219 protein-coding genes and 1 tRNA gene (1 of these 220 cut by a window edge) are annotated in these 224,962 nt (G+C 65.2%); 109 read left to right on the top strand and 111 right to left on the bottom strand.

The features are described from left to right. The 5 genes from B5X69_RS05060 to ung form a co-directional block, all read right to left on the bottom strand. Positions 1-269 (bottom strand): transposase family protein (locus B5X69_RS05060; RefSeq protein ID WP_139375667.1); only part of this gene is annotated, 269 nt, incomplete at its 3' end. Positions 270-470: 201 nt separating this feature from the next. Beyond that, on the bottom strand, positions 471-653 hold the full coding sequence (locus tag B5X69_RS20875; protein WP_139375668.1) for a hypothetical protein: 183 nt from the start codon (positions 651-653) through the stop codon (positions 471-473). 154 nt (positions 654-807) lie between these two features. Beyond that, the gene (locus B5X69_RS05065) at positions 808-1,269 is read right to left on the bottom strand and encodes a YaiI/YqxD family protein (protein WP_079637620.1); all 462 of its coding nucleotides are present in this window, start codon (positions 1,267-1,269) and stop codon (positions 808-810) included. Continuing rightward, the gene (locus B5X69_RS05070) at positions 1,266-2,024 is read right to left on the bottom strand and encodes a sulfite exporter TauE/SafE family protein (RefSeq protein WP_079637621.1); all 759 of its coding nucleotides are present in this window, start codon (positions 2,022-2,024) and stop codon (positions 1,266-1,268) included. Before B5X69_RS05070 ends, B5X69_RS05065 begins: the two co-directional genes overlap by 4 nt. Next, positions 2,021-2,734, bottom strand: a complete 714-nt coding sequence (gene ung / locus B5X69_RS05075) for a uracil-DNA glycosylase (protein ID WP_079637807.1) — start codon at positions 2,732-2,734, stop codon at positions 2,021-2,023. Before ung ends, B5X69_RS05070 begins: the two co-directional genes overlap by 4 nt. A 156-nt stretch (positions 2,735-2,890) precedes the next feature. Here ung and B5X69_RS05080 point away from each other — a divergent pair, with 156 nt between their 5' ends. From B5X69_RS05080 to B5X69_RS05100, 5 genes are all read left to right on the top strand, one after another. Beyond that, positions 2,891-3,223: a phosphoribosyl-ATP diphosphatase gene (locus tag B5X69_RS05080; protein WP_079637622.1), complete on the top strand. Its 333-nt coding sequence runs from the start codon at positions 2,891-2,893 to the stop codon at positions 3,221-3,223. An 8-nt stretch (positions 3,224-3,231) separates the two neighbouring features. Beyond that, the gene (locus B5X69_RS05085; protein ID WP_079637623.1) at positions 3,232-3,609 is read left to right on the top strand and encodes a histidine triad nucleotide-binding protein; all 378 of its coding nucleotides are present in this window, start codon (positions 3,232-3,234) and stop codon (positions 3,607-3,609) included. A 135-nt stretch (positions 3,610-3,744) separates the two neighbouring features. Then, the gene (locus tag B5X69_RS05090) at positions 3,745-9,582 is read left to right on the top strand and encodes an alpha-2-macroglobulin family protein (RefSeq protein ID WP_079637808.1); all 5,838 of its coding nucleotides are present in this window, start codon (positions 3,745-3,747) and stop codon (positions 9,580-9,582) included. A gap of 95 nt (positions 9,583-9,677) precedes the next feature. Next, positions 9,678-11,816 (top strand): penicillin-binding protein 1C, encoded by a 2,139-nt coding sequence (gene pbpC, locus B5X69_RS05095; protein ID WP_079637624.1) that lies wholly within the window; start codon positions 9,678-9,680, stop codon positions 11,814-11,816. Between the two features lie 128 nt (positions 11,817-11,944). After that, the gene (locus B5X69_RS05100) at positions 11,945-13,534 is read left to right on the top strand and encodes an amino acid permease (protein ID WP_079637625.1); all 1,590 of its coding nucleotides are present in this window, start codon (positions 11,945-11,947) and stop codon (positions 13,532-13,534) included. 40 nt (positions 13,535-13,574) lie between these two features. On the opposite strand, the gene B5X69_RS05105 is transcribed toward B5X69_RS05100, so the two are convergent. The 5 genes from B5X69_RS05105 to B5X69_RS05125 all read right to left on the bottom strand — a co-directional run bounded on the left by B5X69_RS05105 (position 13,575) and on the right by B5X69_RS05125 (position 23,464). After that, positions 13,575-14,759 carry a multidrug effflux MFS transporter gene (locus B5X69_RS05105; RefSeq protein WP_245798605.1) on the bottom strand — a complete coding sequence of 395 codons (1,185 nt, stop codon included), beginning with the start codon at positions 14,757-14,759 and terminating at the stop codon, positions 13,575-13,577. A 146-nt stretch (positions 14,760-14,905) separates the two neighbouring features. Continuing rightward, entirely contained in the window at positions 14,906-17,791 is a 2,886-nt protein-coding gene (locus B5X69_RS05110; RefSeq protein WP_079637627.1) for a M16 family metallopeptidase, read from the bottom strand. Between the two features lie 220 nt (positions 17,792-18,011). Continuing rightward, positions 18,012-18,314 (bottom strand): hypothetical protein, encoded by a 303-nt coding sequence (locus tag B5X69_RS05115; protein ID WP_079637628.1) that lies wholly within the window; start codon positions 18,312-18,314, stop codon positions 18,012-18,014. Positions 18,315-18,339: 25 nt separating this feature from the next. After that, the gene (locus tag B5X69_RS05120) at positions 18,340-21,225 is read right to left on the bottom strand and encodes a M16 family metallopeptidase (protein WP_079637629.1); all 2,886 of its coding nucleotides are present in this window, start codon (positions 21,223-21,225) and stop codon (positions 18,340-18,342) included. A gap of 85 nt (positions 21,226-21,310) precedes the next feature. Next, positions 21,311-23,464, bottom strand: coding sequence for an acylase (locus tag B5X69_RS05125; protein WP_079637630.1), 2,154 nt, complete (start codon positions 23,462-23,464; stop codon positions 21,311-21,313). A 130-nt stretch (positions 23,465-23,594) separates the two neighbouring features. Here B5X69_RS05125 and clpB point away from each other — a divergent pair, with 130 nt between their 5' ends. Next, a complete protein-coding gene (gene clpB, locus B5X69_RS05130) occupies positions 23,595-26,174 on the top strand; it encodes an ATP-dependent chaperone ClpB (protein WP_079637631.1) in 2,580 nt (859 codons plus the stop codon). 51 nt (positions 26,175-26,225) lie between these two features. Here clpB and B5X69_RS05135 read toward each other — a convergent pair whose 3' ends face one another. The 5 genes from B5X69_RS05135 to xseA all read right to left on the bottom strand — a co-directional run bounded on the left by B5X69_RS05135 (position 26,226) and on the right by xseA (position 32,633). Beyond that, positions 26,226-26,489 carry a hypothetical protein gene (locus tag B5X69_RS05135; protein ID WP_139375669.1) on the bottom strand — a complete coding sequence of 88 codons (264 nt, stop codon included), beginning with the start codon at positions 26,487-26,489 and terminating at the stop codon, positions 26,226-26,228. A gap of 102 nt (positions 26,490-26,591) precedes the next feature. Further along, complete coding sequence (locus B5X69_RS05140) at positions 26,592-29,702, bottom strand: TonB-dependent receptor plug domain-containing protein (protein ID WP_139375670.1); 3,111 nt, start codon at positions 29,700-29,702, stop codon at positions 26,592-26,594. A gap of 272 nt (positions 29,703-29,974) precedes the next feature. After that, on the bottom strand, positions 29,975-30,910 hold the full coding sequence (locus B5X69_RS05145; protein ID WP_079637634.1) for a M23 family metallopeptidase: 936 nt from the start codon (positions 30,908-30,910) through the stop codon (positions 29,975-29,977). Beyond that, on the bottom strand, positions 30,907-31,116 hold the full coding sequence (locus tag B5X69_RS05150) for a DUF2093 domain-containing protein (RefSeq protein ID WP_079637635.1): 210 nt from the start codon (positions 31,114-31,116) through the stop codon (positions 30,907-30,909). Before B5X69_RS05150 ends, B5X69_RS05145 begins: the two co-directional genes overlap by 4 nt. An 80-nt stretch (positions 31,117-31,196) precedes the next feature. After that, positions 31,197-32,633, bottom strand: a complete 1,437-nt coding sequence (gene xseA / locus B5X69_RS05155) for an exodeoxyribonuclease VII large subunit (protein WP_079637636.1) — start codon at positions 32,631-32,633, stop codon at positions 31,197-31,199. Here xseA and purD point away from each other — a divergent pair. Both purD and B5X69_RS05165 read left to right on the top strand, forming a co-directional pair. Then, positions 32,632-33,909 (top strand): phosphoribosylamine--glycine ligase, encoded by a 1,278-nt coding sequence (gene purD / locus B5X69_RS05160; RefSeq protein WP_079637809.1) that lies wholly within the window; start codon positions 32,632-32,634, stop codon positions 33,907-33,909. The genes xseA and purD overlap by 2 nt on opposite strands. A 104-nt stretch (positions 33,910-34,013) precedes the next feature. Continuing rightward, positions 34,014-34,574 (top strand): hypothetical protein, encoded by a 561-nt coding sequence (locus B5X69_RS05165; protein WP_079637637.1) that lies wholly within the window; start codon positions 34,014-34,016, stop codon positions 34,572-34,574. 96 nt (positions 34,575-34,670) lie between these two features. Here the strand turns inward: B5X69_RS05165 and B5X69_RS05170 are convergent, their stop codons facing one another. Then, positions 34,671-35,996 (bottom strand): hemolysin family protein, encoded by a 1,326-nt coding sequence (locus tag B5X69_RS05170; protein ID WP_079637810.1) that lies wholly within the window; start codon positions 35,994-35,996, stop codon positions 34,671-34,673. Positions 35,997-36,210: 214 nt separating this feature from the next. Here B5X69_RS05170 and B5X69_RS05175 point away from each other — a divergent pair, with 214 nt between their 5' ends. Next, positions 36,211-36,900, top strand: a complete 690-nt coding sequence (locus B5X69_RS05175) for a YiaD family glycine zipper/OmpA-like lipoprotein (protein WP_079637811.1) — start codon at positions 36,211-36,213, stop codon at positions 36,898-36,900. A 33-nt stretch (positions 36,901-36,933) separates the two neighbouring features. Here the strand turns inward: B5X69_RS05175 and B5X69_RS05180 are convergent, their stop codons facing one another. Genes B5X69_RS05180 through B5X69_RS05205 form a run of 6 tightly spaced genes read right to left on the bottom strand, consistent with a single transcriptional unit; the run spans position 36,934 to position 41,035 of the window. Beyond that, positions 36,934-37,563, bottom strand: a complete 630-nt coding sequence (locus tag B5X69_RS05180; protein ID WP_079637638.1) for a MarC family protein — start codon at positions 37,561-37,563, stop codon at positions 36,934-36,936. After that, positions 37,560-38,228, bottom strand: coding sequence for a hypothetical protein (locus B5X69_RS05185; RefSeq protein WP_079637639.1), 669 nt, complete (start codon positions 38,226-38,228; stop codon positions 37,560-37,562). The genes B5X69_RS05180 and B5X69_RS05185 overlap by 4 nt, the downstream gene beginning before the upstream one ends. Further along, positions 38,228-39,121: a bifunctional methylenetetrahydrofolate dehydrogenase/methenyltetrahydrofolate cyclohydrolase FolD gene (folD, locus tag B5X69_RS05190; protein ID WP_079637640.1), complete on the bottom strand. Its 894-nt coding sequence runs from the start codon at positions 39,119-39,121 to the stop codon at positions 38,228-38,230. Before folD ends, B5X69_RS05185 begins: the two co-directional genes overlap by 1 nt. Next, positions 39,121-39,429, bottom strand: coding sequence for a YggT family protein (locus B5X69_RS05195; RefSeq protein WP_079637641.1), 309 nt, complete (start codon positions 39,427-39,429; stop codon positions 39,121-39,123). The genes folD and B5X69_RS05195 overlap by 1 nt, the downstream gene beginning before the upstream one ends. Positions 39,430-39,464: 35 nt before the next feature. After that, complete coding sequence (gene argB, locus B5X69_RS05200; protein WP_079637642.1) at positions 39,465-40,373, bottom strand: acetylglutamate kinase; 909 nt, start codon at positions 40,371-40,373, stop codon at positions 39,465-39,467. Next, positions 40,370-41,035 carry a queuosine precursor transporter gene (locus B5X69_RS05205; RefSeq protein ID WP_079637643.1) on the bottom strand — a complete coding sequence of 222 codons (666 nt, stop codon included), beginning with the start codon at positions 41,033-41,035 and terminating at the stop codon, positions 40,370-40,372. Before B5X69_RS05205 ends, argB begins: the two co-directional genes overlap by 4 nt. 514 nt (positions 41,036-41,549) lie before the next feature. Here B5X69_RS05205 and B5X69_RS05210 point away from each other — a divergent pair. After that, on the top strand, positions 41,550-42,791 hold the full coding sequence (locus tag B5X69_RS05210; RefSeq protein ID WP_079637644.1) for a NupC/NupG family nucleoside CNT transporter: 1,242 nt from the start codon (positions 41,550-41,552) through the stop codon (positions 42,789-42,791). Here B5X69_RS05210 and B5X69_RS05215 read toward each other — a convergent pair. From B5X69_RS05215 to gluQRS, 10 genes are all read right to left on the bottom strand, one after another. Continuing rightward, on the bottom strand, positions 42,777-43,667 hold the full coding sequence (locus B5X69_RS05215) for an ATP-grasp fold amidoligase family protein (protein WP_079637645.1): 891 nt from the start codon (positions 43,665-43,667) through the stop codon (positions 42,777-42,779). The genes B5X69_RS05210 and B5X69_RS05215 overlap by 15 nt on opposite strands. Beyond that, positions 43,664-44,245 carry a DUF1989 domain-containing protein gene (locus B5X69_RS05220; RefSeq protein ID WP_245798635.1) on the bottom strand — a complete coding sequence of 194 codons (582 nt, stop codon included), beginning with the start codon at positions 44,243-44,245 and terminating at the stop codon, positions 43,664-43,666. The genes B5X69_RS05215 and B5X69_RS05220 overlap by 4 nt, the downstream gene beginning before the upstream one ends. Next, entirely contained in the window at positions 44,238-44,933 is a 696-nt protein-coding gene (gene gntA / locus B5X69_RS05225) for a guanitoxin biosynthesis heme-dependent pre-guanitoxin N-hydroxylase GntA (RefSeq protein WP_079637647.1), read from the bottom strand. Before gntA ends, B5X69_RS05220 begins: the two co-directional genes overlap by 8 nt. Positions 44,934-45,442: 509 nt before the next feature. Next, positions 45,443-46,585 carry an epoxide hydrolase family protein gene (locus tag B5X69_RS05235; protein ID WP_079637649.1) on the bottom strand — a complete coding sequence of 381 codons (1,143 nt, stop codon included), beginning with the start codon at positions 46,583-46,585 and terminating at the stop codon, positions 45,443-45,445. Between the two features lie 15 nt (positions 46,586-46,600). Further along, entirely contained in the window at positions 46,601-47,467 is an 867-nt protein-coding gene (locus tag B5X69_RS05240) for a 3-hydroxyacyl-CoA dehydrogenase NAD-binding domain-containing protein (RefSeq protein WP_079637650.1), read from the bottom strand. A 57-nt stretch (positions 47,468-47,524) separates the two neighbouring features. Then, on the bottom strand, positions 47,525-48,511 hold the full coding sequence (gene egtD / locus B5X69_RS05245) for an L-histidine N(alpha)-methyltransferase (RefSeq protein ID WP_079637651.1): 987 nt from the start codon (positions 48,509-48,511) through the stop codon (positions 47,525-47,527). Position 48,512: 1 nt separating this feature from the next. Then, complete coding sequence (gene egtB, locus B5X69_RS05250; RefSeq protein WP_079637652.1) at positions 48,513-49,814, bottom strand: ergothioneine biosynthesis protein EgtB; 1,302 nt, start codon at positions 49,812-49,814, stop codon at positions 48,513-48,515. A gap of 129 nt (positions 49,815-49,943) precedes the next feature. Then, the gene (locus B5X69_RS05255; protein WP_079637653.1) at positions 49,944-50,525 is read right to left on the bottom strand and encodes a cob(I)yrinic acid a,c-diamide adenosyltransferase; all 582 of its coding nucleotides are present in this window, start codon (positions 50,523-50,525) and stop codon (positions 49,944-49,946) included. A gap of 20 nt (positions 50,526-50,545) precedes the next feature. Then, the gene (locus B5X69_RS05260; protein ID WP_053555453.1) at positions 50,546-50,770 is read right to left on the bottom strand and encodes an HIG1 domain-containing protein; all 225 of its coding nucleotides are present in this window, start codon (positions 50,768-50,770) and stop codon (positions 50,546-50,548) included. Between the two features lie 9 nt (positions 50,771-50,779). Next, on the bottom strand, positions 50,780-51,631 hold the full coding sequence (gluQRS, locus tag B5X69_RS05265; protein ID WP_079637654.1) for a tRNA glutamyl-Q(34) synthetase GluQRS: 852 nt from the start codon (positions 51,629-51,631) through the stop codon (positions 50,780-50,782). A 170-nt stretch (positions 51,632-51,801) separates the two neighbouring features. Here gluQRS and B5X69_RS05270 point away from each other — a divergent pair, with 170 nt between their 5' ends. After that, positions 51,802-52,368 (top strand): HNH endonuclease, encoded by a 567-nt coding sequence (locus tag B5X69_RS05270; RefSeq protein ID WP_053555455.1) that lies wholly within the window; start codon positions 51,802-51,804, stop codon positions 52,366-52,368. Positions 52,369-52,482: 114 nt separating this feature from the next. Then, complete coding sequence (ppc, locus tag B5X69_RS05275) at positions 52,483-55,161, top strand: phosphoenolpyruvate carboxylase (RefSeq protein ID WP_079637655.1); 2,679 nt, start codon at positions 52,483-52,485, stop codon at positions 55,159-55,161. Positions 55,162-55,226: 65 nt separating this feature from the next. Here ppc and B5X69_RS05280 read toward each other — a convergent pair whose 3' ends face one another. From B5X69_RS05280 to B5X69_RS05295, 4 genes are all read right to left on the bottom strand, one after another. Further along, complete coding sequence (locus B5X69_RS05280; protein ID WP_079637656.1) at positions 55,227-55,745, bottom strand: hypothetical protein; 519 nt, start codon at positions 55,743-55,745, stop codon at positions 55,227-55,229. Positions 55,746-55,834: 89 nt separating this feature from the next. Further along, complete coding sequence (locus tag B5X69_RS05285) at positions 55,835-56,638, bottom strand: SDR family oxidoreductase (protein ID WP_053555458.1); 804 nt, start codon at positions 56,636-56,638, stop codon at positions 55,835-55,837. 35 nt (positions 56,639-56,673) lie between these two features. Further along, entirely contained in the window at positions 56,674-57,792 is a 1,119-nt protein-coding gene (locus B5X69_RS05290) for an acyl-CoA dehydrogenase family protein (RefSeq protein ID WP_079637657.1), read from the bottom strand. Positions 57,793-57,795: 3 nt separating this feature from the next. After that, a complete protein-coding gene (locus B5X69_RS05295) occupies positions 57,796-58,977 on the bottom strand; it encodes an acyl-CoA dehydrogenase family protein (RefSeq protein WP_079637658.1) in 1,182 nt (393 codons plus the stop codon). A 172-nt stretch (positions 58,978-59,149) separates the two neighbouring features. Here B5X69_RS05295 and B5X69_RS05300 point away from each other — a divergent pair, with 172 nt between their 5' ends. The 11 genes from B5X69_RS05300 (at position 59,150) to B5X69_RS05350 (ending at position 72,350) form a co-directional block, all read left to right on the top strand. After that, positions 59,150-60,007 carry an SDR family NAD(P)-dependent oxidoreductase gene (locus B5X69_RS05300; RefSeq protein ID WP_079637812.1) on the top strand — a complete coding sequence of 286 codons (858 nt, stop codon included), beginning with the start codon at positions 59,150-59,152 and terminating at the stop codon, positions 60,005-60,007. Next, positions 60,004-61,422 (top strand): MFS transporter, encoded by a 1,419-nt coding sequence (locus B5X69_RS05305; protein ID WP_245798607.1) that lies wholly within the window; start codon positions 60,004-60,006, stop codon positions 61,420-61,422. The genes B5X69_RS05300 and B5X69_RS05305 overlap by 4 nt, the downstream gene beginning before the upstream one ends. Continuing rightward, a complete protein-coding gene (locus B5X69_RS05310) occupies positions 61,419-62,873 on the top strand; it encodes an MFS transporter (protein ID WP_079637659.1) in 1,455 nt (484 codons plus the stop codon). Before B5X69_RS05305 ends, B5X69_RS05310 begins: the two co-directional genes overlap by 4 nt. A 113-nt stretch (positions 62,874-62,986) precedes the next feature. Continuing rightward, positions 62,987-64,276 carry an acyl-CoA dehydrogenase family protein gene (locus B5X69_RS05315; protein WP_079637660.1) on the top strand — a complete coding sequence of 430 codons (1,290 nt, stop codon included), beginning with the start codon at positions 62,987-62,989 and terminating at the stop codon, positions 64,274-64,276. Between the two features lie 108 nt (positions 64,277-64,384). Further along, positions 64,385-65,476, top strand: a complete 1,092-nt coding sequence (locus B5X69_RS05320) for a Zn-dependent alcohol dehydrogenase (RefSeq protein ID WP_079637661.1) — start codon at positions 64,385-64,387, stop codon at positions 65,474-65,476. Further along, the gene (locus B5X69_RS05325; RefSeq protein WP_079637662.1) at positions 65,473-66,546 is read left to right on the top strand and encodes a phosphotransferase family protein; all 1,074 of its coding nucleotides are present in this window, start codon (positions 65,473-65,475) and stop codon (positions 66,544-66,546) included. Before B5X69_RS05320 ends, B5X69_RS05325 begins: the two co-directional genes overlap by 4 nt. After that, positions 66,543-67,316: an SDR family NAD(P)-dependent oxidoreductase gene (locus B5X69_RS05330; RefSeq protein WP_079637663.1), complete on the top strand. Its 774-nt coding sequence runs from the start codon at positions 66,543-66,545 to the stop codon at positions 67,314-67,316. Before B5X69_RS05325 ends, B5X69_RS05330 begins: the two co-directional genes overlap by 4 nt. Before the next feature lie 2 nt (positions 67,317-67,318). Further along, positions 67,319-68,122, top strand: coding sequence for an SDR family NAD(P)-dependent oxidoreductase (locus tag B5X69_RS05335; protein ID WP_079637664.1), 804 nt, complete (start codon positions 67,319-67,321; stop codon positions 68,120-68,122). Between the two features lie 11 nt (positions 68,123-68,133). Further along, on the top strand, positions 68,134-69,081 hold the full coding sequence (locus B5X69_RS05340) for an aldo/keto reductase family protein (protein ID WP_079637665.1): 948 nt from the start codon (positions 68,134-68,136) through the stop codon (positions 69,079-69,081). Next, entirely contained in the window at positions 69,078-70,280 is a 1,203-nt protein-coding gene (locus tag B5X69_RS05345; RefSeq protein WP_245798608.1) for a serine hydrolase domain-containing protein, read from the top strand. Before B5X69_RS05340 ends, B5X69_RS05345 begins: the two co-directional genes overlap by 4 nt. Positions 70,281-70,316: 36 nt before the next feature. After that, a complete protein-coding gene (locus tag B5X69_RS05350; RefSeq protein ID WP_079637667.1) occupies positions 70,317-72,350 on the top strand; it encodes a 3-hydroxyacyl-CoA dehydrogenase NAD-binding domain-containing protein in 2,034 nt (677 codons plus the stop codon). A 105-nt stretch (positions 72,351-72,455) separates the two neighbouring features. Here the strand turns inward: B5X69_RS05350 and mmsB are convergent, their stop codons facing one another. From mmsB to B5X69_RS05395, 9 genes are all read right to left on the bottom strand, one after another. Continuing rightward, positions 72,456-73,334 carry a 3-hydroxyisobutyrate dehydrogenase gene (gene mmsB, locus B5X69_RS05355; RefSeq protein WP_079637668.1) on the bottom strand — a complete coding sequence of 293 codons (879 nt, stop codon included), beginning with the start codon at positions 73,332-73,334 and terminating at the stop codon, positions 72,456-72,458. Continuing rightward, complete coding sequence (locus tag B5X69_RS05360; RefSeq protein WP_139375671.1) at positions 73,328-73,585, bottom strand: hypothetical protein; 258 nt, start codon at positions 73,583-73,585, stop codon at positions 73,328-73,330. The genes mmsB and B5X69_RS05360 overlap by 7 nt, the downstream gene beginning before the upstream one ends. After that, positions 73,582-74,364, bottom strand: coding sequence for an enoyl-CoA hydratase-related protein (locus B5X69_RS05365; protein ID WP_079637814.1), 783 nt, complete (start codon positions 74,362-74,364; stop codon positions 73,582-73,584). The genes B5X69_RS05360 and B5X69_RS05365 overlap by 4 nt, the downstream gene beginning before the upstream one ends. Positions 74,365-74,380: 16 nt before the next feature. Next, positions 74,381-75,427, bottom strand: coding sequence for an enoyl-CoA hydratase/isomerase family protein (locus B5X69_RS05370; RefSeq protein WP_079637670.1), 1,047 nt, complete (start codon positions 75,425-75,427; stop codon positions 74,381-74,383). Then, on the bottom strand, positions 75,424-76,569 hold the full coding sequence (locus B5X69_RS05375) for an acyl-CoA dehydrogenase family protein (RefSeq protein ID WP_079637671.1): 1,146 nt from the start codon (positions 76,567-76,569) through the stop codon (positions 75,424-75,426). Before B5X69_RS05375 ends, B5X69_RS05370 begins: the two co-directional genes overlap by 4 nt. Further along, the gene (locus B5X69_RS05380; protein ID WP_079637672.1) at positions 76,566-76,997 is read right to left on the bottom strand and encodes a RidA family protein; all 432 of its coding nucleotides are present in this window, start codon (positions 76,995-76,997) and stop codon (positions 76,566-76,568) included. The genes B5X69_RS05375 and B5X69_RS05380 overlap by 4 nt, the downstream gene beginning before the upstream one ends. Further along, complete coding sequence (locus tag B5X69_RS05385) at positions 76,960-77,265, bottom strand: I78 family peptidase inhibitor (RefSeq protein WP_079637673.1); 306 nt, start codon at positions 77,263-77,265, stop codon at positions 76,960-76,962. The genes B5X69_RS05380 and B5X69_RS05385 overlap by 38 nt, the downstream gene beginning before the upstream one ends. A gap of 27 nt (positions 77,266-77,292) precedes the next feature. Further along, complete coding sequence (locus B5X69_RS05390) at positions 77,293-77,829, bottom strand: hypothetical protein (protein WP_245798610.1); 537 nt, start codon at positions 77,827-77,829, stop codon at positions 77,293-77,295. 69 nt (positions 77,830-77,898) lie between these two features. Then, on the bottom strand, positions 77,899-79,392 hold the full coding sequence (locus tag B5X69_RS05395) for a CoA-acylating methylmalonate-semialdehyde dehydrogenase (RefSeq protein WP_079637674.1): 1,494 nt from the start codon (positions 79,390-79,392) through the stop codon (positions 77,899-77,901). 98 nt (positions 79,393-79,490) lie between these two features. On the opposite strand from B5X69_RS05395, the gene B5X69_RS05400 reads away from it, so the two are divergent. Further along, a complete protein-coding gene (locus B5X69_RS05400) occupies positions 79,491-80,375 on the top strand; it encodes a LysR family transcriptional regulator (protein ID WP_079637675.1) in 885 nt (294 codons plus the stop codon). Positions 80,376-80,384: 9 nt separating this feature from the next. On the opposite strand, the gene B5X69_RS05405 is transcribed toward B5X69_RS05400, so the two are convergent. Both B5X69_RS05405 and B5X69_RS05410 read right to left on the bottom strand, forming a co-directional pair. After that, a complete protein-coding gene (locus tag B5X69_RS05405) occupies positions 80,385-81,701 on the bottom strand; it encodes an MFS transporter (protein ID WP_079637676.1) in 1,317 nt (438 codons plus the stop codon). Between the two features lie 32 nt (positions 81,702-81,733). Continuing rightward, positions 81,734-82,522, bottom strand: coding sequence for a 2-keto-4-pentenoate hydratase (locus tag B5X69_RS05410; RefSeq protein WP_079637677.1), 789 nt, complete (start codon positions 82,520-82,522; stop codon positions 81,734-81,736). 168 nt (positions 82,523-82,690) lie between these two features. On the opposite strand from B5X69_RS05410, the gene B5X69_RS05415 reads away from it, so the two are divergent. Further along, positions 82,691-83,749, top strand: a complete 1,059-nt coding sequence (locus B5X69_RS05415; RefSeq protein WP_079637816.1) for a LacI family DNA-binding transcriptional regulator — start codon at positions 82,691-82,693, stop codon at positions 83,747-83,749. A 19-nt stretch (positions 83,750-83,768) separates the two neighbouring features. Here B5X69_RS05415 and B5X69_RS05420 read toward each other — a convergent pair whose 3' ends face one another. Beyond that, on the bottom strand, positions 83,769-85,364 hold the full coding sequence (locus B5X69_RS05420; RefSeq protein WP_079637678.1) for a family 43 glycosylhydrolase: 1,596 nt from the start codon (positions 85,362-85,364) through the stop codon (positions 83,769-83,771). A gap of 97 nt (positions 85,365-85,461) precedes the next feature. Continuing rightward, positions 85,462-88,251, bottom strand: a complete 2,790-nt coding sequence (locus tag B5X69_RS05425; RefSeq protein WP_079637817.1) for a TonB-dependent receptor — start codon at positions 88,249-88,251, stop codon at positions 85,462-85,464. A 275-nt stretch (positions 88,252-88,526) separates the two neighbouring features. Here B5X69_RS05425 and B5X69_RS05430 point away from each other — a divergent pair, with 275 nt between their 5' ends. The 3 genes from B5X69_RS05430 to B5X69_RS05440 are packed head-to-tail and all read left to right on the top strand — an operon-like array spanning position 88,527 to position 91,299. After that, positions 88,527-89,906 (top strand): pectate lyase family protein, encoded by a 1,380-nt coding sequence (locus B5X69_RS05430; protein WP_079637679.1) that lies wholly within the window; start codon positions 88,527-88,529, stop codon positions 89,904-89,906. Further along, entirely contained in the window at positions 89,903-90,322 is a 420-nt protein-coding gene (locus B5X69_RS05435; protein ID WP_079637680.1) for a cupin domain-containing protein, read from the top strand. Before B5X69_RS05430 ends, B5X69_RS05435 begins: the two co-directional genes overlap by 4 nt. Next, positions 90,319-91,299, top strand: a complete 981-nt coding sequence (locus B5X69_RS05440; protein WP_079637681.1) for an alpha/beta hydrolase — start codon at positions 90,319-90,321, stop codon at positions 91,297-91,299. Before B5X69_RS05435 ends, B5X69_RS05440 begins: the two co-directional genes overlap by 4 nt. 217 nt (positions 91,300-91,516) lie before the next feature. Here B5X69_RS05440 and B5X69_RS05445 read toward each other — a convergent pair whose 3' ends face one another. The 4 genes from B5X69_RS05445 to kduI are packed head-to-tail and all read right to left on the bottom strand — an operon-like array spanning position 91,517 to position 95,635. Next, positions 91,517-93,037, bottom strand: coding sequence for a carboxylesterase/lipase family protein (locus B5X69_RS05445; protein ID WP_079637682.1), 1,521 nt, complete (start codon positions 93,035-93,037; stop codon positions 91,517-91,519). Further along, complete coding sequence (locus B5X69_RS05450; RefSeq protein WP_079637683.1) at positions 93,024-94,034, bottom strand: sugar kinase; 1,011 nt, start codon at positions 94,032-94,034, stop codon at positions 93,024-93,026. Before B5X69_RS05450 ends, B5X69_RS05445 begins: the two co-directional genes overlap by 14 nt. 9 nt (positions 94,035-94,043) lie before the next feature. Beyond that, a complete protein-coding gene (kduD, locus tag B5X69_RS05455; protein ID WP_079637684.1) occupies positions 94,044-94,799 on the bottom strand; it encodes a 2-dehydro-3-deoxy-D-gluconate 5-dehydrogenase KduD in 756 nt (251 codons plus the stop codon). Beyond that, positions 94,799-95,635, bottom strand: a complete 837-nt coding sequence (kduI, locus tag B5X69_RS05460; protein WP_079637818.1) for a 5-dehydro-4-deoxy-D-glucuronate isomerase — start codon at positions 95,633-95,635, stop codon at positions 94,799-94,801. The genes kduD and kduI overlap by 1 nt, the downstream gene beginning before the upstream one ends. Positions 95,636-95,848: 213 nt before the next feature. Here kduI and B5X69_RS05465 point away from each other — a divergent pair, with 213 nt between their 5' ends. The 6 genes from B5X69_RS05465 to B5X69_RS05490 all read left to right on the top strand — a co-directional run bounded on the left by B5X69_RS05465 (position 95,849) and on the right by B5X69_RS05490 (position 107,433). Further along, positions 95,849-97,027: an efflux RND transporter periplasmic adaptor subunit gene (locus tag B5X69_RS05465; protein ID WP_079637819.1), complete on the top strand. Its 1,179-nt coding sequence runs from the start codon at positions 95,849-95,851 to the stop codon at positions 97,025-97,027. A gap of 5 nt (positions 97,028-97,032) precedes the next feature. Then, complete coding sequence (locus B5X69_RS05470; protein WP_079637685.1) at positions 97,033-100,224, top strand: efflux RND transporter permease subunit; 3,192 nt, start codon at positions 97,033-97,035, stop codon at positions 100,222-100,224. Next, entirely contained in the window at positions 100,221-101,615 is a 1,395-nt protein-coding gene (locus B5X69_RS05475) for an efflux transporter outer membrane subunit (RefSeq protein ID WP_079637686.1), read from the top strand. The genes B5X69_RS05470 and B5X69_RS05475 overlap by 4 nt, the downstream gene beginning before the upstream one ends. Before the next feature lie 325 nt (positions 101,616-101,940). Continuing rightward, positions 101,941-102,726: an ImuA family protein gene (locus B5X69_RS05480; RefSeq protein ID WP_079637687.1), complete on the top strand. Its 786-nt coding sequence runs from the start codon at positions 101,941-101,943 to the stop codon at positions 102,724-102,726. Then, positions 102,629-104,167: a Y-family DNA polymerase gene (locus B5X69_RS05485; RefSeq protein ID WP_245798614.1), complete on the top strand. Its 1,539-nt coding sequence runs from the start codon at positions 102,629-102,631 to the stop codon at positions 104,165-104,167. Before B5X69_RS05480 ends, B5X69_RS05485 begins: the two co-directional genes overlap by 98 nt. Further along, on the top strand, positions 104,164-107,433 hold the full coding sequence (locus B5X69_RS05490) for an error-prone DNA polymerase (protein WP_079637688.1): 3,270 nt from the start codon (positions 104,164-104,166) through the stop codon (positions 107,431-107,433). The genes B5X69_RS05485 and B5X69_RS05490 overlap by 4 nt, the downstream gene beginning before the upstream one ends. 119 nt (positions 107,434-107,552) lie before the next feature. Here B5X69_RS05490 and B5X69_RS05495 read toward each other — a convergent pair whose 3' ends face one another. Both B5X69_RS05495 and B5X69_RS05500 read right to left on the bottom strand, forming a co-directional pair. Then, positions 107,553-108,398, bottom strand: coding sequence for a flagellin N-terminal helical domain-containing protein (locus tag B5X69_RS05495; RefSeq protein WP_079637689.1), 846 nt, complete (start codon positions 108,396-108,398; stop codon positions 107,553-107,555). 215 nt (positions 108,399-108,613) lie between these two features. Next, positions 108,614-109,486: a flagellin N-terminal helical domain-containing protein gene (locus B5X69_RS05500; protein ID WP_079637690.1), complete on the bottom strand. Its 873-nt coding sequence runs from the start codon at positions 109,484-109,486 to the stop codon at positions 108,614-108,616. 249 nt (positions 109,487-109,735) lie between these two features. Here B5X69_RS05500 and fliE point away from each other — a divergent pair, with 249 nt between their 5' ends. From fliE to B5X69_RS05585, 17 genes are read left to right on the top strand one after another with little or no spacing between them, the layout of a single operon-like run. Next, positions 109,736-110,080 (top strand): flagellar hook-basal body complex protein FliE, encoded by a 345-nt coding sequence (gene fliE, locus B5X69_RS05505; RefSeq protein WP_079637821.1) that lies wholly within the window; start codon positions 109,736-109,738, stop codon positions 110,078-110,080. A gap of 3 nt (positions 110,081-110,083) precedes the next feature. Next, positions 110,084-111,730, top strand: coding sequence for a flagellar basal-body MS-ring/collar protein FliF (gene fliF, locus B5X69_RS05510; protein WP_079637691.1), 1,647 nt, complete (start codon positions 110,084-110,086; stop codon positions 111,728-111,730). Then, the gene (fliG, locus tag B5X69_RS05515) at positions 111,723-112,754 is read left to right on the top strand and encodes a flagellar motor switch protein FliG (RefSeq protein ID WP_079637692.1); all 1,032 of its coding nucleotides are present in this window, start codon (positions 111,723-111,725) and stop codon (positions 112,752-112,754) included. Before fliF ends, fliG begins: the two co-directional genes overlap by 8 nt. Next, complete coding sequence (locus tag B5X69_RS05520) at positions 112,747-113,358, top strand: FliH/SctL family protein (protein WP_079637693.1); 612 nt, start codon at positions 112,747-112,749, stop codon at positions 113,356-113,358. Before fliG ends, B5X69_RS05520 begins: the two co-directional genes overlap by 8 nt. Beyond that, entirely contained in the window at positions 113,355-114,686 is a 1,332-nt protein-coding gene (locus B5X69_RS05525) for a FliI/YscN family ATPase (protein WP_079637694.1), read from the top strand. The genes B5X69_RS05520 and B5X69_RS05525 overlap by 4 nt, the downstream gene beginning before the upstream one ends. Next, positions 114,683-115,129: a hypothetical protein gene (locus tag B5X69_RS05530; protein WP_079637695.1), complete on the top strand. Its 447-nt coding sequence runs from the start codon at positions 114,683-114,685 to the stop codon at positions 115,127-115,129. Before B5X69_RS05525 ends, B5X69_RS05530 begins: the two co-directional genes overlap by 4 nt. Then, a complete protein-coding gene (locus B5X69_RS05535; RefSeq protein WP_139375672.1) occupies positions 115,129-116,232 on the top strand; it encodes a flagellar hook-length control protein FliK in 1,104 nt (367 codons plus the stop codon). The genes B5X69_RS05530 and B5X69_RS05535 overlap by 1 nt, the downstream gene beginning before the upstream one ends. Positions 116,233-116,249: 17 nt before the next feature. Continuing rightward, positions 116,250-116,858 carry a flagellar basal body-associated FliL family protein gene (locus tag B5X69_RS05540; RefSeq protein WP_079637697.1) on the top strand — a complete coding sequence of 203 codons (609 nt, stop codon included), beginning with the start codon at positions 116,250-116,252 and terminating at the stop codon, positions 116,856-116,858. Then, on the top strand, positions 116,855-117,757 hold the full coding sequence (locus tag B5X69_RS05545; RefSeq protein WP_079637698.1) for a flagellar motor switch protein FliM: 903 nt from the start codon (positions 116,855-116,857) through the stop codon (positions 117,755-117,757). Before B5X69_RS05540 ends, B5X69_RS05545 begins: the two co-directional genes overlap by 4 nt. Then, entirely contained in the window at positions 117,750-118,085 is a 336-nt protein-coding gene (gene fliN / locus B5X69_RS05550) for a flagellar motor switch protein FliN (RefSeq protein WP_079637699.1), read from the top strand. The genes B5X69_RS05545 and fliN overlap by 8 nt, the downstream gene beginning before the upstream one ends. Then, positions 118,085-118,360 carry a flagellar biosynthetic protein FliO gene (locus tag B5X69_RS05555; RefSeq protein ID WP_079637700.1) on the top strand — a complete coding sequence of 92 codons (276 nt, stop codon included), beginning with the start codon at positions 118,085-118,087 and terminating at the stop codon, positions 118,358-118,360. The genes fliN and B5X69_RS05555 overlap by 1 nt, the downstream gene beginning before the upstream one ends. Continuing rightward, the gene (fliP, locus tag B5X69_RS05560) at positions 118,350-119,123 is read left to right on the top strand and encodes a flagellar type III secretion system pore protein FliP (RefSeq protein WP_079637701.1); all 774 of its coding nucleotides are present in this window, start codon (positions 118,350-118,352) and stop codon (positions 119,121-119,123) included. The genes B5X69_RS05555 and fliP overlap by 11 nt, the downstream gene beginning before the upstream one ends. Before the next feature lie 5 nt (positions 119,124-119,128). Then, positions 119,129-119,398 carry a flagellar biosynthetic protein FliQ gene (locus B5X69_RS05565; protein WP_053555509.1) on the top strand — a complete coding sequence of 90 codons (270 nt, stop codon included), beginning with the start codon at positions 119,129-119,131 and terminating at the stop codon, positions 119,396-119,398. A gap of 10 nt (positions 119,399-119,408) precedes the next feature. Continuing rightward, positions 119,409-120,188: a flagellar biosynthetic protein FliR gene (gene fliR, locus B5X69_RS05570; protein WP_079637702.1), complete on the top strand. Its 780-nt coding sequence runs from the start codon at positions 119,409-119,411 to the stop codon at positions 120,186-120,188. 4 nt (positions 120,189-120,192) lie between these two features. Then, positions 120,193-121,338, top strand: coding sequence for an EscU/YscU/HrcU family type III secretion system export apparatus switch protein (locus B5X69_RS05575; RefSeq protein WP_079637703.1), 1,146 nt, complete (start codon positions 120,193-120,195; stop codon positions 121,336-121,338). Positions 121,339-121,380: 42 nt separating this feature from the next. Next, the gene (gene fliD, locus B5X69_RS05580) at positions 121,381-122,757 is read left to right on the top strand and encodes a flagellar filament capping protein FliD (RefSeq protein ID WP_079637704.1); all 1,377 of its coding nucleotides are present in this window, start codon (positions 121,381-121,383) and stop codon (positions 122,755-122,757) included. Positions 122,758-122,769: 12 nt separating this feature from the next. Beyond that, a complete protein-coding gene (locus B5X69_RS05585) occupies positions 122,770-123,159 on the top strand; it encodes a flagellar export chaperone FliS (protein WP_079637705.1) in 390 nt (129 codons plus the stop codon). Positions 123,160-123,305: 146 nt separating this feature from the next. Here B5X69_RS05585 and B5X69_RS05590 read toward each other — a convergent pair whose 3' ends face one another. The 14 genes from B5X69_RS05590 to B5X69_RS05655 form a co-directional block, all read right to left on the bottom strand. Then, positions 123,306-124,346, bottom strand: coding sequence for a sigma-54 interaction domain-containing protein (locus B5X69_RS05590; RefSeq protein WP_079637706.1), 1,041 nt, complete (start codon positions 124,344-124,346; stop codon positions 123,306-123,308). 183 nt (positions 124,347-124,529) lie between these two features. Then, entirely contained in the window at positions 124,530-125,390 is an 861-nt protein-coding gene (locus tag B5X69_RS05595) for a flagellar motor protein MotB (RefSeq protein ID WP_079637707.1), read from the bottom strand. Further along, on the bottom strand, positions 125,390-126,253 hold the full coding sequence (gene motA, locus B5X69_RS05600; RefSeq protein WP_079637708.1) for a flagellar motor stator protein MotA: 864 nt from the start codon (positions 126,251-126,253) through the stop codon (positions 125,390-125,392). The genes B5X69_RS05595 and motA overlap by 1 nt, the downstream gene beginning before the upstream one ends. Positions 126,254-126,343: 90 nt before the next feature. Further along, on the bottom strand, positions 126,344-127,174 hold the full coding sequence (locus B5X69_RS05605) for a flagellin N-terminal helical domain-containing protein (RefSeq protein ID WP_079637709.1): 831 nt from the start codon (positions 127,172-127,174) through the stop codon (positions 126,344-126,346). 16 nt (positions 127,175-127,190) lie between these two features. Continuing rightward, entirely contained in the window at positions 127,191-128,522 is a 1,332-nt protein-coding gene (gene flgK / locus B5X69_RS05610) for a flagellar hook-associated protein FlgK (RefSeq protein WP_079637710.1), read from the bottom strand. Beyond that, complete coding sequence (locus B5X69_RS05615; RefSeq protein ID WP_079637711.1) at positions 128,519-128,854, bottom strand: rod-binding protein; 336 nt, start codon at positions 128,852-128,854, stop codon at positions 128,519-128,521. Before B5X69_RS05615 ends, flgK begins: the two co-directional genes overlap by 4 nt. Beyond that, a complete protein-coding gene (locus B5X69_RS05620) occupies positions 128,854-129,963 on the bottom strand; it encodes a flagellar basal body P-ring protein FlgI (protein WP_425441503.1) in 1,110 nt (369 codons plus the stop codon). The genes B5X69_RS05615 and B5X69_RS05620 overlap by 1 nt, the downstream gene beginning before the upstream one ends. Positions 129,964-129,986: 23 nt before the next feature. Next, on the bottom strand, positions 129,987-130,646 hold the full coding sequence (locus tag B5X69_RS05625; RefSeq protein WP_079637712.1) for a flagellar basal body L-ring protein FlgH: 660 nt from the start codon (positions 130,644-130,646) through the stop codon (positions 129,987-129,989). Further along, positions 130,627-131,415, bottom strand: a complete 789-nt coding sequence (flgG, locus tag B5X69_RS05630) for a flagellar basal-body rod protein FlgG (RefSeq protein WP_079637713.1) — start codon at positions 131,413-131,415, stop codon at positions 130,627-130,629. The genes B5X69_RS05625 and flgG overlap by 20 nt, the downstream gene beginning before the upstream one ends. An 11-nt stretch (positions 131,416-131,426) precedes the next feature. Further along, positions 131,427-132,170 carry a flagellar basal body rod protein FlgF gene (locus B5X69_RS05635; protein WP_079637714.1) on the bottom strand — a complete coding sequence of 248 codons (744 nt, stop codon included), beginning with the start codon at positions 132,168-132,170 and terminating at the stop codon, positions 131,427-131,429. A 32-nt stretch (positions 132,171-132,202) separates the two neighbouring features. Continuing rightward, entirely contained in the window at positions 132,203-133,030 is an 828-nt protein-coding gene (locus B5X69_RS05640) for a flagellar hook-basal body complex protein (RefSeq protein ID WP_079637715.1), read from the bottom strand. A 4-nt stretch (positions 133,031-133,034) separates the two neighbouring features. Next, on the bottom strand, positions 133,035-133,340 hold the full coding sequence (locus tag B5X69_RS05645) for a flagellar hook assembly protein FlgD (RefSeq protein WP_079637716.1): 306 nt from the start codon (positions 133,338-133,340) through the stop codon (positions 133,035-133,037). A gap of 2 nt (positions 133,341-133,342) precedes the next feature. Further along, a complete protein-coding gene (flgC, locus tag B5X69_RS05650; RefSeq protein ID WP_079637717.1) occupies positions 133,343-133,744 on the bottom strand; it encodes a flagellar basal body rod protein FlgC in 402 nt (133 codons plus the stop codon). Between the two features lie 2 nt (positions 133,745-133,746). Further along, positions 133,747-134,085 (bottom strand): flagellar basal body rod protein FlgB, encoded by a 339-nt coding sequence (locus tag B5X69_RS05655; RefSeq protein ID WP_079637718.1) that lies wholly within the window; start codon positions 134,083-134,085, stop codon positions 133,747-133,749. A gap of 282 nt (positions 134,086-134,367) precedes the next feature. On the opposite strand from B5X69_RS05655, the gene B5X69_RS05660 reads away from it, so the two are divergent. From B5X69_RS05660 to B5X69_RS05685, 6 genes are all read left to right on the top strand, one after another. Then, positions 134,368-134,871, top strand: a complete 504-nt coding sequence (locus B5X69_RS05660) for a flagella basal body P-ring formation protein FlgA (protein ID WP_079637719.1) — start codon at positions 134,368-134,370, stop codon at positions 134,869-134,871. A 277-nt stretch (positions 134,872-135,148) separates the two neighbouring features. After that, positions 135,149-135,454, top strand: a complete 306-nt coding sequence (gene flgM, locus B5X69_RS05665; RefSeq protein ID WP_079637720.1) for a flagellar biosynthesis anti-sigma factor FlgM — start codon at positions 135,149-135,151, stop codon at positions 135,452-135,454. Next, positions 135,448-135,753 carry a hypothetical protein gene (locus tag B5X69_RS05670; protein ID WP_079637721.1) on the top strand — a complete coding sequence of 102 codons (306 nt, stop codon included), beginning with the start codon at positions 135,448-135,450 and terminating at the stop codon, positions 135,751-135,753. Before flgM ends, B5X69_RS05670 begins: the two co-directional genes overlap by 7 nt. 79 nt (positions 135,754-135,832) lie before the next feature. Continuing rightward, complete coding sequence (locus tag B5X69_RS05675; RefSeq protein WP_079637722.1) at positions 135,833-136,660, top strand: transglycosylase SLT domain-containing protein; 828 nt, start codon at positions 135,833-135,835, stop codon at positions 136,658-136,660. Then, positions 136,657-138,780, top strand: a complete 2,124-nt coding sequence (gene flhA, locus B5X69_RS05680) for a flagellar biosynthesis protein FlhA (protein WP_079637723.1) — start codon at positions 136,657-136,659, stop codon at positions 138,778-138,780. The genes B5X69_RS05675 and flhA overlap by 4 nt, the downstream gene beginning before the upstream one ends. Then, positions 138,770-139,528, top strand: a complete 759-nt coding sequence (locus B5X69_RS05685; RefSeq protein WP_079637724.1) for a sigma-70 family RNA polymerase sigma factor — start codon at positions 138,770-138,772, stop codon at positions 139,526-139,528. Before flhA ends, B5X69_RS05685 begins: the two co-directional genes overlap by 11 nt. A gap of 10 nt (positions 139,529-139,538) precedes the next feature. Here the strand turns inward: B5X69_RS05685 and B5X69_RS05690 are convergent, their stop codons facing one another. Further along, positions 139,539-140,021, bottom strand: coding sequence for a MarR family winged helix-turn-helix transcriptional regulator (locus B5X69_RS05690; protein ID WP_079637823.1), 483 nt, complete (start codon positions 140,019-140,021; stop codon positions 139,539-139,541). Between the two features lie 453 nt (positions 140,022-140,474). On the opposite strand from B5X69_RS05690, the gene mobA reads away from it, so the two are divergent. Further along, a complete protein-coding gene (gene mobA / locus B5X69_RS05695; protein ID WP_079637725.1) occupies positions 140,475-141,005 on the top strand; it encodes a molybdenum cofactor guanylyltransferase in 531 nt (176 codons plus the stop codon). Between the two features lie 7 nt (positions 141,006-141,012). Here the strand turns inward: mobA and B5X69_RS05700 are convergent, their stop codons facing one another. Continuing rightward, complete coding sequence (locus B5X69_RS05700) at positions 141,013-141,651, bottom strand: TetR/AcrR family transcriptional regulator C-terminal domain-containing protein (RefSeq protein ID WP_245798615.1); 639 nt, start codon at positions 141,649-141,651, stop codon at positions 141,013-141,015. A 65-nt stretch (positions 141,652-141,716) separates the two neighbouring features. Here B5X69_RS05700 and B5X69_RS05705 point away from each other — a divergent pair, with 65 nt between their 5' ends. The 3 genes from B5X69_RS05705 to B5X69_RS05715 are packed head-to-tail and all read left to right on the top strand — an operon-like array spanning position 141,717 to position 145,858. Next, positions 141,717-143,138, top strand: a complete 1,422-nt coding sequence (locus B5X69_RS05705; protein WP_139375673.1) for an efflux transporter outer membrane subunit — start codon at positions 141,717-141,719, stop codon at positions 143,136-143,138. A 2-nt stretch (positions 143,139-143,140) separates the two neighbouring features. Next, positions 143,141-144,307 carry an HlyD family secretion protein gene (locus B5X69_RS05710; protein WP_079637727.1) on the top strand — a complete coding sequence of 389 codons (1,167 nt, stop codon included), beginning with the start codon at positions 143,141-143,143 and terminating at the stop codon, positions 144,305-144,307. Positions 144,308-144,313: 6 nt separating this feature from the next. Beyond that, positions 144,314-145,858: a DHA2 family efflux MFS transporter permease subunit gene (locus B5X69_RS05715; protein ID WP_079637728.1), complete on the top strand. Its 1,545-nt coding sequence runs from the start codon at positions 144,314-144,316 to the stop codon at positions 145,856-145,858. Between the two features lie 37 nt (positions 145,859-145,895). Here B5X69_RS05715 and B5X69_RS21340 read toward each other — a convergent pair whose 3' ends face one another. Together B5X69_RS21340 and B5X69_RS05720 are read right to left on the bottom strand one after the other, a co-directional pair. Beyond that, positions 145,896-146,639, bottom strand: a complete 744-nt coding sequence (locus tag B5X69_RS21340; RefSeq protein ID WP_176141520.1) for a TonB-dependent receptor domain-containing protein — start codon at positions 146,637-146,639, stop codon at positions 145,896-145,898. A gap of 18 nt (positions 146,640-146,657) precedes the next feature. Further along, entirely contained in the window at positions 146,658-148,361 is a 1,704-nt protein-coding gene (locus B5X69_RS05720) for a TonB-dependent receptor (RefSeq protein WP_217699100.1), read from the bottom strand. A 113-nt stretch (positions 148,362-148,474) separates the two neighbouring features. Here B5X69_RS05720 and B5X69_RS05725 point away from each other — a divergent pair, with 113 nt between their 5' ends. Further along, positions 148,475-149,122, top strand: coding sequence for a TetR family transcriptional regulator (locus tag B5X69_RS05725; protein ID WP_079637729.1), 648 nt, complete (start codon positions 148,475-148,477; stop codon positions 149,120-149,122). A gap of 31 nt (positions 149,123-149,153) precedes the next feature. Next, positions 149,154-150,251 carry an acyl-CoA dehydrogenase family protein gene (locus B5X69_RS05730; RefSeq protein ID WP_079637730.1) on the top strand — a complete coding sequence of 366 codons (1,098 nt, stop codon included), beginning with the start codon at positions 149,154-149,156 and terminating at the stop codon, positions 150,249-150,251. A 145-nt stretch (positions 150,252-150,396) separates the two neighbouring features. On the opposite strand, the gene B5X69_RS05735 is transcribed toward B5X69_RS05730, so the two are convergent. Then, on the bottom strand, positions 150,397-151,626 hold the full coding sequence (locus B5X69_RS05735; RefSeq protein WP_079637824.1) for an acyl-CoA dehydrogenase family protein: 1,230 nt from the start codon (positions 151,624-151,626) through the stop codon (positions 150,397-150,399). A 77-nt stretch (positions 151,627-151,703) separates the two neighbouring features. Here B5X69_RS05735 and B5X69_RS05740 point away from each other — a divergent pair, with 77 nt between their 5' ends. Both B5X69_RS05740 and B5X69_RS05745 read left to right on the top strand, forming a co-directional pair. After that, positions 151,704-152,561 (top strand): oxygenase MpaB family protein, encoded by an 858-nt coding sequence (locus B5X69_RS05740; protein WP_245798626.1) that lies wholly within the window; start codon positions 151,704-151,706, stop codon positions 152,559-152,561. Between the two features lie 60 nt (positions 152,562-152,621). Next, a complete protein-coding gene (locus B5X69_RS05745; protein ID WP_079637731.1) occupies positions 152,622-153,005 on the top strand; it encodes an OsmC family protein in 384 nt (127 codons plus the stop codon). A gap of 129 nt (positions 153,006-153,134) precedes the next feature. On the opposite strand, the gene B5X69_RS05750 is transcribed toward B5X69_RS05745, so the two are convergent. The 3 genes from B5X69_RS05750 to B5X69_RS05760 form a co-directional block, all read right to left on the bottom strand. Further along, positions 153,135-153,395: a hypothetical protein gene (locus B5X69_RS05750; protein ID WP_079637732.1), complete on the bottom strand. Its 261-nt coding sequence runs from the start codon at positions 153,393-153,395 to the stop codon at positions 153,135-153,137. 160 nt (positions 153,396-153,555) lie between these two features. After that, positions 153,556-154,116, bottom strand: a complete 561-nt coding sequence (locus B5X69_RS05755; RefSeq protein WP_079637733.1) for a hypothetical protein — start codon at positions 154,114-154,116, stop codon at positions 153,556-153,558. Between the two features lie 220 nt (positions 154,117-154,336). Next, on the bottom strand, positions 154,337-154,675 hold the full coding sequence (locus B5X69_RS05760) for a hypothetical protein (protein ID WP_139375674.1): 339 nt from the start codon (positions 154,673-154,675) through the stop codon (positions 154,337-154,339). A gap of 475 nt (positions 154,676-155,150) precedes the next feature. Between B5X69_RS05760 and B5X69_RS05765 the strand changes: the two genes are divergently transcribed. The 8 genes from B5X69_RS05765 (at position 155,151) to B5X69_RS21345 (ending at position 162,623) form a co-directional block, all read left to right on the top strand. After that, complete coding sequence (locus tag B5X69_RS05765) at positions 155,151-156,023, top strand: universal stress protein (RefSeq protein ID WP_079637735.1); 873 nt, start codon at positions 155,151-155,153, stop codon at positions 156,021-156,023. A gap of 109 nt (positions 156,024-156,132) precedes the next feature. After that, positions 156,133-159,060 carry a monovalent cation/H+ antiporter subunit A gene (locus B5X69_RS05770; protein WP_079637736.1) on the top strand — a complete coding sequence of 976 codons (2,928 nt, stop codon included), beginning with the start codon at positions 156,133-156,135 and terminating at the stop codon, positions 159,058-159,060. After that, complete coding sequence (locus B5X69_RS05775) at positions 159,060-159,401, top strand: Na+/H+ antiporter subunit C (protein ID WP_079637737.1); 342 nt, start codon at positions 159,060-159,062, stop codon at positions 159,399-159,401. Before B5X69_RS05770 ends, B5X69_RS05775 begins: the two co-directional genes overlap by 1 nt. Continuing rightward, entirely contained in the window at positions 159,398-160,996 is a 1,599-nt protein-coding gene (locus B5X69_RS05780; RefSeq protein ID WP_079637738.1) for a monovalent cation/H+ antiporter subunit D, read from the top strand. Before B5X69_RS05775 ends, B5X69_RS05780 begins: the two co-directional genes overlap by 4 nt. Further along, positions 160,993-161,475, top strand: coding sequence for a Na+/H+ antiporter subunit E (locus B5X69_RS05785; RefSeq protein WP_079637739.1), 483 nt, complete (start codon positions 160,993-160,995; stop codon positions 161,473-161,475). Before B5X69_RS05780 ends, B5X69_RS05785 begins: the two co-directional genes overlap by 4 nt. Further along, the gene (locus B5X69_RS05790; protein ID WP_079637740.1) at positions 161,472-161,753 is read left to right on the top strand and encodes a K+/H+ antiporter subunit F; all 282 of its coding nucleotides are present in this window, start codon (positions 161,472-161,474) and stop codon (positions 161,751-161,753) included. The genes B5X69_RS05785 and B5X69_RS05790 overlap by 4 nt, the downstream gene beginning before the upstream one ends. Then, positions 161,750-162,115 carry a monovalent cation/H(+) antiporter subunit G gene (gene mnhG, locus B5X69_RS05795; RefSeq protein WP_079637741.1) on the top strand — a complete coding sequence of 122 codons (366 nt, stop codon included), beginning with the start codon at positions 161,750-161,752 and terminating at the stop codon, positions 162,113-162,115. The genes B5X69_RS05790 and mnhG overlap by 4 nt, the downstream gene beginning before the upstream one ends. 310 nt (positions 162,116-162,425) lie before the next feature. Beyond that, the gene (locus B5X69_RS21345; RefSeq protein WP_176141521.1) at positions 162,426-162,623 is read left to right on the top strand and encodes a hypothetical protein; all 198 of its coding nucleotides are present in this window, start codon (positions 162,426-162,428) and stop codon (positions 162,621-162,623) included. 436 nt (positions 162,624-163,059) lie between these two features. On the opposite strand, the gene B5X69_RS05805 is transcribed toward B5X69_RS21345, so the two are convergent. The 3 genes from B5X69_RS05805 to B5X69_RS05815 form a co-directional block, all read right to left on the bottom strand. Next, positions 163,060-163,437: a type II toxin-antitoxin system RelE/ParE family toxin gene (locus tag B5X69_RS05805; protein WP_079637743.1), complete on the bottom strand. Its 378-nt coding sequence runs from the start codon at positions 163,435-163,437 to the stop codon at positions 163,060-163,062. Then, positions 163,437-163,721 carry a type II toxin-antitoxin system ParD family antitoxin gene (locus B5X69_RS05810; RefSeq protein ID WP_079637744.1) on the bottom strand — a complete coding sequence of 95 codons (285 nt, stop codon included), beginning with the start codon at positions 163,719-163,721 and terminating at the stop codon, positions 163,437-163,439. The genes B5X69_RS05805 and B5X69_RS05810 overlap by 1 nt, the downstream gene beginning before the upstream one ends. Before the next feature lie 249 nt (positions 163,722-163,970). Next, positions 163,971-164,047: transfer RNA gene (locus tag B5X69_RS05815), tRNA-Arg, on the bottom strand. A gap of 151 nt (positions 164,048-164,198) precedes the next feature. On the opposite strand from B5X69_RS05815, the gene B5X69_RS05820 reads away from it, so the two are divergent. Continuing rightward, positions 164,199-165,236: a YeiH family protein gene (locus B5X69_RS05820; protein ID WP_079637745.1), complete on the top strand. Its 1,038-nt coding sequence runs from the start codon at positions 164,199-164,201 to the stop codon at positions 165,234-165,236. A 31-nt stretch (positions 165,237-165,267) separates the two neighbouring features. Here the strand turns inward: B5X69_RS05820 and B5X69_RS05825 are convergent, their stop codons facing one another. Then, positions 165,268-166,092: a zinc-ribbon domain-containing protein gene (locus tag B5X69_RS05825; RefSeq protein ID WP_079637746.1), complete on the bottom strand. Its 825-nt coding sequence runs from the start codon at positions 166,090-166,092 to the stop codon at positions 165,268-165,270. 168 nt (positions 166,093-166,260) lie between these two features. On the opposite strand from B5X69_RS05825, the gene ftsE reads away from it, so the two are divergent. Genes ftsE through B5X69_RS05845 form a run of 4 tightly spaced genes read left to right on the top strand, consistent with a single transcriptional unit; the run spans position 166,261 to position 169,164 of the window. Then, positions 166,261-166,989 carry a cell division ATP-binding protein FtsE gene (gene ftsE, locus B5X69_RS05830; RefSeq protein WP_176141522.1) on the top strand — a complete coding sequence of 243 codons (729 nt, stop codon included), beginning with the start codon at positions 166,261-166,263 and terminating at the stop codon, positions 166,987-166,989. A 4-nt stretch (positions 166,990-166,993) separates the two neighbouring features. Then, positions 166,994-167,899, top strand: a complete 906-nt coding sequence (locus B5X69_RS05835; RefSeq protein ID WP_079637748.1) for a cell division protein FtsX — start codon at positions 166,994-166,996, stop codon at positions 167,897-167,899. Next, complete coding sequence (locus tag B5X69_RS05840) at positions 167,896-168,426, top strand: YdcF family protein (protein WP_079637749.1); 531 nt, start codon at positions 167,896-167,898, stop codon at positions 168,424-168,426. The genes B5X69_RS05835 and B5X69_RS05840 overlap by 4 nt, the downstream gene beginning before the upstream one ends. Before the next feature lie 9 nt (positions 168,427-168,435). Continuing rightward, entirely contained in the window at positions 168,436-169,164 is a 729-nt protein-coding gene (locus B5X69_RS05845; RefSeq protein WP_079637750.1) for a lysophospholipid acyltransferase family protein, read from the top strand. A gap of 79 nt (positions 169,165-169,243) precedes the next feature. On the opposite strand, the gene B5X69_RS05850 is transcribed toward B5X69_RS05845, so the two are convergent. Together B5X69_RS05850 and hisC are read right to left on the bottom strand one after the other, a co-directional pair. Then, the gene (locus B5X69_RS05850; protein WP_079637751.1) at positions 169,244-170,146 is read right to left on the bottom strand and encodes a prephenate/arogenate dehydrogenase family protein; all 903 of its coding nucleotides are present in this window, start codon (positions 170,144-170,146) and stop codon (positions 169,244-169,246) included. Positions 170,147-170,154: 8 nt separating this feature from the next. Further along, complete coding sequence (gene hisC, locus B5X69_RS05855; RefSeq protein ID WP_079637752.1) at positions 170,155-171,270, bottom strand: histidinol-phosphate transaminase; 1,116 nt, start codon at positions 171,268-171,270, stop codon at positions 170,155-170,157. A 79-nt stretch (positions 171,271-171,349) separates the two neighbouring features. Between hisC and metX the strand changes: the two genes are divergently transcribed. Genes metX through metW form a run of 3 tightly spaced genes read left to right on the top strand, consistent with a single transcriptional unit; the run spans position 171,350 to position 173,492 of the window. Beyond that, positions 171,350-172,474, top strand: a complete 1,125-nt coding sequence (gene metX, locus B5X69_RS05860; protein ID WP_079637753.1) for a homoserine O-acetyltransferase MetX — start codon at positions 171,350-171,352, stop codon at positions 172,472-172,474. Then, positions 172,471-172,908, top strand: a complete 438-nt coding sequence (locus B5X69_RS05865) for a GNAT family N-acetyltransferase (RefSeq protein WP_079637754.1) — start codon at positions 172,471-172,473, stop codon at positions 172,906-172,908. Before metX ends, B5X69_RS05865 begins: the two co-directional genes overlap by 4 nt. Then, positions 172,905-173,492: a methionine biosynthesis protein MetW gene (gene metW, locus B5X69_RS05870; protein ID WP_079637755.1), complete on the top strand. Its 588-nt coding sequence runs from the start codon at positions 172,905-172,907 to the stop codon at positions 173,490-173,492. The genes B5X69_RS05865 and metW overlap by 4 nt, the downstream gene beginning before the upstream one ends. Positions 173,493-173,504: 12 nt before the next feature. On the opposite strand, the gene B5X69_RS05875 is transcribed toward metW, so the two are convergent. Further along, a complete protein-coding gene (locus B5X69_RS05875; protein WP_079637756.1) occupies positions 173,505-174,155 on the bottom strand; it encodes a TetR/AcrR family transcriptional regulator in 651 nt (216 codons plus the stop codon). Positions 174,156-174,368: 213 nt separating this feature from the next. On the opposite strand from B5X69_RS05875, the gene B5X69_RS05880 reads away from it, so the two are divergent. Further along, a complete protein-coding gene (locus tag B5X69_RS05880; RefSeq protein WP_139375676.1) occupies positions 174,369-176,693 on the top strand; it encodes a TonB-dependent receptor in 2,325 nt (774 codons plus the stop codon). A gap of 50 nt (positions 176,694-176,743) precedes the next feature. Here the strand turns inward: B5X69_RS05880 and B5X69_RS05885 are convergent, their stop codons facing one another. The 5 genes from B5X69_RS05885 to hemC are packed head-to-tail and all read right to left on the bottom strand — an operon-like array spanning position 176,744 to position 181,683. Further along, the gene (locus B5X69_RS05885) at positions 176,744-177,877 is read right to left on the bottom strand and encodes a CaiB/BaiF CoA transferase family protein (RefSeq protein ID WP_079637758.1); all 1,134 of its coding nucleotides are present in this window, start codon (positions 177,875-177,877) and stop codon (positions 176,744-176,746) included. Between the two features lies 1 nt (position 177,878). Then, positions 177,879-179,081 (bottom strand): acyl-CoA dehydrogenase, encoded by a 1,203-nt coding sequence (locus B5X69_RS05890; protein WP_079637759.1) that lies wholly within the window; start codon positions 179,079-179,081, stop codon positions 177,879-177,881. Between the two features lie 42 nt (positions 179,082-179,123). Further along, positions 179,124-180,029 carry a mitofilin family membrane protein gene (locus B5X69_RS05895; protein ID WP_079637760.1) on the bottom strand — a complete coding sequence of 302 codons (906 nt, stop codon included), beginning with the start codon at positions 180,027-180,029 and terminating at the stop codon, positions 179,124-179,126. 26 nt (positions 180,030-180,055) lie between these two features. Continuing rightward, positions 180,056-180,739 carry a uroporphyrinogen-III synthase gene (locus B5X69_RS05900; RefSeq protein WP_079637761.1) on the bottom strand — a complete coding sequence of 228 codons (684 nt, stop codon included), beginning with the start codon at positions 180,737-180,739 and terminating at the stop codon, positions 180,056-180,058. Further along, positions 180,736-181,683 carry a hydroxymethylbilane synthase gene (hemC, locus tag B5X69_RS05905; protein ID WP_079637762.1) on the bottom strand — a complete coding sequence of 316 codons (948 nt, stop codon included), beginning with the start codon at positions 181,681-181,683 and terminating at the stop codon, positions 180,736-180,738. The genes B5X69_RS05900 and hemC overlap by 4 nt, the downstream gene beginning before the upstream one ends. 97 nt (positions 181,684-181,780) lie before the next feature. On the opposite strand from hemC, the gene tsaD reads away from it, so the two are divergent. The 3 genes from tsaD to B5X69_RS05920 all read left to right on the top strand — a co-directional run bounded on the left by tsaD (position 181,781) and on the right by B5X69_RS05920 (position 185,443). Beyond that, positions 181,781-182,815 carry a tRNA (adenosine(37)-N6)-threonylcarbamoyltransferase complex transferase subunit TsaD gene (gene tsaD / locus B5X69_RS05910; RefSeq protein ID WP_079637763.1) on the top strand — a complete coding sequence of 345 codons (1,035 nt, stop codon included), beginning with the start codon at positions 181,781-181,783 and terminating at the stop codon, positions 182,813-182,815. Continuing rightward, entirely contained in the window at positions 182,812-183,807 is a 996-nt protein-coding gene (locus B5X69_RS05915) for an NAD(P)H-dependent glycerol-3-phosphate dehydrogenase (RefSeq protein WP_079637764.1), read from the top strand. Before tsaD ends, B5X69_RS05915 begins: the two co-directional genes overlap by 4 nt. Before the next feature lie 94 nt (positions 183,808-183,901). Continuing rightward, positions 183,902-185,443 carry a lipopolysaccharide biosynthesis protein gene (locus tag B5X69_RS05920; RefSeq protein ID WP_425441500.1) on the top strand — a complete coding sequence of 514 codons (1,542 nt, stop codon included), beginning with the start codon at positions 183,902-183,904 and terminating at the stop codon, positions 185,441-185,443. Here the strand turns inward: B5X69_RS05920 and B5X69_RS05925 are convergent, their stop codons facing one another. Both B5X69_RS05925 and B5X69_RS05930 read right to left on the bottom strand, forming a co-directional pair. Next, positions 185,444-185,707 carry a hypothetical protein gene (locus B5X69_RS05925; RefSeq protein WP_079637766.1) on the bottom strand — a complete coding sequence of 88 codons (264 nt, stop codon included), beginning with the start codon at positions 185,705-185,707 and terminating at the stop codon, positions 185,444-185,446. It lies immediately after the preceding gene. Between the two features lie 55 nt (positions 185,708-185,762). Continuing rightward, complete coding sequence (locus B5X69_RS05930) at positions 185,763-186,761, bottom strand: adenosine kinase (RefSeq protein ID WP_079637767.1); 999 nt, start codon at positions 186,759-186,761, stop codon at positions 185,763-185,765. 108 nt (positions 186,762-186,869) lie between these two features. On the opposite strand from B5X69_RS05930, the gene B5X69_RS05935 reads away from it, so the two are divergent. Next, on the top strand, positions 186,870-187,550 hold the full coding sequence (locus B5X69_RS05935) for an EI24 domain-containing protein (protein ID WP_079637768.1): 681 nt from the start codon (positions 186,870-186,872) through the stop codon (positions 187,548-187,550). After that, a complete protein-coding gene (locus B5X69_RS05940) occupies positions 187,547-187,951 on the top strand; it encodes a hypothetical protein (RefSeq protein ID WP_079637769.1) in 405 nt (134 codons plus the stop codon). Before B5X69_RS05935 ends, B5X69_RS05940 begins: the two co-directional genes overlap by 4 nt. A 32-nt stretch (positions 187,952-187,983) precedes the next feature. Here the strand turns inward: B5X69_RS05940 and queG are convergent, their stop codons facing one another. Next, positions 187,984-189,036 carry a tRNA epoxyqueuosine(34) reductase QueG gene (queG, locus tag B5X69_RS05945; RefSeq protein ID WP_079637770.1) on the bottom strand — a complete coding sequence of 351 codons (1,053 nt, stop codon included), beginning with the start codon at positions 189,034-189,036 and terminating at the stop codon, positions 187,984-187,986. Positions 189,037-189,101: 65 nt separating this feature from the next. On the opposite strand from queG, the gene B5X69_RS05950 reads away from it, so the two are divergent. The 4 genes from B5X69_RS05950 to msrB all read left to right on the top strand — a co-directional run bounded on the left by B5X69_RS05950 (position 189,102) and on the right by msrB (position 193,250). Next, on the top strand, positions 189,102-190,052 hold the full coding sequence (locus B5X69_RS05950; RefSeq protein ID WP_079637771.1) for an ABC transporter ATP-binding protein: 951 nt from the start codon (positions 189,102-189,104) through the stop codon (positions 190,050-190,052). After that, complete coding sequence (locus B5X69_RS05955; RefSeq protein WP_079637772.1) at positions 190,049-191,311, top strand: ABC transporter permease; 1,263 nt, start codon at positions 190,049-190,051, stop codon at positions 191,309-191,311. The genes B5X69_RS05950 and B5X69_RS05955 overlap by 4 nt, the downstream gene beginning before the upstream one ends. 150 nt (positions 191,312-191,461) lie before the next feature. Next, a complete protein-coding gene (locus B5X69_RS05960) occupies positions 191,462-192,718 on the top strand; it encodes a cytochrome P450 (RefSeq protein ID WP_079637773.1) in 1,257 nt (418 codons plus the stop codon). Positions 192,719-192,827: 109 nt separating this feature from the next. Next, positions 192,828-193,250: a peptide-methionine (R)-S-oxide reductase MsrB gene (msrB, locus tag B5X69_RS05965; RefSeq protein WP_245798641.1), complete on the top strand. Its 423-nt coding sequence runs from the start codon at positions 192,828-192,830 to the stop codon at positions 193,248-193,250. On the opposite strand, the gene B5X69_RS05970 is transcribed toward msrB, so the two are convergent. From B5X69_RS05970 to B5X69_RS06010, 9 genes are all read right to left on the bottom strand, one after another. After that, complete coding sequence (locus B5X69_RS05970) at positions 193,231-195,030, bottom strand: hypothetical protein (protein ID WP_139375677.1); 1,800 nt, start codon at positions 195,028-195,030, stop codon at positions 193,231-193,233. The two genes, msrB and B5X69_RS05970, sit on opposite strands and share 20 nt — an antisense overlap. Before the next feature lie 8 nt (positions 195,031-195,038). After that, positions 195,039-195,470, bottom strand: coding sequence for a GtrA family protein (locus B5X69_RS05975; protein WP_079637776.1), 432 nt, complete (start codon positions 195,468-195,470; stop codon positions 195,039-195,041). A 6-nt stretch (positions 195,471-195,476) separates the two neighbouring features. Beyond that, positions 195,477-197,003 carry an NAD(P)/FAD-dependent oxidoreductase gene (locus B5X69_RS05980; protein ID WP_079637777.1) on the bottom strand — a complete coding sequence of 509 codons (1,527 nt, stop codon included), beginning with the start codon at positions 197,001-197,003 and terminating at the stop codon, positions 195,477-195,479. A gap of 105 nt (positions 197,004-197,108) precedes the next feature. Beyond that, positions 197,109-198,065 carry a ParB/RepB/Spo0J family partition protein gene (locus tag B5X69_RS05985; RefSeq protein WP_079637778.1) on the bottom strand — a complete coding sequence of 319 codons (957 nt, stop codon included), beginning with the start codon at positions 198,063-198,065 and terminating at the stop codon, positions 197,109-197,111. Further along, positions 198,066-198,848: a ParA family protein gene (locus B5X69_RS05990; RefSeq protein ID WP_079637779.1), complete on the bottom strand. Its 783-nt coding sequence runs from the start codon at positions 198,846-198,848 to the stop codon at positions 198,066-198,068. It lies immediately after the preceding gene. Continuing rightward, positions 198,845-199,498: a 16S rRNA (guanine(527)-N(7))-methyltransferase RsmG gene (gene rsmG / locus B5X69_RS05995; RefSeq protein WP_079637780.1), complete on the bottom strand. Its 654-nt coding sequence runs from the start codon at positions 199,496-199,498 to the stop codon at positions 198,845-198,847. The genes B5X69_RS05990 and rsmG overlap by 4 nt, the downstream gene beginning before the upstream one ends. A 151-nt stretch (positions 199,499-199,649) precedes the next feature. After that, on the bottom strand, positions 199,650-201,557 hold the full coding sequence (gene mnmG, locus B5X69_RS06000) for a tRNA uridine-5-carboxymethylaminomethyl(34) synthesis enzyme MnmG (RefSeq protein ID WP_139375678.1): 1,908 nt from the start codon (positions 201,555-201,557) through the stop codon (positions 199,650-199,652). Positions 201,558-201,614: 57 nt separating this feature from the next. Next, positions 201,615-202,919 (bottom strand): tRNA uridine-5-carboxymethylaminomethyl(34) synthesis GTPase MnmE, encoded by a 1,305-nt coding sequence (mnmE, locus tag B5X69_RS06005; RefSeq protein WP_281250921.1) that lies wholly within the window; start codon positions 202,917-202,919, stop codon positions 201,615-201,617. A 23-nt stretch (positions 202,920-202,942) separates the two neighbouring features. Beyond that, a complete protein-coding gene (locus tag B5X69_RS06010; RefSeq protein WP_079637783.1) occupies positions 202,943-203,239 on the bottom strand; it encodes a DUF6489 family protein in 297 nt (98 codons plus the stop codon). A 104-nt stretch (positions 203,240-203,343) separates the two neighbouring features. Between B5X69_RS06010 and B5X69_RS06015 the strand changes: the two genes are divergently transcribed. Genes B5X69_RS06015 through B5X69_RS06025 form a run of 3 tightly spaced genes read left to right on the top strand, consistent with a single transcriptional unit; the run spans position 203,344 to position 206,037 of the window. Continuing rightward, complete coding sequence (locus B5X69_RS06015; protein WP_079637784.1) at positions 203,344-204,042, top strand: dienelactone hydrolase family protein; 699 nt, start codon at positions 203,344-203,346, stop codon at positions 204,040-204,042. Positions 204,043-204,077: 35 nt separating this feature from the next. After that, entirely contained in the window at positions 204,078-204,437 is a 360-nt protein-coding gene (locus B5X69_RS06020) for a nuclear transport factor 2 family protein (protein WP_079637826.1), read from the top strand. 7 nt (positions 204,438-204,444) lie between these two features. Next, on the top strand, positions 204,445-206,037 hold the full coding sequence (locus B5X69_RS06025; RefSeq protein ID WP_079637785.1) for an FMN-binding glutamate synthase family protein: 1,593 nt from the start codon (positions 204,445-204,447) through the stop codon (positions 206,035-206,037). Here the strand turns inward: B5X69_RS06025 and B5X69_RS06030 are convergent. Further along, positions 206,034-206,417 (bottom strand): DUF1489 family protein, encoded by a 384-nt coding sequence (locus B5X69_RS06030; protein WP_245798628.1) that lies wholly within the window; start codon positions 206,415-206,417, stop codon positions 206,034-206,036. The two genes, B5X69_RS06025 and B5X69_RS06030, sit on opposite strands and share 4 nt — an antisense overlap. Before the next feature lie 238 nt (positions 206,418-206,655). Here B5X69_RS06030 and B5X69_RS20885 point away from each other — a divergent pair, with 238 nt between their 5' ends. Next, complete coding sequence (locus B5X69_RS20885; protein ID WP_139375679.1) at positions 206,656-206,940, top strand: hypothetical protein; 285 nt, start codon at positions 206,656-206,658, stop codon at positions 206,938-206,940. On the opposite strand, the gene B5X69_RS06035 is transcribed toward B5X69_RS20885, so the two are convergent. From B5X69_RS06035 to hemE, 5 genes are all read right to left on the bottom strand, one after another. Further along, a complete protein-coding gene (locus B5X69_RS06035) occupies positions 206,937-207,659 on the bottom strand; it encodes a TerC family protein (RefSeq protein ID WP_425441501.1) in 723 nt (240 codons plus the stop codon). The genes B5X69_RS20885 and B5X69_RS06035 overlap by 4 nt on opposite strands. Beyond that, entirely contained in the window at positions 207,656-207,949 is a 294-nt protein-coding gene (locus B5X69_RS06040; RefSeq protein WP_079637787.1) for an antibiotic biosynthesis monooxygenase family protein, read from the bottom strand. The genes B5X69_RS06035 and B5X69_RS06040 overlap by 4 nt, the downstream gene beginning before the upstream one ends. A 9-nt stretch (positions 207,950-207,958) precedes the next feature. After that, positions 207,959-209,215, bottom strand: coding sequence for a transcription termination factor Rho (rho, locus tag B5X69_RS06045; RefSeq protein ID WP_079637788.1), 1,257 nt, complete (start codon positions 209,213-209,215; stop codon positions 207,959-207,961). A gap of 193 nt (positions 209,216-209,408) precedes the next feature. Continuing rightward, complete coding sequence (locus tag B5X69_RS06050) at positions 209,409-209,858, bottom strand: CopD family protein (protein WP_079637789.1); 450 nt, start codon at positions 209,856-209,858, stop codon at positions 209,409-209,411. 3 nt (positions 209,859-209,861) lie between these two features. Then, a complete protein-coding gene (gene hemE / locus B5X69_RS06055) occupies positions 209,862-210,890 on the bottom strand; it encodes a uroporphyrinogen decarboxylase (protein WP_079637790.1) in 1,029 nt (342 codons plus the stop codon). A 340-nt stretch (positions 210,891-211,230) separates the two neighbouring features. Between hemE and B5X69_RS06060 the strand changes: the two genes are divergently transcribed. The 12 genes from B5X69_RS06060 to B5X69_RS06115 all read left to right on the top strand — a co-directional run bounded on the left by B5X69_RS06060 (position 211,231) and on the right by B5X69_RS06115 (position 219,580). Then, positions 211,231-212,043 carry a pyruvate, water dikinase regulatory protein gene (locus B5X69_RS06060; RefSeq protein ID WP_079637791.1) on the top strand — a complete coding sequence of 271 codons (813 nt, stop codon included), beginning with the start codon at positions 211,231-211,233 and terminating at the stop codon, positions 212,041-212,043. Continuing rightward, entirely contained in the window at positions 212,040-212,639 is a 600-nt protein-coding gene (locus B5X69_RS06065; protein WP_079637792.1) for a Maf family protein, read from the top strand. Before B5X69_RS06060 ends, B5X69_RS06065 begins: the two co-directional genes overlap by 4 nt. Continuing rightward, the gene (locus tag B5X69_RS06070) at positions 212,636-213,451 is read left to right on the top strand and encodes a shikimate dehydrogenase family protein (protein WP_079637793.1); all 816 of its coding nucleotides are present in this window, start codon (positions 212,636-212,638) and stop codon (positions 213,449-213,451) included. The genes B5X69_RS06065 and B5X69_RS06070 overlap by 4 nt, the downstream gene beginning before the upstream one ends. Before the next feature lie 68 nt (positions 213,452-213,519). Beyond that, positions 213,520-214,071: a dephospho-CoA kinase gene (gene coaE / locus B5X69_RS06075; RefSeq protein ID WP_245798630.1), complete on the top strand. Its 552-nt coding sequence runs from the start codon at positions 213,520-213,522 to the stop codon at positions 214,069-214,071. Between the two features lie 19 nt (positions 214,072-214,090). After that, entirely contained in the window at positions 214,091-214,792 is a 702-nt protein-coding gene (dnaQ, locus tag B5X69_RS06080; RefSeq protein ID WP_079637795.1) for a DNA polymerase III subunit epsilon, read from the top strand. 47 nt (positions 214,793-214,839) lie between these two features. Then, the gene (hpf, locus tag B5X69_RS06085; protein WP_079637796.1) at positions 214,840-215,412 is read left to right on the top strand and encodes a ribosome hibernation-promoting factor, HPF/YfiA family; all 573 of its coding nucleotides are present in this window, start codon (positions 214,840-214,842) and stop codon (positions 215,410-215,412) included. 153 nt (positions 215,413-215,565) lie between these two features. Beyond that, positions 215,566-216,030 carry a PTS sugar transporter subunit IIA gene (locus B5X69_RS06090; RefSeq protein WP_053555843.1) on the top strand — a complete coding sequence of 155 codons (465 nt, stop codon included), beginning with the start codon at positions 215,566-215,568 and terminating at the stop codon, positions 216,028-216,030. 21 nt (positions 216,031-216,051) lie between these two features. Beyond that, positions 216,052-216,390, top strand: coding sequence for a DUF1491 family protein (locus B5X69_RS06095; RefSeq protein ID WP_079637797.1), 339 nt, complete (start codon positions 216,052-216,054; stop codon positions 216,388-216,390). Positions 216,391-216,584: 194 nt separating this feature from the next. Beyond that, on the top strand, positions 216,585-217,259 hold the full coding sequence (locus tag B5X69_RS06100; protein ID WP_079637798.1) for a cell wall hydrolase: 675 nt from the start codon (positions 216,585-216,587) through the stop codon (positions 217,257-217,259). A 121-nt stretch (positions 217,260-217,380) separates the two neighbouring features. After that, positions 217,381-218,010, top strand: coding sequence for a DUF4136 domain-containing protein (locus B5X69_RS06105; RefSeq protein ID WP_245798631.1), 630 nt, complete (start codon positions 217,381-217,383; stop codon positions 218,008-218,010). Next, complete coding sequence (locus B5X69_RS06110) at positions 218,007-219,116, top strand: M14 family metallopeptidase (protein ID WP_079637800.1); 1,110 nt, start codon at positions 218,007-218,009, stop codon at positions 219,114-219,116. Before B5X69_RS06105 ends, B5X69_RS06110 begins: the two co-directional genes overlap by 4 nt. After that, positions 219,113-219,580, top strand: coding sequence for a GNAT family N-acetyltransferase (locus tag B5X69_RS06115; RefSeq protein WP_079637801.1), 468 nt, complete (start codon positions 219,113-219,115; stop codon positions 219,578-219,580). Before B5X69_RS06110 ends, B5X69_RS06115 begins: the two co-directional genes overlap by 4 nt. Positions 219,581-219,647: 67 nt before the next feature. Here B5X69_RS06115 and B5X69_RS06120 read toward each other — a convergent pair whose 3' ends face one another. Then, positions 219,648-220,103, bottom strand: coding sequence for an Hsp20 family protein (locus B5X69_RS06120; protein WP_079637802.1), 456 nt, complete (start codon positions 220,101-220,103; stop codon positions 219,648-219,650). 189 nt (positions 220,104-220,292) lie between these two features. On the opposite strand from B5X69_RS06120, the gene gpmA reads away from it, so the two are divergent. After that, positions 220,293-220,979 (top strand): 2,3-diphosphoglycerate-dependent phosphoglycerate mutase, encoded by a 687-nt coding sequence (gpmA, locus tag B5X69_RS06125; protein ID WP_079637803.1) that lies wholly within the window; start codon positions 220,293-220,295, stop codon positions 220,977-220,979. 73 nt (positions 220,980-221,052) lie between these two features. Further along, positions 221,053-223,104, top strand: coding sequence for a DUF3857 domain-containing protein (locus B5X69_RS06130; protein WP_245798633.1), 2,052 nt, complete (start codon positions 221,053-221,055; stop codon positions 223,102-223,104). Here B5X69_RS06130 and dapD read toward each other — a convergent pair. The 3 genes in view from dapD to B5X69_RS06145 are tightly spaced (at most 39 nt apart) and all read right to left on the bottom strand, a layout consistent with a single transcriptional unit that may run on beyond the window. After that, on the bottom strand, positions 223,082-223,924 hold the full coding sequence (gene dapD / locus B5X69_RS06135; RefSeq protein WP_079637804.1) for a 2,3,4,5-tetrahydropyridine-2,6-dicarboxylate N-succinyltransferase: 843 nt from the start codon (positions 223,922-223,924) through the stop codon (positions 223,082-223,084). The two genes, B5X69_RS06130 and dapD, sit on opposite strands and share 23 nt — an antisense overlap. Continuing rightward, positions 223,921-224,598 (bottom strand): pyrimidine 5'-nucleotidase, encoded by a 678-nt coding sequence (locus tag B5X69_RS06140; RefSeq protein ID WP_079637805.1) that lies wholly within the window; start codon positions 224,596-224,598, stop codon positions 223,921-223,923. Before B5X69_RS06140 ends, dapD begins: the two co-directional genes overlap by 4 nt. A 39-nt stretch (positions 224,599-224,637) precedes the next feature. Next, positions 224,638-224,962: the 3' portion of a DNA-deoxyinosine glycosylase gene (locus B5X69_RS06145; protein WP_079637806.1), read on the bottom strand. 179 nt of this gene lie beyond the right edge of the window; only the last 325 of its 504 coding nucleotides appear in the window; its start codon lies off the right edge, out of view — the gene reads right to left on this strand; its stop codon occupies positions 224,638-224,640.

Below are 224,962 nucleotides of genomic sequence, written 5' to 3' on the forward strand. Positions count from 1 at the left end.
TGCTCGAAGCAGCGTGCAAAGGCTGCCGGATCCAGCAGCCGGAAAATCCGGGAGAAGGTGTCATGGCTGGGAACCCCATTCTCAAGGCGCAGAAACTCCCGGAACAGATCCTCGCGATCCACCGCGAAATCCGCAAAATCCGAACAACTCTCCGCCCCGCAGATCGACGCCGTCAGCGCCATCGTCAGCACTTCCAGCAGATCGTGACGCCGCGCGTTGCCCGTTCGCGGATCGCGAAGATCATCAAACGCCGCGGCAAACCAGGACATGGATATCCTCCTTACTATGAAGGACACCCAAAGAATCCATATCAACTCATCGCGCTACTATATTTTTCAAATGCGATTCCCCTGGCGAAGGGGAGTTCGAAAGCCAAAGGCTTGATTACGCAAAAACCCTCCCGCCGGCATAACGCGACGGGAGGGCTGCCAGGGGATCGCCATCCCGGCCCCTGGCATATGGGTCATGTTTCAGCGCGCGGCTTCGCGAACCTTTTGCACAGCCGGGAGCAGCAAGCCGATCAGAATTTGCACCGGATTGGAAGTAATTGTGATCCCGCCCTGGGTCGGCTGGGCCGACTGCGCCATCGCCGGGGTCGCGCTCAGCGCGACCGTCAGGGCCATCACGGGGGCAATAAGCATCTTCTTGGTCATAATCATATCCTTCAAAAGCGGGGGTAATCGACTCTTAAACTGTCTCGGGATCGTCCCGATGCCCTGCTTTTGCCGCATAGAGTCCGGCGCGGCCGTGATCGGCGTCACTCAACCGAAGAAAAATCGCAAAGCTTTGAATTTAAATGAAAGAAATTCACGTCTGACGTTTGAGGCGTACGAGCGCGGCGTCGAGTTCCTGCAAGAATCGCGAACGATCGGCCTTGGAGAAGGGCGGCGGGCCGCCGATGCCCTTCTCCATTCCGGCGCGCAGGTCAGCCATGATGGCGCGCGTCGCGATTGCCGGGCCGATCGACGCGGCGGTGAAGGCCTTGCCCGTTGGAGCAAGAACAACCGCCCCCGCCTTCAGCGCGCGATCGGCGAGCAATATGTCGGCGGTGATCACGACACTGCGCGGCGTCGCAGCTTCGGCGATCCAATCGTCGGCCGCATCGAAGCCATCGGAGACCAGCACCCGCTCGACGAGCGGATGCTCCGGCACCCGCAACCGGCTGTTGCTGACGATCTTCACGGGAACGTCGTGCCGCCACGCAACGCGATACACCTCATCCTTTACCGGGCAGGCATCGGCATCGACCAGGATTACCGGTCCGGTCATCCTGCAAGCCCCTCCCAGAATAGTTTGGCGCCGAGCATCACCATGAGCAGATAGATGAGCGTATAGAAGCGCGCGCCGTCGATGCGTTTCAACCAGCGCACCGTGAGCAAGGTCGAGACGATTGCGAGCGGCATGAACAAAAGTGCCGCGACGACCACGTCGCGCCGGAAAGCGCCAAGCGCAAGATAGGCCGGCACCTTCATCCAGTTGATCATCGCGAAAAGGACCGAACTCGTGCCGACGAACATCAGATGCGGGAGCTGGCGCGGGGTCACCCACATCTGGAAGGGCGGCCCGCCCGCGTGCGCGATCTGGCTGGTAAAGCCCGTCGCCACGCCGAACAGGCTGCCGACCCAGCCGGGCGAACGCGACGCGGCAACGATCCGCCCTCCGCGTTCGACCCACAGACGATAGACACCGAATGCGAGCGTGATGGCGCCGAGCGCGGCCATCAACTTGGCTTCATCGACCTGATCGGCGAAATACCAGGCGGCAGCGATGCCCGTCGCTGCGCCGGGGAGCATCCACGCGACGATCCACCCGTCCCATGTCTTGCGAAACGCCCAGACGCTGACCACGTCCTGCACGATCAGAATGGGAAGCAGCAGCGCCGCGGCGATCGTCGGCGCCAGCACGAGCGCGACGAGTGGGGTTGCGAGCGCGCCGATTCCCGAGAGCCCGCCCTTGGCCATGCCGAGCAGGATCACCGCGATGACCAGCACCGCAAGCGTCGCCGGATCGGCCAGCAAATTCATTCCGCGTCGATGTCCGTCGGTTCGGGCAGGCGCCAGTCGATCGGGCCGCGCCCGCGTGACTCGAGAAAGGCATTGGTCTGACTGAACGGCTTGGAGCCAAAGAAGCCATTGTACGCCGATAGCGGCGAGGGGTGTGGGGCGCGCAGGATCAGGTGCGCGCCCCCCGGACCGAGGCCAGCAAGGTTCGATGCCTTGCGCTGCGCGTGGCTGCCCCAGAGGATGAAGACCTTGGGGGCGGGATCAGCCGCAACGGCCGCGACCACTGCATCTGTAAAGCGCTCCCACCCTTTGCCCTGGTGCGACGCGGCGAGACCCGCCTCTACTGTCAGGCAATTGTTGAGGAGCAGGACGCCCTGTTCGGCCCAATGTCCAAGATAGCCATGGCGCGCGGGCGGGATACCAAGGTCGGCTTTCATTTCCTTGTAGATGTTGACGAGGCTCGGCGGTACCCGGACTCCCGGTTGCACCGAAAAGCAGAGCCCATGCGCCTGTCCCGGCCCGTGATAAGGGTCTTGCCCCAGAATGACGACACGAACATTCTGCGGCGGCGTCGCGTCGAGCGCGGCGAACCAGCGCGAGGGGCGCGGATAGATCGTCTTGCCTTTCGCGCGCTCGCCCGCGAGAAACTGTTTGAGCGCCACCATATAGGGTTGTTCGAACTCGCCGCCGATCCGCGCGAGCCAGTCGGGATGAAGCTTGACGTCGGCCATGCGCGCCTTCGACCAGAGCCGTGCGGCCTTGTCCAGTGGCTTGTCCGCGGCTAGGTCGGCGACTGACGCCCTTGCGCGCATCGAGAGCCCGTCGAAGGGGAAGAACCCGGCCACCCTTCGACAGGCTCGGGGTGATCGGTGAAGGAAGGACCAAGGATGGCGGACGACATCGGCGCGGCTTTCGCGCAGCTTGAGGCGGTGGTGAGGGACCGGCTCGCCGCGGGTGAAGCCGGCGCCTCTTACGTCGCGGCCCTTGCTGCGAAAGGTCGCGGCAAGATTGCGCAGAAAGTCGGCGAAGAGGCGACCGAGACGATCATCGCCGCGCTGACGGAGGGCGATGCGGCTCTGACCGGCGAAGCCGCCGACCTTATCTTTCACCTGACCGTGCTGCTCGCCGAGCGCGGCCTCGGCTGGGATGCCGTCGCAGCCGAGCTTGCGCGCCGCCACGGCACCTCGGGGCTCGCCGAAAAGGCCAGTCGCCAGCCATAGGAGCGAATATGCCGATCGACGCCACCCTACCCTATGACGACAGCAACATCTTCGCGCGCATCCTGCGCGGCGAACTGCCGTGTCAGAAAGTCTATGAGGACGAGCATGCGCTCGCTTTCCATGACATCAATCCGCAGGCACCGCTGCACATCCTTGTTATTCCCAAGGCCGCCTATGTCAGCTGGGACGATTTTTCGGAGCGCGGCAGCGCCGAAGAGATCGCGGGCTTCGTACGCGCGGTCGGCAAGGTCGCGCGCGACCAGGGCCTCGTCGCGCCAGGCTATCGCCTGCTCGCCAATGTCGGCTTCGACAGCCATCAGGAGGTCCCCCACCTCCACGTCCATATTTTCGCCGGACGCCCACTCGGGCCGATGCTCGCGCGCTGAGACGCATTTGCACATTGTGACCATCGCCACACCCTTTTTGCCCCTCTTAGGCTTGCACGCGCGCCGTGACGGGTGGACTCGCCCCCTTGTTTCCAGCAGGATAGCGGCGCGCGCGAGACAGGGAAGGGCACCGGCATGAACGAGGGGTGGCGCGGGTTCGCAAAGCGGCTGGCCGGCAAGACGCGCTTGGCGCTGATTCTTCCTCTCGCAGCACTCGCGGCTGCCGCGGGCGGCGATACCGTTCCACAGGTCACGCTCGCGACGCCCGGAAGTTCGGGCACAGGCGACGGCACGATCACGCGTTTCACCTTGCGCTTTTCGGAGGACATGGTGGCGCTCGGCGATCCGCGCGCCAAGGCGCCCGCCACCGACGACTGCAAGCTTCCCGCGACCGGCCGCTGGGTCGACACGCGTACCTGGGTGCTCGAATTCGGGGCGCCGCTGCCGGGGGGCAAACGCTGCTATGTGTCGCTCCGCCCCGGCCTCGTCACCGCGCGCGGGGTGTCGGTCGCAGGCAATGACCGCTTCGCGCTCGACACGGGCGGTCCCTCCGCGCGTGCGGTACTGGCGGGCGGAACTTATGATGGGATCGAGGAGGACCAGATTTTCCTCGTCGCGACAAATGTCGCTGCCGACCGTGCCTCGGTCGGTCGCTTCGCCTATTGCGCGGTCGACGGCATCGGCGAAAAGATCCCGGTCGACGTACTGAGACGCGAGGCTGCGGCCGAAATACTGACAGGGCTTGGGGCAAATGATTGGCGGGTGCGCTCCTTCGCCTATGACGCCGGACTCCCCGAGCGGCTCCCCGCCGAGGGTGCAGACCGCGCCGCCGCGCTTGATCGCATCGTGCCCGTCAAGTGCCGCCGCCCGCTACCGCCCGGGCGCGAGATGGCACTCGTCTGGGACGCGCGCATCCAGCAGGCTGGCGTTCCCTCGCGCAGCGCAGGGCGCGACCAGCGTTTCGATTACAAGGTGCGTCCCGCCTTTACCGCAAAGATGGCGTGCAGCCGCGTCAACCCGCAGGCGGGATGCAATCCGATCAAGAACATCACGCTCAAGTTCGCCTCCCCCGTCGCACGCGCCACCGCGCTCGCCGCGACGCTCGTCATCAGCGACGGCAAGCGTCTCGCGGCCAAAGCCTCTGACAGCGAGAAGAATGATCCCTGGCTCACCGAGGTTCATTTCGCAGCTCCTCTGCCGCAAAATGTCGACGCGACTTTAACCCTGCCCGAGGGCGTGACCGATCAGAGCCGCCGCGCCCTTCAGAACCAGGCAAACTTCCCGCTGAAATTCCACATCGATCGCGCCCCGCCGCTCGTCAAATTTGCCGCCCCCTTCGGCATTTTGGAAGCGAGCGAAGGCGGTGTGCTTCCCGTCACCGTGCGCGGGGTCGAGGCGTCGCTGGTGCAAAAGAGCCTCCAGATGCCCGCGACCACGCTCCGCGTCGGCGACGACGATGCCGCGATTGCCCGCTGGCTCCGCCGCGTCGACGACGCCGATGACACCGACTATCGCCAGGAACGCAACGCGACCGGGGAGGAGATCACGGTCAACTACACCGGCACAAAATCGGTGTTCGAAGACGCACCCGCCGGCGGCACCCGCCGCGAACTGACGCTGACCCCGCCCGGCGGCGCCAAGGCGTTCGAGGTCGTCGGCATACCCCTCGCCGAAAAGGGCTTCCACGTCGTCGAGATCGCGAGCCCCGAGCTCGGCGCCGCCCTGCTCGGGCGCCGCGCGACGCGCTACGTCTCGACCGCAGCGCTCGTCACCAACATGGCGGTGCATTTCAAATGGGGCCGCGAAAGCTCGCTCGCCTGGGTGACGTCGCTCGACAGCGGACGGCCGGTCCCCGGTGCCGAGATACGCGTCACCGACAGCTGCACCGGCCGCCTCCTCGCGCGCGGCACCGCGGACAAGGCGGGGCGCCTTGCCTTCCCGACGGGCCTTCCCGAACCGCAGACCTATTCGAGCTGCGAGAAGGACCCCGATCCCGCCAGCAGCGAAGGCCACGCGCTGATGGTCACCGCGCGCGCGGCCGGCGATTTCAGCTTCACCCTCACCGACTGGGGGGACGGCATCCGCCCCTATGATTTCGACCTGCCCTATGGCTGGTCCGAACGCGGCGACATTCTCCACACCCTCTTCGACCGCGCGCTCGTGAAAGCAGGCGAGACGGTGAATATGAAGCATATCCTCCGCCGTCCCGTCGGCACGGGCTTCCGCCTCCCCGAACCGATGGCGGGCAAGCTCCGCCTCGTCCATCGCGGCTCGGACACCGAGTTCGAAATTCCCTTTGCGATTGACGCGGGCGGCAGCGGCGAGACCCTCTGGAACGTTCCCAAATCGGCGCCGATGGGCGATTATAACCTCGTCTTCGTCACCAAGGACAAGAAGGGCGAAGACAAGACGATCTGGACCGACCAGTCGATCCGCGTCGATGAATATCGCCTGCCGACGATGAAGGCCGAGGTGACGGGACCGAAGACCCCGCCGGTGCGGCCGACCGCGGTGCCGCTGTCGCTGTTCGTCGGCTATCTGTCGGGCGGACCCGCGCCGAACCTGCCGGTGGAGCTGCGTACCAATTTCCGACCGAGCTGGTCGCCGCCGGAGGATTATCGCGATTGGGATTTCGACGGCCAGCCGGTCAAGGAGGGCGTCGTGCAGCTCGACGACGATGGAGAGGCGCCGCGGGCCGAAATGCCACTTGCGCGCTCCCTCCCGCTAACGCTCGACGCGAACGGCACCGCGACCACCAGCGTCACTGTCGACCAGCCCATCAGCGAACCGACACTCATGGCGGTCGAAATGGACTATGCCGATGCCAATGGCGAAACACTGACCGCCAGCCGCCGCATCACCCTCTACCCCTCCGCGGTCCGCCTTGGGCTAAAGACCGATGGCTGGCTGATGCGCGACGAGGATCTGCGCCTCAAATTCATCGCCCTCGATCTCGAGGGCAAGCCGATCCGCGGCCAGCGCATCGAAGTTGCGCTCTACAGTCGCGAGATCATCACCGCGCGGCGCCGGCTGATCGGCGGATTTTACGCTTATGACAATCAGATGCGCACGACCCGGCTCGACGCGCATTGCAGCGCCACGACCGACAAGCTCGGCCGCGCAAGCTGCGCGATGGCGCCCGGCGTCTCGGGCGAGGTCACCGTCGTCGCGACGACCATCGATGCCGACGGAAACGAAGCGCGCGCGGTGCGCTCCGTCTGGCTTGCAGGGGATGACGACTGGTGGTTTGGCGGCGACAACGGCGACCGCATGGACGTGGTCGCCGAACAGCCGCGCTACAATGCGGGCGACACCGCAACCTTCCAGGTCCGCATGCCCTTTCGCGAGGCCACCGCGCTCGTCACGGTCGAGCGCGAAGGCGTATTGTCGAGCTTCGTCACGCCCTTGAAGGGAACCGAGCCGGTCGTGAAGGTCAAGCTTCCTGCGACCTACGCCCCCAACGTCTATGTCTCGGTCATGGCGGTGCGCGGGCGCGTAACCGGCGGGGAAAGCTGGTTCCGCAAGATGAAGCGCGCGGTAGGGTTCGAGGTCGAGAAAAGCGAGGGCGCTCCCCCCACTGCCCTGGTCGATCTTGCCAAGCCGAGCTACCGCCTTGGAATCGCGAAGATCAAGGTCGGCTGGGAAGGCCATGAGCTTGGTGTCAAGGTCAAGACCGACAAGCAAAGCTATGCCGTACGCGACACCGCAAGGGCGAGCATCGAGGTCAAGACGCCGGGCGGCAAGCCCGCCGCCGGCGCCGACGTCGCCTTCGTCGCGGTCGACGAAGCGCTGCTTCAGCTTGCCCCCAACGAGAGCTGGAAATTGCTGGACGCGATGATGGGCGACCGCACGCTCGACGTACTGACCGCGACCGCACAGATGCAGGTGGTGGGCAAGCGCCATTATGGCCGCAAAGCGCTCGAGCCCGGCGGCGGCGGCGGCGGTGACCTCAGCGGACTGACGCGCGAGGATTTCCGCCCGGTGCTCTTGTGGCGGGGCCATGTCGCGCTCGACGCCAAGGGGCGCGCGACGGTCGAGGTGCCGCTGTCGGACAATCTCTCGGCCTTCCGCCTCGTCGCGATCGCGACCGACGGATCGCAAAGCTTCGGCGCTGGTGAGACGAGCATTCGCACGGTCCAGGACCTCGCCGTCTTCGCTGGACTGCCCGAGCTTGTCCGCACCGGCGACAGCTATGACGCACGCTTCACGCTGCGCAACGGCACCGACCAGCCGATGACCGTCACCGCAACGCCTTCGCTGAGCCCCGCGGTCGCAACCGGCACGCCGCTCACCGTCACCATCCCGGCGGGCGGCGCGGTGCCGATCAGCTGGACGATGAACGCGCCTGACATCGCAGGCACGCTGCAATGGACGGTCGAGGCCGTCGCGAAAAACGGCAAGCAGCGCGACCGGCTGGTCTTCGATCAGATCGTCGAACCCGCGGTGCCCATCGAGACCTGGGCCGCCAGCCTGATGCGCGTCGGCGCCGACACGAGCCTGCCTGTCGCCGCGCCCAAGGGTGCACTTCCGGGGGGTTATATCGACGTCGCGCTGTCGGATACGCTCGCACCACCGCTCGCCGGGGTGCGCAATTATATGGCGCTCTATCCCTACGACTGTTTCGAACAGCAGACCTCGCGCGCCATCGCGCTCGGCGATTTCGGGCGCTGGCAGACGCTCGCCGGCGCGATTCCCGTCTATCTCGATGACGACGGGCTGCTCCGCTACTGGCCCAGCGAGCAGATGCAGGGTTCGCCCGAGCTGACCGCCTACGTCCTCGCGGTGACCGCCGCCAATGGCTTTGCGATCCCCCAAGCCTCGAAGGCCAAGATGATCGCGGCCCTCGAAGCCGTGGTCGAGGGGCGCCTCGATCGCAGGGGCTATGGCCCCTACGACATTCGCCCGGTGCGAATCGCCGCGCTCGCGGCGCTTGCGCGCAACAAGGCGTCGAGCCCGGCGCTCGTCGCCACGATCGACCTCGCGCCCGCCGACATGGCCACGGGAACCCTCGCCGACTGGCTCGTTGCAATCGAGCGGACGCCTGGGGTGCGGAACGCCGGCGCCCTTCGCTCCGCCGCCGAGGCCGAACTTCGCAAGCGGCTCGTCTACGAAGGAACCCGGCTCGACCTTGTCGACGATGAACGCGCTCCCTGGTGGATGATGACCAGCGGCGACGAAATGGCAATCAAGGCGCTCGACGCCGTGCTCGGCCGCAAGGGTTGGGAGGATGATGCCGGCAAGCTCATGGTTGGTATCGCCCAGCGCCAACGCCGCGGCCATTGGGATACCACCCCTGCCAATGCGTGGGGCGCAACTCTCGTCCGCCGCTTCGCCGAGCTTTACCCGGCAAGCGCCATCTCCGGCTCCACTACTATTGCGCTCGCTGGCAGCAGCGCGGCCGCAAGCTGGCCGCGCGCGGCCGATGCAGAGCCGCTTCGCGTTCCGCTCGCCGCAGGAGCGATGACCCTCCGCCACCACGGCGGCGGATCGCCATGGGCGAGCGTCAGCGTCAAGGCAGCGGTGCCTCTCACCGAGCCGCTTAACGCCGGCTACGGCATCAAGCGATCGGTCAGCGTCGTCAAGGCAGCGAACCCCAGGCGTTTGACGCGCGGCGATGTCATCAAGGTACGCATCGAGGTGGTGGCTGCCGTCAGTCGCACCTGGGTGATCGTCAACGACCCCATCCCGCCTGGCGCCACCATCGTCGGAAACCTTGGCGGTCAATCCCAGATGCTCGCCGACCAGACCGAGGGGTCGGGATGGCAGCCAAACTATGTCGAACGCCGCAAGGACAGCTGGCGCGGCTATTTCGGCTGGATGCCCGCAGGCACCCATGCGGTCGAATATGTCGTACGCCTCAATGGCTCGGGGCGCTTCACCCTGCCTCCGACGCGCGTTGAGGCCATGTACTCGCCCGCGATCCGAGGTCAGTGGCCGAATTCGCCGCTGACGGTGGCAGGCTCATCGGAATGACGTTCGGGACCCCATCGTCCATCCGCTTTTTCGGTGGGTCTCGGTTTCACCGCTTGCGAACGACATAGAGGGTCGGCAACGAAGCGATCATCGTCATGACCGAGCTGCAACCTCGCAAACGCCGCCTCTTCGACGCGCTGGCATGGCTTGCGCTCGCTCTGCTCATCCTCACGACTGCCGCACATCTCCTCACCCGTCCGCCCGCGATGCCCACCTATGCCGACATCCGCGCAGCCTGGAAGCCGAGCGAAGCGTGGCTTTACGACCGCGATGGACAGCTGCTCGACACCGAACGCGTCGATTTTCAGCGTCGGCGTCTCGCGTGGGTGCCGCTCAAGGACATCAGCCTCGCGATGCGCAAAGCCGTGGTACACGCCGAGGATCGCCGCTTCTGGGCGCACCGAGGCGTCGATTGGCTTGCGATTGGCGCGGCAGTGCGCGCCCGCTGGACCGGCGGCCCCTCGCGCGGCGCCTCGACGCTACCGATGCAGCTTGCCGCCTTTCTCGCCCCCGAGCTTGCGCAGCCCGGCCAGCGCAGCTGGCTCGCCAAGCTGCGCCAGATGCGCGCGGGACGGGCCCTTGCGGCACGCTGGACCCGCGAGGAGATACTCGAGGCCTATCTCAACCTCGTCCCGCTGCGCGGCGAGGCGCAGGGGATCGGCGCGGGCGCGAACAGCTTGTTCGGCAAACGCCCCGCCGAATTGACCCGCACCGACGCTGCGCTCTTCGCGGGACTTCTGCCCAACCCCGCCGCGAGCGCAAAGGCACTCGGTGAGCGCGCGTGCCGGATCGCTGAGGTGCCGGATTGCGGCCCCATCCGTGCCGCCGCTGCCACGCTCGTCTCGGGCGAGCGCGCGGCGCGGCTCGACCCTGCGCTCGCGCCGCACCTCGCGGTGCGGTTGCTCGACCGGCCGGGCAAACGCGTTACGACGACCATCGACCGCCGCATCCAGACCGCCGCCATCGTTGCGCTTCGCCGCCAGCTCGCCGGGCTTGGCGCCGACCGGGTACGTGACGGAGCGGTCGTCGTGCTCGACAATGCGACCGGCGATGTCCTCGCCTATGTCGGCGGCGTCGGCCTCCAGTCCACCGCGGCGCAGGTCGACGGCGCCAACGCCCGCCGGCAGGCCGGCTCGACGCTGAAGCCGCATCTTTACGCGCAAGTGATTGAAAAGGGCTGGCTCACCGCCGCCTCGATCCTCGACGACAGCCCTGTGCAGCTTGACACCGCCTCGGGCCTTTATGTCCCCAAGAATTACGACCACAGCTTCAAGGGGCCCGTCAGCGTCCGTCAGGCGCTCGCCAGCTCGCTCAATGTCCCCGCCGTGCGCACCCTCCTTATCGATGATGTGCAGCAATTCCGCGACCGTCTCTGGGCGCTCGGTTATCGCGGCCTCGTCGAAGACGGCGATTATTACGGCTTCAGCCTCGCGCTCGGTTCGGCGGAAGTTTCGCTGGTAGAGCAGGCCAATGCTTTCAGAACATTCGCAAACGACGGAAAATGGTCGTCGGTGAACTTCCTTGCTGCGCGAGAGCTTCGCGAGCATCCACGTCAGATTGTCAGCCCCGCCGCTGCCTTCATCGTGGGCGACATCCTCGCCGACGCCACCGCCCGCGCCGATGCCTTTGGCGCCGACAGCGCGCTTCGCCTCCCTTTCTGGGCCGCGGCGAAGACCGGAACGTCGAAGGGAATGCGCGACAATTGGTGTGTCGGCTGGTCCGATCGCTACACCGTCGCGGTCTGGGTGGGCAATCTTGAGGGTGACTCGATGCGCGCCGTTTCGGGGACCTCGGGCGCCGCGCCAGTGTGGCGCGACGTCATGATGTCGCTTCATGCCGATCGTCCCGGCAGGCCCCCTTCTATGCCGGACGGCGTCGAGATGCGGCAGATCGCACTTCCCGGGACGCGCGAGCCGCCGCGGCGCGAATATTTCCTCGTCGGCACCGCGCAGGCCGAGATGGCGGCCGCCCCGGCGGCCGCGCGCCGCCCGCGCATTGCCAGCCCTGTCAGTGGCAGCGTTTTTGCGATCGATCCTGATATTCCGGGGGATCGCCAGCGGATCGCGGTCATCGTCACCGGTGCCGCCGCCGGTCACCGGCTGATCCTCGACAAGCGCCTTGCAGGCGACGCCGAAGCGGGGCTTCAGATCGTGCCGCAACCGGGCAGCCACATCCTCACGCTCGTCGACCCCGGCGGCCGGATAATCGATCGGGTGCGCTTTACGGTACGGTAAGCCTGGCCTTCCCCGCTAGCGGCCCGCCTTGGCCCGGCGAAATTAAGTTGCGCTGCCCAAAGGAGCGGCTAGTCTGCCCCGCCAGGAGAGGGCGCCCGCAAAGGCCGCCCGACAAGGGGATATTTTCTATGATATTTGGTCGCGTCAAACCACTGGACGCCATCTTGGCCACGGCCGAGAAGAAATCGCTGCACCGCTCGCTCGGCGCAGTCCAGCTGACCCTGCTCGGGGTCGGCGCCATCATCGGGACCGGGATTTTCGTCCTGACCGCCGCCGCGGCGCAAAAGGCCGGGCCGGGAATGATGTGGAGCTTCGTCATCGCGGGCGCGGTCTGCGCGGTTGCGGCGCTCTGCTACTCCGAACTCGCCTCGATGGTCCCGGTATCGGGATCGGCCTATACCTACACTTATTCGGTCGTCGGCGAATTGCTCGCCTGGATGGTCGGCTGGGCGCTGATCCTTGAATATGCGGTCGCGGCCAGCGCCGTATCGGTTGGCTGGTCTGGCTATTTCATGGGGCTGGTCAAGAGTTTGACGGGTTTTGAGCTCCCAACGATGCTACAGGCGGGGCCGACCTGGTCGATGAACGGCTTTATCCCGTCGGCCGACTTCACCACCGGCCTCATTAACGTCCCCGCGATCTGCGTCGCACTCGCCGTAACCTGGCTGCTGATGATCGGGACCAAGGAAAGCGCGACCGTTAACGCCGTGCTGGTGGCGATCAAGGTCGCCGCGCTCACCATGTTCGTCATTCTTGCGATGCCGGTCCTTGACCGCGAGCATTTTGCACCTTTCGCCCCGAACGGCTGGTTCGGCCCGGCGGGCACTACGGGACTCGGTATCGTCGGCGCCGCAGCATCGATCTTCTTCGCCTATGTCGGCTTCGACGCGGTCTCCACCGCAGCCGAGGAAACCAAGAACCCCCAGCGCAACGTGCCGATCGGCCTCATCGGCAGCCTGGCGATCTGCACTATCTTTTACCTGCTGGTCGCAGCTGCGGCGATCGGCGCGATGGGCGCGCAACCCACCGCGCTCGGCGTGCAGCCCGGCACCGCCGAGTTCGCCCGTGAATGCGCCGCGCTCGCTGCCCAGGGCAGCGAACCATTGGTCTGCTCGAACGAAGCGCTCGCACACGTGCTGCGCTCGATCAACTATACGCGCGCTGGCGACCTCATCGGTCTTGCGGCCAACCTCGCGCTACCGTCGGTTATCCTGATGATGCTCTTTGGCCAGACGCGCATCTTCTTCGTGATGGCGCGCGACGGGCTGCTTCCCGAGAAGCTCGCAAGCGTCCACCCCAAGTGGAAGACGCCGCACGTCGTTACCTTGATCACCGGCATCTTTGTCGCAATCGCCGCAGCGCTGCTGCCGGTCGGCCAGCTTGCCGACATTTCCAATTCGGGAACGCTCTTCGCCTTCCTGATGGTGTCGATTGCGGTGCTCGCGCTGCGCATCAAGGATCCGTCGCGGCATCGTCCCTTCCGGACCCCCTTCGTGTGGGTGGTGGCGCCGGTCGCCGCCTTCGGCTGTGTGTTTCTTTTCTGGAACCTGCCCATCGACGCGAAGATGGTGCTTCCCGTCTGGGGCGTCGTCGGCCTCATCATCTATTTCCTCTATGGCTATCGCCGCAGCCATGTCGGACGCGGCATTGTCGAGGTACATGAGGACGATCCCGACGCACCGCCGCCGCCCGTCCCGCCGGTGCCGTCGATCGGTTAATATGGGAAAAGGGGGACTCGAGCCCCCTTTTCTTTGTCCGTCAAAAGGGACTCCGCGGCGCAGTCCCCGGCCGCGTGAACAGTTTGCCGCGTTCGGCCCAGAAGACGAGCGCGAGGCCGATGACTCCCGCGATCAGGAAAGCGTAGGCGAGCGGCAGCGTCGATCCATCATATTGCTGGCCGATCAAAGCGCCGACAACTGCTGCGACCAGTGTCTTTGCAAAGCTCTGATAGGAGGAGGCAACCCCTGCCATATGCCCGAAATCCTCCATCGCAATCGATCCGAAATTACTGCCGATGAAGCCGATCAACCCGACGTTGACCATCATCAATGCAGTGAACATCCACAGCGTCTCGGCGCCGCTCAACGCAACGGCGATCTGCACGATCGAGGTCAGCATGAAGGCGAAGGTCGCGCTTTGTGATACGCGCCTCGCGCCGAAGCGTTCGACGATCGCAGCGTTCGAGAAGTTGGCGATCGCGATTCCCGCCGCGACCCAGGCAAAGACCAGCGGGAACCAGCTTGCCGCCCCGAACACCTCGGCGATGATCTGTTCGCTGCTGTTTAGATAGCCGTAGAGCGCGGCCTGCATCATCGCCGAGGCGAACATATATCCTGCCGCCCGGCGGTGCCGCGTTACCGTCGCCCACCCCGCGATCATCGTGCGCGCATCGAGCGGCCGAACGTCAGCTGGATCGAGCGTCTCGGGAAACCGCCGCAACCATAAGAGCATGACCACCCCCATCACCGCGAGCACGATGAAGATCGCGCGCCAGTTGGCAAAGGCGGTCACCCCCGCACCCATCGTCGGCGCGATGGCGGGAACGATCATGAAGACAAGGAAGATCATCGACAGCCGCTTCGCCATCGCGTCGCCTGAAAAGAGGTCGCGGATCACTGCAACGACGACGACACCAAGCGCGGCGCTGATCATCCCGTGGCCAAAACGCAGCGCAAGGAGGAGCGGAAAGCTATTCGCCAGCCCGCAGCCGATCGAGAAAGCGACATAGGCAAAAAGCGCCGGCACGAGCACGCCCTTGCGCCCGAACCGATCGGAGAGCGGGCCATAGAAGAGCGAGCCGACGCCGATGCCGAGCAAATAAGTCGAGATCACATATTGCCGGTCGTTGGCGACGGTGACGCCAAGCGCATCGCCGATCGACGGCAGCGCGGGGAGCATCGAATCGATGGCGAGCGCGTTCAGCGCCATCAGCATCGCCATCATGAAAACCATCTCGCGGTTGCCCGGCAAGGGAGGACGTGGATCGTCGGAAATGTGAGCAGAGTTGTGCATTGCAGCAACATATGGACGGAGCGGTCCCGTTTGACCAGTGCCCCTCCGTCCCGTTCGCCGGGCATAGCTATGCGCTGCTATTCCTGCGGGGCCGCGACCTCCTCGATCGGGAGTCCGAGCTTGGCGAGCTGCGGCTTGACCGTCTTGGCGTCGCCGACGACGACAATAATAAGGCGATCGGGCTGCAATTCCTTTGCCGCAGCGGCGTTCAAGGTCGCAGCGTTCAGCGCTCGATAGGTCGCAGGCAGCGTTTCGAAATAATCATCGGGCCGCCCGAAGCGGACAATATCGTCGATCCCGCCCGCGATTTGCGCGCGCGTCTCGAACCGGTTGGGCAGGCCTCGAATATTGCCCTCCTTGATCCGATTGACCTCAACCGCGGTTGCGCCGCGCGTCGCCGGATATTCGCGCATCTCGCGCAGCATCTCGGCAATCGCGTCGCCCGTGCGGTCGCTCTGCACCGGTGCGCGGACGATGTGCGGCATCGGCCCCTCCGTTTCCTGGATCGTGCTGCGCACGCCATAGGACCAGCCCTTGGTCTCGCGCAGGTTCATGTTGAGGCGCGACAGGAAACCGTTGCCGAGAATTTCGTTCGAAGCCTGCAACAGCTCATTTCTGTCCTTGCCGGTCTCGGCAAGCACCTGCCCCGCTGCAATCACCGACTGCGGCGCTCCAGGCCGATCGATGAGGACGATACGCTGGCGCGGCGCCGGAATCGCGACGCGCCAGTCCTTTTGTGCCGGTGATGATGCCGGAGGGACCCAGCGCCCGAATGCCCAGTCGAGCGCCGCGACGACGACCGCCTTGTCGACGTCACCGACGACGATGATGCGCGCCTTGTCCGGCCGGAAGGATGCGGCGTGCGCGGCGGCGAGATCGGCGGGGGTCAGGCGCGCGACAACGTCGCGGCTGCCCGTACCGGTCAGCGGCGCGCCATAGGGATGGCCCCTGCCATAGAGGAGAGGCGGCAGCGCGCGCATCGCGAGCACCATCGGATTATTCTCCTCCTGCGCAATTCCCGCGAGTCGCTGCGCGCGCACGCGCTCGACTTCTCGGGGGGCAAAGGCCGGTGCGCGAACGATATCGGCCATCAGCGCGAGCGAGGGTTTAAGATTGCTCGTGAGCGTATCGAGCGACACGGTGGTCGCGTCGAGGCCGGCGCTGACGTTGATGCTCGCGCCGAGCCGTTCCTGCTCCTCGGCGATCGCGATCGCATTACGGCTCTTTGTGCCTTCCTCGAGCATCGCAGCCATGAAGCTTTGCGTACCGCGCGCATCGGGCGCGTCGGCGGCGAAACCCGCGTCGAAGCCCAACGTCACGGTCACCTTGGGGACCGCGGTGCGCCTTGCAAAATAGACCGGGATACCGTTGGCGAGCGCCGCGCGCTCGATCGCGGGAAAATCGAAGCTACCGACGGGATCGACCGGGGGAAAGCTGCGCTTCGCGGTTGCCTCCGGCGCCTCACTCGCGACTGAGAGCGCAGCCTCATCGACCCCGCCGGCGCGAAAATAGCCGATGCGCGGGGTCCCGGCCCTTTCCCATCCGCCGCGATTTTCCCCGCCCTCGGTACGCTCACCCGGATCGACCCGGATCGCGGCGACCGGCCGGGTCAGCCAACGCTGCATCGCGGCCTGCACCGCGGCCGGAGTCAACGCGGTCAGCGCCGCAAGGTCCTGCTTGTACTTCTCCGGATTACCCGAGAAGACCAGACCCTCGGCGAGCGTTGCCCCCTTGCCGTTGAAGCCGCCAACCTGTTCAAGCTGGCCGACCTGCGCCGAAACGAGGCTTGCAACCGCGCGCTCGAGTTCGGCCTGCGTCGGTCCCTTGGCGATGAAATCGGCGAGGATCGCGTCAAAGCGAACCTCGGCCTCGGCGACATCGACCCCTGGCTTTACATCAATGTAGCTTTGCACCATCGACGCATGCTCAAAGGGCAGCAGATAGGCAGTGACGGCAACCGCGAGCTGTTCTTTGCGCACCAGCAGGTTATCGAGCCGCGAGCTCGCGAGCCCACCCAGAATGGACATGCCCGTGGCAAGAGCGGGATAGCTCGGGTCATTGAGCCCCGGCACCGCCCAATTGCGATAAAGGCGCGTCGCTGCGACCTGATCGGTTATCGTCTTTGCAAAGGGCTTGTCGAGCGTCGGAACGGGCGCCTCGACAGAGGCGATCGGCGGCCCTGCGGGAATGTCCCCGAACCAGCGTTCGACCTTGGGCTTCGCTGTCGCAGCGTCGATATCGCCCGCCAGCACGAGCACTGCATTATTGGGCCCATAATTGTCGGTGAACCATTTCTTGACGTCGTCGAGGCTTGCGGAATTGAGATCGTCCATCGAGCCTATCGTCGAGTGACGATAGGGATGACCGACCGGGAACAGCGCATCTTGTGTTTCATATTCGACGATTGCGTACGGCTGGTTGTCGCCCTGCCTTTTCTCGTTCTGAACCACACCGCGTTGCTGGTCGAGCTTCTCCTGGGTCACCGCGCCGAGAAGATGCCCCATGCGGTCGCTTTCCATGAACAACGCAAGGTCGAGCGCGCCGGTGGGCACCGTCTCAACATAATTGGTGCGATCAAGCCACGTCGATCCGTTGGTGGGGGTCGAGCCGGCGGCCTCGAGCGGCTCGTCGAAATTGGGGACATTTTCGCTGCCGCCGAACATCAGATGCTCGAACAGATGCGCAAAGCCCGTCTTGCCCTTGGGCTCATGCTTCGATCCGACGCGGTAGTAGGTGGTAACCCCCACGATCGGCGCCTTGCGGTCGGTGTGGACAAGAACGGTCAGTCCGTTGTCGAGCGTGAACTGCTCATAGGGTATGTCGATCGCGGCAACCGTGTCGGCGATCGCCCCGCCCTCGGCGGAAGCGGTGCCAGCAGGCTTTTCGGCAGCGGCCGCTAGCGGTGCACCCGCCAGCAGGAGAGCGAGTACAGCCAGCGAAGCCGACAGCTGGGATTTCTTCATGATTTTCCCCGTTTTTGAAGCAATGGTTGATTATCCGGCGCCAGCATCCGAACGCCAAATGCTTTTCGACGAGCGGCGAAGTGCAATAGGCAGCGGGGATGCAATCCGTCCCCCTCGCGAATGGGTGGGTAAAGGCCGGTCCAACCCACGCCTTCTCCAACGAAAAGGGCCGCCCGTCGCTTTCGCGACGGACGGCCCCGATCCTTGAAGCTGCGCGGCGTCAGGCCTGACGCGTTCCCGTCATCGCCATCGAGCCGAAGGGTCCAGCCTTGATGGTGCCGGTCAGCGCGTCGCCGTCAACCGTCGCTTCGCATTCGAGCGTCATCGGCATCGGCACCTTCATGTTCATCGTCCAGGTCAGCTTGTTACCGTCGACCTTGCCATTCTCGACGTCGAGCGATCCCATCGCCCCCGCGTTCTGGCCGGTGAAGCTGTCGCCGTCGCTCTTCACCGTGAAAACCGATTTCTGGTCGCCCATCGGTGATTTCGTAATGCACTCATAGCTACCGTCGACCTCGGACATCGAATCTCTCCTACTGAAACTGATGTTAATTAACTGGTGTCGCTATTTCCACCGGCAGACCCAATCCGTCAAGCTGCGGCTTCACCGTCGCCGCGTCCCCGACGATCACATAGACGAGGTCATCGACGCTCAGCGCCTTTCGCGCGGCGGCGTCGATCTCGGCCGTCGTCATCGCTTCATAGATCGCGGGCAACTTTTCGTAATAATCGTCGGGACGGCCGAACTTGACGATGGAGCGCAGGCCGCCGAGCACATCGCCCGATGTCTCAAAGCTCCCCGGCAGCTCGCGCACGCTGCCATTGATCGTGCGCTCCAGTTCCTCCGCCGTCGTCCCCTGGTCACTAAGATAGGACGTGAGGTCGCTGCGCAGTTCGTTGATCGAATCCCCCGTCCGATCGGCCTGCACCGGCGCGATCGCGACCCAACTCAGCTGCTCCTTTTCGGCGGAGATGCGCGAGCGCACGCCATAGGACCAGCCCTTGGTCTCGCGCAGGTTCATGTTGAAGCGCGACAGGAAATTTCCTCCGAAAATATCGTTGGCCGACCGCAGGATCTCGAGCGAATCGCTGCCCTTCGCGTCGAGGACCTTGCCCGCCATGATCACCGACTGCGGCGATTTGGGCCGGTCAACGAGAAGGATGCGCGGCTGAGGCTTGGGAATTGCGGCCTCGAAATGCTTTTCCGGCTTCGGCGTCGAGGGCGCCTTCCACGCGCCGAGCGCCGCGTCGAGTTCCTTCTTCACTTCGGTCAGCGTCGTGTCGCCAACGACGAAGATTCGCGCATTGTCGGGACGGATCCAGCTGGCGTGAAATGCTGCGAGCTGCTCGCGCGTCGCGGCCCTGACCGCGTCTGCATTGCCGAGGCCCGAGGGCGGAATGCCATAGGGATGCTCGGAGCCATAAAGCGCCGGGGCGAGAACCCGCGCCGCGATAGCGCTCGGGTTGTTGAGTTCGGCTTTCAGCCGGTTCAGCTGCTGCGCCCGAACACGCTCGAGCTCCTTCGCATCGAAAGCCGGGTGGCGGATATAGTCGGCGAGCAGGCCGAGCGACGCGCGAAGATTGGGTTTGAGCGCGAACAGGCTGAAGATTGTCTCGTCGGCGTTCGCAGCCCCGTCGATCTGCGCGCCGAGCCGCTCTTTCGCCTCGGCAAAGGCAATCGAATCAAGGTTCGTCGTGCCTTCGTCCATCAGGCTGAGCATCAGTGACTGGGTGCCGAGCGCATTATGGGGATCGGCGGCATAGCCCGCGTCGAAGCTCACAGCGACCTGCACCGTCGGCACAGCGTCGCGCCGCGCGAACACGACCTCGATCCCGTTCTTGAGCGTCGTGCGCTCAATCGCAGGGAAATCGAGTGCCGTAAGGTCGGCAACCGCGGGCAGCTGCGACCGGTCGGCGATCGAGGTCGCCGCCCCAATGCCGGTGTCGGGACCGATGTCACCGAGCGCAGGGTTCCAATAGCGGTCGGGCTGGACGGCTCCGGCGACCTTTCTCGCGGTTACCGCGCCGCCGCGCGCCTCGCCGCCCTCGGTGCGCTCGCCGGGCGTGTAGGTCAGTGAAAATGCCGGGCGCGACAGCCATTTGTTCGCGACCGCCCTCACCTGCTCGGGTGTCGCCCGCGCCATCCGGTCGAGCTCGGTCTTATAGTAAGCCGGATCGTTCGAATAAAGGGCGCCCTCGGCAAGCGTCACCGCCTTGCCGCCGAAGCCGCCGACCGATTCGAGCCCCGAGATCGTGCCGCCAAGCGTGCTCGCCGCAGCACGCTGCAGTTCGTCGGCGGTCGGGCCCGTCGCAAGAAAATCTGCAATTTCCTCATCGAGCCGCTTCGCGACCAGCGCGGGCTCAATGCCCTCCTTGACGTCCGCCTGCACGATCAGGATACCGGCATCCTCGAATGGCTGGGCAAAGGCGGCGACACTGACCGCGACCGGATCCTTGCGCACCATCGCATTGTCGAGGCGCGAGCTCGACAGGCCGCCGAGGACGCTCATCGCCATCTGCAGCGGCACCGCCTCAGGATCATTGAGCCCCGGGATCGCCCACATGCGGTAGATCCGCGTCGTCGGGATCAGATCCCGGACCTCCTTCGCCAACGGGGCAGGTAGTGTCGGAACCGTGACCTTCGGCATCTGGACCGCGGGGCCACGCGGAATGTCGCCGAACCATTCGGTGACCTTCTGCTTTGCCGTCGCGGTATCGATGTCGCCTGCAAGGACCAGCACGGCATTATTGGGTCCGTAATTGTCGGTGAACCACTTTTTCACGTCGTCGAGACTCGCCGAGTTGAGGTCGTCCATCGATCCGATGGTGCTGTGGTGGTAGGGGTGGCCCGAGGGAAAGAGATTCTCGAAGATCTCGTACCGCAAAAGCCCATAGGGGTTATTGTCGCCCTGACGCTTTTCGTTCTGGACAACCCCGCGCTGATTATCGAGCTTCTCCTGCGTCACCGCGCCGAGCAGATGCCCCATGCGGTCGCTTTCAAGGAAGAGCGCACGGTCGAGCGCGCCGGTCGGCACGGTCTCGAAATAATTGGTGCGATCCATATTGGTCGTGCCGTTGCTGTCGGTCGCGCCGACCTGTTGCAGCGGCTCGAAGAAATCGCCGGGCGCATTCTCGGAACCGTTGAACATCAGATGTTCAAACAGGTGCGCAAAGCCGGTCTTGCCCGCAGGCTCGTTCTTCGACCCAACGCGGTACCAGACGGACACAGCGACAACGGGGGCCTTACGGTCCTCATGCACGATGACGCGCAGGCCATTGTCGAGGGTGAAGGCCTCGTAGGGGATGTCTACCGCCTTCACCAGTTCGGCAATCGGGGCGGGGGCGGCGGCCTTCGCCTTTGCAAGCGCGGGTCCTGCGGCGACAAGCGCGGTCGAGGCCGCAAGAGCGAGGACGAAGCGGGGGGAACGGAACATGGATGATCCTCTTGAGAAGACGCGCAGCAGGGCGCGGATGCCGGATGGCACTGTATCAGCGGTTTAGGGCGGCAAGGCACGGCGTTCAAGGCCGATAGAAGCGCGCTCCACTCGCCTTCAGCGCTGCCGGATCGAACAGCACCGGCTTCAGCCTATGCGCCACGAACAGCGCCGCCTGATCGTTGTAATGCGGGCTGCCGGGCCGTGTCGCTGCGGCGCCGAAGGGCTGGATCGATTCCGAGTGTACCCGCCCTGCTCGGTCCCAGGTCACAAAGAGGATGAAGCTGTCGCCGTGGCGCACCTTCAGCCGACCGTCGGGCTCGACGTCCCAAAGCGTCGAAGCGCGCACCGTGTCATTGCCCCCGTCGAGCGGCAGGTCGACGCGGTGCGGTCCTTCGCCGTGGCGCAGCCGAAGCACGGTGCCGAGTTTGGGATCAAGCCCTGCGAAATGCTCCTGAAGGTGAGCGACAACCTCTTCGAGCACGGAGCGCGGATCGGGCTGAGCGCGGCGCTGGTAATGCGCGCCGCCGGCGGGACGCAGCACCATGAGGGCAAGCGCGTCGCCATGCCCCTTGCCGTCGAGGTTCCAGTCCCATTTGCGCAGCAGCGCCTGCGCCTCGGCGAGCGCAGGGTCGCGCTTCGTGTCGATCGCGAGCAGCTTGTCGATCCATGCCTTCGCATAGCCGGTCCTCGCGTAGGCGGTGTCGTATTTGATCGCCTTGAGCCGCGCTTTGTCGATCCGTCCCGAAGCCTCGAACAGCTCGATCAGCCGCGCTGCGCGATTGGTCATATCGTCCTCGACGCCGAGCAGCGGCGAGAAGGCGGCCGCATCGAGCTCGTCGCCCGGTCCAGCCGCGACCCAAGGGGTGTTGTTCGCGTTGATCACATAGCCCGACGCCGGATTGACCAAAGTCGGCACGCGGTCGAAGGGCAGCGTCCTTGTCCAGACGGCCGATGAGGTATCGCCGGGCAGTATCCCTCGCCAATTGAACCCCGGCGCGCGATCGGGGAACATTGCATTGTAGAAAAGGCCGATATTCCCCTTGGCATCGGCGTAGACGAAATTGGTCGCAGGGACACCCTGACCCGCCATTGCGGCGCGCCACTCGGCAAAATTCTGCGCCTTGTTGAGCCGATAATATTGGGTGACCATATTCGCCTGGTCCTGTCCCGCATAGCGAATTGCAAAGGCGCCCTTTTCATTCCTGATCACCGGCCCTTGGACCGATCGCCAGATGATCCGCGGCACCGGCAGGACGAAGGGTCCGAATTTCACTTTGAGCCAGACGCGCTTCTTCTCGAGCGGGCGCCATTCGCCGTCGAAACGGTATTTCTCGCCGCTCTCGTCGAGGACCAGCTTGTAGACGTCGATCAGGTCGGGACGGTTTACCGTGTTGGTCCAGCCGAGATATTTATTGTGTCCAAGGAAGGGATAAGGGGAGCCTGGAAAATTCGCACCGGCGAAATCCCATCCCTCCTCGCTGTGCACGACCAGCTCGTACCACGCGACCCCGCCGGTCCACGGCTGATGCGAATTGGAGACGAGCCGCGTCGCTCCGTCGGTTGACCGCGAGGGCGCCACCGCCATCGCGTTCGACCCGTTCGATCCCGGATCGCGCCCCAAGGGCGTGTCGGATCGCGGGACGATCTTGCCCGTGACGTCGATTGCCGGCCCGCCTTCTCGCCCCAGGGGCTGCCCCTCGGCCAGCTGGCCGAGCACCGAATCGAGGCCGAAGAAAAAGGGCGAACGCAGCACGAAACCCGCAACGACATCCTCGCCGGTGACCGGAAACAGCCCCGATAGCCGAACCTCGTCCGGATGCTTGTCGGCATAATGGTTGAGCCCCGCAGCATAGGCGGTGAACAGCTGCTTCACATCGCGAGGAAGGCGCGGCCAGTCGCGCGCGCTCGTCTCGCGCACGCCGAGGAGGGCTGCGACATAGTCGATCTTCGCGCCATCGGCGCCGAGTAGCGCGCCGGTGCGCCCGCGCGTCATCGCGAGCACTTCCTGCAGCGTCGAAAAATCATCCTCGGCATGAGCATAGGCCACGCCATAAGCAACGTCGGCATCGGTTTTTCCAAAGATGTGGGGAACCCCGAAGCCATCGCGCGCGATTCGTACGTCGCCCGGCTTGAAGGCAGGCGCAGCGGGCGCCTCTGCCGTCAGCGGCTCCCAGACGGCGAGCCCGACCATCAGCGCCGCACTCAGCAGGAGCAGTCCGACGAAAAATTTGCGCATTCGCTTCCCATTTCCTGCACTATGCCTTGCGAGAGGCCTCATGGCGGAAAATTTGCGACACGGAAAGCCATGCTCTTGTGTTGCATAATAGCAACACTATCTCTCTCGTCGAGAAAGGGGCTTAGTCCAAATGAACCTCGAAAAATTCACCGATCGCGCCAAAGGCTTTCTGCAGGCGGCGCAAACCATCGCGATCCGCATGAACCACCAGCGGATCAGTCCTGAACATATTGCGAAAGCGCTGCTTGAGGACAAGGAGGGCATGGCCGCGGGGCTGATCCAGCGCGCAGGCGGCGATGCCGCGCGCGCCGTGCAAGGTATCGACGCGCTGCTCGCCAAGGTGCCTGCCGTATCGGGCTCGGGCGCGCAGGCGACCCCGGGGCTCGACAATGACGCGGTGCGGCTGCTCGATCAGGCCGAACAGGTCGCCAGCAAGGCGGGCGACGGTTATGTCACCGTCGAGCGCTTGCTGCTCGCGATGGTGCTTGCAGCGGGGACGCCCGTCGGTACGGCCTTCGCCGACGCCGGGGTTCGTGCCGACGCTCTCAACGGCGCCATCAACGCGCTTCGCGGCGGCCGCACTGCCGACAGCCCGGGCGCCGAGGACAGCTACGAAGCCCTCAAGAAATTTGCCCGCGACCTCACCGAAGTGGCGCGCACGGGCAAGCTCGACCCAGTGATCGGCCGCGACGAGGAAATTCGCCGCACGGTCCAGATCCTCGCGCGCCGGACCAAGAACAACCCGGTGCTGATCGGCGAACCGGGCGTCGGCAAGACCGCGATCGCCGAGGGCCTCGCGCTGCGCATCGCCAATGGCGATGTCCCCGACAGCCTCAAAGACCGCCGACTTCTCGCGCTCGACATGGGCGCGCTGATCGCGGGCGCCAAATATCGCGGCGAGTTCGAGGAGCGGCTGAAAGGCGTTCTCGACGACGTCAAGGCCGCCGAGGGCGAAATCATCCTGTTCATCGACGAAATGCACACGCTGGTCGGTGCGGGCAAGAGCGAGGGCGCGATGGACGCCTCGAACCTCTTGAAGCCCGCGCTTGCGCGCGGCGAACTTCATTGCATCGGAGCCACCACGCTCGACGAGTATCGCAAATATGTCGAGAAGGACCCCGCGCTCCAGCGGCGCTTCCAGCCCGTCTTCGTTGGCGAGCCGACGGTCGAGGATTCGATCTCGATCCTGCGCGGGCTGAAGGAGAAATATGAGCTCCACCACGGTGTGCGCATTACTGACGGCGCGATCGTCGCCGCGGCGACGCTGTCGCACCGCTATATCTCCGACCGCTTCCTCCCCGACAAGGCGATCGACCTCATGGACGAGGCGGCGAGCCGCATCCGCATGGAAGTCGAATCGAAGCCCGAGGAAATCGAGACCCTCGATCGCCGCATCATTCAGATGAAGATCGAAGAAGCGGCGCTGACCAAGGAAACTGACGCAGCGTCGATGGATCGGCTCGACAAGTTGCGCGCCGAGCTGGCGAACCTCGAGCAGCTCTCGGCGGAGCTTACCCAGAAATGGCAGGCGGAGAAGGAGAAGATTCACGCCGAGGCGAAAATCAAGGAGGAGCTCGACGCCGCGCGGAGCCAGCTTGAACTGGCACAGCGCGCGGGCGATCTCGCCAAGGCGGGTGAGCTCAGCTACGGGACCATCCCCGCGCTCGAAAGGCAGCTCGAGGAGGCGCAGGCCGTCTCGGGCAATGCGATGCTGCGCGAGGAAGTCACCGCCGACGACATCGCCGCGGTGGTCAGCCGCTGGACCGGCATCCCGGTAGACCGGATGCTCGAGGGCGAACGCGAGAAGCTGCTCGGCATGGAGGAGCAGCTGGGCAGGCGGGTGATCGGTCAGGACGAGGCGGTGCGCGCTGTCTCAACCGCCGTCCGGCGCGCGCGCGCCGGGCTTCAGGACCCGAACCGGCCGCTTGGATCGTTCCTCTTCCTCGGCCCGACGGGCGTCGGCAAGACCGAGCTTACCAAGGCGCTCGCGCGCTTTCTGTTCGACGACGACAATGCGATGGTCCGAATCGACATGTCGGAGTTCATGGAAAAGCACAGCGTCGCGCGGCTGATCGGCGCGCCGCCGGGCTATGTCGGCTATGAAGAGGGCGGCGTGCTCACCGAAGCCGTCCGCCGCCGGCCATACCAGGTCGTGCTCTTCGACGAGGTGGAAAAGGCGCATGGCGATGTGTTCAACATTCTGCTTCAGGTTCTCGACGACGGACGGCTAACCGACGGGCAGGGGCGCACGGTGGACTTTACCAACACGCTGATCATCCTGACGTCGAACCTCGGCAGCCAGGCGATCGCAGCGCTTCCCGACGACGCGCCGGTCGAGCAGGCCGAGCCTGCGGTGATGGATATTGTACGCGGCCATTTCCGGCCCGAGTTTCTGAACCGGCTCGACGAGATCGTGCTGTTCCACCGTCTCGGCCAGCAGCATATGGGCAGGATCGTCGATATCCAGGTCGCGCGGGTGCAGAAGCTGCTCGCCGATCGGAAGGTGACGCTCGACCTCACCGACGCTGCCCGGAACTGGCTCGGCCGCGTCGGATACGATCCGGTCTACGGCGCAAGGCCGCTCAAGCGCGCGGTGCAGAAATATCTGCAAGACCCGCTCGCCGACCTGATCCTGAAAGGCGAGGTGAAGGACGGATCGACCATCAAGGTCGACGAGGGTGACGGGGCGCTCATTCTGACGCCCGCCTGATCAAGAGAAAAGCAATGTCCCGGTCTTGGCGCCGGGACATTTCGAGGCCGCTCAGCGGTTGCCTTCGACGAGCGAACGCGAACGCTCCATCGCGCGCGTACGATCGAGATCGGCTTTGCCCCTCGCTTCGAGCTGATCCCATTCCGCCTTTGTGTGGCAGGTGCGGCGCGACATGATCGACCCGGTGGCGATTTCGCGCTTGCAGATTTTCTTGTCGGCATCGGGCTTGTCGGCCGAAGCCTTGTCGGGTGCTGCGGCCTGCGCGGCTGCAGGTGCCCCCGCCAAGAGAGCGGCGAGAGAGAGGATGCGTAACACTCCGATCGTTCCTTTCATCGGGCTAGTTCGCCCATTGGCGGATGGCCCAAAGAAAATGGGCGGCTCCCGAAGGAACCGCCCACCTTTCTAAAGGCCCTGGACTTAGAAATCGACCTTCGCGCCGATGCGGAAGTAACGACCCATGATATTCGGACCAGCCCAGGCCGGGTTGAAGCCGAACAGACCATAGGCCGCGTCGGGATCGAACGGCGGCTTGGTGTCGAGGAGGTTGAGAATGTTCGCGTAAATCGTGAACTTGTCCCCAATCTTCTGCGAAACCGTCATGTCGAGGTTCCAGATGTCCTTGGTCTTACAATTGACCGGCGTGCCATCGACATAGGCATGCGTCGAGGTGCCATTTTCCGCGTTGAACGCGCAATCGCCCTTGATGCCGCCGAAGTCGATCGACGCCGTGTCATAGCCCTTGGTGTAATAGGCCGTCAGGCTGACCGCGGTGTCGCCGAATTCCAGCGTGTTCTGCCACGTCGCACGCCACGTCGGCGAACCCGAGCAGGACGTGATGTTGCAGGGGCTGAGCGTACCTTCGTAGCGGAGCACATCGCCAGCGTCGGTCTTCAGCTCATACTTCAGCATGTAGGAAGCGTCGAAATCGGTGCGCCAGGTCAGCGAGTTGCCGATCGGCAGGCTGGCGCGAGCACCGAAGTCGATGCCGCTGACAGTCTGCTGGTCCTGGTTGGTGAACGACGATTGGATGAAGCCGATGACCGGGAGCGCGTTCGGGAACGCGGGATCCGGCTGGCCCGGGATCACGGTGATGCCCGGAATGTTCACTACACCGTTGTTGGCGTAGTAAGCCGCTTCAGCCGCGCTGGTGTCGGTCACGCCGGTGATCAGGTTCTTGACCTTGATGTGCCAGAAGTCGACCGTCAGGCTGACGTTGCGGATGGGCTCGAAAATGACGCCGGCGGTGAAGGCCGTCGACTTTTCGGGATCCAGATCCGGGTTGCCGACCTGCGTCAGGCCCAGCGAATAGTTGCCCGTCGCATAGGCGTTGTTGCCATGGGCGTCACAGAAGGCCTGGAAGTTATCGCAGTTGACCGTGCGGGTCACATATCCCGTCGTCGGCAGGCCGAAGCTTTCGTTGAAGCTCGGAATGCGGAAGCCCTTCGAGAAGGTGCCACGAACGGCGACCTGCGGGATCGGCGTGAACTTGACGCTCAGCTTCGGCGAGAAGTTCGACTGCCCCGTCGAATAGTCGTCGTAGCGGCCCGAGGCACCGATTTCGAGCTGGTCGATGATCGGCGCACTCAATTCGAAGAACGCCGACTTGACGTTGCGACTGCCCGAGGTGCCGACCGAGTTGATGCTGTAGTAGCGATCATACTGGTTGCCGAGCGTTCCGGGGTTGGCACTGGGCGCGTCGATCGATTCGTCGCGATACGACACACCGACCGCTGCCTGCAGCGGACCACCGGGAAGTTCGAACAGATCCTTGGCGAGAGTCGCCTGAACCTGCCACAGCTGCGATACCGAAGTCGTCCTCTGACGCGGAGCGATATAATCCCACGTGTCTTGCGAATTGGCTTCGAGATCGTTGAAGTTGAATTCGCCGCGGGCGACGAGATCCATGATACGCTGCGGAATAAGGTAATTTTCCTGCGTACGCTTCAGACGCACTTCCGACGCCGTGAAGTTGGCCGAATAGCGCCAGTCGTCACCGAAGCTACCATCAATCCCCAGCACACCGCGCAGCGCGCGCGAGTTGGTGTCGACGGTCCGGCCGCGGGTCGAACGCACGAGCATCTGCGCGCGCGCTCCTTCGGCGGCAAACGGGTTGTACGGGTTCAGCACGCCGTTGGTCGCGTCGCACCCGGTGTTCAGCCCGTCGACCGTGCCGACGCCGCTAGCGCAGACATAGACCGGGAGGAGCACGTTGTAGGCCGCTGCCTGGTTGTTCGGCGGGGTCGGCGTACCGTTGAAGCCGAGCGGCGTGAACGACGCATGGGTCTTCGTCTGATAATAGTTGGCGATCGCATAGATCTGAGCATTGTCGCCCACATTGGCAGTGAAGCGCGCGGTCAGGCCCTTACGCTCGATCTCCGGCTGCAGCATGATGAACTGATTCTGGAAATCGACTTCGCACGTCGTCAGCGGCGAAGTGTTCGAGATTTCCGGCGTGATGGTGATCGTGTCATAACCGCGACAACCCGCTGCCGAGTTCAGGAACTGGAACCTGTTGCGCGGATCCGACGGGTTGGCGGCGCCCACCCCGACACGGCGCACCAGCGCCACACCCGGAATGGAGATCAGTCCGTTGTAGGCCGCGCCCCAGTTCGCGGTCGTATAACCGAGATCATAGGTGGGGTCATCCGGATCGGAACCCGGGTCGGGCACTGCGACGAAGCCCGGACGACCCGACGCAATGAAGCTGTCGATAATTTCCTGGGTCACGCCGTTCCAGTTCAGGTTCGGCAGACAGCTGCCGCTCGCGCCACACTTGCGCGACCAGTCCGCAGAATTGAACGGATAGCCGCGGTCGCGCGCATAGAGCGCGTCCTGCTTCTGATATTCGCCGCTGACGTAGAAGTTGAAGCCCTGGTCGGCAAGGTCGCCGTAGCCCCAAGTCGCGTCGAAGCGCTGCTCGCCGGCATCGCCGCGCTGGGAAACGCCGAGCGAACCACCGAGGTGGAGGCCCTGGATTTCCTTCTTGGTGATGACGTTGATCACGCCCGCGATCGCGTCTGCACCGTAAGTCGACGACGCACCGTCACGCAGAACCTCGATCCGCTCGACGACGGCATTGGGAATGGTGTTGAGGTCAACGAAGTTGCGCTGGCCGTCGTCCGCGAGCGGATAAGGCGCCATGCGCAGGCCGTCCGAGATCGACAGGGTCGCCTGCACGGTCAGGCCGCGCAGCGCCGGAGCGTTCGCGCCCGAAGCGAAGTTGAAGCCGGTGTTCCAGCCCTGCGTGATCGTGCCCGCGCCGTTGGCCGACAGACGCTGAACGGCGTCGGCTACGGTGTTGATGCCGCGCTCCTGGAGCGTTTCCGAGCTCAGAACGGTGACCGGCGACGGCGTTTCCGTGTCCGTGCGACGCAGGATCGAGCCGGTGACGACGATCATATTTTCGTCAGCGGACGCGCCTTCATCGGCCGGCGCATCCTGCGCGAACGCGGGAGCCGAAACCAGCGCGACACCCAAAACGACTGGGGCAACGCTCAATTTCAGCTTCGAGAAATGGGTTTTTTTCACAGTGCAGTCCCTTGCTACTGGTGGCTATGATACCCGGATGAATTGCGCGCGCAGGCCTCTGACCCCAGCGCGCGAGACACCCCGATAGGCTGCGGGATGACCTCACATTCATCTTGAGTAAAGGAAATTCCCCCCGGTTTTTGCGGTTTCGCGGACCATTGTGACGTATTTGCAACAACAAGGAGAAGCGGCGAAATACAATATGCTGCGGCCGCCCGTTCGCGACATTTTGTTTCAGCCGTTACCAGTTTTGCTGCGATGCAGCAAAATCTTCAACGCGGAATTGGTCCCGCCAGCGTTTCCGGATCGAGCCGCGCGTCACGCCATTTAATTCCCCAGTGAAGATGCGGTCCGGTCGCACGCCCCGTCTGACCCACCGTCCCCAAGCGCTGGCCCTGCGACACCCGCTCGCCGACGTTCACGTCGAGGCGCTGACAATGGAGGAAAGCGCTGTTCAGTCCCATGCCGTGATCGATGATCAAGAGCTTCCCCTCGAGCGTGAAGGGCGTCGTCGCCGCGAGCACCACCACCCCGCTAGCGGGCGCGTAGAAGGGCGTGCCCGCGGGCACCGCGATATCGGTGCCGCTGTGATAGGCGCCAGGCTTGCCCTGATAGACGCGCTGCGCCCCGAAAAAGCCGGAGAGGCGCCCGGTTGCCGGCCAGCGGAACGGTTGGCGCCATCCGTCGACGTCATGATCGACGCGCCGCGCTTCGGCGATCTGCGCAAGCTCGGCGGGCCGGCGACGCGCAAATTCGGCGTCGCTCGACGCACCGCCGCGCCACGGCGCGTTGATATGCTCGATTCGCCAGCTTCCCGGTGCGACGTCGAGCAAGCGCTCGTGCCGCCGTCCGTCGGCAAGCGTTGCGACGAGTCGCTGGGGGGTCGCAGCGTCGCGATCAAAGGCGATCAGGAAGCCTCCGTCGGCGGCGACCGGAACGGGCTTGCCGTCAAGCGCCAGCCCCTGAGTCGCCTCCGGCACCTGTCCGAGCAGCGCGCCCCCCTGCACTGGCGCTCCTCGCAGGATTGTGAAATCGGCGCTCGCCGGCGCCGGGACAGGCGCGGATGCAGGACCCGGAGTGGCCGCGGAAGGCAGCGAAGGCTGCGGCGCGGGCGGCGCAGGCGGCGCGGATGCAGGCGGGACGCAGCTTGCGACCCCCAGCAGCAACGGCCAAGCCGCGAAGGAACGCGCGCGGAGACCGAGCGTCATGCCTTGCCAGAGTCGAGTGCAGCCTGCACCGAGATGGCGGCGGTCGCATAGGCCTCCTGCCGCGCCACAGACCAATAGCGCAATTCGTCGAGCCCGATCGGCACCCCCGTCACCGCGCACAGCACATGGTCGCCTGGCGACAGGACGCGGAACCCATTGGGTCCGTATTGCAGGCGAGCGAGGCGGTTGCGGCTGGCGATCAGCATGAAGGCATATCCATCGGGAAGAAAGGTTGCAGGCGACTGACTATAGCAGCATCGCGCCGCGCGGCCACCCCCCGCTGCCGTCAGAAAAGCTCGCCCTGCCCTCGTCCCGGCGGCGGTGCGGTGCGGCGCGGCGCCCTGGAGGCGGGCGCCGCACTCGCGCCCGAAGGGGACGCATCGCGATCGCTTACCGCCACCGGTACCTCGCCGTCGGCGAACTGGAGACGCAGATGCGCTGCGGCGCGGGCTGCCGCGGCATGGGTGACGATGGTGCCGCTGGCGTCGCGAACCATCGCATAGCCGCGCGACAGAAGCGCGCGTGGATCGAGTGAGGCCAGCAGCCGTGCGAGGCCCTGAAGCCGGGCACGGTCGCGGTCCCATGCCCGCGCAAGCAGCGCCGGGCGCAGCGCCGCAGACCGGCTGGCGAGCCGCTCGGAAGTCACCGCCAGCCGGTGCCGCTGACAGCGGTCGAGCTTGTCCCCGGCATCGTCGAGCCGCTGCCGCTGGGGCGCATAAAGCGCCTCACGTCGCGGGAGGTACCGCGCGAGCGCCGCGAGCCGCTCGCCGCCGAGCGCCTGTGTCCGGTTCGCCGCGCCAATCATGCGCCCGCGCCATGACGCAAGCTGGGCCACCAGCTCAGCTCGCACCGGGACCGCCATCTCGGCTGCCGCGGTCGGCGTCGGCGCGCGCACGTCGGCAGCATGATCGGCGAGCGTCACATCGGTCTCATGCCCCACCGCGCTGATCGTTGGAATGCGGCAATCGGCGATCGCACGCACGACCACTTCTTCGTTGAACGCCCACAGATCCTCGATCGAGCCGCCGCCGCGCGCGACGATCACCAGGTCGGGCCGCGGCACCGGTCCGCCTGGGGCAAGCGCGTCAAACCCGCGCACCGCATTCGCCACCTGCGCCGCCGCGCCCTCGCCCTGCACCAGAACCGGCCATACGATCACACGCGTGGGGCAACGATCGGCAAGCCGGTGGAGGATGTCCCGGATCACCGCGCCCGTGGGCGAGGTGACCACGCCGATCGTGCGCGGCAGATAGGGCAGCGGCTGCTTGCGCTCGCGGTCGAACAGCCCTTCGGCCCCCAGCCGCGCCTTCAATTTCTCGAAGAGCAGCATCAGCGCGCCCTCGCCCGCAACTTCGAGACTCTCGACAACGAGCTGATATTTCGAACGCCCCGGATAGGTGGTGAGCTTGCCCGTCGCAATCACCTCGATCCCGTCCTCGGGCCGGAAGGCAAGCCGCGCGGCCTGCCCCTTCCACATCACCATGTCGATCAGCGCATTGTCATCCTTCAGGCCGGCGTAGAAGTGCCCCGAGGCGGCGCGCTTCGCCCCCGAGAGCTCGCCACGTACCCGCACGCGGGCGAAGCCATCCTCAACTGTGCGCTTGATCGCCGCCGACAATTGGCTGACCGAAAGCGCTGGAGCATTGTCGCCTGCCGCCGCCTCGGCTAACAGCCGCGCCGCGGGGTCTTTGGCGGACACCGGATCGGGAAAGGGAATGGACATGAACATCCTGCTGGTGGGCTCGGGAGGCCGCGAACATGCGCTGAGCTGGCAGTTGGCGCAATCGCCGTCTTGCCGCAAGCTCTATGCCGCTCCGGGCAACCCGGGGATTGAAACCTTCGCCGAATGCGTGCCGCTCGCCGCCGACGATCTCGATGGGCTGATCGCCTTTGTCCGCGCCCATGCCATCGACTTTGTCGTCGTCGGCCCCGAAGCGCCACTTGTCGCGGGCCTTGCCGACCGCCTACGCGAAATGGGCATTGCAGTCTTCGGTCCCTCCGCCGCCGCGGCCCGGCTCGAAGGCTCGAAAGGGTTCACCAAGGACCTGTGCGCTCGCGCCGGCATCCCGACCGCCGCCTATGTCCGCTGCACCTCTGCCGAGGAAGCCCATGCGGTGCTCGAAGGCTTTGCGACCCCCGTCGTGATCAAGGCCGACGGCCTTGCCGCCGGCAAGGGCGTGATCATCGCCCAGACGCGCGACGCCGCCGCGACCGCGATCGACGACATGTTCGCTGGTGCATTCGGCGGCGCGGGCGCCGAAGTCGTGATCGAGGAATTCATGACCGGCGAGGAGGCGAGCTTCTTCGCCCTGTCCGATGGGATCCATGTGATGGCCTTTGGCAGCGCCCAGGACCACAAGCGGGTTGGCGATGGCGATACGGGCCCGAACACCGGCGGCATGGGCGCCTACAGCCCCGCGCCCGTGCTGACCGCACGCCTCGAGACCGAAGTGATGGACCGCATCATCCGCCCGACCGTCCGCGCGCTCGCAGCCGAGGGCACGCCCTATGTCGGCGTCCTTTTCGCCGGGCTGATGCTCACTGACGCAGGACCCAGGCTGATCGAATATAATTGCCGGTTCGGCGATCCTGAATGCCAGGTGCTGATGATGCGCTTCACCGGCGATTTCGCGGCGCTACTCCACTCCGCCGCGACGGGGGACCTCGCAAGCGCGGCCCCGCCCGCCTTTTCGCACGACTATGCTCTCACGGTGGTGATGGCAGCCAGCGGCTATCCGGGAACCGCTGAAAAAGGCGGCGTGATCCGCGGCATCGCTCAGGCTGAAGCGGGGGGCGTGCGCGTTTTCCACGCCGGGACGGCGCGTGCGGACGGCGCGATCGTCGCCGCCGGCGGGCGCGTCCTCAACGTCACTGCTACGGGCAAGAATGTTACCGAGGCACAGGCCCGTGCCTATGCCGCGGTTGACCGGATCGACTTTGCAACCGGCTTCTGTCGCCGCGATATTGGCTGGCGGGAAGTGGCGCGCGAGGCGCAGTAGCCAGGCTGGACGCAGCAGGACCGGTTCGATATCCCGGTCCTTCGCTGCCCTGAGGCTCTGGGCTCCCGCCCGCCCGGGACTGTAGGAACAAGGAGCAGAAACCGATGACTTGGCTTCAGGAAAATTGGATCCCCGCGCTCGTGGTGCTGATCGCAGTCATCGCGCTTGTCTGGTGGCTCGCCGCCCGCCGGAAACCGCAAGACATCGCCCCGCCGGCGGCCGAACATGCCCAGCCCGCCAAGCCGCTCGAACCGCTGAAACCCGAGATCATTGCCGTCGAACCGGCTTTCAGGAAGACCCCGGCGCCCGCCCCTGCTTCCCCGCCAACCCCGGCCGCGGCGCCGGCCGAGGCAGCGGCGACGCCTGCTCCCGAGCCAACCCCCGCAGCGCCAGCGACTGCCCCTGCCGCGGGCCAGGGGGATAATCTCCAGCTGCTAAAAGGCGTCGGCCCCAAACTCGTCGCACTGCTTGGCAGCCTCGGCGTCACCCGCTTCGAGCAGATTGCGGCCTGGACCGACGCCGACATCGCCGCGATCGACCCCAAGCTCGGCAATTTCGCGGGACGCATCACTCGCGACAATTGGGTCGACCAGGCGGGCTATCTCGCACGGGGCGACAAAGCCGGCTTCGAGGCGAAATATGGCGCCCTCGGCGGGGAGCTTTGACCACCGTCACCGGGGGCTTTGACTCAGCAGGAACGCCCCCTTCGACAATCCCGGGGGCGTTAGGCGTTTGACGAACGAGGAAGGAGGCGCGCCATTCTAGGCTTCCGCCAGCCCTTCATCGGGTCTGCCGATCGCACTTACCAGAAGCTTGTCGATCTTGCGCCCGTCCATGTCGACGATCTCGAACCGCCAGCCCCGGTCGGTAAAGCTCTCGCCTTCGGTCGGCAGATGCTTCAAAATCGCAAGCGCATGTCCGGCCGCGGTCGCATAGTCGCGGTCGTCGGCAAGATCGATTCCCAGCCGTTCGGCCATCTGGTCAGCGGGCATCGAGCCCGCGATGAGCAGGCTGCCGTCGTCGCGCTCGGTAACGAAGGGCTCGCTGCCGATGTCCTGGTCGGACGCAAATTCGCCGGCAATCGCGGAAAGCAGATCGGCTGGGGTCACCAGACCTTCGAAATGGCCATATTCGTCGTGGACAAGCAGCATCGGCACCTCGGCGACCCGCAGACTTTCTAGCGCATCCATCGCATCGATCTGGTCGTGGATCACCGCCGCGCGTCGGGTCAGCGTTTCAAGGTCGAGCTTCTGCCCCCGAAACAGCGCGCCGGCAATGTCGCGCGCCTGAACGACCCCGACGATATTGTCGACCGAGCCGCGCGCAACGGGCAGGCGCGTGTGCGGCGTCTCAAGCAGCTTGGCGCGCACCGCGTCGGCGTCCGAGGCAATGTCGATCCAGTCGACATCGATCCGCGGCGTCATCACCTCGCGTACCGGACGGTCGGCGAGGCGCACGACGCCCGAGATGATCGCGCGTTCGCTCTCCTCGATCACCCCGGATTTCGAGGCCTCGGCGACGATCAGGTGCAGCTCCTCGGCAGTCACCCTGTCCTCCGATTCACGCTTGAGACCGAGGAGGCGAAATACGAGGCTGGAACTCGTGTCGAGGAGCCAGACGAGCGGCGCGGCAATGCGCGAGAGCCATAGCATCGGTACAGCCATCACCATCGCGATGCTTTCGGGCGCCCTCAGTGCGAACTGCTTGGGCACGAGCTCGCCCGCGATCAGCGAGAAATAAGTGGTAATCGCGATGACGGCCGCGAACCCGGCGTTGCGCGCGGTTTCCGCGTCGAGACCGAGCGCGCCTTGCAACCGCTCCGCGACCGGCTGGCCGAGGCTTGCGCCCGAATAGGCGCCGGCGAGGATGCCGATCAGCGTGATGCCGACCTGAACAGTCGAGAGAAAGCGTCCCGGATCGGCGGCAAGCTGGCGCGCGATGCGGGCGCCGCGGCTCCCCCGCTTTTCCGCCGCCTGCAGGCGGGGACCGCGGGCGGAAACGATCGCGAGCTCGGACAAGGCGAAGACGCCGTTGAGGAGGATCAGCACGGCGATGATCGCCACGTCGCTCCAGGGAAAGGGGGTCATGGGATGGTGAACGGGCGCGATCGCGCCTGGCCCCTGCAATCGTCGGTCATCGCGTCCCTATAGGACAAAGCCGCCGCTTTGCACAATGGCACCGGTCGGTGCCTGCTCAGCCATGGTTCAGCAAGTCTCTGGAACCACTTGCCGGGCCATCTGTTATCGGGATGGAAGGGCGGCGGCCGGGATGGCGCGCGGCCTGAGAATAGGGAGCGAAACAATGAAGACCAAGATGATCAAGCTCACCGCCCTCGCCGGCATCGGGATGCTCGCATTAAGCGGCTGCGTGACCGATCCCGTCACCGGCGAGAAGAAAATTTCGAAGGCCGCCATCGGCGGCGTCGGCGGCGCCCTCGGCGGCTATCTGCTCGGCGACCTGATCGGCGGCAAGAACAGCCGGACCGAGGAAATCGTCGGTGCAGGTATCGGCGCGGTCGCGGGCGCAGGCGTCGGCTATTATATGGACCAGCAGGAAAAGAAGCTGCGCGAGCGCACGGCCGGCACCGGTATCGACGTCGAGCGCCAAGGCGACCAGCTCGTTCTCAACATGCCTGGCGATGTTACCTTCGACCTTAACAGCGCGGTGGTCAAAAGCCAGTTCCGCAGCGCGCTTGACAGTGTCGCCTCGACGCTCGGTGAATATCCGAGCACCTATATCGACATCTATGGCCACACCGATTCGTCGGGCAGTGACAGCTATAATCAGGGCCTCTCCGAACGCCGCGCTGCTTCAGTGGCCGACTATCTCGCGACCCGCGGCGTCCAACGCGCCCGCATGGCAACAATGGGCTATGGCGAATCGCAGCTCAAATGTACCCCCGAAACCACCGAAGCCGACCGTCAGTGCAACCGCCGTGTCGAAATTCGCATTGCGCCGGTCACTCAGAACGACGTCAACGCAGCGCAGTAACCCATCGACACCCCTCCTCCGGCGGGGGAGGGGTTACCCGAGGCTCGGGAAGCTCGCCTTGAGCCCGTCGATCACGAACTGGGCGGCAAGCGCGGCAAGCAGGACCCCGAGCAGCCGCGTGATCACCGCCTCGCCCTTGCTGCCGATCAACCGCATCAGCGGCCCAGCGGCTAGCAAAGCCGCAAGCGTAATCGCGAGAACGAGCAGTAGCGCTCCGAAGATGACGAGCGCACGATGAAGCCCGTTGTTCTGAGCCACGAGGAGCATCACCGACGCGATGGATCCCGGGCCCGCCAGCATCGGCATTGCCATCGGAAAGACCGAAACGTCCTCGACCTCGGGGGTCGAACGCAGCTTCTCCGCGCGCTGTTCGCGCCGCTCGGTGCGCTTCTCGAACACCATGTCGATCGCGATGATGAAGAGCATGATCCCCCCCGCGATGCGGAAGCTATCGAGATCGATGTGGAGGAAGTTCAGCAGCGCTTCACCGAACATCGCAAAGAAGATGAGGATTGCGCCCGCGATCAGCGTAGCCCGGATCGCCATCGAGCGCCGCTGCGCCGCGCTCGCGCCGGCGGTCAAGCTGGCATAGATCGGCGCGCAGCCCGGGGGGTCGATCACGACGAACAGCGTGACGAACGCCGAGATGAAAAGATCGATCACGGCTTGGCGGGCGCCACGACCTGATCGTCGATTACTGGCGCCATCGCGTTGCCATCCCACATCTCTACCGTGACGCGGCGCGACCCGTCCTGGCGAACGGTCGAGGTCCAGCGCAGCGTCCGGTCGGACGACAGACCAACGGCGGTATCGCCGCCTGCCCCGGCCGGCTGCGCAGCCGAGGGCCGCGACCCGCAGACCGCCTGCTTCGATTCGATGAAGTCCGGTGCCTCGCGCGGCGTTTCCAGCGCGTCGCCATGATCGAGCACCCAGCGGATGTCCCCGCGCATCGGATCGCGCCGCCAGACCGTCGTGAAATAGCCCTGCGCGGGCCCGTTCTGCCACGCGCCGGTGGTCGCGCCCGCATTGCCGTCACAGCTCACATAAACGGCATGCGGCTGCCATCTCACCGCAGTCGCGGGATCCTTCTTCGAGCGGAGCCAGCCGCGTGCGTTCACCCGCTCTGGGACGAACATCACCGCGTCCGCCGCAGATGTCTCGCGAAAGGCGGTCCACTGCCCCTTGTCCTGCGCGAGCCGTGCGAACGCGATTTCGGCCGCGATGAAGGCGCTGGGGTTGGCCCCGAGCGGGCGGTTGTACATATCCCCGCCGGGCGCGCAGCCTGCAAGCAGCACGGCGCCGACGGCGGCCAGCGCCAGGGCGCGCATCAGAAGCCCTCCGGGTCGGAAAGCCCGGCGCGGCGATGCGCTGCGACGAGCGTGTTGCGCAGCAGGCAGGCGATGGTCATCGGTCCCACGCCGCCTGGCACTGGGGTGATCGCCGTCGCCACAGCCCCCGCTTCCTCATAGGCAACGTCGCCGACCAGGCGTCCCTTGGCCGCCCCATCGGCGGGCGCGAGGCGGTTGATACCGACATCGATGACTATTGCTCCGGGTTTGATCCAGTCCCCGCGCACCATTTCGGGCCGCCCGACCGCGGCGACGACGATATCGGCGCGCCGCACCAGATCGGGCAGGTCTTTCGTCCGGCTGTGCGCCATCGTAACGGTGCAATTGGCGCCGAGCAGCAAGGCCGCCATCGGCTTGCCGACGAGGATCGAACGGCCGATCACCACGGCGTCCTTGCCCGACAGGTCGCCCAGCCGATCCTGCAGCAGAAGCAGACATCCATGGGGGGTGCAGGGCACCATCCCTGGAATGCCGAGCGCGAGCCGTCCCGCGCTCACCGGGGTCAGCCCGTCGACGTCCTTGTCGGGGTCGATCGTCGCAACCGCGGCCTGCTCGTCGAGATGGGCAGGGAGCGGGAGCTGCAACAATATCCCATCCACCGTCTCATCGGTATTGAGCTGCGCCAGCAGCCCCTCGAGCTCTGCCTGCGTCACGTCTGCGGAGAGTCGATGTTCAAAGCTCGCCATGCCGGCCGCGAGGGTCGCCTTGCCCTTCGAGGCCACATAGACTGCGCTGGCCGGATCATCGCCGACAAGCACCACAGCGAGGCCGGGCACGCGGCCCGTCGCCGCCTCGAACGCGGGAACCGCGTCGGCGATCCGCAGGCGAAGCGCCGCGGCAAACGCCTTGCCGTCGATGATTTCGGCCGCCATCAGATCGCCCCGGCGTTGATGCCGAGCGTGTAAAGATAGTCCATCACCGGCCCGCGCAGGATGATGAGCAGGATCAGCACAACCATCGGCGTCAGGTCGATGCCGCCAAAGTCGGGCATGATACGGCGAAACGGGCGATAGAGCGGCTCGGTAATCCTCTCGAGCACGTACCAGAGCTGGCGCACGAACTCATTGTGAGTGTTGATAACGTTGAAGGCGAGCAGCCACGACATCACCGCCTGAATGATGATGATCCACCACAGGATGTTGAGGAGGATCGACAGAATCTGAAGCAGCATCAGGTACATTAAGGTCTCCGGGCGGGGTCGTCGGTTACGCCACCCTAGCGATGAATGAGCGTTCCCGCACCCCGTGCAGTGAAAATTTCAAGCAGCATCGCGTGCGGAATCCGCCCGTCAAGGATGACCGCCGCCTCGACTCCGGTGTCGACCGCAGACAGACAGGTATCGACCTTCGGAATCATACCGCCGGTGATCGTCCCGTCCTTCTTGAGCGCGTCGATTCCAATGCGGTCGAGATCGGTGAGCAGCGTTCCCGACTTGTCGAGCACCCCGGCGACATCGGTGAGCAGGAAGAAGCGCTTGGCGCCGAGCGCGCCGGCAATCGCACCGGCCATTGTATCGGCGTTGATATTATAGGTCGCGCCGTCGGCTCCGAGCGCGACCGGCGCGACGACCGGGATAAAATGGTCGCTGGCAAGATTGGTCAGGATCGTCGGATCGACGCAAACCGGTTCGCCGACGAACCCGAGGTCGACGTGGCGCTCGATCCCCGAATTGGGGTCAGGCTCGCCTCGACGCACCTTCTCGGCCAGGACGAGATTTGCGTCCTTGCCCGAAATGCCCACAGCACGCCCGCCGAGCCCCGCAATCCAGCCGACAATCTCCTTGTTGATCTTGCCGGCGAGAACCATTTCGGCGACCTCGGCCGTTGCAGCATCGGTCACGCGAAGGCCGCCGACGAAGGTCGACTCGATCCCCAGTTGCTTCAGCATCGCCCCGATCTGTGGCCCACCGCCGTGAACGACCACCGGATTGATCCCGACGGCCTTGAGCAACACGACATCCTCCGCAAAATCGCGCTGCGCCTCCGGATCGCCCATCGCATGGCCGCCATATTTGATCACGAAGGTTTCGCCGGCATAGCGCTGCAGATAGGGCAGCGCCTCAACGAGCGTTTCGGCCTTTGCGAGGAGATCGGGCATTTTCGAGGGATCGGCGGGAGACGTCATGCCTGGGCCTCCCCTGCGGGCGCGCTCGTCCTGTCGACCCTCCGGCCGATCGCAACCACCGCCATGACAAGGAGCGGCACCATGACCGCCGACAGCACGACCTTTGCAACCATCTGTCCCAGCATCAGCTCGCCGATCGGGCGCACGCCGTAGAAACTGACCGTAATGAAGATCAGCGTGTCGACGATCTGGCTGAGCGCCGCCGCGACGAAACCGCGCAATGGCAACAGGCGGCCGTTGTTCGCGGTCATGCGCGAGAAGAGCCAGACATTGAGGCTAACCGACACACCATAGGCGAGGATCCCCGCGGCCATCATGCGCCAGCTCTGTCCGACGATGATCGGGAACGCCTCCTTGGCAGGTTCGTACATGCCGGGATCGGTCGGCAGCCACAGGACGAACAGCGCGAGAAGGATTGCGAGGATCAGCGGGATGAAGCCAAGCCGCACCAACCGGTCTGCAACGACACGCCCGTGGAGTTCGGCGATGCCGCTCGAGATCGCGATCAACGTCAGAAAGGGAAAGATACCCGCCTCGACCGCAAGGGGTCCGAGTGCGACCTGCTTGGCGCCCAGAAAGCCGCCGAGCGGGACCATGCCGCCATAGAGGATCGCAAAGAGCAACAGCGAGGGCGCGAGCGTGCGGGGGGACGAGATTGCCATCGGCGCCGCTTAATCGCTTTTGTGCGGCGTGGGAAGATGCGCTCCATCGGCGGATAATGTTTGCCGGAGGAAGGCGTCGGTCGCGGCAAGTGACGTCATCTGGTCGACCAAGGGGTTGAAGAAAGGGTCGGCACGCGGATTCGCAATAGAACCGGCGCCTTTACCTCCCTCGCCCATCGCGAAGATTATTGCCGCCGCCGGGTCAAAGCTTCGGCAGTCCGACAAGAGGCAATTGCGCGCGGGCCTCGGCGGTGAGCGGTCCCATGGTAGAAGCAATCCTTGCGGTCTCGGATCCTTCGGCCGGCGACTTATCCAGTCCCGACGGGCCAGCGCAGGCAGGATCACCAAGACCGGGCGGCCAGCCCACGCCCCAGTCGCCGTGCTGGAGAAGGGAATGTCCCGCCCGCCACGCACGCACCGCGGCGTTGCGATGGACGGAGTGCGGGTACCCTTGCCCCGGCGCCAAAGCCCGCTAGACAGGCCCGGTAATCTTGCGGGGGGACGCGACGCGAATATGGAACGCCTGATTGGTCTGCTGGGGATCGTTGCATTGCTGGCGATCGCCATCGCTTTTTCGTCGAACCGCCGCTGGATCCGGCTGCGCGTCGTCGTTCCCGCCTTTCTGCTGCAAGCCGGCTTCGCGCTGCTCGTGATCGGAACGCCATGGGGCCGCGCTGTCATTCAAGCGATGTCGAATGGCGTTTCGAACCTGCTCGGCTATGCGAAAGCAGGGACCGATTTCATCTTCGGACCCCTCGCTTCGCCGGAAATGGGAGCGAACAGCTTCGCGATTGCGGCGCTGCCCGTCATCATCTTTTTCGCCTCGCTGATCTCGATCCTTTATTATCTCGGCATCATGCAGCTCGTGATCAAATGGGTCGGCGGCGCGATCCAGAAGGTCACTGGCATCACCAAGGTTGAAAGCCTCGGTGCCGCGGCGAACATCTTCGTCGGTCAGTCCGAATCGCCGCTCGTCATCCGTCCCTATCTTGCAAGCCTCACACCCTCGCAGCTTTTCACCGTGATGACGGTCGGCATGGCGGGGGTCGCAGGGACCATACTCGGCGCCTATGCGAGCATGATTGGCGAGCAACTCCTTCCCTACCTGCTCGCGGCGAGCTTCATGTCAGCCCCGGGCGGCATCTTGATGGCAAAGATCATGATGCCCGACGATCCCAAGGACCTCGGCATCGAGCCCGTGATCTTGCCCGAGGCTAGCCATGATGAAGAAACGCCCGCGAACATCATCATGGCCGCAGCGCAAGGGGCACAGACCGGCGTCAAGCTGGCCGTCGCGGTCGGCGCGATGGTGCTTGCCTTCGTCGCTCTCGTCGCCCTTGCCAACGGCTTGCTCGGCGGAATCGGCGGGTGGTTCGGCTATCCCGATCTGTCGTTCCAGGCGATCATCGGCGCAATCTTTCGCCCGGTGATGTGGCTGATGGGTGTACCTTGGGACGAAAGCGCCATGGTCGGCGGGCTGTTCGGAACCAAGGTCGTGCTCAACGAGTTCGTCGCCTTCATCGACCTCGGAAAGGTCCAGGGCGACCTTTCGGCTATCTCGGTCGCAATTGCGACCTTTGCGCTGTGCGGCTTTGCAAATTTCAGCTCGATCGCAATCCAGATGGCCGTGACCGGAGGCCTTGCGCCCAACCAGCGCCCAATGATCGCGCGACTGGGTCTCAAGGCGCTGCTCGCGGGCAGTCTATCGAACCTGATGTCGGCTGCGCTCGCCGGGCTGATGCTAGGTCTGGTCTAGCGGATCGGCGCGGCGCGCGGCGCGATCAAGCCAGTCATCCGCTGCCGATGCGCCCGCCCCCCGACCTTCGCGCGCCGCGCGCCACAGCTTGCCCAGCCAGAGGTCGATTGCGTCGGGCCGGAAGGGGTCAAGCCCAGACCCCGGGTAGAAGCTGATCTCACCGAACCGCGGCGCTCCGGCGACCTCGTAGAAATCCGCGCGGATGAAATCGAAGCCTTCGCCGAGCAACGCCGCCGCGGCGATCATGCGCGTGAGGCTCCGGGGCGGCGCCGGTTCGGGCAGGCCGTCGGGCGCCGCAAGCCGCCTCCAGTCTGGTGTGAACAGCGCCCAGCTATGCTTCGTCTCGCGGTTGCGATGCACTTGAACCGCGGCAGGATAGCCCCCGAAAACGTAGATCTTGTAATCGATCGGCAGCCGGCGATCCTCGCCCACAAAGGGTTCAACGAGCAGGCCGCGCGGAATATCACGGTAGAGCCATTCTCCTAACCAGCCGCCATAGCCATGGCGCATCCAGCGCGCGGCAGCGCGCCGGATTTCCGACCAGTCGGCGGCAACGTCGCGCACATAGCGGTTCTGATTGCACCCGTGGCGTGCCTTGAGCACGAAGGGGGGCTGCCACAGGGGCCGGTCGGGCAAGTCCGTGCCGTGCCAGAGCGTGGGGGTTATCCAGTCGGGGCCGAGCAGTTCGGCGACATGAACCTTGACTGCGACCTTGTCCTGAAGCCGGGGCTGACGCGGGTCATGATCGAAGAGCTTGCGCCACTGCACCCATTCGGTGAAGCGCCGTGGGTCGGCAAGATTGAGCCGCCGCCGGTGCCGCGCGGCATAGAGAATGTGGGCGCGCAGCCGGTCAACGGCAGACGCGCCCGCGCTCATCCCTCGATCCGGTAGGCGATCGGCTTGAAACTGCCGTTGTTCGATTGGGGCGCCGAACAGGCCGTAAGCCCGACAACCAAATCGGCATGGGCTAGAAAGGTGATGCTGTCGCCCGCCTTGCTGAGCGGCGGGTCGACGCGCAACGCTCCGCTCACACCGTCGACGGGCACATTCATGAAACAGTTGAAGGCGACCGGAATCGCATCGGGCTCGATGCCGTAGGGCGCAAGCGCCTCTGCAAGATTGCCGAAGCAGCCCCGGTGGGGGTTTGTATCGCCGTAGATGATGCGAAATGTATCGCGCGAGCAAGGCGTGAGCAGGAAATCGTGACGTCCGACATCATCCGCGACGATTTCGAGCAGTATATTGCTCCGGTTCGAATAGAGCTTGTCGCCGGTCGAGAGATAAATACGGCTCGCATAGTCAAGCGTGCGCCCCGAGGAGATCACTTCGGCGACATCGGCGCGGTTAAAGGCAAGAAGGTCGGCGACCTGCTCGCCGCGCGGGTCGGTCACAACGAGCCGTTGCCCGCGATCGAGCGTGAAGGCCGTCCCCGAACGAGGTGCGATCTCAGGCAGCGCGCGATCTCCGCATCGGGGGCAGGAAGGGACAGAACCAATCGCCGTCCACCTCGCGACCGCTGAACTGGGCGGCCGCGCTCGCATCGCCGAAATCGGCGAGCATCGGATTGGGTGACCCGGCGAGCGCGGTGTCGCGCGCCATGATCGCCGAGCGCATCTTGTCATAGAGCCCGTCGCGCCGGAGCGCAGCGAACTGCGCTTGCAGATTGAAGACCAGCGTAGGCTGTTCGAATCGGCGCGCAGGGCGGCTCGCTGCCGGATGAAGCCCAACGATGAAATAGCCGTGCCCGCCAAGGCTCAGTGCGAACCATGGGCTGGCAGGATGCTCGCTGACCTCAGGGTCAACGGGCGCGCCGCGGGCCGCGTCGCGGTCGGCGAGCGCCTGAAGCCGCGCCCACATTTGCGCCTCGAAGGCCGCCTCGTCTGGGGGAACGGGTCCGTCGAACAATATTGCAAGCGAGTAGAATCGCCGGCCACTGCCGCGCCAGAAAGCTTCGGCCGTCTCCTCAAGGGCGTCGAGAATTTTCTCGTCATCGCGCCCGCACACAAGCGGCCCCGCTTCAACGATCGAAAGTCCCCCAGCAGCGAGCGCCGATTTGGCTCCCACGCAGGGGAACATCTGGTCGGCGATGCGCTCGGCAAAGGCTTTTCCGGCGGCTGACTGGGAGGGGGAGAGGTTCGACATGATGGGTGACAAACGGCGTCCGCGCCCGTTGGTTGCACGCCGGGCGGAGCGAAGGATCCGAATGCGCCACCATGGGTTTGATTTCCAATCAGAGGAAGATGGCGTGGATTCAACGTCGGCGGGGCGATATTCTTGGGACGGGGGAGAATGTTGCGGTGGTTAAGCGCTATTTCGTTGGCCGCTCATGATCGGCCTCGTCATTGCAAGCAGCGCCTGTCACTCGATATCGGCAGCGCAAAGCTCCGATGAGCGGATGCACCGCCCCGCCGAGGCGACCGTCTGTCGCGGCGCAGCCTATCGCGGCCCTGCCGTCTTCATCGGCGACGCCAAGCCAGCCTCGGTCTCGCCTGGCCCGACAATTCGATCCGCGCTGGTGCTGCGCGCCACTCCGGCCAACCGCGGGGAGATTTACGAGAGCCGAACCGGCACCCGCCTTCGCCGAGACGGCAATCAGGTGACGCGGAATAGCGCGGCGCGGCATCCGAAACCTGTTGGGCGGCGATGAGGGGTCAAAGCTCCATCAGCGCGAAGGCATTCCGCAGCTCGGCTACGAACAGCTCGGGCTGTTCCCAGGCGGCGAAATGCCCGCCGCGCTCGAGTTCGTTCCAGTAGACGATGTTGCGGTAGCGCCCTTCGGCCCAGCGGCGCGACAGGCGCATGATTTCGTTCGGGAACAGGCTGCAAGCCGTTGGGACGTGAATTTCGCCCGTCGCGAAGCTGCGGAAGCTGTGCCAGTAGAGCCGCGCCGACGATGCCGCGCTGGCGGTCAGCCAATAGAGGCTGACGGTATCGAGTATCGCGTCCTTCGGCAGCGCCTTTTCGGGATGGCCGCCGATCGACTGTCCGCCCGGCTGGTGGCCGCAGTCGGTCCAGCCGTGATATTTCTCGACGATCCACGCCATCTGTCCCACGGGCGAATCGGTGAGGGCATAGCCGATCGTCTGCGGACGCGTTGCCTGCTGCGTCGAATAGCCGCTGTCCTTTGCCTGATACCATTGGAAGCGCGCGAGATAGGCCTTCTCGGCCTCGCTGTGATCGCCCATCATCTCGGGCGGCGGCGCGCCGACGACCATGTTGACATGAAGGCCCGCGCAATGGTCGCCGTGCGCGACGCCGATCGCACAGGTCACCGCGCTGCCCCAGTCGCCGCCTTGCGCAAAATAGCGGTCATAGCCGAGCGCGCCCATCAGTGCGTTCCACGCCGCCGCGATATGCTCGACGCTCCACTTGGCGATGTCGGGCTTGCCCGAAAACCCGTAGCCTGGAAGCGAAGGGATCACGAGATGGAAATCCGCCGACAAGGGAGCGATGACATCGAGAAATTCGAGCACCGAACCTGGCCATCCGTGGGTCAGTATCAGCGGCCGGGCCTGAGGATTGGCCGACCGGATGTGAAGAAAGTGGATATCGAGACCGTCGACGGTCGCAAGAAAGTTGGGGAGTGCGTTAAGCCGCATCTCGATGCGGCGCCAATCATATTCGTCGCGCCAGTAGGCCGCGAGTTCCTGCGCGTAGGCGAGCGGCATGCCCTGGTCCCAATCATCGACCGTTTCCTTTTCGGGCCAGCGCGTCGCGGCAAGCCGGGCCTTGAGATCGTCGAGCGCTGCCTGTGGAACCTCGAGTGTAAACGGACGGATATTGGCAACCTGCATTTGCCCCCTCTCAACCTACCGCGTCGGCACAGGCTCCGGTCCCGTCCAGTCGTAAAAGCCGCGCCCGGCCTTTTTCCCGACCCAGCCCGCCTCCACATATTGGACGAGCAGCGGCGCGGGACGGAATTTCGGATCGCCCGTACCGCTGTGGAGCACGCGGATAATCTCGAGGCAAGTATCAAGACCGATAAAGTCGGCGAGCGTGATCGGACCCATCGGATGGTTGAGCCCGAGGCGGCAGCCGGTGTCGATGTCCTTCATCGTCGCGACGCCCTCACCCAGAGCGAACACCGCTTCGTTGATAAGCGGCATCAGGACCCGGTTGACGATGAAACCGGGCGCGTCGTTCGCGTGAACGATCTCCTTGCCGAGCCCCCGGCCATAAGCCTCGACCTTCGCCAGCGTATCATCGCTTGTTGCGAGGCCGCGGATCAGCTCGATCAGCCCCATCACCGGCACCGGGTTGAAGAAATGGACGCCGATGAAGCGGGCCGGATCGGGCGCAGCCTGCGCGAGGCGGGTGATCGGAATCGAACTGGTGTTCGAGGCAAGGATCGCGCTCATCGACAGATGCGCACCAACGCTGGCAAAGATCGCGCGCTTGATCTCTTCGCGCTCGGTCGCCGCCTCGATCACGAGGTCCGCCGGAGCAAAGGCGGCGTGGTCGGCAACGGGCGTGATACGGGCGAGCAGCGCGTCGGCATCGGCCTGCTCCATCTTCTCCTTGGCAACGAGGCGGCCAAGCGCCTTGGCAATCCCCGCCTTGCCCGCCTCGGCGCGGGCGATGTCGATGTCTGAGAGGAGAACATCGTGCCCGGCGCCTGCCGACACCTGCGCGATCCCCGCGCCCATCTGCCCTGCCCCGATCACGCCGACGATCATATTTAGCCCTTTCGATGAACCCGTTTGGCTGCGCACCTACGCCCTCGGCCTCTTTCGTCAAGGGGCGGAGCGCAAGGCGGTGGCTTCGGCGAGGATCAGCGCAAAGGCAGGGTCGGCATCGTCCCAGGTCGCGAGCGGCGTCCAGCCGCCGGCGCGCAACAGAAGATTCGCGTCGCGCGGCCCATATTTGTGGCTGTTTTCGCTATGGATCGTCTCCCCCCTTGCCATATGGTAGGGGCGTCCATCGACGCAAAAGCTCATGTCGCATGCGGCCACGAGGTGCATCTCGATCCGCGAATGCACATCGTTCCAGACCGCGCGATGGGTGAAATTTTCAAGCGGGATCGTGCCATCGAGCTCGCGGTTGATACGTTCGAGCAGATTGAGATTGAATGCCGCGGTTACCCCGGCGGGATCGTCATAGGCGCGCTCGAGGATGTCCACATCCTTGATTCGGTCGATCCCGATCAGAAGCAGCGACGCCTCGCCGAGCGCGCTCCGCCAACTGCGAAGCAGGTCGACTGCCGTTCGCGCAACCATGTTGCCGATAGTCGAGCCCGGAAAGAAGCCGAGCTTGGGCAGCGCGCAGATTTCGCGCGGCAGATCGACCGGCTGGGTGAAATCGGCCTCGACTGGATAGATGGCGAGCCCTGGAAAGCGGGCCGCGAGCGCGCGGGCGCTAGCGCGCAGGAAATCGCCCGAAATATCGACCGGGACATAGGCCGCAGGGTCGATCGCCTCAAGAAGGAGCGGCGTCTTGGTCGAACTTCCGGATCCCAGTTCGACGACGGCGCGGCCGGGACCGGCGGCATCGGCGATCGCAGCGGCATGGCGCTTAAGCAGGTCGGTCTCGCTGCGCGTCGGATAATATTCGGGAAGCGCGGTGATGTCCTCAAACAGCGCCGATCCGGCCGCGTCGTAGAACCAGCGCGCCGGTATCGCCTTTTGCGCCTGCGAGAGTCCGGCGTGGACATCGGCGCGAAACGCCAGATCGATCCCGGCCTCGTCAGCTTCGACCTGCCGCAAATGTCGCACTACGCCCATATCAAAGATCCTTGGCCAGCCGCACGCCGGTGAATTGCCAACGCTGGTGGGGGTAAAAGAAGTTGCGATAGCTGGCGCGCATATGGCCGCGCGGGGTCGCACAGCTGCCCCCGCGCAGGACGAACTGCCCGCTCATAAACTTTCCATTATACTCGCCGACCGCGCCGGGGGCTGCGCAAAAGCCTGGATAGGGGCGATAGGCGCTGCCGGTCCATTCCCACACGCTGCCGAACATCTGCTGGAGCCCGCCGTCGCCGCTTGGCGCCGCAGGCTGCACGGGCCCGGCGCCATCGAGTTGCTGCCCGCCGAGAGGGTCGAGCGCCATAGCCGCCGCCTCCCACTCAAATTCGGTCGGCAGCCGCGCGCCGGCCCAGCTTGCAAAGGCGTCAGCCTCGTAAAAGCTGACATGAGTGACGGGCGCGGCGGGCGCGATCGGCTGCCAGCCCGCGAGAGTGAACGCGCGTCCATCGTGCCAGTAGAGCGGTGCCTCGACGCCTTCGGCCTCCACCCATGCCCAGCCGTCGCTGAGCCAGAGCGAGGGCGTGCGATAGCCGCCGTCGTCAATGAATGCCTGCCACTCGCTGTTGGTCACTGGCCGACTTGCGAGAGCGTGCGGGGTCAAAAGGACAGAAAATTGGGGAGTCTCGCAGTCGAAGGCGAAGCTTTCGCTCGCATGGCCGACCGATACGATTCCTTCCGCTCCTTCCACCCAGCGCATTGCAAGTGCTGCCTCAGCGGGCGAGCCGCAGACTTCCGGCGCAGCGTCACCCTCGAAGCCGGCCTCCTCCCAGACCGCCGGGCCGAGCGGGTTCTGCGCGAACAAATGCTTGATGTCGGTGAGGAGCAGTTCCTGATGCTGCTGTTCGTGGTGAATGCCGAGTTCGACGAGCCCGCGCGCCACGTCGGGCAGGTCGGCAAATGCTTGCTCTACCGCCGTATCGACATGCGCGCGCCAGGCGCGAACGGCCTCAAGCGTGGGTCGGGTCAAAAGCCCGCGCTGCGGGCGCGCGTGCCGCGGCCCTTCCGCCTCATAATAGCTGTTGAAAAGATAGGGATAGCGGGGATCGAACAGCTGGTAGTCGGGGACATGATCGCGCAGCACGAAGGTTTCGAAAAACCAGTTCGTGTGCGCAAGATGCCATTTGGCGGGCGATGCATCCGCCATCGATTGCGCGCTTGCGTCGGCGTCAGACAGCGACGCCGCGAGGTCCAGCGACAGGCGCCGCGTGGCGGCGAAACGACCAGCCAGGTCGGCGTGCGACAGCGCGTCGGTCGTGGGCGAAGCGTCGGTGCGGCGGGCCATAAGCAGACAATCCCCCGAAGTGCGATTCGGTTTCGCAAGACGAGGCAATATGGTTACGGCGCCCACGAAAGTCTAGAACATATGGGGAACAGATTCCGGATGAAGACCTGAAGGAAAGAAGACAATCCCTTAGCGCGTGCCGCCGGGCTTCCAGAGGATGTCGCCGTCCGCCGCGGCATTGATGTGGCGCGTCATCACGAACAAGTGGTCCGACAAACGATTGAGGTAGGCGAGCGCAAGCGGGTTGAGCGCACGCGTTGCCGCAGCAGCCACGGCGGCGCGCTCGGCGCGTCGGGCGATCGCCCGCGCGAGGTGAAGGCGGGCCGCCGTCTCGCTCCCGCCTGGGAGAATGAAACTGCGGAGCGGATCCAGCGCGGCGTTCATGGCGTCGATTTCCGCTTCGAGCCGCGCGACCTGCCCCGCCACGATGCGCAGCGCCATGTCGTGCGGGCCGAAACCATGCTCGGCATCGGCCGGGGTCGCAAGATCGGCGCCGAGGTCGAACAGTTCGTTCTGGATGCGGGTCAGCATCGCGGCCTCAGCGCTGTCTTGGGCGAGCGCGGCGGCCGCGAGGCCGACCGCGCTGTTCGCCTCATCGACGTCGCCGATCGCCGCCATCAGCGGCGCCGATTTCGCGATGCGCGAGCCGTCGACGAGGCCGGTGGTGCCATCGTCCCCGGTGCGGGTGTAGATCTTGTTGAGCTTGACCATCGGCCGGGGCCGCGCGGCTGTCAGCTGCCAGCGGCGAGGAAGCCGATCAGCACGAGCAGGATGATCGTGATCGCCTGCCACTTCACGCGCGCCATCATCATCCGGTTCTGCATCACCTGATTGTCGTGCGACGTGCCGTCCATCGCCGCGCGGTGCCCCTGCGCGAAATGGAAGAGGCCGCGCGCCAGCGCGAAAAGGACGAGGCCGGCGGCAACGACGACGGCGAGGACAAGGAGGACGGTCATGGTCCCTATTTAGGGCATCTTCAGCGAATATCCAGACGGAAGCCGTCCGGCGCGCAAATCTGCGGCGAGCTTCTTGCCGTCGACCCCGCGCGCGCGGAGCGCCGCGAGCGACGCCGCCGCGTCGCGCTTGGCAAGGCGCTGCCCGGCGGTGTCACAGACGAGCGCGTGGTGGCGATAAAGGGGGGTGGCAAGCCCCAGCAGCGCCTGGAGCAGGCGGTGTACGTCGGTCGAGGCGATGAGATCGGCGCCGCGCACGACATGAGTGACCCCCATCGCGGCGTCGTCGAGCGTGCTCGCAAGATGATAGCTGGCGGGCGCATCCTTGCGCGCAAGAACGATGTCGCCGTGTGCCGCGGGGTCGGCGGCACGCAGCCCCTGCCCTTCTTCCTCCCACCAGAGCTTGCCCACGAGCGCTGCGGCGCGGCGCATGTCGAGCCGCCAGCAATGAGGCTCCTGCGCCATCCGCCGCTCGCGGTCGCCCGGCAAGAGATGGCGGCACGTGCCAGGATAAAGGGCGCCGGCCGGGCCATGCGGCGCCGCGAGGCTCGCCGCGATGTCAGCGCGGGTGCAGAAACAGGGGTAGACAAGGCCGCGCGCAGCAAGATCGGCGAGCGCCGCGTCATAAGCGCCGAGGCGCTCGGACTGACGCACCGGCGCGCCGTCCCAGCCCAGCCCGAGCCAGGCGAGGTCGGCGAGCGCCGCATCAACATAGATCTCGCGTGACCGGCTGCCATCAATATCGTCGATGCGAAGGCGGAACGCGCCGCCCGCGCCGCGCGCCGCGTCATGCGCTGCGAGCGCGCTATAGGCGTGACCGAGATGGAGTTCGCCCGTTGGACTGGGCGCGAACCTGGTCAGCATGGGTGCCCGGTGAGATCCAGATACTGTGGTTGCCACAGATAATAGCTTCCATATGTTGCGACAGATGCCCCCTTGACGTCAGAATCATATGCGTGATGTAATGACAGGGTCACTTGGGAACGGCAGTGGCGCGCCATCCCGCGCAGGAAAGGGGGCAGCGTTTTAAAGCTATGTTCCATCCCGATCTCGCCCGCCACCCCGATAGCTGTCCCGCACTCGTGCTCAACGCGGACTATACGCCGCTGAGCTATTACCCTTTGAGCCTGTGGCCGTGGCAGACGGCGGTCAAGGCGGTATTCCTCGACCGCGTCACGATCGTCGAGAATTACGCGCGCGAAATTCATTCGCCGACCCGGACGATGCCGATTCCCAGCGTGATTGCGCTGCGCCAATATGTGAAGCCGTCCCAATATCCCGCCTTCACCCGCTTCAACCTCTTTCTGCGTGACCGTTTCGCGTGCCAATATTGCGGGTCGGGCAAGGATCTTACCTTCGATCATGTCGTGCCGCGGCGGCTCGGCGGACGGACAAGCTGGGAAAATGTCACCACCGCGTGCGCGCCGTGCAACCTCAAGAAGGGTGGGCGCACGCCGAAGCAGGCGCATATGCCGATCCACCGCCAGCCATGGCGGCCGACGAGTTGGCAGCTGCAGGACAATGGCCGCGCCTTTCCACCAAACTATCTTCACGAAAGCTGGATCGACTGGCTCTATTGGGACGTCGAACTCGAAGGCTGAGACGGCCGGGCGCAACTCCATTAGCCTGGAAGCACAGGCGGCGTACGGATATTGCTTTGCGCATAGCTATGCGCTGCTTGACGTAACGTCTGGTGCAGTGCAGCAACCTCGCCCATGGGCCCGCCGATCCAGATCTCGCAAAATCCCGACATCCGCTATCTCGGGCGGATATTGGGCGACGTCATTCGCGCCTATGGCGGCGATAAGCTCTTCCGGCAGACCGAATATATCCGCTCGGCGAGTGTCGACCGGCACCGCGGTATCGCCGGAGCCGAGGCGATCGACCCGGGGCTCGAGGCGCTGAGCCTCGACGACACGATCGCCTTCGTGCGCGGCTTCATGCTGTTTTCCATGCTTGCCAACCTCGCCGAGGACCGTCAGGGCGTCGCGATCGAGCCCGAGGCGACGATGGCAGCGGCTCTCGCCAAGCTGGCTGCCGACGGCGTGGACACCGCCGCGGTCGCAGCCCTGCTCGATGCGGCGCTGATCGCACCGGTGCTGACCGCGCACCCGACCGAGGTGCGCCGCAAGTCGATGCTCGACCACAAGAACCGTATCGCCGAACTGATGCGGCTGCGCGACGCGGGTGCGGAGGAAACATCCGAGGGCGACGTGGTCGAAGATGCGATCCGCCGGCAGATCGTGCTCCTGTGGCAGACGCGCCCGCTGCGGACCGAAAAATTGTTCGTCGCCGACGAGATCGACAATGCGCTCACCTATTTGCGCGATGTTTTCCTCCCCGTCGTGCCCAAGCTCTACGCTCGCTGGGAAAAGCAGCTGGGCCGCCGTCCTGCGAGTTTCCTGCGCGTTGGTAGCTGGATCGGGGGCGATCGCGACGGCAACCCCTTCGTCACCGCCGAAACGCTGCGCATGGCAACCACGCGCAATGCCGCCGCTGTGCTCAGCCATTATCTCGATGCCGTGCACGCGCTCGGGGCCGAATTGTCGGTGTCCTCGGCGCTCGCCCCCGTCCCGCCAGCGGTCGAGACGCTAGCCGAGGCGAGCGGGGACGCCGCGCTCAGCCGCCGCGACGAACCTTATCGCCGCGCGCTGTCGGGCATCTATGCGCGGCTTTCGGCAACCCATGCCGAGATCGTCGGCAAGTCTCCGCCGCGTCCTTCGGCGCTCGCGGGCGAACCCTATGCGACGCCGGGCGATTTCCGGCGCGATCTCGTCACCATCGCCGGCGGCCTGTCGGCGAGCGGCGAGGGCCAGCTCGGCGGCATCGGCGCGCTCGGGCGGCTGATCCGCGCGGTCGAAGTCTTCGGTTTTCACCTTGCGACCCTCGACATGCGGCAGAACAGCGCGGTGCATGAACGCGTCCTCGCCGAGCTGTTGAGCGTGTCGGGCGTGTGCGCCGATTACAGGGCGCTCAGCGAGGAGGAGCGCGTCGCATTGCTCACGGCAGAACTCGCAAGCGACCGCCCGCTCGCAGCGCCCTGGCACGAATGGAGCGAGGAGACCGCGGGCGAGCTTGCGATCGTCCACGCGGCGGCCGACGTACGGCGCCGGCTCGGGACGGACACGATCTGCCAGTGGATCATCTCGATGGCGCAGGACCTCTCCGACCTTCTCGAGGTGCATGTACTCGCGCGCGAGGGCGGGCTGTGGCGAAGCGGTGCTGAGGCGGGCGCAACGAACCTGATGGTAGTGCCGCTGTTCGAGACGATCGACGACCTCAGCCGTGCCCCCGACATCATGACGCGTTATTTCGCGATGCCCGAGCTCGGCCCGCAGGTTCGCGTGCGCGGCTATCAGGAAGTGATGATCGGCTATTCCGATTCGAACAAGGATGGGGGCTATCTGACGTCTACCTGGGGGCTTCACCAGGCATCGCAAGCGCTCACTCCCGTGTTCGAGAAGGCGGGAAGCGCGATGCAGCTGTTCCACGGCCGCGGGGGCGCGGTCGGACGCGGCGGCGGTAGCGCTTTCGCCGCGATCCGCGCCCAGCCCGCCGCAACGGTGCAAGGGCGGATCCGCATCACCGAACAGGGCGAAGTGATCGCAGCGAAATATGGCAGCGCCGACAGCGCGGCAACCAATCTGGAAGCAATGGTTTCGGCGAGTCTGCTCGCGAGCCTCGAGGCCGACGCCATCCGCGAGGACGATCACCCGCGCTACGCCGCAGCGATGACCGCGCTCTCGGACACGGCCTTCGCGGCCTACCGCGGGCTTGTCTACGAGACGCCGGGATTCAAGGATTTCTTCCGCGCGATGACCCCGATCGCTGAAATCGCAACGCTGAAAATCGGCTCGCGCCCGTCGAGCCGCACGAAGAGCAGCGCGATCGAGGATCTGCGCGCGATTCCCTGGGTGTTCAGCTGGGCCCAGTCGCGCGCGATGCTGCCTGGCTGGTACGGGACAGGCGAAGCTTTCGCGGCGTTCAAGGATCCGGTCCTGCTTGCCGACATGGCGCAAAGCTGGCCCTTTTTCGCCGCGCTTCTCGGCAATATGGAGATGGTGCTCGCGAAATCGGACATGGGGATCGCAGCGCGCTATGCCGCGCTCGCGGGCGCAGTCGACGGGCATGAGGCGATATTCACCCGCATCCGTGATGGCTGGAACCGGGCCCACGACGGGCTGCTCGCGATCACCGGACAGACGCGGCTCCTCGAGAAGAGCCCGGCGCTCGAGGCCTCGATCCGGCTGCGACTACCCTATATCGAGCCGCTCAATCTTTTGCAGATCGAGTTGATGAAGCGTCACCGCGCCGGCGAGACCGATCCGCGCATCGCCGAGGGGATACAGCTCACGATCAACGCAATCGCGACGGCGCTGCGCAATAGCGGCTGATCCGTCCCGATCGAGGCAAGGCATGGCCCGGTCGATGGCGCCTACGCCTTCGCTATCGCGGAGGGTTATTTCGAGATGATCCGCACCTCGCCCTTGCTCGCGGCACCGTCGGGATTGAACGCGATGGTGAAATCGTCACCGTCCTTGTCGGTACCGGCTAGCGTGTCGCCGTCGCGCGTCACCTTGACGCCCTTCTTGGCGAATTCGGCCGCCATCCAGTCGGCTGCCTTGGCTGGAGCGGCAGGCGAGGTAAAACCGAGGTTCACTGTCGCCTTGTCGGCTCGGTTCCAGTCGCTCGCGTTGACGTTGACCTTGGTCACCTTGCTGCCCGGGTAGAGTTTGACCCCATCGATGTCGAAATCACCCTCGATGTCGAGGTCAACAAAGTCGGGGATGTCGATGTTGATCGCGCTACCATCCTCGCCGCCAATCTTGAGCTTGCCCCCGTCCCGGCCCGCCTTGATCTGCACGCCCCCGCCCTCGCCGTCGGCGTTGATCGAGATTTCGGTCTCGGTCGTCTTTTCGTCCTTCTGCCCGCAGGCAGCGAGGAGCAGTATCGCGGGAATCAGAAAAGCGGGGCGCATGGCGGATCTCCTTGGTGCATTATCCATATAATACACCGAGGGGGGCCGAGCATCAACCAACATTTGTCTGTGTCGGAAGGGGAGGCCGCTCAGGCGTCAATGCTTGTCTTGAGGTCGCCGTGCACAAGACCGCCGTCGACGGTGATCGTGTCGCCGACAACATAGTCGCCTGCCTTCGACGCAAGAAAGATCGCGGCGCCGGCCATATCCTCGGGGACGCCGATACGTTTTACGGGGATGCTCTTGGAAACCGCGTCACCATGGTCGCGCGCTGCCTTGTTCATGTCCGACTGGAAGGCGCCCGGCGCGATCGCGCTCACCACGATATGGTCCTGCACCAGACGGGCCGCCAGGCGCTTGGTGAGGTAGAGGATCGCCGCCTTCGAGGCATGATAGCTGTAGGTTTCCCAGGGGTTGAGGCGCATGCCGTCGATCGAGCCGATGTTGATGACCTTTGCCGGGCGATCCTGCGTGCCTGCAGCCTTGAGCAAGGCGTGTAGCGCCTGCGTCAGGAAGAAGGGCGATTTGACGTTGATGTCCATCACCTTGTCCCAGCCGCTTTCGGGGAAGCCCTCGAACGGCTCGCCCCACGCAGCGCCGGCGTTGTTGACAAGAATGTCGAGCCGCTCTTCGCGGCCGCCAATCTCCGCGGCGAGCGCGCGGCAGCCCTCGACACTCGAAAGATCGAACGGCAGGCCGATGACCTTGCCAGGGTAGCGTGTGTCGAAATCGGCGACCGCCGCCTCGACCTGCGCGGTCTTGCGCGCCGAAATATAGACACGCGCGCAGCCCGCAGCGAGGAAACCCTCGACGATCATCGCGCCGATCCCGCGCGATCCGCCGGTGACGAGCGCGACGCGGCCGTCGAGGCCGAACATGTCCTGAAGGTTCATGGGACTATCTCTCTTCCACTCTAAAATTGGCTCACCTAGTAGCCGTTCATCCGCGCAACCTGATCGATGTGATAATGCACATCGCCCATATATTCGGCGAGCGTGCGGTCGCGTTTCATGTAAAGGCCGATATCATATTCGTCGGTCATCCCGATGCCCCCGTGCATCTGGACCCCCTCGCGCACCGCAAGGCCCGCAGCGCGTCCCGCTTTCGCCTTGGCGACAGAAACCATCAGCTTTGCGCCGGCGCTGCCCTCGTCGAGCAGCTGCTGCGCCTTCATCACGCTCGCGCGCGCGACCTCCATCTCGCCATAAAGATGTGCCGCGCGGTGCTGGAGCGCCTGGAACTCACCGATCAGGCGCCCGAACTGTTTGCGTTCCTTAAGATAGGTGATGGTCATATCCATCGCGCCCTGCCCGACGCCCACCATCTCCGCCGCAGCGCCGGTGCGCGTCGCAGCGAGCAAGGCTTCGAGAATCGCGTCTCCTGCGCCGACTTCTCCGATCACCGCATCGGCGTCGACCTCGACGCCATCGAGAGTGACGTGGCTTGCAAGGCTCGAGTCGACAAGGCGGCGCGGATCGGCGGTCAGACCCTTCGCGTCCTTGGGCACCGCGAACAGCGTGATCCCCCCGTCGGCCTTCGCGGCGACGATGTTCATGTCGGCGACATGACCGTGAAGAACGAAGCTCTTCTTGCCGTCGAGGCGGAAGCCGTTGCCGCTGCGCGTCGCGGTCGCCTGGATGCGGTCGGGACGATGCTTCGCGCCCTCATCGATCGCGAGCGCGACGATCGCCTCGCCCGCTGCAATCGCGGGTAGCCAGCGGGCGGCCTGCGTGCCGCCCGCCTTCGCGAGCGCCGCGACCGCACCGACACTGGTCGACAGAAAGGGTGAAGGGGTCAGGTTACGGCCGATTTCCTCGAGCACGATACCCGCCTCCAGATGCCCCATGCCGAGACCGCCATGCTCCTCGGGAACGAGCATCCCGGGCAGCCCCATTTCGAGAAACTGCGCCCAAAGGTCGCGCGAGAAGCCGGTGGCATCGGCGCTGTCACGCAGCTGGCGGAGGTGCGAAACCGGGGCCTTTTCGGCCACGAAGGGCGCGATGCTGTCCTTGAGCATCGCCTGGTCGTCATTGTGGTAGAGCGGCATGGATCAGGCTCCGGGAAGGTCGAGGATACGCTTGGCGATGACGTTGAGCATGACTTCGCTCGTCCCGCCTTCGATCGAATTGGCCTTGGTGCGAAGCCAGGTGCGTGCACGCGCACCGCCCTTGCTTTCCTCGCTGTCCCATTCGAGCGCGTCGCTGCCCCCGCCCGACATGACGAGTTCATGGCGCCGCTTGTTGAGCTCGGTTCCGACATATTTCATCATGTTTGACGAGGCGGGATGTGCGCGGCCAGTCTTCCACATATCCATGAAACGCTCGCCCATCGCGCGGTAGGCAAAGACGTCGACGTCGAACGCCGCCATTTCGGCGCGCAGGATCGGATCGTCGAGTTCGCCATGGTCATTCTTGCCGAGCGACTGGGCAAAAAGCGCTCCGATACTGACCATATCGCCCCCGGCGCCGCCACCCGAGATCATCTCGCGCTCGTGACCGAGCAGATATTTTGCCACGTCCCAGCCGCGGTTGATTTCGCCCACGAACTGGGTCTTGGGCACCTTCACATCATCGAAGAAGGTTTCGCAGAAAGGCGAGTTGCCCGAAATCAGCAGGATCGGCTTCGTCGTGACGCCCGGGCTCTCCATGTCGAAGAGCATGAAGGTGATACCCTGATATTTGTTCGTCTTGTCGGTGCGAACGAGGCAGAAGATCCAGTCGGCCTTGTCGGCATAGCTTGTCCAGATCTTCGATCCGTTGACAACCCAGTGATCGCCCTTGTCCTCGCCGAAGGTCTGCAAACTGACGAGGTCGCTGCCCGAGCCGGGTTCGGAATAGCCCTGGCACCAGCGAATTTCGCCGCGTGCGATCTGGTTCAGATAGTGGACTTTCTGCTCCTCGGTCCCGAATTTGAGCAGCGCGGGGCCAAGCATCCAGATGCCAAAGCTCTGGAGCGGCGGGCGGGCGTTGATGCGCGCCATTTCTTGCTTGAGGATTTTCGTCTCTTCGGGCGAGAGGCCGGCGCCGCCATAGGCTTTCGGCCAGTCGGGGACGGTGTAGCCCTTGGCGACACAGCGATCGAGCCACAGCTTCTGCGCCTCATTCTTGAACTTGAACTTGCGGCCGCCCCAGCAAATGTCGTCCTCGTCGCGGACGGGCTCGCGCATTTCGGGGGGACAATTGGCTTCCAGCCACGCGCGCACGTCGGCGCGAAAGGCGTCCAGATCGCTCATCTTCAGGCTCCTCTTCTGGCGCGCAAACTAAGGGGAGTCGCCAAGTTTACGCAAGCGTCAACTTGGGTAGGCCGACCTGCCGTTACGGCGCCGTAGCGTCGGATGGCTCGGCGTTGACGCGACCTCTGGCGCCCCTAAGCTAGGTCGCAAAAGAAAAGGGGAGAGCAGGATGATGCGATTCGCAGGCAAGGTCGCCGTCGTCACCGGCGCGGCATCGGGCATCGGCAAGGCGGCGGTCCTGAAACTCGCGGGCGAAGGCGCGCACGTCTTCGCCGCCGACATCGACGAAGCGGGCGGGCGGGCGCTGGCCGAGACCTCGAACGGCAAGATCGACTTCGTCCGCTGCGACGTCACCGAGCCCGCCGACATCGAAGCGCTGATGAACGCGGCCGCCGCGAGGGGAGGCGGTATCGACATTGTCTTCAACAATGCCGGCGCGGGCGGCGACCGCGCCCCGATCGATGAAATCACGCCCGAAGGTTGGGACCGGACGATGGACCTGCTTTTGAAATCGGTGGCGATGGGCATCCGCTACGCAAGCGTGCACATGAAGGGCCGCAGCGGCGCATCGATCATCAACACTGCGAGCGTCGCGGCGCTGGGTGCGGGCTATTCTCCTACCGCCTATGCTGTGGCCAAGGCGGGCGTGCTGCACCTCACCAAGGTCTCAGCGACCGATCTTGCCCGATATGGCATTCGCGTGAACGCGATCTGCCCCGGCTTCATCAACACCGACATCTTTACCTCCTCGCTCGAAGTCCCCGAGGCGAGCAAGGGTGCGGCCAAGGCCATCATCGCCGACATGAGCGCCCATGCACAGCCGGTCGCGCGCGGCGGCCAGCCGGAGGACATCGCAAACGCCGTCGCCTATCTGGCGAGCGAGGAATCCTCGTTCATGACCGGCACGCACCTGCTGGTCGACGGCGGCCTGACGATCGGCCAGCGCCACGCCTGGGATCCTGAAACGCCGGGACTGTTCGATGCGCTGACGCAGATGGAGGAAGCCGCCAGGGCCGGGGCGGGCGCGTGAACGCTGCGGCGGGGCCGGCGCGGCTGCCGCTGCGGCTCAAGATGTTCCACGGCCTCGGCAGCATTGCCTACGGGGTCAAGGACAACGGCTTTTCGACATTCCTGCTGCTGTTCTACAATCAGGTGCTGGGGATGGACGCAAAGCTGGTCAGCTTTGCCTTGATGCTCGCGCTCGTCCTCGACGCTTTCGTTGACCCCGTCATCGGCTATCTCTCCGACCAGACGCACACCCGCTGGGGCCGCCGCCTGCCCTGGCTCTATCTCGCCCCGATCCCTCTCGCCTTTGCCTGGTTCGCGCTGTGGACGCCGGACCCCAATGCAGCGCCCGGCTTCTGGCACCTCGTTATCGTCGCGGTGATCGTGCGCAGCCTCGTGTCCTGCTGCGAAGTGCCCTCGGTCGCGCTGCTGCCCGAGCTGACACGCGACTATGACGAGCGCACGACGTTGATGCGCTATCGCTACCTCTTTGGCTGGGCGGGCGGACTGCTGATGCTCTTCCTCGCCTACGACCTGTTCCTCGCCAAGTCGCTGCTCGCGGTCGAGGGCTATTATCAATATGGCTTGTTCGGCGGGCTGCTGATGGCGGCGACGGTGCTGATCTCGGCCGCGGGGCAGCATCGCTGGGCCGCGCGCTGGCCCGCGCGCAAGCCCTCGGCCTTCAGCATCGGGACCGCCTTTCGCGAGATACGCGAGTCGCTCGGCCACCCCGCCTTTCTCGTGCTGCTCGCCGCGGGCGCGATCGCCTACACCAGCCAGGGGATCACCTTCTCCATTTCCAACTATCTCTACCTCTTCATCTGGCGCTTCTCGCCCGAAGCCTTCATGATTTACCCTTGGGTGCTGTTCGCAAGCGTGGTGGGCACCTTCCTGCTCGTCGGACCCGCGCACCGCCGCTTTGGCAAACGGACCACGGCGATCGCCGGCGGGCTGATCGGCATGGCCTTCTGGGTCACGCCCTTCGTGCTGCGCCATCTGCATCTCTGGCCAGCCGAGGGCGGCGCGGCGTCGACCGCCGGCCTCTTCATCTTCTTTTTCCTCGCCAACCTGTTCAGCGTGTCGGTGATGATCTCGGGCGGTTCGATGATTGCCGATATCGTCGAGGCGTCCGAAGTGCAGACCGGGCGCCGCAGCGAGGGCACCTTCTTCGCGGGCAATTTCTTCATGCAGAAATGCGCAACGGGGCTTGGAATTTTCGTCACCGGGCTCCTCGTCGACCTTGCCGGGATTCCGGAGAAGGCCGATCCAGCCAAGGTGCCGGAAACCGTTATCGACAATTTCTCCTTCTATTACTGTGCGCTCGTGATCCTGTGCGCGGTGCTGTCGGCGCTGATCTTCCGCCATTATCCGATCAACCGCGAGGATCATGAGGCACGCGTCGCCGCGCTTGCCGCCGCCGAGGCCGGTGCCGAGCGATGACGCCCAGCCCTCTCCCCGCCCAGGTTCCGACCCGCATCAAGGCCGCGCATGGCCTTGGCAGCGTCACGCTCGGGATCAAGGAGTCGGGGCTCACCACCTTTTTCATGATCTATTACAATCAGGTGCTGGGGTTCGATCCGCGCGTGGTGTCGCTGATCCTGATCGGGGCCATGGTGATCGATGCGATGGTAGATCCACTGATCGGCCGTCTCTCCGATGCCACGCGCACGCGCCTGGGGAGGCGGCTGCCCTGGCTCTATGGCGCGGCCCTGCCGATGGCCATCGCCTGGGCGCTGCTCTGGATGTCCCCCGACATCGCGGCGCATTCGGCGCTGGGGCTGTTCCTCAATGTTGTCGCGGTGCGCGTGCTCGTGTCGGCATGCGAAATTCCGTCCGTCTCGCTCGTCGCCGAACTGACCCGCGACTATGACGAGCGCACCGCCTTGATGCGCTATCGCTTCCTGTTCGGCTGGCTCGGCGGATTGCTCGCGGTCACGCTGGCCTATGGTTATTTTCTAAGGTCTGACGATCCGGCGACCAACGGCCTGCTCGATCCTTCGGGCTACGCCGCCTTCGGCCTCTTCGGCGCGGCGCTGATCCTCTTCTCGACCCTCGGCTCCGCGCTCGGGCAGCAGCGCCGCATTCTCGCCCTGCCGCCGCCGCGCGCTGGTGCGCACCCCAGCAAGGCGATGTTCGCCGACATCATCCTCGCCTTTCGCAATCCCGCCTTTGTCGCGCTCGTCAGCGGCGCATTGTTCATCACCACCGGCTATGCGACGACGATTGCCTCGACCAATTATATGATGCTCTATGTCTGGCAAATGAGCGACGCGCAGCTCGCCTGGTATCCGGCGGGCCTCGCGATCGCGGTCTTTGGCGCATTCGCGGCGGTCGGCCATGCCCACCGCCGCTTCGGGAAGCGCGACACCGCGGTCGGCGCGGCGCTCGCGAGCGGCGCAATCGCCTTCCTCCCCTACGCCGCGCGCAACCTCGGATGGTGGCCCGAACTCGGCGGTTGGCCCTCGATGGGGCTGCTGCTGTCGCTCCAGACTGCTTCGCTCTTCGGACTGATCGTTGCGACGATTTCGGCCTCGTCGATGGTAGCCGAGATCGTCGAGGCGCACGAAGTCGACCATGGCACGCGAATTGAGGGCGTCTTTTTCGCCGGCTATCTGATGGTTCAGAAATTCGGCCAGGCGCTCGGTATCTTTCTCGTCGGCCAGCTCGTCGCTTATGCCGGTCTCACCGAGCAGATCCGTCCCGAAGACTGGCCCGCGAGCACCGCCGCGACGATGGCATGGATCTTTGCGGGACTGATGATTTTGATCGGGATCATGGCGGCGCTCGGACTGCGGCGCTATGCTATCGATCGGGCCAGCCACGAAGCCCGGCTTGCGACCCTCGCCGCGACCCCGCAGAATTTCACGGATCGCGGGAAACCGCGGCCGTAACGGAAGAATGCGCCGCCACGCGGCAGCCGGCAATTTTCTGTGCGGCGGGACTTGGCAAAGGGGGGCGAATCGGTCCAAAGGCTTACGTGAACGTAAAGGGAAAGGAAGCACCGATGGATTTCGACCTCACCGAGCGGCAGAAGCACTGGCAGGGCCGCGTGCGCGAATTCATCGAGCGCAAGATCCGCCCCGCCGTGGCCACCTACAAGGAGCAGGACCGCACCGGCGACCGCTGGAAGGTCATCGAGGTCGTCGAGGACCTCAAGGCCGAGGCGAAGGCCGCAGGCATCTGGAACCTGTTCATGCCGCCGCGCAGCGCCGCGCACCATCATGTCGACGAAAGCTTCGAGTTCGACGGCCCCGGGCTCACCAACCTTGAATATGCGCTGTGCGCCGAGGAGATGGGACGCGTGGGCTTTGCAAGCGAGGTGTTCAACTGCTCAGCGCCCGACACCGGGAATATGGAGGTGTTCCACCGCTACGGCACGCGCGCGCAGAAGGAGCGCTGGCTGAAGCCGCTCATGAACGGCGAGATTCGCTCCGCCTTCCTGATGACCGAGCCCGCAGTTGCCTCGTCCGATGCGACCAATATCGAGACGCGCATCGAGCGCGACGGGGACGACTATGTCATCAACGGCCGCAAATGGTGGTCGTCGGGCCTCGGCGACCCGCGCTGCAAGGTCGCGATCGTGATGGGCAAGACCGATTTCGGCGCGAAGCGCCACCAGCAGCAGTCGATGCTCGCAGTGCCGATGGACACGCCCGGGATCAGGGTGCTGCGCCACCTTCCGGTCTTTGGCTATGACGACGCGCCGCACGGCCATATGGAGGTCGAGCTCAAGGACGTGCGCGTCAACGCCGAAGAGGCGATGCTGCTCGGCGAAGGCCGCGGCTTTGAAATCGCGCAGGGCCGCCTCGGGCCGGGCCGCATCCACCACTGCATGCGCACGATCGGCGTCGCCGAGGAAGCGCTTGAAAAAATGTGCAAGCGGCTCCAGTCGCGCGTCGCCTTCGGCAAGACCATTGCCGAACATAGTATCTGGGAACAGCGGATCGCACGCGCCCGCATCGACATCGAGATGACGCGCCTCCTTTGCCTCAAGGCGGCCGATATGATGGACAAGATCGGCAACAAGGCTGCCGCGGCCGAGATCGCGATGATCAAGGTGCAGGCGCCGAACATGGCGCTCAAGATCATAGACGACGCGATCCAGGCGCACGGCGGCGGCGGCGTATCCGACGATTTCGGTCTCGCCAACGCCTATGCCCATCAGCGCACCCTGCGGCTTGCCGATGGACCTGACGAGGTACACGCGCGCGCCATCGCACGGATCGAACTTGCCAAGCATGCGCCCGTGAGCGACCCCGGCTTTTCGTCGGGGGACATCGGGGTGTCGCGCTAACCCCCTCCGCCTCGCGGGCGGGCCGGGGGAGGGCCCGGCCCGGTTCGCATTTCCAATCCCCTCCCCTGCCCCGCCGCGCAAGCGGGAGGGGACGAACGGAGATTTCAGATGACCAAAGCCGCTGTCCTGATCGAACCCGGCAAGCCGCTCGCCATCGAGGAGGTCGTCGTCGACAAGCCCGGGCCGCATGAGGTGCGCATCCGTACGGCCGCGTGCGGGCTTTGCCATTCGGACCTGCATTTCATCGAGGGCGCCTACCCGCATCCCCTTCCCGCCATCCCCGGCCACGAAGCCGCGGGCATTGTCGAGGCGGTCGGCAGCGAGGTGCGCACCGTGAAGCCGGGCGATGCGGTCATCACCTGCCTTTCTGCCTTCTGCGGCCACTGCGAGTTCTGCGTCTCCGGGCGCATGTCGCTATGCATGGGCGGCGATACACGGCGGCCGGCGGGCTCGGCGCCCCGGATCACACGCCCGGACGGATCGCCCGTCAACCAGATGCTGAACCTCAGCGCCTTTTCGGAGGTGATGCTCGTTCACGAACATGCCTGCGTCGCGATCGATCCCGACATGCCGCTCGACCGCGCCGCGGTGATAGGCTGCGCGGTAACCACCGGCGCGGGCACGATTTTCAACGCCTGCAAGGTGACGCCGGGCGAAACGGTCGCGGTCGTCGGCTGCGGCGGCGTGGGACTTGCGACAATCAACGCAGCAAAGATCGCCGGCGCGGGGCGCATCATTGCCGCCGATCCGGTGCCCGAAAAGCGCGCGCTCGCACAAAAGCTGGGCGCGACCGACGTCGTGGACGCCCTTGCCGACGATGCCGCGAAGCAGATCGTCGAAATTTCGAAGGGCGGCGTCGACCATGCGATCGAGGCAGTCGGCCGCCCCGCCTCGGCGAACCTTGCCGTGGCCGCGCTTCGCCGCGGCGGCACCGCGACGATCCTTGGCATGATGCCGCTTTCGGAAAAGGTCGGGCTTGGCGCCATGGACCTTCTTTCCGGCAAGAAATTGCAGGGCGCGATCATGGGCGGCAACCGATTCCCGGTCGATATCCCGCGGCTCGTCGATTTCTACCTGCGCGGGCTGCTCGACCTCGACAGCATCGTTGCTGAAACAATCCCGCTCTCACAGATCAACGAAGGGTTCGACAAGATGAAGAAGGGTGACGCCGCGCGATCGGTGATCATATTCGACCAATGACGACGGAGCTCGACGCGCAGAAGGCTTTCAGCGGCACCGTCGCGCCCGAGGGCGCCGACATCCTCGACGAGGCGAAGCTGACCGCCTGGATGGAAGCCAATGTCGAGGGGTTCAAAGGTCCGCTGACTCAGAGCAAGTTTGCGGGCGGCCAGTCGAACCCGACCTACAAGATTTCGGCGCCATCGGGCCATTATGTCCTGCGCCGCAAGCCCTTCGGCCCGCTCCTTCCTTCGGCCCATGCGGTCGACCGGGAATATAAGGTCCAGTCGGGGCTGCATAAAATGGGCTTCCCTGTCGCACGCCAATATGGCCTGTGCACGGACGAGAATGTCATCGGCAGCTGGTTCTATGTGATGGCGATGGTCGACGGTCACACCATCTGGGACGGCGCAATGCCGGGCTCGACGCCGGAGAACCGCCGCGCCACCTATTTCGCGATGATCGACACGCTCGCGGCGCTCCACAATGTCGATGTCGAGGCAGCGGGCCTTGCCGACTATGGCAAGCCCGGCAATTATTTCGGCCGCCAGGTCGACCGCTGGACCAAGCAGTACCGGCTCTCCGAAACCGAAACGATGGACGAGATGGAGCAGCTGATCGCCTGGCTGCCCGCGACGCTCCCCGAACAGACGCGCACCAGCGTCGTTCACGGAGATTATCGCATCGACAACATGATCTGGGCCAAGGACCGCGCGCAAGTGCTCGCGGTGCTCGACTGGGAGCTGTCGACTTTGGGCGATCCGCTCGCCGATTTCACCTATGTCGCAATGGCGTGGGTGACCGAGAATGGCGGGCGGTCGGGCGTCATGGATATCGACCGCAAGGCGCTCGGCATTCCCGAGCTCGACGAGGTCGTCGAGCGCTACTGCCAGGCTACGGGACGAAACGGCGTGCCCGATATGAACTGGTATTTTGCCTATAATTTCTTCCGCCTCGCCGGGATCATGCAGGGGATCAAGAAGCGCGTCATAGACGGCACCGCTTCCTCGGCCCACGCGAAGGCGATGTCCGAACGCGTCCTGCCGCTCGCCGAGAAGGCGTGGGACTTTGCCCGAAAGGCCGGCGCATGAGGCTGTTCGACATGACGGGCGAGGTGGTCCTGATCACCGGGTCGTCACGCGGCATAGGAAAGGCGATCGCCGAAGCGATGGCCGAGCATGGCGCGAAGGTCGTGATCTCGAGCCGCAAGCAGGACGCCTGCGATGCGGTGGCTGCCGAGCTCAACGCCCGGCACGGACCGGGCACAGCGATCGCGGTCGCGGCCAATATTTCATCGAAGGAGGCGCTTCAGCATCTGGTCGATGAAACCCTCGCCGTCTTCGGTCCGGTCACCTCGCTCGTGTGCAACGCGGCTTCGAACCCCTATTATGGTCCTTCGGCGGGGATTAGCGACGAGCAGTTCCGCAAGATCCTCGACAACAACATCATTGCCAACCACTGGCTGATCCACATGTGTGCGCCCGCGATGCTCGCCGCGGGCAAGGGATCGATCACGATCATCAGCTCGATCGGCGGCCTCAAGGGCTCGTCGATCCTGGGGGCCTATGCGATCTCGAAGGCTGCCGACATGCAGATGGCGCGCAACCTCGCCGACGAATTCGGGCCGCAGGGCGTGCGCGTCAATTGCATCGCGCCTGGCCTCATAAGGACCGATTTCGCACGCGCGCTCTGGGAGAATCCCGACACGCTGGAGGTGTCGACGCGCCGCGCCTCGCTGCGCCGCATCGGCGAGCCGCACGAGATCGCGGGCGCCGCAGTTTTTCTCGCAAGCCCGGCGGGCGGCTTCACCACCGGCCAGACGATCGTCATTGACGGCGGCAACACTTCGAGCGGAGGATGAGCATGGGCGCATTGGACGGCAAGATCGCGATCATCACCGGAGCAGGCTCCGGCATCGGCCGCGCGAGCGCGCTGCGCTTTGCCGCCGAGGGCGCAAAACTGGTCATTGGCGACAAGACAGCGGCAGTTCACGACACCGCGAAGGCCGTGAAGGAAGCCGGCGGCGAAGCCGTCGCGCTCGAAATCGACGCCGGGGTCGAGGCCGATGTGGCAAAGCTCGTCGCAACCGCGATCGAGACCTATGGCGGGCTCGATATCGCCTTTGCCAATGCCGGGATCATCGGCGACATGGGGGGCATATTCGACATCACGCCCGAGGGATGGGCCGAAACGCTGCGCGTTAATCTGATTGGCCCCGCCTTGATGGTGAAACATGCCGGCAAGGCGATGGTCGATCAGGGTCGCGGCGGCGCAATCGTGCTGACCGCAAGCGTCGCAGGGATCAATTCAGGCGCGGGCCCCGCCGCCTATTCGGCGTCGAAGGCGGGCGTCATCAACCTCGCCAAGACTGCGGCGCAGCAGATGACGAGCGCCAATGTCCGCGTCAACGCGATCTGTCCCGGCCTGACCGAGACCGGTATGACCAAGCCGACCTTCGACTATGCGAAGGAAAAGGGCGTCACACACAAGATCGGGCAGCTCAATCCGCTGAAGCGTGCCGGCCAGCCCGAGGAGCTCGCCAATGTCGCTCTCTTCCTCGCAAGCGACCAGGCGAGCTATGTCAACGGACAGGCGATCGCGGTAGACGGCGGTCTTACCAGCTCGCATCCGGTGACGCGGCAGTTGCTGGGCCAGACCTCGCACTAGGAGCAGATGCGATGCAGTACCGGGAGCTTGGCGACAGCGGCATCCGCGTTTCGGCTATCTGCCTCGGCAGCTGGCTGACCTATGGCGCCGGGGTCGACGACAGCGCGGGGCAGGCCTGCATCGACGCGGCCTTCGATGCCGGAATCAATTTCATCGACACTGCCAACGTTTATGGCATCGGCGCAGCAGAGGAATTTCTCGGCCGCGCGCTCGAGGGGCGACCGCGCGACTCCTATATTCTTGCGACCAAGCTCTTTTTCCCCATGTCAAAGACCGACAGGGGCTTGTCGGCGCCGCAAGTTGCAAGGCAGATCGACGCGAGCCTGGCGCGGCTTCGGACCGACTATGTCGATCTCTACCAATGCCACCGCTATGACCCCGACACTCCGCTCGAAGAGACGATGGCGGCGCTGAGCACGGTGGTGCGGAGCGGCAAGGCACGCGCGATAGGCTTTTCCGAATGGGCACCCGACCAGATCGAAGCCGCGCTCGCGCTTGCACCCCCGCACGTCAAATTTGTGTCGAGCCAGCCGCAGTACAGCCTCCTCTATCGCCGGATCGAGAAAAAGGTCGTCCCGATCAGCATCGCCAGCGGCATCGGCCAGATCGTCTGGTCGCCGCTCGCGCAGGGTGTGCTGAGCGGCAAATACCGCCCCGGCGCCGCGCTTCCCGAGGGGAGCCGCGCAGCGAGCGACGACGCGCATTTCATGCGGCAGTTCCTCGCCGATCCGGTGCTCGAGGCGGTGCAGAAGCTCGCCCCGCTCGCCGAACGCGCGGGATGCACGATGGCACAGCTCGCGATCGCCTGGGTGCTCGCGCAGCCCGGCATCACCAGCGCAATCGTCGGCGCGAGCCGGCCCGATCAGCTCCGCGAGACCGCCGCAGCCGCCGACCTCGCCATCGATCCGGCGCTACTCGCAGAGGCCGCCACCATTCTCGAAGGAGTGCGAATTACGTGAGCCACGGCATGGACAAGACGCGCCTCGATCGCATCCCGGCATTTCTCGCGGCGAAATATGTCGACACCGGACGCTTGCCTCATGCCGCGACGCTCGTGTCGCGCCGCGGCGATATCGCGCACCGCTCGTGCATCGGCGAAGCACGGCCCGGCGAGGCGCTTCAGGAGGATGCGATCTTCCGCATCGCCAGCATGACCAAGCCGATTACCAGCATCGCGTTCATGATGCTCCTTGAGGAAGGCAAGGTCGCCCTGTCCGATCCGCTTGTGAAATTCTGCCCCGAATTTCAGAATACCGGTGTTTTCGTCGCAGGCGGCGGCAACGCCCCTTTCCTGACCCGCCCGCCGGCACGCCCGATCCTGATGGTCGACCTGCTGCGCCACACCGCGGGACTGACCTACAGCTTTCAGGAGCGTACGCCTGTCGACGCTGCCTATCGCAAGACCAAGATCGACGATTTCGACGCCGATTACACGATGGACAGCTTCATTGCGAGGCTGGCCGAGATTCCACTCCAGTTCGACCCAGGCGCGCACTGGAATTATTCGATGGCGACCGACGTACTCGGCGCGGTGATCGAGCGGATCGAGGGCAAGTCCTTCGCGCAGGTCCTCAAGGAGCGCATCTTCGACCCGCTCGGCATGGTCGACACGGGCTTCAAGGTGCCAGCCGACAAGCAGCACCGCCTGACCGACGCCTACGCCTTTCACCCGAAGGAGAAGATGCGGCAATTCGACGCCGGACAGCGCAGCCGCTGGGCCAAGGATCGAAGCTTCCACTCGGGCGGCGGCGGGCTCGCCTCGACGCTGGACGACTATCACCGCTTCTGCCTGATGCTGCTCGCAGGCGGCAAGATGGGTGATGTACGGATCATCAGCCGCAAGACGCTCGACCTCATGACCTCGAACCATCTCGTCGGCGGCGGCGACCTCACCCAGCACAGCGTCGGCATTTTTTCCGAAGACGAGAATGCGGGGGTCGGCTTCGGCCTCGGTTTTGCGGTTACGCTCGACCCGGCACGCGCGGGTATCCCCGGGTCGGCGGGCGATTTTTACTGGGGCGGCATGTTCTCGACCGGCTTTTTCGTCGACCCGGTCGAGCAGATCTGCATGGTCTTCATGACCCAGCTCATGCCCTCTTCCACCTATCCCGTGCGGCGTGAGGTGAAGACCCTCGTTCACGCTGCGATCGACGACTGAGATTTTTTCGATTTTTCCAGACCAAGGAGTTCTCCCATGTCCGATGAAACCCCCGTCAGCGTCACGATGGAGAAGGACGGCGAAGTCGCCGTCGTCATCGTCAACAACCCCCCGGTCAACGCGCTGTCGTGGCACGTGCGCGAAGGGCTGAAGACCCATTTCGAGGCCGCGCTCGCCGATGACAGCGTCAAGGCGATCGTGCTGCGCTGCGACGGCGGCACCTTCATTGCCGGCGCCGACATCAGCGAATTCGGAAAAGCCCCGCGCGGCCCGGACTTCAATGCGGTCCTCAACATGGTCGAAGCCGCGAACAAGCCGGTGGTCGCCGCGATCCACGGCACGGCACTCGGCGGCGGGCTCGAGACCGCGCTCGTTTGCCATTATCGCGTCGCGGTTCCCTCAGCGAAGCTCGGCGTCCCCGAAGTCAAGCTGGGTCTGTTGCCCGGCGCGGGCGGCACCCAGCGCCTGCCCCGCGTCGTCGGCGTCGAGGCGGCAGCCACCATGACCTCGCTCGGCGAGCCGCTGCCCGCTGCAAAGGCGAAGGAACTTGGACTCGTCGACGAACTGGCGGGTGAGGATAGCCTCGCCGCCGATGCGATCGCCTTTGCGCGCGCCAAGATTGCGGACGGCCCGCGCCCGACCCGCGAACGCGCGGTGTTCGGCGACGTCGGCGTGATCGAGGAGCTCAAGACCAAGAATGCAAAGCGCTGGCGCGGCTTCGATGCGCCTTATGCCAACCTCGCCTGCGTCGAGGCCGCGACGCGTCTGCCTTTCGAGGAAGGACTCGCCTTCGAACGCCAGGAATTCATGAAGCTCATGATGGGCAGCCAGTCGGCGGCCCAGCGCCACATCTTCTTCGCCGAACGCCAGGCGGCGAAGATCGACGGTCTGCCCAAGGACATCAAGCTGCGCGACGTTAAGAAGGTCGGCATCATCGGTGCCGGCACGATGGGCGGGGGCATCATGATGAACTTCCTGCAGAAGGGCTTTGCCTGCACCATCGTCGAGATGCAGCAGGAGGCGCTCGACCGCGGGCTCGGTGTCGTGCGCAAGAATTATGACGCCAGCGCAGCGAAGGGCCGCTTCAAGCCCGAGCAGGTCGAGCAGATGATGGGGCTCATCACCCCGTCGCTCGACCTCGAAGCGCTCGCGGACTGCGATCTCATCATCGAGGCCGTCTATGAGAATATGGATGTGAAGAAGGAGATTTTCGGCAAGCTCGACACGATCGCCAAGCCGGGCGCAATTCTCGCGTCGAACACCTCCTATCTCGATATCAACGAGATTGCGGCATCGACGAGCCGCCCCGGTGACGTGCTCGGCATGCACTTCTTCTCGCCCGCGAATGTCATGAAGCTGCTCGAGGTCGTGCGCGGCGACAAGACCGCCGACGACGTGCTTGCCACAGCCATGTCTATTGGCAAGAAGATCGGCAAGGTCGCCGTCGTCGCCGGCGTCTGTCACGGCTTCATCGGCAACCGCATGCTCGCGCCGCGCCAGATCGAGGCGCAGAAGCTGCTCCTCGAAGGTGCTACCCCTGCGCAGGTCGACAAGGTCCACGTCGATTTCGGCATGCCGATGGGCCCGTTCCAGATGAGCGACCTTGCCGGCGTCGACATCGGCTGGCACCGCGACCCCAACCGTATCGAGAGCATCCGCGATGCGCTGTGCGCGGAGGGCCGCTGGGGACAGAAAAAGCAGGCCGGCTTCTACGATTATGACGACAAGCGCAATCCGTCGGAAAGTGCGCGTGTCGCAGAGATCATAGGCGAGTTCCGCAAGAAGGCGGGAATCGAAACGCGCCAGATCAGCGAGCAGGAAATCATTGAGCGCACCCTATATCCGATGGTCAACGAAGGCGCGCTGATCCTCGCGGAAGGCAAGGCGCAGCGCGCGAGCGACATCGATGTCGTCTGGATCTACGGCTACGGCTGGCCTGTCTATCGTGGCGGCCCGATGTTCTGGGCGGGGCTGGAAGGCACCGACAAGATTGCCGCGGCGCTGGAAAAGCACGGCTTTGAGGTCGCGCCGCTGCTCAAGGAAAAGGCAGAGGCTAAAAGCGGCTTTTAAAGCCGGCTCACCTCCGCTGGACATCGCCGCCTGACCCCCGCGTCAGGCGGCGTTTCCCTTGTCGCGTCGGTACGCTTTCGCGCCTTGGGGCCGAGCGCCTCGCAATCAGCCCTGCAAGGTCCGGATGATCGCCGAGAAGTCGTGACCACCCTCATCGGCCGCGACGAACGCCTCGTAGAGCTCGCGCGCCTTTGTTCCCATCGGCACATCGGCATCGACGCTGGCGGCCGCTTCCATTGCGAGGCGCAGGTCCTTGAGCATCAGCGCCGCTGCGAAACCGCCCTTGTAATCATTGTCCGCGGGCGTGGCCGGACCCACGCCGGGCAGCGGCGCATAGCTCGTGAGCGACCAGCATTGCCCCGACGACACGCTGGCGATGTCGAAGAATTTCTGCGGGTCGAGCCCCAGCTTCTGCGCGAGCGCCAGGGTTTCGCACGTTGCGATCATCGAAGCGCCGAGCAGCATATTGTTGCAGATCTTCGCGGCCTGCCCCGCGCCCGCGTCGCCGGCGTGGATCACCGCCTTGCCCATCTTTGCCAGAATCGGTTCGGCGCGCGCAAAGCCCTCATCGGTGCCGCCGACCATGAAGGTGAGCGTGCCCGCATTCGCGGCTGCAATGCCGCCCGAGACGGGCGCGTCGACTGCGACGAGACCCTTGGCGGTCGAGGCCTCGATGTTCGCCCGCGCGGTCGCAACGTCGATGGTTGAACAGTCGAGCAGCAAGGTGCCTGGCGCGGCGTTCGGGAAGACGTCGCTTTCATAGACGCCCGCAACATGCTGGCCCGCGGGAAGCATCGTCACGACGGCTTCGGCGCCGGCGACCGCCTCGGCCGCCGAAGCCGCACGAACGCAGCCGGCGTCCACGGCGCGCGACAGCGCCTCTTCGCTGAGATCGAACGCGCGGACGTCATGTCCCGCTTTCGCCAGATTCGCGGCCATCCCGCCGCCCATGTTACCGAGTCCGATAAAGGCGATTTTCATAATAGTTCCAATTCATCCAGAATGATGGCCATCCCGGCGAGGATGAAAAACGGGCCCAGAATGAACCCGAGGATGGCCTGAAGATTTTTGAGAAACCAATCGAGCTTCGTCAGCGGCATCGATTCTTCACCGGTCGACCGCAGAATAGCGACTTCCAGCATGCTGATCGTCTCTTGTTTCCTGTATCGCCAGTGGTTCCAGCCGACCGAGAGGGCGACTGCACCGATAACCAGCGAGACGAGGCCCGCGATCACCGCCCCTTCCACACGCCTTCGCGCTTCTCGATGAAGGCGGCCATGCCTTCGGCCTTGTCCTCGGTCGCGGCGAGAATCTGGAACAGGCGGCGTTCGTATATGAGGCCCTGGTCGAGCGTCGTCTCGAACGCGGCGTTGACCATGTCCTTGTTCACCATTGCGGCCATCGGGGGCATCGAGGCAATCAGGCTCGCGGTCTTCACTGCGTCATCGACGAGCGTTTCGTGCGGTACCACGCGCGCGACGAGGCCCGAGCGTTCGGCCTCCCCGGCGTCCATCATCCGGCCGGTCAGGCACATCTCCATCGCCTTCGCCTTGCCGATCGCGCGGGTCAGCCGCTGCGACCCGCCCATGCCAGGCGCGACGCCGAGCTTGATTTCGGGCTGGCCAAACTTCGCCTTCTCCGACGCGATGATGAAGTCGGCCATCATCGCAAGCTCGCAGCCGCCGCCAAGCGCGAAGCCGTTGACCGCGGCGATCCACGGCTTCCTGACCTTCTTCACGAAATCGCTCGTCCATTTGGAGAAGAAGTCCTCGAGATAGAAATCGGCCGCCGGCTTGTCGGCCATCTCCTTGATGTCAGCACCCGCTGCGAACGCCTTGTCGCCTGAACCGGTGAGCACAGCGCAGCGCTGGCCGGGGTCGGCCTCGAACGCCGCGAAGGCCGCGATCAGCTCGTCGAGCACGCCAGAGTTGAGCGCGTTCAATGCCTGCGGACGGTTCAAGGTCACCAGCGTGACGGCGCCCCGCTGTTCCACAAGTATGGTTTGGTAGGTCATCTTCTTCTCCATCGATTCACGCGAGCGGCGTCCATGTCTCATCGGCCGGCAGCGGCGCAAAGATCGCGTCAATCCATTCGTCGGTCACGGCGTCCGCACTCGGCGGATTCCATTTCGGGCTGTTGTCCTTGTCGACGATCAACGCGCGGACACCCTCGAGGAAGTCGTGCATCTGGACGACGCGGCTGCCGATCGCATATTCCTGCACCATCTCGGCTGCGAAATCGGGCATCGTCGCGCCTTCGCGAAGCTGGCGAAGCGCGACCTTGCAGGTCTGCGGCGATTTGGTGTGGAGCGCATGGAGTTCTTTTGCGGCCCACTCGCTTCCGTCCTTTTCCAAAGCTGCGAGGATGTCCTCATAGCGGTCGCTCGCGAACAGGCGATTGATCTTGTCGATCCGGCCCGTAATCGCGGCAGGCGGTGCGGTGACCGACAGCTCGCCCAATATGCCGCCGATACGGTCGGGATGTGCTGCGATGCGCTCTTTCGCCTCGGCGAGCCGCTCGGAGGGCAGATAGTGGGTCGCAAGGCCGAGCGCGAGGCACTCAGCGCCGTCGAGCCGCGCACCGGTAAGTGCGAGAAAGACGCCGACGCGCCCCTCAAGCCGCGGCAGATACCAGCCGCCGCCAACGTCGGGAAACAGGCCGATTCCGGTCTCGGGCATCGCAAAGCGCGTGTGCTCGGTCGCGACGCGATACTTCGCCGGCTGCGAGATGCCGACCCCGCCGCCCATGGTGATGCCGTCCATGAAAGCGACCACGGGCTTGGGATAGGTGAACAGTAAATGGTTGAGGCGATACTCGGTGTGAAAGAAGGCGCGCGCCTCCTTGCCATCCTTCGCGCCGCTCTCAGCGAGCATACGGATGTCACCGCCGGCGCAAAACCCCCGGCCCTCGCTATGGTCGATCGCGACCGCCTCGATGGCGGCATCATCGCGCCATGCCAAGAGCGCCTCGGTCATCGCCTCGCACATCGGCAGGTTGAGCGCGTGGATTGCCTTCGGCCGGTTGAGCGACAGGCGGCCGGCGCGGCCCTCCACAGAAATCAGAACATCTTCGGTCATTGGCGCAGCAAGTCCCTTCCCACAATCATCCGCATCACCTGATTGGTCCCCTCGAGGATCGAGTGAACGCGCAGATCACGCCAGAAGCGCTCGATCGGATAATCCTTCAAATAGCCATAGCCGCCGAAAAGCTGGAGGGCGCGGTCCACCACCGCGCTGCCATTGTCGGTCGCGAGGCGCTTCGCCATAGCCGAGAAGCGGGACTTGTCGGGCGCGTTCGCGGTGACCTTCGCCGCGGCGAGGTAGAGCAGGGCGCGCGCGGCTTCGAGGTCGGTCGCCATGTCGGCGAGCATGAACTGGGTATTTTGGAAATCGGAAATCGGCTGCCCGAACTGCTGACGATCCTTTGTATAGCCGATCGCTTCGTCGAGGCAGCGCTGCGCCCCGCCGAGCGAGCATGCCCCGATATTGAGCCGCCCCCCGTCGAGCCCCGCCATCGCGAAACGAAAGCCATCGCCCTCGGCCCCGACCCGATTTTCAACCGGCACCTTCACATTGTCGAGGATGACCTGCGCGGTGGGGGACGCGTTCCAGCCAAGCTTGCGCTCCTTCGCGCCAAAGCTGACGCCTTCCATGTCCTTTTCAATGACGAGGCACGAAATGCCCTTCGGCCCGGGCTGCCCGGTGCGCACCATCGTCACATAGATGTCGTTCACCCCGGCGCCCGAGATGAACTGCTTGGTGCCGTTGACGACATAATGATCGCCCTCGAGCTTCGCCGTCGTTTTGAGCGCCGCGGCATCCGAGCCGGAGCCCGGTTCGGTGAGGCAATAGCTTGCCATCTTGTCCATGGTGACAAGATTGGGGAGGAACTTGCCCTTCACCGCGTCGCCGCCGAACCGGTCGATCATCCAGCTCGCCATATTGTGGATCGAGACGAAAGCACTTGTCGCGGGGCAACCATAGGCCATTGCTTCCATGATCAGCGCCGCCTCGAGACGGCCGAGACCGATGCCGCCCGATTCCTCGCTGACATAGATTGCGGCAAAACCAAGCTCGGCCGCCTGCTTGATCACGTCGCGCGGGAAATGCCCCGTCTCGTCCCACTCTGCGGCGTGGGGCGTGATGGCGTCGGCAGTGAATTTGCGCGCCATATCCTGAATGGCAAGCTGGTCGTCGGTGAGTTGAAATTGGTCGGTCATGCTCTTTTCTCGATGATGGCCTCGGCCTCGATTTCGACTTTCCATTCGGGGCGGAGCAGCGCCGACACGACGACCATCGTCGCGGCGGGCCGGACATTGCCGAACATGGCCCCATGCGCGCGGCCGACAAGCTCGGCATCGCCGGGGTCGGTGATGTACATGCGGGTGCGCACGACATCAGCAGGATGACTGCCGAGCGCGGCGAGCGCTTCGCTGATGATCGTCAGGCAGCGCGCTGCCTGCACTCCGGCATCGCCCACGGTAGAGGAGCCGTCGGCCTCGATCGGTGCGCAGCCTGCGACGTCGATGCGGTTACCCACCCTAACCGCACGGCTGTAGCCGTAGACCGGTTCGAAAGGGGAGGCGGAGCTGTGGGTTTGACGCGAGCTTTCAACCACAGCTGATCTGCGTGATCTTGTAGGCGTCATCGTACATGACGTTCACCCGGTCCTGACGATAGTCCATCGTCATCGCGGAGCGCGGCGGGCCCCAGCGCAGCGTGCGCGCGCCCGTGGCCTTCCGGATCACGCTGCCCAGTTCGGCCGTTGCTGTCTGGCCGACATAGGACTGCACCGCGTCGGCGTTACAGGTCATCTCGGCAGTCGGCGGAGGCGGCGTTGATCCGGTGGAAACATCGCCCGCGGCGCAGGCGGCAAGCGGCAAGGCAGCGGCGATTGCGATCCAGCGACTGTTCATGGTCAACTCCCTCTCATCCATCACCGCTCAGGCGGTGCAGCGCGTATAGCGCATCGGTTCAGCGGGGACACCCTCGCCATAATCGCGGCGGACCAGCACCTTGCCACCGTCCTCCAGCGCGAGCAGCACCAGCCGGTCCCATTCCTCGCCTTCGCCGCTGAATTTGTAGTCAGCGATGATGCGCTTCGGGCTGCGCTCGCGCACCCGGGCAAGCTCACCGACTGATTCGAAGAAGCGCAGCGTGCTGGCATCGATCACAAGCGCGGTGAGGTCTGTGCCGCGCGGTGCCGCGCAATCGGCCGCCTTGAGCGCCCAGCGCCCCTGGATCGCAGTGGGAATTGCCTTCTCGCCGCTGCCGATGCCCGGATCGGGCGCGGCGGGAGGTGTCACCGACGGGTCAGGCCTATAGGCGAGGTCTGCATCCGCCGCTGAGGCAGCGGGTGCGGGTTCCGCCGGCGCGTGTGCCGGCGCAGATCCTTCGGCGGTCTCGGCGGGCTGCTTCTCATCCTCGCCGCTGCTGCACGCGGCAAGCATCAGCACCATGGCAGGGATCATCCAACGCATCATCGTCATTCTCCTTTGCACAGAAGAATGCGCTATGCGACGGCGCGGTTTCATCGCCTGCCCGGCCTCTCAGCCCATGGTCGGGATGACGAAGGCGTTCGACCCGTCGCCGCCCCCATCGGGCCAGCGCGCCGTGACCGTCTTGATCCTGGTCCAGAATTTGACGCCTTCCATGCCGTGCTGGTTGGTGTCGCCGAAGGCCGAGCGTTTCCAGCCGCCAAAGGTGTGATAGGCGACGGGCACCGGGATGGGCACGTTGATACCGACCATCCCGACATTGACCCGCTGGGCGAATTCGCGCGCCGCGTGACCGTTGCGTGTGAAAATGGCGACGCCGTTGCCATATTGGTGCTTCGACGGCAGTTCGAGCGCGCTTTCAAAGTCGGGGGCGCGGACGATCTGGAGGACCGGGCCGAAGATCTCTTCCTTGTAGCTTTCCATGTCGGGGGTGACATGGTCGAAGAGCGTCGGGCCGACGAAGAAGCCTTCCTCATGCCCCTGGAGCGTGAAGCCGCGGCCGTCGATGACCAACTCGGCCCCCTCCTCGGCGCATTTCTGGATCCAGCCTTCGACCTTCGCCTTGTGGGCGGCCGAGACGACGGGGCCGTAATGCGCCTCGGCATCGGTCGACACGCCGACGCGCAGCGCCTCGATCGCGGGAACCAGCTTTTCGCGAAGCCGGTTCGCGGTGTCTTCGCCCACCGGGACGACGACGGGCAGCGCCATGCAGCGCTCGCCCGCCGAGCCGAAGGCGGCGCCGGTGAGGTCGTTCACCACCTGGTCGAGGTCGGCGTCGGGCATCACGATGCCGTGGTTCTTCGCGCCGCCCATCGCCTGCACGCGCTTGCCGTTCGAGACGCCGCGGTTGTAAACATAGTGCGCGATGTCGGAGGAACCGACGAAGCTGACAGCCCCGATGTCGGGGTGGTCGAGAATCGCATCGACCATTTCCTTGTCGCCGTGAACCACTTGCAAGATGCCCTCGGGCAGCCCCGCCTCGAGCATCAGTTCGCCGAGCCGCACCGGCACGCTCGGATCGCGCTCGCTGGGCTTCAGGATGAACGCGTTGCCGGTCGCGATCGCGGGGCCGAACATCCACATCGGGATCATCGCAGGGAAGTTGAAAGGGGTAATGCCCGCGCCGATACCGATCGGCTGGCGCATGGAGTAGACGTCGATCCCGGGGCCGGCACCCTGCGTATATTCGCCCTTCAGCACATGCGGAATACCGCAGCAGAATTCGATGACGTCGAGCCCGCGCTGCACATCGCCGCGCGCGTCGGCGACCACCTTGCCATGCTCGCTCGCCAGCAGTTCGGCAAGTTCGTCGATATGGGCTTCGACAAGGCGCTTATAGTCGAACATCACGCGCGCGCGGCGCTGCGGATTCACCGCCGCCCAGGCGGGCTGCGCCGCCTTCGCCGCCGCGACCGCCCGGTCGAGGAGCGCCGCGTCTCCGAGCGCGACCGCGGCCTGAACGCCGCCATTGTTCGGGTCGAAAATATTACCCTGGCGCGCGCTACCGCCCGCTCCGCCGACGATATGATGGTCGATCTGTCGCATCTTCGAGTCTCCCGTATGTCCTTGCCGTCCGCCACAGACCAAGACCGGGCCGATTGCAAGGGATAGACTTGCAGCATGATACTGCATATGTGCAGCTTATGGATTGGGACAAGCTGCAATATTTCCTGTCAGTCGCGCATCACGGGACACTCGCGCGCGCGGCGCAGGCGCTGCATGTCGACCCGACGACGGTCAGCCGGCGGGTGAGCAGTCTCGAGGCTGACCTCCAGCAGACACTGTTCGAGCGCGCGCCCGCGGGCTTTGCGTTAACCGCGGCTGGCCGCGCCCTGTTGCCGCATGCCGAGGCGATGGCGGCGGCGGCGGCGCGAATTCACCGGGCCGAGGGGCGATCCGACCTGTCGGGGCAGCTTCGCATCAGCGTCTCCGAAGGCTTCGGCAGCAGCTTCATCGCGCCGCGGCTCGCGGCTTTCGTCGCCGCGCATCCCGAGATCGAGATCGACCTCGTCGCCTCGTCGGGCTTTCTCAACCCCTCGCGGCGCGAAGCCGACATGGCCGTGCTGCTCGCGCGGCCGCGCAAGGGCCCGCTGCTGACGCGCAAACTCGCCGATTACAGCCTCGGCCTCTATGCCCCCGCAGACAGGCCCGATTGGCGAAAGGCGGTCGAGCAGGCGCCGCTGTCGCGCGCGGGGATCGCGGTGATCGGCTATATGCCCGACATTCTCTACGCCCCCGAACTCGATTATCTGGGCGAGATCGAGCCCGGACTGCGCGCCACGGTCCGCTCCTCCTCGATCCTTGCGCAAAGACGCATGATCGCGAGCGGCGCGGGAGTCGGGGTGCTGCCCTGCTTCCTCGCCGCCGAGGACACCGCGCTGGTACGCGTGCGCCCCGATCAGACGATCGGTCGCAGCTTCTGGCTTGCGCTTCACCGCGACGTCGCGCCGCAGCCGCGCGTCCGCGCCTTCATCGAGTGGCTTGATGCCCAGGTACGCGAGGGGCGCGAACTGCTGGTGCCGTCCTGACCCCTCCCGTCACGCCGCCCGCGCTTCGCTTTCGACGCTTACCTGCGCCAGCCGGGGGCTTAGCAGGTGAATCGCGCCCACGGCGAGGAAGTAGACCACGGTGCAGGCCGCAAAAATGATCGTGTAGTTGCCGCCGGTCGCATCGAGGACGAGACCGGTCGATTTCGCCATGATCATCCCGCCGATACCGCCCGCGAAGCCGCCGAGCCCGATCACCGATCCGACCGCGCGTTTCGGGAACATGTCGGGGGGAATCGACAGGATGGTCGACGAGAAAGCCTGGTGCCCCGCGAGTGCGATTCCGATCAGCACTACCGCAAGCCACATATTGTCGAGCCCGGAGACGAATAGCAAAGGCAGCACACAGCAGCCAGCTCCGAGCATCGTCGCCTTGCGCGCGAAATTGACGCTGCGACCGGTGTGAATCAGCTTTGACGATACCCAGCCGCCGATGATGCTGCCCGCGTCGGAGAGAAGATACATGATGATCATCGGCAACAACACAATCTTCAAATCGACGTCATAGGTGTCGGCGAAATATTTGGGCAGCCAGAAAAGCATCAGGAACCAGACCGGATCGGTCAGGAATTTGCCGATCGCGAACGCCCAGGCTTCGCGCTTGGTGACGACGCGGCCCCAGCCGATCTTTTCCACCTGTTCGGGCGGATCATGCTCGATCCAGGCAAGCTCGCCCTCACTCACCCGTCCGGTGTCCCGCGGGTTGCTGTATTTCCAGAGCCACAGGATGAGGAGGAGGAGGCCGACCAGCCCCGAATAGATGAAGGTCTCGCGCCAGTCGAACCCCATCCCCACCATGAAGAGCGAGATAGCTGGCGCGGTCAGGATAACACCGATAGTGGTCGCGCTGTTGACCCAGCCGATCGCGTAGGCGCGCTCCTTTTGCGGAAACCATTCGCTCGACGCGCGGACGACTGCCGGGAAGTGCCCCGCCTCGCCAACGCCGAGCATGGCGCGCGCGAACATGAAGGAGGCGACCGAACTTGCAAATCCATGAGCAGCATGGCCGACCGTCCAGATGGCGATTGCGATTGCGTAGCCGATGCGGGGGCCGAAGCGATCGATCAGCCAGCCCATGAACAGATAGCCAAGGGCATAAGCCGCCTGAAAGGCGGTGACGATGTTGCCATAGTCATTCTCGGTCCAGCCGAGATCGTCCCCCAGCGTCGGCGCGAGCAGGCCAAGCATCGTTCGGTCGATATAGTTGACCGTCGTCGCGGCGAACAGAAGCGCAATGATCGTCCACCGATAGTGCCCCGTCCGGGGCACCGGCGGCGGAGCCGCTTCGTCTGCGAAGGCCTGCGCCATATGTCTCTCCCGTCCTTATTCTATAGGTTCGTCTATAGGCTTTCGATCGTACAGCCGACGCGGATCTTTCCGTCGAACAGCGCATCGGCCCGCTGGCCCGGCCGGATTTCGTGGACACCGGTGATGGCCCCCGTCGACACCCAGGTGCCGGGAGCGATCGCTATGCCGCGTGCGCGCAAGGTGCGGATGAGGAACAGCGCGGCACCGAACGGGCCGTCGAGCATCGTCGCCATCGTCGCCGCGCCAACGCTTTCGCCGTCGATATGGAATTCGACCGGCATGGCGAGGAGATCGCGCTCACGCCAGTCAGCAATCGCCGGACCGAGCACCAGTCCCTTGTTGTTGCCATAGTCGGACGCGGTAACCGCAGGCCCGTGATCATTGATCCCCGGAAAGGGCGAGCTCGCAACCTCGATCCCCGTGCGAAGCTCGACCACCAGATCCTTGACCGATGCCATGTCCCACGCGCGGTCGCCGACCTCGCCGAGACAAAGCAGCACTTCGGCCTCGGCCGCAGCAAACCCCTCCGCGTAGACCGGCATGGCCGGAGATTCCCCGGCGCTTCCATCGACGATCTCGTCGGTGAAGATCGGCCCCGTCAGCCGGTTGTCGCCATAGCGCTCGACGAGCGGGGCCGCGATCCGTCCGACCTTCCACCCGCCGATACGGCGCCCGTCGAGCGCGATTGCGGCATCCTGAATCGCATAGGCATCCGCCATCGTCTCGGGAACCGCGCCCGGATACAGGGTAAGCGGTGTCTTTTCGGCGCGCGCGGCGACGAACGCCTTGGCCACATTTTCCTGTTCGCTGGTCGCCCGCATCGTGATGATTTCCCTCTTTCGTAGAAAGCGTCTAAAAGACACCGGTGTCAAAAGCAAGCGAATAGCCACGCTCCCGGTTGATTTTGCGTGGGCGAACGCTCACTAGGATTTTTGACCGGGCAGGAATTTCAGGGGGTTTGGCGGCCCGGCGAAGAGAAAGCGGACGATATGGCGGCGCGCACGGGCGGACAGGGCGGCAAACAACCAACGATCAACGACGTGGCGGCACTCGCCGGGGTTTCCAAAAAAACCGTCAGCCGCGTCATCAACCGGTCCGAATTCATCAGCGAAAAGACGCGGCTCGCGGTACAGAAGGCGATCGAGACGCTGGGCTTCGTCCCTAATCCACAGGCGCGCGCACTCGCCTTTCGCCGCAATTTTCTGATCGCCCTGCTCCACGACAACCCCAACGCGCAGACGGTGCTGAATTTCCAGCAGGGCGTGCTCGACGCGATCAAGGATAGCGACCTTGCACTGCTTGTCCGGCCGGTCGATCGCGGGTCGGACAAGATGCTCGACGATGTCCGCACCTTCCTCGAAAAGCAGCGGCCGATCGGCGCGATGCTGTTGCCGCCGATTTCGGAGAACGACGAACTGGCGAGGCTCTGCGAAGATCTTGGCGTACGTTATGTTCGCGTCGGATCGGCGTTGCTCGATGATGCGAAGCATTGCGTGTCGTCGAACGACCGCGAAGTGGTGGGCGAAGCGGTACGACGGCTCATCGCGCTGGGCCATCGGCGCATTGGCTTCGTGCGCGGCCCGGCGGGCTTCCGCTCTGCCGCGGAGCGTGAAAAGGGGTTTCGCGAGGCATTGGCCGAGGCCGGGCTGCGCCTTGCCGACGAGCATTATGCGCCGGGCAATTACCGCTACACCGCCGGGATCGAGGCGGGCGAAAAATTGCTGTCGCTCGCCGAGCCGCCAACCGCCATTTTCTGTTCGAACGACGAGATGGCGGCAGGGGTGATGAGCGTCGCGCACGGCAAGGGCATTGCCGTGCCCGGCCAGTTGTCGATCATCGGTTTCGATGATTCGCCGACCGCGACGCATATCTGGCCGACGCTGAGTACCGTGCGCTGGCCGATCCGCGAGATGGGGGTGCGCGCAGCGCGCACGCTGGTTGCCGATTTTCTGGGTCCCAGTGCGCGCATCCCCGACGGCGAAAGCCCTGTTCTCGCCTCGACCTTCGTCGAGCGCCAGTCAGTGGCGCCGCCCGCTGGCAAAGCCTAGCGAGCGCCAGCCAGACCCGTTACCCGAGCGCGCGGAAGGTGAAGTTCGAAAAGCGCGCCTCGCCATCGCCCGCAGAATAGAGGCCGGGCCGGAGCATCAGGAAGCCGCCGCGGACATTGTGATGGTAGCCTGACACCTCCATGCCGCGGTCGAAGCGCACCCATGTCTTTCCGCCGTCGCCGCTCGTGTCGTAGGTCACGATATGGCGGTCGTTGGTGACGCGCATCCGCATCCGCCGCCCATGCGGATTGGCGGGGCGGCCGCGTTCGATGCCATATTGATGGGTGACGAAGCGCTCGGCATCGAAACCGAGCCCGCAATAAAGACGATCATCGTAGAAGAGGATCAGTCCCGCGGTACCGCCCGGCGAAATCTCGATGTCGCATTCGAAGCGGTAGGCCTGGTCGCCCGCGATCAGGAGCAGCGGCGATGAATCGACCGGCGCAGAACCTCGCGCTTTCAGGACGAGGACGCCGCCCTCGACCCGGGCACGGCTACGCTCGTCGGGAGCGGGGCGGAAGAAATTCCATTTGGCACCAAGGTCGAGCGAGGCGAAATCGTCTGAGAGCGCCATGCCGTGCGGTCCGGAGGTGCCGCCCGCTGGCGTGGCGAGCGGGCGAGACAGGTCGCCGCCGGTCATGCGGAACCATCCGTCGGCCGTCCATTCGACCGGATCGAGCAGGGTCTGGCGGCCAAGCGTCCAGAAGCCCGCCTCATAACCATGATAGACGCTCCACCAGTCGCCCCCCGGCCCCTCGACGAGCGTGGCATGGCCGCGCGACCACCATTTCTCGTCATGCGACTGCGTGCGGACGACCGGATTGTGCGGACAGTCCTCCCACGGCCCGTGGATCGAGCGCGATCGCGCGGCAATGACCATATGCCCCGTGGGAGGCCCCGCCGTGCCGCCGACTGCAGTGATCATGTAGAACCAGGCGCCGCGCCGGAGGATTTTCGGTCCCTCGGGCGAGAAACCCTCGACCACCCAGTCAGCGGGATAATGCCAGGGGTCGTAGACATGCTCGGGCTCGCCAATGCGGCGAAGCCCATCGTCCGACAGGCGCACGCGGTCGCCGCCTGACAGAAAGAGCCAGCGCGATCCATCCTCTCCGACAGCATGGCCAGGATCGATATGATCGGGCAGATCCAGGTCGACCGGCTCACTCCACGGTCCCTCGATGCGGTCGGCCCAGATGACCCAGCTTGTGTTCGGACCCTTGGTCGGAATGTAGAGATAATAGCGCCCCTCATGCTTGCAGAGTTCGGGCGCCCAGACCGATCCGATATTGCGTGTCAGCGCGGGACCGACGGGACGCCAGTTCACGAGATCGCGTGAATGCCAGATGACGAGTCCGGGATAGGAATCGAAGGTCGAGAAGGTCATATAGTAATCGCGCCCGTCCTTCAGGATCGACGGATCGGGATGATCGCCGGCCATGACAGGGTTGAGGAAACGCCCGTCGCCAAGATCGGCCTTGCGCTGCCCGTCGAGCCCGGTGGCCCAGCGCGGCGGCGCAGGCAGACGACAGGATGAAGGACCGGCCTTTCCCGATCCCTCGGCGGCCCCTGGAACAAACGCCGAGCCGAGGAGGCCCGCCCCGGCGAGCTTGATCATGTCGCGGCGACCCGTCACTCATGCCTCCGATAAAAATGGGGCCCGGTCCTGCGCATGACAAAACCGGGCCTCGAGGGGGGACTATTCCTGGAAATGATCAGATCTTGAACCGCGCCCCGAACAGGAAGGTGCGGCCGTAGTGATTATTCTCGTAATTGCGGTTCGCGTAGATGTCGTTGAAGCGATAGCGATAATCATCGGTCAAATTGGTGCCCTCGATCGACAGTTCGATCTGCTCGGTCAGCGCGTAGCGGATCGAGGCGTCGAGGTTGAAAGAGCTGCCATAACCTTCGAAGATATTGTTGTTGCCGCTGGTGCTGTCGTTGTAGCCCGAGCGCCACGCGGCCGAGGTGCGCACCGACAGCTTGCCGTCGTCATAATAGACGGTCGCGTTCCAAGCCCGCTTGGCGAGCCCGAGCAGCGGCTGGGTGTAGGTGCCGTTGGGCTGGGCCTCGAGTTTGTTCGTGACCGGATTATACGCCAGGGGCCCCGAGATGCTGTAATCGACATCGCTTTTCACGAAGGTCGCGTTGCCGAGCACGCCGAAGTGGCGCAGCGATTCCGAGAAGACCGAGAAGGGCAGCTGCAGCGAGAATTCGACGCCCTTCAGGTTCGCGCCCGGCCCGTTGCCCGTGGTGCGGAACTCGAACTGGCGGGTGGGATCGCTGCCGCCGACCACCGCATCATAGGCCGGGGTGCCCGGCGTGAGTAGCGAGAGCGGAAGCCCGCTCGACGCATAGGTCCCCTGCAGCGAAGTCGAAATCGGGAAGCTTTCGATATCCTTCGCGAACAGCGCGACCGAAGCGATCGCCCCCGGCGCGAAATACCATTCGGCCGCCAGGTCGAACGTCGTCGCACGATAGGGATCGAGGAAGGGATTGCCCGACGAGATGCGGAAGTTGAACTGGTCGACCGAGCCGCCGGGGGTCAGGCTGCCCAGCGTCGGACGCGTGATGACCTTCGCAATCGCGCCGCGCAGGATGATGTTGTCCGTCGGGTGGAGATTGAGGTTGAATGACGGCAACCAGTCATCATAGGTCCGATCAACCGTAACGAAGGTGCCGCTGGTGAAGCCCGACGAACTCTGATCGGTCTTCGCATAGCGCACCCCGGCGTTGCCGGTGAGGCGCATGCCCAAAATCTCGGTCTCGAACTCGGCCATGAACCAGCCGCCATAGGTTTTTTCGGTGACCGCGCGCTGCTCGCCCTCCTGAAGCACCGCGGGACGGCCATAGAGGTCGATCAGCGCCGTGCCGGCGGCGAGGTCGGGGACGATCCAGGCGTTGGTGTTCCCAGACGGCTGGCCCGCGTCGCCGAGTTCGAACAATTCGGCGATGTCGGGCGTGACGGGAAGTCCCCCGGTGCCGGGCGCACAGGTAAAGGCTGCGCAATAGGTGCTGTCGCGGCGATAGCCGACGGTGTCGAAGTCGAACCGGCGATAGAAGCCGCCGCCGAGCAGTTTGAAGCGATCGGCGACATCCCAGTCGAAATCGCCCGCGAAGGTCTTGAACTTGTTGGTCAGAAATGATGGCCGGTCGCGAAATTCGGCGAGCACGAAAGCTGCAGGATCGTCGATCCCCGCCCCGAAGCTGAGCAGCGGGAACTTGCTGTTCGTATAATCATAGTGATAGCCGGTTGCGTCGGTATCATCGAACGCCAGCGTCGTCTCAATGGGGATGTCGGCCTTCGACTTGGAAAAGCCGCCGAGCAGATTGAGCTTGAACGTGTCGGTCAGCCGCTGTTCGAGACGTGCCGAAAGCTGGTAGAATTTGGTTTCGCTCTCGCGTGAATAGCGCTCGGTACGAACATAGACATTGTCGAGGTCTGCCGAGACGATATTGTTATTCGCATCGATCACATAGTTGGAGACATCGATGCCGCGCTCGTTGCTGCGCAGCAGAACCTCGCCCCAATATTCGTCGCGGGTTTCCTTGAAGGTCGAATAGAGGCCGTCGATCGAGATTTTGGTGTTCTCGCTCGGCTCGAACTGGATCGACGCCGTCGCGCCGAGGCGCTCGCGGTCGTGGCTGACGAGGCCGTAACGCGGGATGCGCGGGTGGAAGGCTTCGGCGACCTCGACGCAGGCGTCGGACGGATTGGCAACGAAGTTCGACCCCGTCAAGCAGGTCACGCCGTCAACGCTACGGAAGGGCGCCTGCGCCCAGCGGACGCTGTTGTTACCGAGTTCGTGCGTCGTATAGTCGGCCCAGGCGACCGACGCGGAAACGCCGAAGGTCCGATCGGCATTGGTCCACGCGACAAGGCCAGCAAGGCGCGGATCGACATCTTTGGTCAGGTCATTGTAGCGCCCCTGCACCGATGCGACGGCGGTAAAGCCTTCCTTGCCGCTGAGCGGATTGCCGGTGTTGAGGTCAACGACCGCACCCAGCGACCCTTCATCGAGCGAGGCCGAGGCGGTCTTGTGGACGACGAGCGAGGTGAACAGCTCCGAGGCGAAAACATTGAAGTCAAAGGCGCGGTCGCGGTTTGCCGACGCGCCATCGGTTGAAGTCGCGATCGTTTCCATGCCATTCAGTCGGACGCGGGTGAACTGCGCGCCGAGACCACGCACGGTGATCGCCCGGCCTTCGCCAGCGTCCCGCTGGATCGAGATGCCCGGAATGCGCTGGAGTGATTCGGCGAGGTTCTGGTCGGGGAATTTCGCGATGTCCTCGGCGACGATCACGTCGACCGCGCCGGTCGAATTGCGCTTCTGGTCGAGCGCCTTGTCGAGCGAGGCGCGGAAACCCGTGACGACGATTTCGTCCGCAGGCGCCGCTTCGGCGGCGTCTTGCGCAAAGGCGGGGGAAACCGCCAAGGCGGCGAGCGAAGCGCCGCAGGTCAGTCGGGTCAGGGTGCGCACGCCCCGCGTTGCGATCATAGTCATCGTCATTCCTCCCTTTCGCAGTGCACGCCCCCGCTTGGCAAGGCAATGACACCGGTTACTTTCGTGGACAAATCCATCGAGCGATGGCCGTCCCAACAATGTTCAGAGAGTTCGCGGATCGCGTCGCCCGCATGGATGCGACCAACCCGGGGCGCCCTCTCCCCATGGATCTTCATTTTTGTCGCCGGCCTAGGTAACCGGTGTCAAAAATGATTGAAGGATAACGCCGCCTATGTCAAGACCTATCGTAATGCGAGGTTAGAGGGAGAGACTGAATGCTGAAAAGGCTGTTGTTCGCCGCACTTTTCGTGGCGCCAATGATACCCGCGAGCGCCGCATTCGCGGCGGATTCGGCGATCGGAGCCTTCCCGGGCGCCGTCGGTCCGGCAGCGACGACTCCGGGCGGACGCGGCGGCAGGATCATTCGCGTCACAACGCTCGCGCCCGACGGTCCCGGCTCGCTCAAGGCGGCTCTCGAGGCGAAGGGGCCGCGCATCGTCGTCTTCGAAGTCGGCGGCGTGATCGACATGGGGCGCAACACGCTGACGATCAGCGAGCCGTATCTGACCATTGCCGGCCAGACCGCCCCGGGGCCGGGCATCACGCTGATCCGTACCGGCATCGACGTGAAGACGCACGACGTGATCCTGCGCCATCTGCGCGTCTACACCGGGGTCGACGGCCAGCCGAAGCGCAGCGGCTGGGAAGCGGATGCACTGTCGACGGTCGGGGCGCACAATGTCGTGATCGACCATTGCACTTTCCTGTGGGCGATCGACGAGAATATGTCGGCATCCGGCCCGCGCTTCGAGGGCAAGTCGGTGGCCGAATGGCGCCAGAATACGAGCCATGACATTACCTTCTCCAACAATCTTGCTGCCGAGGGGCTTGCCGATGCGAGCCATCCCAAGGGCGAGCACAGCAAGGGCTCGCTCGTCCACGACAACACCACCGGCATCGTCTTCTATCGCAATATCTGGGCGCATAATGTCGAGCGCGCGCCGCTGGTGAAGGGCGGGGCGCAGGTGCTGATGATCAACAATCTGATCTACAACCCGGGGCACCGCGCCGTTCATTATAATCTGATGAACCTCGAGTGGGTCGGACATGACTATGTGACCGGAGAGATCACCGCGATCGGCAATGTCATGCGCGGCGGCAACGATACCGATGAAGGCCTGCCCTTCCTGATGCTCGGCGGCGACGGCGACCTGCAATTTTACGGCAAGGACAATATCGCGGTCGACCGCCACGGCAATCCGCTCCCCGAATTCGGTCGCTATGGCGAGACGCGCGCCGAGCTGATCCGCGCCAAGGCGCCGCTCGCGCCGGCCGCGGGCTATGACATATTGCCGACGCGCGACGTCGAAACCTCGCTGCTCGCGACCGCCGGCGCGCGGCCGTGGGCGCGCGACGCCGAGGAGATCCGGATTCTCTTCTTCATTGCCGAGGGGCGCGGCGACATTATCGACGACGAGAAGGAGGTCAGCGCCTATCCGAAGGTCGAGGCGCCGGTGCGCGCGCCCTTCGTCGAGGCGGAGTGGGATCTTGTGACGATGGAGCCCAAATCGGGTCGTTACCCCGGGCAGATCGCACCGATGCCGCAGGAGCATCTGTCGGCGCGCGATCTCGATTCGCGCGGGGGCGTCAAATGAGCGCGCTGCTCGCCCTGCTCCTTACGGGCAGCGCGGCAGCGGCCGAGCCCGCTTCCGCGATGGTGGTGATCGACGAAACCGCGACGGTGCGCGAAGAGGCACCGCCGCATGGCGCGATCGGGATGTCGACCGCCTGGCGGATCAGCGACGCCGTGCCCGCGCCGCGCAGCTTCGAATTCCGGAAGCGCGCGCTGCATGTCGGCGCGGCGATCGGCGTGCACCCCATTGCTCACGACGAAATCTATTATGTCGTCTCGGGCACGGGCATCGTCCATTCGGACGGCGAAGAGAAGGCGCTGAAGCCCGGGATGGCCGCGTGGCTCTACTCGGGCGCCGAGGTCGGCATCCGCCAGACCGGAAGCGAACCGCTGGTGCTGATCGTCGCTTATCCGAACCCGCCGGCGGCTGGACAATGACGCTCGGCCGTCGGAGTTTGCTCGCCGCCGGCCTCGCGCTGCCCGTTGCGTCTGCCGCTGCCGCAGGGGCGAGAGAGGTCTGGACGCGGCCCGCCGGTCTTGCGCCGGACGGCAGCATTGCGCTCTGGCCCGACGGCCACATCGCCGCGCCCCCTCGGCTCGCCGAGCGCACCGTCCAGCGCAGCGAGGACCCGCAGGCGAGCGACCGGATGCTCGAGCATATCGCCCGGCCGCGGCTCGACGTCTTCCGTCCGGCGAAGCCGAATGGCGCAGCGGCGATCCTCGCCCCCGGCGGCGGCTATCGCTATGTCGTGGTCGACAAGGAGGGCTATGAACTCGCGCGCTGGCTCGCGGCGCGCGGCGTTACCGCCTATGTTCTCTTCTATCGCCTGCCGGGCGACGGTTGGCAAAATGGCGCCGACGTCCCGCTCGCCGACGCCCAGCGCGCGGTGCGCCTGGTGCGCAGTCGCGCAGCCATCGACGGAATCGATCCCGCGCGTGTCGCTTTCGGCGGCTTTTCGGCAGGCGGCCATGTCGCGACCAGCCTGCTCACGCGCTTCGATGCGAAGGTCTATGATCCGATCGACGCCGCCGACGCGCTGCCGACGCGCCCCGACGCGCTCGCCGGTATCTATCCGGTGGTGTCGATGGACCCGGCGATCGCCCATCCGGGCAGCCGCGAGAAATTGATCGGCGCGGACGCCGATGCAGCGCGCGAGAAGGCTTATTCACCCGAACGCAACGTCCGAGCCGACCAGCCGCCGCTCTGGCTGCTCCACGCCGAGGACGACGATGTCGTGAAGGTCGAGAACAGCGCCCGGCTGCGCGAAGCGACGCGCGGCGTCGGCGCGCCGGTCGAAGCGCATTTCTTCGAGCGCGGCGGCCATGGGTTCGGGTTGATGAAGAGCGCGGGGCTGCCCGTCGCGATCTGGCCCGAGCTGCTGTGGAACTGGCTGGGCAGCCACGGCAACGTTTAACATCCGCACCCCCTTCCCCCTCGATGGGGGAAGGATATGGAGCCCTATCGCGCAGCGATCAGGCGAAGTTGGATGGGGGTGACGGTGCGTCATGGCACGATCCTTTCAGGCCGAGACCGCACCCCCCACCGCTGCGACTCGCGAACAAAGTTCGCAAGTCTCGCTGCCTCCCCCATCAGGGGGGAGGAGATGTGTACGCAGAGTCTCCCGGTTTCTCTTACGTCCCCGGCTGGATATAAGGCACCCGCGCAAACAGCTCGCGTTCCCAGCGGCGCGGATCGCTTTCCACGCGGCTCTCGGTATCAAAAATCATCGTCTGCCGCTTTAGAAGGTCATAGGCCGGCCAGCCCGGATTGCCCGTGCGCGCGAAGCGGACGAAGGCGTCCATCACGACATCGCTCATCGCCTGCTGCGCGGGCGTCGGGTCGAGGATGGTCCCAAAGCTGAGGCCGATATCGTCGGTGTGCTTGGCCGCCTCGAAATCGAGCTGGTAGACGAACGCGGGCACCCCCGCCCTTGCGCGGGCCTCGGCCTCCTCGACCTGCCCGCGCCAGCTTCGCGCCGCGGTGACGATTCGGTGGAAGAGTTCGAGCGGCGGCGCATCCGGATAGCGGATGCGAAACCGCTGCGCGACCCATTCGGGGTGAATATCGACCCGCATCTCGGGCGCGATCCGCGCGGCGAGATTTCCGAAATCCAGTCCCGCGAGCTGCTTGCTGTCCGGCGCATAGAAAGCGCGCGTTTCCATCACCGCATTGCCGAGCATCATCGGAATGTCGAGCGATTGCGGCGCGGCACCAGGCCAGAAAGGGTGACGCTTCAAATGCACCATATCGAGCACCGGCCCCATATAGACGCCGCCGCCGAGGATCGGGTCGGTCGCGGCGAGCGCCGCGATCAGCTGCTCGACCGGTGCGGTCGCGGGGTCGACGCCCGGGCCCAGCCTCGCGAGAAACGCCTCGGCGCGCCGCGTCGCGTTCAAGGGTCCCGAGGCGGTGACCTGCTGTCCGCTCATCGTGATCGCCTTGTGGAACAGTCCCTTCGCCTCGGACATCGCCATCAGCGTCGCGATCTTGGCCCCCCCGCCCGACTGGCCGAACAGAGTGACATTGCCGGGATCCCCGCCAAAGGCCGCGATGTTGCGCTGGATCCATTGCAGCGCCACGATCAGGTCGAGCTGCCCCGCATTGCCGCTGTCGGAAAACCGCGGGTCGAGGCGCGCGAGGTAGAGATAGCCGAGCGCGTTGAGCCGGTGATTGACCGTAACCACGACGACATCGCCGCGCGCCGCGAGACGAGCGCCGTCGTTGATGGTGTCGGTGACGCTGCCGGTCGAATAGGCGCCGCCGTGGAAATAGACCATGACCGGGCGCCCTGCGTCGGCGCGGGGCGCGGGCGTCCAGACGTTGAGGAACAGGCAATCCTCCGATTGCGGCTGGTAGCGATCGCCACGCTGGGGACAGGCCGGGCCGAAAGCGGCGTCCGGCATCTGCTCCGCCGCCCGAGCCGGAACCGGCCGTCCGAAACGCGCGGCGCGGCCGTACCGAATTCCCGCAAAGCGATGGGAAGCGGGCGTTCCGTTATAAACTTGGCTTCGATAAGTGCCGTCGGGCGCGGCGACCTGGAGAAGGAGGTCGTCGCCCACCCGCGCGCGGGCTGGCCGAACCGGTCCGGCCAGGCCGAGAGCAAGCGCGCCGCCGAGCAGCGCGCGGCGGCTCACACTTTCAACGGCGCACATCGAGCCCCCCGCGGTGAAAGGCGTCGATGTCGGCCTGTCCGAAGCGGCTTGCGTCGCCCGGCAGCGAGTGTTTGAGGCAGGTGAGCGCAAGACCGGTCTCGGCCATCGCCTTCGCATCGCCGCCCGTCAGATGCGCGTGCAGCACGCCCGCGGCAAAGGCGTCGCCGGCGCCGATACGGTCGACGATGCCGGTGACGTCGACCTCGCCGGTCTGGTGGGCGCCGCTGCGCAGATCGACGCGGGCCGCGATGCGGTGATGGTCGGCGGTAACGGTGTGGCGCGCGGTGGAGGCGATCAGTTGGAGGCTCGGGAAGGCTGCGAAGCCCGCTTCGGCCGCTTCCCGCCGCCGGTCTTCGCCGTCGCCGCTGAACGGCTGCCCCAGCACCAGTGAGAGGTCGCGATGGTTGCCAAAGAGGATGTCGGCGGTGCCGATCAATTCGGACAAGGTTGCCCGCGGGTCGCTGTCCCACGCCTCCCACAGCATCGCCCGGTAATTGCCGTCGAAGCTCACCGGCACGCCGAGCCGCTTCGCCGCGCGCGCCGCGGCTAGTGCCGCCTCGGCTGACCGTGGTCCGAGCGCCGGGGTGATGCCCGACAGATGAAGCAAGCGCGCCCCGTCCAGCAGCTGGTCGAAGTCATAATCCTCCGCCCCGCTCGCTGCGAAGCTCGATCCGGCGCGGTCATAGACGATTTCCGAGGCGCGCAGGCCTCTACCAACGCTCAGGAAATAAAGGCCCATGCGCCCCGGATGAGGTGTGACGGCGGTGCAATCGACATGAGCGCCGCGCACCGCCGCCACTGCACCGCGACCCAGTGCATTCGGGGGGGTTTTGCTGACCATCGCACAATCATGGCCGAGATGGGCGAGCCCGATCGCCACGTTCGCCTCGGCGCCGCCCACATGCAGCCCGAGCGACGGCGACTGCATGAGCAGTTCGTTGCCGGGCGCGGTCAGGCGGAGCAGCAGTTCGCCGAAGAAGACGAGGCGGCCGGACATGGGTGGAGGCTAGCGCGCGAGCCAGCCGCCGTCGACGGCAAGGATATGACCCTGGACATAGTCCGACGCTGACGAGGCGAGGAAGACCGCAGCGCCGCCGATGTCGGCGGGGTCGCCCCAGCGCCCCGCGGGGATCCGCTCGACAATCTGGCGGTTGCGCGTTTCATCGGCCTGCAACGCGGCGGTGTTGTTCGTCGCGATATAGCCCGGCGCGATCGCATTGACCTGCACGCCCTTTGCCGCCCATTCGTTCGCGAGCAGCTTGGTAAGTCCGCCGACCCCCGATTTCGATGCCGTATAGCTTGGCACCCGAATGCCACCCTGAAAGGTCAGCATCGAGGCGATGTTGATGATCTTGCCGCTGCCGCGCGCGATCATGTGCCTGCCGACCGCCTGGCAGAGGAAAAAGAGCGACTTCAAATTGGTGTCCATCACCGCGTCCCAATCGGCCTCGGTGAAGTCGACCGCATCGGCGCGGCGAATGATTCCGGCGTTGTTGACGAGGATGTCGATGCGGCCGAATTCGACCAGCACCGCGTCGACGAGCGGCTGCACCGCGGAAACGCTCGACAGATCGGCCGCAAAATTCTCCGCCGTGCGGCCGAGCGCGCGGGCCTTGTCCACCGTCTCGGTCGCCGGCGAGCGGCCGGCGGCGGCGATGTCCGCTCCCGCTTCGGCGAGCGCGAGCGCGATCCCCTGCCCGATACCGGTGTTGGCGCCGGTGACCAGTGCGACTTTTCCAGTAAGATCGAACATGCCCGCCATCACTTCAGCTGGCAGATGTCGAGGACGTTCATGTCGGTATAGTCGAGATTCTCGCCGCCCATCGCCCAGATGAAGGCATATTTCTTGGTCCCCGAACCCATGTGGATCGACCAGGGCGGGCTGATTACCGCCTCTTCGTTCGCGATCACGATATGCCGCATGCTGTCGGGCTCGCCCATATAGTGGAAGATGCGATCATTCGCTTCGGGAAGGTCGAAATAAAGATAGATTTCGCTGCGCCGGTCGTGGAGGTGCGGCGGCATGGTGTTCCACACGCTCCCTTCCTCGAGCACCGTGAGGCCGAGCAGCAATTGGGCGCTCTCGCACACACCCGGAATCACGAGCTGATAGATCGTCCGCTGGTTGGAATTGGCGAGGTCGCCGCGCGCGAGGGGGTTCGCCTGGTCGAGCGTGATATGCTTGATCGGGCAGACCTTGTGCGCAGGAAGCGAGGCGAGATAGAAGCGCGCGCCGTCGCCCTCGAACGTCACCTCTTTCGACCCCATCGGGATATAGAGGCATTCCTTGTTCTTCATCTCGAAGCGCTGGCCGTCGACGCTGATCGCGCCGTCGCTGCCGATATTGACCGCCGCCATCTCGCGCCGTTCGAGGAAAGGATGGCCCGCCGCCGACGCCGGTTCCGTCTGCGCGGGGAGCGTCAATGCCCCGCCCTTCGGCACCGCGCCGCCGATCACGAAGCGTTCGTTGTGCGAGTAGTTGAGGTTGATGCGCCCATCCTCGAACATCCCCGTCACCAGATAGCGCGCGCGCAATTCCTCGTTCGACACATCCTCCATCATGTCGGGATGGGTGGCGTGATAGGTCTTGGCGAACATGATCGGCATCCTCATGGTTGAATAATAGAACTGGCATCTGGCTAGCCCCAATGGTAACCGGTGTCAACGCTTGGGGGCGGAGCGGCGGACGGTTTTGAAAATTGTCTCAATTTGTCGCAAATGGCCTATTCCGCTTGCCAGTGGAGGCCCGATGCGGTGAATAGGACCCAATCTGCCGCCCCTCCCCGCGGATCGACACGAGACACACTCATGATGCCCAAACAGAGGCCGCTGCTCCTGACCGGAGCCCTGTGCGCCGCAATATTGTCGCTGGGGGCCTGCGCGAACAAGGACGATCAGGGTGGCCGCGATCGCGGAGCGCCCGAAGTCGGTTATGTCGTCGCCGCGACGTCGGCCGTTCCGATCACCACCGAACTCGGCGGTCGCACCGTCGCGTTCGAGACGAGCGAAGTGCGCCCGCAGGTGAGCGGGCTGATCCGCCGCCGCCTGTTCACCGAGGGCGGGGTGGTGCGCGCCGGCCAGCCGCTCTACGAGATCGACGCGAGCCTTTACCGCGCCGCGGTCGACCAGGCCGAAGCCAATCTGGCGAGCGCTCGCGCAAGTGCCGCAGCGGCCGAGGAGAAAGCGAAGCGGTTTGAACCGCTCGCCAAGATGCAGGCGATCGCCGAGCAGGATTATACTGACGCGCTGGCCGCGGCGCGGGTCGCGCGCGCGGCCGTCGCACAAAATGCTGCGGCCCTCGAAACCGCGCGGATCAACCTGCGCTATGCGACGATCACCGCGCCGATCAGCGGCCGCATCGGCCGCAGTCTCGCTACTCCCGGCGCGCTAGTAAGCGCGAGCCAGGCCCAGCCGCTCGCGGTGATCCAGCAGCTCGACCCCATCTATGTCGACATGCAGCAATCGAGCGCCGAACTCACTGCCCTGCGCCAGTCGCTCGCAAGCGGCGGCACCCAGCCGGGCAGCACCGCCGTGCGCCTGAAACTCGAGGACGGCAGCGATTATGGATTCACCGGCACCGTCCAATTCTCCGAGATGACGGTCAACGAAGCGACCGGCACGGTAACGCTGCGAGCGCGCTTTCCTAACCCCAAGCGGCTGCTGCTGCCCGGCATGTTCGTGACCGCGCTGTTCGACCAGGCGGTCGAGCCCGATGCGATCCTCGTCCCGCAGCCCGCGATCCAGCGCGATTTCGACGGCAGCGCCTTCGTCTATCTGGTGGGCAAGGACAATAAGGTCGTGCGGCGCAAGGTTGCCACTGAGCGGACGGCAGGCACGAACTGGGTCATTTCGGCAGGGATCAATCCCGGTGAGCGGATCATCACCCAGGGCGTCGGCAACCTCCGGACAGGAATGCAGGTTCGCCCGGTTCCGGCCTCCAGCGCGCAGCAGGTCGGGGCGGCCGGCCGCGAGGCAGCGAAGGGTAAATAGCCCGCATGTCGCGTATTTTCATCGACCGCCCGATCTTTGCCTGGGTGCTGGCGATCATCGTGATGCTGGGCGGGCTGGGCGCGCTTTTCTCGCTGCCGATCGAGCAATATCCCGACATCGCCCCGACGCAGGTCAATATCCGCGCCAACTACCCCGGCGCCTCGGCCGAAACGATCGAGAACAGCGTCACCCAGGTGCTCGAACAGCAACTGACCGGGATCGACGGCCTTCTCTATTTCAGCTCGCAATCCAGCTCGCGCGGGCAGGCGAGCATCACCGCGATCTTCGCCAAGGGCACCGACCCCGATATCGCGCAGGTGCAGGTCCAGAATCAGATCAGCTCGGCCATCTCGCGCCTCCCCGAACAGGTGCAGAGCCGCGGTGTGCGGGTCACCAAGTCCAATTCGGACACGCTGCTGCTGGTCGCGGTGTTCGACACCACCGACACCCGGTCGAACCAGGATGTGTCGGACTATCTGGCCTCGAACATCCAGGACCCGCTATCGCGCGTCGACGGCGTCGGCGACGTCAATGTCTTCGGCGCGCCGCACGCGATGCGCATCTGGCTCAACCCGCAGCGGCTCGCCGCGATGTCGCTGATGCCAGGCGATGTCGTCAATGCGATCAACGCACAGAATAGCGAGGTCGCCGCGGGCGACGTCGGCGGGCTGCCCGCGCCCAAGGGGCAGATGCTCAACGCGACGGTGACGGCGCAATCGAAGCTGCAAACGCCCGAAGAGTTCGAGAATATCGTCCTCAAGACGCTGCCTGACGGGTCGACGGTGCGGATCAAGGATGTCGCGCGCGTCGAACTGGGCGCCGAAAGCTATACCACCATTTCCCGCGTCAACGGCCACCCGGGCGCGGGCATGGCGATCTCGCTCTCACCGGGCTCCGACGCGCTCAAGACCGCCGATCTCGTCAAGGCGCGGATGGAAGCGCTGGCGGCCGACATGCCCGAAGGGCTCGATTACGCCTATGCGAATGATTCGACCGATTTCATCAAGCTTTCGGTCAGCGAGGTGCAGAAGGCGCTGTTCGAAGCGATCCTGCTCGTCGTCATCGTCATGTTCATCTTCCTGCAAAGCTGGCGCGCGACGCTGGTTCCCGCCATCGCGGTGCCTGTCGTCCTGCTGGGCACCTTCGCCATCTTCTACATCGCGGGCTTCAGCATCAACACGTTGACGCTGTTCGGGCTCGTTCTCGCCATCGGCCTGCTTGTCGACGACGCGATCGTGGTGGTCGAGAATGTCGAGCGGCTGATGGAAGAAAACCCCGGCATGACCGCGCGCGAGGCAACGATCCGGTCAATGCAGGAGCTGCAGACCGCGCTCGTTGCGATCGGGCTCGTCCTGTCGGCGGTATTTCTGCCGATGGCCTTCTTCGGCGGCTCGACCGGGGTCATCTATCGCCAATTCTCGATCACCATCGTGTCGGCGATGGGGCTGTCGGTGCTCGTCGCGCTTGTGCTGAGCCCGGCGCTGACCTCAACCCTCCTCAAACCCAAGGCGTATGGCACGCAGAACGGGCGCCGCCGCTTCGCGCGCTTCCAGGATATGCTGGAGCGCGCAAAATATGCGTTCAATACGCGCTTCGACCGGGCCAGTGCGAGCTATGCAGAGAGCGTCGCCAAGGTCGTCGATCGCAAATGGTTGTTCCTGGCGATCTACGCGCTCGCGGTGGCGCTGCTCGTGCTGCTCTACTTTCGCCTTCCCGGGGGCTTCCTGCCCAACGAGGACCAGGGACGCGTAGCGGTCCAGTTCCGTCTGCCCGCGGGCGCCACGCAGGAGCGCACGCTCGAAGTGCGCGATGCGATCGAGAAATATCTGCTGACCCAGGAAAAGGCGAATACCCAGGGGCTGTTCCTGATTGCAGGCGGCGGTGGCGGCGGGGCGTCGGGGCAGAACACCGGTCAGGGTTATGTCAATCTCGTCGACTGGGACGACCGGCCGGGGCCCGAAAATACCGCCGACGCTATCGCCCAGCGCGCGCGCAAGGCGCTGTCGGGGCTGCGCGACGCGCAGATTTTCGCGCTGGTACCGGGCGCGGTGCGCGGTCTCGGCGACACCTCGGGCTTCACGATGGAATTGCAGAACCGCAGCGGGCTGAGCCGCGAGGAGTTCGCCGCGGCGCGCGACAAATTGCTCGCGATGGCGAACGCCAATCCGAGGCTGCAGTCGGTGCGGCTCAGCGACCTTCCCGACGTGGCGACGCTGAAGGTCGATATCGATACCCAGCGGCTGACCGCCTATGGCCTCAACAACAATGACGTGAACAACACGCTGTCGACCGCCTGGGGCGGCCGCTACGTCAACGACTTTATCGACAAGGGGCGCGTCAAGCGCGTCTATGTGCAGGGCGACGCCCAGTATCGCGCCAAACCCGAAGACCTCGGCCAATGGTATGTGCGCTCCTCGGACGGCGACATGTCGCCTTTCTCGGCCTTTTCGCGGATCGGCTGGTCGACGACGCCGAGCAGCACCTCGCGCTTTCAGGGCGTTCCCGCCTATGAAATCTCGGGCCAGCCGGCCCCCGGCACCAGTTCGGGCGAGGCGATGGATTTGATGGAGGAAATGGCGGCCCAGATTCCTGGCACCAGCGTCGCCTGGGCGGGCTCCTCCTATCAGGAGCGGCTGTCGTCAGGACAGGCCCCGCTGCTCTACGGGCTGTCGCTGCTCGTTGTCTTTCTTTGCCTTGCGGCGCTTTATGAAAGCTGGTCGATCCCGGTCGCGGTGCTGCTGGTCATTCCGCTGGGGCTGGTCGGCGCAGTGCTCGCGGTCAGTCTGCGCGGGCTCGAAAACGACGTCTATCTGCAGATCGGCCTGCTGACGACGATGGGGCTCGCGGCGAAGAATGCGATCCTGATGATCGAATTTGCCGAGCAGCAGGAGCGGCAGGGCAAGCGGGTGATCGAGGCGGCAATCGCCGCGGCGAAGATCCGCCTGCGTCCGATCCTGATGACGAGCTTTGCCTTCATCTTCGGCGTATTGCCGCTGGCGCTCGCGACCGGCGCCGGCGCGAACAGCCGCGTCGCGATCGGCACCTCGGTGGTCGGCGGAATGCTGACTGCGACACTGCTCGCCATCTTCTTCATCCCGTTCTTTTTCGTGCTCGTGCGGCGCGGGGTGCGCGACGGAGTCGCGGCCCTGCGCGAACGCTTCGGGAAGCGGGGCGATGCGCAGGAGTTGCCGGCGTGACGCGCTTGCGCCTCGCGCTGGTCGCCGCACCGCTGCTGCTCGCGGGCTGCTCGCTCGCGCCGAAGGCGGTGCTGCCCGCACCGCCGGTGCCGCAAAGCTGGCCGATCGGCGACGCCTATCTGCTGCAGAGCGAGGCGGCGCTGCCACTCCTCTCCTATACGCAAGTGTTCACCGACCCGCGGCTGCAGGCGCTGATCGCGCAGGCGCTCATAAACAATCGCGACCTGCGCACCGCCTACGCCAATGTTGCCGCGGCGCGCGCGCAGGTCCGGGTGACGCGATCGGCACAACTGCCGGCGATCGGAGTCTCCGCTGGGGCGGGCTATTCGGATCGGGGGGACGGTGCGGGAAGCGCCGATTTCTCACTGCAGGGCGGCGTTACCGGGTTCGAACTCGACCTGTTCGGACGCCTGGCCAATGCAACCGAGGCCGAGCGCAACCGCGCGCTCGCGACCGAGGCGGCATCGCGCACGGTGCGGCTCGCGCTGATTGCCGACCTCGCGGGCGCGTGGGCGCAATATGGCGCCGACCGCGACCTGCTGGCGATCGCGCGCGACACCGCGGCCAATGCGCGGGAGAATGTGCGGCTTACCAGAGCGCGGCTCGACGGCGGCGTCGCACCGCGCACCGACCTGCGCCAGGCCGAACAGATCCTCGCGACCGCCGAGGATTCGATCGCTGCGCAGACGAGCGCGCTTGCGCAGGACGAGAATCTCCTCCGCCTGCTGGTCGGTGGCGACGTCGATCGCGCGATGCTGCCCGCGAATCTCGCCGAAGCCACGGCGGCGATCGTCGCCTTGCCTGCGGGGGTAAGCTCGCAGATCCTGCTGCGCCGGCCCGACGTGATCGAGGCCGAATATCAGCTCCGCGCCGCCAATGCGGACATCGGCGTCGCGCGTGCGCGGCTGTTCCCCACCATTTCGCTGACCGGACTGCTCGGCTTTGCGAGCGACGCGCTCTCCAGCCTTTTCGACGGCGGCGCCTTCGCCTGGTCGGCGGGAGGCGATGCGAGCGCGTCGATCTTTGATTTCGGGGGACGCCGCGCGGGTGTCGCGGTGAGCGAAGCGCAGCGCGACGCGGCGCTGGCGAGCTATGAAGGCGCGATCCAGACCGCGTTCCGCGAAGTCGCCGACGCGCTCGCGGTGCAGGGCACGATCGCCGAGCGCGTTCGCGCCGCGGCAGCGAACAGCGCAGCGGCCGCCGACACCGCGACGCTGGCGGACGCCCGCTACAGGGGGGGCGTCGACAGCTTCCTCGCGAGCCTCGACGCGCAGCGCAGCCTCTACAGCGCGCGGCGCAGCGAGATCGGCACCCAGTTGCTGCTCGCGCAGACCCGCATCGCGCTGTTCCGCGCGCTGGGGGGCGACAGCGGGGCGGGTACGGCGCATTAGCTAGTTTCGCCGCCCGATCTCCCCGCGGCTGCGCCGCAGGGAGGAGCCTCGTCAAAAGGCGCTTTCCTGGATTGTACCGCCGTGACAGCCTTCACACTCCACAACACTACTCTTTGACTTTGTAGACAGACCCCGCCACCGGCGCCGCATAAAGGCGCCCCGGCACCCCAAAATAGGAAGCGGCTATTATGATAGCTGAGGGGAGCGACAAGTTTGACAAGCTAGCAATTTTCGCGCGCGCAGCGCCCCGATTTTCCTCTCCAAGGACCGGCGCCTTGACAAGCAGCGAGACTCGCGCGCTAATAGAACATATAGAGAACATGCTATGCGCGAGTCGTCTTCCCCTCTCGCCGGGCTTCGCCGCCGCGTCGCCCGGATCGCTGCTTCCGGCGGGCTGTCCGGTGCGCGCGCCGAGGGCTGGCTTGCGAGCGGGCACGCGGGGTTCGACGCCGCGCTGGGCGGCGGACTCGCGGTCGGACGGGTGCACGAGATATTCGCCGACCCGCTCGACGCCGCCACCGCCGCCGCCTTCGCGGCGCTGCTCGCACTGCGCGGCGGGGGCACGGCGCCGCTCTTCTGGCTCCGAACCGCCGACGCCGCGCGGCAGGGCGGGCACCTCTACGCACCCGGCATCGCCGAGCTTGGCGGTGACCCCGACCGGCTGCTGCTCGTCGAGACGGCGGACACGAAGGCGCTGCTCGCCGCGGCCAATGATGCGCTCCGTTGCCACGGCTCGGCGGCGGTCGTCGTCGAAAGCCGGGGGCGCCTGCCCGCGCTCGACCTGACCGCCGGGCGGCGGCTCGCGCTCGGTGCGCGCGACGCCGGGACGGTGCTGCTGCTCTTGCGCCTGGGGGCCGAACCCGCGCCGAGCGTTGCCGACACGCGCTGGCGCATCGCGGCGGCGCCCTCGCGCGAACTGGAGGCGAACGCGCCGGGTGCGCCCGCCTTCGACCTTGAATTGCTGCGCTGGCGCGCCGGTCCTGCGGGCGGGCGCTGGCGGCTGGAGTGGAACCGTGACGATCAAGCCTTCCGCGACGCGGCGCTATCTGGCGCTGTTCTTCCCCTGGCTTCCCGCCGAGCGCTGGAGCCGCACGGCGCCGAGGCCGCCTGACGCCCCGCTCGTCTTTGCCGAGAAGCAGCGCGGAGCGCTGCGTCTTGCGAGCGTCGACGCGCGCGCCGCCGCGCTCGGCCTTGCCCCCGGCATAGCGCTCGCCGACGCGCGGGCGCAGGTGCAGGATCTCCTCGTCGAACCGCACGATCCGGCGCGCGACCGCGACTGGCTCGACCGGCTCGCGCAGGGCTGCGCGCGCTATACGCCGCTCGTCGCGCTCGACCCGCCCGACGGGCTGATCCTCGACATCGCCGGCGCCGCGCATCTGTTCGGCGGCGAGGGGGCGCTGGTCGCCGATGCCGAGGCACGGCTCGAGCGGACGGGTATGACCGTGCGCGCGGCGCTCGGCCCCACCGCCGACGCGGCACGCGCACTCGCGCGCTACCCGGCGCCGCCCGCCCCCGACGAGGCGGCGGCGATCCGGCGGCTGCCGGTCGCGGCGCTCGAACTCGATGCCGAGGCAACGCGCGCGCTCACCCGCGCCGGGCTCAAGACGATCGGCGACCTCTCGAGCCGGCCGATGGCAAGCCTCGCCGCCCGCTTCGGCGCCGGGGCCGCGACGGCGCTGCGCCGCCTGACCGGCGACGCCCCCAGCCCGCTCGCCCCGCGGCTGACGCCGCCGCCTGTCGCCGCCGAGCGCCGCTTTGCCGAGCCCGTCGCGAGTGCCCCGCACGCGATGGGCGTGCTCGCTGAACTGGCGGACGAAGCGATCGAAGCGCTGGCCGAACGGGGCAAGGGCGGGCGCGATTTTCGCGCCACCTTCTTTCGCAGCGATGGCCTGGCGCGGACGATCGCGGTCGAGACCGGGACGCCGACGCGCGACGCCGCGCTGGTGATGCGCCTGTTCGCCGAACGGATCGATGCCTTGCGCGATCCGATCGACCCCGGATTCGGCTTCGACACGATCCGCCTCGCCGTGCCGCGGATCGAGCCGTTCGACGCAAGCCAGCTCCGGCTCGAAGGCGGCGCGGCGCGCGCGCCCGCGATGGACGAACTCGCCGACCGGCTCGCGACCCGGCTCGGGCGCGGACGAGTGCGGCGATACCGACCCGCCGACACGCATATTCCCGAACAGGCACAGCTCGAACTCCCTGCGATCGACGCGCCGCCGCCGCAAGCCTGGCCCGCACCCGCACCCGGCGAACCCCCGCTGCGTCCCTTCTGGCTCTTCGACCCGCCGCAGCCGATCGAGGTGATCGCCGAAGTCCCCGATGGCCCACCGCAGCGCTTTCGCTGGCGCCGCGCGCTGCACGCGGTGCGCCGCTACGAAGGACCCGAGCGCATCGCCGCCGAATGGTGGCGCCGTCGCGACAACAAGGGGCTGACCCGCGACTATTACCGCATCGAGGACGACCGCGGCCGCCGCTACTGGCTGTTCCGCCACGGGCTCTATGAGGAAAAGCCCGATCCGCGCTGGTACATCCACGGGCTGTTCGCATGAGCGAGCCCGACACCCCGCCCGCCTTTGCCGAGCTGGTCGCCGCGACCAACTACAGCTTCCTCCGCGGCGCCTCGCACCCTGCCGAAATGGTGGCGGAAGCGATAACGCTCGGCATGAGCGGCATCGGCATTGCCGACCGCAACAGCGTCGCCGGGGTGGTGCGGGCGTGGGCTTTTCTGAAAGAGCTGCAGGTCAAAAAGCCGTGGATGGTGGAGGGCTTCCGACTGGTGGTCGGCGCGCGCCTCGCCTTCGCCGACGGCACCCCCGACATCGTCGCCTATCCGGTCAGCCGGCATGGCTGGGGGCGGCTGACGCGGCTGCTGTCGACCGGCAATTTGCGCGCGCAAAAAGGCGACTGCGTCCTGTACCTTGATGATCTGCTCGCCTGTTGCGACGATCTGCTGCTGATCGCAATGGACGGCGACGCGGCGCTGTTGCGAACGCTCAAGCAGGCGCGACCGAAGTCGGTGTGGCTGGCGGCCACCATGCCGCGCACCGGCAGCGACGCGCGGCGACTCGCCGAACGCCAGCGCCTGTCGGCCGCGACCGGCGTCCCGTTGCTCGCAACCAACGACGCGCTCTATGCCGCCGCCGCGCAGCGCCCGCTTCACGACATCATCACCTGTATCCGGGAGGGAGTGACGGTCCAGAAGGCGGGCCGTCTGCTGCGCGCCAATGGCGAGCGCTATCTGAAGGCGCCCGGGGAGATGAAGCGGCTCTTTAGCGCCTGTCCCAAAGCGGTCGAGGAAAGCACGAAACTGCCCGCGCGCATCCGCTTCCGCCTCGACGACCTGCGTTACGAATATCCGCACGAACCGGTGCCGCCGGGCTGGAAGCCGTTCAACTATCTTCACCATCTGGTGAAGACGGCGGCGGAGAAGCGCTATGGGACGCCGCTGCCGCCCAAGGTCCGCAAGCTCCTCGGGAACGAGCTGCGGCTGATCCGGCGCCGGAGCTATGTCTATTATTTCCTGACCGTCTACGATCTCGTCCGTTTCGCGCGGGCGCAGGATCCGCCGATCCTCTGCCAGGGGCGCGGATCGGCCGCCAATTCGATCGTCTGCTTCCTGCTCGGCGTCACCTCGGTCGACCCGATGCAGCACGAACTGCTCTTCTCGCGCTTCATGTCGGCCGAGCGCGACGAACCGCCCGATATCGATATCGATTTCGAGCATGAGCGGCGCGAGGAGGTGATTCAGCATATCTATGAGCGATATGGCCGCAACCGCGCCGGGATTGCCGCGACTGTCATCCATTACCGCCCGCGCAGCACGATCCGCGAGGTCGGCAAGGCGCTCGGCTTCAGCGAGGATGTGACCGCACGGCTCGCCGACACGAGCTGGGGAAGCTGGGGCAACGAGGTGCCCGTCGAGCGGCTGATCGAGGCCGGGCTCGACCCCTCGAATGGCGAGATCGAGCGGCTGCACCGCTTCGTTGGCGAACTGCTGAAGGCGCCGCGGCATCTATCGCAGCATGTCGGGGGCTTCGTGTTGACCGAAGGCCGGCTCGACGAGCTGGTACCGATCCATAATGCCGCGATGGAAGACCGCACCTTTATCGAATGGGACAAGGACGACATCGACGCGCTCGGGCTGATGAAGGTCGACGTGCTCGCGCTCGGAATGCTGACCTGCATTCGCAAATGCTTTGACCTGATGCGCGAGCATGGCCTGGGCGACAAGACGCTGGAACTCGACATCGATGCCAGCGATTCCGCCGTTTATGCTATGCTCTGCAAAGGCGACAGCATCGGCGTGTTCCAGGTCGAAAGCCGCGCTCAGATCAACATGCTGCCGCGGCTCAAACCCCGGGAATTCTACGATCTCGTCGTGCAGGTAGCGATCGTCCGCCCCGGCCCGATCGAGGGCGACATGGTGCACCCCTATCTGAAGCGGCGGAACGGGCAAGAGAAGGTCCAATTCCCTTCCCCTGCGCCGCCGCACGATCCCGATGAGCTTTACGACGTGCTCAAAAAGACCTTCGGCGTCCCGCTGTTCCAGGAACAGGCGATGAAGCTGGCGATGGTGGCCGCCGGTTTCACCGCCGAGGAAGCCAATGGCCTGCGCCGCGCGATGGCGACATTTCGCAATGTGGGAACGATCGACGATTTCCGCGACAAGATGATCGGTGGCATGGTTCGCCGCGGCTATGAACAGGAATTCGCCGAACGCTGTTTCAAGCAGATCGAGGGGTTCGGCAGCTATGGTTTTCCCGAAAGCCATGCCCAGTCCTTTGCGCGGCTCGTCTATGTCTCGTCATGGATCAAGCATTATCACCCCGCCGTCTTCACCTGCGGCCTGCTCAATTCGCAGCCGATGGGCTTCTATGCGCCCGCGCAGCTCGTTCGCGATGCGCGCGAGCATGGTGTCGAGGTGCGCGGGGTCGATGTGAATGCGAGCGGGTGGGACAATAGCCTTGAGCGGCGCGCCGACGGCGATCTCGCGCTGCGGCTGGGGTTCCGCCAGGTCGACGGGTTTCGCGAGGACTGGGCGAGGCAGATCGTCGAGGCGCGCGACCGTCCCCTTGCCAGCGTCGAGGAGCTGGCGCGCCGCGCCGCCCTGCCTCCCCGCGCGCTGCGGCTGCTCGCCGAAGCCGATGCCTGCCGGTCGATGGGGAGCGAGCGGCGCCCGGCCCTGTGGGAGGCGCGGCGGGTACGGCAGGGGATCCTGCCGCTGTTCGGCGCTGCGGGCGCGGACGAACTGGGCGCGGAGGCGGATGCGAAGCTCCCCCCGACTCCGCTCGTCGAGCATGTGCTGACCGATTACCAGACGACGCGGCTGTCGCTGAAGGGCCATCCAATGGCCTTCCTGCGCCGCGCCTTTGCGAAAGAAGGCGTGCTGAGCTGCCGCGAGACCGCGGCGGCGAAGAACGGGCTGATCGTCCGTACTGCCGGGATCGTGCTGATCCGCCAGCGGCCCGGCAAGGGCAATGCAGTGTTCATCACGCTCGAGGATGAAGGCGGAATCGTCAATGTCCTCTTATGGGCACGGCATTTCGAACGCTATCGCCGTGCCGTCATGGCGTCGCGGCTGATGCTGGTCGAAGGCGAGGTGCAGCGGAGCAAGGAGGGCGTCGTCCATCTGATGGCGACGCGCATTATCGACCGGACGGCGATGCTCGATACGCTGGGCAGCGACCGGCGTTTCGATCCCGAGGTCTGCCGCGCCGACGAGGTCAAGCATCCGCAGCCGCCCCGGGACTATGCCGCGAAGCATGGCCACCCGCGCAATGTCCGTATCCTGCCCCGGTCGCGGGACTTTCATTGAGGCCTTCCTTTGCCAGATGGGCGGCTGCGAGCGGAACCAGCCCAAAGAAAATGCCCCGGCCGTGGGGGCCGGGGCATCTCGTTCCGGGCAGTGAAAGACACAGCCCGATATTATGCGCCTTAGCGGAGCAGGTTCATCACGCCCTGCTGGCTCTGGTTCGCCTGGGCGAGCATCGCGGTCGACGCCTGAGCGAGGATGCCGGCGGCGGCGAGCTTGGTCGATTCAGCCGAGAAGTCGGCGTCCTCGATGCGCGACTTGGCGTCGGCGAGGTTGGTGACGGTCGACGTCAGATTGTCGACGGTCGCCTCGAGGCGGTTCTGCTGCGCACCAAGATTGGCGCGTTCGGTCGCGACCGTCTGAATGGCCGTGTCGAGCGTCGCGAGCGCCGTCGAGGCAGACGACGCAGTCGACAGATCAATCGGGTCGGTGCCATCATGGACGCCGAGGGCCTCGGCGGTCAGCGCCTTGATCGAGACGTCGACCGTCTCGCCGTCGTTGAGGCCGGTCTGGATCGAAATCGTCACCGGATCGGTCGGGTCCGTTGCATCGCCTTTCAGGAGGTCGGTGCCGTTGAAGGTCGTACGGCTGGCGATGTCGTCGATCTGCGACACCAGCGCGGTGACTTCGGTCTGGATCGCAGCGCGGTCATCGTCACCGAGCGTGCCGTTCGCCGCCTGCACCGCCAGCTCGCGCATGCGAACGAGGATGTTCGAGATGTTGCCCATCGCGCCTTCGGCGGTCTGCGCGAGCGAAATGCCGTCGTTCGCGTTGCGAACCGCCTGATTGAGACCGCGGACATTGGCGTCCATGCGGGTCGCGATGGCGAGGCCGGCGGCGTCGTCCTTCGCGCTGTTGATCCGCTTGCCGCTCGACAGACGTTCCATCGCCTGCGATTGCATGCGGTTCGCGACGCGCGAATTATTCTGGGCGCGAAGCGCGCTCACATTCGTGTTGATGACAGTCATGGTCTTCCTTTCCGGCCCCACTGGGCCATTCCCGTGGCGTGCGGCTCGGTGAGCTTCACGAAGACAATGACGGCAGAATGCGACGGGACTTAAGCGCCAGTGTCAAAAAAATGGCGACCTGCGGCGGACGACCCCTTCCCGCAAAGAAAATGCCCCGGCCGTGGGGCCGGGGCATCTGTTCCGGGCCGCGAAAGAACAGCCCGATATTATGCGCCTTAGCGAAGCAGGTTCATTACGCCCTGCTGGCTCTGGTTCGCCTGGGCGAGCATCGCGGTCGAGGCCTGGGCAAGGATGCTGGCGGCAGCGAGGTTGGTCGATTCGGCCGAGAAGTCGGCGTCCTCGATGCGCGACTTGGCGTCGGCGAGGTTGGTGACGGTCGACGTCAGATTGTCGACGGTCGCCTCGAGGCGGTTCTGCTGCGCACCAAGGTTCGCACGCTGCGTCGCGACCGTCTGGATCGCGCCGTCGAGGATGGCGAGCGCATCCGAAGCGTCAGCCGCCGTCGCAAGGCTGATATCCGAAACCGCCGAACCGGCGACGAGAGTCGGCGCCGTGTCGGGATCGCTGTCGGCGTCCTCCACCGCACCAATCGCGCTGGCCTGAAGGTCGGCGATCGCGATCGTCACCTTCTCACCGCTGTTGACGCCGGTCTGGATGTCGATCGACGCCCCGCCCGCAAGGAGGTCGGTACCGTTGAACGTGGTGCGGGTCGCAATATCGCCGATCTGCGACACCAGCGCGGTGACTTCGGTCTGGATCGCAGCGCGGTCATCGTCACCGAGCGTGCCGTTCGCCGCCTGCACCGCCAGTTCGCGCATGCGAACGAGAATGTTCGAGATGTTGCCCATCGCGCCTTCGGCGGTCTGCGCGAGCGAAATGCCGTCGTTCGCGTTGCGAACCGCCTGATTGAGACCGCGGACATTGGCGTCCATGCGGGTCGCGATGGCGAGGCCGGCGGCGTCGTCCTTCGCGCTGTTGATCCGCTTGCCGCTCGACAGACGTTCCATCGCCTGCGACTGCATGCGGTTCGCGACGCGCGAATTATTCTGGGCGCGAAGCGCGCTCACATTCGTGTTGATGACAGTCATGGTCTTCCTTTCCAGCCCCCCAAGGGCCATTCCCGTAGTGTGAGGGCTCACTGAGCGGTCACGAGAGCCTGTAACGGCACGGCGCGCCGACCTTTAAGCCCGGCGTGTCAAAAATTTGCCGCGCGGTGCCATCTTTCCATGGAGATCGTCATCAACATATTGAAATATATCTATTAAAAATTCTGGCACGCACTTTGCTTTCTTCTTTTGGCGCGTGGCGACCCGCCGCGCCCAGGACGGATGAGAGAGATGAGCACGATCGACCAGAGCCGACTGCTGCAAATGCGCAGTTCGATCCTCAGCCAGAACCAGGCGCTGCAACGCGCTGCGGGCCGCGGCGCTGCAACCGGCGGCATCGAAGGCAGCGGAGAAACGCCCGATTTCGGTTCGGCAATCTCGGCCGCGCTGCAGCAGGTCAACGCCCAGCAGGGGCGCGCAAGCGACCTCAGCGAGGCCTATGAGCGGGGCGACACCCACGACATCGTCAGCGTGATGATCGAGCGCCAGAAGGCCTCGCTTGGTTTCGAGACGACGCTGCAGGTGCGCAACAAGCTGCTCTCCGCCTACCGCGACATCATGAACATGCCGGTGTAACCGATGGCCGATACCCAGATCCTTGCGCCCGTTCCCGACGCCGGCCGCTTTCCGGTCCCCGCCCTTGCGGGCCGGATCGAGCCATTCCGCCAGTTCGTCCGCCAACCCGCGGTCCAGCGCGCGCTTCCCGCGATCGCGATGACTTCGGCGATCGGCATCGCCGCGCTCGCTTATTTCACAATGCAGGCCGCCCCGCAGGCGCAGCTGTTCGCGGGGCTCGACGACGCCGACAAGGCGGCGGTCGCCGGCGCGCTGCAGTCGCAGGGCATTGGTCATACGATCGACCCCGTTACCGGCGCGCTGACCGTCGATGCCGACAAGCTCTATCAGGCGCGCATCGCCCTCGCGGGCCAGGGTCTGCCCAAGGCGCAGCCCAGCGGCGACAGCCTGATCGCCGCGTTGCCGATGGGCTCGAGCCGCGCGATCGAGGGCGAGACGCTGCGCGCCGCGCGCGAGGCCGACCTGGCGCGCACGATCGAAGCGATCGACGCGGTGAAGAGCGCGCGCATCCATATCGCCGCCGCCGAGCCCAGCCTGTTCGTCCGCGAAGACAAGCCGGCGACGGCCTCGGTCATGCTGACGCTGCAAAACGGCCGCTCGCTTTCCGACGGGCAGGTGCAGGCGATCCGCTTTCTCGTCGCCTCCTCGGTGCCCGGCATGAATGCCGATCAGGTGTCGGTGATCGACCAGCGCGGCGCGCTGCTGTCCGACGCCGCAACGTCGAGCGACATGCAGGCCTTTCAGCTCCAGACGCAGATGGAAGACCGCTATCGCCGCGCGCTCGACACGCTGCTCGGCCCCATGCTCGGCGCGGGCAATTATACGGTCGAGGTCCACGCCGACGTCGACATGTCCGAAAGCCAGGCGACGCGCGAGAGCTTTCCCGAGAACGACCGGGCGCTGACCAGCGAACAGATCACCAAATCGGTCAGCGGTCAGGGCGCTCCGCCGGCAGTCGGCATCCCCGGGGCCTTGTCGAACCAGCCGCCGCCGGCGACCAGCCTGTCGCAGACCCCGACCGCCGCTGGAACCCCGGCGGCTCCCGGTACCGAAAGCAACGAACGCGCCGCGCGATCCTATGAGGTCGGCCGCGAAATTTCGGTGACGCACCAGCCGCAGGGCCGCCTCCGCCGCGTTTCCGTGGCGGTGGCGCTCAATCAGGGGAGCAAGGCGCTGGGTCAGGCTGACCTCGCCAAGATCGACAATCTGGTGAAGGGCGCGATCGGCTTCGATGCTGCGCGCGGCGATATGGTCGCCATCGGCCAGCGTCCCTTCGCCAAGATCGAAGATGCAAGCCCCGCTTTCTGGGACCAGGGCTGGTTTCTGCCGCTGGTCAAGCAACTCGGCGCAATTCTTGCCGCGGTGCTGGCCTTTCTGTTCATCGGCCGTCCGCTGATCAAATCCGCGAAGGCGCGGGCCGCGGCGCGCGCCGAACGCGACGCCGCGCTCGAAGAATCCCTCCTCGCCGCCACCGACGCACCGCCGGCGCTCGGCAACCGCCGGGCGGAGCGCGAGATCACGCTCGAAATGATCGAAGCCGCGCCGAGCTATGAGGCGCGCGCCAATCTGGTCCGCGAATTCGTCCGCCAGGACTCGGCCCGCGCCGCGCTCGTCGTGCGCCAGTTGATGCAGGAGGGCGCCCGTGGCTGAGCTCGACCCCGCCCTCGGCGTCGCCCCGGCCCAGCCAGTGGACGGCTCGGCGTCCGCCGCGATCCTCCTCATGCTGCTCGACGAAAGCGAGGCGGCCGCGATCCTCAAGCATCTGGGTCCCGACGAGGTCCGCCAGCTCGCGAAGGCGATGTTCGACACCGCGAGTGCGACCGAGAGCGAGATCGACCAGGCGCTCGACCGCTTTGTGACCCGCAGCCGCTCGGTGAGCGCGCTCGCGGTCGGTGCCGACACGCGCATTCGCACCGTGATCAATCAGGCTGTCGGCAATGTCCGCGCCGACAATATTCTTGCCGCGGTTGCCCCGCAGTCGAGCGCGGCATCACTCGAGATGCTGCGCTGGATGGATGTCGATGCGATCAGCGCGCTGCTCGCCAGCGAGCATCCGCAGGTCGGCGCGCTGATCCTTTCGGTGCTCGTACCCGATGTCGCCGCGCGCGCGATCGAGACCCTTGACGAAGGACTGCAGGCCGATCTCGTGCTGCGGGCCGCGATGCTGAATGCTGTGCCGGCCGCCGCGATCGAAGACCTCGAAGCCGTCCTCGCCGCGGCCAATGTCGGCGGCCAGCGCGTCGCCAAGCAGCCGATCGGCGGCCCCAGCGACGTCGCCAAGATCATGAAGGTGATGCCGCGGTATCTGTCCGAACGGACGATCCGCGCGCTCAAGAAGCACGACCGCCAGCTCGCCCAGACGATCGAGGAAGAAATGTTCGTCTTCGACAATCTGCGCGACCTCGACATGCGCAGCCTCGGGACCGTGCTGCGCGCGGTCGACGCCGCGCAGCTCGCGCTCGCGCTCAAGGGCGCCGACGAGGCGATGGCCGACCTTTGCCTGTCGACGATGTCGAAGCGCGCGTCGGAAACAATCCGCGACGAGATGGCCGAAATGACGATGGTCAAGCGCACCGACGTCGAGGATGCGCAGAAGAGCATCATGCAAGTCGTCCGCCAGATGGCGGCGGCCGGCGAGATCGTGATTGCGGGCGGAGCCGACGATTATGTCTGACCGCAGCATCGAAACCGGCTTCGCCCCGATCGCGCTGACCGCCGCGATGGCGCGCTCAAGCGGATTCCGCCCGCGCTCGTTCGAGCCCGCGATGACGGTCGCCGAGGCGCCGCAGGAGGTCAGCGAGCCCGCCGCGAGCGAGCCCGCGCAGGACCCGTTCGCGCTCGGCCTTGCCGAGGGCCAGCGCCTTGCCGAAGCCGCCTTCGCCGCCGAGCGCCACCAGCTGCTCGCGCTGGTCGCCGCGGCCGAGGCGCTGCAGGACGAATCGAGCGAGGAGCTCGCGCAGATGATCGCCGAGACGGTCGAGCGGCTCGTCCGCCAGATCGTCGCCGCGGCGCCGATCGACGCCGCCTGGCTCACGGCGCAGGCCGAAACGGCCGCGGCGATGATCGCCGAATGCGACAAGGCGCGCACCCTGTGGGTTCACCCCGCCGACGCAGCGCTGCTCGTCGACAGCCCGCTGACGCTGCCGGTCGAGGCCGATCCGTCGATGATGCGCGGCACCGTCCGCATCGAAACCTCGGCCGGCTGGATCGAGCACGGCCGGTCGGTCTACCTCGACGAGCTGCGGGCCGCGCTCGGCCGCGCGGAAGATCGCGCGTGACGCGCCGCCTCGCCATGACCGCGCAGCAGCTGCTCGCGCCGATCGACCTCGCCAAGGCAAGCCCGCGCCGTATCGGCACGCTGGTCGCTCACGAGGGGATCATGCTCGAAGTCTCGGGCTTTCCGCAGCCGCTCGGCAGCAATATCCGCATCAAGTCGGCAAGCGGCGATTATGTGAACGGCGAGGTCGTCGGCTTTCGCGGCCACCGCAGCCTCGTCCTGCCCTTCGATACCAACCAGCCGCTTGTCACCGGTGCGCCGGTCGAACCGCATGGGGCATCGAGCATGGTGCCCGTCGGCAAGGCTCTTCTGGGCCGCATCATGGATGCGCAGGGCAATCCGCTCGACGGCCGTCCGCCGGTCAAATCGCAGTTCCAGTGGCCGCTCGCCGGACGCAAGGTCAATCCGCTGCGCCGCGGGCGCGTCACAAAGCCGCTCAACATGGGGGTGCGCGCCATCAACGGGCTGCTCACCGTCGGGGAAGGCCAGCGCGTCGCGATCGTCGCGGGGTCAGGCGTCGGCAAATCGGTGCTGATGGGCCAGATGATCGCGGGCACCGAATGCGACGTGATCGTCGTCGGCCTGATCGGCGAACGCAGCCGCGAGGTCAGCGATTTCGTCGAAACCAAGCTGACGCCCGCCGTGCGCAAGAAATCGGTCGTCGTCGCTGTGCCCGCCGATCATCCGCCGCTGCTTCGCCTGCGCGCCGCGATGCGCGCGACCGCGATCGCCGAGGCGTTTCGCCACGAAGGCAAGAAGGTGCTGCTGCTGATCGACAGCCTGACCCGCGTCGCGCACGCGCAGCGCGAGATCGGGCTGACGCTGGGCGAGCCGCCGACGATGAAAGGCTATCCCCCTTCGGTCTTCGCGCTCATCCCCTCGCTCTGCGAACGCGCGGGTATCGACCGCGAAACCGGCGGATCGGTCACGGCGCTCTACACCGTGCTCGCCGACGGCGGCGACATCGAGGATCCGGTCGTCGATTCGGCGCGCGCGATCGTCGACGGGCATATCATCCTGTCGCGCACCCTCGCCGAGCAGGGCGTCTACCCTGCGATCGACGTCGCGCGCTCGCTGTCGCGCACCATGGCCGACTCGGTCGATGCCGCGCACCTCACGGCGGCCGCGCGCTTTCGCCAGCTCTGGTCGGCCTACGAGGAAAATCGCGACCTTATGCTGATGGGTGCCTATGTCGCCGGCGGCGATCCGGTGCTCGACGAAGCCATCGCCCGCCACGCCGACCAGCTCGCGTTCGTTACCCAGCCTGCCGGAACGCAGGTCGATTTCTCCACCTCTCGCCAATCTCTCATCGAAGGATATCCTGCATGACCACCCGTACCGCACGCCGCAAACGTATCATCCGCGTGCGTTCCGTCGAGCATCAGATGGCGGAGGCCAATCTGGCGCGCGCCAATGGCGAGCTTGCCAACCTGGTCGAGCTGGCGAAACGGCTCGAAACGCTGCGCGTCGACCTCGCGATGGCCAAGGGCGAGGTCGCAGGCCGCGCGCTCAATTCGATCGGCGAGCTTGCGGTGCGGCTCGACATGGCCAAGGAAAATCTGACCGCGCCGCTGAGCCACGCGAGCGCCCGCCGCGACCAGCTGGGCGCGCTCGCCCGCCGCGCGATGGCCAAGGAAGAATCGGCCGTGCGCCTGTACGAGCGCGGCCGCAAGTCTGCCGAGCAGGAAATGGAGCGCCGCAGCGACGCCAACCGTCCGCACCGTCCGCGCGGTGGCATGCAGTTGCGGCTGATCGAAGGCGGCATCGCATGATGAGCGCGCTGCCCCAGGCGCCCGCGCAGGCGGGGGTCGCCGCGATTCTCGCCGCATTGGGCGGCGGGCGGGCGGGCGAGCCTGGTGCCGGCTTCGACCGGCTGTTCGCGGGGCTTCCCGCCGAGCAGCCGATCAACGCCGCCCCGGTGCTGCCGAATAGCGCCGAACTGCCGCTCGACATTGCGGCCGCCCCCGTGCAGGCGAGCGACGCTCCTGCACCGCAGGTCCCGGCCTTGGCCGAGCCGGCGGCCGATGCCGCGCCGGGCGGGCAGCAGCCGGCGTGCGGCGCGACCGCAGCGGCGGCGCTACTCGCAGTGCTCGACAACGGCTTTGCTGCCGCCAGCCCTGCCGCGATCCCCTCGGGGACCACGGGAGGAGCCAAACTCGCGCAGGCCATCGACGCCCCCAAGGGGGGGGCAGAGGACGAAGGCGCACCCGCGGAGCCTGATGCCGCCCTCGACATGGCCCCGCTGCTTCCCGCGATCGCGTCGCCCGAAGCCAGACCGGCCGCCTCCGCGGCGACGGGGGCTGCCTCGCCGATCACCGCCGATGGCAAGGGCGCCCAGCCGATCGCCCCCGATTCCGGCGCGTCGATGGCCGTGATCTTCACGCAGCCGGCCACGCACAGCCCGGGAGTCGTCGCGCCCGCAAGCGCCGAGCCGGTCGCCGAGCGCACACTCGATCTCGCGTCGGACGATGCCTGGATCGCGCAGCTCGCCTCGGACATTGCAGCAACGAAATCCGAAAGCGGCGACATCAGCTTTCGCCTGATGCCGCGCCACCTCGGCCGTCTCGACGTCGCGATGACCAGCGATGATGCCGGCGTGTCGGTGAAACTCGACACCCAGCATGAAGCGACCGCCACGGTCGTCCACGCAGCTCAGGGCAAGCTTGTCGACGAGCTGCGCCAGCAGGGCGTCCGCGTCGTCGGCGCCGAAGTGACCTGCACGCCGGGCGAGACCGGTCGCCATTCGCAGGGTCAGGGCCGCGCACCCGCGCATGACCCCGCCCACCTCATCGAAACCGCTGCCGAGCGCGTCGAGGCGCGCTCCGAACCGCATCGCGAAGACCGCGCCGCCGCACACCGCGGCCGCTTCGCCTGAACTGAAAGGGTCGAGCCATGACGAAGGACAAAGCCGAAAGCCCCAAGAAGGGCGGCAAGATGAAGAAGCTCTTGTTGCTCACGCTGGGCAGCGCGGTGCTGATCGGCGCCGGGGCGGGCGCTGGCATCTATATGGGCGGCGGGTTCGCTGCCGAAGCCTCGAAGCCCGAGGATCATTATCCCAAGCTCGTCCTGCGGAGCGAAAGGGGCGACGCAGAGCCTGCCAGCGAGGGCGGCAAGGAAGAGGCGCCGCCGAAAATCGGGACGGTGTCGGTGCCCAACGACCGCTTCAAGGTCGATCCCCGTAAATATGAGATCACCTATATCCCGGTCGATCAGGCCTTCACCACCAATCTCGCCGACGGGTCGGGCTTCCTGCAGGTCGGGATCAGCCTTGCCACCTTCTACGACGGCAAGCTCGTCGCCAATGTCCGGCGCCAGATGGTGCCGATCCGCTCGGCCGTGCTGATGGTGCTCGCCGAACAGGATCCCGCGCTGCTCTCGACCTCGCAGGGCAAGCAGCAACTCCAGCGGCGACTGACCGGCGCGATCAACGGCGTGCTGCGCGAGAAGGAAGGCTTCGGCGGCATCGACAATGTCTATTTCACGAGCCTGGTGATCCAGTGACCGCGCGGACCAAATCCACGCGCCATGACGCCAAGGCGTCGCTGCTGCTGCGCAAAGCCGAGGATGATTACGCCTTTCCGGCGCTCGACGGCATCGCCAACCGCTTTGCGCGGTCGCTGCGCGATCTCGTTCGCGCGCTCGGCGCGCCGGCGGTGCAAGTCGAGCGCGGCACTGCGGAGCAGATGCGCTTTGCCGACTGGTGCGAAGCCGTCGGGCCGGCAATCTTCTGGCGCTATCACGCGCCGCCGCTCAAGGGTCCGGTTCTCCTTGCCGCCGACCGCCCGTTGCTCCTGCAGCTCGTCGACGTCTTCTACGGCGGCAAGGGCCAGCTCGTCGGCGCGCGTGAGGAGTTGACCGATGCCGAGGATCGCTTTGCCGCCCGGCTCGGCCGCGACGTCGGCGAACAGCTCGCTGCTGCGTGGGCCGAAGTGATGGGGATCGAACCGCAACTCGACTGCGTCACCTGCGATTCGGAAAAACTCCAGGCGGTCCGCGCCGACGACGACCTCTACGTCCAGCGCTTCACCTTGCGCGGCGCGCCCTTCGAGGGCCGGACGATTCTCTGCGCCTATCCGCTTGCGGCGCTGCGCGGGATCAGCGGCGTCGAATCGATGCCCGCGCCCGCCGATGAGCCCGCGGGCGACCCCGCGTGGACCGCTGCCCTGTCGCGCGCGCTCAAGGATGTGCGCCTGCCGGTGCGCTCCGTGCTCGCCCGCCCCGAGGTCCCCTTGACAAAACTTTTGTCTTTGGAGGTCGGCGATATCATTCCGTTAACCATACCGCGTCATGTCCCGATAACCGTCTCCGGCCGCAATTTCGCGTCCGGCAGCATCGGTGAAGCCAATGGAAACGCGGCCATCTTGATTGATCGCATCGAAAAAGGACCGGACCATGAGTGACATCAGCGAAGCCCCGAAAGCGGCGCGCGACCGCCGCGACAGCAAGAGCATCGCCGCCGCGCCCAATTTCGACCTGCTCGCAGGCGTCTCGCTGCGCGTCTCGGTCGAGGTCGGCTCGACGTCGATGGCGCTCGCCGACCTTCTGACGCTCGGCGAAGGCAGCGTGGTCGAACTCGACCGCGCGGCGAACGATCTGCTCGACATCTATGCCAATGGCACGCTGATCGCCCGCGGCGAGATCGTCAACGTCGAGGGGCGCTACGGCATACAGGTCGCCGAAGTCGTCGCGCCTGACCGTGCGCTCACCGGCTTCGAGCGGAGGTCCTGATGCTCGAATATATCCTCCGCCTCCTGATCCTGCTGCCGATCGTCGGCGGCCTGGCGTGGGGGAGCTTATGGTTATGGAAGCGCGTCCAGATGGGCGTGCCGCTCGGCCAGCAAAAGCAGGGGCGCCCCGTCGAAATGGTCGGCGTGCTGCCGCTCGGTCCGGGCACCAAGCTGGCGGTCGTCGAATTCGCGGGACAACAGATCCTGCTCTCGGTCTCGCGCAACGGCGTGACTCGCCTCGCCGACAATAGCCAGGGCGATTTCCATGTCGGCTGACCGCCGCCGCCTCTGGTTGCGCGCCGCCGCGCTCGCCGGCGGCATCGCGCTGTTCGCGCTCGCCCCCGCTGCGCATGCGCAGGCGGCCGATGGCCTGTCGCGTGCGGTGAGCGAAATCGGCGGGGACGGCCGTCCGCTGTCGCTGTCGCTCCAGATTCTCCTCCTCATGAGCCTGCTGACGGTGCTGCCGTCGCTGCTGCTGATGATGACCAGCTTCACGCGCATCATCATCGTGCTGTCGATCCTGCGCCACGCGCTGGGGCTCCAGCAGACGCCGCCGAACCAGGTGCTCGTGGGCCTCAGCCTTTTTCTGTCGCTCTTCGTGATGCAGCCGGTGATCAGCGAGGTGAACCGTGTCGCGATCGAACCCTATGGACAGGAACAGATCGACGTCGGCGAAGCGATGGTGCGCTCGGGCGACGCGCTGCATGGCTTCATGATGGCACAGACGCGCAAGACCGACCTGATGATGTTCGCGAAGATCGCGAAGGCGCCCACTTACGCCAGCCCCAAGGATGTCCCCTTCTCGATCCTGCTGCCCGCCTTCGTCACCAGCGAGCTCAAGACCGCGTTCCAGATCGGCTTTCTGATCTTCCTGCCCTTCCTCGTGATCGACCTGATCGTCGCATCGGCGCTGATGTCGCTCGGCATGATGATGCTGTCGCCAACGGTAATCTCGATGCCCTTCAAGCTGCTGCTCTTCGTTCTTGTCGACGGCTGGGCCCTGACGATGGGCTCGCTCGCCTCCTCCTTCGGGACCTAGCGCCCATGGAAGCCGATTATTTCATAGGCGTCGCCCAGCAGTCGCTGTGGATTCTCGCGCTCGCCTCGGCGCCGATCCTGATCCCGGTGCTCGTGGTCGGCGTGCTGCTGGGGATGGTACAGGCCGCGACGTCGATCAACGAACAGACGTTGAGCTTCGTGCCCAAGCTGATCGTCACCGCGATCTGCCTCGCGATCTTCGGGGGCAGCATCCTGGTCCTGCTGACCGATTTTACCCGCGACCTGTTCGCGCAGATACCGGCGCTGGTGCGCTGAGCTTCCGCGCATGAACCCCGCCGACATCCCCAATGTGGAGGCGATGCTTCAGCTCTGGATGCTGGGGATGATCCGCCCCGGTGCCGCCTTTGTCGCGGCGCCGGTGTTCGGCGCGGCCAATGTGCCGGTGCAGCTCCGCCTCGTCATCGCGCTCGCGGTCGGCGTGCCAGCCGTGGCCGCGTCGGGGATGGTGCTGCCCGCGGACGGGCTGGTATCGTGGCCCGGCTTCATCCTGATCATTGGCGAAGTGGTCGTCGGCCTCGCGATCGGCTTCGTGCTCCAGATGGGGCTCGCCGCAGCGTTGCTCGGGGGCGAGGCGATCAGCAACGCGATGGGCCTCGGCTTCGCGTCGATGATTGATCCGCTGAGTGGCACCGCGAGTTCGGCGATCGGCCAGTTCCTCTCGATGCTCGCGACCGCGCTGTTCCTCGCCGCCGACGGGCATCTCGTCCTTATCGACATCATCGTCGACAGCTATGGCGCCTTGCCGCCCGGAGGCGCCTTTCCCTCGTTTGGAGCGATCGGCGGGATTCTCCGCTTCGGCAGCCTGATGTTCGCAGCCGGGCTGACAATCGCGCTACCGGTCGGCTTCGTCCTCATTCTCGTCCAGATGATCATGGGCGTCATCGGCCGGTCGGCGCCGGCCATGAACCTGTTCGCCGTCGGCCTGCCCGCGACGCTGCTTGCCGGCGTCGTGCTGCTCGGCATGGCGACCCCGGTTATGGCTGAAACGCTGGCGCGTTTCCTTTCCGACGCGCTCGATATGGCGCGGCAGATCGCGGCGGGCTGATCCGATGGCGGGGACGACCGAGAAGGACCAGAAAACCGAACAGCCGACGCCCAAGAAACGCGCCGACGCCGCGCGCGAGGGCGACGTGCTGATGTCGCGCGAGCTTGCGACCGCGCTGATGATGCTTGCGGGCGCGGGATGGCTGTTCGCGGCGGGCGGCTGGCTCGTGCAGTCGGCAGGGGATCTCCTGCGCCGCGGGCTGACGTTGGACGCTGACGATGTCGCGCATTTCGCGCCGGGCGAAGCGCTGCTGCGCAACGGCGCGGAGGTTCTGCTGCCGCTCGCCAGCCTTTTCGCGCTCGCGCTCCTCGCCAGCATCGCGGGGCCCGCGATGCTCGGCTCGCTCGGCTGGCGCGGCAAGGCGCTCGCCTTCAAGGGCAATCGCATCAACCCGATGAACGGAATCAAGCGCATCTTCGGGACGCAGGGGCTGATCGAACTCCTGAAGTCGATCGCCAAGGTGCTGCTGCTCGGGACCATCGGCTACTGGCTCGTCGCGCGCAGCCTGCCTGCGGTGATGACGATGGCTTCGGCCGACCTCAATGCGGGAATCGGGCTTGCGGGCCGCGCGATCGGCCATGCGATGCTCGCGCTCGCGGGCGGGCTGGTGGTCATCGCGCTGATTGACGTCCCCGCGCAATGGTTCCAGCGGAACAAGCGGCTGATGATGAGCAAGCAGGAAGTGAAGGAGGAGATGCGTCAGTCCGACGGCGCGCCCGAACTCAAGCAGGCTCAGCGCCAGCGCGCACACGAAATTCTCAGCGGCTCGGCACGCAAGGCGGTGTCGGAGGCGACGGTAATCCTGACCAACCCCACTCATTTCTCGGTCGCGCTGCGCTACCGTCCCGGCGTCGACGCCGCGCCCGTGGTCGTCGCGCGCGGGCGCGGCGACGTCGCGCTCGCGATCCGCGAACTCGCGCGGAGCGCCAACGTGCCGCTGCTCGAATATCCGCAGCTCACCCGCGCCATTTACTTTACCGCTCGCGCCGGACGGATGATCCCGCAGGAGTTGTTCGTCGCCGTCGCGACCGTGCTCGCCTTCGTCTTCCAGCTCGAACGCGCCGCGGCCGAGGGACGCGCGCAGCCGGTGGTCGACGTGCCGGCGTCGCACCGCTTCGACCCCGACGGCCGCCGCGAGGATCGGGCTTAATTTCGCCCGCCCGCGGCCGTTAAGAGGTCAAAGGATAGCGCGATGACCACGAACATCATCAACAGTCTGGGCATGGGATCGGGGATCAATATCCCGCAGCTCGTCGCCGACCTCGCCAACGCCTCGCGCGCGCCGAAGGTCGAGCGGCTGAGCCAGCTCAGCCAGCAGAACCAGGCGCGGATCAGTGCCGTCGCGCAGGCCAGGTCGGATCTCGACGGTTTCGCCGACTCGCTGAGCCTGATGGTCAGCGACGGCACGCTGCGCAGCACCCCCACCGTGTCGGACGAGAGCGTGCTGTCGGCGACAGCCCGCGCCGGGCTGACCGCCGACAGCTATTCGGCGACGATCGAAGTGACGCAGCTCGCGCGGGCGCAGACCGCATATTCGGGCGTGGTCGCCGATCGCACCGCGGCGATCGGCCAAGGCACGATGACGCTGAGCATCGGGGGCACCGACCACGCGATCACCATCGACGCCACGAACGACAGCCTTGACGGGCTGGCAGCCGCGATCAGCGCGAGCGGCGCGGGGGTCACCGCCTCGATCATCGCCGACGAAGGGGGCTATCGCCTGATCGTCAAGGGCGCGACGGGCGAAGCCAATGCCTTCACCCTGACCGCCGACGCGGGTGCCGACCCCGGTCTCGCCGCCTTCGGCTATGGCGCGGGGGGGAACATGACGCTCGGCCAGACGGCTACCGACGCGCAATTCACGATCGACGGCGTCGCCTTCAGCCGCGCGACCAATATCGTCGACGATGTCGTCCCCGGCATGTCGCTGACGCTCAAGAAGGCGGCGCCCGGCCAGCCGGTCGACATCGGCGCGAGCCGGCCGCTCGACATGATCAAGCAGACCATCGGCGATTTCGTCGCGGTCTACAATCAGGTCAAGCAGAGCCTCGCGGCCGCAGCCGACATGTCCGGCGCCACACGCTCGCTCCGTCAGCTCGAAAGCCAGCTGGCTGACCTCGTCGGCAAGACACTGACCAGCGATCCCGCGATCAACAAGCTGACCGACATCGGCATCTCGACCACCAAGGAGGGGCTTCTCTCGCTCGACAGCGCCAAGCTTGAGAAGGCGCTCGCCACCAACGCTGGCGCGGTCGAGGCGCTGTTCAATCCGCGGCGTGATGCGACGCACACCGAGACGACCGATCCGGGCATCGCCGCCGCGCTCGACGCGATCCGCGACGCCGCAGTCGCGACCGACGGCGTCCTCGACCGGGTCTCGAAATCGCTGAGCGCGAAGAGCGAAACGCTCGCGGAACAACTCGAAAAGGTCGAGCAGCGCGAGGACGCCTATCGCGCGCGGCTCGAGAAGCAATATGGGTCGCTCGACGCCCGCCTCGCCGCGTTCAAGGCGACGCAATCCTATCTCGAGCAACAGATCGAGATCTGGAACAACCAGAAGAACAACTAAGAGCCTCCAGCCGTGCCACCGACCGCCTCGACCGTTCGCGCGACCGGCCTCTATCGCCGGCTGCAGCATGAAAGCCGCGCCGCCGCCGCCGACCCGGTGGAGCTGGTCCAGATGCTCTATGACGAGCTGGAGATCGCCGTGGGCGTCCTCGGCGCGATGGTGCGGCAGGGGCAGCGTGTCTCGGCGACCGAGCCCGCACATCGCGCTCGCGCGATCCTGATCGGCCTCGACGCCGGGCTCGACCGCGAGGCGGGCGCCGATGTCGCCGAGGCGCTGTCGCGCGTCTACCGCAGCATGCGGCGCAAGCTCGATGATGCAGTGAACGCGAACAGTGCTGAAGGCTTCGCCGAGCTGCTCGACGGGATTGTGACAATCAGTTCGGCGTGGCGGCAGCTGCGATAGGGCAAGCGCTGTGTAGAAATTTATGGCCCTGGACCCAGAACGCGGTGCACCCGGCCGCCCAAGGTGGGGACGGGCGGCCGGGTGACTGCAAAGGGGTTAAGACCAGTGCGACCCCTTTTCAGAGAGCTGAAACTCAATGCGGTTGGTCAGGCCGCCTGTTGCTGAACGCCATATTTGCGCATCTTCTCGATCAGCGTCGTGCGCTTCAGCGTCAGCAGGCGCGCGGCCTCCGAGATGATGCCATCGGCGAGATCGAGCGCGACGTGGATCTGTTCGAGCTCGATTGTCTCTATCTCGCGCTTGAGGTCGATCGGGCGGCCGGGCGCCGGCGTCTTCGCGACGGGGTGCAGGGGAAGGTCGTCATTGGCCTGCTGGGCAGGAGCGACCGGCCGCGGCGCCGTGGGATTGAGGAGCAGCGCGACATCGTCGGGGCCAAGCGTTTCGCCGCCGTGGAGCACACTCGCGCGCTCAACGAAGTTGCGAAGTTCGCGGACGTTGCCCGGCCAGTCGTGGCGCATCAGCAGGGTCATCGCGGCCTCGTCGAAGCGGCATTTGGCGTCGGCGGGCATCCGGCTCTGGAAATGACGGATCAGCGCGGGAATATCCTCGACGCGGTCGGCAAGGCTGGGGACTTGCAGCACGACAACGCCAAGGCGGAAGAACAGGTCTTCGCGGAACTTGCCCTTGGTGATCGCAGCGCCCAGATCCTGGTGTGTCGCCGAGATGACGCGGACGTCGACGCGGCGCGCCTCGCTGCTGCCGACGCGGACGATCGTCCGGTCCTCGAGCACGCGCAGCAGCTTGACCTGCATATCAAAACGCATGTCGCCGATTTCGTCGAGGAAGAGCGTACCGCCCTCGCTCGCTTCGAAATGGCCGATGCGGCGCGCAGTGGCGCCGGTGAAGCTGCCCTTTTCATGGCCGAAAAGTTCGGATTCGATGAGGTCGGCGGGGATCGCACCGCAGTTGATCGCCGAGAATGCCTGGCCGGCGCGGGCGCCTTCGTCGTGGATTGCGCGAGCAACAAGTTCCTTGCCCGATCCCGAGGGGCCGCAGAGCATCACCGAAGCGTTCGACCGCGCCACCCGACGGATCATCTCGCGCAGCTGACGGATCGCCGGACTGTGGCCGATGATCGCCGCTTCGAGCCCCGCATGGCTGCTGTCGTTCTGCCCCACCTTGTTCATCTTCAATCTCCATCGCACCCTTTCGAGGCGCCCCCCTTCGATGGAGCGATGAATTGAGGAAAATGGTAAACAACATCTTTACCGGATATTGCCAACCCCCTCAAAAATAAGGATTATCGCCATAGTGGCAGTAATGACCGCGCGATTGCGTTGTTAGGATTTCCCACTAGAGCCATTCTGGCACTAATTATCCCCCACCCCCGCCCAGCCGAGGGTGACCGAGATGCGGCGGTTGCGCGGATCAAAACGATTCGAGGGGACATAAGGTTCCCGGTCAGCGACCCCCTCGATGCGCGAAAAGCGGTTCGAGGCGATGCCGCGATATTCGAGATACTGGCGCGCCACCTCGGCGCGCTCCACCGACAGGCGCCAGTTGTTGGTTCCCGCCTTCGCCGACCAGGGCGCCGCATCGGTATGGCCGCGGATCATCAGCTGGTTCGGAATCCCCGCGACCAATTCGGCAATCTGGGCGAAGAGGCGCGAGGCATCGGGGGTAAGCTGGTTGGTGCCAAGCACGAACATCGAAAAGTCGGCGTCGTCGACGATGTCGATACGCATCCCCTCGCGCGTTTCAGTGAAACGTATGTTTCGCGCCAGCCGGCGAAGCTCGGCCTTCGCCTGCACCTCACGCATCAGATCCTTGGCGATTTGCTGGAACCTCGCGCGCTCGCTCTGGCGCCCCATCGCCTCGCGCGGGCCGCCGACGGCATCGCGCGGGATGGTCATCGCCTTGGTGCCCGTCTGCCCCGCTTCGTGCGGATATTTGTCGACATCGACGAGCGACGAACCGCCGAACAGCCCGGTCGAGCCCGCGGTGTCCTGCTTGGCCTGGACGATCGTCGGCGCGAAATAGTCGGCAAGCGCCTTTCGCTGCTTCTCCGTCGTCGCGCCGAGCAGCCACATCAGCAGGAAGAAGGCCATCATCGCGGTGACGAAGTCGGCATAGGCGACTTTCCACGCCCCGCCATGATGCGCGGCGTGGCCGGACTCGACCACCTTCTTGACGATGATCGGGCGCAGCGGCGTATTCGGGCGCGCCGCCATCAGCGACCGCGCATTCCGTCGAAGACCTCGGCAAAGCTCGGCTGGTTGCTATGATCGACCCCCGAACGCGCCGCCTCGATCACCAGCGGCTGCGGATGGCCGTGGAGCGAGGCGATGATCAGCTGCTTCACCGTATGATAGATCGCGGCATCGCTTTCGATCACCGCGCGCGCGCGCGCCGCGAACGGACCGACCAGGCCATAGGCGAGCAGAACGCCCAGGAAGGTGCCGACGAGCGCCGAGCCGATCATCGCGCCCAGAATTTCGGGCGGCTTGTCGATCGAGCCCATCGTCTTGACCACCCCGAGGACCGCCGCGACAATTCCGAGCGCAGGGAGCGCGTCGGCGAGGCTCTGAAGCCCGTCGGCGGGCTTGATTGCGTGGTGGTGATGGTTCTTTACCGCATTGTCCATCACCTCTTCGACCGCATGCGGGTCGAGAGTACCGGATGAGACAACAACGAGGCGCAACGTGTCGCAGATCAGATGAACGAGCGTCTGGTCCTTGAGCAGCTTGGGATATTGCTGGAAAAGCGGAGAGTTTGCGGGATCTTCGATGTGCGGCTCGACCGCGACCGGCCCCTCGGTCCGCATCATCTTCATCAACGTCGAGACGAGCAGGATGCAGTCGAGGTAATCGGCTTTCTTGTAGGAGGGCCCCTTGAATACCTTGCCGAGCCCGCCGGCGAGCGCCTTGAGGTCGCGGCCGGAATTGCCGATGATCAGCGAGCCGACCGCGGCGCCGCCGATGATCAACATCTCGTGCGGGAGCGCATGCAGAACGGGTTCAAGATTGCCCCCGGTCAGCGCGAATCCCCCGAAGACCAGCAGGATCAGAACGACGATGCCGATGACGGGAAACATGCAGGCTTCACTCCAGTCGGGGTCCGGACCCCAAAAAAAAGGCAGGCGTTTCGATGATTAACGGCAGCACGCGCGAAAACTTGAGACCCATCAGCCCAAAATATCGAACAAGGTCTGGCGGTTGATCCGCGCAAAGGAGGCCTGGGCTGCCTCGAGCGTCAGATTCGTCGCGTGCAGCTGGGCAATAGCGACGGACAGGTCGGTGTCCTCGATCGTCGAGCGCTCGTCGGCAAGCACGATGTCGCGGGCTGCGAGCCCGTCGCCGATCCGCTCGAGCCGCCCGCCGGCAAGGCCCACCGCGGCGCGCTGATCCGCAACATGCGTGATGCCGGCCGCGAGCGTAACGAGCGCGGCGTTGATCGCGGCCGCATCCCCCGAAGAGATCGCCGCCGCGGCATCGCGCAGCCCGGTGGAGAGCGGGTTCCCGCCGACGACGAAGGCGTCGGCGGCCGAGGGCACCGGCGCGAAGCTGATGTCAGTGTCGAAGCGCACGACCTTCGCCGTCCCGGAGGCAAACAGCGGCTCACCGTTCGCGTCGCGGCGTGCGGCGATGCCGTCGATCTCGTCGGCAATTCCCGCAAGCTCGGCAGCGACGCTGGCGCGGTCGGAAGCATTCATCGTGTCGCTCGCGGCCGAGAGCGCGAGCTCGCGCGCGCGGACGAGCAGATTGCTGATCGAGCCCAGCGCGGCGTCGGCCTGCGACACCTGCGCACTCGCGCTCGCCACATTGGCGGCCCAGGTCGCCCCGCTCGCCTGCGCGATGCCGATCGTCGCGATGCGGCGCGCCGCGACGGGATCGTCCGAGGCGCGCTGGAGGCGCTTGCCACTCGAAACCTGGATCTGAAGATCGTTGATCCTGTCGGCAAGTTGCGACTGGCGCGCAATTTCGCGCGTCATACGATTGCCCGTGGCGTTGATCATGGGAGTCGCCTTTCCTTTAGATCGCGTTCAGCAGGGTCTGCACGGCCTCGCGCGCCACCTGGATCGTACGTGCCGCGGCTGAATAGGCTTGCTGAAAGCGGAGCAGGTCGCCCGCTTCGCGATCGAGATCGATCTCGCTAACCGCCGAGCGCGCGGCGTTTGCAGCATCGGCGCGTGTCGCGGCGGCGGAATCCTGCGCCCGCGCCGAGGCGGTCGCCTGCGCCTGCGAGGCCAGGAAACCCGACCATTTGGCCTCGGGGTCGTTCGCCCCCCGCATCGCGCCCAGCGCAAGCATATTGCCGTTGCTGCCTGCCGCGTCGGCGGCTGCCACCTGATCGGGGGTCAGCGCCGTCGCGGTCAGCGTCGCGGCGGTGGTGCCGGTAAAGAGCGGCGAGCCGGCGTTGCCGTTCGCGTCGATCCCCGCCTGATGCGCAGCATTGAGCTGCCCCGCAAAATCGGCGGCCGTCGCGTCGAGTGCAGCGCGCTGGTCCGCGACATGATTCGCCGCCTCGCTGAGCCCCGCAAGCGACCCTGAGGCAGTGTCGAAGGGTGCGCCGCCCGCGACGCTGAACGAGAGGCGACCGTCAGCGCCGCTGGCCACCGCAACCCGGTGCACCTCGCCGCCTCCGACCAAGAGCTCGCCGCTCCCCGAGACGCGCAGTGTCGCCGCGCCGCGGTCGTCGAAGCTTGCCGACACGCCGGCGTGGGCCGAGAGGGTGTCGAGCAGCCGGTCACGTTCGTCGAGCAGGCTCGCCTCACCGGTCGAGCCAGGGCGGGCCTTGCGTAAACCGATATTGACCGCCTCCAGCGCGTCCAGGTTGGCGTTGAAAGTCTCGACTTCGCTTGCTGCAGCTCCGGCGATACCGTCCGCCATATCGGAAAGCTGGCCCGCCGCCGTGCGAAAGCCCGACGCGATATCGTCGGCGGCCTGTAGGAACTGGCTGCGCAGCGTACGGTTGGCGGGGTCTGCCGTCAGCTGGTCGGCGGTCGTGAAAAGACTGGTCAGCCCCGAAGCGATGCCGTTGGTATCATCGCTGAGCGCGCTCTCGACCCGATCCATCCATGCGAGCCGCGTCGCTGTTCGCTCCGCGCCGCCTGAAGAAATCCGCGCATCCTCGATCAGCCATGCGTCGACCGATCGACTGATGCCGTTGATGTCCACTCCGCCGGGGCGGATGTTCCCGCGAACGAAAGGGGTGTCGCCGCCGGCCGCCTGCGCCGCGCGCAGTTGCAGCGTGCGCCGCGCATAGCCCGGCGATTGCGCATTGGCGATATTGTCGCCGATCGTCGCGAGTGCTGCCGAATAGGCGCGCAGCCCGCTGGCGCCGATGCCGAGCAGGTCGCTCATTGCACGCCTCCGCCGGGACCATCCGCACCGCTCGCCGCGACCCGGGCGCGGAACTGCGCCTCAACCATCGAGGCGATTCCGAACTGGCGCATCGACGCGATCGAATCGGCAGTGCGGGCATCGGCCATTTCACGAAAATTGTCGGTCGCGCTCGAGCCAAAGATATCCTCCCCGAGCTTCGCCTGGCGCATCGACGCCATCAGCTGGCGCAGGATCACCGCCTCAAAGGCTTCGGCCGCCTTGCGCAGGCCGTCACCGCCGCCGCCGGCAAGCTTGGGTGTCGCCGCAGCCGGAACCGCGGAACGCACGGGCTGGGAAAGCGAGGTCGTCATCATATGATCACCAGTTCGGCTGTGAGCGCGCCCGCCTGGGACAGCGCTTCGAGGATTGCGACGAGGTCGCCCGGCGGCACGCCCATGCGGTTGATCGCATCGACGAGCTCGGCAAGCGAGGCGGTGGGCTTCATCAGGAAGGCAGGGCGATATTCCTCCGACGCCCGGATGTCGCTCGACGGTTCGACCGCCGTCTGGCCGCGGCTGAAGGGCGCAGGCTGTACCACCGCCGGCGATTCCTTGATCGACACCGTGAGCTTGCCCTGCGTGACCGCGGCAGTGCCGACGCGGACCGCGCCATTGATCACGACGGTGCCGGTGCGAGCGTTGACGATCACGCGCGCAGGCGGTTCGGCCCGCACGACGTCGAGATTTTCAACGAGCGAGATCAGCCGCATGCGGTCGTCGCCGCTGCCGCCGGCGCGGATCGAAATGCTCGCGCCATCGACCATCGACGCGGCGCCCGGCCCCAGCGCGCCGTTGATCGCGTCGGTGACGCGCTTCGCATTGGTCGCGTCGAACTGATGAAGGTTGAAGATCAGCCGGTCGCCATAGGCAAAGCCGGTGTCGACCGCGCGCTCGATCGTCGCACCATTTGCAATGCGGCCGCTCGAGGGGACGTTGACGGTCAGCTTCGACCCGTCGGCTGCGTCGACGCCGAGCCCGCCGATGACGAGATTGCCCTGCGCCATCGCGTAGATCTGTCCGTCAGCGCCATAAAGCGGCGCGAGGACGAGCGTGCCGCCGCGCAGGCTCTTTGCCTTGCCGATCGCCGAAACGGTGACGTCAAGCCGTTGGCCGGGCTTTGCGAAGGCCGGAAGCTCTGCAGTGATCATCACCGCCGCCGCATTCTTGAGGGCAGGATTGACCCCCGGCGGCAGCGTCAGGCCAAAGCGCGACACCGCGCCCTTCATGCCCAGCGTCGAATAGTCGAGGCTGTCGTCGCCCGTCCCCGCAAGTCCGACGACGATGCCATAGCCCGTAAGCTGGTTCGAGCGCATGCCCTGGAACTGGCCCATGTCCTTGATCCGCGCCGCGGATGCAGGCGAAGCAACGCCGAGGCTGGCGACCAGCAGGGCGAGGAAGGCGAAAAGGAAGGAACGCTGGATCACGATATCGGTCCTCGAAAGCGTCAGAAGGGGCTGATCATGGAAAAGAAGCGCTGCAGCCAACCCTGGCGGCTGGCACGGGCGATCTCGCCCTTGCCGACGTATCGGATGTTGGCGTCGGCGACGCGCGTCGAGGCGATCCGGTTGTCGGGGCCGATGTCGATCGCGCGGATCAACCCCGAGATCTGGACGCGCTCGTCGCCGCGGTTGAGGGTGAGCAGCTTCTCACCCTTCACCAGCATCGTGCCATTCGGATAAACTTCGGCGATCGTCACGCTGATCTCGCCAGCGAGCTGGTTCGACTGCGAGGCTTCGCCCTTGCCCTTGAACTGGTTGCTGCCGCCCATCGCGATGTCGCTGGGCGAAAAGAGCGAGAGCGGGCCGGTGCTCGGCGGCGTGAGACCGAGGCTGCCCCCGCGCTGGGTGCCAGCCGCATTGCTCTTCGATGCGACGGTGCGCTCGACGAGCTGGATGGTGACGATGTCGCCGACCCGCCCGGCGCGGCCGCCCGAGGTGAGCGCGACATAGCCGCCCTGAAAGATCGCGCCATTCGGCGGCGGCGGCGCCTGCGGAGCGGGCGCGGTCGCGGCGAAGGCGTCCTCGGGGATCTTGTCCTTCGCGGCGGCACCGTGCGGCGCAGCGGCGAGCGCGAAGATCAGCGCGCTAGAGAGTCTGGGTCGCATTTTTCATCATCTCGTCAGTGGCCTGGATCATCTTCGAATTGACCTCATAGGCGCGCTGGGTCTCGATCATGTCGACGAGCTCTTCGACGACATTGACGTTCGATCCCTCGAGCATCCCGCCGCGCAAGGAGCCGCGCCCCTCCTCACCCGCGGCGCCAACCTGCGGCGCGCCCGAGGCGGCGGTCTCGACGAGCAGATTGTCGCCGATCGCCTGCATCCCCGACGGGTTGGCGAAGCGGGCAAGTTCGATGCGGCCCAGTTCGACCGCGTCGGCCTGACCCGGCACCATCGCCGAGACGGTGCCGTCGGTGCCGACCGACAGGCCGGTCGCATCCTCGGGAACCTGGATCTGCGGGATCAGCGGCTTGCCGTCGGAAGTCACGATCGTCCCGTCGGGCGCGCGGTTGAAATTGCCCGCCCGGGTGTAGCCGATGCGCCCGTCGGGCATCTGAACCTGAAAGAAACCCGCGCCGTCGATCGCCATGTCGAGCGCGCCTCCGGTCGTGGCGAAACTGCCCTGCGTGTCGACGCGCGACGTGCCGGCGAGCTCGACGCCCGTGCCGAGATTGAGCCCCGTGGCATAGCGGTTGTCGGCGGCCGAGGTCGCGCCCGGCTGGGTCATCATCTGATACGAGAGGGTTTCGAAATTGGCGCGGTCGCGCTTGAAGCCCGTGGTATTCACGTTGGCGAGGTTGTTCGCGATCACCTGCATTCGGAAGCTCTGGGCATCCAGTCCGGTTCGCGCGACGTGCAAGGCACCAAAGCTCATTGATTATCTCCTTAACGCGGCAGCTGCATCAAATTGGCGGTCGCGCTGTCCATGTCGCGCGCGTCGCTGATCAATTTGAGCTGTGAATCCCAGCTTTTGCTCGCCTCGATCATCTCGACGAGCGCGGTGGTCGCGGTGACGTTCGAGCCTTCGAGCGAGCGGGTAACGAGCCGCGCTTCGGGATCATCGGGCAGGATGCCGCCGTTCCGCACGCGAAACAGCCCGTCGAGCCCCTTGACGATATCCGAGCCCGCGGGGCTCGCGATGCGCAGCCGGTCGACCTGCTGCGGATTTTCGGGATCGCCGCCGGCGGGCACGACCCAGACGCGCCCCTCTTCGTCGATCTTGATCGCATCGGCGGCGGGAATGGTGATCGGCCCCTGCGTCCCCTGAACCGGGTGGCCGTCGCCGGTGGTGAGAAGGCCCGACGCCCCGATCATCAGATCGCCGCGCCGCGTATAGCCTTCCTCTCCGTTCGGAGCCTGGACGACCAGCATCGCATCGCCGCGTAGCGCAACGTCGAGGTCGCGCCCGGTCGCGGCGACGGTGCCGGCGCGCATGTCGGCGCCGATCACTTCCTCCGACGACACCGCACGCCCGCCGACGCCGCTGCCCTGAAGCCAGATCGTCTGCGCCTCCGCAATTTCGCCGCGGAAGCCTGGCGTGTTGACGTTGGCGAGGTTGTTGGCGATCGCCGTCTGCCGGGCCATGCTGCCCCGCATTGCGGTGAGGCTGGTATAGATGACGCGGTCCATGATGTCGCTCCGGGCAGACGGCTAAACGCCGGTCAGTTCATGTTGATGACGGTCTGGGTCAGCGTCGAAGCGCCTTCGATCGCCTTGGCATTGGCCTGGAAATTGCGCTGCGCGGCGATCAGCATCACCAGTTCCTCGGTAATGTCGACGTTCGACCGCTCGATCGCGCCCGAGCGCACGGCGCCCATAGAGCCGCTGCCCGGCGAATCGATCACCGGCTGGCCGCTTTCGCCCGTCGACTGCCAATGCGCGTCGCCGATGGGGCGCAGCCCTTCGGTCGCCGGGAAGGACGCCATCGCGACCTTGCCCAGCGTCTGCTCGGACCCGTCGGCGAAGGTCGCGGTGACGAGGCCGTCGGTGCCGACCGAGACGTTGACGAGCGCGGCGTCAGGATTATCGGGCGATGCCTTCGGGATCACCAGGTCATAGGCGGCGCCGAGCGTGCGGTCGGTGACATTGCCATCGGCGTCGACCGGCAGCAGTTGCAGCGTCGACCCGATCGTGTCGACGACGCGGCCATCCTCGAGCGGCGTAAAAGCGCCGTTGCGCGAATAGGTGACCGCGTTCGAGGGCGGGGCGCCCTTGACCACGAAAAAGCCCTCGCCGACGATCGCCATGTCGAGCGTCTTCTCGCTCGTTTCATACGAGCCCTGCGTGAACTGCTGGGTGATGCCGTTGAGGCGCGTGCCCTGTCCCGCAACCGTGCGGGTCGACTGGTTCGGCGACGAGGCAAAGATGTCGCCGAACTGTGCAGCGCTGCGCTTGAAGCCGATCGAGCCGGCGTTGGCGATATTGTTCGAGATGACCGACATTTCGGTCTGGGCGCCCTTGAGGCCCGAAAGCGACGTATAGAATGACATGGACTTATCCTTCCTGGGTGGATGCGGGGGCCGGCGAGGCCGGGGTATTGGCGCGAATTTCCTCAAGCAGCGCAGTCTGCGCCTTGAGCTGGTCGGAAATCTGCTGAAGCGTCGCGTTGGTCTCCGAAATGCCGGCAAGGCTGGAGAATTGCGCCATCTGGGCGACCATCTGCTGGTTATCGACCGGGTTGAACGGGTCCTGCTGCGACAGCTGCGCCGTCATCAGGCGCAGGAAATCACTCTGCCCCATCTGCTGCACACTCGTGGTCGTCGGGGCGGTCGAGCCGCCAGTTATCGCATTGATTGCCATGATTATTGCCCCAACCGCAGCGTTTCGTTGATCAGGCTCTTTGCGGTGTCGAGGACCTGAACATTGTTCTGATACTGGCGCGACGTTTCGACCATCTCGACCAGTTCGGCGGCGCTATCGACGGCGGCTTCCCAGACGTTGCCGTCGGCATCGGCCAGCGGATTGTCGGGGTCGTGCCGCTTTGACGGCGCCATTTTCGATGTGACGACCTGGTCGACCGCGACCGTCGCGTGGCCGGCGCTGTCCATCACGGTACGGAACACGGGTTTCATCGAGCGATAGGCGCCCGCCTCGCTCCCCGCGACGGTGCCTGCGTTGGCAAGATTCGACGCCGTGGTGTTGAGGCGGACGAGCTGCGCCGACATGGCGCGCCCGCTGATGTCGAAGATCGAGAGGTTCGCCATCGTCACTCTCCCTTGAGCGCGCGCGTCAGCGTGCCGATCCGGCCCTGCAGAAAGGCAAGGCTGGAACGGTAGGCGAGCGCATTTTCCGCAAAGGCAGTCTGTTCGGTCGCCATTTCGACCGTATTGCCGTCGAGCGACGACTGGACGGGGACACGATATTCGATCGCGGCCTCGGTCGAGGCGCCATTCTGCGCCAGATCGAGCGCCTTCGAGAAGTCGAGGTCGCGGGCCTTGTAATGGGGCGTGGCGGCATTGGCGATGTTCGAGGCGAGCATCATCATGCGCTGGCTGCGCAGCTGGAGCGCCGTCGCGTGCAGGCCGAAGAGCTTTTCGGATGCCATTGTCCATTCCTTCCTTTCGCCGCAGCTCCGGCCGGCAGCCGGCCGGCGCGATGCACGCGGTAAATTTCACGACGGACATGATGCAATCGCCATGCCAAATCGGCTTGGCGTCGGATTTCCAAGGCTTTTTCCCGTAAGCGCGGCGGAGCATTGTGATGCCTGGCGCGCCCTCGTCAAAAGATTGACGATGCCCCGCGATCAGTCACACCAAGCCGCCCGAAACAGGGCTTGGCACGCATCCTGCACACTGGCCTGCGACCCTTTTGGACAGGAGACGGAACCATGACGATCAGGCTCATCGCCGGCCTTGCCGGCATCGCGCTCTGCATGCCTTCGGCGCACGCCCAGCAAGCCACCGAGGATTGGCAGGCGATCGACGCGCTGACCGCGACGGTGGCAACCGCGATGGGGCGCACCGCGACGCCGATCGACCGCCGCATCAAGCTTCAGCGTTGCCCCGAGCAAGCGTCGATCACCGCGATCGACGCACAAACGCTCGCGGTCCGTTGCGCCTCGCTCGGCTGGCGCGTGCGCGTGGCGATGACGCTCGGCGAGGGCGCCGCACCCGGGCTCCTCCCCGCTGGCTATGCGAGGCCCGCCGCCCCCGTCATCCGCCGCGGCGACAATGTCCGCGTCTCGATCGAGACCGAAAGTTTCACGATCCACTATAGCGCCGTCGCGGCCGAAGACGGCCGTGTCGGTGACACGATAGCGCTGCGGGGCGACGCCAACCGCAGCCTGAGCGCAACCGTCACCGGCCCCGGCCGCGCCTTGCTTCAGGATTGAGACCTCACCCCTTTCCCCGGGCGGGGAGAGGGCGCGGTGCAACCGTCCTCAAGGAAAATGACCGCGCCCTTCCGCTGCGAGCTGGGAGGGCGCTCCGAACCATTGCCGCCTCACCCATCCCCGATGAGGAGCCGACGATGCTGTCGGCTTTCCGACGTCTCCTTTACCTTCTGCCAAAATTTTCGGCATCCGCCGCTTAATCGCCGCGCCGCGCCGCCGTTAAACCCCACCATAGGCGCCCGTCGCTTTTCTGACGGCGCGAGGATGGAGGCCCAGGATGGCGGGTGACAGCAAGATCGGACCGCAGGTCGCAGGCGTGATGCGCCCAGCAGCCATGCGCAAGATCGGCGCCGGTTCGGCGAGCGCTGCGCGCGCAGCCGCGGTGACGTCGCCTGTCAGCGAAGCCGAGCCCGCCGGACAACTGATCAGCCTGACCCGCGCGATCGCCGAGGACGGGCCGCCCGTCGATACGGCGCGCGTCGCAAACCTGCGCGCTGCAATCGCGACGGGAAGCTACCGCGTCGACGCGGACGCCACGGCGCGCGCGATGCTCGCCTTCCACCGGGGAAGCCCCGCATGCTGATGCACATCGACGAGATGCAGGCGCGGCTCGACGCGCTCGTCACCGCGCTCGACGGGCAGGACGCCGGGGCGATCATCGCGGCGTCCGAAGCACTGGCGACCGCGGTCATCCTGTTCCGCGGCGCCCCCATCCCGGTGGGCCGCGAGGCGCGCGCGCGCGTGTTGATCGGAGACGTGCTGAAACAGCTCGAAGCCGCCGCGATCCGCGTCAACGTCCTCAAGGACTGGACGCGTCAGCGGATTGACAGGAACCATGCGCTGCGCGGCATGGCGCCGCGCGGTGCTGCTTTAACTTACTGATAAATACAGCTTAAAATCATTCTTTCTGAAAGTGGCACGATGGTTGCTTCTGGTTTCGCGAACCAGCGGAACCAGGAATATGACGTCGATCAACCCTCTCGTGTCCCAAGCCTCCGGCGCCACCCCCATATTGGCGGCGGTGCAGGATGCGTCGACGCGCACGGGTATTGATTTCGACTATCTGGTCGACGTCGCACGCGTCGAAAGCCGCTTCAATCCCACCGCGCAGGCACCGACATCGTCGGCGCGCGGCCTGTTCCAGTTCACCCGTCAGACCTGGCTTGCGACCCTGCAGCGCCACGGCGCGGCGCACGGGTTCGGCTGGGCCGCGGATGCGATCGGCCGCGACCCATCGGGCCGGCTATCGGTCGCAGACCCGGCGCTGCGCGCCCAGATCCTCGCGCTTCGCGACGATCCCGCCGCGGCGTCGAGCATGGCGGCGGCGCTGACCGCCGATAATCGTGCGACGCTCGAGAGCCGTTTTGGCCGGGCGATGGAACCGGTCGACCTTTATCTCGCGCATTTCCTCGGGAGCAGCGGCGCGACGCGCTTCCTCTCCGCGTGGGAGGCGAACCCCGACCAGCCCGGCGCGGCGATGCTCCCCGAGGCGGCCGCCGCGAATCGTTCGATCTTCTACGCCGCCGACGGCAGCATGCGCAGCCTCGGCGAAATCCGTGCGCGCTTTGCCGCCAAGCTTTCAGCGGAAGGCGGCGCGATCGAGGTCCCTCCCTACCAGCCCACCGCCGAAAGCCGCTGGCAAGCCCAGACCGCCAGCGCCTCTGCGGCGGGCGGCGGCGGGCGCCCACCGCTCCAGATGATGGACATTCAGCCGATGCCGAAGAAACTGTCGATGGGCTTCGCCGCCCAGGCTTATCAGCGGCTCGCGTCGCTGGGAGGCGGCGCATGACGCCGTCGCTCGACCTCCGCCAGATCGGCCGCAGCGCCGGCGCCGCAGCGCTGCCCGTGGGGATGCTGATCCTCGTCGGGCTGATGGTGATTCCGGTTTCGCCGACGATTCTCGACATCAGCTTCGTCGGCAACATCATGATCAGCCTCGCGATCCTGATGGTCGCGCTGTCGGCGTCGAAGCCGCTCGACTTTTCGGCCTTCCCGACCGTGCTGCTTCTCGCGACGCTCTTCCGCCTCGCGCTCAATGTCGCTTCGACGCGCGTCGTCCTTGTCCACGGTCACGAAGGCACGGCGTCGGCGGGCCATATCATCGAGGCGTTCGGCCAGGTGCTGATCGGCGGCGACTATGTCGTTGGCCTGTTCGTCTTCGTCGTACTGATGATCATCAACCTCGTCGTCATCACCAAGGGCGCCGGGCGCGTTTCCGAAGTGTCGGCGCGCTTCACGCTCGACGCCCTGCCGGGCAAGCAGATGGCGATCGACGCCGATCTCAATGCCGGCCTGCTGACCCCTGAGGAAGCAAAGGCACGGCGGCAGGAAGTCGCGACCGAAGCCGATTTCTATGGCTCGATGGACGGTGCCTCGAAGTTCGTGAAGGGCGATGCGGTCGCGGGCCTCTTGATTCTGTTCGTCAACATCGTGGGCGGGCTGATTCTGGGTATGGCGAGCCACGGCCTCTCCTTCTCCGAGGCCGGGAGCACCTATGTGACGCTCGCGATCGGCGACGCGCTCGTCGCGCAGATCCCTGCGCTGCTGCTGTCGATCGCCGCGGCTGCGATCGTCACCCGGGTCAATTCCCCGCTCGATCTCTCGGGCCAGATCGGCAGCCAGTTCGCCTCCCCCCAGGTATGGATGGCGGTGGGCGGCATTCTCTTTATCTTTGGCCTCGTCCCGGCGATGCCGCAGATGTTGATCCTGCCCGCTGCTGCGCTGGCGCTCGCGCTCGGCTGGCAGATGCGGCGGGCGGCCGCCCTAGCGGACGCGGCTCCGCCGCCCGCCCTTCCCGCCGCCGATCCGCACCATATCGAATGGGCCGACGTCAGCGAAGCGAGCCCGTGCCAGCTCGAGATCGGTTATGCGCTCGTCGCACTGGTCGACGAACGCAAGGGCGCGCCGCTGATGGGGCGCATCACCGGCATTCGCAAGCAACTGTCGAAGGAACTCGGTTTCGTCATTTCTGCGGTCAAGGTCTCGGACGATCTGTCGCTGCCCGGCAATAGCTATCGTATCTCGGTCGCCGGAGTGATCGTCGGTGAGGACGAAATTTTCCCGAACGAACTGCTTGCACTCGACTCGGGCGATCTCGTCACCCAGGTCAGCGGACGTCCGTGCAAGGACCCGACCTTCGGTCTCGACGCGCTATGGATTCCGAAAAGCAGCCAGAATGACGCGATCGCGGCAGGCTACACCGTCGTCGATCCCGCGACAGTGGTGGCCACACACCTCAACAACAGCATCATCGCCTCGGCGTCCGAACTGTTCGGGCTCGACGATGCGCAGGCGCTGATCGATCATTTGAAGCTCCACTATCCCCAGCTTGCGCAGAATCTCAGCCCGCAGAGCTATGCGCTGCCGCGCGTCGCGGGACTATGCCGGGCCCTGCTCGAAGAGCGGGTGCCGCTGCGCGATTTCCGCAAGATCGCCGAGGCCATGGTGACGCTCTCAGGGCAGCAACTCGGCGACGTCGAACTGGTCGAGGCGGTGCGCCAGCGCATCGGCGCGCTGATCATCCAGACGATCGTGCCCGCGCGCATGCCGCTTCCCGTCGTCACCTTCAATCCCGAGGTCGAGATGCTGCTCAATCAGGCGGTGCGCGCCAATCCAGGCGCCGAGTGGCCGTTCGAACACGGCATGGCCATGAAGATACTCGGCGAGATCGGACAGGCGGTTGAACCCTTGCTGCTCTCGACGCGCAGCTTTGCTCTCGTTGCCTCACCGATCTGCCGCTCGGCCCTGTCACGGCTTGTGCGCGCGACTTTCCCCGATGTCGCGGTGATCTCCTATCTCGAGATCCCCGCCAACAAGGCCACCGAAATCGTCGCGACGATCGGCGCCGAGCCCGCGCGCCTGGGCCATGACGACACCGATGAGATGAAGGATGAACCTCATGAGATTTGAGCCCGCCGAACAATTCGGCGCGGGGGCGGCCGCCCTTCACACCTCGCAGGCCCTGAAGACGCACGGCTATGGTGAGAGCGTCGAGTCGCTGGTCGAGGAATATGCGCCGCTGGTCCGCAAGATCGCGTGGCAGATATTTTCGCGCGTGGCGCGGACGAACGAGCTAGACGACCTGATCCAGATCGGTCTGATCGCGCTGATCGAGGCGAGCCGTCACTATGAAGAGCGCGGATACGCCTTTGCCACTTATGCCTCGACACGGATTCGCGGCGCGATGATCGACCAGCTGCGGCGCGAAGCCGACGTCGGTCGCTCGGCGATTGCGGCAGGCAAGCGGCTGCAATCGGTGCGCCGCACGCTTGAGCAGCAGTTGATGCGCGCGCCGACCACCGCCGAAATGGCCGAAGCCTTCGACATGTCGGCCGAGGAATATTTTGCCTTCGAAAGAAGCGCGACCCATGGCCGCTCGGCCTCGCTGGACGCGTTGACGGAGGGCGGCGCCTTCCTGATCGCCGACGAAGCGAACGCGAGCGACGCGTGCGAGCAGGAAAGCACGCTCGCAGCGCTGCGAGCCTGCATCACCGCGCTTCCCGAACGCGAGCAGCTCGTGCTCCAGCTCTATTTTTTCGAGGAACTCAATCTGCAGGAGATCGGCGTCACCCTCGATGTCAGTGCGGCGCGCGTGTGCCAGATCAAGCGCGACGCCATGGCGCGCATTGAAGGAATGATGCGCGCGATGACCGAATGAAGGTGCGCGGTTACGCCGCGCGGCGCTGCCGATCGAGCCAGGCGTTGGCTACGGCATCGAAAAAGGCCGTCATCCGCGAGACGCCCTCTTCGGTCAGCCGCACGATCGAGCGTCGGCGATCCTTCTCGTCAAGCGTACGCTGGACATAGCCTTGTTGCTCGAGAGCCGCGATCATGCGGAGACCTGAGGACAGGGGAACCTCGGCGCCCGTCGAGAGGTCGCTTGCGCTGAGCCGGCGCCCGTTGGCGCGAGCGAGCATCAAGTCCAGCATCATACCCCAGCTCGCGCCCCCCATTTGAGCGCCAGGGAAATGGCTTCGGCGCATTCGCCGCACCTCTATGTTGAACGCGATCCGTTCGACCATGTCGGGGGGCGTAGGGATGGCGCCGGGATCGCGCTCGGCTGGCGCCGCGGTGCGGCTGACAAGCAATTGCTGGATTTGGTCGATTCGCGACTTGATCTCGGAAATCTCGAGATTCGAAAATTGCTGCATATATGACCCCTCAGGCGCGATGGATTCCGCTCCAGCGCCGCCCCCCATTGCCCCACCGAATGCGATCCATAGAGGATAGCGCGCCCGATTGTGAAAGAAATATGCATTACGATGAATGCATAGCTTCAATCCAATATTTTTCTCCGTCAGTCCTGAGAGTCATCTCACGATGACGAAGATCTGCTGGCCGGAGATCGATAGGCGCAGAAGTGCTAAGGCCGAAACGCATTGCGCCCCCTCGACAAGCGCGCGCCTCTATCGATTGATCGGCGCGGCGCGAATAATCCGGAACCCATTGTGAGGATCGCCCGTGCGCGCGGCACCGGCTATCAAGGTCAAGGCAGGTGACGTGATTCGAGAGCAAAGAATGCTGGCAGCAAGGCCTAAGACCGGCGCGCGGAGCGGCATATTGCGGCACCCCGAGGCCATGTCTTTCGCCATGGCCCGGTTCGCGTGACGCGCCTTGCCGCGATTCTCGCCGGCGGACAATCGCGCCGCTTTGGCAGCGACAAGGCGCTCGCGGTCTGGGAGGGACAGCCGCTGATCGTCCATGCCGCGGCCGTCCTTGCCCGGCATAGCGACGAAGTGATCGTTTGTGGCCGCAGCGAAAGCCCCTTGACGCTGCCCCATCTGCCCGACCGTCCGGCGCCGGGACTGGGTCCGCTCGGCGGCCTCTGTGCTGCGCTTCACTACGCTGCAAAGGCCGGACATGAGGCCGTGCTGTCGCTGGGCTGTGACATGCCGCGACTGGAGGCCTGGCTGCTCGATCGTCTCTGTCGTCCGGGTCCTGGCCGCTATTTGATTGAAGCGCCCATCATCGGCTGCTGGCCCGCATCGCTCGCTGAGCCCCTGGCCGCCTATCTGCTTGAGGGTCGCGACCGGGCCGTCCGGCGCTGGGCGGCCCAGGCAGGGATGGAAGGCATTGAAGCAGGCGCGCCGCTCGCCAACCTCAACACGCCGGCCGACCTTGCGGCGCTTCGATGAAGGCTGATCAGCTTTCCGGTCCCCAGGCGCGATAGAAGGTGTCGAGCGCCGCGTCGATCTCAGCCTCGATCCGGTCGCGGCCGATGCGGCGCGCCTCGGCGAGGTTGAGCAGCGTAAACTGAAAAAGCCCTGCCTGGCAAAGTCCGGCGAGGTGATAGACCGCTTGCAGAGGGTCCCCGCGACGCAGCTCGCCGCGGTCCATTTTCGCGGTGATCCACACAGCGAGCCGGGCCTTTCCGCGCCGCGGGCCTCTGTCATAGAAGGTCTGGGCCAAATGCGGGAATCGCCGCGCCTCGCCAATGACAAGCTGGTAGAGCGCGAGCAGCGGATCCGAGGTCAGCGTCGTGACGAGCACCCTGCAAAAGCGGCGAAGAACGGGAAGCACCTCTTCGTCGACCGGCAAATCGACCTGAAGCGCCGCGCCATAATATTGGACGATATCATCGACGACCGCTTCGAACAGCGCCTCCTTTGAGGGGAAGTAGGTCCATAATGTTGTCTTCGACCCACCGACCTTTCCTGCGATCGACGACATGGTGGTCCCCGCGTAGCCGTTCGCAAAAAATGCCTCGCGGGCCGCGTCGACAAAGGCCTTGCGCCGCGCTGCAGCCGCACCGTCACCCGAAACCGTACTGGCTGGTATCATTTTGATTGACAACCTCACTCCTGCCGTTAATGGGCTCATGATACCAGCTAGTATCGTTGGATGCCATGCCTCGTTTCATTTTGACGACAACCGCGCTTTTCGGCCTGCTTGCAGGCTGCACAGCGCCCGACCTTGGCCCGAGGCCGGTACCGGCAGCGCCCGAGTCGCTCACATCCGATGCGTCCTTTGCCGATGCAGCGGGCGCGTGGCCAGTGGAGGGCTGGTGGCAAGACTGGGGCGATAGCCAGCTCGACACGCTGATCGCGGAAGGGCTCGCGGGTTCGCCCGACATCGCAGCAGCCGCCGCGCGCGTTCGCGCCGCCGATGCGCTCGCGCAGCAGGCGGGCGCTGCGCTCATGCCGCGCCTGGGCGCCGAAGCGAGCGCGGGGGGCACCCAGCAGAGCAAGACGATGGGTATTCCGCCGCAATTTGTCCCTGACGGCATTCAGGATACGGGTCACGTCGCTGCGACCTTTGCCTTCGATCTCGACCTTTGGGGCCGGAACCGGGCCGCGCTCGCCGCGGCAACCTCCGAGGCTGAGGCGGCGCGCGTCGATGCGGCGCAGGCACGCCTGATCCTGACGACCGGCGTCGCCGCCGCCTATGCTGACCTTCAAGGACAATATGCAGCGCTCGACGTTGCGCGCGAGGCGCTGCGCGTGCGCAGTGCAAGCGCGCAGCTGTCCGCCGACCGCGCGCGCGCGGGGCTCGACAATCAGGCAAGCGCCAGCCTGGCCGACAGCCGCGCGGCTTCGGCGCGCGCCGACATCGCTGCGCTTGAGGAAGCAATCGCGCTGACCCGCAACCGGATCGCCGCGCTCGTTGGTGCCGGACCCGACCGCGGCCGGACGATCGCCCGCCCGAAGCTCGCCACCCCATCGGCGGGCTTGCCCGCCGGCGCGGGGATCGAGCTGATCGGGCGGCGTCCCGATATCGCCGCAGCGCGGCTGCGTGCCGAAGCCGCAGCACAGCGTATCGATGTCGCGCGCGCCGATTTCTACCCGAATATCAGCCTCTCGGCGCTCGTCGGCTTTCAATCGCTCGGACTCAGCAACCTGTTCGCCGCGGGATCCAAATATGGCAACGGCGGTGCCGCGATCACGCTCCCGGTCTTCGAGGGCGGGCGTATCGAGGGTCGCTATCGCGGCGCGCGCGCCGACTATGACGCCGCCGTTGCGCGGTATGACGGCACGCTTGTCGCGGCCCTGCGCGAGGTCGCCGACATCGTCGCGAGCCGAGCCGCGACAGCACGGCAACTTGACGAACGCCGCGCCGCGCTCGCGGCCGCCGCAACCGCCGCGAAACTCGCCGGACTTCGCTATGGTGCGGGTCTCGACAATCAGCTCGCTCGGCTGACCGCCGAGGATAGCATGGTTGCGCTGAGTCGCTCGGTCGCCGAGCTCGAAGCGCGCCAGCGGACGCTCGACATCGCCCTCATCCGCGCCCTTGGCGGCGGATACCGGGCCCCAACCGCAACAGGAGAATGACGATGGCCGACGGCACGGCTACGGCCGCCCCCGCTCCCCTCCCCCAGGTCGGTGAAAATGACGAGGCGAAGGAAGCGAGGCTGGCGAAGCGCAGGAAGCTGCTGCGCATCCTTGCCATCGCCGTCGTCACGATCGCGGCGCTGTGGGGTCTGTGGTACTTTCTGACCCAGGCCGGCCGCGTGTCGACCGACAACGCCTATGTCGGAGCCGACAGTGCGACGGTTACGGCCCTCGTCTCCGGGCCCGTCAAGGAGGTCCGCGTCAGCGGCACCCAGACGGTGCGCAAGGGCGACATCCTCGTCATTCTCGACGACGCGGATCAGCGCATCGCGCTAGCCGATGCCGAAGCGACGCTGCGCCAAGCGCGCCAGCGCTACGGTCAAGCCGACGCGACGGCTGACGCTGCGCGTTCGCGGGTCGCAGCGCGCGGCGCAGAAATCGTGCAGGCGCAGGCGCGGCTGCGCGACGCCGAGGCGACGGTCGAACGTACGCGCGCCGAACTGGCGCGGCGCGAGAGCATCGCGGGGACGGGCGCGGTATCGACCGAAGAGCTGACCGCGGCGCGTGCGGCACTTAAGCAGGCTCAGGCGGCCCGCGATCTCGCAGCAGCGGGCGTCACCTCGGCGCAGGCGACGCGCGGCTCCGCGGCGGGTGACCTCGGTGCAGCGGAGGCAGTCGTGCGCGGTACTACGATCGACACCGCCCCGGACGTCGCGGCGGCACAGGCGCGGGTCGAGAAGGCGAAGCTCGACCTTGCGCGGACCGTAATCCGCGCGCCGGTGAACGGCATCGTCACGAACAAGCAAGTGCAGGTCGGCCAGCGGATCGCGGCGGGTGCGCCGATCATGGTGATCGTGCCGATCGACGCCGCCTATGTCGACGCCAATTACAAGGAAAGCCAGTTCAAGAAGATCCGGATCGGCCAACCGGCCGAACTTACCTCCGACTATTATGGCGGCGACGTCGTCTATCACGGCAAGGTCGTGGGCATCGCCGGCGGAACCGGCGCCGCCTTCTCCCTTATCCCGGCCCAGAATGCGACGGGCAACTGGGTGAAGGTGGTGCAACGGCTGCCGGTGCGCATTGCGCTCGACCCCAAGGAATTGAAGGCGCATCCGCTGCGCGTCGGCCTGTCGATGGAAGCAACCATCGACACGCGCGGCCGGTAACACCCAATGTCCAGCACCGCCGCCCCGACCCTTCCGGCGGAGCCGCAGCCGCTCTCGGGCGTACGGCTGATCGCCGCGGCCGTCGCGCTCGCGCTCGCCAATTTCGTCGTGGTGCTCGACACGACCATTGCGAATGTGTCGGTGCCTCACATCGCGGGAGGTCTTGCGGTGTCGCCGACGCAGGGAACGTGGGTTATTACGAGCTATGCCGTCGCCGATGCCATCAGCGTCCCGCTTACCGGCTGGCTCGCCGCGCGCTTTGGCATGGTTCGCTGGTTCCTGATCTCGATCGCAGGTTTCGGCCTCTTCTCCTTTCTCTGCGGCGTGTCGCGCACGCTCGATGCGCTGATTCTGTTCCGCGTCCTCCAGGGCCTGTCTGGCGGACCGCTGATGCCGCTATCGCAGATCCTGCTTCTGCGCATCTTTCCCAAGGAAAAGGCCGGTGTCGGCCTTGCAATCTGGGCCATGACCACGACCACAGCGCCTATACTCGGGCCGATTCTGGGCGGCGTGATCAGCGACAATTGGAGCTGGCCCTGGATCTTCTTCATCAACCTCCCGGTCGTTGCAATCTGCGCCTTTGGCGTAGGCAGCATGCTCGGCGGGTTCGAGACCAGGCGGGTCAAGGCACGCATCGACACCGTCGGCCTCATCCTCCTCGTCCTCTCGGTTGGCGCCTTTCAGATCATGCTCGACACCGGGCGTGAGCACGACTGGTTCGATTCAACCTGGATCGTCGGCCTCGCGATCGTCGCCGCGATCAGCTTCATTGCCTTCGTCATCTGGGAACTGACCGACGCCAATCCGGTCGTCGATCTGCGCGTCTTCCGCTTCCGCGGCTTCAGCTTCGCGACGATCGCGATATCGCTCGGCTTCGGCGCTTTCTTTGCGCAGGTCGTGCTGACCCCTTTGTGGCTGCAGCAGGTCGCAGGTTATACGGCGACCGACACCGGCTTCGTCGTCGCCTGGCTCGGGGTATTCGCCGTGCTCTTGTCACCCGTTGCGGCGGGCTCGATCGGCAAGATCGACATTCGCATCACGATCAGCGCCGGCATATTGTGGATGGCCTTCATCTCGACCCTGCGCGCGGGCTGGACCGCCGATGTCGATTACTGGACGCTCGCTTGGCCGCACATATTGCAGGGGATTGGAATGCCCTTTTTCTTCGTCGGGCTGACCGCGCTTGCGCTATCGAGCGTGCCGATGAAGGACCAGACCAGCGCGGCGGGACTGATGAGCTTTCTGCGGACCCTGAGCGGCGCGATCGGCACCGCTATCGCGACGACCGCTTGGGACGATTCGACCGCCAGCGCGCGTGCGCAGCTCGTCGCGACCATGAACGACGCCGGCGGCGCGATCTACCAGCTCCAGCAGGCGGGGCTGACGCTCGAACAGGCACGCGCCGCAGTTACCCGTATCGTCGAGGTCCAGGCCTCGACGCTGGGAGTCCTTCATCTCTTCCTCGCCGCAGGAGCGGTCTTCCTCATTGCCGCGGCCGCCGTATGGTGTGCGCCGCGTCCCAAGCAGATATCGATGGGCGCTGCACATTAAGGCTTTGGGACGGACGGACGCCGTCCGTCCCAGGCGTTCAGAAGTTGAATTTCGCCGTCACGCCGTAGCTCGGGCTGCGGCCCGGGAAGCGTACGGCGGCGTTCGCATTGGTCGCCGCCGACATCCAGTAATAGGTGTCAGTGATATTCTTGCCCCAGATCGACACGTCCCATTTTCGGTCCTGGCTGTAGAGGCCGAGGCGGGCGTTGAGAATGCCATAGCCCTTGATCTGGAGGGGTTCGAAATCCTCGATCGTGCTGCCGGTCTTTGACTGGTAGCGGCCGTTGAGGATCGCGCGGATCCCGAGCCTGTCGCCAACCGGCGCGTCATAGGTGATCGTCGCCGCGCCCGAGAATTTGGGGCTGTAAGGAAAGGCGAAACCGTCGAAGTCGAACGGCTGGCCGGCTGCGTTGATCCCGACATAGCCCTGGATCTCGGTCTTGAGCCAGGTCGCTGCGACGCTGAGGTTCAGGCTGTCGGTGACATCGATGCTGAGATCGCCGTCGAGGCCATAGGCGCGCGACTTGGGAATATTATCGAGGCGAAGCAGCGTCGTGTAGATTGGGTCGGCGAAATAGACCGCAAGCTGCTTGTCGCGATAATCATAATAGAAGGCAGCGAGATTGAGGTGCATACGCTGGCCGGCAAGACCGAGCTTGGTGCCCACTTCATAGGCTGTGAGCTGCTCCTGGCGCGCCGGGCGGTTCTGCGTTGCTATATTGGCCGCGTTGACCGGGGTCGAGCCCGATTTGTAGCCGCGCGATACCGAGGCATAGAGCATCGCATCGTCCCCTGCATCTCAGGTCAGCGCGCCGCGCCACGCGACATTATCCTCCTTGAGCGTCGAGGTGACCGCCCCGAAAGTCCCGGTATCGACATCGAAGGTGTTGCATTGGTTCGCGGTGATGGGAGGCGTGAAGACGCCGTAGACCTGGAAGAAGAAGGCGCGGTTGAACAGGTTGACGTTGGGCAGCATCGAATCGCCAATCGAGCGCGAGCATCCCTCATACTCCTGCCGGTCCTTCGTGTAGCGGATTCCCGTGGTGAGCTTCAGCGTCTCTGTGAGCTGCCAGTCGGCGCTTGCGAACAGGCTCCACGTCTCGGTGTCGAACGCCGCCTGGTCGCGATAGGTGCGGAAGGATTGCGCAACGTCAAGAGCAGTGTAGCCTGGCGAGTTGAACGGTGTGTTCAGAAGGCCGAGCTGGAGGATCAGCGCGCGGATCGCACCGACATTGGCATTCTGGCCGAGAAGCGTCTGGTTGGTGTCGGTCAGCGTATCGCTGGCGTAATAGCCGCCGATCACCCATTCGGCGGGACCGGTTGCCCCCTGGAAGCGAAGCTCCTGCGAGATACTCTCGATCCGGCCTTCGGCGTGCTGGATCAGTATCTCGTAGGGAGCGCCGCTCCAGTCATATTTGGCGTTGCGCTTCACGCGGTTGTAGCCGGTGAGTGAAATGAAACTCAAATCGTCGGCGAGATCGAACTGGATGAGCCCGCGCAACCCGACGAAATCGCTGTCCTCCTTCAAGGGTCCGTCGATGCCGGGGCCGATGCCGATATCGGCACCCCGCACCGAGCGCGGCGCCCAGTCGGCGCTGTTCGAATCCCAGCGGCCCGCGTTGTCCGCGACATATTGCGGCAGGCCCGGGGCATTGAAGAGGCTGAAGATCGTGCCGTTAGCGGGATCGGTGTTGGGCGTGAAGCCCACCGCCTGCCCCGCAAGCGTGTCGGACTTGTTGACCCACACATTCGCCCCAATCTCGATTCTCATGCCGTCGGTGGGTTCGGCGGCGAGCGTCAGCCGCCCGCCGTAGCGATGCACCTCGCCCAGCTTTTCGTCACGCGAAATGCTGTGCTGCCACCCCTGCCAACTGTCTTCGGTGCGCCATGCAAAGCGCGCTGCGACTGCGTCGCCGAGCGGTAGATTGAGGAAGACCTCGCTGTTGAGCGTTTGCTGGCTGCCGCCCTCGACCGTGGCGCCGCCGGAAAATTCGCCGAACTTTGGCTTGGCCGTGATGAAGTTGACGAGTCCGCCGGTGGTGTTGCGACCGTAGAGCGTGCCCTGCGGTCCTTTGAGCACCTCGACGCGTTCAAGGTCGTAGACAGGACCGCTGTTCATGAACGGATAGGCGAGCGCGACCTCGTCCTGATAGGTGCCGACCGTCGAGGTCGCCGAAAGGTTGATCGTGTTGAAGCCGATCCCGCGCAGCGTATAAATGGGAATCCCCTGATAGCCGCGCGAGACGTTGAGGCTGGGCACCACGGCCTGGAGATCCTCGGTCGAGGTTACGCGCAGATTTTCAAGCGTGTCGCCTGAGAAGGCCTGGATTGCGAGGCCGATGTCGTTGATCGCCTCGGCGCGGCGCTGCGCGGTGACGACGATCACGCCGTCGTCCGCGGTCACAGTCTCGCTTCTTTCCGCATCCTGCGCCCGGGCGGGCACCGTCGCAAGCGCTGCAATCCCGATTCCCGCCAACAGAAGCGACCGTCCCGTCATGCTCATCAAACCCTCCCATTGCGAATTATCAGGCGTGATAGTTATCATTGCTGATAGAGATTGCAACAGCAATTGCATTTTCGGGCAAGGGATGGTCTTTCGGGCCCCAAGGAGCTGAGATGGCAAGCGCAAGCGAGAAAACCGAAAGCCGGACGCGGGGATCGATCCGCGAAGGCCTGCTCGATGCGGCGAGCGCCCTGATGCGCGAACAGGACAAGATTGATGTCGGCATTGTCGACATCGCGGCGCGCGCGGGCGTGAATCACGGGATGATCCGCTATTATTTCGGTGACAAGGAAGGGATGCTCGCCGCCCTGCTCGACCGCGATGTTTTGCGGGCGATCCGTCAGCTCGACGCCCTGTTCCGGCTGAATGTGACCGCGACCGAACGCATGCGCATTCACCTCGAGGGCATCCTCGACACCTATTACCGCATTCCCTACCTCAATCGGCTGATCCAATATATGGTCCGCGACGCCGAGCCCGATCGCGTGCGGCACATTGGCGACGAACTGCTCAAGAAGATTGCGGGCGCACAGGCAAGGATCATCGAGGAAGGCATCGCCGCAGGGGAATTTCGCGACGTCGACCCCAAACTCTTCTACTTCAATACGATCGGCGCGGCCGACGGCCTCTATTCGAACCGGCTGACGCTGCAGGTGGTGTTCGAGGGCAAGCCCCACGCCGACGATGACTTGCACGCACGCTACCGAAAACACACGGTCGAGACGCTGCTCGCCGGACTGGTGAAAAATTATCAGACTTGATAAACTATTTCCATGCCCGCATAGGCGTGGAATGGATCTGGAATTTAAGGAGGAAGAGCGACTGCTGCGCGATTCGCTCGCGCGCTTCCTGTCGCAGCGGTTCCCCTTCGAGAAGCGGCGACATTTGCGCAGCGCCGAGGCGCAGCTCGCCGCGTGGCGCGAAGTCGATGCAGCCATCGGCGTCGGCGCCGCACCGCTTCCCGAGCATGTCGGCGGCGTCGGCGGCGGACGCGTCGCCGCGATGATCATCGCCGAGGAGCTGGGCGCCGCACTTGCCGTCACACCCTTCATCGACTGCCATATCCTGTCGGCGACGCTGCTGCTCGCGCTGGGCGAGGACGCGCGCGTGGGAGCGATCGCGCGCGGCGATGCGCTGGTGATTACCGCAATCGAAGAGCCGCAAACCCGCGGCGATATTGCCGCAATCCGTGCGCGCGCCACAGCTGCGCCGGGCGGCTGGACACTCACCGGCCAGAAGATCGCGGTTCCCTTTGCCGCCGAGGCGAGCGACATCTTGCTTCCCGCACGCGACGAGGGCGGGCAGCTGCGTCTTTTCCAGCTTCCCACAGCGTCGCTGTGTGGCAAGCTCCACCCCTATCGGACGATCGACGATGCGCCCGCCGCCGACCTGCTGCTCGAGGGCGAGCCGATCGATGCGGCGCGCGAGATCGGACGCGGGCGCGACGCCGAGGCGGCCCTCCATGCCGCGGTCGAGGCCGCGATTTCTGCGCTGTGCGCCGAGGCAGCGGGGCTCGCGCGGGTTCTTCTCGAGGATACGCTCTCCTATACCCGCCAGCGCCGACAGTTCGGACAGCCGCTCTCGAGCTTCCAGGCGCTCCAGCACCGCATGGTCGACATGCTGCTGCGGCGCGAGGAGATCTCGGCAGCCGCGCTGCTTGCGGCTCTGAAGCCTCACGACGCGCGCGCCAGCGCTGGAGCCAAGGCGACCGTGAATGAAGCGATCCGCAAGATGGCGCAGGAAGCGGTGCAGCTGCATGGCGCGATGGGGATGACCGAAGAGCTGCGCGTGGGCCATTATTTCAAGCGCGCGACCGCGATCGAACAGCGGCTGGGGACAAGCGATGCGCATGTCGCACGTTATGCGGCGGCGATGCAGCGCGCAGGCTAATGCCCTCGGGGAGTGGGCGCAGCGGGCAAGCCAGGATGGAGGGCTGGGCGCGATGGCGCCGCCCAGGCGAGGCGGTGATCTCGCCGCTTCTCCGCAACGCGAGAGCAAGCTCCCGGCCCTCACAGCCCCGCCTAAGGCGATGGCTTCAGAGACCCAGCACCGCCTTGGCCAGAATATTGCGCTGTATTTCATTCGATCCGGCGTAGATCGATCCCGCGCGCTCGTTGAAGTAGCGCAGCGGAGCAATGGCCTGCCAGGGTTCGCCGGTCAGATGGCTGTCGGCGGGCGGGACATGCGAGGGAACAGCGGCGCCCGGATGCCCTGCATGCGGCTGAAAGGCCGTACCCGCGGGACCCGCAGCCTCATAGTCGAGCTCGGTGATATGCTGCGCAAGTTCGGTCGCCATGATCTTCAGCAGCGACGCCATGACCCCGACGCTCGCCCCCTGCCCTGCCGAGGACAGGAGGCGCAGCTCGATCATTTCCAATATGTCGACGCGGATGCGCGCGCGCGCGATCTTATGTGCAAAGACGGGATCGTCGCCCAGCATAGCGTTGTTCGCTGGGGTTTCGGCGGCGCGGCACGCGAGAGCATCGACTCGCATCGCGAGCGCCGGGGCGTGCGCGGACCCGCCTCGCTCGAACTCGAGCAGATATTTGGCGACGGTCCAGCCCCGATCCACCGCGCCGATCACATTGGCCTTCGATGACCGCGCATTATCGAAGAAGATCTCGGTCTGGATCGTTTCGCCTGAGATCATCGTCAGGGGGCGAACCGTCACCCCCGGCTGATCCATGGGAACGAGCAGAAAGGTGATCCCCTGTTGGGGCCGATCGCCCTTCGAGGTCCGGACGAGGCAGAAAATCCAGTTGGCCTCGCTCGCGTGCGTGGTCCAGATTTTCGATCCGTTGAGCACGAAATCGTCACCATCGGCAACCGCGCTCATCTGAAGTGCCGCGAGATCGGACCCCGCGCCCGGTTCTGAATAACCCTGACAGAAGAAGACCTCGCCCGACAGGATACGCGGCAGGAACCAGGCTTTCTGCTCCTCGGTTCCGAAGGCCGCGATGACATGGGCGACCATGTGAATCCCCATCGGCGAGAGCGGAGGTGCACCGGAGCGCGCGCGCTCGCGCGCCCATAGGTAGAATTGGGCCGCACTCCAGTCGCGCCCGCCGTGCTCGGGCTGCCAGTGCGGCGCGGCAAGACCCTGCGCATGGAGCTTCGACTGCCAGGCCATCGACACGCCATGATCAGCGTAGACGCTGGTCATACCCGCCGCGCCGGCACGGAGGTCCGCCGTCAGTTCGCGCTCGAGCAGCGCTCGCATCTCGCGCGCGAATTCGGCTTCGGCATCGCTCCATTCGAGGTTCATCATTCCACCCGTTGCCATCAATTATCACATCTGATAACGATTAAATCCCGAAGGTCAATCGCCACACGGAGGCGCCCATGAAGCCGATTCTCCGTCGTCCCGCCGCAATGGCGATCGATTTTACCAGCCCCGAGGGAGAACCCGCGCTTGTCGCGCCCGATTCGGTGCAGTGGAGGGTATTCAAAAATCCCGTCGCGCTCGCCATCGGCGGGGTTGCGGCAGTGCTGCTCGAATTTGCCGACGCCCGCATCCGGTCGGGGGTCTGGGATCATTCGACTTACAAGGCCGACCCGATCGGCCGCTCGCAGCGCACGGGCATGGCGGCGATGGCCGGCGTCTATGCACCCGCCAGCGCGGCGCGGCGGGTGATCGGGGGCGTGGGGCGCATGCACGCCAAGGTGTCGGGAACCACGCCGGGAGGCGAGACCTATTCGGCGCTCGACACCGAGTTGCTCAATTGGGTCTATGCAACCGCGCAATATGGCTTTCTCAATGCCTATCATCGCTTCGTGGCGCCGCTCTCGGCCGCCGACCAGGCGCGCTTCTGGCGCGAGGGCGAACCCGTCGCGCTACTCTATGGCGTGACCCGAACACCAAGGTCAGAGGCCGACTTTCTGGAAATGATGGAAGAATTGCTGCCGCGTTTCGAGCCGCACCCGATCGTCACCGAATTTCTCGACATCATCGGGTCGGGCCGCGCCGCGCCCTCGGTGCCGTCTTTTCTGCACAAGTCGCTCGCGCGCGCTGCAGTCTCGCTATTGCCTCCCGCAGTGCGCGCGCGGCTCGAACTCGGCCCGCGCTACGATCTTGGCCGGCGCGACCGACTGATGGTCGGCGCGATGGCAAAGCTTGCCGATCGCATCAAGGATCGCGGATCCCCGGCGTGGCAGGCAGCCGAGCGGCTCGGCCTTCCCGGCGACACCGCCTGGCGATGAGGCTTGCCCCCACCGAGGGAGCGTGAGAGATTTGCGCGGGGCCGCAGCAGGAGAAAAAGCATGGCCATGGGCACCGCACGTATCGGCAAGGACCGCTATCGTACCGAGATCGAGGTCGGCGGCCACAAGCTGGTATCCGACGAGCCTCCCGGCCTCGGGGGAGGCGCCGCCGGCCCCGCCCCCTATGACCTGCTTCTCGCCAGCCTCGGCGCATGCACCGCGATTACGCTGCGCATGTACGCGGACCGCAAGCAATGGCCGCTTCAATCGGTCGAGGTTGGCCTTCGCCTCTCGGGCGGACCCGGTGCGATGCACATCGATCGCACACTTTCCATTGCAGGTCTCGACGATGTGCAAAAATCCCGTCTCGCTGACATCGCCGAGCGCACCCCGGTCACCCGGACGCTGAAAGACGGACTGCCCATCACGACGACGCTCGTCTGATTCGCCGCCAAGGCAAGCCGTCTTCCGACAGCGAGGCGCTCGGCATCGCATGGATCGCCGGCAGACGCATATTTGTCCGTCTGCGCTTGCAGCTGCGGCCCGGACCCTGGCGCCTTGCCGCGCCACGGGTCAGACGGGCGCCGAAACGAGATGAGATGCTGCCGTCCTCGTGTCGCTCGCATTTGCGGGTTGTGCTGACGAGCTTGCAGCGATCAGCCACGCCATCGCCGCGAAGGATAGGCAGGCCGAAACCAGCCAGCCGCGCCAGTTGCGTTCGGTGAATGCGAACATGAGGCTGTAAAGGCCCACGATCCCCGCAACGAGAACAAGCCCCAATATCTCTTCAAGCGTATAGGTCCAGCTCAACGACAGACCCGCCAGATTGGACATTTTCAAACTCCATCCTTTCATGGTGCGGCCCTCAATATTGTCCCCACGAGCCAGCACGTGGCTGCGAAAATCACGCTAAAGGCGATGATAAGAAGGAACCTGCTACGACATCGAAGGTTGAAGGGCCGGGCTTCCGGCCGCGGCCTCTGCGGAATGCGACTCATGGGTCCATCTCCTGCCTCTCGGCTGCTCTTGTGCGAGCACAGCGCTCATGGAGGGCGTTCACAAGCGCGAGCATCTCGCGTCGGACGGTGACGGGCGCCGCAATCCTGGGATCACACCACAGATCGCTGTAAAGATCCGCATAGGCTTCGAGAGTCTCGAGGGACCTGTCTGCTTCCCGCTCGAGACGTTCTTCGATTGCCTCGGCAATCTTGCAGGCGGGTCCGAGCGCGAGCGGCTGCCCCTTCCCATTTTGGAAGACGGCGCGTCGCTGCGCCTCCACCGCGAGCCGGCCAGGAGGGGTCGCAAAGAAATTATCAAGCGCAGCCTCGATCGCGGACGGCGCCGCCGGCCCAGCGATCAGCCGCAGGGCGACAGCCAGCAGTTGGTCCTCGGCAAGGACCGAATGTTCCAGCCGTTCGATTTCGGTCATCCCGCAATCCGATGGGGTCCGCAAGCGCGGGGCATCCACGGGATCGGCGAGCATCGCGCTTGCACGCGATGCAGCCTTTCGGATCAAAAGGCCAAACAGCGACTGCTGCGCCAAAAATATGTTCACGCAATATCTCCTTGTCAGGTGGCGGCCGGCCTCTCCTGAAAGACGGCCGAACCCGTACGAAAAAGGGCGAAGCTTTTGGGGGCTGAGCCCAGTGCGGCGGGGCCCTTCGATCGGATCGACGCCGCCTTCGGCCCCGATCCACGTCGATCCCTCTTCCGGCTTGCTCTTCAGGACGCGGCGCCGAAGCGATGCGGTCCGGCTCCGGTGATCGGCTTGGACGTCAGGCTGGCTCGAGCACCGACGCGGCGCTCCGCCAATAGGCGTCGACGCAGCGCGAGAGAAAACCGACGGGCGGTTCACCGACAATGTCCTTGAGCAGCGGCACAAGATTGTCGCCGAAGACGATAAAGGCCTTGCGCGGCAGCGCCTCGACCCCGCTGGAGGGGGCTTGCGAGCCTTCGTAGGCGGCGATCATCATTTCCAGCAATGTTGCGGCGGTTTGCGCGGCATCGTCGGGGGAAACCACCCCGGCCAATGCCGAGGCAGCCGCCTTGACGAGTTGCGCGCGGCGCGCTTGCAAAATGCCGAAGGCTTCAGCCTCAGACACCAAATGGCTCATGGAAAACTCCGGGCGCACAGGCGCCATTTCCGACCCGCTGGGCTGCGGGCCGCAATCTATCGAATGTGCGAAAGGCCGGGAGAACAGCCCGGCGAGAGCCTCGGGGTCGGCGTAGCCCTGCGCCTCAGGCAGGGCGCCGCCGCGCCGAGGCCACGCCACGCGTGAGCAGGCTGCCAGCATGAGCCAGGAAACGAAGTGCCGAAAAACACATCATAGAATTTCCTATAGCATGCGCCGGCGAAACGACCAAATTGCACGCGATGTCACATAGCGGCGCGGTACATGCGTTTGACTTCCGGCCAACCGGCCCCCAACGTGTCGGCATGCAAGCCCCTTTTCCCCTGCTCTGCGTCGCTTGCGACCCAAGATTTTCCGGACACCGCCTTCGATTGCGTCGCAGGTCGGCGCAACGCCGTGCTATGCGGAGGGCGAACGTCACCGCGCCGCAAGAGATGGGCGCGCAGAAGGAAGAAGAATGACGAACATGAACGATCATTCCGGGGAACAGCCGAAGGTCATTCTTCTCGCCACCGACCTCAGTTGCCGATGCGACCGCGCCCTCGACCGCGCGATTGCGATGGCGGGCGAATGGAACGCCCGTTTGATTGCGGCGACAATCGTCGAACCCGGCCCCGAGCATATGCTCGAGCCGAGGGGACGAAGGCGCCCCGTGTCACCGGCCCGGCGCGCGCGCCGGACACTGGAGTCGCATCTGGCAGCCAGCGGCGTCGCGGCGGACATCCTTGTAGCGAGCGGCGACCCAGCCGCCGAACTGCAGTCGATTGCAGTGAAAGAAGGCTGCGATCTGGTCATTGTAGGTGTCGGCCGGAGCGCCATCCTGGGTAGCCTCCTGCTCGGGGGCACCGCAAAGCGGTTGATCCGGACCCTTTCGGTTCCCCTGCTGGTCGTGCACGATCGACCCGCTGGTCCTTACCGCAACATCATCGTTGCAACCGACCGCTCGCCTGGGGCGCGGGAGGCGCTGCTTGCCTCGGCAAGCTTGTTCCCGCGCGCGCGCCTTACGCTGTTCCACGCCCACGATGTTCCCTCTGCGGCAGCTCCCGCAGACCTCGAAACCGATTATGATCTGCGCTCTCACATGCTCGCGGAGATCGTCGCGGATCCGCGCATAAGCGACGATCTTGCAGCGCGCCTCGATCTCGTGGTGGAGACCGGCGCTGTCGAACGCCTCATCAGCGAGTTTGCCGAAGACCATTTCGCGGATCTCACGGTCGTTGGAAGCCATGGCCACGGCGTTCTCTTTGAAGCGATCATCGGCAGCACCGAAAGGAAGCTGCTCGAGAACCATTCGGGCGACCTTCTCATCGTCGGCAGCGCTGACAAATAGCAAACCGCGGCCGTGCCCCGCACGCAGGCCACTCGCGGTCTTGCCTTGACGCGGTGCGCCTCTCTAAGACGAAAATTATCTCGCGAGCCGCAGGAGCCTGTCACACCCGATGAATGACCCGCGCTACCTTTTGGCGGTGGTGAGCCTTCCCTTTTTAGGCAGCATGATTGCGGCTGCCCTGCCGCAGGCGGGGCGGAATTGGGCTTCTGCCCTCGCCGGCACCATCGCTCTTGCCGGAGTCGGGCTGCTTGCTGCCTTCTACCCCGCTATCGCGGGAGGCGAGATCGTGCGTCTCGAAGCCGCCTGGCTTCCCTCGCTCGGCCTCCAGTTCACGCTGAGGCTCGACGGTTTTACGTGGCTCTTCGCCTTGCTGGTGCTCAGCATGGGCGCGCTGGTGATCCTCTATGCCCGCTACTACATGTCGCCGAAGGATCCCGTTCCGCGCTTCTTCGCCTTCCTCCAGGCTTTCATGGGCGCGATGCTCGGCATCGTCCTCTCGGGCAATCTGATCCAGCTCGCTTTTTTCTGGGAGCTGACCAGCCTCTTTTCCTTCTTGCTCATCGGCTATTGGCATCACAATCAGGCCGCTCGCGACGGCGCCCGAATGGCCCTGATCGTGACCAGCCTCGGCGGCGTCTGTATGCTCATCGGCTTCCTGCTGCTCGGCCGGATCACGGGCAGTTACGACGTCGACACCGTGCTAGCGGCGGGATCGACCGTCCGGGCGCACGGCGCCTATCTGCCGGTGCTGATCCTTATCCTGCTCGGCGCATTTACGAAAAGCGCGCAGGTTCCGTTCCACTTCTGGCTGCCGCACGCGATGGCCGCGCCGACGCCGGTGTCGGCCTATCTTCACTCCGCGACGATGGTGAAGGCGGGCATTTTTCTTCTCATCCTCCTGTGGCCCGTCCTTTCGGGAACCGAAAGCTGGTACCTCATTGTCACAACCGCAGGCCTTGCGACCTTGCTCGTGGGAGCATGGTCCGCGATCTTTCAGCAGGATCTCAAAGGCCTCCTCGCCTATTCGACGATCAGTCATCTCGGGCTCATCACCCTTCTTCTGGGATTGGGCAGCCCGCTCGCCGCGGTCGCTGCCATTTTCCACACGCTCAATCACGCGACCTTCAAGGCTTCGCTATTCATGGCAGCCGGCATCATCGACCACGAAACCGGGACGCGCGACCTGAGGCGCCTCAGCGGTCTCGCCCGGTTCATGCCGATCACCGCAACGCTCGCGATGGTCGCCGCGGCTGCCATGGCCGGTGTCCCGCTACTCAACGGATTTCTGTCGAAGGAGATGTTTCTTGCCGAAGCTCTCGAGGCGCACAGCGGGACGATACTCGATGCCGCCCTTCCCATTTTGGCTACCCTCGCAAGCGCGTTCAGCGTCTTTTATTCGATCCGCTTCATTCACCAGTCATTCTTCGGACCGCCGCCCGTGGACCTTCCCCATTCCCCCCGCGAGGCGCCGCACTGGATGCGCTTTCCGATCGAGATACTCGTGCTTGCATGCCTGCTCGTGGGTATCCTGCCCGGCCTCACGATCGGGCCCCTTCTCGCGCTCGCCGTGGGTGCCGTCTTGGGTGAACAAACGCCGGCTTACAGCCTCGCGGTCTGGCACGGGTTCAACCCGCCGCTGCTCATGAGCCTCATCGCACTGGTCGGGGGAGCGCTTGCTTATGGGCGCTACGGCGCGCGCCTTAATGCTGTGGAGCGCTCGCCGCTCATCGGCCGCCTGAAAGCCCGGCGCACCTTCGAAGCGGCGCTGGCGGCCATCATCGACTGGGCGCGAACGCTTCAGGACCTGCTCGGTACGACCAAATTGCAAGTCCAGTTGCGGCTTCTGATCGGAACGGCGATCCTGGTTGGAACCTTGCCGTTTCTTTTCCTCGACTACCGCCCGGGCTCGCAACCGGTGGCCTTGATCGATCCGGTGTTTGCCCTGCTGTGGACCATCGGCTCGCTCTGCGCCGTCGGCGCGGCATGGCAGGCCAAATTCCACCGTCTCGTCGCGTTGTCGTTGATCGGCGGGGCAGGCCTCGCCACCTGCATCAGCTTCATCTGGCTTTCCGCGCCCGACCTTGGTCTTACGCAGTTGCTTGTCGAGATCATCACCCTCGTGCTCCTCTTGCTCGGTCTTCGATGGCTGCCGCTGCGCCAGCCCGATATCTGGCCCGAGGCGCGCACACCCTGGAGCGTTCGCCTGCGCCGCAGCCGCGACCTGCTGCTTGCAGTTTCGGGCGGCATCGGAATGGCCGCACTCTCCTATGCGATGATGACGCGGCCGAGCGCCCCGAGCATTTCGCGCTATTTTGTCGAGAATGCGTACCCGGGCGGCGGCGGAGCCAATGTGGTCAACGTCATTCTCGTCGATTTTCGCGGCTTCGATACGCTCGGCGAAATCACCGTGCTCGCCATCGTCGCGCTGACGGTGTTCACGCTGCTCAGGCGTTTCCGGCCGGCACCCGAGAGCGTCGAGCTGCCGCATCAGCAGCAGCGCCAGAACGACTTCGACCGCGACGACGAGGAGCGCTCGCACGGCGACACGCTCATCCATTATCTCTTCGTTCCGCGGATCATCATGCAATGGCTGTTCCCCGTGATCCTGACCTTTGCCATCTATCTGCTGATGCGCGGGCACGACCTGCCGGGCGGCGGCTTTGCAGGCGGGGTGACCGCCTCGATCGCCATTCTCCTCCTCTATATGGCAGGGGGGACGCGATGGGTCGAAGCCCACCTCGATATCCGTCCGCTTCGCTGGATCAGCCTCGGCTTGCTGCTCGCGGTCGGAACCGGCATCGCGGCATGGATCGGCGGCTACCCCTTCCTCACCAGCCATTTCAGCTATCTTAGGATCCCACTCATCGGCGACATCCCCATCGCCAGCGCGCTGCTTTTCGACATCGGCGTTTTCGCCGTCGTCGTCGGTACGACCGTGCTGATCTTGATCGCGCTCGCGCACCAGTCGATCCGGTCTCCGCTCAAGAGAAAGGGGGAGGCCGAGAGACACCCCTCGCCTGCGGATGGGACGGCCTGATGGAAATCGTCCTCTCGCTTGCCATCGGCATCCTCACCGCGTCGGGGCTCTGGCTCTTGTTCCGCCCGCGCACCTTCCAGGTGATCCTTGGACTCTCGCTGCTCTCCTATGCCGTCAATCTCTTCATCATAGCGGCTGGACGCCTGCGCACCGACGCCCCCCCGATCGTGGGCAAAGGCGCGGCGGATCCGGCGGCCTATGCCGATCCCGTGCCTCAAGCGCTGGTGCTGACCGCCATCGTCATCTCGTTCGCCACGACCGCGCTGCTTCTCGTCGTGCTGATGGCCTCGCGCGGTTTGACGGGTACCGACCATGTCGATGGGGAGGATGGGGAGGCGTGACGGGCTGGCTTGCACATCTGGTCATCGTCCCCATCCTGCTGCCGCTGGTGGCGAGCGCGTTCATGCTCTCGATGGACGAGCGCCGCCGAACCGCCAAGCGGATCTTGAGCCTCGGCGTCTCCGCGCTTCTGGTCGGGGCTGCCGCCCTCCTCTTATGGTCGGCGCGCGAAAGCGGGCCTGTCGCCTACCGGATCGGTGATTGGCCGTCGCCCTTCGCCATCACGCTGGTCGCGGATCGCCTGTCGGCGATGATGTTGCTGCTGACCAGCATCCTCGGCTTTACGTCTCTTTTCTATGCCACCGCGCGCTGGGATCGATCGGGGCCGCGTTTCCACGCGCTGTTCCTGCTGCTCTTGATGGGAATCAACGGCGCTTTCCTCACCGGCGACATCTTCAATCTTTTCGTCTTTTTCGAAGTCCTGCTCGCGGCCTCCTATGGGCTCATCCTGCATGGATCGGGCACCGAGCGGACCAGCGCCAGTCTTCATTATATCGCCATCAATATCGCCGCCTCGCTGCTGTTCCTCGTTGGCGTTGCGCTCCTTTATTCGGTCACCGGTACCCTCAATATGGCTGATCTTGCGGTCAGCCTCAGTTCGGCGGCCGACGAGAATCTGGCCCTCCTGGAGGCCGGCGCCGCAATCCTCGGCGTGGCCTTTCTGGTCAAAGCGGGCATCTGGCCCCTCTGCTTCTGGCTGCCGCGGACCTATGCGGCCGCCTCGCCTCCGGTCGCGGCGGTATTCGCTATCATGACCAAGGTTGGCATCTACGTCATCCTGCGCCTGTCGTTCCTGCTCTTCGGGAAGGATTCGGGAGGCGCTGCAGGCTTTGCCAACGACGCACTGCTCTACGCGGGGCTCGCGACGATGGTATTCGGCATCGTCGGTATCCTTGCCGCGCGTCATTTGACCCGCATTGCAGGTCATTATGTTCTCGTATCGTCGGGCATATTGCTATCCGCGATCGGAATCGGCGGCGAAGCGCTTACAGCCGCGCTGCTCTTCTATCTCGTCAGTTCAACGCTCGCGGTCAGCGCGCTCTACCTCCTTATCGAACCCGTGGAGCGTCACGCCGACGAAGCGGATATAATCGAGGGCATCTCCGAGCCGGTCTTCGACGACGAATATGTCGGTGCCATCGAGGAGGAGGAAACCGAAGAGGGCGTCATCATACCGGGAACGATCGCGATTTTGGGTGGCGGGTTCATTTTCTGCGCCTTGCTTCTTGCCGGGCTTCCCCCCTTGTCGGGCTTCATCGCAAAATTCGCGCTCATCGATGCGCTGTTCCGCCACGTCTCCATTGCTCTCTCGCATTGGGCATTAATTGCCCTCATCATCCTGTCAGGACTGGCGACGACGATTGCCATGACGCGTGCCGGGATCGATCGCCTCTGGACGCCCGGGGAGGATTCTCCGTCGCGCCTCAGTCTTGTCGAGGTGACGCCGATCGGTCTCCTTCTCACAGTATGCCTGACGTTGATGCTCGCGGCCGGCCCCGCCATGGATTTCATGCAAGCCACTGCCGGCGCGCTTCATGACCCCGGCAGCTATATCGAAGCGGCGGGGCCTGCCGTGCAGGGAGGCGGCGCACGATGAACCGCCTCTTTCCATATCCTGTGCTGACCCTGGCGCTCTTCGTCATGTGGATCCTGCTCACCGGCTTTTCGCCGGGCCACGTGCTCCTCGGCGGCCTGGTCGCGGCGTTAGTCTCGCGCACGATGCTCTCGCTTAAGCCCGAACCCACCGGCTTCCGGCCGAGTTTGGCGATATTCCGTCTTGCAGGCCTGGTCCTGGCGGATATCGTGCGGTCCAACTTTGCGGTTGCCCGGATCATATTGTTCAAGCCTGCCGAGCGCCACTCGGGCTTTCTTCACCTGCCGGTGGAGCTTCGCAATCCTTATGCTCTCGCCGTACTGGCGGTCATTATCACGGCAACACCCGGGACGCTCTGGGTGCAGCATGACGCGCGGCGGCACGTCATCCTTATCCATGTGCTTGATCTGATCGACGAGGAGACATGGATAAGGTTCATCAAGGATCGTTACGAACGGCTTCTTCTGGAGATTTTCGAATGAGCACGTTGTTTCTCGCGCTCGTCATCACCTCCTCGCAGATCCTCCTTGGACTTTCGATGCTGTGCGCCACCTATCGCATGGCGCGCGGACCGCGAGCACAAGACCGTGTGCTCGGCCTCGATGCGCTTTATCTGGGGGCGACGCTGCTTCTCGTTACTTACGGGATCCAGACCGGGAGAAGCCTCTATTTCGAAGCAGCGCTGGCCATTGGCCTCCTGGGATTTGCAGGAACGGTCGCGCTCGCCAAGTTTCTGATGCGGGGAGAAGTGATCGAATGATTCAGGGACCGGACCTTCCGACCTGGGCAGCAGTGATCGTCGGCCTCCTCCTGCTGACAGGAGCCACGACGACACTCATCGGAACCTTGGGCTTGCTTCAGCTGAAGAGCTTTTATGAGCGGGTGCACGCTCCGACACTGGGGACCACGCTCGGCGCCGCCCTGATCCTCGCCGCATCGATGGTGAGTTTCTCGGTCCTTCAATCGCGCCCCGTCATTCATGAAATCCTGATTGGCGTTTTCGTCACGCTGACAACGCCTGTCACGCTCATGCTTCTGGCACGAGCTGCGATCTACCGAGATAGAAGCGAGGGGGCCTCGCGCGTGCCCACGGACGGGCCACGCAGAACACCGCCCGCATAACAGCATGTGCCCGCGGCCAGAACGCCAACAAGCATCACCTTGCACCTGCTCACCGAATCCCCAATTGGCGGCGTGACCAGGTCCGACGGGATCGGCGGGACTGGTTTTCAAGAAGAATGACAGCGATACCAATATTGTCCATCTCTCGACCAGACCGGTCATCCACGGGCTCATCGCGTCGGACCCTTTGGGTGCGCACCGAGTTCGCGCTGCGGCTCCGACGGTAACTGCGAATGCGCGGCGATACCCAGTGCAAAGCCGGACAGCACTGCGGCAGAATCGATCCCCATTTCAGGATCGTCCGATTCCGGTGCTCGCGAAGCCCCGGCAGGAAGAAGCCCCGCTACTCGACATGCTCCTGTTCCGGCGCGCTAGCGGTGTCTCGCTCTTCCTCAAGGGGAAGCAGCACGACGTTGTCGCGCTTTCGCTCGCGAGCGCGATCGATCAGCAGATTCTGTGCGGCGCGGCGAAGGAAACCGCCGGGATTGAGGCTCGCACCGCCTTCTGACGGACCGCACACGCTCGCTCCTTCGGCGACGGCGCCCGGCGCATTGTGGCAAGCTGACGAAACCGACAACGGCGGACGCCCGGTCCCGTCAATCGAAGGAAGAAATGGACACAATGATGATCCGCACGGCACGACCAACAGTGCCGGTCGAAACCAGCCTGTGTCGTCATCCAGCGCTGCGCCGCCGTTCAGGCGCCGCATTGGGCTCCCTCGTCCGGTTCGACCGCCCGTCCTGCACGGACTGGCGTTCATAATGCCTGGCAGGGTCTCCACGCGGCGGCTGCCAGTTGCGCGCCACGCAACGGAAATCATGTCAATATCGAAATAAAGAGACAAGCCGAACGCTGCAATCGACGGCTGAGCATTGCAATCACCGGCGTGAAGACCAGACCGAGTCATTCGCTCGATAAATCAATCGGCCCTCTCACTGCGGGCGTCAGTCGCTCGGCGGAAATGTGATTGCCGGATCGATGTGACGATGCAACTCCATCGCATCGTGCAACACGCGGAGGATACCGACCACATCGTCGCCGATGAGCGCATAGAGCAGAAGATGCCGAGGCCGCCGCACCGCGAGGCCGTCCACCTTGGCGCGCTCGCGGCTTAGCCGGAGATGCCAGGAACGAATGTCGTCGCCAAGTTCGCGCCGCGCCGCGCTTCCGGGTCGGGTAGGACTTTCGGCGAGATCGCGCAGCGCAGACCGCATCAACCTGTCATAGCGTTCGCGCGCCGCGGGTCCGAACTCGCGTTCCGAATGTTCCAGAATCTCGATTATGTCGGCTTCAGCGGCGGCGGTAAGGCGGATAGTCCGCATCAGACGCGCGCGCGCCGGCCTGCCTCGTCGCTCAACCTCGCCATCAGCGCGTCGATGCCGTGAGGCTCGATATCGGTGAAGCGGCCCGTCGCCAGATCGGCTAGGCCGACTTGTGCGGCTTGGCGCAAGGCTTCAAGTTTGATTTCATCCTCGCGCTCGCGCTGCTCGACGAGCCGCAGACCTTCGCGCAGCACTTCGCTCGCATTCTGATAACGACCGGACTCGACCAGCGTTTCGATCACGTCCTGCTGGTGATCAGTCAGAACCACGTTTCGCGTCGGCATAGCTGAACCTCTCTCGATTGCGCTGGAGCTTTCATAGCATAATTGGCATATTATGCCAATGAGCTGCGCCGCTCACTTCTTTCGTTCATCGAAGATAGCGTTGAGATAGGCCGCGATGCCCGCCGTCCCTTCGGGCGGAAACTCGGACATCTGCGGCCATTTCGGCACGAAACGGGTGTTTCAGCTTGAAGAAACAGTAGCGGAGAGCAGTCAAATCTACCATGAGCCACTGATTTTATTGGTAGATTTTGGCGCACCCGACAGGATTCGAACCTGTGGCCTTCGCCTTCGGAGGGCGACGCTCTATCCAGCTGAGCTACGGGTGCCGGTAGAGCGCGCCCTTAGCAAGCCAGGATCGCGCCAGCAATCGAATAACGATCCCGATTGCGCATTGCGTATCGGTAGCAGGATGTGCAAAACGCGGCTGCGCCGAACCCTGGGGGACTGTGCGTGGCAATTTCCGAACAGCGCTGGCCGATGGCAGCCGACCTCTATGGAGAGTTGCAGCTCGAGACGGCGCACCCTGCCACGCGGCGTTGGCGCGACTATCTGCCCGGCGGGCTCGTCACCGCGATTGCTGCGCTTGCCGCCGCATGGCTCGCCGATCATTATGCCGTGCCAATCGTCCTGATGGGCCTTCTCATAGGCCTTGCACTCTCCTTCCTGTCGCAGGATCGTCGTACGCACGCGGGGCTCGATCTGATGTCGCAGACCGCGCTGCGCGTCGGCATCGTCCTTGTCGGCGCGAGGATTACCGCCTTGCAGCTCTCCGAGCTCGGCCCGCGCCCCTTCGCATTGCTCCTCCTCATCATGCTCGCCGTCATTGTGACCACCGTCGTGAGCGCACGATGGTTCCACCAGGACCGCCACGCCGCGCTGCTCGCTGGCGGAGCGACCGCGATCTGCGGTGCCTCGGCCGCACTTGCCCTCTATTCGCTGGTCGGGGACAAGCGCGTCGATCAGGCGCGCTTCACACTGACTCTTGTCGGCATCACGGTCGCGAGCGCGCTCGCGATGACGCTTTACCCCGTGCTCGCGGCGCAGTTCGGCCTTTCCGACACACAGGCAGGCTTCCTGATCGGCGCATCGATCCACGACGTCGCGCAAGCAATCGGCGGCGGCTTCTCTTTCTCGCAGCAGGCTGGAGAGGTTGCGACGATCGTCAAGCTCACGCGCGTCGCGCTGCTGGCGCCGATGCTGATGCTCGTCGGTCTCTGGCTCGGCCGCAGCGGCGTTACGGCCACAGCCAAAGCGCGCATTCCGCTGCGTCTGCCCTGGTTCATCCTCGGCTTCCTCGCGCTTGCCGCTTTCAATTCGCTCATGCCCCTCCCCGGGCCACTGCGGGACGGGGCCGCGACCATGGCGCACGCCCTGCTGCTCCTCGCAATCGTCGCCACAGCGATGAAGGCGCGGCTGCATCTGCTTCTTGATCAAGGCTGGCGCAGCTTCGCGCCAATCATCACCGCGACGGTGACCAGCTTTGCGCTGTCCCTCGCTGCCGCATTGAGCCTGTGACGCCGTGACGTCACGATAACGCCGCGAATGTTCAGCCTTTTGGCAGCGCCCAGCTCACCGTCAGCTGGGTCGCTCGGCGGGGGATATCGAGCTTGGCTTCGCTGAAATTGACTTTCTCGTTTGGCGGCAATGTCCGCACGGGCGGCTTGATCGTCCAGCTATAGACGATCGTCCCCTGCGCGTCGCGCAGCTCAGCAAGGATTGGCGGTACGCGCTGCTCGCGGTCGGTCGGGTTGATGATCACCCCCGACGCTGCGAAATAGATGGTGCCGTCGGCGAGTTCGCGATGGTCCTGATTGGGGGGAAGCTCAATGACAAGGTCGGGCTCATCGATCGCGCCGGGCAGCCCGAGCCCCTGCGCCCAGCTCGGCAAACCGAAGTAGAGGAGCGCACCCGTCGCGCTGACCATCAGCACAGCCGCGCTCGCGGCGATCATCGTCCATCGTTTGGCCGGGTTGCGGCGCGGCCGGCGAAAGGGCAGCGGTTCGTCGGAAGGAAAGGCGGGCGCCGGCCTCGACGCCGGTTCCGCCGCTGCGGCGAAGGCTTCAGGCGGAGGGGGCGGCGAGGCGACGACCTCGTCGATGGCCTCTGCAGCGGGCGGCATCGGAGGCGGTGCGACCGGCGCCGGCGACGGCCCGTCATCCGTTCCTCGCACCGGATCGGGGCTTGGTGACGGGGAGCGGGCAGCGTCCGCGTCTTGCGCGCGTGGACCGGGCGAAACGGCCGGAGCGGCTGCTGCAGGCTCCTGGAACCAGCTGTGGCGGCAATTGGCACAGCGTACGGTGCGGCCATTGGGTCCAATCGCCGTATCGGGCACAACATAGCGGGTATGGCAGGACGGACAGGCGAGGATCATGACCTCCTCTAAACACGCTGCGCCCCGCGCTGGCAAGCGCCGCGTCACTCTCCCGCGGGCGGATAGGCGCTTGTCCTCGCTGAAGAGCCGTGTAACAGCCAAGGACATGAGCGTGGAGGCTCCCCTGTATTTCCGGCCAGCAGCGCGTCGCTGCATGTGGTTGACGCCATGACGGACGCAGCAGCTCCCCGTCCGGGCGGGCCGATGGTCGAGTTCGACAGCGTCGGCCTGCGCTACGGCCCCGATGCCGAGATTCTGTCCGACATCAGCTTCAACCTGCAGCCGGGAAGCTTCTACTTTCTCACAGGGCCGTCAGGTGCAGGGAAAACGTCGCTCCTCAAGATGCTCTATCTGGCGCAGCGGCCGAGCCGCGGGATCGTGCGGCTGTTCGGCGAAGACCTCGTCTCCATGCCGCGTCACCGCCTCCCCGGATTTCGGCGGCGCATCGGCGTCGTCTTTCAGGATTTCCGTCTGATCCCCCACCTGTCGGCGCGCGACAATATCGCGCTGCCGCTGCGCATCGCCGGGGTGAGCGAAGAGGATCTCGCCGGCCCGGTCGGCGAGATGCTGAGCTGGATCGGGCTCAGCGAGCGGGCCGAGGCGCGCCCCGCGACGCTATCGGGCGGCGAGCAGCAGCGCGTCGCAATCGCCCGCGCGGTGATCGCGCGCCCCCAATTGCTCGTGGCCGACGAGCCTACGGGTAACGTGGACCCTGATATGGCAATGCGACTTTTGGGACTGTTCGAGGCCCTCAACCGACTTGGCACTACCGTCGTCGTCGCAACGCACGACATCCACCTGATCAGCCGTATCGACAATGCGCAGATGATGCGGCTCGAAAAGGGGCGGCTCGCTGATCCGACTGGCGCGCTGCGCTATCCGCCAAATCGGGCGTGACGTCATGATCATCCCGCGCGTTCCAATCCAGCACCGCCGCCTGCTCCCAGACCGCCGCCTGTCAGGACCGACCCCGTGGGTCATCGCGATCCTGATGATGCTGACGCTGCTCGCAGCTGCGGCCGGCATCGGGCTTGCCCGTTCGGCCAATGCGATCGGCGACGCGATCGCGGGGCGGGTAACGGTGCAGATCGTCACCCCCAATCCGGTCACCCGCGCCGAGCAGGCCTTGGCGCTGCGTCGCGCCGCCGCCACCGAGCCCTACGTTCGCGCCGCACGGGCAGTCGAGCCGGCCGAACTGCTTGCAACGCTTGGCCAATGGTTTGGCGGCGAGAATGGCGACGACCCCGTGCTCAAGTCGTTGCCCCTGCCCGCCCTGGTCGACGTCGATTTCGTGGGCGGCGAGCGTGCCCGACAGCTTGAGCAGTTGCGCGCGCTGGTCGCCGAGATCGCGCCAGGCGCCCGGATCATTCCGCACGCCGAGTGGCTAGGCCCGGTCGCGCGGCTAATCCGTTCGCTCGCCTGGGTCGCGGGCGCGCTGGTGGTACTGATGGTTCTTGCCAGCGCGGCAGTGGTCATCATGACCGCGCGCGCGGCGCTCGGCACCCACTATGCAACGATTGAGATGTTGCACCTGATCGGCGCAACCGACCGTCAGATCGCGCGACTTTTCCAGCGCCGCATCGCGATCGACACCGCCTATGGCATCGCGCTCGGCACTGCGGTTGCAGCAGCGATATTGCTGCTCATCGGCTGGCAATGGGCGAGGGTGACCGCGGGGCTTGCCGCCACCGCGTCCCTGGGCGCCACAGGCTGGGCGCTCTTGCTGGCGCTGCCGCTATTGGCTATCGCGCTGGCTGCTTTGACGGCGCGCCAGACGCTGCTCGCCGCGCTCAAGAAGATTTTATGATCAAGCGCCTGATTTCCCTCCTCTTCCTGGTCTGGGTGCTCGGCTTCGCCTGGTTCGCGCTGCTGCCGCCGATGCCGGCGCCGCCGCAGACGACCGATGCGATTGTCGTGCTGACCGGCGGACCTGGGCGGATCGACCGCGCACTCGAGCTTCTGGAGAAGGGACAGGCGAAGCGGCTCTTGATCAGCGGTGTCGCCCGCGAGGTGAAGCCGCGCGAACTCGCCGCGGAATATGAACGGCCGCAAAAGCTGTTCGATTGCTGCATCGCGCTCGGCTTTGAGGCCGAGGATACGCGCTCGAACGCAACCGAGGTCGCAAGCTGGGTTGCGCGGCGCAACTACAGGACGGTACGCCTGGTGACCACCGACTGGCACATGCGCCGCGCCGAATATGAGATCGGCCGCGCGGTGGGCGATACGGTGACGATTATCCCCGACGCGGTACGCAGCCGTCCGACCTTCTCGACGCTGTTCCGCGAATATCACAAATATCTGGCGGGACTGGCGGGCGGCCTCCTCGGGCTGTAAGCCCCGCCCGTGAACTATACTATCGCCCTTCTCCGCTCGATCCTGTTCTGGCTCGCCTTCGTCCTCGCCAGTACCATCTGCTCGATCGGCGCGGTCGTCGCGCTGCCGATATCGCATCACGCGACGCGTGCATTCGTGCGCGGTTGGGCCGCTTTCCATCGGCTGATATGCCGGGGTATCCTCGGGCACCGGATCAATGTCGAAGGCGCGATGCCTGACACACCCGTCCTCTATGTCTTCAAGCATGAGGGGGCGTTCGAAACAATCGAACAGCCCTTGCTGTTCCGCTGGCCCGCGGTCTTCGCAAAAGAGGAGCTCTTCTCGATACCGGTCTGGGGACAAGCGGCGCGCTTCTACGGCCTCATCCCGGTCGACCGCGACGGCGGGGGCAAGGCGATGCGCGCGATGCTCTCCGCCGCAAAGGCAGCGCTCGACGCGGGCCGCCCGCTCGTGCTCTTCGCGGAAGGCACGCGCGTCCCGCATGGGCTCGCGCCGCCGCTCCGCGCCGGCTTTGCCGGTATGTACCGCTTGCTCGGCGTGCCCGTGATCCCGGTCGCGGTGAACAGCGGGATCGCCTACCCGCCCCACCGCTGGGTCAAATGGCCCGGCACGATCACCTACAAGATCGGCGAAACGATCCCTGCGGGTCTTCCTCGCGAAGAGGCCGAGGCGCGCGTCTGGCGCGCGATCAATGCGCTCAATCCGCCCGAGGCGCTGGAGCAGCCAGCCTCATCATAACTCCGTTCGCGTTGAAAAGGCGGGAAGCCCGCACGGTTCCCGGCGCCCTCTGCTCGGCGGGCGCCTTTTTTGTTTCGTCCTAATGCTTCCGGCCGAAGTCGGGCGCCGGATCATCCTGACCTTCGGCGATGATGGAGCGACGGATCGCACGGGTCCGCGTAAACCACGCCTCAAGCTTGTCGCCGTCGCCGCGGCGGATGGCCTGCTGGAGCACCGTTAGATCTTCGTTGAAGCGCTGCAGCGTTGCAAGCACCGCGTCCTTATTCGCGAGGAAGACGTCGCGCCACATCACAGGGTCACTCGCCGCGATGCGCGTGAAATCGCGAAAGCCCCCCGCGGAATATTTGATCACTTCGCTCTCGGTCACTTCCTCAAGTTCGCTTGCGGTGCCGACGATCGTATAGGCGATCAGGTGCGGCAAATGGCTCGTCACCGCAAGCACCATGTCGTGATGCTCGGCGTCCATCGTGTCGACGGTCGCGCCGAGCGCTTGCCAGAAGCCGGTCAGCGCGGTGACAGCATCCCCCGGCGCATCGGGGGCGGGAGTGATAATGCACCAGCGCCCTTCGAACAGCGTCGCAAAGCCCGCGGCCGGACCGCTGTTCTCGGTCCCCGCCACCGGGTGCGCCGGGATGACGAGGTGACCGGGCAGCGCCGCGCGCAGCGCCGCGCCCACTCCGGCCTTCGAAGAGCCGACGTCAGAGATGATCGTGTGCTGCGCAAGCCCCGGCGCCATGGCGCGTGCCGCATCGGCCATACCGCCGACAGGCACGGCCAGAATAACAAGGTCCGCGTCCCTCACCGCATCTGCTGCATCGTCTGCTAGGCGGTCACAAAAGCCGAGCAAGCGCGCCTCGTCCCGCACGTCGGCGCTGACATCGTAGCCGGTCACTGCCACGTCCGGCAACCGAGCCTTGACCGCGCGTGCGATCGAGGAGCCGATCAGCCCGAGCCCGATGACCGCAAGACGTTCGATCGCCATCGCCGCAGTCAGCCCGCAAGCGCGGCGCGGATCGCCGCGGCCAGCCCCCGCGTCTCTTCCTCGGTGCCGATCGTCATGCGCAGCGCATGCGGCAGCCCCTGCCCCGGCAGCCAGCGAACGATATAGCCGGCGTCCATCAAGCGGTTATACACCGTCTCGGCGCTCACGCTGCCCTCGAAGAGCACAAGCAGGAAATTTGTCGCCGACGGCACAACGCGCAGGCCGTGATTCCCCAGCCCCTCGATCTCCCGCGCAAGCCAGGCGCGCCAGCTGGCATTATGCTCGCGGCTGCGGGTTACAAAATCGTCATCGCCGAGCGCTGCAACCGCCGCAGCCTGTCCGGCGCGCGTGACGTTGAAGGGCAGGCGTATGCGGTGCAGTGCCGAAATCACATCCGAAGCGGCATAGCCCCACCCGATCCGCTCGGCGGCGAGACCGTGAATCTTCGAAAATGTCCGGGTGACGAAGACATTCGGCTCGGTCTTTGCCAGTTCAAGACCGCCGTCATCTTCGTCGGGCGCCAGATATTCCGCATAGGCCTGATCGATCACGAACAGCACATCCTTGGGCAAGCCTGCATGAAGCCGCGTCACCTCCTCGCGCGTCGCGAGCGTCCCGGTCGGGTTGTTCGGATTGGCAAGATAGACGACGCGCGTCTTGTCGGTCACCGCGGCGAGCAGCGCGTCGACGTCGGTCGCATAGTCTCGATCGTCGGCCTCTACGGGCGTTGCGCCGACCCGCCGGGCCGCGATCTCGTACACCGCAAAGCCATAGCGAACATAGAGAATCTCGTCGCCCGCGCCCGCGTAGGTTCCGGCGGCAAGGTGCAGCAGTTCGTCCGACCCGTTGCCGCAGATGACGCGCGCCGGATCGAGCCCGAACCTGGCGGCAATCGCCTCGCGCAAAAGGTTGGATCCCGGGTCGGGATAGCGCGATAATGCGTCGGCGGCGTCCTGCGCTGCGGTGAAGGCTGCGCGCGCCGCATCGCTGGTGCCGAGCGGGTTTTCGTTTGCGCTGAGCTTGATCAACGCCCGCCCGTCGGCGCCCGCGGACTTGCCAGGAACATAGGGGGCGATGCCGCTGATCCACGGCTTCGGTGTCAGGGTCGGGGTCACGTTGGTCATGCCGCGCCGTTTAGCGGCTGCATCGCCCGAGTCCAGCACGTTGACAGCGCCCCACTGCGCGCTTAGCCCCGCGCGAGCGATGGCGAGCCTGCTTCACCAGATCCAGCATCACAGCGTGACGATCAGCGCACCGCTGGCGCTCGACGGTGGCCAATCGCTGCCCTCTGTAACGATTGCCTATCAAAGTTACGGCGCGCTCGCGTCCGACAAATCGAACGCAGTGCTGGTGTGCCATGCGCTCACCGGCGATCAGTATGTCGCGGGCAATCATCCCGCGACCGGCAAGCCCGGCTGGTGGGCGCGCATGGTTGGGCCGGGAAAGCCCATCGACACGGACCGCTTTTTCGTAATCTGCGCCAATGTGCTCGGCAGTTGTATGGGGTCGAGCGGCCCGGCAAGCCCTGACGCTCTGACCGGAGCGCCGCTCGGCATGACCTTTCCGGTAATCACGATCGGCGACATGGTGCGTGCGCAGGCGATGCTGCTCGACCATCTCGGTATCGCGCGGCTTCATGCCGTCATCGGCGGTTCGATGGGCGGAATGCAGACGCTTGCCTGGGCGTCGGCCTATCCCGAACGGCTTGCCTCGGCGATCGTTATCGCCAGCGCAGCGCGACATTCAGCGCAGAATATCGCGTTTCACGAGGTAGGACGGCAGGCCATCATGGCCGATCCCGACTGGCAGGACGGCCAATATTATGGCGGCGCGCGCGGGCCGACGAAGGGCCTTGCTGTCGCGCGGATGGCAGCGCACATCACCTATTTGTCCGAAGCGGGACTGACCGAGAAGTTCGGCCGCCGCCTGCAGGCGCGCGATGCGAAAAGCTTCGGCTTCGACGCGGATTTCCAGATCGAATCCTACCTCAGGCACCAAGGGCTCGCCTTTACCGACCGCTTCGACGCCAACGCCTATCTCTACATCACCCGCGCGATGGATTATTTCGACCTCGCGGAGGCGCATGATGGCCAGCTGGCGAACGCCTTTGCGCGCGCGAAAGATGTGCGCTTCACGCTCGTCAGCTTCGACACCGACTGGCTCTACCCGACCGCCGAATCGCGCCGCATCGTCCAGGCGCTGCAAAGCGTCGGCGCGGCGGCGAGCTTCGTTGAGTTGTCGGCGCCCTTCGGCCATGACAGCTTCCTTCTCGAGGTTCCCGCGCTCGACTCGATTGTGGCGGGGTCTCTTGCGGCGAGCCTCGCATGACCGACAGCTGGCACCTGTCCTTCGAAGCTGCGGACATGCAGGTTGATGCAATCCATGCCTTTCTGGCGCAAAGCTATTGGGCCGAGAATATCAGCCGCGCGACCGTCGAACGTGCCATCGCCGGTTCGCTCTGCGTCGGGGCCTTTGCACCGGCGGGCGGGCAGATCGGTTTTGCCCGCGTCATCACCGACCGGGCGACTTTCGCTTATCTCGCCGATGTCTATGTGCTCGAGACGCATCGCGGGCGCGGTCTCGCGGCGCACATGGTGACAGCGCTCCACGATCACCCCGAACTCCAGGGGTTGCGGCGCTGGATGCTTTCTACCCGGGACGCTCACTCTCTTTATTCGTCGCTTGGTTGGACGGCTCTTGAGGATAGCAAGCCCTTCATGCAGCGCCATTTCCCCGACGTTTACAAGCGGGCAGACCGATGAAACTTCGTCCCGACCTTGCCATCATCGCAGACGCGGTCCCCGCAGCGTCGCGCGCGCTCGACGTTGGCTGCGGCGACGGCGAACTCATGGCCGCGCTCCGCGAAAAGGGCGTCGATGCGCGCGGGCTGGAGATCGATCCCGCCAATGTCACAGCAGCAATCGCGCGCGGCCAGTCCGTCGTTCAAGGCGACGCCAATCATGACCTCGCCGACTATCCCGACAACGCCTTCGACTATGCGATTCTCTCGCAGACTCTCCAGACAACCGAACGGCCCGATCGCGTTGTGGACCAACTGCTGCGCATCGCGCCGCGCGCATTTGTCAGTTTTCCCAATTTTGCGCACTGGCGCGTGCGGCTTGCCTTGCTGTGGAGCGGCCGGATGCCGGTCACCCGGCTGCTGCCCGTCGCTTGGTACGAAACCCCGAACATCCATCATGTGACGGTGAGCGATTTTCGGGATCTGGTGCGCACCCGCGGCATTGCAGTGGAGCGCGCCTGGTATCTCTCGGGCGATCGCCCGACGAGCGACGCGGCGGCGAGCTGGCGCGCCGAACACGCGATCTTCTTGATTTCGCGGGGTTGATGCCCTCGCCGTCTAGCGATCGCTCGGGCTCAATCCGTTCGCCAGCAGATCATTCGCGATCTGCGCCACCTTACCGATGTCGGCGTCGGCGTCCCACAAGCCGTAGCGCATGCCCAGGAAAACGTTCATGCCGGCAATAGCCCAGGCGTGAATCTCACCGACGTCGGAGCGGATTTCGCCGCGCGCCGCACCCGCTTCGAGCCGCTGGCGAATGCGCTCGACGGTCGTTTCATAGTGGCGGCGATAACTCGCATAATCGACGAACTCCGCCTCGTCGATGATCCGGTAAATTTCGCGGTGCTCGCGCACGAAGCCCAGAAAGGATTCAAGGCCAATGCGCTCGGCTGCTATTTCGTTGGGCGCGGCCTGGACGATCGGCGTCACATGGTCGCGCAGTTGCTCGCTCATATAGCGAACAAGCGCCTGGAAGATTTCCTCCTTGGAATCGAAATAGGTATAAAAGCTGCCGAGCGCCGTGCCGGCGCGGCGCGTGATTGCGCTGATTGAAGCGTCGTGAAAGCCGCACTCACCAAATTCGACGGCCGCAGCGTCGAGGAGCTTGCGCAAGGTCCGCCGCCCGCGCTCGGTACGCGGAGTCTTGTCACGGCTCCCGACATCCCCTGCCGATCGCTCTTCTGCCGCCGCTCTGTCCGGCTGATCCATCGCGCTATTCCCTCTTGCGGCCCCCTGCTTCAATCGTGGCATTTTCGCACCACTGGCAAGCAAAAAGCGCTGGAGCCAAGTTCGAAGTTGAAACTTGGTTCACCTTTCATTATTGACGCTGCCGCGGCTTGGCAAGACCGGGCTCGCGAAAAGATGGTGCCAGCAATGGCAAATGGGGTGGCGAAGGGTCACCCGTGACTTGGGAGATTCATGATGCGTCCTTTCGCCCGCCAGATGCGCCGCGCGATTCTCGCCACCACAACGATTTCGATGCTTACATTCGCGCCCGCTGCCTTCGCACAGGAGGAACCAGGCGCGATCAGCGAGGACGCAGGCGAGATCATCGTCACGGCTCGGCGCCGCGACGAGAGGCTGGTGGACGTACCGATCGCGGTGACCGCCATCTCAGGCGACACACTCGCCAAGGCCGGCGCCCTCGACATCACCGACGTCGCCAACATGGCGCCCAATACGACGCTTGAGAATTCTCGCGGCACCAACTCAACCCTCACCGCCTTCATCCGTGGCGTAGGCCAGCAGGATCCGGTGCCGGGCTTTGAGGCCGGAATCGGCATCTACCTCGACGACGTCTATCTCAATCGTCCGCAGGCAGCGGTGCTCGACATCTACGACGTCGAACGAATTGAGGTCCTGCGCGGACCGCAGGGCACGCTTTATGGGCGCAATACGATCGGCGGCGCGGTCAAATATGTGACGCGCCGCCTCGACCCCGACGCAGCCGAGCTGCGCATCCGTGGTACGCTGGGCACCTACAAACAGGCCGACCTTGTGGTGACGGCCAGCGCGCCGGTCAGCGACCTGATCCGCGTCGGCGGCTCGATCGCGCGCCTGTCCCGCGGTGGCTTCGGCGATAATCTCAATATTCCGGGGCTTGAGAACTACAATAAGGACGTATGGGCGGGCCGCGCCTCGATTGAAATGGGGGGCCACGGGGCGCCCGTCTTCATTCGCATTTCGGGCGACTATACGCGCGACAAGTCGGATCCGCGCAACGGGCACCGCCTGATCCCCGGTCTTGTGTCTGGCGCGCCCGTCCTCGACAATGTCTACGACACCCGTGCCGGGCTCAACGACCCGAAGCAGGATGTGAAGGCCTATGGCCTCGCCATGAACGTCTCTGCCGAGCTGAGCGACAGTCTGACGCTGCGTTCGATCAGCGCCTGGCGCAAGGATACGAGCTTCACGCCGATCGACTTCGATGCGCTGCCTGCCGTCGACGTCGACGTGCCCGCGGTCTATCGCAACGAGCAGCTCAGTCAGGAATTTCAGCTCCTCTACGACAGTGACCGACTACACGGCCTCGTCGGCTTCTATTATCTCGATGCCCGCGCGGCGACGTCGTTCGACGTGCTTCTGGGACTGACCGGCGCGACGATCGGCCTTCCGGGACTGAACGGCTATACAGCGGGCGACGTGCGGACCGACACCTGGTCGGTGTTCGGCGATTTTACCTTCGATTTCACGGACCAGTTCAGCCTGTCGATCGGAGGCCGCTATACGAACGACAAGCGCGACGCCTTCGTGTACAAGGCGAACCGGATCACGGGTCTATCGCCCGAATTCGGCGGCACGCTCGATCCCATCGCTATTGCCGTTGCGACCGATTTTCGGGGTCGGCGCACCTTCAAGGAATTCACCCCGCGCGCATCGCTGAGCTTCAAGCCCGATGCCCACAATTTGATCTATGCCTCCTTTTCAAAGGGGTTCAAGGGCGGTGGCTTCGACCCTCGCGGCTCGGGAACCTCCGCCCCGATCAGCGATCCAAGTGTCGGTCGGACCTATGCGGATATCTACAACTTCCTGGCTTTCGACCCGGAAAAGGTCGACAGCTACGAGATCGGCTACAAGGGATCGCTGCTTGATCGCCGGCTGACGCTCAGCCTCGCCGGCTTCTATATGGACTATAAGGACGTGCAGATTCCAGGCTCCGTCGGGTGCGTGGTCGGCGGGGTTCAAAGCTTCTGCGGTATCACCACCAACGCTGCAAAGGCACGTCTCCAGGGCTTCGAAGCCGAAGCCAATGCCGTGCTCGCCCGCAATTTCGCCGGCGCGGGGTCGGCGGTCCGGTTCAACGGATCGGTCGGCTTCATCGACGCAAAATACAAGCGCTTCATCGGTCCGACGGGCGTCGATGTTTCGGATGTGCGAACCTTCCAGAACACGCCCAAATGGACCGCCGCCGGCACAATCGCCGCGACCATCCCGGCAATGGGAGGCATGGTCGACGCCTCGACCGGTATCACCTATCGCAGCAAGACCCACCAGTTCGAAGTGCCGATCCCGGCACTCGACCAGCCGGGCTATGTACTGTGGGAAGCAAGCCTCGTCTGGACCGCCGACAGCGGAGACTATTCGATCGGCCTCCACGGCAAGAACCTAACGAACAAGCAATATATTACGTCGGGCTATAATTATCAGAATGCCGCGGGTGGCTCGACACTCGGTCTGGAGGGCGTGCTCACCGCATTCTACGGCAACCCGCGTCAGGTCTTCGTGACAGGTACTGTGAAGTTCTAGGGACCGGCATCTCGAAAAAGGGGCGAAGGGGCGCCGGTTGTGCGCCCCTTTTATTCCCCGAGCGGCGGAGCCCCGCGTGCGGCGATCATCCGCTCGCCGTCGATGACGATCGGACTCGCGACTGCGTCGATCGCCGCGCCATCGGGGCGAAAGCGCATACCGCGCGCCACCACTTGCGGATCGGCGAAGACGCCGGCGAGGTCGTTGATCGGGCCCGCCGGCACGCCCTCGGCCTCAAGCGCGAGCGATAGTGCCTGCGCGTCCCAAGCAGCGATCTTTGCTGCAAGCAGCGGGATCAGGGTGGAGCGGTTTTCAAGGCGCGCCGCATTCGTCGCAAAACGCGGGTCCGTGCCCCAGTCGGGCTCGCCCAGAATCGCGCACAGCTTGCGGTACTGGCCGTCATTGCCCACCGCAATCACAAGCTGTCCGTCGGCCGTCGCAAAGACCTGATAGGGGACGACATTGGAATGGCCGCTGCCCATCCGCTTCGGCACGACCCCGCTTGCCAGATAGTTCGCGGCCTGATTGGCGAGCACCGCGACCTGGCTGTCGAGAAGCGCCATATCGATATGGGCCCCTGCCCCCATGACGCCACGACGTCGCAACGCAGCAAGGATTGCAACAGCCGAATAGAGGCCGGTGAAGATGTCGGCATAAGCGATACCGGCCTTCTGCGGCGGCCCATCGGGTTCGCCCGTCAGCGACATGAAGCCGCTCATCGCCTGGATGATATAGTCGTAACCTGCACGGTGCGCATAGGGGCCGGTCTGACCGAAGCCCGTAACCGAACAGACAATCAGCTGCGGAAAGTCGGCGCGTAGCCGCGCGGGGTCGAGTCCATATTTCGCAAGCCCGCCCACCTTGTAATTTTCGATAACGACGTCGGCATCTGCGAGCAGCGCGCGCAGCGCGGTCTGGCCCGCGTTCGTCGCGATGTCGATCGCGACGCTTCGCTTGCCGCGGTTGCAGCTGTGATAATAGGCGGCGCCCAGATCTTCGCCATCGGCGCCCGTGACAAAGGGCGGGCCCCATTGGCGCGTGTCGTCGCCGACCCCCGGCCGCTCGATCTTGATCACCTCGGCGCCGAGGTCAGCGAGCAATTGTCCGCACCAGGGCCCTGCGAGGACGCGGGCAAGTTCAATGACGCGCAGACCCTCGAGCGGCCGCTTATTGGACTGCTTCATTTCAGGAAAAGGCGCTGATGCCGGTGATCGCGCGGCCGAGGATCAGCGCGTGGACGTCGTGCGTGCCCTCATAGGTGTTCACTGTCTCGAGATTCACCGCGTGGCGGATCACATGATATTCGGCCGCGATGCCGTTGCCGCCATGCATGTCGCGCGCGACCCGCGCGATATCGAGGGCCTTGCCGCAATTGTTGCGCTTCAAAAGGCTGATCCGATCGGGGGCGAGTCGCCCCTCGTCGATCAACCGTCCCACGCGAAGCGCGGCCTCGGTGCCGAGCGCGATCTCGGTGAGCATGTTCGCAAGCTTGAGCTGCACAATCTGGTTCGCCGCAAGCGGCCGCCCGAACTGCTTGCGCTCAAGCGTATAACTGCGCGCCGCTTCGTAGCAGAATTCTGCGGCGCCCATCGCGCCCCAGCCGATACCGTAGCGCGCGCGATTGAGGCACCCGAACGGGCCCTTCAACCCCGACACCTTTGGGAGCAAGGCGTCTTCACCGACCTCAACCCCGTCCATCACGATTTCACCGGTGATCGATGCCCGCAACGAGACCTTCCCCTCGATCTTTGGTGCGGACAGCCCCTTCATTCCCTTCTCGAGGAGGAAGCCGCGGATCGCGCCATCATGTGCGTCGGATTTCGCCCAGACGACAAAAACGTCCGCGATCGGCGAATTGGTGATCCACATCTTCGCGCCCTTGAGGCGATAGCCGCTTTCAATTTTCTCGGCGCGCGTTCGCATCCCCGCGGGATCGCTTCCCGCATCGGGCTCGGTGAGACCAAAGCAGCCGATCAGTTCGCCCGAAGCGAGACCCGGCAGGAAGCGACGTTTCTGCGCCTCGCTGCCATAGGCATTGATCGGGTGCATAACGAGGCTGCTTTGCACCGAGCAGGCCGAGCGATAACCTGAATCGACGCGCTCAACCTCGCGCGCGATCAACCCATAGCTGACATAGTTGAGCCCGGCTCCGCCATATTCAGGATCGATGGTCGCTCCGAGCAGCCCAAGCTGCCCCATTTCGCGCATGATTTCCCGGTCAAAGCGTTCCTCGAGGAAGGCCGAGGTGACGCGGGGAAGGAGGGCGCTTTGCGCATATCCGCGCGCCGTGTCCCGCACCATCCGCTCTTCGTCAGAGAGCTCGGCGTCGAGCACCAGCGGGTCGAACGGGTCGAGCGCCTCGATGCGCTGTGGATCGGCGAGGGCCATCGGATCGGCTTTCTTCAAAAGCGCGGCCCGGCGATCGGGCTGCTAGGGAGTCGTCGCGCCCTTTCGGGCGATCGCGGCAGCCGAGCTGTCGCGCGGTTCCAGTATCGCTGCGGTCTCGATGAGGTCAAGCGCGCGCCGCGCCTCATGGTAGCGGCGCGCATCGATCAACCAGTCGCTCGCTGCTTCCGCCCCGGGGAGCGCCTGAACCTCCTCGATCGCCTTGTCGACCTGACCTGCTCCGAGATAGCGGCGTGCGCGCTCGATCCGCTCGGACGCGCGCGGCGACGGTGCGCCCGCCGGGCGAACGACGAACAATTCGCTAAGTTCGCGCCTGAAACCCGTCCACAAGCTGCCGCTGGTCTCGCCATTTCGGCCGACGAGCTGCGGGGCGAGCGCGTCGAGTTCGCTGCGCAATTGCTCGAGGGTAATTGGGTCGCGCGAGGTATCGATGATCGTCTTTACGGCATTTGGCTGGTCATCGCCAAAGCGCAGCCGCAGCTGCGCTTCAAGATAGCCGAGGGACAGGCCCCGGTCGAGCGCCCGGCGCGCAGCGAAGGCGATCAGCAGCCCCTCGGCACGCGTCGCATTCCCGGATGCCGATGCAGCTTCAAGCGTGATGCGCGACAACCGCGCTTCAAGGTCCGCCACCCGTGCCGACAGGGCGCTCGCGCTATCCACGGGCGCCGCCACCATTGCGGGCTCGGCGGGGCGCGCTATCGGTGCCGCGCCTTCTTCGGGTGACGCAGCTGCGCCCGGCAGCGGCGCGGGTGCCACCTTAATGGCCGGTGCCTGTCCGCTACCAGGCAGAAGGCGCGTCATCGCCCACCCGCCACCGACTATGCCGATCACCAGGACCAGCAAGGCGCCGATCGCTAAACTACGGAACGAAGGGCTCTTTTGGCGAACGCCCTCATCACTGCGGACGCTTTTGTCGCTGTCGATTGCCATATCTCTCTTTCGAACGACCCCATTTTTCAGCCTTTGTGGCACAAAGCGCGGGCGAGTGCCAACATTGCCGCGTCATCGGGTCGCTCCGCAACTGCGACTTTGGCCCATCCTGCCCCCGCCGCGGACGCCGCTTTCACGCTGATTGCGCCAAGCGCCAGATGCCCGCGACTGCCCGGCACGAGCTCGGCAATCCGCTCGGCAGCGCGTCGGCTGTGGGCGAGAAGGACCGCTGGCGCGTCTATCAGCGCCGGCCAGTCGGCGGGCGGCGCTATGGCATCGGCCGCGTAGCAGGCTATCGCGCTGATCGCCGCACCGCGCGCGTCGAAGCGCGTCCTGTCGCGCGCGCAGAGCCAAAGAATCCGCTTTATTCCGCGTGACGTCATGGCGCCGATCAATGTCTGCCCGTCGGCTGCGCCAACTTCCACGACATTGAGACCCGCCGCGCACGCGGCATCAGCTGTCGCCGGGCCGACTGCGTGGACGGGCAGCGCCGCCAGCCGTGCGAGCCCCTCGCCCCCGAGCCGTGCCGCCTGCGCGCTTGTCAGCAAGAGCGCGTCGAATTGAACGGGATCGGGCACGGTCCAGGCGAGCGGGTGCACCGCAAAAAGCGGACAATGCCGCGCGTCGAGCCCGACCTTGCGCGCCCGCAGCACCGTCGTGGCTCCACCCGGGTCGGGGCGCGTGACAATGAGCGGCAGCCCCTTGCTCATGGCGCAAACAGGCGCCGCACTGTTTCGGGCGCGTCGGCAAGGAGGCGGCGCGCCAGCGCCGCCGCAGCCTCGCTGTCGCCGATCAGCGCATGGCCTGCCACATGATCTGCGCCTTCGACCGAGAAAATCTCGGCATCGAGCCGCAACGCACCGTCATTCAGATAATGTGCATGCGCCGCGACCGGCGAGCGGCAGTCACCGCCGAGCGCGGTGAGAAAGGCGCGCTCCGCCATCACAGCGGCGTGCGTCGGCGCGTTGTCCACCGCCGCGACCAGCGCGTGCACCCGCGCATCGTCCGAGCGGCATTCGATTCCGATCGCTCCTTGCGATGCAGCGGGAAGCAGCAGCGCCGCGTCCTGCACCACGCCGATGTCGTGCATCCCGAGCCGCTCGAGCCCCGCTGCCGCGAGAAGCGTCGCATCGACCTCGCCCGCCGCGAGCTTGGCTAGCCGCGTCGCGACATTGCCGCGCAGCAGCACTGTCTCGAGGTCAGCGCGCAGCCGCTTGACCTGTGCGGCGCGGCGCGGACTGCTCGTTCCCAATTTCGCGCCGGTGGGCAGGTCCGCGATCGTCGCCGCCACGAGCCCCTCGCGCACCACGAGTCGGTCGCGCGGGTCGGCGCGGGGCAGCATCGCCGCGAGGCTGAAGCGCGCGTCGCGGAGCGTTTCGACATCCTTCAGGCTATGCACCGCGACATCGATGGTGCCGGCATCAAGCATCACGTCGAGCTCGCGGGTCCACAAGGCTTTGCCACCGAGCTCGGCCAGCGCGCGGTCCTGAATCCTGTCGCCAGTCGCTGTGATCGGTACGATGACGAGCGCCGCGGGATCGAGCCCGTGCGCTGCGCGAAGCGCCGCCGCCGCCATGGTTGCCTGCGCCATCGCAAGCGGCGAGGCGCGCGTGCCGATGCGCAGCGGCGCGTCGGGGGTTGGAATCTCGGTCATGCGCCGCTGCTAGGCGCTGCGCTGACGAAAGGGAAGATGGCGCACATGCAAGCCCGCTTGCTCCCCTGCACTCCGCGCGCGTAAGGGGGCAGAGCAAATGACCTTGATCCTCGGCCTGGAATCGAGCTGCGACGAAACCGCGGCAGCGCTCGTCGACAGCGAGCGGCGCGTCCTGGCGCACCGCGTCGCAGGACAGGAGGCCGAGCACAGGCCTTATGGGGGCGTCGTCCCCGAGATTGCGGCGCGCGCCCATGTCGACCGCCTCGTACCGATCATCGAGGACGTGCTCACCGAGGCAGGTGTTTCGCTCGCCGATGTGGACGCGATTGCGGCGACGGCGGGGCCCGGACTGATCGGGGGAGTGATGGTCGGTCTCGTCACCGGCAAGGCGCTCGCCCACGCGGCGGGCAAGCCCTTGGTCGCGGTCAATCATCTCGAGGGGCACGCGCTTTCGCCGCGTCTCACCGACGCCAGCCTCGCCTTTCCCTATCTCCTGCTGCTCGTCTCGGGCGGACATTGCCAGCTTCTTCTCGTTCGAGGCGTCAGCAATTACCGCCGCCTCGCAACGACGATCGACGATGCAGCGGGCGAGGCATTCGACAAGACGGCCAAACTGCTTGGGCTCGGCTATCCCGGCGGACCGGCGGTCGAGCGCGTTGCGGCGGGCGGCGACCCGCGCGGGGTGGCGTTGCCGCGCCCCCTCGTCGGCAGCAGTGAGCCCCATTTCTCCTTTGCCGGGCTCAAGAGCGCGGTTGCGCGCGCCGCTGCATCGGGCGAGCACAGCGTCCCCGACCTTGCCGCCTCCTTCCAGCAGGCCGTGGTCGACTGCCTCGTCGATCGTACGCGCATCGCTCTCGCCGCCTGCCCGGAAGCGAGCGCATTCGTCGTCGCAGGCGGAGTTGCGGCCAATGGCGCGATCCGCTCGGCGCTGACTGGCGTTGCTGCGCGCTTCGGCAAACCCTTTATCGCACCGCCGCTTTGGCTTTGCACCGATAATGGCGCGATGATTGCCTGGGCGGGTGCCGAGCGCCTTGCCGCGGGGCTCACCGATCCCTTGTCGATCGCAGCACGGCCGCGCTGGCCGCTCGACGAAAGAGCCGAGGCGGTTCGCGGCGCGGGAGTGAAGGCATGACGTCAGACTTTGTTCGCTTCGGCGTGGTCGGCGGCGGCGCCTGGGGTACCGCGCTTGCCCAGCTCCTCGCCGCAGACGGCGCGCCGGTTCGGCTCTGGGCGCGCGAGGAAGAGGTCGTCTTAGCGATCAATACGCAGCACCGAAATCCGCTGTTCCTGCCCGACGCGCCGCTCGCGCCGTCGCTGACCGCGTCGTCGGATCTCGCCGATCTGGCAGGTCTGGACGCGCTGCTCGTTGTCGTTCCCGTTCCCTATTTGCGCGCAGTACTCGAGGGGCTGCCCTCGGATAATTCGCCGCTGATTTTTTGCAGCAAGGGAATGGAGGCAGAGAGCTTCGCCTTCCCCGTCGACATAGCACGTGACGCCTTCCCGGCACGCCCGCGCGCGGTGTTGTCGGGGCCGACCTTTGCGCACGAAGTTGCGGCGGGTCTACCAACCGCGATCACTCTCGCCGCTGACGATCTCGCACTTGCCGAGGCGCTCGCCCGCGCGCTCGCGCGACCGCATTTTCGGCCCTATGCTTCGACCGACGTTATCGGCGCCGAGATCGGCGGAGCGGTCAAGAATATCCTCGCAATCGCCTGCGGCATCGTCGACGGGGCGAGATTGGGGCTCAACGCGCGCGCGGCCCTGATCAGCCGCGGTTTCGCTGAAATGACGCGCTTCGGCCTCGCCCGCGGCGCGCAGGCCGAAACGCTTGCCGGACTGGCGGGGCTCGGCGACCTCGTGCTCACCTGCACCTCGTCCAACTCGCGCAACTTCGCGCTCGGCCAGGGCCTCGGACGCGGCCAGTCCGCGGCAGAGCTCATGGCAGATCGTCGCACTGTTGCCGAGGGCGCGTTCAGCGCCCCAGTTGTGGCTGCAGCGGCGCGCGCTGAGGGCATCGACATGCCGATCACCGATGCGGTCGCGCACCTCGTCGCAGGCGATGCAAGCGTTGCCGATGCGGTTCAGGCACTGCTCAGCCGGCCGCTGCGACGCGAAGGCGCGTGAGACGTACCGCTTCCTCGACCGCGCGCGCGCGATTGCCTGCATCGCCCGGGCGCGCTAGACTCTGCTGCGAGGATGAGCAGAAGGGGCGCGAGGCTTGAGCCAGACGGACAGCGCAGCCGCGCCCCCGCCCTCCCATTCCGCGCCCGATCAGCCCATGCACGACGCTGATGCGGCCGCGCTCGCCAAGGGCGGGCGCACCAACTTCTTGGGTTTCGTTCTGCGTCTCGTCGCGCGCCTTCCCTTCCTTTACGTCGCGGGCCGCTGGTACGGCGCCGACCTGGTGGGCCGCTTCGCCTTTGCGGTTCTCGTCATCGAGCTGGTCGCGCAGGTCGCGACGCTCGGTCTCAAACGGGGACTTGCAGAGCAATTGAGCGCCCCCGGCGCCGACCCCCGTATCGTCGTGTGGGACGGAATGTTCGTCGCTTTTCTCGCCTCGGCGCTCGGTTCGGCGATCCTCTTCCTCCTGCCGCAACTTATGTATCCTGCAGGCAACGTCAGCGAGACCGACCGCTGGATGGCGCTGCTCGTCTTTGCGATCGCGGGCACCGAAATCGCACTCGCCGCCTGCGCCTATCGCTTCGACATCGGCGCGACGGTGCGCGCGCGCGCGATCGTCGAGCCTTGGGCGATCAGCATCGCGGCGGTCGGTTTCTGGTTCGTGACCATGCACGACGGGCTGATGCTCTCCTACGCCGCGGCAATGGTCGCGGCCTTTCTGACCGCTCTGTGGCCGATGATCCGCCACTATGGCGGTCCCGGGGTCTGGCGCCCGCATCCTGCACATCTGATCCGGCTGGCACGCCGCAATGCGCCGCTCGCCGGCGCCGATGCGATCGAGTGGGGAACGCGCCGCCTCGACCTCTTCATCCTCGGCCAATTCACCTCACCGACCATCTATGGCATCTATTATATGGCGCAGCAGGTCGCCTCGCTGCCGCAAAAGCTCAAGACGAGCTTCGAGCCGATCCTCGGCCCCGTCATCACCCGCAGCCTCGCCGAGAAGCGCTTCGCCGCGGTCGCCGCGCAGGTCAGCCAGGTCGGTTTCTGGATCATAGCGGCGCAGGCCGGGGTTGCGCTTGCGCTCGGCATTCCCGGCGAAGCGGTGATGGGGCTTGTCGGGCCCGAATTCGTCATCGGCACCGGCGCGCTTGCCTTCCTGCTCGCCGCCGAAGTCGTCGCCGCGACCGCGGTGGTGAGCGAAGCTGCGCTCGTCTATGTCGCGCGCCACCGGAACCTTCTGATCAGCCTTGCAACCCTTGCACTGCAGGCAGTTCTCAGCGTCGGCCTGATTCTGGTTGCGCGGTCGATGGGGCTGCCACCGATCTATTATGCAGGCGCAGTAGCGCTCGCCCTCATGCTGGCGCTGGGCTTTGCTTCGGTTGCGAAAGCCTGGCTTCTCGCGCGTATCCTGAAAGCGCCGGTAAACAGCCTGCGCTGGGCCCTCGTCTGGGCGACTTCCGGGGCCGCGGTCCTCGGTTGGGGTGCGACGCAGCTTCCCGAATGGGCCGAGTTGCTGCTTGGCGTACCCTTCATACTTGGTGTCTACGCCTGGTTGATCTGGACACGCGGGTTCGGTCCCGCCGACCGCGCACTGTTCCGAAAGCACCCTGAAGCGGCCCAGAGCGCCGCCGGCTGATTATCTGCCGTCTAGCGCGTCCGACGCGGCATCGCCGACATTTTGCGCGGCATCACCCACTTTGTGGGCCGCATCGGTGATCGCGTCGGTTTCGGCCCGTTCGTTGCCCAGAAATTGAAAGGCGACGAACGCTGCGACCACAATCGCGACGAGCAGGATGAGCATCATCCCGAAACCACCGCCGCGTCGCGGCTCGTGATCGACGATCGTCGTGGTGTGCGTCGTCCCGTCGGGGTCGCGCGTGGTGTGGATTTCATCGGTCATTTCATTCTCCTCGTGCCGTTTGCGGCATAGGACGCGCGAAGGCCGGGCCGGGTTCCTATCCGAGGCGTGCGGCGACCTCCGCCTTGAGGTCGCTTTGAGCGCGCGGACCGACCTGCGCGATAATCTCGCGCGCGCATACCGCGCCCATAGTCAGACAATTGGCGATACTGCGTCCCTCGGCCTGTCCCGCAAGGAAGCCCGCAGCAAACAGGTCACCGGCGCCGGTCGTGTCGACCACCGTGTCGATCGGCTCGGCGCCGACCTCGGTGCGAACCCCGTCCATGATGGCGATCGCACCCTTTTCGCTTCGCGTCACAACGAGCAGGGGGACCTCGGCAGCAACCTTGGCGACCGCAGCCTCGAAATCCTCCTCGGCGGCGAGCGCCTTGATCTCGACTTCATTCGCAAAAAGTATGTCGAACAGACCCTCGCGGATCAACGCGCGGAAGTCCTCACCGTGCCGGTCGATGATGAAGGCGTCGGAAAGCGTGAAGGCGACCTTGCGTCCCGCCCCGCGTGCGACCTCGATCGCGCGGCGCATGGCGGCTCGCGACAGCGGCGGATCCCAAAGATAGCCCTCAAGATAGAGGATGTCAGAATCGGCAATCACCGCCTCATCGATCATCGCCTGGTCGAGCAGGTGGCTCGCGCCGAGAAAAGTGTTCATCGTCCGCTGTCCATCGGGCGTGACCAGAATCAGGCAGCGCGCAGTCGGGGCACCGCTGCTGAGCGGTGGCGTCTCATAGGCGACGCCGAGCGCGCGCAGGTCGTGCGTGAAGACATGACCGAGCTGATCGTCCGCGACCTGTCCGATGAAAGCGCAGCGGCGGCCGAGCGCGGCCATTCCCGCAAGCGTATTCGCCGCCGAGCCGCCGGACATTTCGACCGCCGGACCCATTGCGGCATAAAGACGGGTTGCCTCCGCCGCGTCGATCAGCCGCATCGAACCTTTGGTGAGACCCTCGGCCTCGATCAGCGCATCCTCGGCGCGGGCGATGACGTCGACGATAGCATTGCCGATGGCAACGACGTCGAAACGGGCGGTGGATGCCATGAAAATTCCTGTGATGTTGGGAAAAGCTGCCGCGCGCCTTAATCGGCGGCGCGCGCCAAGGCAAGCGCAGCGCTTGACGCGCGCCATGGTACCCCGCATCCCTGCGCCATGGCCCGCGCCGTTCACGCCTTGCTGCTCGCGCTTCGCGACCTGCGAAGCCCGGGGGTCCTTCGCATCCTTGCCGCGAGCCTCGCGCTCACCCTCTTGATCCTTCTTGCCGTCGGAGCGGCGCTCTTCTTCGCTGCGCGCTGGGCGCTCTCGCATGCGCAATGGCTTGCCGGCGCAAGTCTCGACATGGCCGGGATCGTCATTCTCCTCGCACTGATCGGCGCAAGTTGGCTTCTGTTTCGCGCGGCCGCGATCGCTGTCATCGGTCTTTTTGCAGACGCTTTTGTCGCCGATATCGAGACGCGCCACTATCCCGCCGCGGCGCGGCGCGCGGTCGATGTCGGCTGGCGGCGCGGCGCCGCCCTTGCGTTCGCCTCGCTGACGCGGCTGATCCTGGGCAATCTCGCTGCACTGCCCTTCTACATTCTGCTTCTCGTCACCGGTATCGGCGCGCCGATCCTCGCACTGGCGGTCAACGCGATGCTGCTCGGGCGCGATCTCGAAGCGATGGTCCTCGCACGCCACCCCGACCAGCCGCGGTTCGACCAGAAGGCGCGCTGGTCGCTCGGACTGCTGTCCGCCGCAGCTTTCCTGATACCTGTCGTCAATTTCTTGGCCCCCATCATCGGCGCCGCTATGGCCGTGCACATGCTTCACCTCGGGGAAAAGGACGACAAATGATCCGGCACGAGCATCTGGGACTTGCCGCCGCAATCGCACTGTTGCTTGCTGGCTGCGCCGGCCCCGCGATACCGCGCCCGGCGCCCCCGGGCGCGGCCGCCACCCGGCCAGCCCCGCAAGGGCCCGTGCCAGCGCCGATTACGGCGCCGCGCGTTGTGCAGCACAACAGTCTGATCGGTCACGACGTCGGCGCTGCAATCTCTCTGTTCGGCAAGCCGCGGCTCGACGTCACCGAAGGTGCCGGGCGGAAACTTCAGTTCGCGGGTGAAGCCTGTATCCTCGACGTCTATTATTATGCCCCCAGGCAGGGCGCAAAGCCGCTCGCCACCCATGTCGATGCCCGGGCGGCAGACGGCCGCGACGCGAATATCGACGGCTGCATTTCAGCGCTGAAGCGCTGAGGCGCCCCCTCGAGAGAGGCGCCCTTGTGACGTCATTCCGCCAGCTGGGCGAGCGCCCATGCAGCCGCGTCCGCCACCATCTCCGAATCATCGCCGACGAGCGCGGCTAACCGGGCGCGCAAGCGCGGGTTGCCGCTGTTACCTGCCGCGATCGCCGCGTTGCGGACCATGCGGTTGCGTCCGATACGCTTGATCGGTGACCCTGCGAAGACCTGGCGGAATCCCGCGTCATCGAGTTCGAGCAGGTCGGCAAGCGCCGGCGCTGCGAGTTCGGCGCGCGGCAGGAAAGCGCGGTGGCAATGCGCGGTTTCGGCAAACTTGTTCCACGGGCAGACCGCAAGGCAATCGTCGCAGCCATAGACATGGTTGCCAATTGCACGCCGCAGCTCCACCGGAATCGGCCCGTCATGCTCGATCGTGAGGTAGGAAATGCAGCGGCGCGCGTCGAGCTGATAGGGGGCGGGAAACGCCTGCGTCGGGCACACATCCTGACACGCATGGCAGCTGCCGCAGCGGTCGCGGCCCGGCTTCTCCGGCGTGAGCTCGAGCGTCGTGTAGATCGCACCAAGGAAAAGCCAGCTGCCATGGTCACGGCTCACGAGATTGGTGTGCTTGCCTTGCCAGCCCAGCCCCGCCGCCGCTGCGAGCGGCTTTTCCATCACTGGCGCTGTATCCACGAACACCTTGACGTCGGCGCCGGGGGCTTCGGCGACGAGCCAGCGTGCGACCGCTTTCAGCGCCTTCTTGACCGTATCATGATAGTCGCTTCCTTGCGCATAGACCGAAATCCGACCGCAATCGGGATGCCCGGCAAGAGCCAAAGGGTCGCCCCCGGGCGCGTAGCTCATGCCAAGGGCGATCACCGACCGCACCTCGGGCCATAGGCCCTTGGGCGACCCGCGCTGCCCGGCGCGGCTTTCCATCCAGATCATTCCGCCGTGCCGCCCCTCGGCGAGCCATTGATTCAGTCGTTCGGCGCTCTTGCAGGTCGCATCGGCGAGCGTGATGCCGAACGCTGCGAATCCCTGCGCGCGTGCAAACGCTTCGAGCCGCTGTTCGAGAGAGGGCAAGGCTTCGGCAACCATTGGCGCTCTATACGCGAGCCGCCTTGCCGTGCCATAGCTTGGGCGAGATAAGTGGAAAACGGCATTTGAACGATTTCAGCGTCGAGGCAAAGGGCCTCACCAAATATTTCGGTGCTTTCAGGGCCGTCGACCAAGTCAGCCTCGAGGTGCCGACGGGGAGCATCTACGGCGTGCTCGGACCCAATGGCGCGGGCAAGACGACCAGTCTGCGCATGATGCTCGGCATCGTCGATCCCGACGCGGGCGAAAGCCGGCTGCTCGGCGGCCACTCCCCGCAAACGGTGCGCCACCGCGTGGGCTACCTGCCCGAAGAGCGCGGCCTCTACCCCGGCATGAAGGCGCGCGAGGCGATAGCCTTTATGGGCGCCCTGCGCGGCCTCGATTGGGCCGAGGGACGTCATCGCGCCGCGAGCTTCATGTCCGAGCTCGGCCTCGAACGCGTGATCGACGAGAAGATCCGCAAGATGTCGAAGGGGATGGCGCAGATGGTCCAGCTCATCGGCTCGATCGTCCACGCCCCCGACCTGATCGTTCTCGATGAGCCTTTTTCAGGTCTCGACCCGGTGAATCAGGAACGGCTCGAGATGCTGGTTCGGCGCGAGCGCGATCGCGGGGCGACCATCCTCTTCTCCACCCATGTCATGGCGCACGCGGAACGATTATGCGACCGCATTGCGATCATCGCGCGGTCGGCACGGCGATTCGAAGGGACGGTGGATGCGGCGCGCGCATTGCTGCCGATGCAGGTGCGCTATACACCGCGCACCGATGATCCTGCGCTTGCCCAAATGCTGCCCGCAGGAGCAGAGCGACGCGGCGAGGCGTGGCAGTTCCCTATCGAGAACGATGCGGTCGAACCCCTGCTTGCGCGCATTACCGCGAGCGGCCACGGCGTCGCCGGCCTCTCGATCGTCCGCCCCGCGCTTCACGACGCCTTCGTGCACATCGTGCGGCAGGTCGATGCGGGATTTGATGCCGATCCCGAGGCCGACGCGATCGAGGAATCCGAAGCATGACGCCGTTTCTCCGCAACATCCTCGTGGTTGCGCGGCGCGACTTTCTGTCGATCGTCGCGACGCCAACCTTCCTGCTCTTCCTGTTTGCTCCGCTGTTCATGATCGGCATGGGCGCGCTCGGCGGCTTCGGCGCTTCGCAGCTCGCCGACAGCGCGCGCGGCACAGGCCGCGTCGTCGCGGTCGTCGGTCCGGGCGATGTGGAGCCGCTGCGCGAAGCGGACGCCCGCCTGCGGGACGCGCTCCCCGGCGGCAAACCCGCGACGCTCGAGCTGCGCGTTGCGACATCCGGTGTTGATCCGGTCACGATTGCGCAGGAGAAAGGCCGCGACACCTATGCCGTGATGATCGGTCCCCTCGCCTCTCCGCGCATCGTCGAGCGCGAAGCGAACAGCCGGTCGGGGCGCTATCTTGCGCTCCTCGCGACCGAGGTGCTGCGGGCGCGCGCGGCGGGTTCCATCGCCCCCGCTGCGCCGCGCTTCGAAAGCCTGACGCGCGGCGGCACCAGCATCGCAGCGCAGCAGTCGATCGGTTTTGGCGCCGTCTTCGTCATTTTCCTTCTCACCCTGCTCCTCGCCGGACAATCGGTCGGAATGCTCGCTGAGGAAAAGGGCAACAAGGTGATCGAGATTCTTGCCGCCGCGGTTCCTCTCGAAAGCGTTTTCCTCGGCAAGCTGATCGGGCTGCTCGGCGTGGCGATTCTGTTCATCGCTTTCTGGATGGCAATGGCCGCCGGTGCGGGGTTCGTCGCGTTGACGCAGATTGACCCCGCCAGCGTCGCGCAGGCAGGGGCATCGGCACCGCAACTCGCGGTGGCGCCAGCGACGGGCTGGCCCTTCTTCATCCTCGCCGCCTTCCTCTATTTCGTGATGGCCTTCCTGCTACTCGGCGCGGTTTTCCTCGGCGTGGGCGCACAAGCCGCAACGGTGCGCGAGATCCAGATGCTCAGCCTGCCGATCACCATTTTTCAGGTCGCGATGTTGAGCTTGTCGAGCGCCGCCGCCAACGCGCCGGGAAGCAGACTGGCAACAATTGCCCAGCTTATTCCCTTCTCCTCGCCGCTCGCGATGGCAGCGCGCGCCGCGACCGACGATGCGAAGGCGGTGCACTTGCTCGCGCTCGGCTGGCAAGCGATCTGGGTTGCGCTCGTGGTCTATCTCTCGGTGCGCCTCTTCCGGTCGGGCGTGCTGAGCGGCCGCCGCGACTGGCGATTCTGGAAACGCACAAAGGATGTGGCGGCCGATACGGCGTCCCGCCGGTAGCTGCGAAAATGAAGCCCTTCTTAAGAGCAGTGGGGGGGGCAGAGCAAAGTGCCTGCCCGAGGAGCCAGCGCGTCGTTGACAAAGCTGTAAATAGTGGCATTCTCCCACTCCTATAGGCCGCATGAGACGGTCCCCGAGAGGAGCTGCCCGATGGCCACCCAAATTCGCGTTGCGCCCGAAAACCCTGATCCGCTGGACGTTTCCCGCGCCGAGCTGTGGAGTGAGGACCGCTGGCAGGAGCCGATGGCCCGGCTGCGCGCCGAATCACCAATCCATTATTGCGAGGACTCGAAATTCGGACCCTATTGGTCGGTGACGACCTACAAGCCGATCCAGCATATCGAGGCGCTGCCCAAGATATTCTCCTCTTCATGGGAATATGGTGGCATCACCGTCGCAGGCGACGGAATCGAGCATCTGCAAGAGGGCGAGGTCCCGATGCCGATGTTTATCGCAATGGACCCGCCGCAGCATACTGCACAGCGCCGCACCGTCGCGCCTGCGTTCGGCCCCTCGGAGATCGAGCGAATGCGCACCGATACGCTCGCGCGTACGTCGGCGGTGCTCGACTCGCTTCCCATCGGCGAGACCTTCGACTGGGTCGAGAAACTCTCGATCGAGCTGACGACACAGATGCTCGCCATCCTCTTCGATTTCCCGTGGGAGGAACGGCACAAGCTCACCGCCTGGTCCGATGCGCTTGGGGATATCGAGAGCTTCAACACCCTTGAACTGCGACAAAAGCGGCTCGCAATCGCCTATGAGATGGGAGCGGCCTTCAAGGAACTCTGGGACCGCAAGGCCAAGGCACCGGGCCCGCACGACCTTATTTCGATCATGCTCCAGTCCGACGCGATGAGCCACATGAGCCATGAGGAATTCATGGGGAATCTCATCCTCCTCATCGTTGGCGGCAACGATACGACGCGCAATTCGATGTCGGCCTATGCCTACGGCCTGCACTGCTTCCCCGAGGAGCGCGCGAAGCTAGAGACCAATCACGATCCCGAGCTCGCGGTCAATGCGATGCATGAGATCATCCGCTGGCAAACCCCGCTCGCACACATGCGTCGTACCGCGACCGAAGATACCGAACTTTTCGGTCACCAGATAAGAAAGCGCGACAAGATTGCGCTGTGGTATGCCTCGGCCAACCGCGACGAGAGCATTTTCCCGCAGGGAGACCGGATCATTGTCGACCGCGACAATGCGCGCCGCCACCTCGCCTTCGGGTACGGCATCCACCGCTGCGTCGGCGCGCGTGTCGCCGAGCTTCAGCTCACCGCGCTGATTTCCGAAATGCAGCGGCGCCGGTTGCGGGTAAACGTCGTGGGCGAGCCCGAGCGCGTGCACGCAAGTTTCGTCCACGGTTATCGCCATTTGCCGGTGGTTCTCGAAACATATTGATGCGCCAAGCTGAAACCTCGCGCGATCTGCTTCCGTACAGACACATATGATCGAACGACGCTATATTCTCGCAGGCCTCGTACTCGGCGGCGGTCTCATCGGCGCACCGATGCTCTTCGCCAGGTCGAGGCGCCCGCTCGCCGAGCCCGGCTGGCGCCTGCCTGACGCCGAGTGGAAAAGACGGCTCACGCCCCTTCAATACAAGGTGCTGCGCGAGGCCGCGACCGAACGCCCGTTCAGCAACCCACTCAACGATGAGCATCGCGCCGGAATCTTCTCCTGCGCCGGGTGCGCGTTGCCACTCTACTCGAGCCGCACGAAGTTCGACAGCGGGACCGGCTGGCCAAGCTTCTGGGCGCCGCTGAAGGGTGCAGTAAGGACCGCGACTGACTATGAACTTGGCTACCCCCGCACCGAAGTGCATTGCCGCCGGTGCAGCGGACACCTCGGCCATGTCTTCAATGACGGGCCGAAGCCCACAGGCAAGCGTTACTGTATGAACGGCGCCGCACTCAGTTTCCGGCCGGGCTGAGGGGAGGAAGGACGCGATAAACCGCGAAGTCGCCGCGGGAGAGCGCGGGCTCGGGGCGTAGCCATTCGACCGTCTGGCCCCGTGCCAAAAGGGCCGCCAACCCCTCCGGATTTGCCTTCGACAGATTGTCGATTTCGGGCAGATGCGTGCAAAGCGTGACCCAGGTTGCGCCGCTCGCCCGTACGATCGGCTCAGCGTCTTCGGGCCGAGATACATAGGCCGTGATAACGCGGTTCATCGCCGCATGATTGCGATGATGGCCGGTGGCGACGACGCTGTGCGGCGTCAAAACGAGGAGTGTGGGCCCGATATCAACGGGGGCAAAGAGCAGCCCCGCCCTTTCCTCTGCGAGCGGTGCCAGCATCGCCGGATTCGGGCATGCCTGATTCTCGGCTCGTTGGCGCTCAGGCGGTGCGATCCATTCTACGAGCGAAGATGCCAGCAGCGATTCGCAGGCCGGAAGCGCCGCCAACACCAGAACCGCACCCGCCACGCGGCGCGGTGCGCTCTGCATCTCCCGGCTCCAGTTCCAGACTGCCAGCAGCATCGCTGCGAAGCCGGGCACCAGATAGACGTGGGCGACCGCAGATGTCCGGAAAACAAGCACCGAGAGCAGCCCGCCTCCCAACGCAGCAAAGCTCACTCGGAACCAATTGTCGCGCATCCATCCGCCGGGCGCTCGTCGCCAGGCCCATAGTGTTGCACCAAGGCCTATCAGCATCGGGATGGCGAACAGAGCGGCGCTGGCGGGTCTCTGGCGCCAGATAGGCTGCCCTTCGACAACAAGATTGTACCAATATGTACGAACCAGCGGCTCCAGCTCTCCGAATGGGCCGCTGCGACATGCGTGCCCCAACATCAGGAATACCCCGGCCGCGGCTAGCCCCGCGAGGGTTAATCCCATGCCGCGCCGCACCCATGTGGCGCGCAAAGCTGCGGGCCCCTTCAGCCAGAGAAACAGCACAGCTCCCGCTGTCGCAACGCCTGCAACATAGGGGCGAGTAAATGCGTCGCAATGCACCTCAAGCAAGGCCGGCGGCCCGCGAAAGGCGAAAAGCCAAAGGGGCGGAAGGATCACAAGTCCAACCGCGAACCCCGCAAGGCGGGGCGCCTTCTCCGGGTCTCGGAGCCACGCAAGCGCAAACAGAGCGCCAAATATCGCCAGATAGGGCAAGCCCTCGAGCGAGATTTCAACATGCGCGGTAATCACCAGCGCAGCAGCTATTCCGCGGCGAAAACTCGCTTCTCCCAGCGCAAGCCACAGCATCGCGACCGACAGCATCAGCTGCCAATTGTGGTGATCGATGCGGAAGGGCGCGAAATAGTGAAGGAAGGTGACACTCGTCGCGGCGACCAGCAGCCCCGCCATGAGCAGGCGCCGATCGCCGAGTTGCGCCAGGATACGGCCAAGCAGCCAGAACAGCGGGATCATCAAGAGCGGCGGATAAATCGCGACCGCCCAGCCTTCTCCCATTTCGGCGCCGAGCAAGAGCGTCAGCAGCCAGATCAGCGCCGCGATCTGCGCGTCGATAAAGCGCGACCAATGCATCGCCCCGCCACCGCTGGCAGGATCGACCCGATACTGGGTGATGTCCCACCAGCCCTGTCCCGCCATCAGGTCGCGAACCTGCGCGAGGCGCATATAATCGTCGGCATCGCGCAGCGCGAGCGCGGGGATCGCCTCGCGGTAGATGAAGAGGGAAATCAGTGCGACGAGAAGCCCGGCCAGAAGCGCAAGCCTGTTCGAGCCGCGCGGACCGGCAAATGGTGTCAAAAACACCTCACGCATCATTGAGGAAGCCGATTGCCGACGGGAAAGACCAGCGTCTTGCGCAAGATATAGGTGGTGAGGAAGCTCACCGCGATTGCCGTCAATTTCGACAGGCGCGCATCGATGCCCGCCGCTTCGCCCGCCGAAACGAGCAGAACGGTGATAGCAAGGCCCGCAAAGGCGGATCCAAGGAAGAGCGCCTTTTGGCGTACGCGCCCTATGCCGGCTGTGCGCGCACCGTGGACGAACACGAAGCGCGAGCTGATCAGCCAGTGAACGCCTATGCCGATGGCATAGCTTGTGGCCGAGGCAGCCGCGGCGGGCCAGTCGGCAGCGAGGAGGAGGAGAAACAGCCCCATGTCGGCGGCGAGCGCGACCATGCTAGCGCCCAGATAGCGCAGAAAGGTCCATTGCAGCCATTGACGTAGGGGCGGGAACTGCGCTGCCATGACGCGTTATGCCGCCTTGCTGACTCGCGCCGGGACCTCACGCACCGACGCCAGAGCGGCGCGTTTGCCTTCGCTGCCGCTCTCGTGATATTCCGCGTCCTCGTTAACGCCCCAGATGTTATAGATACGCGTCCCGGCGGCGATATTGCGCACCGTTAGCATCGCGGTCATCATCGCATGGTCCTGATTGTTGTATCGGTGCATGCCGTTGCGCCCGACCAGATGGAGCGTCGGGTAGCGCCCCTCGAGTTCGTCCCGCATTTCCGCGACATGCGCCGCATAGTCGTCATCATAGACCGGATAGGCCTTTTCCTGGCGCACCACTGCGCCGCCGACCACATCGGCGGGTTCGCAAAGACCGAGGATCGCCATTTCCTTGGTCGCGAGCGCAATCAGATCCTCGTCGTTCGACGACCAGAGCCCGTCGCCCTCGAAGCAGAAATACTCAAGGCCGACACAGGCTATCGAAGGGTCGGGGACCATTTCGGGCGACCAGCTGCGAAAGTTCTGCACACGGCCGACCTTGACCTTGCGGTCGTGAATATAGATCCAGTTGTCGGGGAAGAGATCCTCCGAGCGGATCTTGAGCGCGACGGTCAAAAAGTCGCGATATTTGAGGTTCGGCGCCGCGGTCAGCGCACTGGCGGGGAGCGGATGAATGCGCGCCGCGAGTTCGCGCATCGGTGCCGAGCTGATGACATGCGCCGCGTCGATCACGACATCCCCATTGGGTCCCGTGGCGGTCATCCGCCAACGTCCGCTCTTCTGGTCTTGCGTCAGCTGCTTGAAGCTGTGACCCATCAGCACATGATTCCCGCCCGCGCGCACCTTTTCGGCTGCGGCCTCCCACATCATGCCGGGGCCGAGCCGCGGATAGCGGAAGGTTTCAAGCAAGGTTTTCGTCGCCATCCCGTCGTTCGGCGCCTTGTTGAGTCCCAGGCTGCGCTTCAGCCCGTCGAGTACCGCCGCCCCGAGGCTCAGCCCCTTGATCCGCTGCGCCGCCCAGTCGGCGGACATCTCGTCGCACGGCATGCCCCAAACCTTCTCGGTATAGGTCTTGAAGAAGATCGAGTAGAGCTTGTGTCCGAATTGATTGACCGTCCAGTCTTCGAAACTGCGCACCTTCTTGTTCGGCAGCAACTTCGCTTTCCCATAGCTCGCCATGCACAGCGCCGAGCGCAGAACGCCAAGGTTCCACAGCGCCTCGAACGCACGCAGCGGATAGGAATAGAATTTGCCCTCGTAATAGATGCGGCTCATTCGCGGGCGCTGAATGAAGTCGTTAGGCAAAATCTCGTTCCAGAGGTCGACAACCTCCTGGGATTTAGAGAAAAACCGGTGGCCGCCGATGTCGAAGCGAAAGCCCTCATGCTCGACCGTGCGGCTGATTCCGCCGACATAAACGGGGTCCTTCTCGATCACCGTGACGCGGTATCCCTGCTGCGTCAGCAGATAGGCAGCGGTAAGCCCCGCGGGTCCCGCGCCGATGATTGCGACATCCGCGCTCGTCGGACGATTTTGAATGTCAGGCATCGAAAATTCCCCACGCAGCAAGAAGATTGTCTGCCCGTGTGGCGCACCGGACCTAAAAACTGGTTAACAGGACGGTAGGAAATCCGCCGCGCCCGGAGAATCCGGTCAGATCGACTCGCCCGACAGGCGCTGGCAAATCATGTCGAGCTGGTCGAGCGACGCGAATTTGAGCGTCAGCGCGCCCCTGCCGCCGCCGCCATATTGAATCGCTACACCGATCCCCAGAAGCTCGGACAGGTGGCGCTCGACGGCGACGATGTCGGGGTCGCGCCCTCCGTCCAGGCCCTTTCGTTCAAGGCCGCCCTTGCGTTGGCCGCCCTTGCCGGCGCGTACCAGCGCCTCGACCGCGCGCACCGACAGCCCCTCCCGCACAACTTTGTGGGCTATCTCCTCGGCGTCGGGCGCGCCGATCAGTGCGCGCGCATGCCCCATCGCCAGACTTCCGTCGCTAACGAGTAGCTGTACATTGCGCGGAAGGTCGAGCAGGCGCATCAGATTGGCGACGTGGCTGCGCGATTTGCCGACCAGCTTCGCCAGCGCCTCCTGACTATGGCCGAAATCCTCGATCAGCTTGCGATAAGCGCCCGCTTCTTCGATCGCACTCAGATCCTCGCGCTGAATATTTTCGACAAGCGCGATTTCATAGGTTGCAGCATCGTCCAGATCGCGCACAAGCGCCGGAATCTGGTGGAGCCCCGCGCGCTGGGCGGCGCGCCAGCGCCGCTCACCGGCGACGAGCTGATAGCCCTCACCCCCTGGGGCGCGGCGGACGATGATCGGCTGGAGGAGACCGCGCGCGCTGATCGAGTCCGCAAGCTCCGCTATCGCCGCTTCGTCGAAACGGCGGCGCGGCTGGCCGGGTAGCGGACCGATCGTGCCAACCGCGATATGCTGAACCGCATCGCCCGATGTTGCGGGCACGGCCTTCACCGCAGCGCCGGGACTCGCAAGAACCGGCGATTCCACCGCGACATCGCCGAAGAGCGCATTCAAACCGCGCCCCAGCCCGGACGGGCGCTTACGCGCCGACATATTGGGGTTTTCATCTCTACTATCAGTCATTTAAGCGGCCTTACGAACATTGGGCAGGCGACCGAGCAGTTCGCGCGCAAGCGCGATATAGGCGGCTGATCCCGCGCAGCGATGGTCGTAAATCAGCGCCGGCAGCCCGTGACTTGGCGCCTCGGACAGCCGGACGTTGCGCGGAATCACTGTGTCAAACACCACCGGGCCCAGCACTTCGCGCACGTCGTCGGAAACCTGGTCAGTAAGCCGGTTGCGGCGGTCGAACATGGTGAGCGCGACCCCCAGTATGAAAAGCTGGGGATTGAAGCGGCCGCGAACGCGCTCGACCGTCGTGAGCAGCTGACTGAGCCCCTCGAGCGCGAAAAATTCGCACTGGAGTGGGACAAGTAGCGATTCGGCGGCGATCAGCGCATTGAGCGTCAGCATGCCGAGCGAGGGCGGGCAGTCGATCAGACATATATCCCACTGCCCCGCTTCAGCGGCGGCCAGAACCTGCTGCAGCCGATGGAGCCGGTCCTGAAACTCGATGAGCTCGATCTCGGCGCCCGACAGATCGACCGTTGCAGGGACGATATCGAGCCGCGGAATCGCCGTCGCGACGCGGCATTCGGCCACGCCGGCATCGCCGCGCAGCAGGTCATAGCTCGACAATTCGCGCTGGGACTGGCTAATCCCAAGCCCGGTCGAGGCATTGCCCTGCGGGTCGAGATCGATGATCAGCGTGCGCCACCCCGTCGCCGCGAGCGCCGTGGCGAGGTTGATCGCCGTCGTTGTCTTGCCAACCCCGCCCTTCTGGTTCGCCACGGCAATGCGAATCATCGCTTTCCTCGCTGTCTCGCCACGATGCGACCGCGCCCGACCAGAATCCGGCTCTCCGCGTCGGTGTGGCTCTGTTCCACGTGAAACACCTTCTGCCATGCCGGGGGCAGAGATGCCAGTTCCTTAACCGCGTTTCGCCCTTTCGGCAGCAGCCAGTGCGTCGATTCGGTGGAAAAGCGCGCGGATAAGTCGATCAGCCGATCGAGCGGCGCAAAGGCGCGCGCGCTGATCGTCGCTGCCGCGCGCGTTTCGACGCGCTCGAGCGGCGCTTCGGCAACCTCCACATGGCCAAGCCCCAGTTCCGCCACGACCTCCCGCAGGAATTCGCAGCGCCGCTTGCGCGACTCGACGAGCAACGTCGGCCGCCCGCTCAGGATTGCCGCGACCAGCCCCGGCAGCCCTGGCCCGCTCCCGAGATCCATCCACAGCCCCTGCCCCACACGATCGAAGGCGACCAGCTGCGCGCTATCGGCAATGTGCCGGACCCAAAGATGGGGGATTGTCGACGCCGCAATCAGATTCTGCCGCCCATTCTCAGCCACCAGCATGGCCGCAAAGCGCTCGAGCCTTTCCCAATGGGTTGGAGTGGGAGCGAAAGTCCTTTCGATCCAGGCCAAGGCTTCCGCCTCCGTTCTTAATAGCTTCACCATCAGTCCTGCACCGAGCTTCGTCAAATATCGACACGGCTCCCTGGAGCGAGCAATGCGCAGGTGCAAGCAGTCATTGCGCGACGGGCTCGATGGTCCAGGTCGCTGCCGGATGGCGCTCCCGGCGACAGCGAGGCCCCATCCGCTCGAGGGCTCAAGCCGCGCGCCGCCGGCTGTGTACCATGATCGCCGTCAGCGCCGCGGGGGTAATGCCATCGATCCGCGCCGCCTGTCCCAGCGTCTCGGGGCGCGCTTTCGTCAGCCGTTCGACCATCTCGCGCGAGAGCCCGCCGATCGCGCTATAATCGAGTTCGGCGTCCAGCAATATTGCCTCATTTGCCGCGAGAGCCCGCAGTTCCGCCTCCTGCCGAGCGATATAGGGCGCATAAAGTGCATCCTCGGCGATCTCGGACAGAATGCCCCGCTCGAACGTGGCAAGCTCGGGCGCGAGCGCCGTGACCGCGTCCATCGTCGTCCCGTCGAAGCGCAGAAGATCGATCCGGCGCCGCGCCGCGCCGTCGCCGGGCAGAGCGATTCCAAGCGTCGCATAATCGGCAGTCTGCACTGGCGCATTGAGCAGCGCTTCGGCCGCTTCGCGCTCTGCCGCGCGCGCTGTGAACTTCGCCGCGGTCGCGGGGCGCACGAGGCCGAGCGCTATCCCGCGCGGCGTCAAACGCGTTGCGGCATTGTCGGCGCGCAGCCGCAATCGGTATTCGGCGCGCGCGGTAAGCATCCGGTAGGGTTCTGTCACCCCCTGCAGCACGAGGTCGTCGACCATCACCCCGATATAGGATTCGCTACGATCAAGAATCAGCGGCTCGCGGCACTGTACGCTGAGCGCGGCATTTGCTCCCGCAATCAGTCCCTGCGCCGCGGCTTCCTCATAGCCGGTGGTGCCATTGATCTGCCCGGCGCACCACAATCCGGGCAGCGCCCGAACCTGGAGCGTCCGGTCGAGCGCGCGTGGGTCGATATGGTCATACTCGACGGCATAACCTGGGACGACCATCTCAACCTTCTCGAGACCCTCGATACGACGCAGCATCGCGAGCTGGACATCGGCGGGAAGCGACGTCGACACGCCATTCGGGTAAACGAGATGCGTGGCGAGCCCCTCGGGTTCGAGAAAAATCTGATGGCCGTCACGTCCTGCGAACCGATGTATCTTATCTTCGATCGACGGGCAGTAGCGCGGCCCGGCGGCGCCGATCGCCCCGGTGAAGAGCGGCGAGCGGTCGAGATTCGCAGCGATTATAGCGTGCGCTTCAGCATTCGTCCGCGTGATCGCGCAGAAAATCTGCGGCACAGTGCGCGCCTCATTCCACGTGGAAAAGGTCCAGCGCGCGCCTTCGGCGCTGTCGGAGGGCTGCTCGGCAAGCCGCGCCCAGTCGATCGTGCGTCCGTCAAGCCGCGGCGGCGTTCCGGTCTTGAGCCGACCCATCGGCAGCTTCGCAGCGCGTAGCTGCGCCGCAAGCCGGTGCGCTCCTGCCTCGCCGATCCGGCCGCCCTCCATCCGCTCTTCGCCGCGAAACATCGTTCCGCCAAGGAATGTGCCGGTGGCCAGTACGACCGCGCCGGCGGCGATCACTTTCCCGTCGCCCAGTTCAACACCCTCGATCCGGCAATGGTCACTGGACAGTTTGAGCGCTGCCGCCTCGCCCGAGACGACTGTAATATGCGATTCGGCAGCAAGGAGGGACTGGATCGCGTCGCGATAGAGCCTGCGGTCCGCCTGTATGCGCGGTCCCTGTACCGCCGAGCCCTTTGAGGCGTTGAGCATCCGGTAGTGGATCGCAGCGGCATCGGCCGCGCGCGCCATCCAGCCGTCCAGTGCATCAACCTCGCGCACCAGATGCCCTTTTCCAAGGCCGCCAATCGCCGGGTTGCACGACATCGTCCCGATCATTGCCGGGTCAAAGCTGATGAGCGCAACGCGTGCGCCAAGGCGGGCAGCGGCGGCCGCCGCCTCGGTCCCGGCGTGCCCGCCACCGACGACGACGACATCGAACGTTGCTCTGTTCTGCATGATGGCGGCGCCCTTAAACGAAAGACCGCGCCGAATCCACTGCGCTGCGATTAGAACGAATGTTTCACGTGAAACAGGCGCGCGCCCGTGGCTTCACTTGCCGATACAGAAGCGCCCGAAGAGCGCATCGAGCATCTCCTCGACACCGGCTCGGCCGGTTATCCGGTCGAGAGCGGCTGCGCCGAGCCTCAGCCGTTCGGCAAGCAGTATCAGGTCATCCGCCTCGCGCGAGCCCGCTTCTACCGAGAGCCAGCGCTGCGCCTCGGCAAGAGCGGCGCGCTGACGGGCTCGCAGCACGGCCTCGCCCTCGCGCGGTAGCAGTGTCCTCGCCATCTCGACAATGTAGCGATGGAGCTTGTCCATCCCCTCGCCCGTCGCAGCCGACAGGATCAGGTCGCAGCGCGCCGCTTCGGCCTCGCGCGCGGCATCGCCGCGCCAGCGGTCTGACTGCGCCGCAATCAGAATCGTCCGCGGGTGGACGGGCACCGCACCGGGGGGACCCAGCCACAGTAGGATGTCCGCGGCCGAAATCGCCGCTTGTGCCCGCTCGATACCAATCGCCTCGATCGAATCGGCTCCTTCGCCCCGCAGCCCCGCCGTATCGGAAAAGCGCATCGCAATCCCGTCGAGCGCAAGCGGGGTCTCGATCACGTCGCGCGTGGTCCCGGCCACCGGCGAGACGATCGCGAGCTCTCGTTGAACCAAGGCGTTGATTAGCGTTGATTTTCCGGCGTTGGGCGGCCCCGCGATAACTACGGACAACCCCTCCGCAATGACCTCCGCGGCGGGCCGCGCTAGCCATTCCAAGAGTTCGGCGGAGACCTCCGCCATCCCCTCAACCACTCGGCGTGCGGCACCTTCATAAACGTCGACATCATCCTCGTCGGCGAAATTCAGCTCGGCCTCCGCTCCGGCCATCAGCTCCAGAAGCCGCTCCTGCCACTTCGCCACAGCGCGCGACACATGTCCGCTCGCCATCCCCAGCGCCTGGATCCTCTGGCTCTCGGTCTCTGCTGCGAGCAGGTCGGCAAGCCCCTCGGCCTCGGCGAGGTCAATCCGGCCATTGAGAAAGGCACGCCGCGTGAATTCTCCTGCCTCGGCGCGGCGCAATCCGGGAATCGCCGCGAGCGCCGCTTCGAGCGCGGCGACCACGGCCCGGCCGCCGTGGAGGTGGAATTCGGCCAGATCCTCCCCGGTTGCCGTCCTCGGCCCCGGAAACCAGAGCAGCAGCGCGCGGTCGAGGGGCGCGCCCTTCGGGTCACGAAGCTCGGCAAGCGAGGCATATCGCGGTGCCGGCACTCGCCCCGCCAGCGCCTCCAGCGCCTCCCGCGCTCGGGGACCGCTCACGCGCACAACCCCGATTGCCGCTGGCGGGCTCCCGCTCGACAACGCGAAGATCGTCTCGCTGCTCGTCTCTTGGGTCAGCTCTTGCGCCCCCGTGCGGGCTTGGGGTCGTCGTTACTGTCGGCCGCCGTTGCTGCGCCGCCCATCAGTCCTCCGCCGAACTGTCCGAGCAGCGACTGGACGAGCCCCAGCCCACCCTCACCCATCGGAACCCAGCTCTTGACCATCGCCTGGACCATGTCGGGGGTGATGCCCTTTGCCATCAAATCCTTGACCCGGCTCAGATAAATATCGTGCAGTGGTTCAAGGTCAGGCAGGCCAAACAGCCGACGCGCTTCCTCGGGGGTGCAATCCACCTCGATATTGAATTTCATGCCCCATCTCCTGTCCGCACGTGGGTGATGGCGCTTGAGCCGCGACCCCGGCGCCGCTAGCTTCGCGCTTTCATCGTCGATAAGCAAGAGCCAGGAGTGCCCGCATGTCCCCGACCAACACAACCATCCCCGCCCTCGAAAAGGAGGGCGACATCCCGGCCTATGTCGCGCGTCCCGACGCGGATTCGTCGCGCGCGATCATCGTGATCCCCGAAATCTTCGGCGTGAATGCAGGAATCCGCAAGAAATGCGATGATTGGGCGGCCGAGGGCTATCTCGCGATCGCGCCCGACATCTTTTGGCGCTTCGCCCCCGGAGTCGAGCTCAGCCCTGATGTCGAAGCTGAACTTCAGGAAGCCTTTGGATATTACGGACAATATGATGCCGACCTCGGGGTCAAGGACATCGAGGCGACAATCCGCTGGCTGCGCGATCAGGGCGCCGACCGGATCGGCTGCGTTGGCTTCTGTCTTGGCGGCCGTCTCGCTTATATGGCGGCAACGCGCACCGACATCGACGCGTCGGTTGGCTATTATGGCGTGATGATCGACACGATGTTGAACGAAGCCCATGCAATCTCGAATCCGCTGATGCTTCATATCCCCACCGAGGACCATCTGGTCGACTCTGCCGCGCAGCAGAAGATCCACGAAGCGCTCGATCCGAACCCCAAGGTGACACTGCACGACTATCCTGGCCTCGATCACGGCTTCGCCGCGACGAGCGGCAACCGCCGAAACGAGGAGGGCGCGCAGCTCGCCGATGGCCGCACCCGCGCCTTCTTCGCCGAGACGCTAGCGTGACCATCCATCCCGGACTCGCCGCCTGGCACGCCTATATGGCGGGCGGCGGCGAGCCGCAGGCCTTGCGCGAGATGCTCGCCGAAGATGCGGTCTTCCATTCGCCCGTCGTCCACACGCCCCAGGAGGGGCGCGACAAGGTGTTCGCTTATCTCCAAGCGGCGAGCCATGTCCTTGGCGGCAACAATTTCCGCTATCTGCGCGAGATTGCCGATGGCGATCAGGCCTGCCTCGAGTTTCAGACCGAACTTGAAGGCATCCAGATCAACGGCGTCGACATCATTCGCTGGAACGCCGAAGGAAAGATTCAGGATTTCAAAGTGATGGTGCGCCCGCTCAAGGCGATCAACAAGGTTTGGGAGAAGATGGCGGCGATGCTCGCCGCGCAGGCGAGTTAGGCACGCGGTGCGCAGCTGGTTCATCTTTCCCGCCCTGTTGCTCCTTGCGGCACTGGCCGTCCTTTGGACACCAGCCCGCTTCACGCTGCTGTTGTGGGTCCCGCTGCTGCTCGTTGCGCTCTTCGACGCGCTCCAGCGGCAGCACACGTTACGCCGCAACTATCCCCTGATCGCCCGCATTCGCTGGCTGTTCGAGGATCTGCGACCCTTTCTCTATTCCTACATCGTCGAAAGCCCGTTCGACGGACGCCCATTCACCCGAGCCGAGCGGGATATCGTCTATGCCCGCGCCAAGGGGGATCTCGACGCGCACCCCTTCGGTACCGAGCTTGACGTCTATTCGGACGAATATGAGTGGATGAGCCACAGCATAGCTCCCGAGCGCGGCCACGACCGGACCCAGCGCGTCCGGGTCGGCACGTCGCAATGCGCGCGTCCCTATGATACGGCGCTGCTCAACATATCGGCGATGAGTTTTGGTTCGCTCGGCGCCCGGGCGATCGAAGCGCTGAACCTTGGTGCAAGGCTCGGAAATTTCTACCATGACACCGGCGAGGGCGGCTTCAGCCCCTATCACCGCCTCCACGGCGGCGACGTCGTATGGGAACTGGGTAGCGGCTATTTCGGCTGTCGCGATCTCCGCGGCCATTTCGACCCCGAACGCTTTCGTGACTGCGCACAGGACGATCAGATCAAGATGATCGAGATCAAGCTCAGCCAGGGTGCAAAACCCGGGCTCGGCGGTGTTCTACCCGGTCCCAAAGTCAGCGCGGAAATCGCGGCCACACGCGGCGTCCCGATAGGCGAGGATTGCATCTCGCCCGCGGCGCATTCGGCCTTTTCCACGCCGATCGAGATGGTCGAATGGGCCGCCAGATTGCGCGAGTTATCGGGGGGCAAGCCGGTCGGCATCAAGCTGTGCGTCGGCCAGCCGCATGAAATCTATGCCGTCATGAAGGCGATGCTCGAGACCGGCATCCGGCTCGACTTTATCGTCATCGACGGAGCCGAGGGCGGTACCGGCGCCGCACCTGTCGAGTTTTCCAACCGCGTCGGCATGCCGCTGCGCGAAGCTGTGATCTTCGTGCGTAACGCGCTCGTCGGCTGCGGACTGAAGGAAGAAATCCGCCTTGCCGCGTCAGGCAAGGTGCATTCGGGTGCAGGCCTCGCGGTCAATTGCGCGCTCGGCGCCGACTGGTCGAACGCTGCGCGCGCCTTCATGTTCTCGCTGGGGTGCATCCAGTCATTGAAATGCCATACCGACGAGTGTCCGACGGGCGTTGCAACGCAGGACCCCGGCCGTCAGCGCGGACTTGTCGTTCCCGAAAAAGCCGAGCGTGTCCGACGCTTCCAGGCATCCACCGTCTCGGCGCTGTGGGACATCAGCTGCGCGATGGGGCTCGACAGCCCCTGGGCAATCCGGCCTCATCATCTCCACGAACGGCTCAACTCGGCGCGCTCGGATTCGATCGACCGCATCTATAATTTCTATCCGCGCGGGATCCTGCTCGACGACCCGGCATCGGTCGCGAGCGCCCGCTATTGGGCGATGGCGCGCGCCGACAGTTTTCGCGCTGCAGTCGAAGGGACGCCCGGCTAGATCAGGCTGAGTTCGGCTAGCTCGCGATAAAGCTCGGGCGGCAGGTCGCCGACGCTGCTGTCGTCGATACCCCGCGGCGCATCAGCCTCCGTGAGATAGCGCCACCCCTGGTGCGCCCGCTTAGGCTGCGGGTGCACCCTCTCAAGCACCCCGCGGCAGACGATATCGATCCGTCCATCCCCGCGGTCGGCAAAACGCAGAATTTCGACGCGTCCCACAATCATGTGCCGCACGATGAAATGGAGCCGGCCCCCGATCAGCTCACTGGCCCGCTTGGGTTTGAACCGCGTCGCGAAACGCACCTCGCCCTGCACCGCGCGCGACGCGATCCGCTCGGCAAGTGTTGGAAAATCTGGGCAGCCGACGGCCACGCGGGTCATGTGAAGTTGAGACATGATATGCAAGATCGGGGCCCCAGCAGCCCGGTTCAAGCCGGATCGAGAGAAAGATGGCAATCTCCGCGACCCTGCTGGTTGACGGACATCTGCAGCAAGGACGCGGGCGATAGCGGAATATATTGCAGGGCGTGGCGCCCGAATGTGACGGCATAAGGGAACAGAATAGCCCCCATCGAGCCATGATAGCCAGCGCAGGCCGGCCGATGGTAAAGCGCGCCGCATGGATGCGCTCGGTAGGTACGGGCGCTGCGACCATTTCGCAAAGCACCGCCGATGTCTCGGCATGCTGCTACGCCCGCACTGTCAGGCGGAATCCACCGATCGCTTTGGTATGAGGCGAAACAGGCGGACATTTTTCGCCGCCGAGATGTACGACGACGACACCGGCGGCGTCGAGCCCCGCTGCAACGGTCAGCGCTTCGCTGCGACCCGATATTTCAGCCATCGGGACCATCGCATCGTCGCGCCCCTGCCCGACGATGCAATGACAGCCCTTATCTTTTAGCCGAACAAGGTCCCCATACCGACGCTGGGGTCGATCCAGCCTTCGTAGATCATCTTGACCGCGACATAGACGATCACGGCAAGTCCGACATAGGCAATCCAGCGATAGCGCTCGATATATTTGGCGATGATATTCGCCGCGACACCCATCAGCGCGACCGCGAAAACGAGCCCGACGATCAGGATTCCGGGATGGTCACGCGCCGCACCCGCAACCGCAAGCACATTGTCTAGGCTCATGCTGACGTCGGCAACCGCGACTGCCCATGCGGCGGCTGCAAAGCTTTTGGCGGGTTTGAGGCCCGAATGCTCATCGCCCTCGATCTCGGGCGAACCGGCCGAATGGCTGCCTTCGCGAAGCTCGCGCCACATTTTCCACGCGACCCAGATCAAAAGCAGCCCGCCGACGAAGATCAACCCGACGATCTGCATCAGCTGGGTGACGACGAGCGCGAAGGCGATGCGCAGCACCAGCGCCGCAAGGACGCCGATCAGAATCACTTTCTTGCGCTGTTCGGCAGGAAGCCCTGCGGCGAGCGCCCCGACGACGATCGCATTGTCGCCCGCGAGGACGATGTCGATCATCAGAACCTGCAGAAAGGCAGCCAGCGCGGCGGGCTCGGTGATGTTCGAAAAATCGGCGACGATATGCGCCCAGATCCCGTCCGGCCCGCCCAAGGTCTGCGCGGCGGCTGCTTGCGTCAAAATTTCCAATATCACAGCGGATCCCCGAAATAGCTGACCTCTGGAATAGGGTCATAGAAGCGGTGCAGCAACGCCCGCCATTGTTGGTAGCGATCCGATTGCCGGAAGCCGTCGCGATGGTCCGCGACCGAACTCCATTCTGCCAACAACAGGTAAGGCTGTCCGGTTCCGACCGGGCGGCGAATTTCGATCGAAAGAAAACCTGGCGAAGCCTCGATCAGCGGGCGTGCCTTGGCAAAGGCCGCCTCGAACTCGGCTTCGCTTCCCGCACGAACGGGCAACAAGGCATGCTCAACCACCGCCATCGCCGGCGCTTACTGGTTCATGCTGTCGAAGAAATCCTCGTTGGTCTTCGAATCCTTGATCTTGTCGAGCAGGAATTCCATCGCGTCGACCGTTCCCATCTGCATGAGAATGCGGCGAAGCACCCACATCTTGCTGAGCTTGTCCTTCTCGACGAGCAATTCTTCCTTGCGGGTGCCCGACTTGCCGACATCGAGCGCCGGGAAGATACGCTTGTCGGCGACCTTGCGGTCGAGAACGATTTCGGAGTTACCCGTGCCCTTGAACTCTTCGAAGATCACTTCGTCCATGCGGCTGCCCGTATCGATGAGCGCGGTCGCGATGATCGACAGCGATCCGCCTTCCTCGATATTGCGCGCGGCGCCGAAGAATCGCTTCGGGCGCTGGAGCGCATTGGCGTCGACACCGCCGGTCAACACCTTGCCCGACGAGGGGACAACGGTGTTGTAGGCGCGGCCGAGGCGCGTGATCGAGTCGAGCAGAATCACGACGTCCTTCTTGTGCTCGACAAGACGCTTGGCCTTCTCGATCACCATTTCGGCGACCTGGACGTGGCGCGTTGCGGGCTCGTCGAAGGTCGAGGAAACGACCTCGCCGTTCACGCTGCGCTGCATGTCGGTAACTTCCTCGGGACGCTCGTCGACGAGGAGAACGATCAGATAGACCTCGGGGTGATTGTCGGTGATCGCCTTGGCGATGTTCTGGAGCAGGACCGTCTTGCCCGTGCGTGGCGGCGCGACGATCAGCGCACGCTGCCCCTTGCCCTGCGGGCTGACGAGGTCGATTACGCGCGCCGACTTGTCCTTGACTGTCGGGTCGACGGTATCGAGCGACAGCTTCTGGTTCGGGTAGAGCGGGGTGAGGTTGTCGAAATTGACGCGGTGGCGGACCACATCGGGATCGTCGAAATTCACGCTGATCAACTTGGTAAGCGCAAAATATCGCTCGCCATCGCGCGGCGCCCGGATTTCGCCCTCGACAGTATCGCCAGTGCGCAGCCCATATTTGCGAACCTGGTTCGGCGAGACATAAATGTCGTCAGGACCCGCAAGATAATTGGCCTCAGACGAACGCAGGAAACCGAAGCTGTCGGGCAGGACCTCGATCGTCCCTGAGCCGATGATCTCCTCGCCCTCTTCGGCCAGTTCCTTGAGGATCGAGAACATCAAATCCTGCTTGCGCAGCGTCGACGCGCCTTCGACCCCCAGATCCTCCGCCATTTCGACAAGCTGGGCGGGCGACTTCGTCTTGAGTTCTTTAAGATGCATGGATGATTCCAGGATGAAAAATTCAGGAAAAAATAAACATTATGTCATTGCACCGGGGGGTGCCTATCCGACCGGGGGACGGCCGCTTCGATAGCCGCGGCGCGGATCGCGCGCCGCCCGCGCGGGCGCGGGAGTTGATCGGCCCCTATAACCGACGCCAGTGCAAGTCAATCGGCTGCGTCGAGGCGGAGCGTCAGGGGCGAACGATCACCAATATGACAATGATTGCCGCGGCGATTCCAGGAACCTCGTTGAGCAACCGCAGCCGGCTTTCGCTGAGCGAGCGTTCGCCGCGCCGCAATTTCTTGAAGTAGCCGATCAGCCAGCCGTGATAGCCCGACAGCAGGAGGACGAGCAGCAACTTGCCGTGGAACCATCCCTCCGACCAATAACCGCCGTTGAACGCGAGCATCAGCCCCAGCACCCAGACGAGAATGATCGAGGGGTTGAGGATGATACGGCGCAGCCGGTCCTCACGCTCAATCCATTTCCTGTCCTCTTCGGATCCCACCGGGCATTGGTGATGATAGACGAAGAAGCGCGGCATCATGAACAGACCCGCCATCAGGAAGATGACGAAAATCACATGCGCCGCCTTGACCCAAAGCATCGTCACCCCCAGAAATCCGACCCAGTCCGTCATCGCCTACCCGCCTCGCACGCGTTCGATCAGATGCTCGACATGGGCGATCGGCGTGTCCGGAACAATGCCGTGCCCGAGATTGAAGATATGGGGACGCGCGGGGAAAGCTGCAAGGATGCGATCGATCGCTTCGTCGAGCGCCGCGCCGCCGGCGACGAGCGCCAGCGGATCGAGATTGCCCTGGACCGGCAGGTGCGGTGGCAGCACCGCGTCGGCCCAGCCGGGATCGACCGTCTCGTCAAGCCCGACCGCATCGACCCCGGTTTCATTGGCATAGGCCGCAAGCTTGCCGCCGGCACCCTTTGGAAAGCCGATCACCGGCGTGTCGGGGTGGAGCGTCTTCAGCCGGCGGACGATTTCGGCATTGGGCGCGATCACCCAGCGTTCGAACTGCGCGGGGCTGAGGCTCCCTGCCCAGCTGTCGAAAAGCTGGACCGCCTCGACGCCATTTTCGATCTGCCCCGAGAGGTAAGTCACTGTGACTTCGACGATCGCGTCGATGATTGCTTCGAAAGCGGAGGGGTTGCCATAGGCGAGGCGCCGCGCCGCGGCCTGATCCTTCGATCCCGCGCCGGCAACCATATAGGTCGCGACCGTCCATGGACTCCCCGCAAAACCAAGGAAGCTGGTTTCGGGCGGCAATGCTGCCGCGACCCGCGCAACGGTCGCGTAGACAGGTTCGAGCCGTTGCGGCGCTGCCTCCAGCGCTGCAAGAGTGCCGTCGATCAGCGGCGGTGCAAGCCGCGGCCCCTCGCCGGCCTCGAACCAGAGATCCTGCCCCAGCGCATGGGGGACAACGAGAATATCCGAGAAGAGAATTGCGCCATCAAATCCGAACCGCCGGATTGGCTGCAGCGTCACCTCGGCCGCCGCCTCTGAATCATAGCAGAGCTCGAGAAAGCCGCCCTTGGCTTCCCGCAGCGCGCGATATTCGGGTAGATATCGCCCTGCCTGGCGCATCAGCCAAAGCGCGGGCTGCTCCTGCCGCACTCCGCGCAGCGTTGCCAGCAAACTCTTCGGTGAAGCCTTCACGCGGGCCCTCTTTCTATCTTCATAACCATATATAGAGAATGATTGCGGTAGTTGTTGGCGGTCGAACAGCGCGGCTTTAGGCACCCACACCGCCTTTGCCAACAGCTTGACTCTTTGACCGGCTCCCCTTCGTCACAGAGTCGCTCCCTTATGTTCGCCTAATTCACAGCCTGTGGATAAGATTCACCTGCTGTGGAAAAAAGGTGGAGCGGAATCGGCAGCGGTGGGGATGATTTATGAATGCCCGTCCTGTCCCGCGGCTTGTGCCCGAATTTATCCACAGCGCTCGGTCACGTGTCTGCGCTTGCCTTTTTTTGCAGTGCATCGGAAAGCTCGGAGGATGAGCCGTCTTCACCTCCACCTCATATCCGATTCCACAGGCGAGACGCTTGAAAATATCGCCAAGGCGGCGATCGCGCAGTTCGATGATGTCGAGGTGGTGCGCCATTTCTGGCCGATGGTGCGATCCGAATCCCATCTCGATCGCATCATGGCCGAGGTGCAGGCGAGCCCCGGCATGATCCTCTTCACGCTCGTCAACGGCGAGCTACGTGCGAGTCTGGAACGGCGGGCGGCAACGCTGAACCTACCGACAGTTCCCGCACTCGACGCCGTCACCGATGCTCTTTCGCGAATGCTGGGACAGGAGGCGAAGGCGCGGCCAGGGCGCCAGCATGTGCTCGACGCCGCCTACTTCGCGCGCGTGGAGGCGATCCAGTTTACTGTCGCGCACGATGACGGGATTGGCTGGGAAAATTGGGAGCAGGCCGACATTGTTCTTGCGGGCGTGTCGCGTACCTCCAAGACACCGACAAGCATCTATCTCGCCAATCGCGGTTTCAAAGCCGCGAACATCCCGATCGTCCCCGAATCCCCGCCCCCCGACACGCTCTTTACGCTGAAGCGTCCTCTCGTCGTGGGGCTGACGACGGGAATCGACCGGCTCGTGCAGGTGCGTCGCAACCGCCTCTTGTCGCTCAATCAGGCGCCCGAGACTGCCTATGTTGACGAAGAGCGCGTCAGGGCTGAGCTCGCGTACGCGCGGCGCATGTTCGCCGACAATGGCTGGCCCGTGATCGATGTAACGCGCCGCTCGATCGAGGAAACCGCCGCCGCGGTCATCAAGCTGGTCGAGGACCGGGCCGCGGCATGAGCACGCTCGTTCTTGCGTCGCAAAGCAGCGGCCGTGCCGCGATGCTTCGAGCCGCCGGGCTTGAATTCGAACGGACCGCGGCGCATGTCGACGAGGAGGCCCTCACGGCCGCACTGCGCGCTGCCGGCCAGACTCCCCGCAATATTGCCGACGCGCTCGCCGAAGCGAAGGCGGTCAAGATTTCCTCGCGGCTTCCGGGCGTCATCGTGATCGGCGCGGATTCAACTCTTGCGCTCGACGACGGGACGATGCTGACGAAGCCTGAAAGTCCCGACGAAGCGGCGCAGCATCTGCGCCGAATGGCGGGGACGCGCCACCGACTGTTCAGCGCCGCGGTGGCCGCGCGCGACGGCGCCCCGGTGTGGCGCGCAATTGGCGAGGCGAAGCTGTGGATGCGCCCCTTGTCGGACGCCTTCATCGCCGACTATGTGAACCGCGAATGGGACAGCATCCGCTGGACCGTCGGCTGTTATGAGATCGAGGGAGCGGGCGTGCAACTGTTCGACCGGGTCGAGGGCGACCCTTGGACCATCATCGGCATGCCGATGCTTCCGCTGCTTGCCTGGCTGCGCGCGACCGGACTCGCCCCCTCATGAGCAGCCTTCCCTATGCCGAAGTGATAGGCGACCCGATCGCCCAGTCGAAATCGCCCCTGATCCACCGCTTCTGGCTCGATGCTCTCGGCATGTCCGGACTTTACGCCCGCGCGCATGTGACGCCCGAGGGGCTCGCCGCCTATATCGATGAGCGCCGCGCCGATCCCGCTTGGCGCGGCTGCAACGTCACCATGCCGCACAAAGAGGCGATCATGGAACTGGTCGATGACCCCGGCAACATCCGCTCTACGATCGGCGCGATGAACACGGTCGTGCACCAGAGTGACGGGTCTTTGATCGGCACCAATACCGATGCCGCGGGTTTCTTTGCCCCCCTCGCCGAAATCGACCTTGCCGGCGCGCCAGTCGTGGTGGTCGGTGCGGGCGGCGCAGCGCGCGCCGTCCTCTTTGCACTCGCACGTGCGGGCGTCGGGACGGTTACCATGCTCGCGCGCAGCCCCCTCAAGGCGATGGGCCTGCTTTCGACCTTCGGCCTCAAGGGCGAGGCTGCTGCACTCGACACACCGCTGCCCGCTGCGGCGCTTCTGGTCAATGCGAGCAGTCTTGGCATGGCCGGCCAGCCGGCGCTTGATCTCGACCTGACGCCGCTGCCCGAGGGGGCGATCGTGTACGACCTCGTCTATTCGCCGCTGCGCACAGGGCTGCTCCGGGCGGCCGAGGCGCGCGGTCTCGATCGTGTCGACGGGCTCGACATGCTGATGGGCCAAGCCGCGCTCGCCTTCGAGCTGTTCTTCGGCCAGTCGCCGCCTGAAGGACGCGATGACGAACTGCGCGCGTTGCTCATCGCGTGACGCATTATAAGCGACCGGCATCGCGGCTTCGCCGCCCTTTCATCCTCGGGCTCACCGGATCGATCGGCATGGGCAAGTCAACCGCCGCGGCCATGTTCGAGCGCGAAGGCGTGCCCGTTTTCGACGCCGATGCCGAGGTCCATCGGCTCCAGGGACCGGGCGGCGCCCTTGTTGGTGCGATCGAGGCGCGCTTTCCCGGCACCACCGGACCGCAGGGCGTCGACCGGCAAAAGCTCGGCGCGCGCGTGCTGGGCAATCGACACGAACTCGCCGCGCTCGAGGCGATCATCCATCCAGCTGTCAGCCGCGCGCAAAGGCGCTTTCTTTCGCGTCACCGCGCGCGCGATGTCGTCGTCCTCGACATTCCCCTGCTCTTCGAAAAAGGCGGCTTTCGCCGCGTCGGGGCGGTCGCCGTGGTCTCGGCGCCGCTCTGGATTCAGCGCCGCCGCGTCCTGCGCCGGCCTGGCATGAGCAAGGCAAAATTGAAGGCAATCCGCGCGCTTCAGGTGCCCGACCGTGTCAAGCGAGCCCGCGCCGATTTCGTGATCGAAACCGGGCGTCACAAAAGCGAGACCCATCGTCAGATTCGCGCCATCACCTCTTGTTTCCGCGCCCGATAAGGTCCAGATTGAAGCTTCGATGCGTGAGATTATTTTCGATACCGAAACGACGGGACTCGATCCTCGATCTGGACACCGGTTGGTCGAAATCGGATGTGTCGAACTGATCGACCGGCGCGAATCCGGGCGAACCTTCCACGCCTATTTTCACCCTGAGCGCGACATGCCGGCCGAAGCCGAAGCCGTCCACGGCCTGTCGATCCAGTTTCTTTCCGACAAGCCGCTGTTCGCGGAACGCGCCGACGAGCTGCTCGTGTTTTTGGGCGATGCGCCCATGGTCGCTCACAACGCCGCGTTCGACTTCGGATTTGTCAACGCCGAGCTTGAGCGCGCGGGCCGGCCACCGCTCGATATGGCGCGTATGTGCTGCACGGTCCAGATGGCGCGCAAACTCCATCCCGGGGCGAAGCACAGCCTTGACGCACTCTGCACCCGCTACGGGATCGATCGCAGCCATCGGGTCAAGCATGGCGCGCTGCTAGACGCGGAGCTGCTTGCCCATCTCTATATCGAAATGACCGGCGGCCGACAGATTGGTCTGGGGCTCGCGGCGGGCACAAACATTAGCGGTCGTACGACCGTGATATTGCCCGGCACCGCAACCGCTCCGTCCCGTCCGTTCCGTGAGCCGCGGCCGCACGCCGCAACTCCCGCCGAACTCGCGCGTCATGCAGAATTCGTGGCCACACTGCACCAGCCATTGTGGCACGATAGTCCGTGACGGCCGCCTCCGGCGGCGGCCGCTGAGACCCTCGAAGGAGAAGAGCAATGGAAATCCGCGTCTCTGGCCATCAGATCGAAACCGGCGAAGCGCTGCAGGCGCATGTGTCGGACCGGATGAACGCGATTGCCGACAAATATTTCTCGCGCGCGATTGGGGCGCACGCGATCTTTGGGAAAGGCCCGCATGACAGCTTCCAGTGCGACATTGTTGCGCACGTGATGCAGGGGCTTGTGCTCAAGGGGCACGGCCAGGCGCAGGACGCGCACGTCGCTTTCGAGGGTGCGGCCGAGCGCATCGAAAAGCAACTGAGGCGCTACATGCGACGGCTCAAGGACAAGAGCAGTCCGAGCCAGCCGTCCGCGACCCTCGACGAGATTCAGGACAATGCAAGCTATACTGTCTTCGACGCTGGCAGCGACGATGAGGAACCGGGCGACGCGCCGGCGATTGTCGCTGAAACGCGCGTCGATATTCCCACGGCCAGCGTCTCGGATGCGGTGATGATGCTCGACCTGCGCGACACCAATGCGCTGCTGTTCGTCAATGGGCGGACCGGCGCGCATAATATGGTGTATCGGCGCCGCGACGGCACGATCGGCTGGGTCGAACCGCAATAGAGGGCTGGATTTTCTCCGCCATTCGTCTTAAGGGCCGCGCCCATTGACGCCTAATGCCTGGATGGCGGGGCCTGCCACGACCGATCCGCGACCGATCGCCAATCCCCGATTCGGGCGGCTCGTCCCGACGCTTTGACAGATTTGATCAGACCCATGAACCTATCCTCTCTCCTCTATCCTGCGACCGTGCGTGCGCATGTGCAGCTCGATTCGAAGAAGGCGCTTTTCCCGTTCGTCGGCGATCTCGCGAGCCGCTCGCTCGGCCTTGACGCAGGCGAAGTCGCCGAAGCGCTCCTTGAACGCGAGCGCCTCGGCTCGACGGGATTCGGGCGCGGCATCGCGCTGCCCCACGCAAAGCTCGCCGACCTCACCGGGGTGCGCGGGCTGTTTCTGCAGCTTGCGAAACCCATCGACTTCCAGGCGGTGGACGGTCTTCCAGTCGATCTCCTCTTCGTGATCCTCTCGCCGCTCGACGCTGGCGCTGATCATCTGAAGGCGCTCGCGGGCGTGTCTCGGATGCTGCGTAACGAAGCCGTCGCAGAGCGGCTGCGCGGTGCGAAAAGCGACGAGGCGCTCTACGCGCTGCTTGCCGATTCCGAAACGCGTGACGCGGCCTGACGCCGCGCCCCCGATCCACCCATGAGCCGGTTGACGAGCCGCTTTCTCGTCGACCTGCTCCTCCGCCGGGCCGCGGCCGACGGAGGATTCGCCGCCGTGCTCGCGGCGGGCGATGAGCGGGCCGGGGCTATTCTCGTTCTGTGCCGCGACCGCAGCGCCCCCGGACCGCTTCTTGAACGGCGCTTCGCGCCATCCGGCGGCTATGTCTGGGACGCGGTGGGCCCCGAAGATCTCGCGGATTCGCAAGCCCAGTCCGCCTATGTCGAACGGCGCCGCAGCGCCGATCCCGACCTGTGGGTGATCGAACTGGATATCGCGGATGCGCCACGACTCGTCGCTGAATGGGGCGCACTCGCTTGACATTGCTGCGCCGCACAATAGCTGGCGCGCACCTCAGTAACGCGTAGGTCGTCCCGCGGATTTTCGGGCTTTGCCCAGAATTTCCGGCTGAACGGTTCGGACACGCAGTCGGATGATGACCGCAGGCGGCATACAGAATAGCTCCCGCCTGTCTTGAAAGTTCCGGTCCATCAGCCGCCCTTTTGACGGACAATATGAGTCGCATTCTCAACGCCGCCAGCCTGGCTGCCGTGGGCATGACCGTGGTTCCCATGCTGCTGCTGGCCGAACCCGGTTTCGCAACCGGCCTGGGCGCGGACGCCAATACCCCCACCATCCTTCTTCCGGGCGCCGAGGCGTCCCCCACGGCCGAAGCGGCCGATCCGTCGACCCCGACCGAAATGCCTGTCGACGGGAACGCCGAGACCGACGAGCAGCTCGCACCCGGCAGCGATGCCGCGGACAAGCCGGTTGCCGCCGCAACGCTTGCCGCGCTCGTCGATGCGACCCCGCCCCCCGCGACCATTGACCGCGAACTGCGGTGCCTTGCCGGAGCGGTCTATTTTGAATCGCGTGGCGAGTCGCTCGCCGGCCAGCTTGCGGTCGCGCGTGTGATCATCAATCGCGCCGAATCGGGCCGCTTCCCCGCGAGCTATTGCGGCGTTGTCCATCAGCGCAGCCAGTTCAGCTTCGTGCGTCAGGGCAGGATGCCGAAAATTCGTGAATCGAGCCGCCAGTGGCGCAATGCGCTTGCGATCGCGCAGATCGCGCGCGACGACCGCTGGAAGACCCAGGCGCCCGGCGCGCTCTTCTTCCACGCGCGCTATGTCTCGCCCGGCTGGCGCAAGACGCGCGTCGCGCAGATCGACAACCATATCTTCTATCGCTGAGCTGCCGGGGTGACGGTGCCCTGCCGGCCGGCGTACCGAGCCCAACCGGCGCGGCGCCGCCGAAGCAGCCGTTAGGCCGTTCATTGCCAAGCCAGCTTCTCTGGCGCATCATGCGGGCATGATGCGTCATCTTCCTGCCGTTCTGCTCGGCACCGCCACTCTCGCTCTCGGAGCCTGCGCGACCCCCGTTCCTCCCGTCGAGGTCACGCGCTTCCATACTGCCGCGCCGGCGGGTTGGGCGCCGGGGACGCGCTATGTTGTCGACAGCGCGCCGCTCGCCGATCCGGCCGCCATGAGCCCCGGCAGCCAGCCGTCGCTCGAATGGAACAGCTATCGCCTCGCGGTAGAGCGCCAATTGCAGCTGCAGGGCCTCGTCGCTGCCGAAGGCGCGAGTGAGAGCACCGTCCCCATAAAGGTCCGCATCGGCTTTGAGCGCAGCGATCACGCGGCGCCGGGAAAACGCTCGCCTGTGTCGGTCGGCGTCGGCGGGTCTACCGGCAGCTACGGCTCGGGCGTCGGACTTGGCATCGGCTTCAACCTGGGGGGGGGACCGCGCCAGATGCAGGATCTGCAGCTGAGCGTACGGCTTGACGATGCTGCAACTGGCCGCGCTTTGTGGGAGGGTCGTGCGATCTCCTCGGTGCCGGTGAAGGCCCCGGCCGCGCAACCGTCGCTCGCCGCCGCGAAATTGGCCGAAGCCTTATTCAAGGACTTCCCCGGCGAATCCGGACGCACTATCACCGTACCATGACAATCAGCATCAACGCCGCTTTCGATAGCGGCAACATCGTCGTGGAATCGGTCGACGGCACCGCCGCCCGCCTTTCGATCCGCAAGGACCGCGAATCCGACTTCTATCAATGGTTCCATTTTCGCGTGGCCTGCGCTGTGGGCGATGAACTTCAACTTGCCATCACAGGCCTTGCGGGCTCGGCCTATCCCGATGGCTGGCCGGGCTATGCTGCCTGCGCAAGCACCGACCGCGAAAACTGGTTCCGTCTCGACACCGAATATGCGGACGGCACGCTGACCATCCGGCATACCGCCGAAAGTCCCCTTTTGTGGGTCGCCTATTTTGCGCCCTATTCGATGGAGCGACATCACGATCTCGTGGCCTCGGTCGCCGAATGCGAAGGCGTTACACATCGCTGTCTTGGCACCAGCCTTGAGGGTCAGCCGATTGACTGCCTCGAAATGGGCACGGGGCCGGTACAGGTCTGGCTCTATGCGCGCCAGCACCCCGGCGAGAGCATGGCAGAATGGTGGATGGAAGGCGCGCTCGAGAAGCTCGTCGACCCCGCCGATCCTCATGCGCGCTCGCTGCGGCAGAAGTGCCGGTTGCACATTGTCCCGAACATGAATCCCGATGGCTCGCGCCGCGGCCATCTGCGTACCAACTATGCCGGCGTGAACCTCAACCGCGAATGGCACGATCCGTCGGCCGAGCGCAGCCCGGAAGTGCTTTGCGTGCTAGGCGCGATGGACGAGACCGGGGTCGACTGGGCGATGGACGTCCACGGCGACGAAGCGATTCCTGCGGTCTTCCTCGCGGGATTCGAGGGAATTCCATCGCTCAAGGACGAGCAGATGTCCAAGTTTCTCGCCTTTCAGGCGGCCCTCGCCAGGAACAGTCCCGATTTCCAGATAGAGCTCGGTTATGAACAGTCGGCGCCTGGCCAGGCAAATTTGACGATGTCGACCACTCAGCTCGCTGAGCGCTTCGGAGCGGTGTCGATGACGCTCGAAATGCCCTTCAAGGATAATCGCGACCTGCCCGATCCTGTTGCGGGCTGGTCACCCGAACGCTCCAAATTGCTCGCGCACGCCTGCCTGCAGACGCTGGACCAGATGCTGTGAGCGCTGCTTGGCGGATCGTCGAGGACGATCTGTCGGGCGCTGCGATCCGCGCGCTGCTCGAACGGCATTTCGCGGGGATGCTCGCAAATTCGCCTGCTGGAAGCTGCCACTTCCTCGATTTCGAGGGGTTGAAGGCGCCGGGTGTCACCTTCTGGTCGATTCATCTCGACGCCGAGCTTGCGGGCTGCGGCGCGCTCAAGATGCTCGATGCGCGCCACGGCGAGATCAAGTCGATGCGCACCGCCGATGGCTTCCTGCGCCGCGGCGTCGCAGCGCGGATGCTGGGCCATATCATGGCGGAGGCGAAAGCACGGGGGCTTGAGAGGCTGAGCCTCGAGACGGGCTCGGGCGCAGCATTCGAGCCGGCGCAAGCGCTCTATCGCCGTCACGGATTCGTTGAATGCGGGCCCTTTGGGGCCTATCGCCCCGACCCGTTCAGCCGCTTCATGACGCGGGCGCTCTAGATGGATAACGGGGCCCGGTCGCGAGACCGGACCCCGATCGTCGTCAGCTTGCCCGAATCGAGGCGCGTCAGGCGGCCTCCTTCTTGTCCTCAAGCACATGCTGCGTGCCGCCGATGGCGATCTTGTGCGGCTTCATCGCCTCCGGCACCTCGCGCACCAGGTCGATTGTCAGCAGCCCGTCGGCAAGGTCGGCGCGTTCGACGCGCACGAAATCGGCGAGCTGGAAGCGGCGCTCGAAGGCTCGCGTCGCGATGCCGCTATAGAGCAGTTTGCGCTCTTCACCTTCCTTCGTCGCCGCCTTGCGGCCGCTGACGGTCAGCATGTTCTGCTGGGCCGTAATGTCGATCTCGTCGTTCTTGAAGCCTGCGACGGCGACCGTGATTCGGAAGTGGTCGTCGGCGATCTTCTCTATATCGAACGGGGGGTAATTGTCCGCCGAGCCCGTGTTCTCAAGAAAGTCGAACAAGCGGTCGAAGCCGACGGTGGAGCGGCGATAGGGGGTCCAGTCCAAACTGTTACGCATGGGTCATTCCTTCCTTCAAAAAGCGAAGTCATGGGGCAGCGGCACCGCGCCGCAGCCTCCTCCAGCCCCGTCGCGGCGGCTGGATGACACCAATCTGGTAACCGCCGAAACCATTTCAAGAGGGGTGTTGGCCTTCGGGAGAAAGCCTGGCTAAAGGGCGGCGAATCCCCTCCTGCCAAAGGACCGCTCATGCCGCAGCTTATCCTCATCCGTCACGGCCAGTCGCAATGGAATCTTGAGAATCGCTTCACCGGCTGGTGGGACGTCGACGTCACCGAAAAGGGCGCCGCCGAGGCATGGGCGGCGGGCGAATTGATGAAGGCGAAGGGGATCGCCCCGGCGACCTGCTTCACCTCGGTCCAGACGCGCGCGATCAAGACGCTGAACATCGCGCTTGAGGCGATGGGGCGGTTGTGGTTGCCCGTGACGAAGGACTGGCATCTCAACGAGCGTCACTATGGCGGTCTCACGGGCCTCGACAAGGCCGAGACCGCGGCGAAGCACGGCGACGAACAGGTGAAGATCTGGCGTCGCAGCTTCGATACGCCGCCGCCGCCGCTCGACGCGGGCTCGCCATATGACCTTGCTGGCGACCCGCGCTATGCGGGCATAGACATCCCCGCAACCGAAAGCCTGAAGGACACGATTGCCCGCGTCCTCCCTTATTATGAAAGCGCGATTGCGCCCGAACTGCGGGCGGGGAAAACGGTGCTGATCTCGGCGCACGGCAACAGCTTGCGCGCGTTGGTCAAGCATCTCTCGGCTATTTCGGACGCCGACATCACGAGTCTCGAAATCCCGACGGGTCAACCGATCGTTTATGAGCTCCACGACGATCTGACTTCGCGCGAGCGCTATTATCTGAACGAGCGATAAGACCCTATTTCCATCCTCCCCTTGCGCTCGGGCAAGGTTTCGACATGATGTCAGGAAATTATGGGGGGTTGAATTGGGCAAAAGGGGTTGGATCGCGCTCGCGCTCGCGCTCGCGCTCGCAAATGAGGCAGAGGCCGAGGACGATCGGGTTAAGCGGGGACCCGCGCCGGAATGGGTGATTCCATCGGAGCTGATGCCCGTGCCTGAAGGGGTGAGCGGGACGCTTTTCGTCCGCCGCCAAGATATTCTGGCGCATCTCGACGATGAGGGACAGGCGCATTATCTCGGCTACCGGATGCGGATTTTGCATCCCAATGCGCTCCAACTGGGCAATATCTCGATCGCCTGGAATCCCGCCTCGGGCCCACCCGTCGTACACGCGATCAACGTGCACCGCGACGGCGAGACGATCGACGTGCTCAAAAACGCATCCTTCGAGATTTTGCGCCGCGAGGATCAGCTCGAGGCGGCCATGCTCGACGGAGAGTTGACCGCTGTATTGCGTGTGCCCGACCTGCGCGTCGGCGACGAACTTGAAGTCGGCCTCACCACACGAACGACCGACCCCACGCTCGTCAAGCAGGATTCGGGCCTGCTTGTTCTTCTTCCCAGTCCACAGCCTGGCCGTATCCGGATGGGCCTGAGCTGGGACGAGGGCCAGAAACCCGGCATCCAGATGACGTCCTATATGGCGGCGGCTGCACGGACCGGTGAGCGAGGCATTGATTTTCTTTTTGACAATCCGGAAACACTGGTCCCGCCGAAGGACGCGCCTGCGCGCTACCAGTGGCAACGTGTGGTCGAGTATAGCGATTTCCCGGATTGGGCGACCGTGTCGCGGCATTTTGCCCCGCTGTACGCCAAAGCGGCGCACATTCCGGAGGGGTCGCCGCTCAAGGCCGAGGCGCGCCGGATCGCCAACATGCATACGCGCCCGCTTGACCGGGCGGCCGCGGCGCTCAAGCTTGTTCAGCAGGATGTCCGCTATATCTACGTGGGACTGGGAAACGGTAATCTGACCCCCGCCGCCGCCGACGAAACCTGGAAGCGCCGCTATGGCGATTGCAAGGGCAAAACCGCACTCTTGCTGGGCCTTCTCGCCGAGCTCGGGATCGAGGCGGAAGCGGTCGTCGTCAACAATCAGGGAAATGATGACGGTTTCGATGAGCGTCTGCCGAACCCGGGACTTTTCGATCATGTTCTCGTACGTGCGCAAATCGACGGTACGCCATATTGGCTGGACGGAACGATGCCGCCGGTGGCGACACCGTCGACCGATCCGGTCATCGATTATCGGTGGGTCCTGCCACTGACGGCGCGCGGCGGAACGCTCGAGAAGCGCGAATGGCGGCCGGCGGGCACGCCGGACGAGGTCACGCTATACGAGATCGACGCGCGAGCAGGCTTCGACCGGCCGGCGCGCGTGACGAACACCATCATCACCCGGGGCATCGCTGGTCTCCAACAGCAAGTGCAGATGTCGAGCCTCAGCGCCGACCAGTTGCTTGGGGTGCTACGCCGGGAAATGGTCGGCAGTACCTGGCAGACGGTGGACGAAGCCGAATGGCATTATGATCAAAAGGCCCGGGCGAGCGTGTTGAAGATCGTGGGTAGCTGGGAGGTCGCCTGGGAAAGCGACGGTGGTGGGGCCCGGTCGCTGGCGCTGCCGGGCGGAGGCTTCAACCCGCCCGAGAAGCGGGTACGCCCGCCCGAACAGAATCAGGATCTGCCCTATTACAACGCTCCTGAATTTGATTGCCGGGTTACGACGGTTCGCCTTCCCACCACCACCAATGCCGCCGATTGGACGTTCAAGTCCGGATTTGACACTCGGATCTTCGGGAAAAATTATTATCGCGCATTCGACATTCGAGACGGGTCCATCCGCATGATTCGAGGTCTTCGCGTCGAGGAACGGGAAATCGATGCGGCCCGTGCGCGACGCGATAACGGACGGATCGCCGGTTTCGACAACAGCAAGGGCTGGATCTTTTACGATCCGCTCGGTGGGGCTTCACCGAGCTCCGCGCGCAAGTTTGTGCCTGCCACTTACGACTTGGATTGGACCGCCGACATCGTTTCCTGCCTGTCGCCGGCGACGATCAATCACGCAGAAGCTCGTTGATCGCCGTCTTGGTCCGGGTCTGCGCATCGACGCGCTTCACGATCACCGCGCAATAGAGCGACGGTCCGGGCGTTCCGTCGGGGAGCGGCTTGCCAGGTAGTGAACCGGGAACGACGACGGCATAGGACGGGACTTCGCCGATGTAGACCTCGCCGGTCGCGCGGTCGACGATCTTGGTCGAGGCGCCGAGATAGACGCCCATTGACAGCACTGCGCCCTCGCGCACGATCACGCCCTCGGCGACCTCGGCGCGCGCGCCGATGAAGGCGCCGTCCTCAATCACCACCGGGCCGGCCTGCAAGGGTTCAAGAACGCCGCCGATCCCGGCGCCGCCCGACAGGTGGACGTTTGCGCCGATCTGCGCGCAGCTGCCTACCGTTGCCCAGGTGTCGACCATCGTCCCATCGCCGACGCGGGCGCCAATGTTGACGAAGCTCGGCATCAGCACCGCCCCCTTGCCGATATGCGCGCCGTGGCGAACGATCGCGCCCGGCACGGCGCGGAAGCCCGCGTCGCGAAAGCGATTCTCGCCCCATCCCGCAAATTTGGACGGCACCTTGTCCCACCAGGTCGCGCCGCCCGGCCCGCCCTCGATGATCGCCATGTCGTTGAGGCGGAAGGAGAGCAGCACCGCCTTTTTCAGCCACTGGTTGACCTGCCATACGCCGGCGGCGTCACGTTCTGCCACGCGAAGGCTGCCGTCATCGAGTCCCGCGAGTGCCGCCGCAACCGCTTCGCGCACCGGTCCCTGCGTCGTCACCTCCAGCGTGTCGCGGACCTCCCAAGCGGCTTCGATCGTCGTCTGCAGGTCACTCGTCATGAAAATTCCCAAGGTAAAGGCAAACTGTCGAGCCAGTCGGCGATGTCGTTGACGTGAAAGTCGACATGCTCCGGCCGGTGATCGCGATGGCCGCTTTCGCTACCATTGTCCAGCCACACCGTGGTCATTCCCAGGGCTTTCGCCGGGGAGAGATTGCGCGCCATATCTTCGACGAACAGGCTCTTCGCAGGGTCTATGCCGAGATGCCCGACCATCGCCGCATAGGCCGAGGCCTCCGGTTTGGGGGTATAGGCTGTCACGCGGATGTCGCAGATCCCGTCAAACAGGTCGGCGATTCCACGTGCATCGAGCACCCGCGCGGCATAGTCGGCATCGGCATTGGTGTAGATATACCGCCGCCCCGGCAAGCGTTCGAGCCCTGCGCGCAGGCGCGCATCGGGTGCGATGCGATCGAGCGCAATCGCATGGACGTCGGCAAGGAAATGCTCGGGATCAACGCCGTGATGGCGCATCAGCCCCGCCATCGTTGTGCCATGATCGTGGAAATAGCCCTTCTGTACCCGTCGAGCCTCCTGGGCATCGCAGCCCAGAAGTCGCATGATGAAGGCGCCCATACGATCGTCGATCAGGTCGAACAGCTTCGCTGACGGCGGATAGAGCGTATTGTCGAGATCAAAGATCCAGCTGTCGATATGGTCGATGCGGCGAAACATGGCACGCCGCTTAGAAGCTCGGGTCAGCGGCGGCAAGCATCAGCCGCTTAGCGCCTCGCGCAGCCGCATCCATTGAGCGAGTTTGGCCTCGAAGCCGATTGTGTGCGCAGCGCTGCTCGAGGGGAGGTCGACCAGGGTGATGGAGCCGGCGGCGGTAGCCAATTGGCGTCGTCCGATCGCTGCGGCCTTGCCGCCGTTAAAGGCAATCATGCAAAGGTCTGGCAGTGTTTGGATCAGCTCCGAAAGATCGTGCGCTTCGGCATCGCGGATGTCGCCGTCGCTGCTCGTACGGCGCGCGGCGGTGCGGATCACGTCCCATAGACCGATCCGCGCCGCGGCGAGCTGGGCGAGACGCGCGTCGTAG

The sequence above is a fragment of the Sphingopyxis flava genome (genome assembly GCF_900168005.1).
Taxonomy (GTDB): domain Bacteria; phylum Pseudomonadota; class Alphaproteobacteria; order Sphingomonadales; family Sphingomonadaceae; genus Sphingopyxis; species Sphingopyxis flava.

Excerpts from the sequence above, each read along its gene's own strand:
- B5X69_RS05955 (WP_079637772.1), top strand. The coding sequence starts at position 190,049 with ATGACGCCGTTTCTCCGCAACATCCTCGTGGTTGCGCGGCGCGACTTT.
- fliD (WP_079637704.1), top strand. The coding sequence starts at position 121,381 with ATGACCACGAACATCATCAACAGTCTGGGCATGGGATCGGGGATCAAT.
- B5X69_RS05705 (WP_139375673.1), top strand. The coding sequence starts at position 141,717 with ATGCCTCGTTTCATTTTGACGACAACCGCGCTTTTCGGCCTGCTTGCA.
- dnaQ (WP_079637795.1), top strand. The coding sequence starts at position 214,091 with ATGCGTGAGATTATTTTCGATACCGAAACGACGGGACTCGATCCTCGA.
- B5X69_RS05450 (WP_079637683.1), bottom strand. The coding sequence starts at position 94,034 with ATGTCCGGCCGCCTCGTCTTCTTCGGCGAACTGCTGCTCCGCCTGACC.
- B5X69_RS05790 (WP_079637740.1), top strand. The coding sequence starts at position 161,472 with ATGAGCACGTTGTTTCTCGCGCTCGTCATCACCTCCTCGCAGATCCTC.
- fliR (WP_079637702.1), top strand. The coding sequence starts at position 119,409 with ATGAACCCCGCCGACATCCCCAATGTGGAGGCGATGCTTCAGCTCTGG.
- B5X69_RS05900 (WP_079637761.1), bottom strand. The coding sequence starts at position 180,739 with ATGAGCAAGGGGCTGCCGCTCATTGTCACGCGCCCCGACCCGGGTGGA.
- B5X69_RS05310 (WP_079637659.1), top strand. The coding sequence starts at position 61,419 with ATGACGCCCAGCCCTCTCCCCGCCCAGGTTCCGACCCGCATCAAGGCC.
- B5X69_RS05085 (WP_079637623.1), top strand. The coding sequence starts at position 3,232 with ATGCCGATCGACGCCACCCTACCCTATGACGACAGCAACATCTTCGCG.
- B5X69_RS05435 (WP_079637680.1), top strand. The coding sequence starts at position 89,903 with ATGAGCGCGCTGCTCGCCCTGCTCCTTACGGGCAGCGCGGCAGCGGCC.
- B5X69_RS05760 (WP_139375674.1), bottom strand. The coding sequence starts at position 154,675 with ATGAGCCATTTGGTGTCTGAGGCTGAAGCCTTCGGCATTTTGCAAGCG.
- B5X69_RS05875 (WP_079637756.1), bottom strand. The coding sequence starts at position 174,155 with ATGGATCAGCCGGACAGAGCGGCGGCAGAAGAGCGATCGGCAGGGGAT.
- B5X69_RS06020 (WP_079637826.1), top strand. The coding sequence starts at position 204,078 with ATGGCGGGCGGCGGCGAGCCGCAGGCCTTGCGCGAGATGCTCGCCGAA.
- B5X69_RS05410 (WP_079637677.1), bottom strand. The coding sequence starts at position 82,522 with ATGCGGGCGACCAGCGAACAGGAAAATGTGGCCAAGGCGTTCGTCGCC.
- B5X69_RS05750 (WP_079637732.1), bottom strand. The coding sequence starts at position 153,395 with ATGTCCAATCTGGCGGGTCTGTCGTTGAGCTGGACCTATACGCTTGAA.
- coaE (WP_245798630.1), top strand. The coding sequence starts at position 213,520 with ATGGGCAAGTCAACCGCCGCGGCCATGTTCGAGCGCGAAGGCGTGCCC.
- B5X69_RS05530 (WP_079637695.1), top strand. The coding sequence starts at position 114,683 with ATGACCACCCGTACCGCACGCCGCAAACGTATCATCCGCGTGCGTTCC.
- B5X69_RS05125 (WP_079637630.1), bottom strand. The coding sequence starts at position 23,464 with ATGCGCAAATTTTTCGTCGGACTGCTCCTGCTGAGTGCGGCGCTGATG.
- B5X69_RS06140 (WP_079637805.1), bottom strand. The coding sequence starts at position 224,598 with ATGTTTCGCCGCATCGACCATATCGACAGCTGGATCTTTGATCTCGAC.
- B5X69_RS05725 (WP_079637729.1), top strand. The coding sequence starts at position 148,475 with ATGGCAAGCGCAAGCGAGAAAACCGAAAGCCGGACGCGGGGATCGATC.
- B5X69_RS05300 (WP_079637812.1), top strand. The coding sequence starts at position 59,150 with ATGCGATTCGCAGGCAAGGTCGCCGTCGTCACCGGCGCGGCATCGGGC.
- B5X69_RS06015 (WP_079637784.1), top strand. The coding sequence starts at position 203,344 with ATGTCCCCGACCAACACAACCATCCCCGCCCTCGAAAAGGAGGGCGAC.
- B5X69_RS05340 (WP_079637665.1), top strand. The coding sequence starts at position 68,134 with ATGCAGTACCGGGAGCTTGGCGACAGCGGCATCCGCGTTTCGGCTATC.
- ppc (WP_079637655.1), top strand. The coding sequence starts at position 52,483 with ATGGGCCCGCCGATCCAGATCTCGCAAAATCCCGACATCCGCTATCTC.
- B5X69_RS05730 (WP_079637730.1), top strand. The coding sequence starts at position 149,154 with ATGGATCTGGAATTTAAGGAGGAAGAGCGACTGCTGCGCGATTCGCTC.
- flgG (WP_079637713.1), bottom strand. The coding sequence starts at position 131,415 with ATGAGCTTTGGTGCCTTGCACGTCGCGCGAACCGGACTGGATGCCCAG.
- B5X69_RS05930 (WP_079637767.1), bottom strand. The coding sequence starts at position 186,761 with ATGGCATCCACCGCCCGTTTCGACGTCGTTGCCATCGGCAATGCTATC.
- B5X69_RS05380 (WP_079637672.1), bottom strand. The coding sequence starts at position 76,997 with ATGACGCCTACAAGATCACGCAGATCAGCTGTGGTTGAAAGCTCGCGT.
- gntA (WP_079637647.1), bottom strand. The coding sequence starts at position 44,933 with ATGTCGAACCTCTCCCCCTCCCAGTCAGCCGCCGGAAAAGCCTTTGCC.
- B5X69_RS06050 (WP_079637789.1), bottom strand. The coding sequence starts at position 209,858 with ATGACGGACTGGGTCGGATTTCTGGGGGTGACGATGCTTTGGGTCAAG.
- B5X69_RS05335 (WP_079637664.1), top strand. The coding sequence starts at position 67,319 with ATGGGCGCATTGGACGGCAAGATCGCGATCATCACCGGAGCAGGCTCC.
- hisC (WP_079637752.1), bottom strand. The coding sequence starts at position 171,270 with ATGACCAACGTGACCCCGACCCTGACACCGAAGCCGTGGATCAGCGGC.
- B5X69_RS05715 (WP_079637728.1), top strand. The coding sequence starts at position 144,314 with ATGTCCAGCACCGCCGCCCCGACCCTTCCGGCGGAGCCGCAGCCGCTC.
- B5X69_RS05890 (WP_079637759.1), bottom strand. The coding sequence starts at position 179,081 with ATGGCCCTCGCCGATCCACAGCGCATCGAGGCGCTCGACCCGTTCGAC.
- B5X69_RS05775 (WP_079637737.1), top strand. The coding sequence starts at position 159,060 with ATGGAAATCGTCCTCTCGCTTGCCATCGGCATCCTCACCGCGTCGGGG.
- B5X69_RS05390 (WP_245798610.1), bottom strand. The coding sequence starts at position 77,829 with ATGCGTTGGATGATCCCTGCCATGGTGCTGATGCTTGCCGCGTGCAGC.
- B5X69_RS05935 (WP_079637768.1), top strand. The coding sequence starts at position 186,870 with ATGGCCCGCGCCGTTCACGCCTTGCTGCTCGCGCTTCGCGACCTGCGA.
- B5X69_RS05655 (WP_079637718.1), bottom strand. The coding sequence starts at position 134,085 with ATGGCATCCGAAAAGCTCTTCGGCCTGCACGCGACGGCGCTCCAGCTG.
- dapD (WP_079637804.1), bottom strand. The coding sequence starts at position 223,924 with ATGACGAGTGACCTGCAGACGACGATCGAAGCCGCTTGGGAGGTCCGC.
- B5X69_RS05105 (WP_245798605.1), bottom strand. The coding sequence starts at position 14,759 with ATGATGGCGATGCTGATGGCGCTGAACGCGCTCGCCATCGATTCGATG.
- B5X69_RS06065 (WP_079637792.1), top strand. The coding sequence starts at position 212,040 with ATGAGCACGCTCGTTCTTGCGTCGCAAAGCAGCGGCCGTGCCGCGATG.
- B5X69_RS05480 (WP_079637687.1), top strand. The coding sequence starts at position 101,941 with ATGCGCGAGTCGTCTTCCCCTCTCGCCGGGCTTCGCCGCCGCGTCGCC.
- B5X69_RS05895 (WP_079637760.1), bottom strand. The coding sequence starts at position 180,029 with ATGGCAATCGACAGCGACAAAAGCGTCCGCAGTGATGAGGGCGTTCGC.
- B5X69_RS05975 (WP_079637776.1), bottom strand. The coding sequence starts at position 195,470 with ATGGCAGCGCAGTTCCCGCCCCTACGTCAATGGCTGCAATGGACCTTT.
- ung (WP_079637807.1), bottom strand. The coding sequence starts at position 2,734 with ATGGCCGACGTCAAGCTTCATCCCGACTGGCTCGCGCGGATCGGCGGC.
- B5X69_RS05575 (WP_079637703.1), top strand. The coding sequence starts at position 120,193 with ATGGCGGGGACGACCGAGAAGGACCAGAAAACCGAACAGCCGACGCCC.
- B5X69_RS05520 (WP_079637693.1), top strand. The coding sequence starts at position 112,747 with ATGTCTGACCGCAGCATCGAAACCGGCTTCGCCCCGATCGCGCTGACC.
- B5X69_RS05925 (WP_079637766.1), bottom strand. The coding sequence starts at position 185,707 with ATGACCGATGAAATCCACACCACGCGCGACCCCGACGGGACGACGCAC.
- B5X69_RS05425 (WP_079637817.1), bottom strand. The coding sequence starts at position 88,251 with ATGACTATGATCGCAACGCGGGGCGTGCGCACCCTGACCCGACTGACC.
- B5X69_RS05400 (WP_079637675.1), top strand. The coding sequence starts at position 79,491 with ATGGATTGGGACAAGCTGCAATATTTCCTGTCAGTCGCGCATCACGGG.
- tsaD (WP_079637763.1), top strand. The coding sequence starts at position 181,781 with ATGACCTTGATCCTCGGCCTGGAATCGAGCTGCGACGAAACCGCGGCA.
- B5X69_RS06010 (WP_079637783.1), bottom strand. The coding sequence starts at position 203,239 with ATGAAATTCAATATCGAGGTGGATTGCACCCCCGAGGAAGCGCGTCGG.
- B5X69_RS05915 (WP_079637764.1), top strand. The coding sequence starts at position 182,812 with ATGACGTCAGACTTTGTTCGCTTCGGCGTGGTCGGCGGCGGCGCCTGG.
- B5X69_RS05555 (WP_079637700.1), top strand. The coding sequence starts at position 118,085 with ATGCTCGAATATATCCTCCGCCTCCTGATCCTGCTGCCGATCGTCGGC.
- B5X69_RS05590 (WP_079637706.1), bottom strand. The coding sequence starts at position 124,346 with ATGAACAAGGTGGGGCAGAACGACAGCAGCCATGCGGGGCTCGAAGCG.
- B5X69_RS05165 (WP_079637637.1), top strand. The coding sequence starts at position 34,014 with ATGACTTGGCTTCAGGAAAATTGGATCCCCGCGCTCGTGGTGCTGATC.
- B5X69_RS05990 (WP_079637779.1), bottom strand. The coding sequence starts at position 198,848 with ATGATTCGCATTGCCGTGGCGAACCAGAAGGGCGGGGTTGGCAAGACA.
- queG (WP_079637770.1), bottom strand. The coding sequence starts at position 189,036 with ATGGTTGCCGAAGCCTTGCCCTCTCTCGAACAGCGGCTCGAAGCGTTT.
- fliP (WP_079637701.1), top strand. The coding sequence starts at position 118,350 with ATGTCGGCTGACCGCCGCCGCCTCTGGTTGCGCGCCGCCGCGCTCGCC.
- flgC (WP_079637717.1), bottom strand. The coding sequence starts at position 133,744 with ATGGCGAACCTCTCGATCTTCGACATCAGCGGGCGCGCCATGTCGGCG.
- B5X69_RS05820 (WP_079637745.1), top strand. The coding sequence starts at position 164,199 with ATGGCAGCCGACCTCTATGGAGAGTTGCAGCTCGAGACGGCGCACCCT.
- B5X69_RS05670 (WP_079637721.1), top strand. The coding sequence starts at position 135,448 with ATGCTGATGCACATCGACGAGATGCAGGCGCGGCTCGACGCGCTCGTC.
- B5X69_RS05500 (WP_079637690.1), bottom strand. The coding sequence starts at position 109,486 with ATGACTGTCATCAACACGAATGTGAGCGCGCTTCGCGCCCAGAATAAT.
- B5X69_RS20875 (WP_139375668.1), bottom strand. The coding sequence starts at position 653 with ATGACCAAGAAGATGCTTATTGCCCCCGTGATGGCCCTGACGGTCGCG.
- B5X69_RS05740 (WP_245798626.1), top strand. The coding sequence starts at position 151,704 with ATGAAGCCGATTCTCCGTCGTCCCGCCGCAATGGCGATCGATTTTACC.
- B5X69_RS05985 (WP_079637778.1), bottom strand. The coding sequence starts at position 198,065 with ATGACTGATAGTAGAGATGAAAACCCCAATATGTCGGCGCGTAAGCGC.
- rsmG (WP_079637780.1), bottom strand. The coding sequence starts at position 199,498 with ATGGTGAAGCTATTAAGAACGGAGGCGGAAGCCTTGGCCTGGATCGAA.
- B5X69_RS06095 (WP_079637797.1), top strand. The coding sequence starts at position 216,052 with ATGAGCCGGTTGACGAGCCGCTTTCTCGTCGACCTGCTCCTCCGCCGG.
- hemC (WP_079637762.1), bottom strand. The coding sequence starts at position 181,683 with ATGACCGAGATTCCAACCCCCGACGCGCCGCTGCGCATCGGCACGCGC.
- purD (WP_079637809.1), top strand. The coding sequence starts at position 32,632 with ATGAACATCCTGCTGGTGGGCTCGGGAGGCCGCGAACATGCGCTGAGC.
- B5X69_RS05700 (WP_245798615.1), bottom strand. The coding sequence starts at position 141,651 with ATGATACCAGCCAGTACGGTTTCGGGTGACGGTGCGGCTGCAGCGCGG.
- flgM (WP_079637720.1), top strand. The coding sequence starts at position 135,149 with ATGGCGGGTGACAGCAAGATCGGACCGCAGGTCGCAGGCGTGATGCGC.
- B5X69_RS05320 (WP_079637661.1), top strand. The coding sequence starts at position 64,385 with ATGACCAAAGCCGCTGTCCTGATCGAACCCGGCAAGCCGCTCGCCATC.
- B5X69_RS05205 (WP_079637643.1), bottom strand. The coding sequence starts at position 41,035 with ATGGCAATCTCGTCCCCCCGCACGCTCGCGCCCTCGCTGTTGCTCTTT.
- clpB (WP_079637631.1), top strand. The coding sequence starts at position 23,595 with ATGAACCTCGAAAAATTCACCGATCGCGCCAAAGGCTTTCTGCAGGCG.
- B5X69_RS05835 (WP_079637748.1), top strand. The coding sequence starts at position 166,994 with ATGATCATCCCGCGCGTTCCAATCCAGCACCGCCGCCTGCTCCCAGAC.
- B5X69_RS05415 (WP_079637816.1), top strand. The coding sequence starts at position 82,691 with ATGGCGGCGCGCACGGGCGGACAGGGCGGCAAACAACCAACGATCAAC.
- B5X69_RS05660 (WP_079637719.1), top strand. The coding sequence starts at position 134,368 with ATGACGATCAGGCTCATCGCCGGCCTTGCCGGCATCGCGCTCTGCATG.
- B5X69_RS05615 (WP_079637711.1), bottom strand. The coding sequence starts at position 128,854 with ATGACGACCTCGCTTTCCCAGCCCGTGCGTTCCGCGGTTCCGGCTGCG.
- B5X69_RS05960 (WP_079637773.1), top strand. The coding sequence starts at position 191,462 with ATGGCCACCCAAATTCGCGTTGCGCCCGAAAACCCTGATCCGCTGGAC.
- metW (WP_079637755.1), top strand. The coding sequence starts at position 172,905 with ATGAAACTTCGTCCCGACCTTGCCATCATCGCAGACGCGGTCCCCGCA.
- B5X69_RS05255 (WP_079637653.1), bottom strand. The coding sequence starts at position 50,525 with ATGGTCAAGCTCAACAAGATCTACACCCGCACCGGGGACGATGGCACC.
- B5X69_RS05080 (WP_079637622.1), top strand. The coding sequence starts at position 2,891 with ATGGCGGACGACATCGGCGCGGCTTTCGCGCAGCTTGAGGCGGTGGTG.
- B5X69_RS05625 (WP_079637712.1), bottom strand. The coding sequence starts at position 130,646 with ATGCGACCCAGACTCTCTAGCGCGCTGATCTTCGCGCTCGCCGCTGCG.
- fliN (WP_079637699.1), top strand. The coding sequence starts at position 117,750 with ATGAGTGACATCAGCGAAGCCCCGAAAGCGGCGCGCGACCGCCGCGAC.
- B5X69_RS05490 (WP_079637688.1), top strand. The coding sequence starts at position 104,164 with ATGAGCGAGCCCGACACCCCGCCCGCCTTTGCCGAGCTGGTCGCCGCG.
- B5X69_RS05120 (WP_079637629.1), bottom strand. The coding sequence starts at position 21,225 with ATGTTCCGTTCCCCCCGCTTCGTCCTCGCTCTTGCGGCCTCGACCGCG.
- B5X69_RS05785 (WP_079637739.1), top strand. The coding sequence starts at position 160,993 with ATGAACCGCCTCTTTCCATATCCTGTGCTGACCCTGGCGCTCTTCGTC.
- B5X69_RS05170 (WP_079637810.1), bottom strand. The coding sequence starts at position 35,996 with ATGACCCCCTTTCCCTGGAGCGACGTGGCGATCATCGCCGTGCTGATC.
- B5X69_RS05810 (WP_079637744.1), bottom strand. The coding sequence starts at position 163,721 with ATGCCGACGCGAAACGTGGTTCTGACTGATCACCAGCAGGACGTGATC.
- B5X69_RS05440 (WP_079637681.1), top strand. The coding sequence starts at position 90,319 with ATGACGCTCGGCCGTCGGAGTTTGCTCGCCGCCGGCCTCGCGCTGCCC.
- B5X69_RS05175 (WP_079637811.1), top strand. The coding sequence starts at position 36,211 with ATGAAGACCAAGATGATCAAGCTCACCGCCCTCGCCGGCATCGGGATG.
- B5X69_RS05395 (WP_079637674.1), bottom strand. The coding sequence starts at position 79,392 with ATGCGACAGATCGACCATCATATCGTCGGCGGAGCGGGCGGTAGCGCG.
- rho (WP_079637788.1), bottom strand. The coding sequence starts at position 209,215 with ATGCATCTTAAAGAACTCAAGACGAAGTCGCCCGCCCAGCTTGTCGAA.
- egtB (WP_079637652.1), bottom strand. The coding sequence starts at position 49,814 with ATGGCCCGCCGCACCGACGCTTCGCCCACGACCGACGCGCTGTCGCAC.
- B5X69_RS05885 (WP_079637758.1), bottom strand. The coding sequence starts at position 177,877 with ATGAAGCAGTCCAATAAGCGGCCGCTCGAGGGTCTGCGCGTCATTGAA.
- fliF (WP_079637691.1), top strand. The coding sequence starts at position 110,084 with ATGGCCGATACCCAGATCCTTGCGCCCGTTCCCGACGCCGGCCGCTTT.
- B5X69_RS05735 (WP_079637824.1), bottom strand. The coding sequence starts at position 151,626 with ATGAACCTCGAATGGAGCGATGCCGAAGCCGAATTCGCGCGCGAGATG.
- B5X69_RS05270 (WP_053555455.1), top strand. The coding sequence starts at position 51,802 with ATGTTCCATCCCGATCTCGCCCGCCACCCCGATAGCTGTCCCGCACTC.
- B5X69_RS05745 (WP_079637731.1), top strand. The coding sequence starts at position 152,622 with ATGGCCATGGGCACCGCACGTATCGGCAAGGACCGCTATCGTACCGAG.
- B5X69_RS06100 (WP_079637798.1), top strand. The coding sequence starts at position 216,585 with ATGAGTCGCATTCTCAACGCCGCCAGCCTGGCTGCCGTGGGCATGACC.
- B5X69_RS05365 (WP_079637814.1), bottom strand. The coding sequence starts at position 74,364 with ATGACCTACCAAACCATACTTGTGGAACAGCGGGGCGCCGTCACGCTG.
- B5X69_RS05260 (WP_053555453.1), bottom strand. The coding sequence starts at position 50,770 with ATGACCGTCCTCCTTGTCCTCGCCGTCGTCGTTGCCGCCGGCCTCGTC.
- B5X69_RS05295 (WP_079637658.1), bottom strand. The coding sequence starts at position 58,977 with ATGAGCGATCTGGACGCCTTTCGCGCCGACGTGCGCGCGTGGCTGGAA.
- B5X69_RS05145 (WP_079637634.1), bottom strand. The coding sequence starts at position 30,910 with ATGACGCTCGGTCTCCGCGCGCGTTCCTTCGCGGCTTGGCCGTTGCTG.
- B5X69_RS05430 (WP_079637679.1), top strand. The coding sequence starts at position 88,527 with ATGCTGAAAAGGCTGTTGTTCGCCGCACTTTTCGTGGCGCCAATGATA.
- B5X69_RS05420 (WP_079637678.1), bottom strand. The coding sequence starts at position 85,364 with ATGATCAAGCTCGCCGGGGCGGGCCTCCTCGGCTCGGCGTTTGTTCCA.
- B5X69_RS05685 (WP_079637724.1), top strand. The coding sequence starts at position 138,770 with ATGAGATTTGAGCCCGCCGAACAATTCGGCGCGGGGGCGGCCGCCCTT.
- flhA (WP_079637723.1), top strand. The coding sequence starts at position 136,657 with ATGACGCCGTCGCTCGACCTCCGCCAGATCGGCCGCAGCGCCGGCGCC.
- B5X69_RS05330 (WP_079637663.1), top strand. The coding sequence starts at position 66,543 with ATGAGGCTGTTCGACATGACGGGCGAGGTGGTCCTGATCACCGGGTCG.
- B5X69_RS05880 (WP_139375676.1), top strand. The coding sequence starts at position 174,369 with ATGCGTCCTTTCGCCCGCCAGATGCGCCGCGCGATTCTCGCCACCACA.
- B5X69_RS05605 (WP_079637709.1), bottom strand. The coding sequence starts at position 127,174 with ATGATCAACGCCACGGGCAATCGTATGACGCGCGAAATTGCGCGCCAG.
- ftsE (WP_176141522.1), top strand. The coding sequence starts at position 166,261 with ATGACGGACGCAGCAGCTCCCCGTCCGGGCGGGCCGATGGTCGAGTTC.
- B5X69_RS21340 (WP_176141520.1), bottom strand. The coding sequence starts at position 146,639 with ATGCTCTATGCCTCGGTATCGCGCGGCTACAAATCGGGCTCGACCCCG.
- B5X69_RS05065 (WP_079637620.1), bottom strand. The coding sequence starts at position 1,269 with ATGACCGGACCGGTAATCCTGGTCGATGCCGATGCCTGCCCGGTAAAG.
- B5X69_RS05865 (WP_079637754.1), top strand. The coding sequence starts at position 172,471 with ATGACCGACAGCTGGCACCTGTCCTTCGAAGCTGCGGACATGCAGGTT.
- B5X69_RS05805 (WP_079637743.1), bottom strand. The coding sequence starts at position 163,437 with ATGCGGACTATCCGCCTTACCGCCGCCGCTGAAGCCGACATAATCGAG.
- fliE (WP_079637821.1), top strand. The coding sequence starts at position 109,736 with ATGAGCACGATCGACCAGAGCCGACTGCTGCAAATGCGCAGTTCGATC.
- B5X69_RS05195 (WP_079637641.1), bottom strand. The coding sequence starts at position 39,429 with ATGTACCTGATGCTGCTTCAGATTCTGTCGATCCTCCTCAACATCCTG.
- B5X69_RS05370 (WP_079637670.1), bottom strand. The coding sequence starts at position 75,427 with ATGACCGAAGATGTTCTGATTTCTGTGGAGGGCCGCGCCGGCCGCCTG.
- B5X69_RS06090 (WP_053555843.1), top strand. The coding sequence starts at position 215,566 with ATGAACCTATCCTCTCTCCTCTATCCTGCGACCGTGCGTGCGCATGTG.
- B5X69_RS05070 (WP_079637621.1), bottom strand. The coding sequence starts at position 2,024 with ATGAATTTGCTGGCCGATCCGGCGACGCTTGCGGTGCTGGTCATCGCG.
- B5X69_RS05675 (WP_079637722.1), top strand. The coding sequence starts at position 135,833 with ATGACGTCGATCAACCCTCTCGTGTCCCAAGCCTCCGGCGCCACCCCC.
- B5X69_RS05445 (WP_079637682.1), bottom strand. The coding sequence starts at position 93,037 with ATGTGCGCCGTTGAAAGTGTGAGCCGCCGCGCGCTGCTCGGCGGCGCG.
- B5X69_RS06120 (WP_079637802.1), bottom strand. The coding sequence starts at position 220,103 with ATGCGTAACAGTTTGGACTGGACCCCCTATCGCCGCTCCACCGTCGGC.
- B5X69_RS05595 (WP_079637707.1), bottom strand. The coding sequence starts at position 125,390 with ATGGCGGCGCGCCCGAATACGCCGCTGCGCCCGATCATCGTCAAGAAG.
- B5X69_RS05100 (WP_079637625.1), top strand. The coding sequence starts at position 11,945 with ATGATATTTGGTCGCGTCAAACCACTGGACGCCATCTTGGCCACGGCC.
- B5X69_RS05540 (WP_079637697.1), top strand. The coding sequence starts at position 116,250 with ATGACGAAGGACAAAGCCGAAAGCCCCAAGAAGGGCGGCAAGATGAAG.
- B5X69_RS06105 (WP_245798631.1), top strand. The coding sequence starts at position 217,381 with ATGCGTCATCTTCCTGCCGTTCTGCTCGGCACCGCCACTCTCGCTCTC.
- B5X69_RS05640 (WP_079637715.1), bottom strand. The coding sequence starts at position 133,030 with ATGTCATTCTATACGTCGCTTTCGGGCCTCAAGGGCGCCCAGACCGAA.
- B5X69_RS05315 (WP_079637660.1), top strand. The coding sequence starts at position 62,987 with ATGGATTTCGACCTCACCGAGCGGCAGAAGCACTGGCAGGGCCGCGTG.
- B5X69_RS05940 (WP_079637769.1), top strand. The coding sequence starts at position 187,547 with ATGATCCGGCACGAGCATCTGGGACTTGCCGCCGCAATCGCACTGTTG.
- B5X69_RS05645 (WP_079637716.1), bottom strand. The coding sequence starts at position 133,340 with ATGGCAATCAATGCGATAACTGGCGGCTCGACCGCCCCGACGACCACG.
- B5X69_RS05850 (WP_079637751.1), bottom strand. The coding sequence starts at position 170,146 with ATGGCGATCGAACGTCTTGCGGTCATCGGGCTCGGGCTGATCGGCTCC.
- xseA (WP_079637636.1), bottom strand. The coding sequence starts at position 32,633 with ATGTCCATTCCCTTTCCCGATCCGGTGTCCGCCAAAGACCCCGCGGCG.
- gluQRS (WP_079637654.1), bottom strand. The coding sequence starts at position 51,631 with ATGCTGACCAGGTTCGCGCCCAGTCCAACGGGCGAACTCCATCTCGGT.
- B5X69_RS05285 (WP_053555458.1), bottom strand. The coding sequence starts at position 56,638 with ATGAACCTTCAGGACATGTTCGGCCTCGACGGCCGCGTCGCGCTCGTC.
- folD (WP_079637640.1), bottom strand. The coding sequence starts at position 39,121 with ATGGCGGCCGAAATCATCGACGGCAAGGCGTTTGCCGCGGCGCTTCGC.
- B5X69_RS05350 (WP_079637667.1), top strand. The coding sequence starts at position 70,317 with ATGTCCGATGAAACCCCCGTCAGCGTCACGATGGAGAAGGACGGCGAA.
- B5X69_RS05535 (WP_139375672.1), top strand. The coding sequence starts at position 115,129 with ATGAGCGCGCTGCCCCAGGCGCCCGCGCAGGCGGGGGTCGCCGCGATT.
- B5X69_RS06040 (WP_079637787.1), bottom strand. The coding sequence starts at position 207,949 with ATGGCGGTGGTTGAGCATGCCTTGTTGCCCGTTCGTGCGGGAAGCGAA.
- egtD (WP_079637651.1), bottom strand. The coding sequence starts at position 48,511 with ATGGGCGTAGTGCGACATTTGCGGCAGGTCGAAGCTGACGAGGCCGGG.
- B5X69_RS05840 (WP_079637749.1), top strand. The coding sequence starts at position 167,896 with ATGATCAAGCGCCTGATTTCCCTCCTCTTCCTGGTCTGGGTGCTCGGC.
- argB (WP_079637642.1), bottom strand. The coding sequence starts at position 40,373 with ATGACGTCTCCCGCCGATCCCTCGAAAATGCCCGATCTCCTCGCAAAG.
- B5X69_RS05210 (WP_079637644.1), top strand. The coding sequence starts at position 41,550 with ATGGAACGCCTGATTGGTCTGCTGGGGATCGTTGCATTGCTGGCGATC.
- B5X69_RS06110 (WP_079637800.1), top strand. The coding sequence starts at position 218,007 with ATGACAATCAGCATCAACGCCGCTTTCGATAGCGGCAACATCGTCGTG.
- msrB (WP_245798641.1), top strand. The coding sequence starts at position 192,828 with ATGCTCTTCGCCAGGTCGAGGCGCCCGCTCGCCGAGCCCGGCTGGCGC.
- B5X69_RS05720 (WP_217699100.1), bottom strand. The coding sequence starts at position 148,361 with ATGAGCATGACGGGACGGTCGCTTCTGTTGGCGGGAATCGGGATTGCA.
- gpmA (WP_079637803.1), top strand. The coding sequence starts at position 220,293 with ATGCCGCAGCTTATCCTCATCCGTCACGGCCAGTCGCAATGGAATCTT.
- B5X69_RS05635 (WP_079637714.1), bottom strand. The coding sequence starts at position 132,170 with ATGGACCGCGTCATCTATACCAGCCTCACCGCAATGCGGGGCAGCATG.
- B5X69_RS05495 (WP_079637689.1), bottom strand. The coding sequence starts at position 108,398 with ATGACTGTCATCAACACGAATGTGAGCGCGCTTCGCGCCCAGAATAAT.
- B5X69_RS05240 (WP_079637650.1), bottom strand. The coding sequence starts at position 47,467 with ATGATCGTCGGCGTGATCGGGGCAGGGCAGATGGGCGCGGGGATCGCG.
- B5X69_RS05115 (WP_079637628.1), bottom strand. The coding sequence starts at position 18,314 with ATGTCCGAGGTCGACGGTAGCTATGAGTGCATTACGAAATCACCGATG.
- B5X69_RS05825 (WP_079637746.1), bottom strand. The coding sequence starts at position 166,092 with ATGATCCTCGCCTGTCCGTCCTGCCATACCCGCTATGTTGTGCCCGAT.
- B5X69_RS05280 (WP_079637656.1), bottom strand. The coding sequence starts at position 55,745 with ATGCGCCCCGCTTTTCTGATTCCCGCGATACTGCTCCTCGCTGCCTGC.
- B5X69_RS05375 (WP_079637671.1), bottom strand. The coding sequence starts at position 76,569 with ATGACCGACCAATTTCAACTCACCGACGACCAGCTTGCCATTCAGGAT.
- B5X69_RS06070 (WP_079637793.1), top strand. The coding sequence starts at position 212,636 with ATGAGCAGCCTTCCCTATGCCGAAGTGATAGGCGACCCGATCGCCCAG.
- B5X69_RS06060 (WP_079637791.1), top strand. The coding sequence starts at position 211,231 with ATGAGCCGTCTTCACCTCCACCTCATATCCGATTCCACAGGCGAGACG.
- metX (WP_079637753.1), top strand. The coding sequence starts at position 171,350 with ATGGCGAGCCTGCTTCACCAGATCCAGCATCACAGCGTGACGATCAGC.
- B5X69_RS05290 (WP_079637657.1), bottom strand. The coding sequence starts at position 57,792 with ATGCCGCTCTACCACAATGACGACCAGGCGATGCTCAAGGACAGCATC.
- B5X69_RS05325 (WP_079637662.1), top strand. The coding sequence starts at position 65,473 with ATGACGACGGAGCTCGACGCGCAGAAGGCTTTCAGCGGCACCGTCGCG.
- B5X69_RS05185 (WP_079637639.1), bottom strand. The coding sequence starts at position 38,228 with ATGCGCGCCCTGGCGCTGGCCGCCGTCGGCGCCGTGCTGCTTGCAGGC.
- B5X69_RS05150 (WP_079637635.1), bottom strand. The coding sequence starts at position 31,116 with ATGCTGATCGCCAGCCGCAACCGCCTCGCTCGCCTGCAATACGGACCC.
- hpf (WP_079637796.1), top strand. The coding sequence starts at position 214,840 with ATGGAAATCCGCGTCTCTGGCCATCAGATCGAAACCGGCGAAGCGCTG.
- B5X69_RS05565 (WP_053555509.1), top strand. The coding sequence starts at position 119,129 with ATGGAAGCCGATTATTTCATAGGCGTCGCCCAGCAGTCGCTGTGGATT.
- B5X69_RS05765 (WP_079637735.1), top strand. The coding sequence starts at position 155,151 with ATGACGAACATGAACGATCATTCCGGGGAACAGCCGAAGGTCATTCTT.
- B5X69_RS05770 (WP_079637736.1), top strand. The coding sequence starts at position 156,133 with ATGAATGACCCGCGCTACCTTTTGGCGGTGGTGAGCCTTCCCTTTTTA.
- flgK (WP_079637710.1), bottom strand. The coding sequence starts at position 128,522 with ATGAGCGACCTGCTCGGCATCGGCGCCAGCGGGCTGCGCGCCTATTCG.
- B5X69_RS05215 (WP_079637645.1), bottom strand. The coding sequence starts at position 43,667 with ATGAGCGCGGGCGCGTCTGCCGTTGACCGGCTGCGCGCCCACATTCTC.
- B5X69_RS05690 (WP_079637823.1), bottom strand. The coding sequence starts at position 140,021 with ATGCAGCAATTTTCGAATCTCGAGATTTCCGAGATCAAGTCGCGAATC.
- B5X69_RS20885 (WP_139375679.1), top strand. The coding sequence starts at position 206,656 with ATGGATGCGCTCGGTAGGTACGGGCGCTGCGACCATTTCGCAAAGCAC.
- B5X69_RS05110 (WP_079637627.1), bottom strand. The coding sequence starts at position 17,791 with ATGAAGAAATCCCAGCTGTCGGCTTCGCTGGCTGTACTCGCTCTCCTG.
- B5X69_RS05980 (WP_079637777.1), bottom strand. The coding sequence starts at position 197,003 with ATGCCTGACATTCAAAATCGTCCGACGAGCGCGGATGTCGCAATCATC.
- pbpC (WP_079637624.1), top strand. The coding sequence starts at position 9,678 with ATGACCGAGCTGCAACCTCGCAAACGCCGCCTCTTCGACGCGCTGGCA.
- B5X69_RS05710 (WP_079637727.1), top strand. The coding sequence starts at position 143,141 with ATGGCCGACGGCACGGCTACGGCCGCCCCCGCTCCCCTCCCCCAGGTC.
- B5X69_RS05470 (WP_079637685.1), top strand. The coding sequence starts at position 97,033 with ATGTCGCGTATTTTCATCGACCGCCCGATCTTTGCCTGGGTGCTGGCG.
- B5X69_RS05090 (WP_079637808.1), top strand. The coding sequence starts at position 3,745 with ATGAACGAGGGGTGGCGCGGGTTCGCAAAGCGGCTGGCCGGCAAGACG.
- B5X69_RS05405 (WP_079637676.1), bottom strand. The coding sequence starts at position 81,701 with ATGGCGCAGGCCTTCGCAGACGAAGCGGCTCCGCCGCCGGTGCCCCGG.
- B5X69_RS05385 (WP_079637673.1), bottom strand. The coding sequence starts at position 77,265 with ATGAACAGTCGCTGGATCGCAATCGCCGCTGCCTTGCCGCTTGCCGCC.
- B5X69_RS05465 (WP_079637819.1), top strand. The coding sequence starts at position 95,849 with ATGCCCAAACAGAGGCCGCTGCTCCTGACCGGAGCCCTGTGCGCCGCA.
- B5X69_RS05235 (WP_079637649.1), bottom strand. The coding sequence starts at position 46,585 with ATGCAGGTTGCCAATATCCGTCCGTTTACACTCGAGGTTCCACAGGCA.
- B5X69_RS06030 (WP_245798628.1), bottom strand. The coding sequence starts at position 206,417 with ATGACCCGCGTGGCCGTCGGCTGCCCAGATTTTCCAACACTTGCCGAG.
- mnhG (WP_079637741.1), top strand. The coding sequence starts at position 161,750 with ATGATTCAGGGACCGGACCTTCCGACCTGGGCAGCAGTGATCGTCGGC.
- kduD (WP_079637684.1), bottom strand. The coding sequence starts at position 94,799 with ATGGCGGGCATGTTCGATCTTACTGGAAAAGTCGCACTGGTCACCGGC.
- motA (WP_079637708.1), bottom strand. The coding sequence starts at position 126,253 with ATGTTTCCCGTCATCGGCATCGTCGTTCTGATCCTGCTGGTCTTCGGG.
- kduI (WP_079637818.1), bottom strand. The coding sequence starts at position 95,635 with ATGTTCGCCAAGACCTATCACGCCACCCATCCCGACATGATGGAGGAT.